The organism is Alteromonas gracilis, assembly GCF_002993325.1.
GTDB lineage: Bacteria > Pseudomonadota > Gammaproteobacteria > Enterobacterales > Alteromonadaceae > Alteromonas > Alteromonas gracilis.
Genome location: NZ_PVNO01000025.1, coordinates 1 through 230,686 on the forward strand (window position 1 = coordinate 1; position 230,686 = coordinate 230,686).

The window sequence follows — 230,686 nt, forward strand, 5'->3', positions numbered from 1 at the left end:
AGGACTCGAACCTATGAATGGCGGGATCAAAACCCGCTGCCTTACCAACTTGGCTATACCCCAGTCGTGGTGCGGAAGGAGAGACTTGAACTCTCACGCCGTGAAGCACTGGAACCTAAATCCAGCGTGTCTACCAATTCCACCACTTCCGCGCAGCTAGACTTTCCTAAAAGAGATAAGTGAGAATTGGTGGCTACGGCGAGATTCGAACTTGCGACCCCATCATTATGAGTGATGTGCTCTAACCAACTGAGCTACGTAGCCTTACTATTCTCTTCCCTCTCAGGAAGTGGCGCGTATTATGCGTATATGACTGGCAACCGTCAACCCCTTTTTTACTAACTTTTTTTAAATGCTCATTAAGTGTGCGCATTAGGGCGAAATACGCACAAAAAGCGGTGAAATTGAACAACTTGCACCGCAATTACACCACTTTTACCACGCCTTTTTACCTGCTTTTGTTTGGTAATAACATACGTCTATTGGGCGCGGACCATATGTATTGTCATGAAAAAACGGGTTATCAAGTTTTTTCCCTGTATTAACACGTTTTTTGTATTCTTCGTGATGAGGTGTTTGCACAAAATAGGGCGCTCCGCCATCTGAGTGAACGAATGCCTGCTTAATTTTACTTTCTTGGGTAATGTTATCCAATACACCACCGTTTTCCATGTTCCCACGGGGTAATTTTTGAAGCAAGTCCATCCCTTGGACTACGCGACCTATTACCGACATATTTCTGTCGAGGTGGCGTGGCGCTTGACCAATTACAATATAGAATTCTGTACTGGCGGTATCCTTTTCGCTATTGCGAGCAAAAGCGACCACACCTGGGCAGTGAAGTCCCCACATCTCTTTTCGATTTTTATCAATTCCAACGGGAAAGCCATCTAAAAATCCAGTACTGGGGGCAAACATATCGTTTTGCTCCACCACATTTACGTTACTATTTAACGGCTGTATAAATTCTGCACTGATAGGTTTTAGTAACTTAGGTGGAAATTGAGTATCGTCATGAGAGTCGTTACTCCCAGCTTGTGCAACGAATCCATCTACTACGCGATAAAATGCCTGCTCGTTATAAAACCCAGCATCAATTAAGCTTTTAAAACGAGCAACATGGGTTGGTGCTAGGGAAGGGTGAAGTGCAATAACGACATCGCCGTATGCTGTGCTAAGTGTTACGGTATTCCCTTGAGGAATCTGATACCAGCTTTCGCTATTGCTATGTAGCGCAGTGCCTTCAGGAAGCGTCGGTATTCTTTCCTCAGCGTTACTATCTATTGTCGTGGGGGACGATTGCATGAGTCTGTTGTCGGCATTGGCACTGTTGATGAGCAAACTCATTGCCGCCGATATGATTAATACTATTTTATGTGAGGCATTACGTACGGCTTTGTTTCTCGTACGTGGCTTTTTTGTGGTACTGCGGTGGCGTGGACAATACATATCTTAAACCTTTTCGTTTTTAGTATTTTATATCAGGCTAGTCTTTACTTCACAATCAATCAGAAGAAACAAAAAAGCCACCTTACGGTGGCTTGATAACTATAAAATCAATGTGTCAAAGATATTAAACGTTAAAGCGGAAGTGAATAACGTCACCATCTTTAACAATGTATTCTTTACCTTCAAGACGCCATTTACCTGCGTCTTTCGCACCTTGTTCGCCGTTAAACTCGACGAAGTGGTCGTAACTTACGATTTCAGCGCGAATAAAGCCCTTTTCAAAGTCGGTGTGAATTTTACCCGCCGCTTGTGGCGCTGTTGAACCTTCTGGGAAGGTCCATGCACGTACTTCTTTTACGCCCGCAGTGAAATAAGTTTGAAGAGTAAGCAAGTTGTAACCTGAGCGGATAACGCGGTTAAGGCCTGGCTCTTCAAGACCCATGTCCTGCATGAACTCTTCGCGTTCGTCGTCTTCAAGCTCAGCTATATCTGACTCGATAGCCGCGCACACAGCAACAACAGTAGCATTTTCGCCCGCTGCAATTTCTTTTACCTGATCCAGGTAAGGGTTATTTTCAAAACCGTCTTCATTCACGTTTGCAATGTACATGGTTGGCTTAAGGGTAAGCATGTTCATGTAGCTGATTGCAGCAAGCTCTTCTTTAGTTAGCTCAAGTGATCGAAGTAACAAACCTTCGTCTAAATGCGGCTTAATCTTCTCAAGCACTTTCATTTCGTACTTGGCATCAGCATCGCCACCTTTTGCGCGCTTAGCAACACGGTGAAGTGCTTTTTCTGTTGTTTCTAAGTCAGAAAGCGCAAGCTCGGTGTTAATAACATCGATATCGTCTTTAGGGCTAACACGACCTGCAACGTGTACAATGTTTTCATCGTCAAAGCAGCGTACTACGTGGCCAATAGCGTCGGTTTCACGGATGTTAGCTAGGAATTTGTTTCCTAAACCTTCACCTTTAGAGGCACCTTCTACCAAGCCAGCAATGTCTACGAATTCCATGGTAGTGGGAATAACGCGCTGGGGTTTTACAATTTCAGCCAACTTATCCAAACGAAGATCTGGCACAGGAACAACACCTGTGTTTGGCTCAATAGTACAAAACGGGAAGTTTGCCGCTTCAATACCTGCTTTAGTTAATGCATTGAAAAGTGTTGATTTACCTACGTTTGGTAGGCCAACAATACCGCATTTAAAACCCATGGTATGGATCCTTAGTTTGGAAAAGTGATAACTGGCTAGGTTTACCCTTTGTGCGAGTGTAACCTGTTTTGTGCTTGCTTAAGGTCTTCTTTCAGCAAAATCTCTGTACAGCGTACCGCTTCATCTATGGCACTATCAATGGCTGCTTTTTCATCTGCTGGTGGCTTGCCAAGAACATGGCCGGTAACGCGGCTTTTATGACCTGGATGACCAATACCTATGCGCAAACGCAAAAAATTCTTGTTGTTACCCATTTTAGCCACAATGTCACGAACACCATTTTGACTTGAACTACCGCCCACTTTGTATTTTGCAACGCCGGGAGGCAAATCTAATTCGTCAAACGCTACTAATATTTGTTCTGGTTCTATGCGGTAAAAATTAGCCATTGCTGCTACGGCTTGTCCACTTTTATTCATAAACGTAGTGGGGTAGAGCAAACGGACGTCTTTGCCAGCAATAGTTATGCGAGCAGACTTACCGAAGAATTTGGTTTCTGGTTTTAGCGGGGCGTTGAAGGTGTCGGCAAGTTGGTTGAGAAACCATTCACCGGCATTGTGTCGGGTATTTTCATATTCGGGGCCTGGATTACCCAGACCCACGATAAGGCGGATATCAGCCAAGAGGATTATTCCTCAGAAGCTGCTTCTTCGCCGTCTTCTTCTGCGTCAGCCGCTTTAGGAGCAGGCTTAACAGTTACAACCGCAAGGTCGTGTGCTTCGTCGTTCTTAGCAAGTTCTACTGAAGAAACGCCAGCAGGTAGAGTTAGGTCAGAAAGATGTACGGTTTGACCCATTTCAACCGCAGCCATGTCTACTTCGATGAACTCAGGAAGATCTTTAGGCTGACAAGTAACTTCGATTTCAGTTACGTGGTGCTCAGCAATACCGCCAGCTTTAGCAGCAGCAGATTTATCTTCGTTTACGAAGTGAAGTGGAACGTTAGTGTGAACGTCTTGACCAGCGATTACACGTTGGAAGTCAATGTGTGTGATCTTTGGCTTGAACGGGTGACGTTGCATATCTTTAACTAGAACTTCAACAACTTTACCGTCAAGGTTAATCTCAAGAACGTGAGAATAGAACGCTTCAAAGTCAGCTGAGTTGTTTACTTTGTTATGATCTAGTGTGATAGAAACTGGTGCTTCTTCACCACCGTAGATGATACCAGGTAGCTTATCTTCGCGACGTAGGCGGCGGCTCGCACCTTTCCCTAGATCTGTACGAACAGAAGCATCTAGTTTGAAATTTGCTTCAGACATTGTCTGTCTCCAAAAATATATAAGTGTAATGATGTGAGATTTTGCGACCAAATCTCACTGTAAAATGATGTTATAAGCGCTAAAAATCTATTTTTATGCTCAATAAAACACCAGCCCAAAATTCAAGGGCGGCGAATTCTAACACCACCTACCAAAACATACAATTGTCATCGCAGATAAAAAGCAGGTGAACAAACACCTTTACGTGACGCATTTAGTGTAAAGGCGTGCCGCAACACGCCTTTATTAAGTTATTCGTAAACAGTGCATGTTCACATTGCTGGTCACTTATTAACCCATCCACGTTAGCATTTATTTATCAGTGACCAACGAAGTAAGGGCTTATTTTGTCAGCACCACTCTGTAATGTGCCTTTCCTTCTCTAAGCCTTTCAATCGCGCTGTTTACATCGTCAAATTTAAACGTTTCGGTTACAGGCTCAATATTATGATGCGCAGCGAAATCCAACATGGTTTTAATCGTCGCAGGACTTCCAACAGGAGAGCCTGACACACTTTTCTGTCCACCTATTAAATTAAATGCGCCAATATCAAGGGGCTCCAAGGTTGCGCCGACAAAATGCAGACGACCCTTCGGTGCAAGTGTAGAAAGGTATAAATTCCAATCTAGTTTTACATTAACCGTTGATATGATGAGATCAAATCGGCCTCGGGCCTGTTTTATTTCACTTTCATCGCGGCTGTTTATGGTTTCAGCTGCACCCAACTCAAGGGCCTCTTGTTTTTTCGATTCGCTTGATGTGAAAGCGACCACTTTGCAGCCCCATGCGTTTAAAAACTGTAGGGCAAGGTGACCTAAACCGCCAATACCAATTACCGCTACTTCACTCGTTGGGCTAATGTTAAATTGAACAAGGGGATTGAAGACCGTTATGCCGCCGCAGAAAAGCGGTCCTGCTTTTGTGCTATCTATCGAGTCGGGAAGAGGGATTACTGCACGAGCTTGTGCACGTACTTTGTCAGCAAAACCTCCGTGTCGACCGCCTATAGTCATGGTTGCGTCGGCGCAAAGGTTATGGTCGCCTGCTTCACACGTTCTACAGCTATTGCAGTAACTCGCGTGCCAACCTAAGCCCACCCGCTGACCGATCTTTAGCGAAGTTACGTGTTCGCCAACTTGACTAATTGTGCCCACCACTTCATGACCGGGAACAAAAGGATATTCTGTCATGCCCCATTCATTGTCTAGCATGCTCAAGTCACTGTGGCAGATACCGCAGCTTTCAACGTCAATTTCAACATCGTGTGCGCCTAACTCACCAGGATCATACTGAAATTTTTCCAGTTTCCCGCCAGCTTCTTTGGCAGCATATGCATTTATCATTGATATCAGTCCTTTAGAAGTAATAAGGTTTCGGTAACCCGTGGATAAAATATTCGAATATAGTCAAGTTATCTTAATTTGTGACTTTCGAACACATAGTTGTAACTTGCTACCTTCAACATTCTGATATCGATCAGTGTGTTCGTTCGTTACCAATTACTTTGCTGGTATCAAGTACCTTAACGTCAGATACCTGAAACACCGTACCAAACTGTGTAAAGGTCATCATGTTAGGCTTAGGTGTACCCTTAACTTCAACAATAAGGCCATTTTTTTGATAGGCTTTATCTAAACCGTGCAATGTATACCGGCCGCCGTCTTCAGCGATAAAGGCATAAAAACCGCCTTCCAAATCTTTGAATATAATGCTGCCCTTTATGGTAACTTCACCTTCCACGGTATTTTCTACCGTTTCCGCTTGAGTAACAGGCTCTGCCTTCAGTTCTTTAGGTAAGTTACCTTCACTACTTTGTAACTCTTCTTTCTTATCTACCATTGTGATGTCCTTTTTCTGCTCTTCTTCCGCACACGCGGCAAGTAGTGTCATGGAAGTCAAAATGAGTACTAATTTGAGTCGGTTGATTTTCATTTTCTTATTCCTTTATCAAGTCGTAGCACGTTTATTGTCGATAATATCCGCGAAAAATGATGATAAGATAGGCTTTTTCTACATCACTTTGATTAGCTAGTCTTCCACGAGCGCTGCGTAATTTCTACAAATAATAAATAATCCCGTACATCTTTTTCACATTTTCAAAAGAAGTAGTAGGCGATTAACTCTCATTTCTATTTTATTTCCAATTTCAAATTGCACCTTAAAAAAAGGGGCGACGGAAGAGCGGACAGGCTTTTTGTCATTTTCTCCTAGGATGGCTGCTTAAATGAATAAAGGTAAGCAACTGAAATATAGGTAAAAATGAATATGAGGTTGAGTTTATCATCACGCCAGCTTCGTTTTTAAATTACCGCAGAGTTTAGTCACTCACATTGTTTCGCGCGCGTTTACATAATAGTAAAACGGTTATGGCATGGAGCATGCAGTGACATACACGTGAGTACCAAAGGAAAAATACCTTGAAATAAAAACCATAAGGTAATTTCCAAAAGGTAAACAACGATGTGTTACTACCAATATACAAGACTAAATAGTATAGCGGTAAAAAGGACATATAAATCGTATTAGCGGCGTTTTGTCATTAACCATCAATTAGTTACGCAGTTTTTAAGGAGAGAAAATGAAGCATTTAACTAAAATTTTTGCAGTATCGAGTCTGGCGCTGGCGGCAAGTGCATGTGATGTGAACAAGACTGAAGACGGGGAAATGCCTGACGTAGAGGTGAAGTCTGGCGAATTACCTGAGTATGAAGTAAAGAAAACTGATGATGGCGAAATGCCAGATGTTGACGTTGAAGGCGGTAAGCTGCCTGAATACGACGTTGAAACAATGGATGTTGACGTTAAAACAGAGACTAAAGAAGTAGAAGTTCCTGTTGTCGATGTAGAAATGCCAGAAGATGACGAAGACGATATTGATAATTAATCAATAGCGCTTCAAAGAGAAGCGAGTGAAACAATGCTAATAAGCAACATTGTCTCACTCGCTTTTTTGTATGAATTAGTATTCAAACATGGCTGAAATTGATTCTTCGTTACTAATACGACGAATAGTTTCAGCAAGCATTTCAGATAAAGTAAGTTGTTTTACTTTTCCAATTTGCTTCATCTCTGCGCTTAGAGGTATAGAGTCAGTAACGATTATCTCGTCAATAACAGACTCTTTTAGATTATGTGCAGCATTACCTGAGAAGATAGCGTGCGTTGCGTAAGCGTAAACGCGACGAGCACCATGTGCTTTAAGCGCTTCTGCAGCTTTTGCAAGCGTACCGCCTGTATCAATCATGTCATCGACAATAATGCAGTCTCTGTCTTTGACGTCACCGATAATATTCATTACCTGCGCTACGTTCGCTTTAGGGCGACGCTTATCGATAATGGCAAGGTCGGTATCGTTAAGCAACTTCGCAGTAGCGCGCGCTCGCACAACACCGCCGATATCAGGTGAAACCACCACAGGGTCGGCAAAGTCACGTCTTACCATATCAGCAAGCAGGATAGGAGTACCGAATGCATTATCTACCGGAACATCAAAGAAACCTTGAATCTGTTCTGCGTGTAGGTCAATAGTAAGTACGCGGTCAACACCAACGTTAGACAGGAAGTCAGCCACTACTTTAGCAGTAATAGGTACCCTAGCTGAACGAACACGACGGTCTTGGCGTGCATAACCAAAATATGGAATAACTGCTGTAATACGACCAGCGGATGCGCGACGCAGAGCATCGATCATCACAATTAATTCCATTAGGTTATCGTTAGTAGGGGCACACGTAGACTGGATAATAAAAACGTCCGAGCCACGGACGTTTTCATGAATTTCTACGCTAATTTCACCGTCACTGAAACGGCCAACTTTGGCATTTCCAAGTTTGGTATACAGGCGATCGGCGACTTTCTGGGCAAGTTCTGGTACGGCATTACCTGCAAAGAGCTTCATATCTGGCACAAGTGGTTCCTCAGTGCGTTGATAAAAGAGGTTTGGCTGGGGTAGCAGGACTCGAACCTACGAATGGCGGGATCAAAACCCGCTGCCTTACCAACTTGGCTATACCCCAATTTTTAAGTTCTTGTCCGATGTGGCGTACACGCTATCTTTGTTGTTCTAATTTGTCTAATAGTGGTGAGCGATTCACACCTTTTGCGACAAAACTCTGCCAAGCTTCAGGCATTTTAGCCCTAACCTGTTCGGCTAAAGTGTAGTCAGAAAAAGTGGCAAACACGCATGCACCTGTACCCGTCATTCGCGACGGTGCGTAGTGTACCAACCACTGTAATAAATTTGCAACTTCGGGATGAAGATTAGCGACTAATTGCTGACAATCGTTCCAAGTTTTTTCAAATTCGTAGTCTTCCCATCGCATTGGCGGTGTATTTCTAGGCAAATCTTCAGATGTAAAGACCTCAGCAGTGCTGACATGGACGTTAGGGTTTGCGACTAAAAAGTACTGTTCTGGTTGCGGCGCAGGGGTAATGTCTTCGCCAATACCACCGGCAAATGCGGTCAAACCGCGTACAAAAATCGGTACATCAGCACCCAAGCTTAAACCTAACTCAGCTAGCTCATCTTCACTTAACCCAGTATCCCATAAATAATTAAGTGCCACTAATGTCGTTGCAGCGTTTGATGAACCCCCACCAATACCACCTCCCATGGGAAGGCGTTTATCAAGTGATATTACCGCGCCTTTATTGCAATTGGCTTTTCGAGCAAGTAAACGCGCAGCCTTGATAATTAAGTTTTCATCGTCCGGCACGCCCTCAAGCGGTGTATCCATCTTTATTTCTGTGTTGTCAGTAGAGATGGCAAACGCTAGGCTATCGCCATAATCCAACATTTGAAATAAACTTTGCAGTTGGTGATAACCATTCTCGTATCGACCTAATATATGAAGGAAAAGATTGAGTTTAGCGGGCGAAGGCCACCAGTCTTTTTGTGTTGTAACAGATGTGTTCACTACAGCGTCCACTGATAAATTTTAATTTTGAGTTGGGTTTTCGGCATATCTGGTGTTTCATTTTGGGTGAGCGTTATGCTGTGGGGCAGCCATACAGACTCTTCGTTGCCCATAAGAACACTACCATAATTGCCATAAGAAACCTGCCAATTGCGACAACCCTTGCAGTAGCTTTCAAGGGTATCAACAAGGCCTTTTTCGGTGAGGGTAAACTTATCGCCTTCAAGAGGTAACCCTTTTACCCAAGATAAAAGAGGCGCTACGGGTATAACCATACCTGTTACTTGATAGATAAGCGGCTCGGGGAGGGCGTTACTAAATGTCTCGCCATCCGCCTCTAAAACGGACTTTTCATCTGTAACCGTTAGTTTAACCAAGCTAACACCTAGAAAATTCGTTAATCGGAAATCAAAATCTCCCGAATCGTTTTTCCAAACTAAATTAAGGCTGGCGGCGTCTTTGCCTTGGCGAAAGGCAATCTTTCCTCGCATTTGCCACGTACTTACCTCAGCGACTTTTTCTAGCTGAGCAGTTAAGTTCACCGCAGTTTGCGGGCCTTTGGGAGCAGTAGTACATGCGCTCAACAAAAAACAAAGGGCAATTAAAACGGAAAATAAGCGAATCATCTAAGCTCAGTACCTGCATAAAAATAGAACACGTTATGTTGTGACATTATGGGAACACAGTTTCACCAACACTTTCAATCATTTTGGGTTTTTCGTACAATGCCGCTCCGACGTTGCCAGCACAGATTTTAATGACTTTACTCGCCCTTGGTATAAACCATAAAACAGCACCAGTAGCACTTCGCGAAAAAGTGGCTTTTACACCAGATTCTCTGGTGGAAGCGCTTGCGAGTTTAAAAAAGCTGCAGGGCGTCGATGAGTCTGTCATTGTCTCTACCTGTAATCGCACCGAGCTTTATGTCAATACGCAAGACGACAGTGGCCAAGAGCTTCTTCAGTGGCTAAGCGACTTTCATCACCTCGATGTAGAAGAGATTGCTAATAATAGCTACGTTTTAGCGCAAGAAGAAGCGGTTAAGCACATCATGCGTGTAGCCAGCGGGCTCGATTCATTAATTCTCGGCGAGCCACAAATATTAGGGCAAGTGAAGCAGGCATTTGGCGATGCGAAACACTCGGGTATGATTAACAGTGAGTTCGACAAGCTGTTTCAACATACTTTTTCAGTGGCAAAGCGCGTTCGCAGTGAAACGGATATTGGTGCCAATGCGGTTAGCGTAGCTTACGCAGCGGTTCAGTTAGCGAAGCACATTTTTGCCGAGTTACCCAAGCGTTCTGTTCTGCTTGTAGGGGCAGGAGAAACTATAGAGCTGGTAGCGCAACATTTGAAGGAACAAGGAGTCCGTAGTTTGGCTGTGGCAAACAGAACGATTGCCCGCGCAGAAGCGTTAGCTGAAACACTCGACGCCAATGTGTTTACTTTGTCTCAAGTTCCAGAGCATTTAAAAGATTTCGATATTGTTATTAGCTCTACCGCAAGCCAGCTGCCGTTAATCGGTAAAGGCATGGTAGAGAAAGCGCTGAAGCAGCGCAAAAATATGCCCATGTTCTTAGTTGATCTTGCTGTACCACGGGATATCGAATCGGAAGTTAATGAGTTAGGCGACGCATACCTTTATACTGTTGATGATTTGCAGCACATTGTTCAAAAGAATTTAGAAAATAGAGAACAAGCGGCGAAAGAAGCAGAAAAACTCATTGAAAGGCAAGCTGGCGACTACATGACGTGGAAACAGTCCCAGCAATCGATAGATTTAGTAAGACAGTATCGCCAAAAAGGCATGGCACAGCGTGACGATATTGTAGAAAAAGCCAAAGCGCAACTAGCGGAAGGCAAAAATGCCGAGACGGTATTAGAGGAAATGGCGTACAAACTAACCAATGCGCTTATGCACTCCACGACGTTAGCATTACGCGAAGCTGCCATGCACGACGATCCGGCACTGAGTCGCTGGATGGGACAGGCATTAGATTTATCTGACTTTTCGTCAGACAATAATAAATAAGGTAATAATAAACATATGAAAGAGTCGGTAGTTAGGAAACTCGAACACCTTGTCGAGCGTTTCGAAGAAGTTCAGGCGTTGCTCGGCGACCCTGGAGTTATCGGCGATCAGGACAAGTTTCGCAACTTGTCAAAAGAGTTTAGTCAGCTAGAAGATGTAGTGGCTGGCTTTAATGCCTATCAGCAAGCGCAAGAAAACTTAGCGTCAGCGATGGAAATGCTGAACGAAGACGATGCTGAAATGCGTGAAATGGCACAAGAAGAGATGAAAGAAGCTAAGGCAGAAATTGAGCGCCTTGAAACCGAGCTTCAAGTGTTACTTCTGCCTAAAGATCCCAACGATGATAACAACTGTTTCTTAGAAATTCGCGCAGGTGCGGGTGGTGATGAAGCGGCAATATTCGCAGGTGATTTGTTCCGCATGTATAGCCGCTATGCAGAAACACGCGGGTGGCGTGTAGAACTTGTAAACGCGAATGAAGGCGAACACGGCGGCTATAAAGAAGTTATCGCTAACGTTAGTGGCGATGGCGTATATGGCGTTTTAAAATTCGAATCAGGTGGTCACCGAGTGCAGCGAGTACCCGAAACCGAGTCGCAAGGCCGTATTCACACCTCCGCATGTACGGTAGCGGTGTTACCTGAAATTCCAGAGTCGCAAGCTATTGAAATTAACCCGGCTGAGCTTCGCATAGATACCTTCCGTGCATCGGGTGCCGGTGGTCAGCACGTTAACAAAACCGACTCTGCTATTCGTATTACTCACTTGCCAACGGGCTTGGTAGTGGAATGTCAGGACGAACGCTCGCAGCATAAAAACCGTGCGAAAGCGATGTCGGTACTTCAAGCGCGCCTAAATCAAATTGAAGAGGAAAAGCGTGCAGCAGAAGAGGCCTCTACGCGTAAGAGCCTAGTCGGTAGCGGCGACCGCTCTGAGCGTATTCGTACTTACAATTTCCCGCAGGGGCGTGTAACCGATCATCGTATCAACCTCACTATTTATCGTTTGGATGAAGTTGTGGAAGGCGACCTTAAGCAGCTTATAGACCCGATATTGCAAGAGCATCAGGCCGACTTGTTAGCGTCACTGTCTGACGAATAACGGTATCTGTCATAAAATAATGCGCATAGACCAAGCTCTATCATGGGCGGTACAGCAACTAGAGGGTGGGGAATCACCCTCTGTTGACGCCAAAGTTATACTGGCTAGTATCCTTGAAAAGCCACAGACATTTCTTTTTACGTGGCCAGACAAAACCCTTGATGCGCTCCAAGTAACGCACTTTGAAAACGCGATAGCCAGACGTAAAAAGGGCGAACCTGTTGCCTATATTGTTGGCAGGCGCGATTTCTGGACGCTTTCACTTTATACCTCTCCTGATACACTTATACCTCGCCCAGATACAGAAGTGCTTGTTGAGCGGGTTCTGAATTGGGCAGTTGAGAGTAAGCGTGAACCATTAGCTATATGTGACTTAGGTACGGGAACGGGGGCTATTGCCCTTGCGCTCGCAAGTGAACTGCCCCAGGCGTCTGTTGTTGGCGTTGATTTTCAGAACGGCGCGGTTGAACTTGCCACGCGTAATGCTGAAGCTAATGAGGTAACTAACGCTCAGTTTTTACAAAGCGACTGGTTCAGCGCACTCACTGGGCAATCTTTCGATGTCATTGTTTCAAACCCGCCTTATATTGAAGAGGCCAGCCCCTATCTTAATGAAGGTGACGTGCGCTTTGAACCTAAAACTGCACTTACGTCCGGCGTCGATGGTTTACACGACATAAAGCATATAATAAGTACCTCGCCGATGTTTCTAAATAAAGGCGGGTTGTTAGCTTTTGAACATGGGTTTAATCAAGGACGTGCAGTAAGAGACCTGCTGTTAGCCGCTGGGTTTTCATCGGTAAGAACAGTTAAAGATTACGGAGAAAACGACCGCGTCACGTTCGGCTCTTGGCTATAACGTCTGGTTATAACGTTTGCAGATATCACTTCAAAGCACTACCTAATTTAATCTTCATAATTGCATACTTGCTAATATTCTGTTTTACATTAGTATTATTGAGCAACGTTTATTCTTTAAGCGCAATTACAAAAAATACTTATATAACAGGATGTTTCCGATGAATGATGACTTTCTTTTCGCAGAAGACGATGATGAAATACACGTCGAAGAGCTAGGCTGTTGGAAAGTACTCATTGTTGACGATGAGCCTGAAGTGCATGCGGTAACGAAGCTAGCGCTTAACGACTTTAATCTTAATGGCAAAACCCTTGAATTTGTGAGTGCGTATAGCGGCGAAGAAGCAAAGGCGATTTTTAAAAGCCATGATGATATCGCCGTTGTGCTACTTGACGTTGTCATGGAGACCGACGATGCTGGCCTCAAGGTAGCTGAATACGTTAGAAACGAATTAGATAACCATTTTACCCGTATTATTTTAAGGACCGGCCAGCCTGGGCAGGCTCCTGAAAAAGATGTCATCATTAATTATGACATCAACGATTATAAATCTAAAACCGAACTCACTGCGCAGAAGCTTTTCACCGTGATTATCGCGGCACTTCGGTCGTATCGGGATATTATTGTTATAGAAGAAAATCGAAGGGGCTTAGAAAAAATTATTGATGCCTCGGTGGATTTATTCTCGTCCCGTTCCCTTGAGAAGTTCATGCAGGGCATTATTCAGCAGCTTGCCTCTATTTTGGGGTGCTCTAAAGACGCGGCATATATCACAACAGCGGTGGCAACGACCTCTCGTACAATAAATACATCCAACAACGCGCTCGGTGACGATGAGCTTTACGTGTTTGCCGGTAACGGCGAGTATGCGAGCAAAGAAGGTGTGCCGCTAAAAGATGCTATAAATGATCAAGAATATGCGTTGTGTGTAAAGGCAATGCGCGAAAAGCAAATTGTTTACGCCGAAGATCACGTTGTTGCCTATTGTAATAGTAAAAGCCATAACGGCGCGCTTTTATACTTATCTGGCTTGCCTCGTAGAATAGGGGAAAGCGATCGTCATCTGGTTAAGCGGTTCTCTGATAGCGTGCAGCTAGCATTTGATAATGTTTTGAAAACCGTAGACGTTGAAGCCACGCAGAAAGAAATCATTGAGCGGTTAGGACGAGCCTTGGAGCATGAACCCAATGGTTCTAATAACTTAAAACGAATGGTGAAAATGGCCCAGCTTCTTGCAAAAAAAGCGGGACTTGATGAACATGCAATACACGAGCTTGGCCTTGCGATACCGCTTCACGATATAGGTACGTCTATTGTGCCGAAGTCTATCCTTCAAAAATCCAGTCCTCTTTCTGAAGAAGAAATATTTAAAATACGGCAACACGCAGAGTTTGGTTATCAAATTTTACGCGATTCCTGTCGTCCGACTATTCAGTTGGCAGCGATGCTCGCGAAACAACATCATGAGCGCTGGGATGGCAAGGGATACCCTGATGGCCTTACAAAAGAAGAGATCGATATTAAAAGCCGCATCGCTACCTTGGTTGATGTCTTCGATGCTTTACTGAATGCTCGTCCTTATAAACCGGCTTGGTCTATTGAGAAGGTAGAAGCAGTTCTCATAGAAGAAAAAGGGCAACACTTTGATCCCTATTTGGTTGACTGTTTATTAAGCGATTTATCTGCATTCATGGCTATCCAGACGGAATATGCAGACGAGAAGTAAATGCGGACTGGTATAAAGTAACGTTACACATAGATAGCGACGAGTATACGAATCGAAACGTATAAATGTGATATCTTCAACATTTCTTCGTTTTTTGCTTGGTAATATACGCTACAATGTCGCCTTGAAATTCGCGCTCAATTTTAAAGAAAACAGGTGCTTAATAGCGCCTGTTTTTTTAACTACAGCTTGCTGCATGTAAATGAGGTTTGTCCAACTTGCGCGATAGCGAAAACACTTTTTTACCACGGCTTCGGGCTGCTTAATTATAAAAACAGGAATTAAATTATGTATATGATGGCTAAACATCTCCACTTAACTGCTGTTGGCTTAAGCATCTTATTTTTTATCTTCCGTTTTGTTTGGAGTCAATTAGATGCCAATGCACTTTCAAAAAAATGGGTGAAAATACTCCCCCACATTATTGATACCGTGTTGTTAGGAAGCGCAGTATGGTTATGTATCATTCTATCTCAGTACCCATTCGTTAATGCATGGCTGACATTTAAAGTAATTGGCGTGATCCTGTACATTGTTTTCGGTTTGTTTGCACTCAAGAAAGCTAAAACGACGTTAAGCAAATGGGCCTTTTTCATTGCTGCTATTGGTGTACTAATGGCAACAGCCATGGTTGCCGTTACTAAACAACCTCTTTTTTAAGATTTAATGGGAAATAGATAATGTCTGAATCTCAACAGATTATTCGTGTTGGTAACGTTGACGTTGCCAACCATTTACCGTTTGTGCTTTTTGGTGGAATGAACGTACTTGAGTCTCGCGATCTCGCTATGCGTATTGCAGAGCACTATGTTGAAGTTACCCAAAAACTGAATATTCCTTACGTTTTCAAAGCGTCTTTTGATAAAGCTAACCGTTCATCGGTGACTTCTTACCGTGGGCCTGGCATGGAAGAAGGGCTGCGTATTTTTGAAGAAATCAAATCTACCTTTAATGTACCTTTGATTACCGATGTACACGAACCTCATCAAGCCGCACCGGTTGCTGAAGTGGTTGATGTTATTCAGTTGCCTGCATTCTTAGCACGTCAAACTGACCTTGTAGTTGCCATGGCAAAAACAGGTAGCGTAATCAATGTGAAAAAGCCTCAGTTTCTTGCGCCCCATGAAATGCGCCACATTATTGGTAAGCTGGGTGAAGCGGGCAACGACAAGGTTATTCTTTGTGAGCGCGGTAGCTGCTTCGGCTACAACAATTTAGTTGTCGATATGCTTGGTATGGATGCAATGAAAGAGTATGCCCCCGTTATTTTTGACGCAACGCATGCGCTTCAGATGCCAGGTGGAAGAGCAACATCAGCTGATGGCCGTCGTGCTCAAGCAGCACAACTAGCGCGAAGTGGTATGGCGTTAGGTTTAGCAGGTCTATTCATCGAGGCACATCCAAACCCTGATGAAGCATTATGCGATGGGCCGTGTGCATTGCCTCTCGCGAAGCTGGAACCATATTTACAGCAGATGAAAGCGTTAGACGAACTAGTAAAAGGTTTTGACGCGTTAGATACGAGTAATACCTAAGCAGTTGTTGATGGCGTATGCCGGTGCAAGCACCGGCATACGTATCAGGTGTGTAAGTGGATTATTCCGCTTCAGTGACGTTTATGCGCGCTTCGCCTTTTGCCATTGCCAATAGGTTCTTGTGAAGCTGAACTTGAATTTCTTCTGCAAGAATTGCTTTTGATTGTTTCTTAACAACAATGTGTGCGTCATTTTCTGGCAGAACTTCGGCCATTTTCACGCTTGTCATTGCAGTATTGATTAACGATTGTAGATTGATCTTTTCTGGTTGTGCGTTAGCATTTGCAGCAGCACTTGCGAATGCCATAACAGATACACTAGCTAATAATAACTTTTTCATATTCACACCTAATAAAAATAATTAAATAATTGTTGATGAATGTTAAAATGTTTAACAAATAATCATCATAAAATACTGAAATTAAATACTCTTTTTTAATTTCGGGTAAATTATAGTCAGATTGTGGTGATTATTAAAACGAGTAAAAGTATGGGTTGTCATTAGAAAATCTAATGAATTTGTCATGCTTCGGTCACACTGGATTAAAAACGATATATGCACCGACGTTTACCCCCTCTCAATGCCCTAAAATCGTTTGAAGCGGCCGCGCGCCATTTAAGCTTTACGAAGGCAGCCGATGAACTGTTTGTCACCCAAGCAGCGGTTAGTCATCAAATAAAAGCACTCGAAGATTTCTTATCGATGAAGCTATTTCTTCGACGAAATAGGACTTTGCTGTTAACTGAGGAAGGTCAGGCCTATTTTCTTGAGTTGAAAGACATCTTTAAGAATTTACAAGACGCAACGGAAAGGCTGCTTGCTAAAGGGAGCAAGGGCGCTATTACAGTAGCTATGCCTCCAAGCTTTGCGAGCCAGTGGCTAGTACCCCGTATTCATAAGTTTAGTTTGGCACATCCAGACATCGATGTTCGAATAAAGGCGGTCGATTTTGACGAAGGTTTCTTAGAAGACGATGTGGACGTGGCGATCTATTATGGAAAAGGTCGCTGGGCGGGCCTTCAGGCAGATCAGCTCCATCGGGAATTTTTAACCCCGCTTTGCTCTCCCTTACTTTTTCAAGGCCCTAAGCCCTTATCTAGCTTATCTGATTTAAGGCATCATGTTTTGCTTCACGATTTAAGCCGTACGGCGTGGAAGAATTGGTTGAAGCATGTCGGCGTAGCTGGCGTAAACGTCAACCAAGGCCCCGTTTTCAGTCACTCCATGTTGGTGTTGCAGGCCGCGGCGCTAGGACAGGGTATTGCATTAGGCAATACTGTGCTTGCAAGGCCCGAAATTGAGGCGGGGCGACTTGTCATGCCTTTTGAAGAAAGGGTAGAAAGTCGAGACGCCTTTTATTTGGTGTGTGAGGAATCGCAGGCTGAACTTGGAAAAATTGCTGCATTTAGAGATTGGATGTTAGCGTTGGTTGAAGCCGAGCAAGAGGATTTGTTGTAGTCATGTCTGGTAAAAATGAAAGCCCTGAAACCCATACTTTTGATATTGAACTGCTTGACGCAGAGAACCCCGTCGCTTGCTTGATAATGGGGCACGGTGCAGGGGCGGGTAAAGAGCACGCGTTTATGCAAGACATGGCGAAAGCCCTGGTTGCAAAGGGAGTATCGATTATACTTTTTAATTTTCCTTATATGCAAACCATTAAGGCAACAGGTAAACGTAGGCCACCCGATAAAGCCGAAAAGCTTCTGTCACACTTCATCGCATTGATTGAGTCGTGTTGTAATGACAAGGAAACGCTGAATAACCTTCCTGTTTTTGTTGGAGGAAAGTCAATGGGCGGGCGCATAGCAACCATGGTGTATGAGGAGCTGGGCAATGTGAAAGGTGCGATAGCGTTCGGGTATCCTTTTCATCCACCGGGCAAGCCAGAAAATACACGCACCGACCACTTGCTGAAGGCTTGTAAACCTTTGCTTATTATTCAGGGTGAAAGAGACACGTTCGGCACAAAGGCAGAAGTAGAAGGTTATGGGCTACCTTCAAGTATAGAATGCGCATTTCTAGAAGATGGCGACCACAGCTTCAAGCCTCGAAAAGCGAGCGGCACAACGCAGCAGGCACATATAGCCAAAGCCGCAGAGTTAACAGCGACCTTTATATCTGGCGTTTTAAGTAACCCCTGATGACATCAAAAATTAAGGCAAAAGATTAATTAAATGAAAAACGAACACATTGGTTTAGGCACCGTTGCAAAATCATATCTTATTATTGGCGCGCTACTGGCAGGCTTAGCCGTCGTACTAGGTGCGTTTGGTGCACATGGTCTCAAAAGCCTATTAACGTCGCAGCAGCTTAATACATTTGAAATAGGCGTGCGTTATCAAATGTATCATGCGTTAGCGCTGTTAATTTTACCTGCGCTTTCTATTACATCGACATGGGGTAATCGCGTAGCATTTTGTTTTGTTGTCGGTACAGTTTTGTTTAGTGGAAGTCTGTATGCTTTATCAGTCAGCGGCATAAAATGGTTTGGCCCGATAACCCCGGTGGGCGGCATGTTCTTTATTGTTGGTTGGGGGCTTCTGGTTATAGGTTTAATAAAAGCGCAGAAGAGCGTAAAACAGCAAACGAGTCATAAATCGGGAGCAAGTAATGTCTAACAGCAGTATTTTAGGTTATTGCCGCCCGGGTTACGAAAACGATACGGCCAACGAACTTACATCTCGATACGGCGAAGCGCAATGCTATGGCTATCCTGTGTCAAAAAAGCACAGCGGTTTTGTGCTTTATCACTTATATGATGCCACGCAGTTAGAACAAACCATCACACAGTTTGCGGTTCACGAGAGTATCTTTCCACGTCAGCTAGTGGCTGTTTTTGCTTCACTAACCGACATAGAAAAAGAAGACAGAGTAGGGCAAGTGCTCGATGCGTTAAAAGAGGTTGAAAAGCCTTTTTCTAATTTTGGCTGTGTCGATGTGGAATACCCAGACACTGAAGAGGGGAAAACCCTCGCTAAGTTCTGCCGTAAGTTTACTGTTCCTCTTCGCCAAGCGTTGAGAAAGGCTGGGTGGCTCACGGCTAAAGAGAATTTAGGTAAGCCTAAACTCCATATTTTTTTCGAGTCATTTGAAATTTGCCATATTGGCTATACATTACCCAGTCATGCTAGTCGCGACCACTTGGGTATTTGCCGTTTAAAATTCCCTAGTGATGCACCAAGCCGTTCTACGCTAAAACTTGAAGATGCATTGGTGAACATGCTGAGCGATAAGCAGCAAGCTAAGATACTTCGAAGTGGAGGTCGCGCCGTCGATTTAGGAGCGTGCCCTGGAGGGTGGACCTATCAACTGGTTAAGCGAGGCATGTATGTTGAAGCCATCGATAATGGACTGGTAGCCGACAGTTTAATGAACACGGGGTTGGTTGAACATCACGCTGCAGACGGATTTGCCTATAGACCACAATTTGGTCGTGTAGATCTGCTTGTATGTGATATGATAGAGCAACCTGATAGGGTAGCGAAATTAATGGGTGATTGGCTGGTAAAGCACTGGGCGACTCACGCGATTTTTAATTTAAAGCTACCCATGAAACAGCGCTATGAAACTGTAGTCGAAGCCATGGCGTTGCTAAATAGCCGCTTAAATGCTCTAGATGATGCATTCGCGGTAAAAGTTAGGCATCTCTACCACGACAGAGATGAAGTTACAGTAACAATCGTTCGCACTTCAAAAGATGAGGTGTGATTTTGTTATTTTTCAAAAAAGTGTCATAACTTATTAAGTTTTTGATATTTATAGAAAAGAATTAATGCTGGTGCGGATTTTAGCAAGCGAATCCAAGGTTTATGCTAAAAAAGGTGTAAATTTGGTATAGAAATCCTTTATAATCCGGCCGTTTTTTTACTCTGAACCAATGAAAGTGAACTAATGTCAGACTTATCTTTATACAGAAACATTGGTATTTTCGCCCACGTAGACGCGGGTAAAACTACCACAACAGAACGTATCTTGAAGCTTACTGGTAAAATCCATAAAACTGGTGAGGTTCACGATGGTGAATCAACTACTGACTTCATGGAGCAGGAAGCTGAGCGTGGTATTACCATCCAGTCAGCGGCAACAACCTGTTTCTGGAAAGATCATCGCATGAACATCATCGATACTCCGGGACACGTTGACTTTACAGTTGAAGTATATCGTTCACTTAAAGTACTAGACGGCGGTATCGGTGTATTCTGTGGTTCTGGCGGTGTTGAGCCTCAGTCAGAAACTAACTGGCGTTATGCTAACGAATCAGAAGTTGCACGTGTAATCTTCGTAAACAAGCTAGACCGTATGGGTGCAGATTTCTACCGTGTTGTTGGCCAAGTTAAGAAAGTACTTGCTGCTAACCCACTAGTAATGACTCTGCCAATCGGTATTGAAGACGATTTCAAAGGTGTTGTTAACCTTCTAGATATGAAAGCGTACATCTGGGACGATTCAGGTCTTCCAGAGAACTACGAAGTTGTAGATATTCCTGCAGACATGGTTGAGAAAGCGCAAGAATATCGTGAGCAAATGATCGAAACTGCTGTTGAGCAAGACGACGATCTAATGATGGCGTACATGGATGGTGAAGAGCCGTCACTAGAAGACATCAAGCGTTGTATCCGTAAAGGTACACGTGATATGTCGTTCTTCCCAACTTATTGTGGTTCTGCGTTCAAAAACAAAGGTATTCAGCTAGTTCTTGACGCAGTAATCGACTTCCTACCTTCTCCAACAGAAGTTGATCCACAAGATCTAACTGACGAAGAAACGGGTGAGCCTACTGGCGAAGTTGCAACAGTATCTGTTGACGAGCCGTTCCGTGCGCTTGCGTTCAAAATTATGGATGACCGTTTCGGTGCCTTGACTTTCGTACGTATATACTCTGGTAAGCTAAACAAGGGTGACACCATCCTTAACTCTGCTACTGGTAAAACTGAACGTGTTGGTCGTATGGTAGAAATGCACGCGAACGACCGTACTGAATTATCATCTGCACAGGCAGGTGATATCATTGCTATCGTAGGTATGAAGAACGTTCAAACTGGTCACACGCTGTGTGATCCGAAGAGCCCTTGTACACTAGAGCCAATGATCTTCCCTGAGCCAGTAATCTCGATTGCTGTTAAGCCAAAAGATAAAGGCGCTAACGAAAAGATGTCTCTTGCTATCGGTAAACTAGTAGCAGAAGATCCATCTTTCCAAGTTGAAACTGACGAAGATTCAGGCGAAACCATCCTTAAAGGTATGGGTGAGCTTCACTTAGACATCAAAGTTGACATCTTGAAGCGTACTTACGGCGTTGAGCTAGAAGTTGGTCAGCCTCAGGTTGCTTACCGTGAAACTATCACGCAAGCCGTTGAAGACAGCTACACGCACAAGAAGCAGTCTGGTGGTTCTGGTCAGTTCGGTAAGATTGATTACCGCATCCGTCCTGGAGAAACTAACACCGGCTTTAAGTTCGTTTCATCTGTTGTTGGTGGTAACGTTCCTAAGGAATTCTTCCCTGCAATCGAAAAAGGCTTTAAGTCTATGATGGAAGTGGGTCCTCTAGCGGGCTACCCAGTACTAGACGTTGAAGTTGAGCTTTACGATGGTGGTTTCCACGCAGTTGACTCATCAGCAATCGCGTTCGAAATTGCAGCGAAAGGTGCATTCCGTCAGTCAATGCCAAAAGCGGGTCCTCAGATTCTTGAGCCAATCATGAAAGTTGACGTATTCAGCCCAGAAGACAACGTTGGTGATGTAATCGGTGACCTTAACCGTCGTCGTGGTATGATCAAAGACCAAGAAGCTGGCGCTACTGGCGTTCGCATCAAGGCTGACGTACCTCTATCTGAGATGTTTGGTTACATCGGTCACCTACGTACTATTACATCTGGTCGTGGTCAGTTCTCTATGGAATTCAGCCACTACTCAGCATGTCCTCAGAACGTAGCTGATAAAGTAATTGAAGAAGCGAAAGCACGTAAAGCTGCTAAGTAATTAGCCTTTGCGGGCGTAAGCTAACCTTGGGTTAGCTTACGTTTCAAAAATACTAAAAAGCCGGTCAATTGACCGGCTTTTTTTATGCGCGTTTGCTAAAGGGTGAGTTTAAGATGTCCGTACTCTTTGTTGTGTCACCTTGATGTAGAACCACTATACCAGCGGTAACACGCCGCGATTACGAATATTTTAGATTTCGCTGAGTGGGTAAAGACCTATGCGGACTGGTATAAGATCTGATTGAATCAGAGATGCCGACCATTTTTAGTAAAGCAAGAGGTGATTACTTGATAGCCTTTTTCAGCGTGTTAAGCGCTTCTTTCATGACTAGCTCTGTGTGTTTTTCGGTATCGGGTATGGCATAATTCTCACGCTCAAATAGCTCGCAAACTTGATCAAAAGCCACTGCAGCTTCACTGTTTAATACTGGCGAAACGTCATATCTATAATCGGACAGTGTTTTATGCTCTCTTTTTATACCCGTATGTAATTCAACAAGCTTTACCGCTTTTAGCATTATGCGATAGGAGTAGGGAAGTGATTCCCTTTTACTTATAGGTAAAAAATAAAAAGCGAGAATAAGTCCAATTAGTCCGAGAGCAGATAAAAATACTGCGCGCATTTTTTCTGGAGTAATTGTGCCCAGCAAGTCCTCTAACATGCTTGTTTGTGCTGCGTTATCAAAACCAAGCACCCATTTACTCCAAGAGTAATCGAGTTGCTGAAACCAGGTTTGCACCGCGGCGAAAAACGCGCTTTTTTCTAGTCCATCTAAAATATTAGTGTTTCTGGACTCTCCCAGTTCTTCGAGTGCTTGTTCTAACCCAAAGGTTAATCGCGAAGGAGCAACCATGCTGGTAGGGTCGTATCGCAGCCATACCCCATCGATTAACGCTTCCACCCATGCATGCGCATCGTATTGCCTTATTTGAAGCACTCTTTCGTTAAGCGAACTTCCTCCCTGATAGCCGGTCACCATTCTGGCAGGAACACCCGCTGAACGCAGTGTATAAACCATTGCGCCTGCATAGTGCGCGCAAAACCCCGACCGCTCTTCAAATAGGAATTGATCAATGGGGTCTGTGGGCATGGCATTAGGAGATAATGTATATCGAAAGCCACCATTTTTAAATTCAGTCATTACTGCCATTACAATCTCTTGGGCACTGCCGTATTGCTGCGCAAGTTGCACGCCCCATGCCCGGGTTTTTTCATTACCGTTCGTCGAGACGTCTAAATTAAGCTGGGTTTCAAAATTACCAATGCTGTTACTTATAGGTGCGTTAGGAAAATAGCGTAAATAAAAGGCCTTCTTGCTTGAAATCGGCGTATTTGCTCTTAACGTGTAGTCAAATAGACCGCTTACATAAATGCTGTTCGTTGAGTTGTCGGGTGTGGACGGCGCTAGTGCAAACAACCAGGTTTGTTGTGTAGGTTCAACAATGATTTCGTAGGGAATTACTGTACCGGCGTTACTACTTTCAAGTGCAGAAAGAGGAGTTGGTTTGTTCATAATAGCGAGCTGTTGTTCTGCTTGCTTTCGTTTATCACTGATTGACCATGTTTTTCCGTCAAAATGCTCAAGTGTCATCGCTCGCCAGTATCGATAAGCCGGCGCAGGTATTACATCATCACTTTCAAATGTGGCACTAAAAGCAAGTTCAGAAGAGGTGGCCAAAGATGCAATATCGCCGGGAGTTACCTTATCTGAAAGCCCTGTCTCGGTGGATTTTGATGTAGGCATTTGCCATAACGGTGGCAACTGAGGAATAAGAAGAAAGAACAATAAGGCAATAGGTGCTGCTTGAAGGATAAGTATGCTCACAAACTTAATGTTTTTCTTAAGCGAGATACCAGCACCGTGATACATGGCGGTACTGATAAGTAAAAATGCCAATATCACGGTATAGCCAAACCATGCAAAGACACTAAGCGATGAGATAAAACCACACCCTATCAGAAACAAGCAGGTGCAAATAAGAAGGTTAAAGTCCCTTTTTTTGTCTACCACCATGACTTTCAGCGAACACGCAACGGCAAGCAAGTTGATCATGCTATCTAAAAGCCCTATCGAAAAACCAAACCACGTGAGCGCAAACACCGCCAGTATCGCTAGTAAGTTGACAGTTCTAAGCGTAGGCAAACTGTGTGTAGAGCTGAGGCCAACAATTCTCGCCATAACTGCGCAGCTACCCAGCACGAGTACCCACGTCATAAGGGGGGCAGTTAGCGTAAAAAGAATGCTAGAAAAGGAAAGGCAAAGTAACAGCAGCGCCATTGCTCGGGGCTGATTAACGAACGTGTTGTAGATATTGAATTTGGCAAGCCCAGCGTTAATGTTGCGCGTCATTTGACCGCCCTTATCTTGCTATATCCATTGCGTTGGCTATCTTGTCTAGCACTTTCTGGTTTTCCAAAACAGGCAAGAGCATTAAGACAGTTATGCATATGATTGATACCTTTATTAGGCGGCACAACAATTCCTTTATAGGAAAGACCGAAGTTCTGCTCTGCTTCGGTTAGTTTTATAGTCGCGAGGGTCAGCGCAGAAATGGCTGTTTCGGTATCAATAGACGAGTCTATAGAGAGCACGTAGCTTTCGCTTTGGCGAGAAGTAAAAGACTTCGATACCCAATTGCCATTTTTAGCAACATGTTTCCAAGAAACGCGATTTAGAGGCTGACCAGGTTCATAGTCATTAAGCGCATAAAAATCTTCATTACTGTTAGCGTTTGAGGTTTCACTTGAGCTATTAGATTCCTCGTTATCAGTAATATGTTCAATCGACACCGGTCCGTCATCGGGTTGTGGATACACGGTTACCGACTGGTCAAAGTCAAGATGTGTCCAGCACTTATAAAGTCCGAGAGGGAAGTCGCAGGCAATGGTCAGCCTGTTTAACATATATCGCCCACGGGATGTAATATAAACGGGAACGCTAAGCGTTTGTCTTTGAGAATTCTTGTTAAACGCATTTCCAGACAACGGTATGCTAAACGTTGTTTTGCTTAACGCGTCACTACTTTGGGTAAATGACTGCGTGCCATGGAATTGCGTTGACGAGCGGTGAGGACCGAACCACCCAAAAGTGAGCGTACCGTGGCAAGGTTTGTTTGGCGAATTAACATGGGGTAGAACGTGTAATTGCAACTCGCCAGATTGGTTACAGTGAAAAGAATGTAAGGGTAATGCTTTTACTGCGAATCGGGCAAAATTTTGGTGGGTGTAGAAAAGTGTGAGTAACATGATGCTTAAACATAAGTAGCTGAGCAGCAGCATCAAGTTATTTTGATAGTTGGTGCCAAGTAAAAATAAGCATATCGACAACAGAATAAATGACCATCCAAACCCAGTGGGCAATACAAATATGCTGTTTAGGTTTAAGTGATGTTCGCTAGAGGCGGGTACGCGTCTGTCGAGCCACTTCAAAAGCCGATGCTTTATAACCTGGGTGGGGTAAGACAATATTTTGCGCATTACAGGTGTGCCAATCTTAGTGTCATCATTCTAATTCATAGTTACACATTAAAACCAAGGTTAAGCCGCGAGAGGATCGACACTGTTAAGAAGATTCTTACTTAATTTTTCCCCATCATTGCCGCTTGTTTGTTGACTATGTGACAAATGATGCGAGGCAGCGGTCAACCGGTGGGCAGTGATTGCAACAAACACCGCCTGCACATCTTCAGGCGTTGCGTATTCTCTGCCAGCGACAAATGCCCACGCTTTCGCGCCTTGCAGTATCGCGCGACTAGCTCTTGGAGAAAGCGGGTTAGGGTAGTCGCTATTATCCCTACTTTCGCTCACCAGTCTTAGTACGTAATGGAGAATGGCGTCACTGGTATGAATGTTTTTTACCTCATTTTGCATAGCATGTAAGTCTTTCTCATCTAATATCTGAGGGAGAGGAGAGGATATATTCGTCTGCATTAACATGGCTTTCTCGGCCTCCCAGGCTGGATAGCCTAAAGATATGCGCATAAAGAAACGATCCAGTTGAGACTCGGGCAGGGGATAAGTACCCGATTGATAACTAGGGTTTTGTGTAGCAATGACGAAAAAAGGCGAGGGCAGCGCATAAGTAACCCCATCTATACTAACCTGCCTCTCTTCCATCGCTTCTAACAAAGAGCTTTGTGTTTTTGGGCTTGCTCGATTTAACTCATCGGCCAATACAACCTGGCTGAAGATAGGGCCGTGTCTAAAACTAAATCGTTTTGTCTCATCAGTTTCATGACTATGAAAGATATTAACGCCTAACATGTCTGAAGGCAGTAAGTCAGAGGTAAACTGTATGCGAGAGTATTGAAGGCCAAAGACTTGCGAAAGCGCATGAGACAAGGTGGTTTTTCCCATACCAGGTAAGTCTTCAATAAGTAAGTGACCGTTTGCTAATAAGCAGGTGATTGCCAGCTTTAACTGGTGATTCTTACCGATGATTTTCTGACTAAGGGCCTGCTGGATATCTATTATTTCTTGGCGCATATAATTGTCACTTAAGTTTAAAAAGTCTGTGTCACACTTAAACTTAGCAGATTGAATGTGATTCTGGTTTAACTTTAATAGTAGCAACGATAGCCTGGCGCTTACTATCCTATTACCTGTCGTATTTTATACGCAGGTATATAACGTTCGTTACAGTAATTAGTGGTAAAGAACATCAGTACTTTAGCGATGCTGAATTGAACAACCGTGAACTTCGTTAAATCTAAATAGGAGTAATACCAATCCGCGTAGATAAGTGATGAAGCGATATCTGTTCAGAAACCTGAAAACAAGTGCTATTTAGTGCTGCGTAGTTTATCTGTGTTGTCTATAATGGTGCATCTTGAAAAGGAAGTAGTTATGAAAAGCATTGAAATAGATGACGATTTATATGCCTTCATCGCCAGCCAGACTAAGCATATTGGTGAGAGTGCATCACAGATTTTAAGACGTTTACTTTTACCTGAAGACGGCGCTGTCGCGCACGGGAATGAGTCTAGCGGCAGCACATCAACTCCTGCAAAAACAAGTGAACCAACAAGCGCAGAAGTGACCGAGGCTGCAAGTAATTCAAGCGTAGTGGTAAGGGCGGACGCAGCGCCTAAAATACCAGCGAAATCACCGACAGCAAGAGCAGCGACTAAACAAGTAGCCAGTTCACCGGCGAAAGCCACTGTTAAGAAAACGCCGGCAAAGGCTGCACCAGCAAGAACTACTTCGGCCAAAGCGCCAGCCCGTCCAAAAGTAGCTGGAAATCTAGAGGTCGATTCTACTGCGTTGCCTTCAAGCGAGACACACAGTAAGCGGGATATTGTTGACGCAGTATCAAAAGATGCACTGGCTACGTTTACCAAACGGGTTGATCAGTTCTTGTTTGTTTTGAGTGCAGCGCACAAGCTTAATGCAGAAAACTTCTCTCGCGTAGAAAGTATTAAAGGAAAAAACCGTACCTATTTTGCAACGAGTAAAGAAGCACTGCTTGAAAACGGTAGCAGTACGAACCCTAAAGCTATTCCCGATAGCCCGTTCTGGGTAGTGACGAATAACAACACTGCTAAGAAAACGAATATGCTGGAACAAGTTTTGCGTAACCTAGGCTATCAACCTGATGTTATTGAAACCGTAATCGCGCGTTTTTCTTCAGAAGGTAAATAGAACGTAATCTAATAGAACAACGAAACTTCTTAATAAGGACTTTTTCATGGCATTACATCCGCAGGCTGGAGAGCATGCAGCAAAAGAGCAGCTCATTAACGTAGCGCAGTTAGTGAGTCAGTATTACAGCTATAAACCGGATATGAATGACCCGGGACAGGCGGTCTCTTTTGGTACATCTGGCCATAGAGGTACAGCGTCAAACGCTACGTTTACCGATACGCACATCAGTGCAATCTGCCAGGCCCTGGTAGAATATCGACAGCAAGAAGGAATTGACGGCCCACTATTCGTCGGTAAAGATACCCACGCACTATCTGAACCTGCCATGGTTACCGCTATAGAAGTTTTATGCGCCAATGGTGTTGATGTTGTTGTGCAGCGCGCGGACAACGAAAGCATGGGCTATACACCAACTCCTGTTATTTCTCGTTCTATTATCCGTTACAATCGTGCGGGCAACACCGACAAAGCAGACGGCATTGTCATCACGCCTTCTCATAACCCTCCTTCAGACGGTGGCTTTAAATATAATCCGCCTCACGGTGGGCCTGCCGATAGCGACGTAACTAAGCAAATTCAAGAACGCGCCAACGCATTAATTGCAGATGGGAATAAAGACGTTCAGCGTATTGATATCCGCCAAGCGAGCGCTCGCAAACTATTTCGCGAAGAAGACTTTATGGAACCTTATATCGAAGACTTAGCAAAAGTCGTTGATATGGAGGCCATTGCCAAGGCCAATTTAAAGCTAGGCACAGATCCATTAGGTGGTGCTGGGGTAGGCTACTGGTCTAGAATTGCTGAAAAATATGGGCTGGATATTACGGTTGTTAACGACGCTGTGGACCCGCAGTTTGGTTTTATGCGCCGAGACAAAGACGGCAAGCTTCGCATGGACTGTTCCTCTGCCTATGCCATGGCGGGGCTTATCGAGCTTAAAGACAACTTTGATTTAGCCTGGGGTAACGACCCAGACTTTGATCGCCACGGTATTGTGTGTAAAAGCGCAGGGCTTATGAACCCTAACCATTACTTAGCGGTTGCCATCAATTATTTGTATACACATCGCCCAGATTGGCCGAGCGAACTTAATATAGGTAAAACCCTGGTTTCGAGCAGCATGATAGACCGTGTTGCTAAAAGTTTGGGTAAACCGTTAGCCGAAATGCCGGTAGGCTTTAAGTGGTTTGTGGAAGGTTTATCTAATAGCACCATTGGTTTTGCGGGTGAGGAAAGTGCTGGTGGTATTTTCCTAGAACGAAACGGGAGCACATGGGCGACAGATAAAGACGGTTTTATTCTATGCTTGCTAGCGGCAGAAATTCTGGCCGTGACGGGTAAAGATCCTGGTGAGCATTACGAAGCGCTAACTGAAAAATTTGCAGCGCCTGTATACAGCCGCGTCGATGTAGCAGCAACCCTTGAACAAAAGCAAAAATTGTCAGCTATGGATGCGTCGGTGGTCACCAGCGATACTCTTGCTGGAGAGCCAATTATCTCTGTCCAAACACATGCTCCAGGAAATAACGCCGCAATTGGCGGGGTAAAAGTGTCGACGGAGAATGGTTGGTTTGCAGCACGACCTTCTGGCACTGAGCAAATCTACAAAATTTATGCTGAAAGCTTTAATGGTGAAAGTCACTTACAAGAATTAATCGCTGAGGCTGAATTGCTTGTAGGGAAAATCATTAAATAAGGTCAAAATTAAACCTCCTTCAAATATTATTTGTAATAAGAATGTTAAAAATCGCATGAATGAATACGAATTCATGCGATTTTTTGTAATTTTAACAAAATTATTACAACATAATCGTTTTAGTACTGATATATTGCTGTCATATTCTTAAGATATTTTGTAATTAAATTACTTTTCGGCGTGAAAACGCCATTTCTTATTTAAGAGTGAGACGCAAAATGAACGCAAAAGCGACCAAGACGCAACCCTCTCCAGTGATCGATAAAGCGGCTTTTAAGTCTGCCGTGATCAAACACCTACACTGCACGTTAGGCACCGACGAAAACAAAGCAAACAATCACGCCTGGTGGAAAGCCACGTGCGCAGCAATTCAAGAGCAAGTGCTAGAAGGATTGCGCAAAACGCAAAAAACCCATTACCTGAACGATACCCGTGCTGTTCACTACTTTTCTGCTGAATTCCTTATGGGTCGTTTGTTATCAAACAACCTGCAGAACTTTGGCTTGTTTGATGTAGCAAGTGGTGCATTAAAAGAGCTGGGTGTGGAAATTTCAGATATTCTTGAAGAAGAGCCGGATATGGCGTTGGGTAACGGCGGCCTTGGTCGTCTTGCAGCGTGCTTCATCGACTCTCTAGCAACAATGGAATTACCGGCTATCGGTTACGGAATTCATTATGAACACGGCTTATTCCGTCAGGAAATTAAGAGCGGTGCGCAAATCGAGCGTCCAGACAGCTGGCGAGACTACGGCAACCCATGGGAAATTTGCCGTCCAGAATCTACACAAGAAGTATCCTTATACGGCTACGTAGAAACCAAGTACGGTGAAAATGGCCGAGTGCTAAAAGAATGGCACCCAGGCTCTATCGTTAAAGGTGTGCCGTGGGATATTCCTGTAGTGGGTTATGAAGGTAAAACCGTCAACGTACTGCGCTTATGGCAGTCAGAAGCGTCGGGCTACTTTAACTGGGACGTGTTTAATGCAGGTGGGTATGTTGATGCACAGCGTGAAAACGTGCAGGCAGAAACCATTTCAAAAGTACTTTATCCCAATGATGAGACGGAAGCCGGTAAAGAGCTTCGCTTAATCCAGCAGTATTTCTTCTGCTCATGCTCATTGAAAGACATTATTCGCCGCTACAAGCGTGCCCATGGCGATGATTGGAGCCGTTTCGCTGACCAAGTTGTTATTCAGCTAAATGACACACACCCGGCTATTTCTGTGCCAGAGCTTATGCGTATCCTAGTTGACCGGGCAGAGCTTGGTTGGGATGAAGCATGGGGTATCTGTACCAAGGTCTTCGCGTATACTAACCATACCTTATTACCAGAGGCGCTAGAGAAGTGGCCTGCTCGAATGATAGAGAAGATCCTTCCTCGTCACCTAGAGATCATTTACGAGATTAACCATCGCTTTATGGCTGAGGTTGATAAGAAATGGCCTGGTGACAATGCCATGAAAGAGAAGCTTTCTATAATTGAAGAAGGCAACGAAAAGATGGTGCGCATGGGTCATCTATCGGTTATCGGCTCATTTGCGGTAAACGGCGTTGCCGAAATGCACTCTCGTCTTGTTAAGTCGTCATTGTTCCCAGAATTCGATGAGCTATATCCGGGCAAACTTACTAACGTAACCAATGGTATTACGCCACGTCGCTGGTTGAAAGCGTGTAACCCTGGGCTTTCTAAGCTAATTGATAAGAAAATTGGTGATGATTGGCCACGTGACTTAGATAAGCTTCAAGGTTTAGCTAAATTCGCGAGTAACAAAACGTTCCAGAAGCAATTCATGAAAGTGAAGCTAGAAAATAAGGAACTGCTGGCCGATGAAATTCGTAAGTCACTCGACTTAGAAGTGGATGTTAATGCCATATTTGACGTGCAGATTAAGCGTCTTCATGAATATAAGCGTCAGCACCTAGCCTTGTTGCACATAATGGCACTGTACCGTCGAATTCTTGAAAACCCTGATTACGATATGCACCCCCGAGTGTTTGTCTTTGGTGCGAAAGCAGCACCTGGCTATAAACTAGCTAAAGACATCATTTATGCTATCAATAAAGTGGCCGACAAGATTAACAACGACCCACGGGTTAATAACAAGATCAAGATTGCGTTTTTACCAAACTATCGCGTTTCTCTTGCAGAGAAAATGATCCCAGCGGCAGACGTATCTGAGCAAATCAGTACAGCAGGTAAAGAAGCATCGGGTACCGGTAACATGAAGCTAGCGCTAAACGGTGCGGTAACTATTGGTACACTAGATGGCGCAAACGTTGAAATTGCTGAAGAAGTAGGCGACGACAACATCTTTATTTTTGGATTGACAGTAGAAGAAGTAAACGAGCTTAAAGCTAAGGGCTATAACCCATACGATTACTATTACAAAGATCCAGAAATCAAAGCTGTGCTTGATTGGTTAGAAACCGACTACTTCACGCCGGGCAAACCAGGTGCCTTAGTATCTATCAAGCAAAGCCTGCTGGATAATGGCGACCCGTACATGGTATTAGCAGATTTCCGCGCTTATTCTGATGCACAAATTGCAGTTGATGCTGCGTATCGCGACAAAGAGCGCTGGGCTGAAATGGCCATTATAAATACGGCTAAGATGGGTAAATTTACCTCAGATCGCTCAATTCGTGACTACGTTGAGCGCGTTTGGAAGCTTTCACCGTGTAAGATTGAAGGCTAATCGCAGGGCGTAAAATAAAGAACCCGGCAGTGCTAAACTAGCCGGGTTTTTTGTTTGTGAAATACGAGCAACAAAGATACGCGTAAAATTAAAACAGGCCTTTTCATAGTTTTTACGTTATTGTTGTTCAATGATATAAACAAGTATTCAAATTAATACGTTTGCGTCGTTGCACCCATTGCTCGACCGTGCTTTTATATAAGTAGTTGTTTTTAGTACCTAGAAGCGTAAAGCTCAAGGAAAACATCATGAGCCAACATACATCACTGGCAACAATTCCTAATCGATTCTCGTTTATCGATAGCATTTCAAAAAAAGCATCTAGTAGTACTTCTATTTCTTTGATGCTGGTGGATGTGGTGCGTTTCTCCGACGTAACCACTAGCTTAGGTATCCATGTTGGCGATCGCTTTCTACTCGAGATAGCAAACCGTATTCAGCTTCTTTTTGGTCAAACCGCTTTTGTAGGTAGGATCAGCGGCGATGTATTTGGCATCGTTTTTCCAAACACGAACAACGAACAATTCATGCGACAAATGTTTGAACGGCTAGTCGAACATTTTAAAACACCCATGCACTATGACGGAACGGCCTTTATTGCAGACTTCAACGTTGGCGTGGTGTGCAGCGGACAGTGTGATTTTGATATAACACACTTTGTTTCTCGTGCAGAAACCGCCCTAAAACAGGCAAAAGAGAACAAGTACGAAAATTATTATGCGCTGACCAAATCGGATAAAACTGACACAGGAAGAAGCCTAGCGCTTAAAGCGGACCTTAAACGCGCGCTTGCCCAAAATGAACTTGAGTTGTACTACCAGCCTAAAGTGGATTTAAAAACGCTCAGCGTAATAGGAGCCGAGTGTCTGTTGCGTTGGAATCACCCATTAGATGGCGTGTTATTTCCAGGCCCGCTTATTGAAGCGGCTGAATCATATAATATGATGAATGAACTCGGTTATTGGACACTTGAACAAGCATTCCGAGCTTTGGTTCAGCTAAACGCACTGAAAATGCCTATTGTTTTGTCGGTAAATATTTCCCCAACCCAGCTTTATGACAATCAGTTAGTGCCCACTTTAACCATGTTAAGTGATACTTACTCCATGCCTTTGTCATCAATAGAGTTGGAGCTGACTGAAGATGTTGCTTTATCAAACTCACTTATGGTGAAAAAACAGTTAGATGAGCTACGCAGTTTAGGCGTATCCATTTCCGTTGATGACTTTGGTAAGGGGTATTCTAATCTTGCCTACATAAGAGACTTAACTCTAGACGCACTGAAAATAGACAAGTCATTTGTAATGGAACTAGAGGGTGATCCAGTCAATCGCGCCATTATCGAAGCGGCTAAAATTATCGGTCACGCGAAAGGGTGCAGTGTTGTGGCAGAGGGTATTGAGACAATTGAACAGCTTCACATATTAAGAGAAGTGAATGTGTCGCAAGGCCAAGGATACTTGTTTTCACGGGCCATTCCATTTAATGACTTTGTTACGTTGGCTCAGCAAGAAATTATCATTGGCAATTCGCCCACTCGGTTAAAGGCGTAGCGGTTACGCCTATTTAGAATGTGCATGAAAACAGTGCATGCTCTCCCTCTTATAGTTTGTTAATCCCGCTCTTACTCTTTTCATCAACGTTGCTGTAGCGCTAGCATTTACGTCAAAATGATCACGTTCAATATTACTTCGCTACATCAACTATATGGGCGTCATCATCCGCTTACATGTTGCAACAATAAAACATTGAGACTACGTGATTTTACAGGCCTCACTCGGTACACTGATAACAATTTAGATCAGACAGAGTAGTTAAGCAGAAAATCATGCAAGAACTTATCGACAGCGGCAACTTTTTAGCCTTATCTCGCCGCAACTCCGCACTATTCGAACAACCTAGCCATTTTATGCTTTCAAACGGGACGCGGGTCGATATTACCGCACCGGGTATTATTAGCTTTTCTGTAAAGTCTCCCGCCCATCAAAAAAAGCGCATCGTTTTATCCTGTGGTGTACATGGCAATGAAACCGCGCCCATCGAAATTTGTGATGATTTGGTCAAAGGTATTCTTACAGGCGCAATTACCCTGTCCCACGACGTGTTGTTTTTATTCGGTAATTTACCGGCGATGGATATTGCTGAGCGCTTTGTGGAAGAAAACATGAACCGTTTATTTAGCGGCGCCCATTCAAAAGGCGAGGGCTTGGTCAACGCAGAGCGCGTGCGTGCTAAACAGCTTGAAGACGCTGTAGCATCGTTCTTTGAAGCGGAAGAAGGCATTCGTTATCACTACGATTTGCATACCGCAATTCGCGCATCCAAAAACGAAAAATTTGCTGTTTATCCTTACTTACATGACAGGGTTCATAGCAAAGGTCAGCTTGCATTTTTAGCAGCATGCGGTGTTAAAACTATTTTGCTATCAGAGAGCGCCACAACCACCTTTAGCTATTTTTCATCATATCAATACAATGCCCATGCATTCACCGTCGAACTTGGTAAAGTTCGCCCATTCGGGCAAAACGATATGCGACGTTTTGAAGATGCGAAAAACGCCATAACGCAGCTTATTACTCAAGATGATTATGCGCCCACGGTTGATATCAACGATCTTGATATCTATCGCGTGAACCAGGTTATAAATCGCAATGAAGAGCAGTTTGAACTTCATTTTGATGATGATACGCCAAATTTCACTGACTATTCCAAGGGCACGGTATTAGCCTCTGAGCCGGGTAAACAATATATTGCAGAGCAAGATGGTGAGGCTATTGTGTTTCCTAATGCAAAGGTAGCGATAGGTCAACGCGCTCTGCTTACCGTTGTACCTACTACATTGGATAATCTAGATGTTTAAGTTAGATAGCCGTTTACACAATGATACATTTTTTGTCTGTGATCTCTCGCTCTGTCGTGTACTGTTAATGAACGACAGTCAGTTTCCGTGGCTAATTTTAGTGCCTATGAAAAATGATATTGCGGAAATTATCGACTTGTCAGAAGAAGAACAAGTTACCTTATTGCGAGAGTCGGCCCTAGCGTCTAAAGCCTTACAGGCCCTGTTTTCACCGCTTAAGTTAAATGTGGCTGCACTAGGAAACGTGGTACGACAGCTTCATGTGCACCACGTTGCGCGGTTTGATACTGATTGTGCGTGGCCAAAACCTATCTGGGGAAATCAGCCCACTGTGGCATATGACACCAGTAAAGCGCAGGCGCTTGTTGAGATGATTCAGCAATGGTTTAAAAACAACAGCTAAACGGCAAAAGCCTTTAAAGCTAAAAAATACAGTGCATATTAAAAGGAGTTACACATGATTGTTTCAACTACCCCAACGTTAGAAGGGCACAAGATTGAAGCGTATTACGGTATTGTTGTAGGCGAGGCCGTAATGGGCGCAAACGTATTCAAAGATCTTTTTGCTTCTATTCGGGATATCGTTGGCGGCCGCTCAGGTTCCTATGAAGAAGAACTTACCACTGCACGTAAGTTAGCGTTTACAGAGCTTGAGCATGAAGCTAGAAGCATGGGGGCCAATGCGGTAGTTGGTATCGATTTAGACTATCAAGTCATCGGCGATAAAGGCAGCATGCTTATGGTAAGCATTAGCGGCACTGCGGTGAAAACAAGCCCTCTTTAAACGTCTAAGCTCGTAAGCGTCAAAGCTCGTAAACGTTAAAGTACGCGCTTATCAAATATATCAAAGCGAGGTATTAAGCCAGCTGTTTGTTTACAGAGGCGATACCTCGTTTTTTTTAGATATTCTCAATAACTACATTAAGGAAATAGAATGCTAAGAAAATGGATATTTGTCCTATTTGCCGCATGCTCTTCTCAGCTATTTGCACAGGATGCACTGCAATATCAAAAGCCATCTAAAGAAATTCTTGATCTGGTAGATGTTACGCTAGCACCGGCTACCCTAGTAGACGATACACAAAAGAATATGGTGCTGTTATTTCGTGACAACTACAAGTCGATAGAAGACTTATCTAAAGAAGAGCTCCGCCTAGCCGGACTTAGAATTGACCCAGCCACTAATATTGGCAGCCGCGTAACTTACTATAATAAACTAGAGGTTCAGCGAGTAGGTAGCAAGGATAGCCTTGCTATCAAAGGCATGCCTGAATCACCGCGATTAACTAATTTTACTTGGTCTCCAAATCAACGGTTTATGGCGTTTACTCATACTGCAAATAATGGTGTTGAACTGTGGGTGCTTGATATCGAAGCGGCGTCAGCGAGAAAGCTTTTTGATAAACCCATTAATGCGAATATGGGCGAACCCCTGAACTGGAACGCCGATAGCCTTTCTCTTCTTGTAAAAGTAGTGCCAAAAGATAGAAAAGCGTTAATCGACACAAGTATTGCCGTTCCAAGCGGGCCAACAATATCCGTGAGCGACGGTAAAAAAGCACAAAACCGCACGTATCAAGATTTGCTGAAAAACAAAAATGACGAATTTAATTTCGAGCAATTGGCTCGTTCTGAAATTTATAAGGTTCCGCTTAATGGTCAGCCTTCGCTTTGGCTTACATCCGGAATGTATGGAGATGTGAGTGTTTCTCCTGCCGGCGATTATGTGATGGTTGAAGAATACGAGCCTCCTTTTTCCTACTTAGTGACTTACAGGCGTTTTCCTCACAGCATTAGCCTTTATGATGAAAAAGGTAAGTTAGCTAAAACACTTGTCGACGTTCCGCTTATCGAAGACTTACCTCAAGGCTTCATGGCGGTTCGCACTGGGCCTCGTGATATTCAGTGGCGCAACGATAAGCCCAATACCATTGTGTATGCTGAAGCGTTAGACGGTGGCGACCCGGAAACAGAGGTCACCCATCGAGACAAGCTTATGCAGTTAGAGGCTCCATTTGATGGTGACGCCGAGCAAATCCTCAAAACAGAAGACAGGTTTTATCGCTTTATTTGGAGCGACGACAGCACAGCCGTCGCTATGGATTATTGGTGGAATACGCGCAATATTAAAACGTATTTGTTTAGCCCTGACCAAAGTAAAACCGCACAGATTATCTCAAACAGAAGCTATCAAGATAGTTACAGTGATCCAGGTAGTTTTGTTACTCGCAAAAATGAATACTTCAAAGATGTTCTTGCTGTAGACGGAGAAAGTGCGTTTTTATTGGGAGAGGGGTTTACACCTGAAGGACAGTTTCCGTTCTTGGATAAATTTAATTTAGAAACGCTTGAAACATCTCGGGTTTATCTAAGTGAGTACACGGACAAATTCGAAGAATTGCGCGATTTCAACATAAATAACGATCGCTTGCTGGTAAGGATCGAGTCGAAACAAGATTATCCTAATTACTATTTCCGAAGCTTAAAAGACAACGCGCTGACTCAACTAACACATTTTTCAAACCCGTTTGAAAGCATTCAAAATGTTAAGAAAGAAGTGATCACTTATAAGCGTAATGATGGCTTAGACTTAACGGGCACCCTGTATTTGCCAACAGATTATGAGGAAGGCAAACGCTATCCAATGATTCTGTGGGCCTATCCTGAAGAATTTAAGGACAAATCAAGCGCGGGCCAAAACACACAAAACCCTAACCGTTTTATTTACCCATGGTATGGTTCGCCAATTTATTGGGTAACAAAAGGTTACGTTGTTCTAGACGATGCATCATTTCCTATTGTAGGGGAAGGTGATGAAGAGCCAAACGATACCTTTAGAACGCAGCTTGTTGCCAACGCAAAAGCAGCGATTGATGCATTAGATGAAAAAGGGCTGATTGACCCAGAGCGGGTTGCGGTTGGCGGTCATAGCTACGGCGCATTTATGGTAGCAAACCTGTTGTCTCACTCAGATTTATTTGCGGCAGGTATAGCTCGTTCTGGCGCTTACAATCGCACCCTTACTCCCTTCGGCTTCCAGTCAGAAGAGCGCCATTACTGGGATGCTCCTGAGGTGTACTATTCCATGTCACCGTTTATGCATGCTGAAAAAATGAAAACGCCTCTTCTGCTCATTCATGGTGAAGCGGACAATAACTCCGGTACATACCCTATGCAAAGTGAGCGTTATTTTAACGCGCTCAAAGGCTTAGGTGCGGTGACGCGATTAGTTATGTTGCCAAAAGAAAGCCATGGATATCGCGCAAAAGAAAGTGTGTTGCATACCCTTTGGGAACAAGATCAGTGGCTTGAAAAGTATGTGAAAAACAAAGGCACTAAAAACGCGCAATAATTTAGCGATATCTATCGCAGAAACATTAAAAAAGGTGGCCATGGCCACCTTTTTTTGCAGTAGCACTAAGTCTTATACCAGTCCACATAGATAATTACCCTCTTATCTATGCGGATTGGTATTACCTAGCGCGTCCAGTGCCCACTGGCCATTCATCAATCTCGCATATCATTGTTGTCTGCGTCTTCAATTGCAGCCGCATCAATGGCTATCGTGTCGATGATCACGGCGCAGGCTGCATCGCCTGTGATATTGAGGGCAGTTCTAATCATGTCGAAAATCCTATCTAGAGCAAATAGTAGCGGTAAGCCTTCAATAGGAATGCCAGCAGCAAGTAACACAGCAACCACCAAAAATGACGGCCCTGGCACGCCGGCTTGACCAACTGCTCCAAGCGTGGAGGTTAGGATAATGGCAATATACGCACCCATAGATAACTCAATATTGAAAAGCTGCGCGAAAAATACGGCGACCAAACCATAATAAATAGCGTTGCCGCTCATGTTGATGGTGGCGCCTAACGGCAGTACAAAGGATGCCGTGGCATTTCTTACGCCCAGTTCGTTTTCTACTGTGTTCATGGTAACTGGTAGTGTGGCCATTGATGATGCGGTTGATAACGCTACCGCTTGGGGCTTTTTCATTGCCACAAGGAAAGACTTAGCGGATGTCTTTGTGAATATTTGAACGAGCAGCGGATAAACCACAAAGCCAAATACGAAAATAGCTGCTGTAAACACTAAGAATAGTTTGAATACCACCATAAGAGCCGAAAAGCCAAAGGTACCTACCGCTTCGGCCATCAAACCAAATACGCCGATAGGCGCTATTTTCATCACACAGTTAATCATCCATACCATGGCATCGACAATGGTGTTTATCCCATTCAAAATAGGCTCACGGTTCTTTTTAGGCTGCTTAGAAAGGGCAAGACCGAAGAATAAGCAGAACACCAAAATTTGCAGAATGTTGGCATTAGTTAACGATGCAAATACGTTGGTTGGTATCATGCCCGTAAGGGTGGCCCAAAATGAAGGTAGTTCGCCCTTAGATGCATATTCACCGGAGAACATCCCTTGTACAGATGAAACGTCAATACCCACACCTGGCTTAAAAACTTCACCCATTATTAGTGCGAGCGCCACGGCTAGTGCTGAAGTTAAACCGAAATAGGCAAGGGTAGATAGCCCAACTTTTCCCGCGTTGGTGCTGTTACCAAGCCCCGCAGCTCCCGATATAAGTGCCACTGCCACGAGCGGGATAACCAGCATTTTTATCAGGTTAATAAAAATGGTACCCAGTGGTGCGAACATTTCAGCGCTTTCACCCATGAAGGCGCCAGCGGCGGTACCAATAATCATGGCAATGACGACTTGTACGCCAATGTTGCCCAGTAAGGATTGCTTTTTAGACACGTCTAGAACCTCTTAGAGTGTGTTTACAAATGATAGGAAGATAGTGAACGGTTTAATTCGAAGGCTTTTTCTTCAGTGCAAATGTTCATGTACATGATTGCTACATGCGCTTAATTCTTTCGGTGGGGAACAAATTAAGCGTAAGCGTCAAGTGCTACTATCGCTAATGTGGTTATTCGTGAAAGATGTTATTTTCCAGGTTTCTGGCTGCTTTCACTGCTTTCGTTTTTTTCGGCATTCTCGCCATGAGAACTTTGCTTTTCTTTATTTGGGGTAAGCCCCTGAGAAGTCTGCGATTGAGCAAATGCTGAATTTTCATTTTGCGTATTACTCGATGCATGCGAGCCGCCAGTACTTTTGGGCTGATTATCGTCTTCATCGTCATCAAAAGGTTTAGATGGCGTGGGAAATTTAAACTTAGCACTGTATTTAAGCAAAGTGATATTCCCAATCACAACGCCCAATACCAAAACAATAATGATAATAACCCAGGTCGTACTCATATAAATTCCGTAGGCTCGTGCCCTTTGTTCAAAACATAGCGATTATACAGGGTAGGCAACTGCGGCAAAATACAAGTTTTGCCTTCTATATCGCTTTGTTCAATGGCCTTTGTAAAGCCATCTAAGTTTCTGGCATTTTCAAAAACACGTGCGGTGTTTTCGAAGCTTAAATGCCAAGGCTCCACCGCTACGCCGCCAGTATTAACTGAAAAAGGGCGATAAAAGCCAAACTTTTCCATATTGTCAGCGAGCCAACAGGAAAGCGTATGGCACGGGCCTCCCGTTATATATTCGCTTTCGACAAGGTTAAACTTACCGCCCCAGTTACGCACGGCGGCTCTGTCGTACACGTCAATATCAGTGCCCCAATGGTGGCGACTGCCGCCCGGTAGCGCAGACCATGTCAAAATTGCGTGTAGCTTTTCGTTATCACTGAGCGCTTCGTAAGACAGCTCATCGCCTTTGATATCGAGAAGCTGGGCTTGGCCAGTCCATTTGCGGTTAAATATGGCAGTTTGCCTGTCGAAATCGCGAAAACTACTGACTAATTGTAAGTCTACGCCGTCTTTTTGCGCAGCATCCTGCATCGCAAGAAACGGCGATATTACGTCGCGATGCAGCCGATGGCCATTGCCAGCATCAACGAGGGCATCGTTTTGCTGGCCTAACCATGATTGTTCTGATATCGGGTTCATATCTACCAATAGAGGCTATTTCGCCAGCAAGCGTTCTAAGATACCGAAGTACATATCAGCTAACTGCGCTAAATCAGACATTTTCACGCATTCGTCTATCTTGTGGATAGTGGCATTTACCGGCCCTAGCTCTATCACTTGCGCGCCTGTTGGAGCAATAAAGCGTCCGTCTGAGGTGCCGCCAGCAGTGGAAAGAACCGTCGGAGACCCCTTCACGGCTTCAATTGCACCTTGCGCCGCTTCAAGCAATGCACCAGTATCGGTTAAAAACGGTTGGCCGTTAAACGTCCATTTAATTTCATATTCTAGTTCGTGAGCGTCTAAAATCGCTGTAACCCGTTCAATAAGGATTTGGTCAGTTACCTCGGTTGAAAAGCGGAAATTAAAACACACGTGCAGCTCACCAGGTATAACATTACCCGCACCAGTCCCTGCGTGAATATTAGAAATTTGGAAACTTGTTGGTGGGAAAAAATCGTTGCCGTTATCCCAGTGAGATTTAGCCAACTCATCAAGCGCTGCCATTGCGCTATGCACTGGGTTTTTTGCCAAATGAGGGTAGGCGACGTGACCTTGAATGCCTTTAACAACCAGATCTCCGGTTAACGAGCCTCGACGACCGTTCTTAACAATATCACCCACTTCATTAGTAGACGACGGTTCGCCAACGATACACCAGTCAATTTTCTCATTGCGAGCTTCAAGGGTATCAATAACGCGGGTTGTACCGTTAATGAAAGGCCCTTCCTCGTCACTGGTAATTAAATAAGCGATACTACCTTGGTGATCGGGGTATTTATTCACAAACTCACGTGTAGCAACAAGCATTGCCGCAAGGCTACCTTTCATATCGGCCGCTCCGCGCCCGTGCAAATAACCATCTATCTCCGTTGCGGTAAACGGCGGCGTTTTCCACGCATCTTCAGGGCCACTCGGCACGACATCGGTATGGCCTGCAAAACAAAAAACTGGGCCTTCTTGTCCTCGACGAGACCACAAATTGGTGGTGTCTTCAAAAACCATAGTTTCATTGTTAAAACCCAGTGCCCCTAAGAATTCACGCATAGCGTCTTGGCAACCGGCATCTTCCGGTGTTACGGAGCGGCGATTAATTAATTGCTTAGCAATATCAATTACAGAGTCGTTTAACAAAATATTCCCTCATACTGAGCTGGTTTAAAGCCAATGTGAAAAGTATTGTTGTGCAAAAGAATAGGGCGCTTCACCATTGCAGGGTGAAGTTCAAGCAACGCCAGGGCTTTATCTTTATCCAAAAACGCCTTTTCTTGTTCGTCTAATTGACGATATGTTGTGCCGCGTTTGTTTACCATAGCTTCCCAGCCTAATTCCGCTTCTGCTCGAACGAGAAAATCGTTATCGATACCGTCTTTGCGATAATCGTGAAATGAAAACGAAATGTCATTGTCAGTTAACCACTTTTTAGCTTTTTTTATGGTATCGCAGTTTGGGATCCCGTAAAGGATAGTGCTCATGATGAATTCTTCCGTACTACCTAGTTGTATTTACAAAGAAGGCACTATTTTCAACAGTGCCTATATTGGGCGCTAATCTAAAGATGACTGATACTGTATAGAGATAACAAAACTCTATCCAAAGCAGCGCACCGAAAATTCGTTTACCTGTTGCTACATCATACAAGCTGTGAGTACGTTGATAAACTTACTTACCATGTATTTTTAACGCAGAGGCATTAAGACATGTTGAACTTTGCGTTACGAGTTTTGGGCTTAATGGACTGAAAATATCAACACGCACTATAGGTAGAGGGTGAAAAGGACGTCGGTTCCGGCTTCTACAAATCGCTGATGAGTAGGCAACACGCCAAGCAGTGCTTGTGAATTAAGCACGGTCAGTACACAGATATTGCTGACCCCTCGTTGTTTAAGCCACGCAGAATTTACGGTAAATAGGGGCTGTTTGGTGGATATAGCGTCTCCAGATGTTAGCGAGCACCCAAACTGTGCGCCGTGAAGATGACTTGTGTCACCCCCGTATTTTACTCTGCATTTAAGGCCCGCTTTTGACTGTATATCAATAGCGTAGTCTAAGGGAGTCACGCTCAGCACTTTTCCATCAAATGGTGATACTACGATATTAGAAGTAGACGTTACGGCAGCGCCAGGTCCCATGTAACCTTTTTTGAAAAAGGGCTCATCTACTTGTGAAATAGGGATAACCTGACCAGAAAATGGGCTTAGCGTAGTAAATTCTTTGGTGAATTTATCTGGTACGTTCTGAAGTTGTTTGGCGTTCACAGATCTAATGGTCCTCATTTACCGAGTAGCCCGCTTCTTTTAAAGCACTTATCGCGACTCTTAACTTTTTATCTTTAACAAGAAAGAAGTCAGTTTCGAATGTTGATACAACAAAGATTGCCACTTTCGCCGAGGCAAGTACCTCACCAATTTGCGCCATTATGCCTACCATCGATAGATGTAATGGACCCAAAAGCTCTAACGCTCGCCACCCCTCGTCGCTATCAAGTGAATCAACTTCGACGGAGTCGGGAACCACAATTGATAGCTCATCTTCTGTTTTACCCAAGAAAAAAAGCGGGCTATTGAGAACAGAAGCTGGAATATTACTTTGGGGATCTAAGCTGTGAATAGTGAATAATGATTCTCTGACTAAAAGTGTTTGTTTGGGCATGAGAAACCAAGAAAGTGAAAACTTCGAAGATGTTCACATTAAACCACTAACTGTGGCTAACTTCTACGTGTTATCCACTTAATCTGTGGATAAGTTTGTTGAGTAGTTTGGGGTCTTATTCTAAGTTGCTGAAATATATAAATTAATTAAACTGTACAAACAATGCGCAGTGGATAACATTCTCGATTTAACAAGCATTTTCCACAGGCTGTGTCTACCATTAAAATAGAAAATGTTTAGTCTTTTTGCAATTTCTTCCCTTGACAATAGTCGGTTTTTTCAAAAAATCCCGCGTCGGGAATTGAGTGAATGCTTGATTGATCTATCTACAAATCGACTTCCAGACCACCGTCAATAGTAAAAATATCGACGTGCGATCGATTAACAGTGACTATGTAGTGAATATTTATTGGTATATGCACTTTCTCATCAAAAAAGGTTCACCTACTCGCTAAGCACTAATTCAAAAACGTCTGCTGCCGTTTACGCTATATTTATAGTTTGAAACCCAATTGTTGATGTGAGGAAAGGAAATTATGGCCGATTCAGCATGGTGCGATATTACTACAGAAGATGCAGACCAACTTGTGCGCTTTTATGAAGCCGTTATGGGCTGGAAAAAAGAAGCAATAGACATGGGGGGCTACAGTGATTATGTGGTAATGAAACCCGATGGCACACCAGTAGGGGGCATCTGTCATAAGCGGGGCGTAAATGCCGACTATCCCAGCGGGTGGATAAATTATTTTACCGTTGACAGTTTAGAGGTTGCTCTAGCGGCAGCGGTGGAAAACGGCGGGGCCCAAATAGGTAAAATTCGGCATCATGGGAACGACAGCTTTTGTGTAATTACAGATCCCAGCGGGGCGGCCTGCGCGCTTTATGAGAAAGGATAGGGATGAGGGCAGAGCAATGCAGCTAAAAACGACGTGCCCTGCCTTCAATACTTTTACTTTGTTATGACAGTTACTTGTTTAACACGCCGCGATTTACTTGGTCGCGCTCAATTGATTCAAATAACGCTTTGAAGTTACCTTCTCCAAAGCCTTCATCTTGTTTACGCTGGATAAACTCAAAAAACACAGGGCCAAACACTGTCTCAGAAAAAATCTGAAGTAATAGTCTTGGCTCGCCATTTTCAGTAGTTCCGTCTAATAAGATGCCTCGTTTTTGAAGTTCATCGACGTTTTCGCCGTGTCCGGGAAGACGCTCTTCAAGCATGTCGTAGTATGTATTTGGCGGAGGCGTCATAAATTTCATGCCCTTCGCTCTGAGCTTATCTAAGCAGGCCACTAGGTCGTCACAGGCGAATGCAATGTGCTGGATCCCTTCGCCGTTGTATTTCATCAAAAACTCTTCGATTTGACCGCCACCACCAACGGCTTCTTCGTTTAAGGGGATGCGGATTTTGCCATCAGGCGCCGTCATCGCTTTAGACAATAGCCCTGTGTATTCGCCCTTGATATCAAAATAGCGAATTTCTCTGAAGTTAAATAACTTTTCATAGAATCCAGCCCAAAAGTCCATGCGACCGCGATACACGTTATGAGTAAGGTGATCTAGCGTATGAAAACCACAGCCTTCAGGATGACGGTCAACGCCCTCAATCCAGTTAAAATCGATATCATAAATGGTATTTTCGCCTTGGTACCTGTCGATTAGATACAGCATAGCGCCGCCAATGCCCTTAATGGCCGGAAGTTTTAACTCCATCGGGCCAGTGTGTGTGTCCATAGGCTGTGCACCACGCGAAAGGACTTCTTTATAGGCGTGCTGAGAATCTTTTACGCGAAATGCCATACCACATGCAGAAGGGCCGTGTTCTTCCGCGTAATACCCCGCATGGCAATTTTTTTCGTAGTTACTTAATAAGTTGATATCACCTTGACGCCATAGCTCTACGTCTTTCGACTTGTGGCGAGCAACGCGGGTAAATCCCATCGCCTCGAAAATTGGTTCTAACATTCCCTTCTTAGGCGCTGTGAATTCCAAAAATTCAAACCCGTCTAAACCAATGGGGTTTTCAAATAAATCAGCCATAGCGTTACATCCTCAACGTAAAACACATTTTATAATTGTTAGCTGATTGTAAGTGCCCAGTGAAAAAGCAAGCAATAGCAGACATAACAACGGGTTTGTGCGCTGGAAAGCTTAACTGTAACGTTTTGTTTTCAGTAGCTGCCTTAAAGCGCAGTAAGTTACTCGTTTTTCAATCTATGTCACTGTTAAAAAACAAAAAAATGAAGGTTGGATTGCAATTTTATGTGTCCATAAAACAATACATTAAAGGAGAAGCGTTACTTCTCCCCGTTATAGTATTTTTTAAGACCTTTCCAACAAGCAAGATAATCACGCTGTCGTAAATCACTGTTCATGGCGAACTCGGTTGGCGCTATGGCGTATCGAGACTCGAACATAAACGCCATTGTATTTTCATAACGTTGAGGTGAAAGAGATGTATTAGACGCTTTTTCGAAGACTTCTGCTTCTGGACCGTGAGGCGTCATGCAGTTGTGTAGGCTCATGCCCCCTGGTACAAAACCGTGTTCTTTGGCGTCATACATTCCCTTAATTAACCCCATAAACTCGCTCATTATATTTCTATGATAGTAAGGCGGGCGGAATGTATGTTCTGCAACCATCCACCTAGGCGGAAAAATTACAAAATCTACGTTTGCCGTGCCCTCAAGTTCTGAAGGTGACGTAAGTACGGTAAATATAGAGGGGTCGGGGTGATCAAAACTTACGGTGTTCATAACGTTAAACCGCGAAAGATCGTACTTATAAGGCGCAGAATTTCCTACCCATGCCACGACGTCGAAAGGTGAATGGTCGAGCTGTGCTTCAAACAGATTGCCACAGAATTTATTTATCAAAGTATACGGCGTATCGTTGTCCTCAAACCATGCGGTGGGATAGCAAAAATCTCTTTGGTTAGCGTAGCCATTTGCGCCAACAGGGCCGCGTTCCGGTAAAACAAAAGGGTGCCCGTAGTTTTCACAAATATAACCTCGTATGGGACCATCTAGCGGATTGATAGCAAAGCGCACGCCACGGGGAATGACCGCAATTTCACCTACCGATAGGTGTAGCTTTCCAAATTCTGTCGTAATTTCCATTTTGCCGAGCTGGGGGACGAAAAGCATTTCACCGTCCGATGAATAGAACACGCGATTTTGCATATTGGCGTTGGCACTGTAGCAGTGAATGCCCATTCCTACTTGAGTTTTGGCATCGCCATTGGTGGCAATGGTAACGAGAGAATCAACAAAATCAGTATCTTGCTGTGGAAGCGGAATAGGGTCCCATCTAAGCACATTAGGAGGACAGGGAATGTCTGTCTCGGGTGCTGTGCGCACTAAGCCGTTGTCTATTTTTATAAAGTCTCCCATAGCGATGGAAGGGCGAAGTCGGTATGTCCAGCTTCGGCGGTTTTGGGCTCTGGGTGCAGTGAAAGCAGTGCTGCTGAACTGTTCAGCGTATAGCTTATAGTTGACCTTCTGTGGGCTGAATTGCCCTTTAGGCAGCGCCCCAGGCAAGGCTTCGGTTTCATGTTCGTTATTAAACCCGGTTAAATACGATAAGTTTTCCATAAAGCTTTCCACTATGAGGTCTCGAAGGCAGCTGAGCGCTGAAATTAGTTACAAATGAAACTATATGAACTAGGCTAGAGGTAAATGAAATGTAAATCAATAAAGGTGACAACGCGTTGTTTTCGTATACTTAAGGTTTTGGTAAGCAAGGTTTACAAAGGTATCAGTCATAAGCGCGCTAGTAATAAGTACATTGCTAAAAATAAAGGCATAAAAGCGCGTTTACGCTGCAACACTGTTAACCTTTCAGTGGTAGGGCTTTAGAGCTTAATTATTGTGTGCGAAACATACGCAAACCTTAGTCGTTTTATAAAAATCAGGAGTAACGAGGTGCAGTTAAATGACATGCTTGCCTACAAAGTCGCAATGTTGGCTAGCGATCTAAGCGGCTCTCTTGCGAGAGAATATGAGGCCCATCAACTTACAATGCCTGAGTGGCGTGTTATGGCAACGCTCGGTGCATGCCTAGAGGGCTCTCAAAATCAGTATAAAACGGCGAAAGAGATAGCCCATGCTACCCGCTTGGATAAAGTGCAGGTTTCTCGTGCAATAGAACGGTTAAATAAGAATGGCGTGGTGATAAAAAGGCTAAGTAAAAAGGACAAAAGGTCTAGCCTAATCGCGCTATCAAAAGATGGAAAAGCAATGTATGAGCAGATAATTCCTCGCGTAGTGGAATGGCAAAACAAGCGACTCGAAAATATCACTGATGATGAGTATCGCGTATTTCTAAAAGTGATAGAAGCGCTTACCCCTTAGTTTATCAAGCATAGGCCGTTACTAGTGTGGTCTGAACAGCACATAAGAAAAGGCTTTGACAGTTACTTTTACCCTTTTTGCTGTTAAATTCCATCGGAATAGACAAAACAGCGGGTTTTCACCTGTTAGCAGCAAGGAATTTAAGTGGCACCGTTAGACATATATGCAGGCAAAAAAGCACGTGAAGTAATTATGAAAAACGGCTTTCGTCCGGAATTATTTAATTACTTTTTAGGCGCTTCTGGTGGACCAAAATGGTTTTCTCTTGCAGGTTTAGACCGTGTACTGTTTCCTGAGTGGTTTGCCAACATCGAACATCAGATTCACGTTGTAGGTTCATCTGCTGGCGCGTTTCGCGCAATATGCGCGGTGCAAAACGATCCTCTTGCTGCAATTAACCGCCTTGCATCATCTTATTCAACCACCACGTACAGTGAAAAACCAACGCCAAGAGAAATTACTGCTAAAGCAGAAGACCTGTTGAAAGAAATGGTAGATGAGAAAGGTAAGCAAGAGGTCTTGTCTAATCCTCGCTTCAAAGCTCATCTTATTGTAGCAAAGTGCCTAGGTGCCACTCGCTTTGAAAGCAAATTTAGGCAACTTTCCGGCCTTGCAATGAGTGCTGCGGCTAATACGGTAAATAGGAAGAACCTTTCTCGCTTATATACGCGATACGTTTTCTCTACACCCGATACAAATTTTGCCATAAAAGACCCTTACGGGCTGCCCACGAAGTACCATGATTTAACGCACGGAAATATCCACAGTGCTTTATTGGCATCTGGCTCTATTCCAGTTGTTATTGAGGGGGTTCAAAATATTGAGGGGGCCCCACCTGGGATGTATAGAGATGGTGGGATAGTAGATTATCATTTTGATTTGTCATTTGGTCCCGATGAAGGCTTAGTTTTATATCCTCACTTTTACGATAAGCCCATCCCTGGTTGGTTTGATAAGGGATTAAAAGGCAGAGTGCCTCATCAATCTAGCTACGACAACGTGGTTATGCTAGTTCCGTCAGCCTCGTTTGTTGCTAATTTACCCTACAGTAAAATACCTGACCGGAAGGATTTTGAAGTTCTTGATGCAGACACCCGAATTAAGTACTGGCAAACAGTGCTGCAAGAAACTGACAGGTTAGGGGAGTACTTTATGCGCGCAGTAAATGACGGCACGCTGGTTGACTCAATTAAACCATTACCTTTTAAGATGAGATAAATACCCCCAAACCACTAAAAAACAACCGAATTGCTGTCAAATTAGTCACTTGAACGTTGTTTTGTGAAGTTTTCCTTGCAGGTGGTGCCTGCGCTAAGTATTATACGCGGCGTTGTTAGGCATTCGCAGACCTTTCTGGTTTAGCAACATGTAATGCGTCTATAGCTCAGTTGGTTAGAGCGCTACCTTGACATGGTAGAGGTCGCCTGTTCGAATCAGGCTAGACGCACCATTTATTCCCTCTATCGAAACACATTAATCCTCCTAAAAACATATTTTGTAACACTTTCGCAGCGCTGATTTCTCTAATTCCAGTTCTCATTTTAAGCTCAGTTTCTGCTAGTCAGTTATTTTTAGACTACACTTTAACGGTGGCAGTTATTTTTGCTTGAGATGCTTTTAAGTGGTTTAGCACGCGAGGGAGTTAGATGAGCTTAACGGAATACAGAGAACCCGCTTCATTTTCAGAACATGATTCAGCCGAAAGACGGTTCTTACAGCTTATCAGTGCCCTTCCTAAAGTATCAGTTCAGGGTTATGACAAAGCGCGAAACGTTATTTACTGGAATAAATCAAGTGAAGATATTTATGGCTACAGCGAGCGTGAAGCCCTTGGCCGTAAACTAGAAGACTTAATTATTCCAGACTTTATGAAAGCAGATGTGATTAATTTGCATCAACGCTGGATTGAATTCGGTGAAGCGATACCTTCCGAAGAATTGGTGTTGAAAAAAAAGGGAGGGGAGCCTGTACACGTTTTTTCGTCTCACGTGATGTTAAAAGAAGATACCGACTCCCCGGAAATGTATTGCGTCGATATCGATTTAAGTGAGCAGCATGCTGTGCGTCAAGAGCTAGAGCGCATGGCATCGACAGATTTGCTGACAGAATTACCAAACCGCCGATTACTCAAGCAATTCCTTGCAAATGCAATAAGTGAAGCATCGACAAATAACTTAAGCTTTGCGCTATTTTTCATTGATTTAGACATGTTTAAAGAAATCAATGACACCCTTGGGCATACATGGGGCGATGAGCTTCTTCGTGCTGTTGCTGAGCGTTTATCTGACAGTATAGACAGTGATGGCTTGCTTACTCGTTTTGGTGGAGATGAATTTGTTTATGTAGCTACCAACATAAGTGATGAGAGTGATTGTGAAGATATCGCAAAAAAACTTTCCTGTTGTTTTAAACAAAGCTTTCAGCTAAGCACTGAAAATATTCACATTACTTCTAGCATCGGCATAAGCTTGTACCCTAAACATGGCCAAGAAATTGATGATCTGCTTAAAAATGCAGATGTTGCCATGTACCAAGCCAAGGCTGAAGGGCGTAATCGCTATCACTTCTTCACCCATGCATTGAGTCAGCAGTTGCGACAGCATAGGGATATTGCGGCAAACCTACGTACATCGCTAAGTAACAACGAGTTCGAATTGCTTTACCAGCCTCAGTATGATTTGAAAACAGGAAAAGTGGCATCGTGCGAAGCGCTACTTAGATGGCGGCCTCAAAATGAAAGCCTCGCAGTTCCACCGAATGTCTTTATTCCTATAGCTGAACGCAGTGATTTAATAGTGCAAATTGGTAATTGGGTGCTAGAAAACGCTTGTCAGCAGGCGAGATTATGGAAAGAAAAGGGGATTGAGGTTCGTATAGATGTAAATGTCTCTGGTAAAGAACTAGAAAAAACGGCGTACTTTGAGCGCCTTGCGGATTGCCGAAATCAATATCATTTATTGCCCAAGGATATTGGTTTAGAGCTCACTGAAAATATCCTTATAAAGTCAGACAATGCAATACTAGAAAACCTTCGATATCAACGAGACTTAGGCGTTGAGATTTCTCTAGACGATTTTGGTACAGGTTATTCATCGCTTAGTTACTTAAAGCACTTTCCCGTTAGCCATTTAAAAATCGACCGATCCTTTTTAAAAGGCGCGCCGGAAAAAGCCTTTGATAGTGCATTAATGGAAGCAATAGTGAATGTTGGTCATAAGCTGGATTTGTTCATCGTTGTTGAGGGGGTTGAAACAGAACAACAGTCCGACTATTGCAAATCGCTGAATGTAGAATTTGTTCAAGGCTATTTATATTCAAAACCCATAAGTGCTGACGCGATGGAGGCGTTACTTGAAAAGCAAGGTTAGTGTGCTAGCACTTCTCACACTCTTCGCTACACCATATGTCGCAATGATAATGAAAAGCGCCAAGGCATCTTCGCTACCTGAAGGTGGTTTTAAAGGCTAATAAACATTCCAAAGCGCTGGTTTAGCAAAGTAATAGCCCTGTTGATGTTCAACCCCAAGCTTTGTGAGCGCTATCGATTCAGCTTCAGTCTCTACCATTTCCGCAATGACTTTAATATTGAGGTTCTTCGCTATGCTGATAAGGCTAGAAACAAAGAGCTGATTATCTTTGTTAGTGTGAATGCCCTGCGTAAGCCTTCCAGATAGTTTAACGAATTGAGGTTGAATTACCCTTAACCCAGAAAGCGACGCGAAGTTATCGCCAAAATGCTCTATGGTAATTCTGCAACCAAGTCCCATCAGGTGGCGGCAAAGCAGTTCTGTATACTCTCTTTGCTGTATCAAAGCTGCATCTTCAATTTCAAAGAATAACTTCGAACAGAGGTTTTCTCGCTGCGTTAGTTCTTTAACCAACCACTCTCTAAACTCACGATTGGCAATGGACGTAATGCTTAGGTTTATCGCAACTTGTTGAGAAGTTACTTCCATCTTTTTAAAAACGATATTTGTTACTAACTTATCAACTTCCGGTATTAGGTCTAATCGCTCAGAGGCAGGGATTAACTGAGACATAGGAATAACGTCGTTTGTCTTTTTGTCTTTAAATCGCCCAGATGTTTCGTAATAAGCGGGCATGTTTTTTTCGATATCCATGACGGGCTGTATCATGATATCAGCATACTGTTGCGAAACGATGTGATTAAGGCGCTCACGCCACTGTGAGTTACTGTGCACATGTGCAATATCAGATGCCAGTTGCCAGCCGCTTTGGGTCTTCATCGATGCGATTAGTGCGCTATCTACGCTTTCCATAACTTGTTGCATAGTCATCGAGCCGGTAAATCGCGTAACGCCAATCCACGTAGCCTTAGTTCCGTCCCTAAGTGGAGTAACGCTTGCGCATTGTGTAGAAATGTTCGTGAGAACCAAGTCTCTTGTTGGCTTTTCCATTGGCTCGCTAATTAGCGCAAAATCGCCGCCTGACAAGCGAAAAACGAAACGAATGCTGCTGTTATTCTTTGCTTCTTCCATCAATATATTGGTAATGGCTTTAACATAGTTATCACCGGGCACCATACCTAGCTTGGTATTTATATTGGCAAGTTGTGCTAACCGAACAACAATAAGTTCTTTCTCTTGCGACGTTGCGTTTTCATTCAGCAGCGCTCGCATATGGCGTTCAAAAGCCCCTCTATTTGAAAGCCCGGTTAATGCGTCTTTACTCGCTTCTTTTTTAAAGAGCTCAGCTTGGCGTGTTAAATCGTCAAATTTCGAGGCGAGGGTGGCTGCCAGGTTATTAACGGTGATGCTCAGCGATTCGAAATCTTTAGCTGACGTGTTAGCGTCAGGTGATGTGAAGTTATGACCGCCCATGTCATTCAGCTTTCTAATAACATCATTAATAGGGCGTAACGCCGATTTAGTCAAAACCGTAACGAGTAGATAAACGATAAAAGAAAGCGACATAAAAATAGTGGCATTTTTAATAACAATCGCAGTAAATTTGCTGTATGTATCGTGCTTATCTGATGTGACAACCAGATAACTGTCGTTATTCGGCAATGCAATACGTTTTTTAAACGCGGGCGCTGGGTCGATTAACGAAAACCAAGATGGAATAGGGCCTGTAGATGCACTCTCATGACTAACGCTCACATTGCCTTCTTCGTCTGTAACATTCGCAGATGCGATGGATGGTCTCGCTGCCAACGTTTCCGCCACAACACTTAACATCATTGACTTTGTTTGCGAAGAAGCGAGTGTTGCATTCGCGGCTTTCGTGTAGCTAGCCAGCGCTTTCTCAGTTTCATTGCTAATCAACGTTGACGTGTTTGACTGAAGCAGCCGTAATTCAGCGACAGACAATGCAATAAACGCAAAAAACATTAGGGCGATAATGCCCCAATTAATTCGACTAGATAGCTTCATTATTAGCAGTCATCTCCTTTAACTGAGAACTTCACGTTTGCTTGAACGATTGCATGCACTGACGTACAACCCCTGAATAGCTATTTAATACCAAAGCTACATGGCGCGACATCTTTTTTTAATTAATGTCAGATGCCCTAATTGTAGCTTATAGAATGTGTGAGTGCTATTTACACAATGTAATCACAAATGTATAGCAAAACAAAATGTTAAGCGAGTGATAATGACTCTGTAGACTCAAGCTACCTAATCTAAATTACGCTTTAGGTTGATGTTAAAATAGCGGTGTTGATGGTGGTGTAATAACAAAGCCAGCGTAATGAAGTAAACTCAATACGCTGGCTTTCAGTTTGCGTTTTTTGCTTTCGCATTCACCTTAAACGCGCGTTAAAGCTTATAAGCAAATGGTCATTCAGACTTAATGCCGTGGAACGTGCAGTGCAGCACAGGCAAAATAAGCAGTGTTAGCACGGTGGCGACGGTCAGACCAAATACAATGACGACCGCCATTGATGCGAAAAACGCATCTGAAAATAGGGGGATCATACCTAATATAGTAGTAATAGCCGCCATAGAAACGGGGCGAACACGAGACACTGACGCGGTAACAACCGCTTCAAATGCGCCGCTATCGCCCTTAGCTTGCACGTTAATCTCTTCCATCAACACAATGCCGTTTTTGAGTACCATACCAATAAGGCTCAAGCTGCCAAGCAGTGCCATAAAAGTAAACGGTGCACCCACTAATACCAAGCCGCCAATAATGCCGATGGTGGTAAGCGGTATTACGCCCCATATCGCTAACGCTTGGCGAAGCCTGCCGAATAGGAGCACGGTAATAATAAACATACCCAAAATACCAATCGGCATACTCGCAAAGAGGGCGCTCTGCGCATCACGAGAGGTTTCATATTCGCCGCCCCATTCAATGCGGTAACCGTCAGGTAGTTTAAGTTCGTCCACTAAGGGGCGAACTTTAGCTTGAACGCTAGCTGCAGTTTCACCTGATAAGGGCATTGGTTCGGCATAAACCGCTAGCATACGCACTCGGTTACGGCGCTTGATAATAGGGTTATCAAGCGACACATCAACGTTACTGATCACGTCGGCCATGCTGATGTATTTACCTTGTTCCTGGCTCCATACGTTGAGAGAGGCAAGGTTGTCGATATCATAGCGTTGGTTTGGATCGTTACGCATGACAATGGGGATTAAATCGCTACCTTCGCGATAAAGCCCAACCGTTTCGCCTTCGTTGTTAAGTAGAAATGCAGTGTGAACGGCATCTCGTGTTACGCCGATACGTCGGGCTTGTTCTTCCAAAAATACAGGTTCGACAAAAGGAACTTTATTGCTCCACGACAGGCGAACGCTGTCCATGGTTTCTTCTGCCTGAAATATGGCTTCAATGTCGCTGCTAATCTCACGCAAAACTTCAGGCTCAGGCCCGTATATTCTCGCTTCAATCGCTGCTTTTGCTGAGGGACCTACTTGAAGCGCTTTAACCTTGTATTGAACGTTAGGGAAGTCTTCTCGCACCAGCTCGATAATTTCTCGCATACGCGCGTCGCGCGACTCAACCGTATTGGTTTCAACAATGAGCTGGCCATAACTAGCATATCTATCTTCTGGCGCATAGGTAAGAGTAAGCCGCTGTGCACCACCGCCTATAACGCTAGTAATATTGGCTATGTCCTTCATGTCCAACACCTTGGACTCTAAGCGACGAATTGACTGCTCGGTGGTTAAAATATCGCTACCTTCAGGTAACCATAAATCGACAAAGAAAAGGGGAGTAGACGAATCTGGGAAGAATGCGTTTTTCACAAATTTACCCGACGCCATGCTGCCAACTAGTGCAACGAGCACCAGTACTATTGTCACGTAACGATGATTAATCGCAGCAGTAAGCACGCGTTTGTATACCGTGAAAATAATGCCCTTGTATGGGTCGTCATCTTCATCATTAGCGCCACGTTCTTTTTCAGTTTTAAACAGCAGGTCGAAAAAGAAAGGCGTAATAGTGAGGGCTGTTATCCAGCTTAAGAAAAGCGAGAAACATAGCACCCAGAAAAGTGAGCCGACGAATTCACCTGTGGCATCGGGTGATAGACCAATAGGCGCAAAAGCAGTGATGGCGATAACGGTAGCGCCAAGAAGCGGTAAACCGTTTTGAGACACCACGTCTTTCGCCGCCTGAAGCTTTGTTTGACCTTTTCTAACACCAATTAACATGCCTTCAGTTACCACAATGGCGTTGTCGACCAACATGCCAAGGGCAATGATAAGGGCGCCCAAAGAGATTTTTTGTAACTCAATGCCTTTTACCGACATTAAGATAAAGGTGCCAAGAATAGTCAGTACAAGAATGAGCCCCATCAATACGCCACTGCGCCAGCCCATAAAAAGAAGAAGCACAAAGATGACGATGGCTACCGCTTCAACAAGATTAATCAGGAAACCGGTAACAGAATCATCTACCACGATTGGCTGGTTGTAAACGGTGTTAAGCGTCATCCCTAATGGCATGCGCTGTTCTAATTCGGCAATTTTAGTATCTAATCGCTTACCCACATCCACCACATTCACCGCTGAAGCGAACGATACACCGATGGATAGGGCAGGTGTGCCAGAACTGTGATAAAGAATAGACGGCGTGTCGTTAAGTTTTCGCTCAATAGTCGCGATATCCGTTAGGCGAATAAGGCCACTTGCAGGTGAGCCAATCACTACCTGGCCGAGGGCTTCTAAGTTATCAAACTCGCCAGTTGGCTGAATGGACAGACGTTTGCCCTGAACTTTGATCGACCCTGCGTTGCCCACAACATTTTGCGCAGTTAACAGGCCAGCAATCGACTCTGCCGAAACGTTAAGGGCTTTCATTTTATCGTGATCTAACGACACGATAATTTGTTCACGGACCGTACCCGCAATAGAAACCTTTTTAACCCCTTCAACGAGCTGTATTTCCCGCTGCATCAAGTCGGCAAAGTCTTCCATTTGCTTAAGCGAATAATCTTCACTTTTTAAAGTAAGTAATAAGCCAAATACATCGCCAAAGTCGTCGTTCACGATGGAGGTACTTGTTCCTGGGGGCAGTGACGCTTGAGCGTCTCCTACTTTGCGGCGCAAATTGTCCCAATACTGTTCTAAATCTTTTGCCTGAACACCGCTTTTGAGCTCAACGGTGATCTGTGAAAGACCTACCATGTTAACCGAGCTGATGCGCTTAACATTGGGTATTCGCTGAATAGCTTTTTCAAGTTGCAGAGTGACTTCCTCTTCAACCTGTTCTGGTGTCGCGCCCGGATATTGCGTAATAACAAGGGCATTTCGAATGGTGAACTCTGGAAATTCAAGCTGACCTAAGCCTAAAAAGGTAACTACCCCGCCCACACCTAAAATGATGGCGACCATCCAGCTAATAACCTTTTGACGAAAAAAATACTCGACCATGATCTACAGGCCTCCTTCTTTCGTCCACTCCGTAACAGCTTGGCCCTCTTTGACAAGGTGAGCACCAGCAGCGACGATTCTATCGTCATCGTTTAATGGGCCTTCTACTAACAAGCCATTTGAAATGCCGCGAGTTATCATAACTTTAACGGCTTCTACCGTTCCCTTTTTGCCGTTACCGTTGTCGGGTTTAAAACGCCACACTATTGCCTTATCAGGCTCGGCGTTATCTGTAACAACTGCGCCAAAAGGTACCAGCCATAGTTTTGTATCAGACTCAATAAGCTTAGACATGTCTAATAATACGGTTGCACTCATACCCGATAACACGTTGATGTCGTCAGGCTCAGGTAAGGTAATGGTGACCTCGTAGCTAAGTTCCCCTTGTCGCGTGGTGCTCTCGTGATCTTTATACATGGCTGGGTAGCGCTTTTCTGGCATGCCAGAGAAGGTAACCCAAGCCATCTCAGAAGAACTATTTTCTCTTGCTCGAGAGCGGTCAATCATACGCATTTTTTGCTCTGGCAGTTGGAATGTCACGTCGATAGCGCCGGGCAAATGAAGCTCAGCAATGGTTTGCTGAGGCACTATTACTTGATAGTTTTCAACCGGTACAGACGCAATGAGACCGGCGAATGGAGCGCGAAGTTCTGTGTAGCTCAATTGGTCTTTTGCGTTAGTTAGACTTGCTTTAGCTGCCAAGAAATTTGCCTTGGCCTCGTCAAACGTAGAGCGGCTTACCGCCCCTTTTTCTACCGATGCCTCCATGCGTTCGAACATAGCGGAAGAAACATCAAATTGAGATTGGGCCGTAGCAAGCTGGGCTTTGGCATCTCTGTCATCAAGTCGCGCTATAAGCTGATTTTCTTTTACTTCTTCGCCCGCTTTTACGTTTAGCTCTTGAAGCTTGCCGCCTATGCGAAATGAAAGATTTGAATACTCCGCGGCTTCTACTTGTCCGGGAAATTTAGCGATGGTTTCGTCTGAGTGCTGAACGTTATAAAGGGTTACCGGTGTTGAGGAAGCCGCTTTGGGCGGGGTTGGCGCTTCTTGACAGGCGTTCAACCCGACAAGTGCTATGAAAGCAATCACAGCGGGTGTGGCAAGGCTGCGATAACGGCTTTTTTCAGACAACATGGTACTCTCCATTCAAATAAATTACGTTTGCTTCAGCTACATTTCTCGAAGGTATATTAATGTGTATCGATCAATCCCTGTTCAATCCACGCAAGCGAGTAAAAGACGATACACGCTGCGCTATGTATACATACAGGTTATAGCGTTATTTTCCCAATTCGATCAGGTGAAAATTAACTTTTATTCACAGCTTCGATATTTTCTTTATTTTCAATTTGCCTTAATGCCTAACGATTCTCTCTTAATGCCCTTCAGTTTCATCCGGCTTCTCATCTGGTGCAAGCTTTTCAGCATAACCTTTGGGCGGCGGTGTCCAGCCACGCATCCTAGAATGTTTGTCATGTAAGTCTGCTTTAAGTGCTTTTTCGATAAGTGATTCAAGCTCAATAAAGAGCTTAAGATAGTTGTTATCAATTCGTTCACCACTGGCATCGTCTGCCCAGGCATGATAAAGCACGTCATTTTGCTGAGACTCGATATTTTTGTAAGCCATTTTTTGACGCTCAACATGAAAAGGGTGAATGTTGAGAGAACGCAAAGCTTCTGCACCCATTTCAAGGGCACTATGGTAGGTTTCAGATACCACATAGTCTGCACCGAGTTGACGCAGCCGATAACCGTGACCACGGTCGAAAGCGCGGGCAAGGACTTTTACATTTGGGTAAGCATGTTTTGCGTATTTCACCATCTCTGCTGCCGTTTCCCGGTCATCAATAGCGATCACTAATAAAGCGGACTCGTGCGCCCCTGCGGTGTGTAATATATCGGGTTTAGATGCATCGCCAAAAAACGCTTTGGTACCAATACGACGAATAAGGTCTATTTGCTCAGAACGAATATCGAGTACAACGGTTTTGACATCGTTTGCAACGAGCAGACGGTTGATTATTTGACCGAAGCGTCCTATTCCAGCAATAACAACGGTACCTTTTTCATCAATCTCGTCGTCAGAGCGCGTTGACTTCGCACTTTTATAGCGGGGAATAATCGCCTTATCAAACAAAATGAAGAGCCCGGGCGTTAAGAACATAGAGATGGCGACAACCAACGAGAGGATCGAAATGATATCATTGGGTAGCACGTAATTTTGAGAAGCAAAACTGAGTAAAACAAAGCCAAATTCCCCGGCTTGAGCAAGACTCAGTGTAAACAGCCATTTGTTGGTGCCTTTAATCTTAAAGATTAGAGCAACGACAAAAAGTACAATGGCTTTAGATAACATTACCGCAATTGTTAGCCCCGCTATCAACATGGGGTTTTCAGAAAGCACAGAAAAATTAATGCCGGCGCCAACGGTTATGAAGAAAAGCCCCAGTAATAACCCTTTAAATGGCTCTATATTGGCTTCCAGTTCATGTCGGAACTCACTGTTAGCGAGTACCACACCCGCTAAAAAAGCCCCAAGGGCAGGTGATAAGCCAACAAGCCCCATTAACGCCGCAATGCCGATAATGAGCATAAGGGCAGTAGCGGTAAATATTTCCCGTAAGCCCGAAGCAGCAACATACTTGAAAAGTGGGCGGCTTAAGTAATGAGCGCCAATAGTGAGAAACGCGACAGACCCGATAATAACAAGCCCCGAGGCCCACGGAGCAAGCCCTTCAACCAGATTAAAACTGTCGTGGGAGCTTGCGTTACCTCCATGTTCAGTGCCTGCGTTTATCAGTTCGGGAATGGCAAGGAGCGGAATAAACGCGAGCATGGGAATAACCGCAATATCTTGAAACAATAAGACGGAGAAGGCGCTTTTACCCCCTTCAGTCTTTTGAAGCCCTTTTTCTTGAAGTGTTTGTAAGACAATAGCGGTTGAAGAAAGGGCAAATATAAGGCCAATGGTGAGCGAAATACCGAATGGCTGGTTTAGCCACATGGCTGCTACTGTAATGAGGGCCGTCGTTAGACCTAATTGCAAGCCACCTAAGCCGACCAACTTAGACTTCATCGCCCAGAGAGAGCGCGGTTCAAGCTCAAGACCCACCAGAAAAAGCATCATCACAACACCAAATTCAGCAAAGTGTTGAATGGCGACCGTCTCATCACCAACAAGGCCGAATATGGGGCCAATCACTAGCCCTGCTATTAAATAGCCTAATACAGACCCTAAACCAAGGCGCTTCGCAATGGGCACTGCAATTACGGCGGCGACCAGATAGATAAATGCGTATAAAAAATAGCCCGTCACGTTATTCTCCTTGCGGGGTACAAAGGTCAGCAAGATTTTCGATATGCTGTGCTTTTTCTATATCAAGGCTATTGGTTGTCAGTTTATTCAATAGGGTGGTCCACTTGCCCCGATGCTCATAAACTCGCGCCTCTTCTTGAGCGGTTCTAGAGCCGAAAAGGGCAAACGGAGCAACATAGGTCATTTGCGTGATCTGAGCCATTTGTTCGAGGGGTTGAAGCAATTGCCTTATCGTGTAGTGATTAAAACCATCGGTTTGATAGGCTTCTTCTTTTCCGCCAGCGCTCAGCGCGCAGAGAAAGATTTTGTCTTTAAGTGCGGTGCCTTCATGGCCGTAAGCAAAACCATATTCTAACACCAAATCCTGCCACTCTTTCAAAATGGATGGCGTCGAGTACCAGTAAAGGGGAAAAAGAAATACGATCACATCGTGATCGATTAAGCGCTGCTGTTCTCGCTCAATATCAATATTAAAGTCGGGATATTCTGCATATAAATCGACGGCAGTGACGTGCCTGTTTAATTTGGCCTCGTGAAAAAGGGGAACATTCACCTCAGATTCAGTCTGTGCAGGGTGGGCAAAAAGCACGAGGACCTTTTTACTGCGCTTTGTCTCTTCAATAGTACTTTTGTCACTCATACACTGCACTCGATATTATCCAACTTAAATTGCCTGGTTTACCGGCCTTATACGCACGCCAAAAAACGAAACCTTTTGGTGTCTTAATACTATTATCCACATGCAACACAATATTTAGAGCAATAGTGAATGTCTTTTTCTACAAAGTTATAAGATTACTAAAAGTAACCAGGTTGAAAAAAGTAACCTAGTATCCATTATTCGGTCAACAATACATTGACGTCTTAGACAGAACGTTATTTTTTCACCTTTATGAGGACTGTTAGTTTTTCTTAAACATTAAAACGAAACAATCTCTGAGAACAGTATAACCATGAAAATGACACTTAAAACACTCACACTTACATTACCTTTAATTTTTTCACTTTTCGCGCCTAAAAGTTACGCTTTACCCCAAGGAAGCGAGTTAAAAGCCGGTGCGGCAGTTTGGAACCTATTCGACGATGCCGACCGCTATGCCATGCATGTCGCTTATATCCATAAGCCCTTAGCGCAATTTTATGATTTAAGACCGACGGTACTTTTAATTAATGCAGATCAAGGTCAGCACTATTTTGCAGCGGGCATTGCCAAAGATATTTACCGATACAAGGATTTTTCAATTCGCGCTGCGTTTCACGCAGGTATCGTTGATGAATCTGAAAACTTAGGTGATACCGTCGAGTTTTATTCTTCAATTGCTGGGCTGTATAACGTTTCAGAATTATTGTCATTTGAAGCTGAGATTGGGCATATTTCTAACGGTGGCTTAGGGGATAGAAACCCAGGTTCTGAATCTTTCGTTTTAAGTGCGCACTATCATTTCTAAACTAATCTTCTCGCTTCGCGTAGCTCAAAAAAACAACCCGCGATTTCGCGGGTTGTTTGATTTACATTCTATCTCAAGCACTAAGCGCCTCAGTAACATGGGAAGATAACATAGGAAGGTGACGCAAACGCACCCCCACAGCCTCATAAACCGCGTTACCCACAGCAGGTGCGACACCGATAACACCAGGCTCACCTAAGCCCACTGGGAACTCGTCGCTTTCAACGAATTCGATATCCATTTCAGGTACATCTTTCATTCGAAGCGGTTGATAGGTGGTAAGGTTTTTCTTCGCAACATAACCGTTCTTTATTTCGTTATGCTCGAACAGTGCTAGGCTAGTGCCCCATAGTAAAGAGCCTTCCATTTGTGCCATAGCACCATCTGGATGAACCACGATACCAGCATCAGCCACAACCCAAAGTTTTTTAAGTGTGATTTTGCCTGACGCCTTATCAACATGGACGTGGGCAGCGGTAGCTAACCAAGCAGGCATAGTGCGCTCTTGCCCTGCGGTGACGCTATAGCCAATGCCTTCGTTCTCAGCTAGCTTTACATTTGCGGTCTTGCTCTTAAGGATTTCAAGGGTGTTGGCTAACCGTTTAGCTCCGCCAACACTTTCAGGCGCTTTGCCTGCTTGTTTGCCTTTACCATCAAGCATGGCAAGTCTGAAATCGACAGGGTTTTGCTTAGCTTCGTGAGCAACCTCATCGATAAAGCTCTCTAGTCCCCACACTATCCACCCTTGGCCCACTGAACGTAGCCAGCCGGGAGTAAAGGTTTCTTGTGCTACTTTGTTATTAATAACCCGTGCTCTGTGATGCTCCATGGTATACCAGTGGTCTGCGCCGGAAGCTGAAAACGGGTCTACTTTTCCTTTTCCATCCACGCCGTCGGGCATGAAGCTAGGTGCCATAGCGAGAGTCGGCCAGCCAGCGGCTAGCGCATGCTCCATCCCTAAAAACTTGCCAGACTCATCAAAAGCAGCGTTAAAGAGCGATGTAGACGCAGACCTCGGTTGGTCGAACATTGCGTCGTCAGGCCGCATAAACAACATTTTCACAGGTTGACCTACCGCTTTCGCTGTAAGTACTGTAGGAATAATCCAGTCGCCAAAAAGACGGCGACCAAAGCCACCCCCTAAGTAATATTGATGAATCACAACCTCAGAATCAGAGACACCTGCCGCCTTGGCAACGGCCGGTAGTGTAAGGCCCTGCCACTGATTTCCCGTGTGAATATGCCACTTTCCGTCTTTAAACTCGGCAACGGCGTTTACGGGTTCAAGTTGAAAGTGACTAGCAGTAGAGGTGGTGTACATAGCCTCGATAGTATTCGCCGCTTTTTGTTGCGCTTCTACAATATTACCCTCATCGACGAAAAGTGTACCTTCATTACGGTCTCTACAAATTCGCTCGCCTTCTTTTTGAATATCAGCTTCATTTACGTTAACCGTTTTACCGGCGTTGTATGTCACCTTAACCATGTCCACGGCTTTAATAGCAGTAGGATAATCGCTGGCGAGAATAGCTACCCACCCCTCAACCGTATTCGATGGGTCAGACAACACTTTATAGCCTTTGTAGCCAGGCAGCGATTTAGCTTGGCTGTCGTCTACATTCGTCACCGTGCTTCCATATCGCGTAGGCGGAAGGATAGGGCGAGCATAAAGCATGTTGTCGACTTCAACATCAATACCATACACTGCGGTTCCATCGGTTTTAGGTGGGATATCCAGCGCTTTATAATCGTTACCTATACCAATAAGGTGCTTCTTATTGCCAGGCTTGATTGGTAACGCCGACAACTCATCCGCTGAAAATGTCTTGTCAATATTTCCTTTGGCAACAATATCGCCGTAGCTTATCTTCTTGCTGCCAGATACGATAAACCCTGATTTTGCTTCACAGCTAGATTCTGAAACACCAAGCAGTTCAGCACCTGCGCGAACTAACACTTGCCGGCCGGCAGCGCCAGCTTGAGACATGGGTTTATAGGTTTGAAAAACTGACCAAGAGCCGCCTGTGACCATATAGCCCCACTTCGGATCTGTATCAACGTGAACAATAGCAACTTTATTCCAGTCACATTCCAGTTCGTCAGCTAAGATTCGAGCGATGGCTGTGCCAACATGCTGGCCCATTTCTGCTTTAGCAATGTTCACTGTAACTTTTCCGGTGGTGTCCATTTCAAACCATACATTAGGCGCAAAGGTTTTTGATGCTAGCGCTTCTTTTGCAGATAACAAAGAAGGGAGGGCTGAAGCACCAAAAGCCATGAGTAATGAAGTTTTCACCGACCCTACCATAAAAGAGCGGCGAGAAAGGCTAACCATGTCTTTCTTTTCTTTAGAAATATCTCTTATGCTCATGCGTTTTCACCTTCTTTCGATGCGTTAGGGTCAAAATATTCTACAGAAGAGGTTGCGGCGCGTTTAATTGCTTTTTTAATCCGTGTATACGCCATGCAGCGACAGTAATTTGAATTCATATGGTTGACAATTTCTTCGTCTGTCGGGTTGGGGTTGCTTTTAAGAAGGGTTGCGGCCTGCATAATTTGACCAGATTGGCAGTAACCACATTGGGGAACCTGCTCTTCGACCCAGGCAGACTGAAGTGGGTGCTCGCCATTCAAGCTTTCTATGGTACTGACTTCTTTGCCATTGGCCGCGGAAACTGGATATGAGCATGAACGAATTGCGTTACCATCAATATGAACAGTGCAAACTCCGCACATGGCAACACCACACCCAAACTTCGTCCCTTTAAGCCCAAATTCGTCTCGTATTACCCATACGAGTGGGGTATCTGCGGCAGCATCCGTCTGCACTTTATTTCCATTCAATATAAATTCAATCATGGTCGTTATTACCGAGAAGTTAGAGTTAAAGGCAGTCTCACCAAGATAGGTTTGATTAGCCCGCTTGGTATACCGAATTACTATAGTGCTTAATGCTAAATTTTTCGTTTTTAACTGTGTTTATTCACAAACGACGCCGTTTTAGGGCAAAGCTTAGCTTCAACATTAAGTTGATGTATTGGAAACCCATACTCGCAAAGCTTCTGAAAAGATCTATTTTTCGATGCTTGCGAGGGTTTCAAAGCTCATAAAAAATCTGTGTAATAGGGTTTTAAGTTGCGCGTCAGGCATGAACCTTTTAAAAAACACAAGGCTAAAATGCGAAGGGAGCTAGCCTATGGGTTAGCTTCTAAGCATGGTATAGTTTAGTAACCTTGTTTAATTTAGCAATTAGTATACTTTTGGTTACTGGTCGCTCTTTTAAAGGACATGAATGAAAACTGAAATTAAAACAGATGCCAAGGGTAAAAAAACGGTACTAAATACGTGTACTGAACCCTGTGCTATTGAGCGTGGAATGCGGTTAATAGGTGGAAAGTGGACAGGCTCAATCATCTATCATCTTAAAGATGAACCGGTTCGCTTTAACGACTTGTGCAGAATGCTTGGTGGTGCAAGCCGTAAAATGATCGATCAGCGCCTAAAAGAACTTGAAAACAATGGGATGGTTTTGCGCAGCGTTATTGATACCCGACCCATTGCTGTCACTTATAGTCTTACTGAATTTGGTCGCTCTGCGTTAGACATACTCGAACAGCTTCGCGTGTGGTCTGAAAGTCACTCAGATAATTAAAACGAATGCCTATGCGGTGCGTTCGTGATGCACCGCTTCTTTTAGGCCTACTTGAAAGGCCAGATTCTATAAAACATATCTAAGCCTTTTTCTTAGGGACATTTTTTAGCGGAAAAATAAAACTAATCTATAATTAGTTATACGAAAGTATAAGCTGTGATCATATTGTGTGATTACTCACTTAAGAGGCGATGGAATGCAATCACGTAAGGGGGCTAAGCCCCATGTTTGAAAAGACTTTTCACTTCTGTCCTGTGGGCTTAGCCCACGTAAGTATTGACGGAAGCTTTATACGTGTTAACAAGAAACTTTGTGATTTCTTGGGGTACGCTGAAAAAGAGCTTACAAAACTTACTTTTCAAGAGTTAACCGCACCAGAATATTTAGATGAAGATCTCGATTACCTTGAAAATTTGTTGAAAGGTAAAATTGACACCTATTCGCTAGAAAAACGTTACATAAGGCGAGACGGCGAGTATGTGTGGGCGAAGCTCACCGTTTCTCTTGTCAGAGATAAAACTAACAACCCCGATTATTTCATTTCAGTGGTTGAAGATATCGACGATAAAAAGCGTATTCAGTCAGAGCTTTTTCAAATCGATGCATTATTTAGCAAAATAGTCAGCGCTTTTTCAGATAGAACCTTCATATGGGTGGCCACGCCCGACCTTGGCAAAATGCAGTACGTCAATGATGGCTATGAGAACATTTTTGGTCGCAATGAGTACGAACTATACTGCCATCCAATGCGATTTCTCGATTATGTTCACGAAGATGACAAAGCCAGAGTGTTGAAAGTATTCAACCGTCGACCACTTCAAAATTGGGATATTCAATATCGGATCTATGACTCGAAAGGTGAAATAAAGTACCTTCACGATAGAGGAAGTCTTATATTCGATGATAGAGAAAGAGAATCCCGTATTCTGGGTACGGCAGATGATATCACGCGTGAGAAAGTTCAACAGCAAGCGCTAATGAGTGCTGTAACCAAGCTAGAGCACCTTTCAAAAACTGACTCCCTCACAGGGCTGGCCAACAGACGAGAAATTTTTAGTCAGTTAAGTGATGAGATAGCGCGAATGGATAGAGGTCAACAAACCTCCACCCTTGTGTATATAGACCTTAATAAATTTAAAGAAATAAACGATAAGTACGGTCACAAACTTGGAGATAAGGCCTTAGTCACATTCTCAGAGTCAATGAGCCAGCTACTAAGGGATAGTGACCGGTTTGGCCGTATTGGTGGCGATGAGTTCGTTATTTTGCTCTATGGAACAAGTGGGAAGGAAGCAGAAGCATTTTTTGAACGAGCTGCACAGTGCAAGTTTCAAATAAAGGTAAGCGAAAGCGAAGTTGTCCCTATCGAATATAGCGTGGGGTGGGTCGAGTGGCATGAAGATATAACTTCGGTTCAGGAGTGGTTAGACCGAGCTGACGAGGAAATGTATGGAAAAAAGCACTGTCGGCAAGCCGAAATAATAATTGATAAAGCGGTATAGGTAAGTAGAGCGTACCTACACCGCTTTTCGGTGAGCCTATCGTTTCTGTGCAAACCATTTAGCGATGTCCTGACGCTCGGCATCAGTCATCTGGGTTTTGTTTAAAAACGGCATATCCTTGGTCACCGTGGTTCTGCGAACCAGCTGCGGTGCAAACCGCTCAATGTCTTCCCATGTATCGAGCACCACGCCCAATGGGGCAACTTTGAAGATATCATCCGTTGGCGTTCGTGAATGACAGCTCACGCAGTGTGTCGCCACCAAACTCGCCACCCTCTCATCACTAACCACCATGCTAGTGTGTGAGTCACCGTTTTCATTACTCATTCCATCTCGATTAGATGAGGTATGCATTGCATCGAGCTCAGCATTATTTGGCGAATGGGCAGTGTCATGACTAAACGTTGTCTCTAAAGAAGATTGCGGCCAAGACACCCACAGTGCTATCGCGAGCATCGCTGCTGCACCAGAAACTAAAATACTTGGTTTAGTGGTGCCCACGTGACGCAAATTAAAGAAATGTCTTATCCACGCAGCTGTCGCCATGATGGCAATAAGTACCAGCCAGTTTTGTGAGTGCTGGTAAGTCATGGGATAGTGATTGGAAATCATGATAAAAAGCAGGGGTAAGGTGAAATAGTTATTATGCACCGAGCGCAATTTAGCGCTTGCTCCCCAGCTTGGGTCAATGTCTTTTTTATCTGCTACAGCTGCCACCATCTTGCGCTGGTTCGGCATAATATTAAAAAACACGTTACCAGCCATAATAGTGCCGATAAGTGCACCAACGTGGATATAGGCGCCGCGACCGCTAAACCACTGAGTAGACAGGTAGCTAACAACGCAAATAAGCGCAACTAATCCAATGCCGAAGGCGAGTGGGTATTTTGCCAATGGACTACGACAGGCAAGCTCGTACAAGGCGAGACCACCAAAGATTAACCCTAACCCCAAAGATATTGCCGTGGCTGGCGACATGGCATTGACCGATGGGTCTATAAGGTAGGCGCTGGCTCCAAAGTAGTAAACGATAATAAGAAGGGCGAAGCCCGATAGCCAAGTCGTATAGGCTTCCCACTTAAACCAATGCAGGGTCTCTGGCATTTTCTCTGGGCCATAAGCGTACTTGGCGACTTCGTAAAATCCTCCGCCATGAATAGCCCATAAATCGCCTTTGATCCCCTTGTCTTGCTTCCACTTTGGTGGCGTACGTAAGTTATTGTCCAGCCAAATAAAGTAAAACGATGCGCCAATCCACGCCACACCTGCGATGACGTGAAACCAACGTACAAATAAACTAATCCAATCTAGCCACGGCATTATTATTCTCCTTATTTAGGGTATATAGCCCTACTGTAGCCTGTTACTTTAATCTTCTTTTTTATAGCGGCAGGTTCCGTTTATCCACGTTTGGTCGATAGCACGGTCGTCACCTAAAATACTCAACGCAAAAAATACGTCATCAAACTCAGCGTCTTCTTTTATTCTTAAGCGCGTCAATTCATCGAACCTGGGCTCAACAACAATAAAGTCGGCAGTAGACCCTGGATTTAAATTGCCTATTTCATGATCAAGGGCATGAGCCACGGCGGCACCTTGAGTCATCAGATAAAATCCTTCTAACGGGCTGATGGGCTCATTACGTAATTGACTGACCTTATAAGCGTCGCCATAGGTTTTGAACATATTAAATGTAGTGCCCGCGCCCACATCGGTAGCCATAGCAACATGAACATTATTGGCCCGTGCCGCGGTCATATCAAAAAGGCCGCTGCCTAAAAATAAGTTCGATGTTGGGCAAAAGGCAATAGTTGCACCACTTTCCCCTAATCGCGCCCATTCAGTAGGCGTAAGGTGAATACCGTGTCCGAAAACGGAACGCTCTCGCACTAAGTTATATTTGTCATAGACATCTAAATAACCATCAGCTTGAGGGAACAAGCTTTTTACCCATGCAATCTCATCTAAATTTTCAGATAAATGCGTTTGAATAAAAACGTCGGAATACTGCTCGGCAAGTTCACCTAGCGCAGCAAGTTGGGCTTCTGTGCTGGTGGGAGCGAAACGAGGGGTTAGTGCATAACGGCTACGGCCTTTGTTGTGCCAAGTTTCTATGAGCTGCGCACTATCTGCTTGTGCAGTTTCAGCGTTGTCGCGAAGCTCGCTAGGACAGTTTCTGTCCATACACACTTTGCCTGCCACAATCGCCATATCAATCTCACTCGCTGCGCTAAATAGTGCATGGCAGCTTTCCTTATGTACGGTGGTAAAAACAAACCCAGTGGTGGTGCCATTTCTCAATAGCTGGTTTAAAAAAACGTTGGCTATAGTTGTGGCGTGTGCACTATCTGCAAACTGCATCTCTGTGGGAAACGTGTAGTTTTCGAGCCAGCTCAACAGCTGTTCTCCATAGTGAGCAATGCTCTGGGTTTGAGGATAGTGCAGGTGACTGTCTATCAAACCCGGTAATATCCATTTGCCCGAAAAGTCGGTCACAGTGGCGGCTGGATAGCGCTCAGCTATTACGTGAAATTCGCCAATGTCTTGTATTTCGTTGTCATTAACTAACAAACCACCGTCTTTAAAAATAGCGATGTCATTGTCGAACTGAGTAGTTTGTTTTGGAAAGTGCGCAATGCTTGCACGAAAAAGCTGCATATATACTAGCTGCCTCTGTAGCTGCTGAACCCAAAGGGAGAAATAAGCAATGGCACGTGATAGTGGCCGCCATTCTCAGTAAGTTCAAACGTGATATCAATATGTGGGTAAAAACTGCTGCCGTGGGTTTCGATTAAATACGACTTGCAGTGAAATCTCAGGTTGTAAATGCCTGCAGGGAAGCCACTGTCATCGACTAGCCCCCAGTTTTTAAAACGGCCATCATTATCCGTCTCACCTGACAGCGTGCTGCCATCAGGCAGCGTTAACGTTAATGCAATGCCTTTCGCAGGTTTGCCTAATGTTGTATCTAGAACGTGACTTGAAAGGGTATTCATACGTAATTCCTTAATCCTATTCTTCTGCGCGTCTAGCTAGCGTGCATTATAAATCTCGTCGCATAGCTAAAAGAGTTTAGATGATCACTATTAATCCAGCGCTTTGTTAATTCGAAGCAAGGTTATTTTAATTTGTTCTGCTGCGGCGTTACTCATCTCTTCTTGAGTTGAGTTAGGAAGGCGTGCCTGCAATGCTTCTAGCATGGTGAGCGCAGAAAGACCGGTTGCGCAAATAATAAAAATAAATCCGTGCTTTTCCAGATAAGCGTGGTTGGCTTCTTTTAGCTGATACAATACAGACTCTGACGCACTGGCTGTTCCTGACTGTTCGCCAGCGGCAATTTCTTTAGTGTTAGCAAACTTTTTGCGAAGAGAATCTACATCACCAATCATAGGGTGTGCGGTAAATGCTTCAAGATAATCATCGTGACTGCATTTTGCCCATGCTTTTTTTGCCTGTTCAGTCAGCGCCTCAACATTTTGATAAGGGCGGGCGTTGACCATGTGGTAAATCCACACTTTTGACGCGCAGCACTGTTCAAACCATGAAGACGCGTCGTCAGCGTTTAGTTCGTTTACATCATTTAACGTCACTGATTGTGCTCCTCTTTTTGCTATTGCTTAAGGCTTGTTCTTTTCTTTGACCTGCTTCGTTAGCGTTTGCAGACGTGGCCCTGACGTCGGAGGGCGCGCTATCAGCGCCTTTTGAGTCATCCACTGCTACCGACTTATCATCGTGAAGCCTTGCAATTAATTGGGCTGCAATAGAAACGGCAACTTCAATAGGTTGTTTGCCCGGAATATCGCGATTACCAATAGGCGTGACAAGTCGCGATAGTGCACGTTCGTCAAATCCTCGCTGGATAAGCTTTGTCATAAAACGTTTAGCTTTCGTGTCTGAGCCAATTAAACCTACAAATGGCAAAGACGGAAGCTTCAATGCCTGTTCCGTAATGCGATAATCAAGCTGGTGATCATGGGTTAATATGACAAGCCAGCTGTTTTCATCAAGATGCCTCACTTCGCTTTCTGGCATTTCCTCCACCACTTTTTGAACATTGGCGGGTAGCAACGGGGGGAACAAATCATCACGACTGTCTATCCAAGATATGCGCACAGGAAGTTGTGCCAAAATAGGCACTAGGGCTTTTGCTACATGTCCTGCGCCAAAAATGGCGATATGCTGTTGATGCACATTGCAAACGTCAAACAGTACTTTTACTGCACCACCGCAACACTGACCTAACGCACTGCTTAGTGGATAGCTGTGCAGTTCCGTGCATGGCTTGCCTTTGGCCAGAAATTCCCGTGCTCTTGCAATCGCATCAAATTCAAGATGCCCGCCACCTATAGTGTCAATGCTGGTTGAAGCGGTAACCACCATTTTGCTTCCCGTTTCACGGGGGGTCGAGCCAGCCGTATTTACAACGGTAACCAATACGTAGCCTTCGTTGCGCTCCTGGCATTCGGCAATTGCCTCATGCCAGTATCTAGCGCGAAAAGAGGTAGCCGCTCTCGTCATGCACCACCGCCTCGGCTATCAGCCTGCTGAATGGCAGCTACGGCGTTTAAAACGCGCTCAGGTGTAGCTGGAGTATCTAGCTGCGGGTCGATGGTGTAGCCTGATAAGCTTGAAATCGCGTCCTTTAGCGCACACCAAACCGATATCGCTAGCATGAATGGTGGTTCACCCACGGCTTTTGAGTGATAGATACTGTCTTCAGCATTTTTTCTACCAAATAGCTTCACGTTAAATTCCTTTGGCGTATCGCCAATGGCAGGAATCTTATATGTGGCCATGTTTTCGCTAATTAATTTGCCGTTTTCGTTCCACTTTAAGTCTTCTGTGGTAAGCCAGCCCATTCCTTGAATAAATGCGCCCTCTATTTGACCAATATCAATGGCAGGGTTAAGACTGTTGCCCACATCGTGTATCACGTTCACTTTATCAACCGTGTATTCGCCGGTAAGTGTATCGATAGAAACCTCGCTCATCGACACGCCATAAGCAAAGTAGAAAAACGGTCTGCCTTCACCGGTATCGCGGTTGTACTGAAGTTTAGGTGTCTTGTAAAAGCCGCTTGAAGACAAAGATACCCGTGCAAAATACGCCTGTTGAACAAGCTCTGGAAAACGTATTCGGTGTTCACCTAAAGCCACGTAACCATTGCTGAATTGAACGTCTCCCGCCTTCGCTTCTTGATCAAGGCTTTTCGCAAAGCATTCCGATAAACGTGCTTTAAGCGTGATACACGCGTTTTGGACGGCTTTACCGTTTAAGTCTGTTCCGCTCGACGCTGCCGTTGGTGATGTGTTGGGTACTTTGTCGGTTCGCGTAGCGGTCACTTCAATCATGTCCAATTCTACGCCGAACTCGTTCGCCGCGATTTGGCCTATTTTTGTGTGCAAACCTTGACCCATCTCGGTGCCGCCATGGTTTACCTGAATGCTCCCGTCCGTGTAGATATGAACCAGCGCTCCAGCTTGGTTAAGGTGTTTGGCGGTAAAGGAAATGCCAAATTTAACCGGCGTTAATGCAATCCCTTTCTTAATTACTGGGCTTTCTCTGTTAAATGCACTAATCGCTTCTCGACGCTGCCAGTAATGGGCGCTCTCTTCTAATTCGCCAATCATTTCTGGCAAAAGGTTGTGCTCAATTTCCATACCATAGGGCGTGGTAGTACCCGTTGTAGGTCCATACAAATTGCGCTTTCTAACTGAAAGAGGATCGCTACCGATGGCACGAGCAATTTTATCCATCATAGCTTCCGCCATGATCATTCCCTGAGGGCCACCGAAGCCGCGATAAGCGGTATGTGACACCATGTTAGTTTGCAGCCTGTGACCCGTGATGTCGCTATCACCAAGGAAGTAGCCGTTGTCTGCATGAAACATGGCTCTATCTACAATCGCATCAGATAAGTCAGGAGAGTGCCCACATATACCATTTATCGTCATGCGGGTGGCGTTAATTTTACCTGTACTATCGAACGCTATATCAAAAGAATTTTCAAAGGGGTGGCGTTTACCCGTTACATGCATATCGGTAAAGCGAGGAAGGCGAAGCTTTACTGCACAATTATTGCGGTGCGCTAGTAACGCTGCAATACAAGCCCATTGTGCCGCCTGCGTTTCTTTTCCACCAAAACCACCGCCCATTCTTCGCATGTCTACCATTACGCGGTGCAACTTTACGTCTAGTACCTCGGCAACTAGCTTTTGAACTTCGCTTGGGTGTTGGCTGGAGGTGTAGATTTTCATGCGATCTTCTTCATCAGGGATCGCGAGGCTTACTTGACCTTCTAAGTACATATGTTCTTGGCCGCCAATGCTAAGCGAACCCGATGCATGATGCGTAGCGTTAGCGAAAGCGTCATCAACACGCTCAGAGTGTTGGCCGAATTTATGTAATGGGCGTACAAACGTCTGCTGCCTATGAGCTTCATCTGCACTAAGTACTGGCGCGACCTCAGTGACATTAATCTCGCCCTTTAAGGCTGCTTGGCGCGCCAACGTGACTGATGTGGCCAGTACGGCAAACACCGGCTGGCCGAAAAACTTAACTTCGCCATTAGCAAGTAAGGGATCGCCCTCAAAAACGGGGCCGATGTCTTTATGCCCGGGAACATCTTCAATAGTTACCACGTCAACCACGCCTTCACTTTCACGCACAGCGTTAAGGTTTATGCTGTTGATGGTGCCTTTAGCACATTGGCTTAAGCCAACCGCGGCGTAGAGCGTACCTTGCGGTTCAACGATATCATCAACGTAGTTAGCACTGCCTTGAACTTGGCGCTCGGCACTTTCATGTCTTTTTGACGTGTGAACGACGCCTTGATTTTTGTTTTCGTCTTCTGAGAAAGGGGTGTTAATTAACTTACGCATGTTGCACCACTCGTGTTTCTATTTTGCTTACCGACTGATGCTCTAACCAGAAGCGATGCCACAAGTTGGCTAAAACTGTTTTGCGGTACTCGGCGGTGGCGCGCACATCGTCTATGGGCGAGAAGGCATCAAACAGTATTTGCTTACCTAAGTTCAAGCACTCTTTGCTAGAAAATTGTTTACCAATAAGTGCGCTTTCAAGCGCACTGGAGGTTATCGGTGTTGCCGCTACGCCACCAAAACCACTGCTAATCGCTTCTATTTTGCCATCCTCAATGGTGACATTAAACACGGCACATACCGCCGAAATATCATCTTCAAATCGCTTGGAAATTTTATAAGCGGCCAACACTTGATTAGATTGTTTTAAGGGAATTTCTATGGCGCTGATCCACTCACCATGTGCTAATTGTGTTTCGCGATAACCAGTAAAGAACGCGCTAATAGGAACGGTGCGCTTTTCATTGCCATTGTCCAAATGCAGCGTTGCGTTCAGGGCGAGTAAAAGGGGCGGCATGTCCCCAATAGGTGAAGCATTCGCCACGTTTCCACCAATGGTTGCCTGATTACGAATAGGTAAGGACGCAAAGCGTGTGACGAGTTCTGCCACTTGTGGAAAAGATCCTAACAAGTCAGGCGCGACATCACTGAGCGGAAGCGCTGCACCAAAAACGATAGAATGCTCATTTTTGGTGCGTTGTTTAAGTGCATCAATATGTGTCAGGCTAATTAAGGTATCGACTTTTTTTAGCTGCTGTGTGAACTGCAAACTTAGGTCAGTGCTTCCTGCTACTAACTGCGCATCTGGATAGGCGGCAATCAGCGCTTTTAATTCTTCGCGAGAGGACGGTGTATGAATGTTGCCTGTACCCGTTGGGGCAGTGCGCTCTAGCGACTTTAATGTAGCCAACGTTTTTTCTTGGGCAGCGGTAAATTTATCGTTTGGCGCGCTTTCACATACCGCCATTGTGGCATCGATAATAGGGCGATAGCCGGTGCATCGACACAAGTTGCCAGATAATGCATGAAGTACGTCATCTCTATCGGGCTTACTATCACTATGATACAGCGCAAACATAGACATGATGAAACCAGGGGTACAAAAACCACATTGGGAGCCGTGATGTTCAACTAAAGCCTGTTGAACAGGATGCAAGTGTTTACCATCGCTTAAATGTTCAACAAATATTAGCTGTTTACCGTGTACTGCACTCATTAGCGTAATACAGCTATTCACCGTTCGATAGTGAAGCTTGGTTCCATTATTCGTAGTTACAGGCTCCGTAAGTACAACAGTACAAGCGCCGCAGTCACCTGCCGCACAACCTTCTTTAGTGCCTGTTTGTTTACGATGTTCGCGTATAAATTGCAGAAGGGTGAGGTCGGCTCGCGCTTCATTAATCTCAACGATATCGTTATTTATTAGAAAGCGAATCATACTCACACCTTCTTTCTATGTTCATTCTTGTATCCGTTAATATAGCTGTATTTTTTCAATAAAAGTAGACCATATGGTCAATTTTTTGCTTATAAAAAAAGGCCGGGTTATAAAAGGCCAAGATTTTGCACAAATAAGTAGAGGGTAAATAAACGCTTCAGCCACCCTCTTTTTTGCATAGTTAATAAAGACAAGGCAAGATTCGTGCAAGGTTTTACAAAAATGCATAAGTCGAGCTTTGGTATAATAAACACCTTAGTTGAGTGGCGTGTATACTCTGTAGCATCGCGTTATCAATAAATGCTAACCTATCGAAATACATGCAGCATTTGTTGGACCTGTGTGCTTGCAAGGTAATTTGCAAAGGAATTAAAAGAATAATGATGAAGGTAAAAAGTGTCGACGCTGGCGTTGGCGCTATGAATAGAAGAAAGATACTCCAAGCCGCCGAGAAGTGCTTTGCGCAATTTGGTTTTAAAGGAACTGCCGTTCAAAAGATTGCCGACGAAGCAGGGCTGCCAAAAACTAACGTTTTATATTACTTCAAAACCAAGCAAGAACTTTATGTTGCAGTTCTAGAAGAAACCCTGTCACTCTGGAACTCGCGTTTTGATAAAGCCACGGTAGAAGATGATCCGGCAGAGGTATTGGCAAATTACATTGCTGAGAAAATGGAAGTATCGCGAACCCATCCTATGGCTTCAAAAATTTTCGCGATGGAAATAATAAACGGTGCGCAAAATCTCAGTGGATACTTTGACGAAGAGCACGCACTTTGGATGAAAGGACGACTCGCCGTCATTGATGCGTGGGTTAACGCGGGTAAGCTTCCTCCCATTGAAGGTGAATATTTACTTTACACCATCTGGGCAAGTACCCAGCACTATGCTGACTTTTCTGCGCAAATCACTCGTCTTCGCGGTAAAAAAATGACAAAAGCGGATTTTGAGGACGCCACAAGGCAGGTTGTTAAGCTAGTGCTCGGCGGTTGTGGGTTGTCTGTGCCTGAAAGTTTCGAGGTGTAGTATGACAGAGTCTGTATATCCTCGTGATCTCGTTGGATATGGCCAACATGTCCCCCATGCGAACTGGCCGGACGGAGCAAAAATAGCCGTTCAGTTCGTATTAAACTATGAAGAAGGCGGTGAAAACTGCGTACTTCATGGCGACGAGGCTTCAGAGATTTTCTTGTCAGAAATTATTGGCGCACAAGCTTATAAAGACCGCCATTTAAGTATGGAATCAATTTATGAGTATGGTAGCCGTGCAGGATTTTGGCGCTTGCATCGCTTGCTCAATAAATACCAAATCCCTGTTACTGTCTTTGGGGTAACCATGGCTATGCAGCGTCACCCAGATGCCGTAAAAGCCATGATGGATTCAGGATGGGAAATTGCGAGTCATGCCATGCGCTGGATACATTACCAAGACATGAGTGAGGAGCAAGAGCGCAAACAAATAGACGATGCGATTATGCTTCACGAGCAATTAACAGGTGCGAAGCCTGTAGGCTGGTACACAGGAAGAACGAGCCCGAATACGCTTAAACTAATCGCAGAAAGAGACGATATTTTATATTGCGCTGATTCTTACGCTGATGATTTGCCCTATTATGACTGCCATTACAGTAAGCCACTGTTGATGGTACCGTACACGCTAGATACAAATGATATGCGGTTTGCAACGCCTCAAGGGTTTAATAGTGGGGAGCAATTCTTTACCTACTTAAAAGATGCCTTTGACATCTTGTATGAAGAGGGGAATGAAGCGCCAAAAATGTTGTCCATCGGTTTGCATAATCGCATTGTAGGTCGACCTGCGCGTATGGCCGCCCTTAAACGCTTTATCGAATACATCAAATCTCATGATAAGGTGTGGATAGCTACGCGAGAGCAAATTGCACGTCATTGGTTAGCTAATCATCCTAAAGAGGGTAATGACAAGCCGCATATCTAGCGTTTAAAGTACGCGGATACATTCGAAGTATACTGAACAAATGTTCGTGAGTTTGATAGGTCGCTTGCGGATTTGCTTTACAAAGGACAAAAACATGAAAACAAAACTAGCCATTATTGCTTTAAGTGCACTAGCCCTGACAGCGTGCTCGAAGCTGACGAAAGAAAACTACGATAAGTTAGAAATGGGGATGACTCAGGACGAAGTTGAAGCCATTTTAGGGTCTGCCGACAACTGTGGCAAAACAATGGGCACTATGGCATGTACTTGGGGTAACGAAGACAGCAAGCATGTGAAGATTGTATTCATGGGCGATAAAGCGGTTACCTTCACCTACGATGGACTTAAGTAGGCGTGTAGCCTGCGTTATACCAATCTTAAAAGAGGTGGCTTAGAAGCCACCTTTTTTTGTATCCAACGGATAGTATAGCGCGCGCTATACCCTTTAAACGAAAGCGACTTATTTCAAGTCGAGTAAATATCTAAGTAAGAAAACAATAGCTAGAGCGTAGGTGAGCGGCGTAACTTCTTTAAATTTGCCCGTGCCAACCTTAATTCCCACGTAGGTTATAAAACCAAGGGCGATACCTTCGCTGATACTGAATGTGAGCGGCATCGCAATGAGTGCTACTGATGCGGTAGCCAGGGCCCCCAGGTCATCAAAATCGACTTGCCGAATAGACTCCATCATCAAAATCCCAACCATAAGCAGCGCTGGCGTGGTAGCCATAAGCGGAATGACTTTCATCAATGGCGTCAAAAAAAGTGATAATAAAAAGCACACTGAAACCACCACTGCTGTCAGACCCGTTCTGCCACCAGCAGAAACGCCGGTAGCGGATTCAACGTAGCTGGTGACAGGGGATGTGCCTACCAATGCACCTGCAACGCTTGCCGAAGCATCGGCTGTCATGGCAGCACCAATTTTAGGCAGTTTTCCTTCAGGAGTTAAAAGGTTTGCTTTGCGAGAAACACCAATTAACGTTCCAATGGTATCGAACATATTGACAAACATAAGTGCGAAAATAAGGTCCCAGGTCTCTGCCAGATGATCGATAGGGTACCAAAAATCCATTGCCATAAAGGTATTTGAAATAGATTCTGGCATGCCCACAACGGCTGTGGGTGTTGCCGTTAATGTGCCGTTTTCTGTCGGTATAAAGGCACCAATAAGCGTGAGCGTTACAATTGAAATCAAAATAGCGCCAGTTACGCGCTTAACCATCAAAACAATGGTAAATATAATACCAACCAAAGCAAGCATTACAGCGGGTTCTGAAAGGTCGCCAAGCTGAACAAAGGTCGCTGGGTTATCAACGATCAGACCCGCATTTTTAAGACCGATAAAAGCGATGAACAAGCCTATTCCGCATTGAACCCCTATTTTTAACGATGGCGGAATTGATTCGGCGATTTTAGTTCGAACACCCGTAAGCGAAAGAAGTAGAAAAAGAATACCGTTCCAAAACACAATGCCCAGCGCGGCTTCCCAAGGAACCTCTCTACCAAGGCAAATAGTAAACGCGAAAAACGCATTTAACCCCATACCTGGTGCTAGAGCGATAGGGTAGTTTGTCATAAGCGCCATCATCAGCGTGCCGATACAAGCTGCCAGTGCTGTAACCGTAATTAACCCCTCAACGGGCATGCCGCTAAGCCCTAAAATGCCAGGGTTTACAACAAGTATGTATGACATGGCTGCGAACGTGGTAAGTCCTGCAATAATCTCTGTTCTTACCGTGGTTCCGTGTTCCTGCAGCTTAAAAAGCCGCTCAATAACGTTGTTAGACATCAAGAGTTCTCTGTATGTGTTTCACTAAGTATTTTGTGCATGGAAAGCAATAAACTGACCAGTTAGTCAACTTGTTGGTGCGTTTTGTGCTAACTTACAATGTAGTACAGTGATCAAGTAACAATCACTGTGTGACTCAACGTCACTAGCCAGGCAGCCTACGAGCAGCCATGCGGTTTAGAAACAATAAAAACAACGTTAAAAAAACCGCAAACAAAACCTAAATGAGCAATAGAACTCGTTTACAGATAGCATTAAAGATAAACTAATACGCACTAAACTAATGCGATTGCATCGTTATAGTGCAATTAAGTGAGGGGCCATGTCGCTGTCATCAATAATTAACAACATTCCAAAGGCCGAATTGCATCTGCATATAGAAGGAAGCTTAACGCCTGAACTCATGTGGCGCCTAGCTAAGAAACATAGTGTAACACTACCCTATGCTAACGTGGAAGAGATAGAAGCAGCGTATAACTTTGAAGATTTACAGAGTTTTCTAGATTTATATTACGCAGGAGCAGGAGTGTTAAGGGACGAAGAAGACTTCTTCACCTTAATGTGGGAATACTTATCACGGTGTTTCGACGACAATATTGTTCATACTGAAATCATGTTTGACCCGCAAACCCACACGGAGAGGGGAATAAGCTTTGATGTGTTTATGGCAGGGTTTCTGCGCGCAATGACCAAGGCCAAAGAAGAGTACGGTATCAGCAGTTATCTTATAATGTCTTTCTTGCGCCATCTATCAGAGGACGACGCTTTTAAAACATTGGAAGAGGCAAAACCATACTACGAGCATATAACAGCCGTGGGGCTTGATAGCTCTGAACTTGGTCACCCACCTTCAAAATTTGAGCGTGTGTTTAAACACGCGAAATCTCTTGGTTTTAAAATTGTTGCTCACGCTGGTGAGGAAGGACCTGCATCATACATCTGGGAAGCCATTGAACTACTAGATGTTGACCGCATTGATCATGGTGTGCGTTGTCAAGAAGACGATGCATTGATGGCACATTTAAAAGAAAAACAGATACCGCTCACTGTTTGTCCGCTAAGTAATCTGAAGCTTTGTGTGATAGATGATATGAAAGAGCACAATATCATCGAGCTATTAAATGCGGGGTTGCTGGTAACGGTGAACTCGGACGACCCGACTTATTTTGGGGGCTTCCTAAATGATAATTTTAATGCATTACATCAGTCACTGAATTTGGATGAACACACGGTGAGAACACTGGCTGCGAATAGCTTTAAAGCGAGCTTTCTACCTGAAAATGTAAAAGCTGACTTTATTGATAAAGTCTTTAACGCTTAAAAGAGTCTTTAACGATTAAAAGTGTCTTTAACGCTTAAAAGAGTCTTTAACGATTAAAAGTGTCTTTAACGCTTAAAAGAGTCTTTAATGGTTAAAAGTGTGTTTAACGATTAAAAATACTTTGGCCCTTTAAAACGCCGCTCACGGTATAAAGGGCTTTCAATAGTGAACGTGTAGGCACGCAAAGTGGCAGGTTAAGCCGGCACTAATCCAATTCATGTACTGCAGCCAAATCATCCTTCGAGGTAAGAACTGCTATGGCCTCAATAGGGCATACGGCTTTAGCAGGACTGACGTCAGGCACGCATCACTTGAATCGTTTGCTTAATGAGGGCTTCTAGTTCTTCCATGTCTTCGTGCAGTTCATTGGCATTATTCTGCTTGGCTTTTAGCTCAATCGTCGCCGCTTTGCTACGAATAGCATCAGCACCCACATCCCCAGCTACTCCCTTCATGGAATGACTGTTGAATCGCACGGCGTCTAGGTCCATATCCGCCACCGCTTGTTTTAGTAATTCACGCTTTTGCTCTATTTGCGCTAAAAACATGTCAACGATACGGTTGAGTAATCCTTCATTTCCGCCAAGGCGACTTACAGCAGCATCTCTATTCCATAACTGCTCTTTTGAAAGGGTGGAGCCATCGCTAAAGGTATGCATTGTTATCACCAATCAATTTTCTTGAGCCAATATTTCTTTATTCATAATGTAGAGTCAATGATTAAGTCATCAATATGCATTGATTTATATGACAAATATACTAAAGACTAATTTTATTCTATGTATCTCAGATGATACTAGAATGATTATGAGTTAAAGAGGTGCGAATATTCTCATGGAAGAAGAAAAGCAAACCGTCGTTATTATAGATGACGAGCCAACCACTGTTTTGCTGCTGCAAACTGCGGTGGAGCCGCTCGCTATGGTTAGCACTGTTTCTAAAAGCACCGACGCCTTCTCCCTCATTAAAAGTTTGTGTCCAGATTTAATTGTATTGGACATTAATATGCCCGAATTGTCGGGTTTTGATGTATGCAAACAGCTAAAGTCCTCTCCAGATATAGCTTCGATTCCCGTCATTTTTGTCACATCACATAACGATTATGCCAATGAACGTAAAGCTTTATCACTTGGAGCGATTGATTTTATCTCTAAACCAATTGATATTGAATTATGCAGAATGAGAGTAAAAAATCATCTTCTAATTCAACGGCAAAAGAAAATGTTATCTCAGGTTAACAGTAAATTAGAAGCAGAAAGACAGCAGCTTTCCGTTACGTTAAAGTCAATTGCAGATGGTGTTATCTCAACAAACCCTTTAGGGGAGATTGTATTTATCAATCCAGTTGCTCAGCGTTTGACTGGCTACTGCGAAAGAGATGCCTTATCTAGACCCATTAGCGAGGTTATGAATTTACGGGATGCAGTAACAAATGCGCCGCTTCTAAACCCTGCTATCATGGCACTCGATGTCAAACGACCTGTTGCTGCTCCACTGAATACTGAATTGATAAGTCGTCAGGAGCAATCTTTTCGGATTGAAAATATGGCGTCGCCGATTATCGATGAAAAGGGAGACCTGGCCGGAGCTGTGACCGTTTTTCAAGACGTCTCAGAAGTGCTTGAAATGTCTGTAAAAATGACACATTTAACACACCATGACCAACTTACTGGTCTGCCCAACCGCGTGCTGCTTCACGACCGAATCGAGCAAGCTGTATCTCGAAGTTTTGCATCAAAGCAAAGTATTGCGTTATTGCTTTTAGATATAGATAACTTCAAATACTTGAACGATAGTCTTGGCCATCAGGTTGGGGATTTTGTGATTTCAACCTTTGCCAAACGCCTCTCTCGTATTGTTGGCCCGGGATCTACGTTAGCCAGGGTAGGAGGGGACGAGTTCGCATGCTTGCTAACTGAAATGGAAGCTAACTATAGTGCGGACGGCCTCGCAATGGCTTGCTTGCAAGTAAGTAGAGAGCCCATTGACATTGATGGGCAGTTGCATCGCCTTAGCCTGAGTATAGGTATCAGTCTCTATCCACAAGATGCGGTAAATGCAGAGGAAATGATGCGCCACGCAGATAGCGCAATGTATCGTTCTAAATCTAAAGGAAAAGATACATTTAGTTTCTTTTCTAATGAACTTCAACAAGAGATACATCGACGAATAGAAATAGAGCTAAAACTAAGGCAAGCGATAGAAAGTCAGGGCTTAGTCATTTTTTTACAGCCAAAATACGATTTCGACTCGAAGCAAATCCACGGGGCGGAAAGCTTAGTAAGAATACGCGATCAGCACGGCAATATAATAGGGCCAGATGACTTCATTCCCCTGGCTGAAGAAACTGGCCTAATTCATGAAATTGGACGGCAGGTTCTGCGAAAAAGCTGCGAGTTTGTTGCCCGTTGCAGCAGAGAAGGGGAAGATGTCAAGATCGCGGTGAACGTTGCTGCCAAACAATTAGCCAGTCTAGGGTTTGCTAATGAGGTTAAGGAGATCATCAATAATGCTGGAATTAACCCTTCATCAATAGAACTCGAAGTTACAGAGTCAGCATTAATGAATGATTTTGAGCAAACGAAAATTGTACTCAATGAATTATCGGCGCTAGGTGTGACTATAGCCCTCGACGATTTCGGTACGGGATATTCCAGTTTATCTTATTTAAAACAGTTTCCGATAGATGTACTTAAAATAGATCGCTCTTTTGTCATAGATATGGACAAAAATATACAATCTCATGATATCGTCACTGCGATTGTAAATTTAGCGCAGAGCCTTGGATTAAAAATAGTGGCGGAAGGAATCGAGACTCAATCCCATTTTAATGGACTGAAAGCTCTGGGTTGTCAACTTGGCCAGGGATATTTCATGTGTAGACCACTTGAAATGGAACATTTTTTCGCAAAGTATGTGGACGGTACTGCAGTCGCCTGATGTGTACTTTTTTACTAGTTGTTTAAAGCCCTATCCTTTATAAATACGCAAGACGAGGAATAAAATCCTGAATTTTCAATAGATTTGTAAATTGATAATGTTAAACTCAGGTACGTTATAATCGATTCTTCTAAGGTTACTTGCAGTCCGGCCCTACTGTCTTATCAGTAAAGATTACCTAATTTAATGAATTTACAAGAAATTAAGCCCTACACAGAATGTAATGTTCTTATCGTTGACGATGAGCCGATAAGTCGAATGCTTTTGGAGTCGATATTAGAACCCGTATTTCGCTGCACGACGGCTGAATCTGGCCACGAGGCACTTTTATACTGTGCTGAAAATGCGCCAGACTTAGTACTGCTAGACATGAATATGCCTGATATTAACGGCTTGGAAGTATGTAAGACTCTCAAACAATCACCTGTTACCAGTCAAATCCCTGTTATTTTTGTAACCTCTACTTTGGATGTGGAAAGTGAAAATGCATGTTGGGAGGTTGGCGCGTCCGACTTCGTTATGAAACCAGTCAATGCGTCTACACTAACCCATCGCATCAAAACGCATATTCAAAATAAGCTTCGAACTGAGTTTCTAGAAAAAATGACGTTTCATGATCAGCTAACAGGTCTCTATAATCGTACGTACTTGACTAAAGAAATTCCGCTACTGATAAGGCAGGTTGCTAGAGATCAAAGCAATATTGGGGCAATAATGATCGATATTGATTATTTTAAGCTCTTCAACGATAACTATGGGCATCTAGAGGGAGATCTTTGTCTCCAAAAAGTGGCGAAAATTATTTCAGACACAGTCAAACGTCCGAAGGATGCGGTTATCCGATTTGGAGGAGAGGAGTTCTTAGTACTGTTACCTTATATCGATTACCAAGGGACAAAAATTGTCGCACAACAATTGGTCGAAGCGGTAACTAACGCTAGCATTCCACACGGCAAGGGCATAGAAGGGCGAGTCTCAATAAGCGCTGGGTTTGCGGTTTGGAAGGCTGCAGATGTAGTTGACGATGATTACTCCGCTCTTGTTGAAGATGCCGACATTTCTCTTTTTGAAGCCAAAGAGCGTGGTAGAAATCAAGCGAAAGGATAAGTACCGTTAAACTTTAGTGTTAACGAGGCTCAACAGGCCTCAGCACAGATTAAATTTTTTTTAAAGCGTTACGTTTTACCTATCCTATTGTTTAATATCCTTCACCACTAACCCAAGCTATTATTTAACGCAGATAACAATATTTCGCATTATATGCGTTTTGGCGTTTGTTGGTGACTTTGGATAACGAGTGTTAAGCGTAGGAATCGGAAGATGATTTATTTTGACGAGCAGTCGAGTTTAAATTTTAAGTTGGAAGAGCAGCTCAAAACATCTTTATCCAACCTTGTTCAACGTGGGTGCGACACCTTGGGTGTGTTCCAAGGCTTGCTTTTGCAAATCGAAGATGAAGCTGTTGATGTTGTTATTAAAGCATCATCTGCTTACCCGCCTAATTTCAAAACATTACCATCGTTTGCTTCCTGTATCCCCATTGAAAATAGTTTTCCAGCAAATAGCGCAAAAGCCTCTACGGGCTTCAAGCAATGGTTTACGACTTATTTTAACGCTGAAAAATATATACGTGGTCGCGTTCACAATTTGGATGGGCAACACGTTTTCCTCGTGTTTATTAATGCATGCCCAGATTTGCCAGTTAACCTTGATAAAGTCGCACTTTTAGACGACTGTTTAGCCGTCACGTTAGAAAAATTTGAGTTAGAAAAAGGGGAGTCTCATCAGAATACCCTCTACGAAAAGCTACAAAGCGTTGCGAGCATAGGAACTTGGGAAGTAGATATTATCAATGATGTTCTCACTTGGTCATCCCAAACGCGGCGCATCCATGAGGTGAGTGATGATTTCAAACCTACGATAGAAGACGCAATTAGTTTCTATAAAGAAGGTTTTAACAGGGATGAAATTAGTCGGATTGTTTCCCATACTATTGAAACTGGAGAGCCTTGGTCTGCAACTCTTGAGTTAATATCTGCCAAGGGAAACTCGGTTTGGATTGAAACTCATGGAATGGCAGAGTTTAAAAACGGAAGGTGTACTCGCTTATTTGGTACTTGCCAGAATGTGAACAAATCAGTGCAACTCAGGCTGGAGCTTGATGCTCGCCGCAAAGAAGCCGAAGCTGCTTCAAAAGAGCGAGGCTTATTGCTTTCAAGGATCAGTCATGAATTAAAGACTCCTCTTAATGGAATCACTGGCATGCTTCAGGCAATTAGGTTTGAAAAGAAAGACAATGTGCGTATTAAAAAAGCCGATATTGCTTTGCACAGCGCTGACCGCCTTTTGGCTTTGATAAACGATGTACTCGATTATACCTCAATAATAAATGGCGAATTCTCGCTAAGCTACAGCGATTTCTGTGTGCGTTCGCTGGCCGAAGATATCGTCGACGTGTTCAAAGGTAGATGCGCAGATAAAGGAATTAGGCTGTATGCGGTTCTGTCATTTGACGAAAAAACTTATGTAAACGGAGATGCTGCAAGGATAAGCCAAGTCCTTACTAACTTGCTGTCAAACGCCGTTAAGTTTACCTCTAAAGGTTACATCTCCATTCAAATTACGCTTAAACAACAGAGCAATATTCCTGTTTTACTCGCTTCAATTGAAGACTCGGGGGTGGGTATGAATGAGGATATTTTGTCTCGCATATTCAGACCATTCCAGAACGATAGGGCAAGTGCGTCTGAAGAGTTAAACGGTAATGGCTTAGGGTTGTCTATCGTCAATCAGCTTATTGAGAAAATGGGCGGCGAGCTAGAGGTTCGTTCAAAAGTTGGTATGGGGACATGTTTTGATATAGCGATACCTGTTGAAATGGCGTCGCTAGAAAAAGAGGTGAAAAGCGACGTTGAGCTATCATCGGAGCTTCTTAACATACCGCTAAATATATTGGTTGTTGATGATAACGATATTAACCGCCTTGTGCTCGCCTCCATGCTTGAAAAATTTAACTACGTACCAGATGAAGCCGATAATGGCGAGGTTGCCGTCGAAATGGCCCGGGCGAAGAAATACGATCTCATTTTTATGGACTGTGCGATGCCAGTGCTCGATGGGATGAGCGCAACGAAAATTATTAAGCAAGAAGGCCTACTATCAAAATACGGAAGAATTGTTGCCGTAACCGCTAACACTACAGCCGAAGATAAAGTTAGCTGTAGCGAAGCGGGAATGGCTGATTTTCTTTCAAAACCCGTTGTACAAAATGATGTTACGGCGCAGGTTAGGGTAGCATTGAACGCAAAGTCCATCACCGCTTAGCAGCAACATAACTTTTTATACTAAGCGGTTTTGGCTTTTACTGTGCGTTAGGTATTGAATGTTGCACTTCACTCCAGTGCTTAACGATGTAGTCGGTTACTTGAGAGCCCACCCGATATGCGGCCTCTATTGCTGCGCCCATCGCGGCATAGCCATCCCCCGAACTTTCACGTTTTAGATTTTCTGCAGCACCTAAACCTGGAGGCTGCATCGTGAAATTGCTCGCAGTACGTAAGATGAGAAGTCGATCTTTATCTACAAGCCCTGCATTATCTAGATAAGTTAAGCTTTGAAGGGTTGCGGAGTCTTCCATTCCTGACGTAACGAAATTTCCTTTTCCCTTCGTCCAATAGGCGACCCAATCATTCGCCCATGCGTTAAGTTTCTCGCCGTGCCAAAACGTAGAGGCAGATAAATGTGCACCCATAGATACACTAGGTAAAGCCTTTGCTCGCGGTGAATGTGTATACTTTGCTCTTAAAATGTCCATTGCTTCGTTATTTAAAAGCTTGGTATTTTTTGTAAGAGCAAAAGCCCATTTTGCGAGGGGAATGTTGAGTGCATATACTTCGCCGTTAGGGCTATTGCTTGTATCTACCGCGTCAGCATTGTCGTAGGGAGCATGGGTAAACAGCGGGAAGTACCCCGTTTCCCAGTCAGCAGGTATTTCTCGTGCATCAATTTCATGGGCCAAGTCACCGTCTACAACATAATCGGTCCAAATAGCACTTCCAATAGTGTTGTCGGCGGGGTCCACGCCCGCTATACCAGCCACCAACCAATAGGCTTGGCTAAGATCGAACCGATTATCTAAACCTAACGACATAATGGCAGCAGAAGCCCGCGCAATTCCCATCCCTGTAACCAGCCCAATTACACCGGTTTCTTCGTTAGCGTAAATATCGTGGAAGCCATGTGGGACAGCATATCGCGTAGTTAGCGCCTGCCTGGTTTTCCATAGTTGAAACTCGCCCGGTGCATCGCCTTCGTCCTCTCCAATTTCAAACATACTCACGATGACCACCTTCACTTTCATCGGTTTTATGCCATGAGCATTAACCTCTGCCGACGTTGCAGTAAATGAAAAGCTAAGCAATATGGTGAAAACTAAAAGAGGATTGAAGAAATTAACAGTTTTTTGAAGAGCAATATGCATGGGGAAAATCCTAAAAAAGAGCCCAGTATTGAACTGGGCTCTAAAACGAAAAAACATTAAGCCTGAATACAAACACTGCTTTTCCGGCGCTTACCGAAAAACACTAATTTACAAAGGCAAAATTCTTCAGAATGTGTAGGTAAATTTAGCATTCCAATGACGAGGTAGTTCCGGAAGTACTATTTGGCTACCAAATAAATCTGGGAAGTTTGAGCGGAAGTAATCTTCGTCAGTTAAGTTCTTAACCGTTAAATTCACACTCCAGTCTTCCGCTTGATACGACAAACCTGCATTAACTAGAGTATATGAAGGTAGTGTGACCGCACCAGAGAATCCTGACGAAACTTCATCAGCATTAACCACACTCAGGCTTGCAGCATATCCGTTTAAGAAATCATAGGTAGCCGTTAAGCCGTAAGTGTTTTCTGGTATGCCGGCTTTGATAGCAGAAAGGTTGCCGTATGCCGTATTACCATTTGGTGTGCCTCCATAGAAAATAGAAGGATCGTCAATATTTGCAAAATCTTCTGCGCCGAAGAATCCGAACTGGAAGCCTCCGCCGTTTAGTACAGTCAAGTTGGTTACTTCGATATTGGTGTAAACAGCGGTTAATACCAATTGTTCATTAACAACCCAACGTAACTCAAACTCTGTACCTTCGTTCAACGTGGTGTTATTTGTAACAGTAGATTGTGCGTTTATGTCTGTTCGCTCTTGCTCATATATTGATAAAGCGACGTAAAGGCTGTCATCTAGGAATGACCCTTTAACACCGTATTCGAAAAGCTCAGACGTATCGAAAAAACCACCTGGAATATTTTCTACGTCAATATTTGCGCCTTGTCCTGCAACGATCGTTGCTTGTTCAGCCACTGTAATGTATGGAATAAGTCCGAACTCTGTCTTGTAGGAAACGCTTGCGTTCCATGAGATCCCATCTTCTTTGTCTTCCGCAGTTACATCTTCATCACCCCCAAACAAAGTAATGCCACCAGGAGTTGTACTTTCAACATCTACAGAGTCATAGCGCAAACCTAAAACTATGTTCCAACCATTTTCCCAAGTAAGGTCTGTCATTGCTGCTAGACCCAAATTAAGATAGTTTCCTATGTCATAGTTCGAATAGCCAAAGCCTGCACGTGTAGCAAGTAAGCGTCTGTCCAAAGCGGTTGAAGGGCCAGTAAGATCGCGACGATCAAAAAATTCATTTATGAAATCATCACCGCTTTCAAAATCTGTGTATCGAATAGATGGCGAGACTTGGAATTGAGCGAATAAGCTATCGCTTTCATATTCGGTGGCGAATACAACTTTGTCTTCAATTACGTAAGCGTCATGAGATTGAGAGAAACCGTATGCATTTTCGTTTAGGTTTTCATAACTTTCATAGAAAAATTGGTTTTTTAACTCCCAATTATCTGCGAAATAAATCATATCGAAGTAAAATGTCGTTACTTCATTTTCTAGTACATCATCAGCCGCTATAAGTGTTTGATCACGACCCAATTGAGCTGCACCTACATCTACCAAAGCCATTTCGTCACTAAAACTAGAGCCGTCTTCTGTTAAAGGATCGACTTCAACGAAAAGGTTTGCAGCGAAGTATTCAAAGTGACTAATGCTGCCATCGCCGTCCGCATCTAAGGGTTTTGCATTGCCCGTAATATATGTTCCGTTATCTATTAAATCTTGAGTAACGCGGTTCCAACCAGCATTTTGGTTACCATCATACTTATGATACATACCACCAAACTCAATACTAAGGTTATCGGTCAGGTCCATATCGAACGCCGCTTGAACCACTGTTTGGTCGGTTTCGCTATTACGATAATAAGAGTCTGAGTTTTCTTGTTCAGCATAGATGTAGTAACCAAGATCCTTACTACCTAATTTTCCAGGGCCACCAACTTCAGCAGTCAGTACATTTTTGTCCCATGAGCCTGTAGTGTAAGAGAACTGGCCAGTCGGACTATCTAAATATTGACCTCTTCCTACTTTTGCCGATTTTGGATTAAAGTTTAGATAACCGCCAATTTTAGCAGGTCCGTAAATAGGAGAGGCAGGACCACGAACTATGTCAACACTACTTGAAGCACCTATTGGCGTCGGATAATTTCCGGGATTGTCCAAGCGGCGAACGCCTCTAAAATAAACTTCACCAGGCGTACCACGTACGTCTAGTGAACCGGCTACACCAAAGAAAGACTGTGTGAATGTTCCTGGTGCAAAAGCAACCAATTCATCGATGTCAGAAACGTTGAAACGCTCCATCTGCTCTTGCGAAATGGTTGAGGCAGAGCGCGGTGTTTCAAGAATAGATTTGCCGAACCCGAATACAGACTCAACGTCTTGGCCTGGTAAGCTGCCAAGTGATCCAGTGACCTGAATCTTTTCAACATCTTTCTCTTTAACTTCTTTCTCTTCTTGAGCAAATGCGGGTGACGACAATGCTACTGCAGTTGTTATCGCTAATGCTTTTGCCAGAGGAGATAATTTGAATGTAGTGTTTTTCATGGTTTCCTCATTATTTTTATTTGCCCTTTTAGGGCTTTATTAACGCGGTATTTCTACTGCGTCTTGCTGTAATGCAAGAGGTTTAGCAGGATAAATGCCAACTACTTAACCAATTGGTCAACTTTTAACCTGCCTATAAGTTGCTGAATTATATGGATTTAAAAATATAATGTTGTTCTTATATTGTTGTTTTTATGTTAATAAATAAGGTTTTTAATATGCTTGCACCGTTGAGGTGATTTTTAGCGTGCTTTTGCACTAAAAAGGGAGGAGACGTCCTCCGCTTTTGTCTGCATTCCTACAATGGCCCTTACAGGAGTAGATGATTTCTGGGTAGGCTTCATCTCACTGATATCGTTCACCTTTTTACCAGGTAAGGTTAATTCTAAGATGACCGCGGTAAGCCCTGCTGAAGTAACAGGCGATAGAAGAATATTTTCAAGCCAGCTAGGCAGTTGCGCAAGCGCCTGTGGCACCATCATTACGCCAATGGCTATGCCTAACGCGCAAGCAGTGACTAGGCTACTGCGTCTATCAAGCGCATAGCTCGCCAAGAGTTTTAAACCGCCCACGGCTACCATGGCAAACATAACCAAGGTCGCGCCGCCCAAAACCGGTTTCGGTATTGCTTGTAAAACGCCGCCAACAATGGGGAAGCACCCTATAAACACAAATAGCCCAGCAACGAAAAAGCCGACTTTACGGCTGGCGATTCCGGTTAGTTGGATCACGCCGTTGTTTTGCCCAAATGTGGTGTTGGGAAACGTATTGAACATACCGGCAAGCAACGAATTTACGCCGTCACCAAGAATGCCGCCTTTAATTCGTTTTAAATACACAGGCCCGCTAACTGGCTGCTTACAGAAGAGACTGTTTGCCGTAAGGTCACCTGCCGTTTCTATTGCGCTAAATAAGTAAATGAGCGCGACAGGAAGGAACAAATTGATGTCGAAATCGATGCCATAGGCAAACGGAGTGGGAATGGCAACAATAGAAAGTGAAGATAAGCCGTTAAAATCTAACCCTTTGGTTAAAGCGATATAAATTGCGCCCACAGCCATGCCTATGAAAATAGCGCTTAATCGAAGCCAGTGATTAGTTGCTGCATTCAAAAATACAATAATCAATAAGACTCCCAGACCTACAAGCAAGTTGTCGGTACTGGCAAAATCATCTGCATTAAATCCTCCCGCAAGGTCTGTCATTCCCACATTAATCAAGCTTAAACCTATTGCAGTAATAACAATGCCGGTGGTAAGCGGAGTGATAATGCGTTGCAGCCGACTTACAAAAAGGCTGAATACAATTTCTACCAGCGCGCCCGCCATGGTGAGCCCAAATAGCAGCGCCAGAACATCCTCAGAGGTTCCGCCACTTGCTTTTACCTGACTGCCGGCCAAAATCAGTGCGCTGATAAACGCAAAGCTTGTGCCTTGAATGGCCACAAGACCACTGCCAACCGGGCCAATTCGCTTAGTTTGGATGGCTGTGCCAATGCCGCTTACAAAAAGCGCCATACTTATTAAATAAGGTGTGTGTTCAGTTAAACCCAACGAGGATGTGACAATAAGCGTAGGTGTAATTACCCCAACGAAACTTGCTAATAAATGCTGGAAGGCAGCCGTAAGAGCGGGCAGCAAAGCTGGATTGTCATGTAAGTCGTATATTAACTCGTTGTTGCTGGAAGACATGCTTATTCCCTTACTCCATGCAAAAGGTAGATAAAACGAGAATGCTGCAAGATGTTGACCAAATGGTCTGTATGGTGAGGGTTTTTTAAGTGATTGAATTTACGAAAGTTAAACAATTATTTTGTCAGCAATGAATAGTACTGGTGATTTAAAAGCCCCATCTTGGTGCTATAACAAAAAAATGCGCCAATCTGGCGCACTTTAACTATCAGCGTGAATGCGGGATGACAGATACGTTCTACAGCGTAACGCCTTCACCTAAGGTAACAAATATTGAATGGCGCACTTCGTTATACATAGCGCGAGAACAATGGCCTTCGCCCTCTGTGTCTTCCAGTAACAACACATCGCCGGCGCCAAACACGTGGCGCTCGCCACTTGATACAGTGAACTCTGCTCGGCCTTTAAGAATGAAAAGCAGTTGGCGAGCAGGGGCTGGATGCCATTTGAAGTCGTAGTCTGCCGGCGTTTCGCGAAAGATAATTTTATCTGCGCCAAACTTCTCTGAAAGCATCCCGATAGGGCCTCCGTCTTTTAGGGCAATCTCCACTTCACCAAAGTGGCTTTTGCCTGCTTCATCGTTGTAAATCCTTGTTATTTTCATTATTAACCCTTTAAAACTATAGTGGTTCAATATTGAGCAAAAGAAGACCTCACAAAGCTTTGCAAACACAGAATATGCGTTTGTTGAGGCAAAGCATTGTTATAAAATTAAAAAGTGCTGCTCAACCAATGTTACAACTAAGCATGCTGTAATTTGCTAATGGTTTTATAAAGTACAGACAAACTTGCGGCGACATCATCGTGAGTTATTGATTCTGCCGGGTGGTGGCTAATGCCTCCTTTACACCGAGTAAACAACATAGCAACAGGACAAATATCCGCCATCGCCATCGCGTCGTGCCCCGCACCTGATGCCAGCACCCGAGGCGCAATTTCACTTTCCTCAACACCACGCACCAGCGCTTTTTTTAGATATTCATCGCAGTGAACTGCTGGCGCGCTGTGGGTTTGTTCTCGACTAAGCGTCAACTGCCTTCTTTGCGCAATCTCATCAAATTTTTGCAATATTTCTGCCAATACAGAATCTCGTAAGTTATCGTCTTCACTACGAATATCTAACGAAAAGCGGGTGCGACCTGAAATAACGTTTACGCCGTTGGGCGCGTTTTCAATTTTACCCACTGTCGCTACTACGCCCGGGCGTTGTAGGCTGATATTCTCAACCGCCAATAACATTTCTGCACTTGCACAAAGCGCGTCTTTTCGCATCGACATTGGCACTGTACCCGCGTGGCCGGCCATGCCCTCAACGGTGAAATTAAAACGCCTTGCACCTGCAATTGCACTGACTACGCCCACTGGCAAGTTTTCTTGCTCCAAAACAGGGCCTTGCTCAATGTGTAACTCCAAGTAGCCTAAAATATCAGTACGAGCGATAGCGGCACTGTTTACCGCGTCGAAGTTCAAACCAAAGTTCGCCATGGCTTGTTCAAGGCTTATTCCGTTTTCATCTTTTAAAAATCGCCACTGGTCTTCCCATTTTCCGGTAAGTGCTCGACTGCCTAAAAGCGTGGTGCCAAATCGTGTGCCTTCTTCATCACAAAAACCCACAATATCGATGTGAAAAGGGAACTTGGTTTGTGTGCCATCGAACATGGCGACCAGCGAAATAGCAGCAACAACACCGAGCATTCCGTCATATTTACCGCCGTTAGGCACGGTATCTAAATGGCTACCTAATATCAGCCGAGGGGCGTTTGGTACGCTAGAGGTGTAGCGACCCCAAATATTACCCACTGCGTCTTGCCACGTCGTCATACCAGCTTCAATCATCCAGCCCGAGGCCAGTTGATTTGCAAGTCGATGCTGTTCGGTGAGATAGCGCCTGTCCAGACAGGAAGGATTTTGGCTTAAGGTGCCTAATGTTTCGCACCTTGCCATAACCTGAATTGCTAATTCAGCAAACTCACCCATTCGTCGCTCCCGCAAGTTTGGCGTCTGCATAGACGGCCAGTGCTGCATCTACTCCTTTGCCTGCCGGCGCCTTGAATCCTTGCATGCGCAGCACGGTTTCAAGCGATTGAAGCGTATGCAGTACGGCATCTTCTCGGGCGTTGTAGCCCATGGTACCAATACGCCATATTTTGCCTTTTAAAGGGCCAAAGCTGGTGCCTATTTCAATGTTGAAGCGTAACAAAAGGGTTTCGCGTATTTCTTCACCCTGTACACCGTCTGGAATGTATACGCCCACTACGTTGTACATTTTGTGTTTCAAGTCGCCAAAAGGTTTAAGCCCCATAGCCTGAACACCGGCTAGCATGGCATCGCCAGCGACCTTATGTCGGGCAATTACGTTTTGCTGGCCTTCCTCTAGATGCAGGCGAGCGCACTCGCGGGCGCAATACAGCATACTGGCCGCTTCGGTATGATGGTTTAAACGCTCTTCACCCCAATAATCCATGATCATAGGCAAATCAAAATAGTTTGAACGAATTTTCGGTCCGCGGGCTGACTCGTGATGCGCGTCGCGAATACCGGCCTCTACATGGTGGCGAGTACGCACGGTTTTAACGAACTTGTCGCTAAGCGTAATTGGCGCGCTACCCGATGGGCCACCTAAGCACTTTTGCAGGCCCACTGACACTGCATCTAACTTCCATGCATCCGCGTCAAGCGGGTTGCCGCCTATAGAAGCTGTGGCATCGCAATAGAACAAGACGTTATGTTCTTCACAAATAGCGCCAATGTCGGCCAAAGGTTGAAGCATGGTTGTAGACGTATCACCTTGCACAATAGCCAAGAGCTTTGGTTTCACTTCTTTAACCGCAGCTTCAATTTGCTCAGGCGTAAATACCTCGCCCCACGGCACTTCTATGGTATGCACTTCTGCATCGGCGCGTTCTGCAATTTCGGCAAGCAAATGCCCGAAGCGCCCGAAAATAGGCACTAGCACTTTATCGCCAGGCTCTATAGCTGACACCAATACGGCTTCGATGCCAGCGCGCGACGTGCCATCAACCAAAAAGGTCTGCTGATTTTTGGTATTAAAGACATCGCGGTAAAGCTGCATGACTTCGTTCATGTATCCGGTCATGACAGGGTCGTATTGCCCCACGAGTTGGGTAGACATAGCGCTTAAAACACGCGGGTAGCAGTTGATGGGGCCCGGGCCCATTAACAAACGGGGAGGTGGAGATAAAGGTGCTAAAGCACCATTAATTGTTCTTTTAGCCATTTCGTTAGACATGAGAGCACTCCTAGATAAGCACTTGCGCTAACATGCGCAAGCCTGTAATGATTAGAACAACGGCGAAGATTTTCTTAAGTAGCCCCGCATCTAGCTTGTTGGCAATGCTTGCGCCTACCGGAGCGAACAGCACGGTTAGTGGCACAATGCAGGCAAAGCCTAACAAGTTTACATAACCGAAGGTGGCATAAGGCGCATCTGCAGGAGTTGCACCAACAAAAAGTAAGGTTAACGCTGCAGGAAGGGAGATAATTAAGCCTACTGCCGCTGCTGTACCCACTGCTTTGTGAGCGGGATAGTTACAAAAAGTCAGAGTAGGAACAGTAAGTGTGCCACCACCAATACCTACCATAGCGCTAAACAAGCCGATACAGCTGGCCATAATTGATTGCCCGACGCGTCCGGGAAGACCCTGAAACAGCGCGTCTTTTTTACCAATAAGCATGTTGATTGCTGAAAGCGTTGCAATTACGCCAAACAGTAAAGTGAGAAACGTAGGGTTTACTACGGTTACTAAATAACTTCCTGCCAGTACGCCGATAAGTATGAATATGGCCCAGGCCTTAAGTAATTCGAAATCAACGTTACCTTTAGCGTGGTGAGCGCGAATAGAGCTTACTGAGGTGGGCACAATAGTCGCTAGCGATGTTGCTGTTGCTACAACCATTGCGCTCTCGGGGGATACCCCCAACGCTTGGAACAAAAAGAACAGCACCGGCACAATAACGATGCCGCCACCTACACCGAGCATACCCGCTAACAAACCCGCAAATACGCCAGTACCTATTAAAGACAATATAACCGTAAGGTTATCCATTAAAAACTGCATGTAATTTATTTCTCGATTAAATGATTAACTGATAGTTGTTACTTAAACTCTTAGGCAAAAGTAAGGTGTGCTAGCGATGTCCTAAATAAGCTTTACCGTCGCTACGTGGGTCGCTGGCTCCGGTTACTGTGCCTTCAGTGTCGCGAATAATCGCGCCCGCGTGACCCATTAGCTCGTTGCATGGATCTACCGTCACCATGTCATGGCCCCGAGCGACCAGGCTTTCACCTACGTATTCAACAAGATCTCTTTCTGCTTTTAAGTTGTGACTTTGATCGCCCCAAGTTCTTCCAAGCAGCCAACGGCCTAATGAAATCGCCTTGGCGATAGGCTGCCCATGATAGATGTGGCGAGCAAACAAGGCGGCTTGAGTTTGCGGCTGTCCTTCACCACCCATAGTGCCGTAGCTCATTCGGCGACCATCAATGAGTTCAGCGAATGCTGGGTTCAATGTATGAAACGGTTTTAACCCCGGCGCTAGGTACTGATTACTAGAAGGATCAAGTGAGAATGAGGTGCCGCGGTTGTTCCACACAATGCCGGTTTGCGGGCTGACCACGCCTGAACCAAACTCCCAATAAAGCGATTGAATGTAGCTCACCATTCGCCCTTGTGAATCACAGCATCCCATCCATATTGTGTCGCCGTGTTTTGCCTCATGAGGCCATGGCAACGCTTTATGCAAAGAGATGCGCTTTGCCATCACTTCCAGAGCGTCGTCACTCAATAGGCTTTGTAAATTTACAGGCGTACGCGATGGGTCAGTCACATTTGCGTTACGTGCAATGAAAGCTTGCTTGGTGCACTCAATGAGTAAGTGCACCATATCTGCATCGGTACTGCCAAGATGTTGAACTTTGTCGTAGAGCGCTAAAATAATTAATGAAGCCACACCCTGAGTAGGCGCTGGCAAGTTATATAGCTTACCCTTGCTGGTCGATACCGATAAGGGTTCAACAATTTTTGCTTCGTACTCTTTAAAGTCTTCAAGACGAATAGGGGAGCCAGCGGCTTCTAAGTCTTCAGCAAGTTTTGTAGCAAGTTCACCGTGATAAAAATCATCTAAGCCCTTCTCAGCCAAATGGGCTAAGGTTTCAGAGAGTTTGGTAAGTTTTAGGATCTTCCCTTTTTTAAGGGCTTTGCCTTTTATTAAAAACTGAGCAAAATTTTCGTCGGTACTTAACTCATCGAAAGTTTTGTTACTGGCATCAACCAAACTTTGTGTAACTTCTATTCCCCAATTGGCTTGGCTTATAGCGGTATCAAACAATGTGCTCAACGGCATTTCACTTTGCCATTCGCGGCTTATCTCAAGGGCTTTTTTCCAGCCTGCTACTGCACCTGCCATAGTAAGTGCAGACTTACCGCCTCTGCTTGGAATTGCATCTAGCCCCTCGTAAAACGAAGGGGTTGCACCTTTCGCAGCAACGCCTGATGCATCAATGCCAATGGGGGGCTTGCCTGGTTCGCTGATAAGCCAAAAGCCATCGCCACCCATCCCATTCATGTGCGGGTATTCAACGGCGATAGACGCCGCAGCCGCTACCATTGCCTCAATTGCTGTACCGCCTTTTTCTAGTATGTTCAATCCCACTTGAGATGCAGCATAGTGTGGAGCGGTAAATGCGATGTTTGGTTTTTCACTCATTGTTATATCCTTCGAAAATTCAGCAACGGCAGCCGTCTTGTTATAAACGCTGCGTAATATTCTTCCTTTTGCTTTCTAAATTAGCGAGAAAGCCCAGTAAGCGTGTGCGATACACGTTTAGCCAGTGGTCAGCTTTTTGGCTAACGCGAGAAGTGCAAGATCGTTGCCTTTTTTGCCCACAAGCGATAAACCGCATGGAGCGTTATGTAGGGTAAATAAAGGCAAATGAAGCTGAGGTAGCCCAGCAAGCCCCGCTACTGCGGTAAGCGCAAGAAGCGCGTTTCTATCATTTGCCAATGTCATTTCATCGGCGTCGCATCGAGGTGCAACGCCTGGTGTTGTGGGAATTACCAATACATCAATTTGCTCAAAGAGCATATTTAACTGGTTAATCACCACTTCTTGCTGCGCTTTGGCTTGTTGTACAGCATGTGTTGTTATGGTTTTACACCAATTCAAGCGCAACATAATATCGTCGGCGATATTGGGTTGAGTTGTCTCAATCCATTCGCCGTGCTGCTGCCAAATTTCAGCCCCTTGTAATGTGCGAAAAGTCGCAGCGGTTTGTAAAAATTGAAGGTCTAACTGATCGGCAGATAACGCCATGTGCTTATTGTTTTCTGCAAGCTTATGTAACCATGTTTTACACAGTGCTCCATGGGCCGCGTTCTCAAATAAATGAGTAGCTACCCCAAAACAGGGGGCATCACCAATTGCTGTCTGCTTTTCGTTGTTTGGAGATATACCAGTTGCAGACGCACCGGCTATGCATACCTCAGCGACCTTTTGCAGTGTATCAAGGTCTCTTGTCATCCACCCGATTGTGTCGAATGATGGTGCAAGCGCGACCATGTTGTCGCAAGGTATGAGCCCATGAGTAGTTCTAAGCCCCCATAGACCTTGATAACTTGATGGAACGCGAATGGAGCCACCTGTATCTGTTCCAAGCCCGATGTCTGCAAGGTGAGCGCTAACCGCCACCGCCGAGCCAGATGAAGAGCCGCCCGGAATATGCGCCGGTGCAGTCGGGTTTACTAGCGAAGCATAATGCTTGTTTTGACCATGTAAACTGTAGGCTAGCTCGTCGGTAATGGTTTTCCCTTTGAATGTGGCACCTGCACTAAGCATATTTGCTACACAGCAATTCGTAGTTTCTGGTACCAGGTGAGTGGCTTCCCAGTCTGGGTTACCCGCTGCCGTTGGCAGACCTTTCACATGAAACAAGTCTTTTACCGCTAGGCCCAGGCCGCTAAGTAAAGCATCGTCTGTTGCAAGGTTTTTGGCATTACTGCTGTTCTTACAAGACGAGGTTTCTAAAGATTTAATTGCCTGCTCATATCGTTTGTCACAGGGCTTGATTACAAAAGGTGAGCTCACAGCGCGTTCTTAACATCATTTTTTACTTTTATTAGTTTCTCTATGAAACATATGTTTCATAAAAAAGTCAAGAGGAAACGTTTGTTACCTTCTCGGCGGACACTGGACCAAAAATGTGATGAATGATGGAAAATGCAAAAAAACCGCTTACGAGCAGGGCGCTTCGAAAGAGCAGCCCTATCCCCTTAAAATCCTTTAGGGGTACTTTTTAGAAAGGCAACTTCATCCTGGGTTGATTCACGACCTAACACCTTGTTTCGATGCGGATATCGACCAAAGCGCTCTATCACGTTTTGGTGTCGCTTTTCAAAAGTGAAGGCTTGCTCTAGCCCCTCCTGTGAAAATAGTTCAAGGGCTACATCATGAATAGCGAGGGACTCGCTGTGCATAAAGGGCATATACAAAAATGTGCGTTGCTGTGGGGTAAGCACTTTATCGGCCTCAACGCTTACCGCTTCTTGTGCCAATATTAAAGCAATGTTGTCGGCGCTGTAGGCATCGGCATGACCCCGAAATATATTTCGGGAAAATTGATCAAGAAGTAGGATTTCTGCAAGGCGACCAGTGGGGGTTGCACGCCAAGGCCATAGTTCGCCGTTTAAGGCAGCTAAACGCAGTTTAGAAAATCGAGACGTGATGGTTTTATCAACCGCAGCGTCTTCTTTAAACCATTGTTCGGGCGAAAGTTCCCCGAACCAAAAATCTAACACACCGTTAGCTTCTTCCATGACCACTTGTGTTTTATCCATTTCTACTCCAACAACACGTCTAAGCAGCAAAATTAACGTTAATTTCACTTATACCTATTTTTTAGCTAGAAAGTTCCTTCTTCGCTTGAAAAATAAAAAATACCTGCTACTGATTTTAGTAGTATTGCTCAAAAAGCGTACGAATGGAAGTGTCAGCGCTTAGGATCCTCTAATTCATCCATCTGTATATAAATGTCGGTAATGGCATCCACTCGGTTTGCAGCTGCACTACCTAACACTTCGTAAGTTAAGTTACACAACGAAGCTACGAGGCTCATGGGCGCGGCGTAACTGTCAAACGGTGAATCTCCGCCAATATGCGTTATCAGCAAGTGGTCAACATCCTGTCTGTAGCCTTGCCCTGTTGGGTCGGTAATAAGTACCGTCTTGCAATGTTTAATACTATTTAGAACATATTTAAACTGGCGCGTTCTGCGGCGAAACCCAAATAAAACAACAACGTCATTCTCTGTTAAGTCGATAATATCTTCACTCAACGTTTGCCCTGGCTGCGGCAATACGCGAACAGAAGTACGAATCTGTTTAAGCTGTTGCCTGAAATGAAGGGCGATAGGATAGGCGTTTCGAAACCCTATTAATGTGACTTGTTGGGCAGTAGCAAGTATTTCTGCTATCTCGTTTAATGCAGCGGGTGACGTGCCTTCAAACGTGTTCGCCAGATTTTTGCTGTCGCTCTCGTGCTGCAATACACCACTTGAAGGGCTAACTACCGGAACGCCTTGTTCCCTTAGCTGCACCAGTGCATCTTTTGCCTGCTGATGAGAGTCGAAACCTAGCTGTCGAAAAAAGCGACTTACCGTTGCCTTTGATGTACCTGTTTTTTCCGCAATAAGTGATATGGATTGGCTAAGCACCGCAATAGGATTTTGCTGAATATAATGCGCGATCGATTGGCCTGAAGGAGAGAGTGATGCGTAGTGTTTTTCAATCTGTTTTAAAACGTCGCTAGGGCTGCTTTTTGTCATTGGTTTCGCCTTATACATCTTGTGCAATTATTTCACGACTTTTGTGCGTTGTACAAACACTACCTGAGTTTAGAAGTCTAGCTAGCCTCTATTCATAGATTTATATCGTGATTTTTTATTCATCCTTGTCGTTAGTTAACTGCTATTCAAGGCAAAGCTAAAGTAAAAGTTTATGGAAATTAAACGCTTACTTATCAGCTTTGGCATATAGGCTAAAGTTGCAATCAATTAATTCACTGTACCTGCCATTTTGGCACTACAATTTCATATACAGAGAATATTCATAAAACTGTCATCAGTTGGTAATTAATTTGTTGTTTCGCACTTGCCTGTTCAAGACGAACAGGGTGCTTACGGCTAGCGTTTTTAGAAGGGGTGTGTTGTGGCAAAGCTGTGGTCTGAATTGATCTTGCTATTTGTGGCGGTTCCCTTTGCCGTGCTGTATTGGATTAAACATTTTGCAGACTACCTCATGCCAATTTTGGGCATTATGGGGCTTTGTTGTCTGGCTATTTTGTTAGCGGACAAACAATTTAAGCGCATTAAATTATGGCATTGGGACGACTATAAAATTCATTTGAAAAGCACACTACGGCTATTTTTACCGTGGGCGAGCTTGCTTGCGCTAGTGGTTTACTTTTTAAAACCAGAGTTGTTTTTGCATTGGCCTATGAATCAGCCTTGGATGTGGGTAGCCACGCTGCTCATTTACCCGATAGTTTCAGTTATTCCCCAAGAAATCATATTTAGAACGTTTTTCTTTCATCGTTATAAGCGCATTTTGCCGTCTAAATATGCGAGATGGGCGTTAAGTACCTTCCTATTTGGACTCGCTCACTTGGTTTATGGGAACTGGGTTGCGGTGGTGGTGTCTTGGATAGGCGGCGCGATATTCGGCTATCGCTACATGCATACAAACTCAACGCCAGTGGTGGTTATTGAGCATGCTATCTGGGGAAGTTTTCTTTTCACAATAGGACTGGGATCTTATCTCGTTGTAGCGGCGTAATACGTTTTACATACTTTTCTGTAATTGCGCTGAGAATACCTGTTTACACTGCTTTAATAGACGCGACGGGCTATATCCGACTTGGTTTAATTAGAAGCTAGAACAATCCGCAAATGCACACAACATCGTACCAAGGAACTAGGTTATGTTATCAACGATATTATCGATTCAGTGGCTCTCACCTTTCTCTACCTTCATGCAAAGTGCCGAAGGCGGCGGTGTAACAAGTTTATCTAACGCCCAATCTTTACTTACTGAGCTCTGGAATAATTTTGTCTATCGTTTGCCCGGTCTAGCTCTCGGTGTGGTAGTCATGTTGGTGTTTATATTGCTGGCACCCTATGTTGCCAAGGTTCTGGTTAAGCCTCTTACCCGAACAACAACGTCACCACTGCTGCGATCAGTTATTCAGCGAAGCGTAAGCTTAGTGCTCATTTTGCTTGGCATCTATTTGTTTTTGTTTCTGGCAGGGCTTACTGGGTTTGCTATTGCAGTGGTAAGCGGAACAGGCGTTGTTGGCCTTATACTAGGCTTTGCGTTTAGAGATATTGCTGAAAACTTTATTTCTAGTTTGCTGCTTACTATTCAACGCCCTTTTAAAATTGGCGATATTGTTCAGGTTAATGACTTTACGGGCATTATTCAAAAGGTCACCGCCAGGGCTACAACACTAGTAGATTTCGATGGCAATCATATTCAAATTCCTAACGCCACTATTTACAAAGGCGTTATCAAAAATCTTACCGCTAACCCGCTTATGCGGGGGCAATTCGTTGTGGGCGTTGGCTATGATGCAGACATACAACATGCTCAACAAATGGCACGTGAAATCACCATAGGGCAGGAAAACGTACTTCGCGACCCTGAACCACAAATACTTATCGATGAGCTAGGCTCTTCCACTTACAATTTGAAAGTTTACTTTTGGGTGGATGTAGAGAAAACCAGCGTGGTCAAAATGTCATCGGTATTAATGCGGAACATTACGCTAGCCTTTCTTGAAGCCGGTATTAGCATGCCTGACGATGCGCGGGAAATTATATTTCCTCAGGGGTTAACCGTGAAAGGTGCCAATACAGCTAGAATCGAAGATATTACCGATGAAAATGAGCAAACAGAAAAATCATCGTCTCAACTAACATCGCAAAGTGATGCGAATAACCAGCCTAGCAACGAGATTGCAAAACCCAAAAATGATAAGCGCGACGAGAAAAGTGACGACAAGACTAGGGGGGCAATTGCTATGAATGCCGACGCTGATGATGAGAGAAAGGATAAGCAGAACTCAAAAACAAGCGCCGCTAAAAATCTGGTTAAGGCTCAGCAGGGTGAAGATGACGTAACGTCTGACGCGCATGAAATAAGAGAACAGGCACGGAACTCAAGAGATCCCGAGGCAGGGGAGAATATTCTTTAGTTAAACAAGCCGCTTTCACAGCGGCTTTTTATTATTATAGCTGTACTTGTCACTTTACTTGGCGATGCGCTTTTCAGGGCGCGTCTGTGAGCAGCCTTCCACTGTTTTCTTTAATGTATGTTGTGCAACGTAGCGTCGATTTGTATCAGCTAGGGGCAACAGGCGATAAGTTACAGCGGCCTAAAAACTGTTGCCACAGATTAACATGTGCTTGCATTGCCTGGCTGTATTGTTCAAAGCCTTCTTTTGCTTGGGACTCTATGTATTCTTTAAGGTCGTTATGTAACGAAGGGTCGTCAATCCACGCATCCCACAAAGGTATTAGCTTGTAGTGATATTGATTAACCAAGCTGCCTACTGGCTGTATTTGTTCGATAAAAAAGAGATAAAACACATTACGCAGTATTTCAGCTTGGTCGCTGGCTCTGCCGTTAGGGCAGCTTACTGCGGCAAGCTTTGCGGTTAATACAGGGGTAAGTTCAGACAATGCATCAGTTAGCGTTTGCTGCGTTTGCCACAGCGTGGCTGGCAAACGCGCACTGCGTATAATTTGTAATTGCTCTTCCAGTTCAGTGCTATCTATGGGGTTTTCAAAGGTTTCTGCACTGTTTAACGTATTCAGGTAAAAGAGCGCATTTATGCTTGATAACGCGTCTTTGTTGTTTTCGATAGACAGCAAGCGTTCAGGCGTATTTAGGGCCAGGCGCAACTCTTGGCTTCCCTGAATAAGATTTCCCCATGTCTTGCCGTAATCTAACGTTTTTTGTTCGCGCCAAGACGCTATTGTATTGGCGAGTTTACTGGTGGCATTGTTCTGTGTTTCCTTCAATGCTGCTTCACAGTCTCTCAACACAGTAAGCAATTTACTTTCATGAACCAACCGTTGTGAAGGTAGCTGACTTTTACCTAACGATGTATTGCGTTCAGCCACCACCGTTCCTAACTCACAATCTTGCAGCGCATAGAATTCTCGCAGGTTTATACTTATACCTTCAATATTGTGTTTAAGGGTAGCTGAGTCAGTTAATTTAGGTAATGGCTTTACAATACCTTTCTCAAATAGCGCTGGAAGAGGCATGTCGAGTACCCGAGAAACCCGTTCAGCATAGTCCTCTAAGCTGTGTTTTACGGTAGTACTGCCAAAGCAGCCTACCAGTGATAGCGCAGCAATAGTGACCGCACCCCAGCGTACTACCCCGTTACGCGCAGGCTTTTTCATGCCGATGCTCCTGTGTATAGGCTTCGTCCACCATCTACAAAAATAATCTGACCGGTGACATAAGACGCCGATATTAAAAATGAAAGCGTTTTAGCAATATCCTCAGGTTTACCTAGTTCTCCTAAGGGAATACTCGACAATAACTTGTCCTTTTCATCGTCTTCCATTTCTCTCTCTGGCCAGAGTATTGCGCCAGGGCCTATACCATTTACCCGAATATCGGGGGCTAAATCTATGGCTAGTGACTGTGTGAGCGAGGCAAGCCCCGACTTTGCCAGCAAATAAACGCTGTGTTTGGGTAATGGGCGGTCAATGTGCATGTCTACCATATTAACGATGCAGCCTTTCGCTTTTCTAAGCGCAGGGGCTAACGCTTGACATAAGAACAAAGGCCCTTTCACATTACTTCCTACCAAAGACAGCCAGTCTTCCTCTGAAATACTGCCAATTGGAGTAGGGTAAAAACTCGATGCATTGTTAACAAGTACATCCAGTTGCCCCCATACGTTTACTGCATTTTCGCTTAGGGCTTTCACATCTTCGCTATCGCACAAGTTAGCTTGCAAGCAGGTGGCAGACTCCGGGCGGATGTCATTGAGTTTTTGTGCAAGGGTGTGTGCATCGTCTTTTGAGTGACCATAGTGAATAATTACGCGAAAGCCTTCGCTGTGTAAACGCGTTGCCATGGCTGCACCAATACGCTTCGCTGCCCCGGTAATCAGTGCAACAGGGCCTGAGTCTGTCATAATTTAAGTGCTCTCTATTTCAAATTCGCGTTCGGCGGTTCTAGCGTCTTTAAGACCTGTAGATATCGTCTAAAAGCTGTTTTGCTTGTGCTATGTAATGTGCGCCGAATAATAACCCGTGATTTAAAATATGGTAAAGCTGGTAGATTGGTTTTCTTAATTGGTAATTTTTTTCGATAGGTGTGTGTGTATGGTAGCCATCAAAGAAAGGTTGGGGAAAACCTCCGAACAGCTCTGCCATGGCTAAATCGGTTTCGCCATCCCCCACATATACCGCTGGGTCAAACAAGACAGGCCCCTTGTTATTAAAACCAGCATTTCCAGCCCATAAGTCGCCGTGTAGTAGTGAAGGGTGGGGTTGATGTAGGCTAAGGAGGTTCCGTACATGAGTAACAATATCATCGATATTGCCCTCTTTTTTATCCCAAAGCCCAGCTATAGCCAGGCGCTCCAGCATACTGCCAATACGCTTTTCGGCGAAAAAGTCAGCCCAAGACGCCATTCGACCGTTAGTTTGAACGTTAGCACCAATATAGTTATCGTGAGGCCAGCCATAGCTAGTATACGCATTAAGGGCATGCAGCGACGCTAATTGCTGCCCAAGGGTGAAGTAGCTCTCGGTGCTTGGTTCAATAAATCGAATATGAGAAAGGACCAAATACTCCATGTTGGGCGTTTCGTTTTTGGTTATGCCGTGGCAAATAACACGTGGGGTAGCAATAGTTTGTGAGCTTGCTATTGCTTTAAGCCCCTCAGCTTCAAGGAATAGTTGCTGCGTATCGTCGTAGCGTCTTGTTTTAACAAAATAGCGATGCGTACTGTCTTTAATAATAAAACTGTCGTGGGTATCGCCGCCGCTTACCCGTTCGGCTTTCTGGCAGCTAAAAAACTGCTGAGTCTCGTCTGAAATATGCTCGCTAATAAAATGCCACATATAAACGCTCTGTACGCTATGTTTTGAAAAAGTTGAGCTTGCTGCTTAATCCGGTTTCACTATATCCGATTTCACTAACCTTACTTTTATGCGCTGTGACGTCCATCTCACAATAGGTGCGACTGCGAGGCTTGTACAATCGACAACTAAAAAATCATCAAATAAGAGCAGCCTCACGAAGACCTATCGCATTTACGTCAAGTATGGGATAAGAAAACGATAAATGCACAAATCCTAATTCAAAATAATTAATTTAAAGACCGAACACCCATTATTTGGTCAAGAACGGCTTTTGAATATTGAAGTTGAACCTACACTAGTTATAATCCACCCCTTGCTTTTACAAAGAGCAATGTACGGGTGCCATTGCGCACGCTTAAATTTTTCAAAAAGATGCATGTGGCGCAGAGTAGGCGTCACCACTGTAAAGGAATTAAAATGCCTGTAATTACCCTTCCTGATGGAAGCCAACGCGCTTTCGATAACGCTGTTTCTGTACTAGATGTTGCGAACGATATTGGCCCTGGTTTAGCCAAAGCAACCATTGCAGGAAAAGTAAACGGCGAACTAGTCGACGCCGTCGATATGATTGACGCAGACGCGCAGCTTCAAATTATCACTGCAAAAGATGATGAAGGTTTAGAAATTCTTCGTCACAGCTGTGCGCACTTGTTAGGCCACGCTATCAAACAACTTTGGCCTAACACCAAAATGGCTATCGGCCCTGTTATCGACAACGGTTTCTATTACGACGTTGATATGGAAGAAAGCCTGACCCAGGAAGATTTAGCCAAATTAGAAAAGCGTATGCTTGAATTGGCTAAAACCAATTACGACGTGGTTAAAAACAAAGTAAGCTGGCAAGAAGCCCGCGATGCGTTTGAAGCGCGCGGTGAAAGCTACAAAATGGAAATTCTTGATGAAAACATCAGTAAGGACGACCGCCCAGCACTTTATCACCACGAAGAATATACAGATATGTGTCGCGGCCCGCACGTGCCGAACATGAAGTTCTGTCACCACTTCAAACTAATGAAAGTGGCAGGCGCTTACTGGCGTGGCGACAGCGACAATAAAATGCTACAGCGTATCTACGGTACGGCATGGGCTGATAAAAAGCAGCTTAAATCTTACCTGCAGCGCTTAGAAGAAGCGGAAAAGCGCGACCACCGTAAAATTGGTAAAGCACTTAACCTTTTCCATTGGCAAGAAGAAGCCCCTGGCATGGTGTTCTGGCACAACGATGGTTGGTCGATTTACACCGAACTAGAAAGCTATGTGCGTAAGAAGCTACGCGAATACGGCTACGACGAAGTAAAGGGCCCATTAATGATGGACCGTTCGCTTTGGGAAAAATCAGGTCACTGGGACAAGTACGCTGAGAACATGTTCACAACTGAATCTGAAAAGCGGGAATATGCCGTTAAGCCAATGAACTGCCCGGGTCACGTACAAATCTTCAACCAAGGTTTGAAATCGTACCGCGACTTACCGCTTCGTATGGCTGAATTTGGCTGCTGTCACCGAAATGAACCATCGGGTGCGCTTCACGGTCTTATGCGTGTTCGTGGCTTTACCCAAGACGATGCTCATATTTTTTGTACAGAAGAACAGATCCTAGATGAGGTAAGTGGCTGTATTAAAATGGTGTATGAGACATACGCTGCGTTTGGTTTTGAAAATATCAAAGTTAAATTATCAACTCGCCCAGAAAAGCGTGTAGGTGCTGACGAGATATGGGATAAATCAGAAGCTGCGCTAGCGGATGCACTTAAAGCCAACAATATCGAGTTCGACTATCAACCTGGTGAAGGTGCGTTCTACGGCCCTAAAATTGAATTTACACTGCACGATTGCTTAGACCGTGCATGGCAGTGCGGTACGGTACAGCTTGATTTTTCAATGCCGGGTCGCTTAGGCTCTACCTACGTTGCTGAAGATGGCGAGCGCAAAGTGCCGGTAATGATTCACCGTGCTATTTTGGGTTCACTAGAGCGTTTTATCGGTATCTTAACCGAAGAATTCGCAGGCTTCTTCCCACTGTGGTTGGCACCTCAGCAAGTTGTGGTAATGAACATTACCGACAAACAAGCTGAATATGCATCAGATTGTGTAAAAAAACTGCATGATTTAGGGTTTAGAGCAAAGTCTGACTTGCGAAATGAGAAGATCGGCTTTAAAATCCGCGAGCACACATTGAAGCGTATTCCATATATGCTAGTGGTAGGCGATAAAGAAATGGAAGCGGGTGAAGTAGCAGTACGCTCTCGCCGCGGTGACGACCTAGGCAAAATGCGCCTGGAAGACTTTATTGCCATGGCTCAACAAGAAGTTGTAGAAAAGACAATTAAATAGTTGAGCATTTTGTGTATAATGCACAACACGGTGTCTGCTTTTGGTTTTACTTTCCGATTCATAAGAATCACCCAAAAGCAGACAGAAGAATTAAATGTTTGGAGGAATAGCACATTAAAGGCGCTAACAATAAGGCTCAGGGCGACAAAGCCCGCATTAACGATGAGATTAAAGCCAGAGAAGTAAGATTAATTGGCAAAGACGGTGAACAGGTTGGTGTGGTTTCGCTAGCAGATGCTACGCGTGCCGCTGAAGAAGCGAGCCTAGATCTAGTAGAAATCAGTCCGAATGCCGAGCCGCCAGTCTGTAAAGTTATGGACTATGGCAAATTCCTCTTCGAAAAAAGTAAAGCTCAAAAAGAGCAGAAGAAAAAACAGAAGCAAATTCAGGTCAAGGAGATTAAATTTCGCCCTGGCACTGATGAAGGCGATTACCAGGTCAAACTGCGCAACCTGCGTCGCTTTCTTGAAGGTGGTGATAAAGCCAAAGTTACGATCCGTTTCCGCGGACGTGAAATGGCGCACCAAGACATCGGTATCGACTTACTAAACCGCGTTAAAACGGATTTAGAAGAAGTCGCTACATGCGAGTCTTTCCCACGTCGTGTGGAAGGCCGTCAGATGATTATGGTGCTAGCCCCAAATAAGAAGTAGTAACGGTCTAAAGTTTTAAGGAATCTGCACCCTTAAACACCTTGCTGCTAAACATTAACCGGTATGACGTGACTGCAACACAATAAATACCGATATTAACAATGCGGAGTTTTAGCAATGCCTAAAATGAAAACTGTAAGCGGTGCCGCCAAGCGTTTTAAGAAAACGGGTTCTGGCCGCTTTAAAAGCAAACAGTCTCACTTACGTCACATTCTGACTAAGAAGAGCTCTAAGCGTAAACGTCACCTTCGTGGCAAAAAACTGGTTCATGACTCTGATACCAAATTGGTTCAGCGCATGTTGCCTTACGTATAAGACTTAGGAGACTGATTAATGGCTAGAGTTAAACGCGGCACTATCGCACGTGCTCGTCACAAAAAAGTCCTCAAGCAGGCAAAAGGTTATTACGGTGCACGTTCACGTGTATATCGCGTAGCGGTACAAGCTGTAACTAAAGCTGGTCAATATGCTTACCGTGACCGTCGTCAGCGCAAGCGTCAATTCCGTCAACTATGGATTGCACGTATCAATGCTGCTGCTCGTCAAAATGGTATGTCATACAGCCGTTTCATTAACGGTTTGAAGAAAGCGTCTGTTGAAATCGATCGTAAGATCCTTGCCGACATCGCAGTACATGACAAAGCAGCTTTCAGCGCACTAGTCGAAGCGGCTAAAGGCGCATTAGCTTAATTATTAACTAATTAAGTTTAAGTTCTTTCGGAAAAAGGCGAGCAGGATGCTCGCCTTTTTTCGTTTTTGGGGTTTAGACTTCGGTTTTATCACAGTTAGTCTAGCTGTTTCACTAGGTACTTCTAATATCCACTCAGTAAAGCTCTACATTAAAGCGTACCTGCTTTAGCCTTGATTTAAATCGCCAAGACATAGTTTGAAAGTGCAGGAAGGTGCTTCTTCATGTGGGATCTTAAACACAAAAAAGCAGAGCCAGAGCTCTGCTTGTATTCGTAAACTTAGCGCATAGATAATGCGTTTATTTTTTCTCTATACGGCCGTAGCGGTCCGAAAATCTAACGATGTCATCTTCGCCTAAATAAGCGCCTGATTGCACCTCTATAAGCTCTAGAGGGATTTTTCCGGGGTTTTCTAATGCGTGTACAGCACCAATTGGGATGTAAACAGACTCGTTTTCTGTAACTAGCTGAGTATTATCGTTAATAGTAACGTTGGCACTGCCAGATACCACAATCCAGTGTTCGGCACGATGTACTGCATTATCTTATTTACGATTATAAAAAAAGCGGCTTGCAGCCGCTTTTGTAAAACTTTAATGAACGTTATCAATAGGCGTTCTTATTAATAAAGCCATTGAAAACGGTCATAAATACAATTTTGATATCAAACCAAATAGACCAGCGGTGTATGTAATCTAGGTCGTATTCTACGCGCTGTACCATTTTATTAGTCGTCTCAGTTTCACCACGCAGGCCATTTACTTGTGCCCAACCTGTAATTCCTGGCTTAACCTTGTGGCGTAACATGTAGCCAGTAATGATCTTACGGTATTCCTCGTTGTGCGCCACAGCGTGAGGCCGAGGCCCAACAATTGACATGCGGCCTTGCAGAACATTGATAAACTGAGGTAGCTCATCTAACGATGTTCGTCTTAAGAAACCACCAATCTTAGTTAAACGCGCATCGTTTTTCGTGGCTTGCTTCACAACGGCGCCATTATCTTGCGTGGTCATAGACCGGAATTTATAAACCGTAATTTGTTTACCATCTAATCCATAACGCTTTTGTTTGAAAATTACGGGCCCCTTGGACGTAAGCTTAACAGCAGCGGCTATAGCTAACATCGGAACGGATATAAGCATTAAAATGACTATGCTCAAAATAACATCTTCTAAACGCTTAAGTACGTCACTTGCGCCCTGGAATGGTGTATCGTATACACTTAGTGCTTGCACGTTGCCTACCGTTTGCCAGCGAGCATTTAGTAAGTTGTACATGAAGAAGTTTGGAATAACATAAACGTTTGCCGTAGTATCACTACACTGCTCTAAAATCGTGCGGATTCTGTTTTCTGCACTCATTGGTAGCGCAATATAGATATAATCAACTTCGTTACGCTTTGCCATTTCTATCGCCGCTTCAATATTACCTAAAACCGCCCCTTGCATTTCGTGTGGCAGACGCTCTGGCTCACGGTCATCAAATAGACCGTTGAATTTAATACCTAAATGTTCATTTTGCTGTATCTGAAGTGCGACATTCGCACCAAGTTGAGTAGCGCCAATAATAATAGAGCGACGTGAGTTCAAACCACTTTTACGAATGCGAAAAAGAAACTTACGCATCACAAATCGCCACATAATAAGAATAACGAACGAAGACGCAAACCAAAGGAGTATGGCTGGTGGAGGAGTCTGAATTTCTTGAACGAAAAAATAGCCCAGGGTCATTGTGCCTAAAATACTCAGTGCCCACGTTATCGCGGCTGCGCGCAGCATTTCTTGTGTTCCGTGGCCACGCCATGAACGGTAAAGCTCCACACCTTCTGCAGAAATCTGGAAGCATATAACGTTAACAAACAGAAGGATGAGGCTTGTGGTATCAATCTGTGTACCATAATAGGCAGCACATGAATAATAAAGGATAGTGACCAATGAAAGGTCAATTAGCCTATATATGGTTGAGAAACCACTTTGGTTACGTACAACTAACCCGCCATTGGTATTGGGTTCTACCGGATGAGCCTTAAGTACTTTGTTAGATTCTACTCTATTGTCCATTTAGGTAATCTCTAGATGAAAGTGATGTCTGTAGCGAATGCAATTGGCTGTATGAAAAAGCCAAGCCTTATGTGTAGAAAACAGTAAAGACAATTTCTAACTATAATGCGTAAGCAAAATTGGTGCCCAAAAAATTATTTAAAAAGTTATTCCAGATTAGAATTAAAAGTTTTGGTGACTTTTTGACTGTATCTAGATTAATGGTATTTCGCTGCATGATAACAGTATTCTATTCACATTGTAATTTTATTACAAAATCTAATTTATTTCGTACTAATTTGGTGCAAAACGAGTAGAATGTTAATCTAATGCTTTCAATATTGTCTCAAATGCGATTGTACACACCATAGTTTAATTAGTAGACACATTGATGAAACAATACGTCGGTATTATATGGTATTTAAGGCTATCTAACGTGGTGTGTAGGGCTTGTTCTCTAGGAGTTATCAAGATTTACTTTATGTCATTCTACTTATATTAGGCGCACCTTTTAAAAGCGGCATACCTATTGCTGGATAAAAGCAGTTTTTAACAGTTTCGGTAATAATCACCAATTTATTGTAAAAAATGGACACGTTTAAGAAGAATGTGTACACAGCGAGTTATCGCGTTTGAAAGAATATATACAAAATTCATTGCATCATTGTACGAAAGGTCATCGAAGGAAGGGAAAAACATGATTAAAAGGACCAAAAGCATTATAGCGCTGTCGGTAATTTGCGCCACTCCAACCCTATATGCACAGGAGGCCGGTCGGATTCAAGCTGGGCAATTCGATTTAATTCCATCATTTTCATCGTCGATGGCGTATGTCGACAATGTTGCAAATGCCCGAGATAATCAGAGCAAAATCTACAGCTGGCGGACAACACTTTCTCCAGAATTAATTGCTGCCACAGAGGTTGACGGAAACCCAGTTCAAGTAGGTTATAGATTAGAACGAGGCGTTTACTTTTCTAGCAGCAACGACGATTATACTGATCACTTTGTAGAAGCGTCGGGTGACTTTGAGTTAAATAGCCGTCATCGCATCAGCGCACTTGCACAATATGAAGACGGTCACGAAGATCGTGGAACGGGGTTCTCAATTGGTTCAGGCCTCGAGATTACGACACCTGATACCTATAAAAGTAGTAACCTGTCTGCTGAATACAGCTACGGCGCAGCCACTACAGATGGCATGTTAACATTTAAGGCTCGTCGCCAAACTCTAGACTACGATAGAACCGAAGATGCCTACATCATTCGTGACCGCGCGAAAAATATGATTGGCGCTGAATTTGGTTACCAGATTGGTGCTGCAACAAGCATGGTTGTTGATGTAACTAAGACTTTCGTAAAATATGACGAACAACTTGATCTAGTGACTCGAGACAACGATGAAACACGAGTTTTAGTAGGTGTTGTTTGGGAAAGTACTGCAGCAACTACGGGCTTTGCGAAGGTAGGTTATAAAGAAAAAGATTTTGATAATGAAGCTCGTGGTACTTTCTATGGTACAGACTGGGAGGTAGGTATTGACTGGCAACCTGTCAGCTATTCAACTGTAAGAATTTCTACCAGCGCTGATACATTTGAAACTAACGGTGAAGGTGACTTTATTCGCGGTCAAAATTATAGTGTGCGATGGAACCATGACTGGTTAGAAAGGGTCAGCACCTCTTTTAGTGTTACGCAGCAAAATGACGAATATGTATTCAACGAGTTAGATATCGTTAACAGGGACGACGAATTAATGAACTACTCGGCAGCGCTAAATTACCAAGCGCGTAGATGGTTAAAATTCAGCACATTTTATCAGTACACAGACAGAGATAGTAACAGAGATACTATCGGGTACGACAGAAGTGAAGTTGGTCTAACAGTAGAGGTAACGCTGTGAAGCAAAAAGCAGTTAGCTTATTTTCATTAATTTTCTTACTTTTTGGTTCGTTACAAATTATGGCCCAAGAGGGCAATTTAAGTATGAGCCAATATCAACTGGGCTCTGGCGATAGAATTCAAATAAGCGTTTTTGGGCAAGATGACCTGTCAATGGAAGTACGCTTACCTGACGTTGGTACTATTAACTATCCGTTCTTAGGTGAAATCAAACTTGTGGGTATGACTGCTGCAGAAGTTGAGCAGCTCATCTACGATGGGCTACTAGGGGATTACCTTGTAAATCCGTCAGTATCTGTGGCTATTGTAGAATATCGTCCGTTCTTTATAGACGGCGAAGTTAAACGCCCAGGTGGCTATGCCTATCAACCTGGGCTTTCGGTAAACAAAGCCGCTGCCCTAGCTGGCGGTTATACGGAGCGTGCTGCACGGGATAAAATTACCATTATTCGTGAAAAAAACGGTCAAACGAATGAGTTTACTGTGACAGTTAGCGACATGATTCAACCTGGTGACATTATCACCATTAATCAACGTTTCTTCTAAATTACGTAGCGTGCAGGAATAAAAATGGCAGTAAATAGCAGGGAAGAGCTTAATGCAGGTGTGTTTGAAAATGAAACCATCGACATAGCTCACTATTTAGGAATTATTAAGCGTTACGCGTTTCGAATTGTTTCACTCGCACTCGCTTTTACCATATTAGTGGCGTTGCTAGTTATGCGAATGACGCCCATGTTCACCTCAACAACAACAATCTTAGTAGAGGCAGATAAGGCAAATGTTGTTTCAATTGAGGAGGTCTATGGCTTAGATACAAAGCGTAAAGACTATATGCAAACTCAATTTGAGATTTTGCAATCTAGACAAATTGCCGAACGAACTGTTGAGAGTTTGTCACTTTACAACAACGAAGAATTTATGCCGAAAGATGAAGAGCCTTCTTTCGTTGACGACTTAAAAGCAAATCTTATTGAAGCCTTGCCGTTTCTTCCCCAAGAAGAGCCTAAAGAGCTCACGGAAGAACAAATTCTTGCCGCGAAAAAGCGCAAAGCAACTTCTATGTTAATGAGCGCGCTTACAGTTGAGATGGTGGACAATACGCAGTTGATGAGAATTACTGTCACTACCGAATCGCCGACGCTTTCAGCCGAGTTAGCTAACGCGGTAGCCGATGTTTATATTGAAAATTATCTGCAAGCAAAACTGGATATGACGGCAAAAGCCACCTCTTTTCTTACTGAAAGTCTTGAGGGGCTTAAGCAAAAATTAGATGTAGCAGAGCGTAACTTAGCTAAATTCTACGAAGAAAACCAAGTTGTAAACATAGATGGTGTTGTTGGTTTAGCTTCAGAAGAACTTGAGCAATTAAGTAAGCAATTGCTAGACGCACAAACGTCACTCAAGCTAAATGCAGTAATTTACAAACAAACTCGAAACGATGTTTCATTAGATGACATTGCTCGTTTACCCGAAGTGCTTAATCACCCTACGATAAGAGACGTTCGTCGTGACGAAGCTAAAGCTATGACCCGTGTTAGTGAACTAAGTAACGTATACGGCCCGAAACATCCTCGGATGATTGCGGCAAATGCAGAGCTATCTTCTATCAGAGAAACATTAAACGGCCAAATACGAGACTTGATCACAAGTATTACAACTCAATATGAAGTGTCTGAAGACAGAGTAACGCAGCTCGAAAAAGAAGTTTCTCGTGCAAAAGCAGAATTCCGTGGTTTATCAGAACTTGATAATCAGCGTAAAGGCCTTCAGCGTGAAGTGGATATAAACCAACAGCTTTATAATTCATTTTTCACTCGTTTAAAAGAAACTGACGAGTTAGGTGGTTTTGAATCTGCTAATGCACGTGTATTAGATTCTGCCTTGCCAAAATATGTACCTTCGAAACCTAATAAAAAGTTGTTAATTGGAGCTGCATTTGTATTCAGTATTGGTTTTGGCGTGTTTCTCGCGATTGCTATGGAAACACTTAACAGCGGAATTCGCTCAGTTGAAGACGTGGAGCGCAAGCTTGGTCAACGTATGTTGGGTCTTATTCCATGGCTACCACATAAGAAAAAGACCGACTTGCCTGTTCGTTCATTTTTCGACGGTAAAAAGCATCAGTTTGCCGAGTCTGTGCGTACACTACGAACCAGTTTGTCGTTACTTAATTTAGATAAAGAACAACAAGCAATAATGGTAACCTCAAGTGTACCTAAAGAGGGTAAAACAACGGTTTCTATTAACTTGGCGTTTGCGTTAGGCCAGTTGGATAAAACTATCCTTATCGATGCAGACTTACGTCGCCCTAGTGTAGGGAAGCAATTCAACATTCCGAACTATCAGCCGGGCGTTGCCAACCTTATTTTGAAGTCTCATACCTTTGATGAGTGTTTGGTAAGAGATGAAGAATCCAAAATCGATATTCTATCTGCGGGTACTATTCCTTCTAACCCGCAGGAGCTATTGTCTGATAAAGGTTTCAACGAACTTATTGAGCAACTAAAAACGCAATATAAGTATGTAGTGATTGATACCGCACCAACTCAAGCGGTTAGCGATTCTATGGTTATTGCTAACTCTTGCGACTCGGTTATTTACGTTGTGCGAGCTGACAGTACCAGCGAAAAGCTAATCAACAATGGGTTGTCTCGCTTCTTACAAGTAGGTCATCGTCTTGATGGTGTAGTACTAAATCAAGTAGACTTACGCAAATCAGGGGCAGCACAAAGGTACGCTGGGTTTTATGATCAATATGGGTATACCAGTCATAAAAACAGCTAACAGCATTTATTGATAGACTTACATAGCCACATACTGCCTGGCATCGACGATGGTGCCAGGTCTTTAGACATTGCCTTGCAAATGGCTCAGCAAGCTGTAGATGGCGGCGTTCGCCATATGGTTTGTACCCCTCATATCCACAAAGGGTACTTCGACAATACGTTGAATACGATTAGGCACGCTTTTAACGAATTTCAAAAAGCCATTGCTGATGCTTCTATCCCTCTCTCCCTTTCGTACGCAGCAGAAGTGCGCGTTAACGAACTAATTCCTATTTGGTATAAACAACAGGAGTTGCCATTTCTAGGCGAATATAACGGCAAGCGTATTTTGTTACTTGAGATGCCACATAGCCATATACCACAAGGCTTGGAAGTGCTTATAAAATGGCTTTTAAAAAATAACGTTCAGCCACTTATAGCCCACCCAGAGCGCAATCGCGAGCTATTGGCCGAGCAGCACAAATTTAGCTGGCTGCAGCGTCAAGGCTGTATGTTTCAGGTTACTGCAGGGGCGTTAACAGGTCGCTTTGGTGACAAGGTAGAAGATTTCGCATTATCTATGATGCGAAACAAAGCATTTCATGTAGTTGCGTCTGACACTCACGACCTTGTACGCCGGCCTAACGATATGCAGGCTGCCTACGAGGTCGTGTCGACATTTAGTGATGACTTTGCTCAAGAGACTTTTGTAACACGACCTGGTGCGATAGTGTCGGTTGGCCAACAAAACGAAGTGACTAATGACTAGCGGTTTACTCAAGGCCTTCACAAATAACCGCCTGATACTTAAGTGGATAATGGTGCTACTTGCCGGTTTCGGTTTTATATGGAGTATGCAGCTTTTTATAGCGGGTAATGCGTACTACAGCGTGAAAAACGATATAGAGGTATGGCAACTATCACCGAACAAAGCGTCAGTGCAAAAAATAAATAGCGGATTAGCTAAAATTGCGAATGCTATCGATTATTTCCCAAATAACGCCCTGTACTATCAAATACAGGGGCAGTTGTTCGAGTGGAAAGCCGTTGTTGAAAAGAAAAATAAAGAACTAGATAGTGTTGAATTAGACAGGCAGCGCAACAATGCTAACTTAAACAACGCGGCACTAAGCTATGAAAAAAGCTTATTATTGAGGCCTACCTGGAGCGGCAGCTGGATTGGCTTGGCTTCAGTAAAGCTACAGCAGGGTGAATTAGATAGCGAGTTTTACCATTACCTAGAAAATGCGAAGCTAGCAGGCCCACAAGATGCAATAGTGCATAAGTTCATAGTGGAGTTTGGTTTAGAAATGTTTAGCGCAAGGTCTATTCACTACGTGAAAATTAAAGAGCAATTGAAACAGCATTTAAATTTAGGCCTTCAAAACCCGCTAAGCAGAGACTTTGTTTTAAAGGCAATACAAAAGCACAATGCGAGTGAAACGGTTTGCAGATGGTTACGTGACGCCAGTTACCCGGTTAGAAAACGCATTTCTAACTGCATAACTTATGATTAGCTAGCTTTTTCCATTTAGCCAATCCCACAAACCTAACGAAAATCCTTCAAAAAGGTTTATACCCAGCCAGCTTTTTAATATATACAGCAGTACCAAGCCTAATGCTAATGAAACGCACAGGAACAAAGCAACAACCGCCGCCATCACTAACTTACCTATTCGGCTTTCGGTACGTGATAGATCGCGCTTATCTCGACCCGCCAGTAATACAAAGTAATACCTACTTCTTAATAAACCTATAGTGCCTCTTAAATCAATTTTGTGGCTTCCCCAGCGTCGGCCTGCAAGGGCCGTATTTAAATAAAATAGCTGGTCGTCGGTAAAAGAGTCGGCAACATTTTTTGGCATTCGTTCAAGCATGTGCTGCACGTTTGGTTCTTCTTTTATCGGTCGCTTTATCTTAAATACCACACAAGGCCTCTTATATTGTTAAGACTGTACTTGGTTATTTTCCATGTTATGCCTTCCCATAGGGATATCGCGGCTTAACGCACCAAGGGCTAATAGCACTATAAATATAGCGGTATTCGCTGGCGCTTGTAGAGGGAAATCCACTGTACTATGTAAGGCCATGCCGATAACTGCCATAACTGTAGCAAAGGCGACGCCTCGTGGTAACGGATGTCGTCGATGTCGAATAGCGCTCATTGCATTTTTAGCACACATCAATAGAAGTGCAGCCAAGAGTGCAGCGCCGATTACGCCAAATTCAATGGCAAACTGCAAGTATTCGTTATGGGCGTGATCGTAAAAGTGTTGAATAGATTCACTTTGAAACTGAGGATATACCGTATAAAAGGTACCACCACCTGTACCTATAATTCCATATTCAGAAAGAAGGGGCAGGGCATCAGTAATGACTTCATCTCTGCTTTCTTGAGTCAAGTTGGTTTGCTCTATGCGTTGCTGTACCTGCTCAAGCCCGAAAAGGCTGCTCACAATAAGAATATCGATAACCAGCATACTGATAAACAGTACTACATAGCTTTTTTGGCGCGGCTTAAAGTAAATTAATCCTAGTGTGGCGGTAATAGTCATAGCAATGAAAAAGGCGCTGTTACCCATCCTAGAGCGAGACATAACTAACGCGATAACCATGATTATTATACCAATACGAAACAGCACTTTATTACTGAGCCAAAAATGTACAATTCTACGTAATCGCTCACGGTAGCTTGAACTAGCTTGCGCCCGAAGACTAGCAATCATATAGCCTATGGCGGCACTTAAACAAAGTAATAAAAAGTTAGCGTAATGGTTCTTATAAACGTAACTTCCTGTTGCAATATGAGATACAGGCAGCTTAAAGACTAAACTGTATTTTAAGCCAGATAACACTTCTAGCGAACCATAAATAGCTTGGAATATGCCCGCACCACTAATAACGATAAGGGTATACCTTAAACGTTTCGCGGAATTAATAAGCGCTAATGAAATAAAAAATAAGAAACAATAGGCGAGGGATTTAAAAAACATTACGTCACTTTGCCCTGCATCGAAACTTAATGAAAGCCATTGTGACGTTATATTTCGCATTCCCTCTATATTTTCGTTTAACAAAAGTTGCACGCGCTCTGGGCGAATAGCTTCTACTAATGCGAAGGGAAGGGGAACTAAATTAATAAGCTGCCAAGCTAAAAAAGCCAGCCAAAGCACAACTAATGGCTTGTATTTAGAGTAAAGCTTAGCAAGAAGGCCGTCGTGGGTTAATAACAAAACACCGCCAATAAAGAAAAACGACATTTGCATTAATGCCCATGCCCAAGGACGGTTAGCACCTAATGATAAAGGCAACCAAAACAGAGTGAATAAAAGAAAACCGAAAAGAAACTTTTCGGTTTTCTGAGAGTTAAATATAGCCACTTACAACTAACTGATGTAAAGCTTTAACCAATAAGACCGCTTTAGTTCGCTGAAATAGTTGTATCGCCGCCACCTGCACCAGCAGCACCAGTGCCTACACCCAGCGGAGAAAAGGTATTGCCAGCCGCGCCGGCCGCCGTCGCAGTTAACGTGCTAGGGTCTACGCCTGCATTTATTACTGCCAATAAAGCATCTTCTTCACTAATAACCTGCATCTGAAGGGCGATGTTGTAAATTTCGTTAGCATCTTCTGGAAACATTAAGACAGCAATTGTCACTACCTGTGATGGTTGATCAGGTAATTCGCCAAAACCGGCTATCGCTAATTCAAAGCCTGTTGCGTTGTCATTCAAAAGCGCTACTAGAGATCTATAAGCTGCTTGATTTTCACTTAAGTACGATAAACCTGCAGCATCGAAAAACATACTTTCATTCAGCACTGTTTGGCTAACTTCTTCCGCAGCTTGCTCAACCGCCGCGCCTTCTTCAATTTCGGTAACCAAAAGGTTTCTTACTTGCAAACCAGGCACACTGCCGTCTTGTGCAAAAGAAAAGGTTGAGACAGCGATTAATGTGCTCAAAAGAACAGATAAAAAAACGTTGCTACGCATAACTTATCCTTAGATTAAAAACCTCGGGCTAGCTTCTTGCTAACACCATACTCTGATATTGTACAACAAGTGAACGGGCGAGGTCTCGTTTTTGTTGTACTACTTTCCGCTTCCGCCTATTAATACTGCCACAAGGCTGGTTTTGCAAAATAAAAGCCTTGTTGGTATGCAACATCTAACCGACTCAACGCAACTGACTCTGCTTCATTTTCAACAAGTTCGGCAATAACGTTAATATTTAATCCACGAGCGATACTCAATAAACTCGTCACAAAAAGCTGACTGTCTTTGTCTGCGTGAATATCTTTTGTTAGTTTGCCGGAAATTTTTACAAAATGAGGCTGTATAGCCCTCAACCCAGCTAACGATGCAAGATTGTCTCCAAAATGCTCAATCGTTATCTTACAGCCCAAATTTACTAACGATTTGCAAAACGATATTGCATCGTCCTTGTGGTGGATTAACGCAGAGTCTTCTAACTCGAACACCAATTGGGTGCAAAGCGCTGTATTTTGGTTCAACAGAGTTAATAACCATTGTCTAAAAGCAGTATTAGCTAAAGATGCATTCGCAATATTAATCGCCACATTCCGTTTATTTTGTGCCAATTTATTAAGCACCAAGGTTACTACCAGCTTATCCACTTCAGGAATTAAGTTTAAGCGCTCCGAGGCGGGAATAAGCTGCGACATAGGTATGGCATTACCACTGCTTTTTTCTTTAAAGCGCGCAAATGCTTCATAATAACTCGCCGCGTTTTTTTCAATATTCATAACGGGCTGGATAACGATGTCGGCGTATTGTTGCTCTAATATTTGGTTTAAGCGTTCTTTCCAGGCTGTATTACTGTGAATATGAGAAAGTTCCGATGCGAACTGCCAGCCGTTAGCTTGTTTGGTCGCGGCCATAAGTGCGCTGTCAGCGTTTTCCATAATCTCAGAAAAAGACTGCTCGTCATTAAATTGCGCAGCACCTATCCATACCGCTTTACTGCCATCTTTAATCGGGTTGCAATGAGAAAGGCTAGAACTCAGTTCTTGCAAACGCGCCTCGCAATCTTGCTTGGTCATGGCTTCTGTTACCAAAACAAAATCGGCTCCCGACACTCTAAATAAAAACGCCGTTTCTTGAATGCTGGAGGTGAAACTTTTTAGTTCATTGGCTACCGAAATGACATAATTATCGCCTTCTTGGGCGCCTAACGTCATATTAATAGCGTTAAGTTGAGCAAGGCGTATTAATATTACATAGCCCTCATCTGAGGTGGCTGTTTTGCTTAATAGCGCCGTCATATGCCGTGAAAAAGCACTCCTGTTTTGCGTTCCGGTAAGGCTATCTTCATAAGCTTGAATTCTATACTGCTCTGCTTTTTGGGTGAGTTCTTTAAACATGGCCTCAACAGATGAAGAAAGCCGGTTTACCGCCTGGGTTATAAAAGAAAGTTCTTTGGTAAAAGGCTTGTAGTTTATGTGAGAAAACTTTTGGTTTTGGATATCTTCAATTTTGTTTACGACAATACGAAGGGGTTTTGTAATGGCAGTGATAATAAAAAGTAACGCAATATAGGCAAAAACGAAGGCTGCAAAAAACATAAATGCACTTTGCTTAACACTTTCCCATAAAGTTTCATTGGCTAGCCTTGGGTGGCTTTGTACGGCGAGTTCTCCAGCCATTGTCCAACCATCGTTTAATTCGGTTTTTTCAACAGGTGGCGTTATTTCTACAATATCAGTAAACCAAGAAGGTACGTTATCAACGGTAGTTGGGTTGCGCTTTTCAATCAGTAAGTTACCTTCCATATCGGTAATAGTTATGTATTGGTAGAAACCTCTATCGAAAATAGCGTTTACCATGGTCTCGGCTATAGCAATCCCATTGTCTTCACTTAGGTAAGGAGTGATAGATAGCCCCAACGAAGTCGCGGTATCTTGCGCGTGGGTGGCAAGCTGCTCGTTTACGTATTCTCTGGTTAACTTTACATTAATCACGAAGGAACCAGCGAAAACCAATATTAAAAAAACGAGTAAGCTTGTACTTAATTGGGTAGATAGTCTCATTATTCTTCTTTATCTCCGTACATTACGCGGTCTAGCCGCTCTACCATATCGTCCCACATTTTCATTGGGCCGCTGCCTCTTAATTTCCGGCCAGTGCCCATTGCTTTCGCGGCCCACAGTCCGTTACCGTTAAAACTATAAATGGGCGACAAATCTCTTCTTTTGTTAGCAGGCAAAATACGCCTGTTTATATTATCTAAAACAAGCGGAACAGAAGTAGGGGTTTCATAATACGCCAAAACCATGTGGGGTTGACGCAATTCCAATGCAGTAACATACATCAATCGCAATTGATCTTCAGAAATGCCAAGTTCAATTAAAGAGAAGTATTTCGCTATGGTGTAGTCTTCACAATCACCCGCGCCCGTGGAAATGAACTCTATTGGCGTTGCCCAGTAATCTTTTTGCTGCCAGTGAACAAGGTCGTCTACAAAATCAAAACGATTGAAAAAGCGGTTTATTTCGTAAAGTTTTTCGTCTATGTCTTCGCTCTGTAACTCAGTTACTAATTGTCGCCATTTGGCTACGTTCTCACTAGCTTCAGTGCCGTAAATTGAATTGATGCGCGCATAAACTTGTTCAGTAAACACTGTTTTTTGTTGAGCAATGGGCGAGGTAATAGCCAATAAAGTACAGCTCACGACAAGAAGTGCGCGTAAAGTGCTAGATGCACTGCGCATTACTTTAAAGGCTTTTAAAGATGACCATAAACGTTCTTTTTGGTGCAAATTGTTGGTACTTTATGCAAAAGATTAAGGCAAGTGTAAAAAATGTTTCACTACTACGCGGTAGTATCGCTTACCTAATGATGAGTTAATGATGGCAAAATTGATGATAACTTAAAAGGTTTTTAAATTACTGGAAGAATTTTAATCTGAAATTGATCTATTTGGCATAAATCATGTTTAATAAAAGGTTTTGAGCAGATATGCAGGTTGTTCGGGTTATTAAGTTACACGCGATCTGGTATCATCGCTTAGTTATGTAGTAAATTTACAACGAAAAGGAACTTTCATGAAGTACTCAGCGCGTCCAGCGGTGTTTATCATTAATTCACTAGAAGGTGGTGGCGCTGAACGAGTAATGGTTAAGCTATTAACCATAATGCAATCTTATTTCGTTGCGAAAAACATTCCCGTACATCTTATTCTGCTAGATGACTTGCCAGAATCTCAAGTGTGCCCCGACTACGTAAACAAAATAGTGCTTAATTCCCAGGGAAGTTTAGTTTCGGGCTACCAGCAGCTAAAGCCTGTTTTAGCGAAACTAAAACCAGAATATTGCTTTAGTTTCTTAACGCGAAGTAACTTCTTGAACGTTACGTTAGCCAAGCGCTTAAAGTTTAAAGCTATAATTAGCGAGCGAGTTAATACAACAAGCCACCTATCAGGCGGTATGAAAGATGGCGTAAGTCGCTTACTTGTTCGGCTGCTCTACAACAAGGCAGACAGCGTTGTTGCCGTATCAGAAGGAGTTAAGGCCGACCTTATTGAGAACTATGCAGTATCTAGCGATAAAATCTCAGTACTGTATAACCCTTACGATATTGAGCAGCTTCAAGTTCATGCATCAGAGAGTGTTTCAGACTTACCCCCTAAGCCCTATATAATTGGGGTAGGGCGCTTAGTTAAAAATAAAAACTTTTCTTTACTGCTTAAGGCCTATGCCAAAGCTAGCATAGCCGAAAACTTGATAATTCTGGGCGTGGGCGATGAAGAAGCAAACCTTAAAGCGCAAGCCAAAGAACTAGGAATTGAAAGTAAAACGCAGTTTCTTGGCTTTAAAGCAAACCCATACCCTTATTTAAGTAATGCCGAATACTTTGTAAGTACGTCGAATGCTGAAGGGTTCCCTAATGCCATTGTTGAAGCTATGTGTTTAGAAAAAGCGGTAATTGCAACAAACTGTGAGTCGGGCCCTGCGGAAATTATTGCTGAGCAATACCCTTACAGAGTAACTGGCGCTAGCGAGGAAAAAAACGGTATTCTGTGTGAGTTAAATAACGCTGAAGGCGTTGCAAGAGCGTTAAGCTTATTCAGTAATGAAACTGTTAGGGTATCCTACGCCGCAAAAAGCAAAATCTGTGCAAAGCAATTTTCTTACAATGCCTTTCAAGAAAAAGTAATAGCCATTATTGAAAAGGTTTGCAAATAAACATGTTTGAAGGGTTAAAGGTCGTCGTTGGCCTAATAAGCTTCATTATGGTGTATCGCACCATAACGGGGAACTGCAATAAGTACTTAGCGTTTGCGATATGCGCTATATGGCTTCGATTCTTTTTGTCAGCATTTCATACTATTACGTACCCTTCTTTGGTTGCGGGTTTTTCGATAAATGCGCTGTCAAGTATATCGGTTGCAGGGCTTGGGCTTTTCTTTTTGCCGTTTTCTGTTTTTACCTTACGTAAACTAGTCCCGTTCTACTTTCTGTTTCTTGCCATTGCAATAAGTGGCTTTGTTAACATGTTGATTCCAGGCACCATAAATGTCTTAGTTAAATGGTGTTATTTCTTGGTGTTAACTGGGGCGATATTTTTATCTGTAAGGTCGCAGGGTCACAGCATTACTTTTAAAAAATTATTAGTGTGCTTTTTTATGCCGGTAGCAATGCAGGTGCTGTCTATAGTGCTTGGCGAAGTGAAAGCGACAGAGAATGATGGCTCGGCAAGCTATATTGGCGGGTACAACCACGAAGCAGCTTTCTCTATGATAATAGTAAGCTTCATCTTTGTGCTTGGGTTAACAGAAAGACATGCTGTTAGGTTTCGAACTACACTTTTTACAATAGCGGTCTTTCTTCTTATACTCGTTAATTATAGGACTGCTGTTTTAACCATTTTACCCATCGCTGCAATCTTCTACTATTCGTTGGTAGAACAACGTTTGAAGCCTTCCCAAAAAGCCCCTGTTTTGACTGTGGTTTCTATGTTTCTAATTTTTGTCTTCATGGCGCTGTCTTTTACCATGAGAGAAAGATTTGCCGACGTTGGAATGTTAGCGTCGAATTTAGACCTAATATTTAAAGCGCCTGCGTACTTCACTGAAGCTGAAAAAGACATTATGTCTTCAAGAGTATATTTGTGGAGCCAATATATAGATGCGCTAACAAATTCAGACTTGCTTCAACAATTGATTGGTTATGGGCCAGAGGCATGGAACGGTGTTTTCAAGCATTACGCTCATAATACTTATGTTTCTTATTTTTACGAATACGGGTACATCGGGCTGTTCTCGTTTCTTTTTCTCTGCTCGTATTCTTTAATTATTACCGCTGGTGTAACGGACAAACGCTTATCAAAAATACTACCACTATCTTTGATTGGCTTCCTAACAATGAATTTAGCAACAATGCCATTATGGAATATAGAAGGGCTAATATTTTTCGCAATTTTGATAGGCGTTTCTTTAGGTAATACGGCCCCTGCAAAAGCGCGATACAGTTTTAGAAATCAATTAGCACTATTAACTACAACGGATTAGTTTTATGAAGATTTGCGCGATAGGTCTACGCGGTATTCCAGATGTTATGGGAGGGATCGAATCTCACTGTCAGCAGCTTTACCCTAAAATGGTTAAGCAGGGTGCAGAAGTTACGGTTCTAGCGCGCTCGCCTTATGTGAGCCAGAAGCGATATAACTATGAAGGCGTTGAGGTTATTAGCGTTTGGGCGCTAAGACACAAATTGCTTGAAACTTTCTTGCATACCTTCATCGCTATTATTTATGCCAGGCTTTTTGTAAGGCCAGATATTGTGCACTTGCATGCCATAGGACCAGCACTATTTACGCCATTAGCGCGATTACTTGGTATGAAGGTTATGGTTACTCACCATGGGGCTGACTATGACAGGCAAAAATGGAGTCCATTCGCTAAAAACGTACTAAAGTTTGGCGAAAAAATGGGGATTACCTTCGGAAATAGGGTGTTGGTTGTGGGGCGAAGCTTGAGTGAATTGCTTAAACATAATTTTCCCAAACATTCAGATAAAATTAGCTTTGTACCTAATGGTATGCTACCCACACTTACAGGAAAGATATCACCTGACTACCTACCAAAAGATTTAGATTTTGACGCAAATAGTTATATTTTAACTGTTGGTAGGCTAGTTCCTGAAAAGGGCTTTCACGACCTCGTAGAAGCTTATAAGCAATCTAATGTTTCAGCAAAATTAGTAATTGTTGGCGATGCAGATCATGAAGATGACTATTCGAAAAGTTTGAAACGTTCTGCAAGTTCGAACATTATATTTGCCGGCAGGCGCTCAGGAGACGAACTGAAAAGCTTATATCAGCATGCTTCGGTTTTCGTTTTACCATCGTATCACGAAGGTCTTCCAATTGTAGCGCTAGAGGCAATAAGTGCAGGTAGTAAAGTGTTGTTGAGCGATATTTCACCCAATATTGATATAGAGGCACCGAGCGATAGCTATTTCAAAGTGGGCAATGTTCAAGAGCTTTCAGTTAAATTATCTACATTACCAGAACTAAACCTTAATCTTGATAGAGAAGAGTTTTTAAAGAAATATGACTGGGAAAGTATAGCTTCAACAACGTTCGGTCATGCTAAAAATTTGGTATCATAACGTGAGTTAACATTCTTATTCCATGCGGTTAGAAGGGAATCTATTTTGGACATTTCAGTTGTAATAACTACGTGTAATCGACCCGCTTTCTTAAAGGAAGCGTTAGATGGTATATCAACACAAATATTGAAGCCGAAGGAAGTCGTTATAGTCAATGACTGCTCTGATATTTCATACGCACCAGTTTTAGATGCTATCAAAAAAGTAAATGCTAGACATATCCTTTTGAAAGAGAGAAGTGGAGCTAATAGAGCTAGAAACATTGGTATTGAAGAATGTTCTGGTGAAATAATAGCTTTTTTAGATGACGATGACATTTGGCTACCAAAGTATCTTAGTGAAATTTCGGCTCAATACAAAAGCGGAGCCGAAGCGGTGGTTACTGGATTTAAGCAACTTGGAAAAGAAAATGTTGTTGTTATTAACAGTGATGTAGAAGTAACGAAAACATCATTGTTACGTGGAAATACCTACTGTGGAATGTCTGGGTTTAGTTGCCGCAAGGAAGTTTTAGAGCAGCTGAAATTCGATGAAACTCTACCCAACGGCCAAGATTGGGATATGTTTGTGAGGTTATTCACACAAGGAATAGTTTTTAGGAACATTCCAGAGGCGCTGTTTTTATATCGTTTTCAAAATGAAGATGGAATTGGAGCTAAAGTACGTAAACTATCCCCAAAAGATATTTATTCTAGACTAGCTTCTGCATACAAACACAAGGAATTTTTAGGCCATTACTGGTTTAAAAAGCGTGTAAGTGACCAAATTCTATTTTCGTTAAAACACAAAGAAGATAAAAAAGGTTGGATTTGTCTATCAATAAAGCTTGTCGGCTTTAAAGCGACAGTAAACTTTTTCTTTAGGGCTTTGCGCAGAAAAGTATTGAAAAAACCTATGGCGATATAGTGTATTTAGTTGGAATAAAAGCAAAGGAAATAACTAAGTTGGGATTAGCGTAATGAAGCAGGAAAGTATGCAAAAAGCTTTTATGTATCCACCAAGAAGTCAAAATGAGTTTCTAGACTTAAATAAAAAAGCACTTCATAAGTTAGGTTACGATGTTCAGCCTACAGATTTAACTTTTATTAGATATTTATTATCCCACCCTAAGAAAGCTATTGTGATTCTGAACTGGGTTGAAGATAGAGTATATGGCAGGTCATATAAAACTACTGTTCAGTATTTCTTTAAAATGATCTTATTAGTCATATTTTCAAAAATTTGTGCGAAAAAGGTGATTTGGATAAAGCATAACTTTCGACCTCATAATAGCAAAGGAAGTACTAAGCGCTTTGATTTTTTATGTAAGCTATATTCACTGCTAAACATTCCGCCAATATCACTAGAGAGTTATTTTTCAAAACCGTCTCTTATTCATCCATTGTATAAATCAAACAATGAACTTATTGAGGACCTTGGAGCAACAGAGCAAAAAAGCACCATAGAAGTGTTATTTTTTGGTGGTATAAAGCCTTATAAAAATTTAGATAAAGTTCTTCTCGATTGGCCTCCATCACTTTCCCTGAAAATCGCGGGGAAGTGCTCTGATCCTTCTTATACCCGGATGTTAGAAAAGGTAATTAATGAACGAGGCCTCAAGGTTGATTGGGAAAACCGTTTTCTTTCGACTGATGAGTTGAATGAAATGTTGAAAGCATCAAAGTTCGTCCTGTTACCCCATTCAGATAACACCATGATAAGTTCTGGGTCGTTTTATCATGCTATCGGAGAAGGGTGCAACGTTTTGGTGAATGCAAGCCAGTTTGGAAGAGTTAAAAGCGAGCAACATTCATTTGTTCACTTAGTGGATATTGGAAAAATTTCAAAGGAAATGCTGCGAACTAATTTTGTATCCAAAAAAGAAGTTCGAAAAGAAGTGTTAGCTTGTTACGGCGAAAACCGTGTAGTCGAAGCATGGAATACGGTTCTAAATAATGCTTAGAGTATTGGACGAAAATGAAATGAATTCAGATAGTAGAGCTTCCCTAAATACCCCCCAAGTAAGCATTTTAATACCAGTTTATAACGATATTGACAGAGTCGGCCTTTGTATAGAAAAGCTAAGAGCCATGGCTTTTCCTCAAGATAAATATGAAGTCATAATTATCGATAATGGCTCCTCTGACGGTACCTACGAACTTCTACAAAAGTTAGTTTCTGAGTTCGATAATAATGCGTTTCGCCTTATTCAATGCCTCACGCCTGGGTCTTATGCTGCCCGAAACGAAGGTTTAAAGTTAGTACAAGGTGAATTCGTGGCATTTACAGATTCTGATTGTTTAGTGTCTGAGAACTGGCTCCAAAGCCTATTAGACTGTTGGAGAGAGCAAAGTGAAAGCGTGGTTGTTGCTGGTAAGGTATCGTTTTTTTCAGACACCAATAAGAATACCGAACAAAGCGCTTTAGACTTTGAAAATATGTTTTCTATGAAGCAAGATCAGAACGCAAAAAACGGCAAGTGCATAACTGCAAATCTGTTTTGTACAAAGCAATTACTTGAGACACACGGCGGGTTTAATGAAAAGTTAAAATCTGGCGGGGACGTTGAGTTTAGTCAGCGAGTAGTTAGTGCCGGTGGCAAAATCGTATATTCAGAGGATGCCGAAGTTTTTCACCCATCGCGCAATAAAGAAGAGCTGTTGATTAAACGCAAGCGTGTAGTGGGGGGCACTTGGGACGCAGAACTTTCAAAGGCTAGCGTTGGTCGTAAACTGCGGTTTTGTGTTGGCTTAGTAAAAATGTTTTTAGGGCGAACAAAGAAGACTTTTATGAACGCTAGCTTTTCATTTAAACGCAAGGTAAGTCTTACTTGGCTACTTTTTTTAATCTTACTCACCAGTATGACCGAGTTTCTTCAGCTTCAATTAGGAAAAGAAGCAAATAGAACTTAATTGATAGTTTCGTAAATACCACCCAGTTAAATTATTGAGAAATAAATGTCGCTTAAGAAAAAAGCTACAAAAGGTAGCATTTGGACGTCTTTAACAAGAACAGGGATCAACGTCGTTGATTTTCTTGTATATGCCTATTTGGCGCGAGTTCTTACCTTAGAAGAATTCGGTTTGGCTGGTTTCTGTTTTTTGTTTATTGAATTTGCTAACACTCTAGTAAATGCGGGCGTTAATCAGAACTTAGTTCAAAGAGACAAGTGGGAAGACAGGTACGCTGCAAGTACGATGACGTTCGTTGCTGGTATGGGAATGATAGTTGTATTAGGAATTCTGGGTATAGGAGCGCCTATTGCTTATTACTCCTATTCAGAATTAGCTGCTTGGGTTGTTGCCAGCCTTGCCCCAATTACGCTAGTCACAAGTTTACAGGTTGTGGTAAGCGGGAAACTACTCCGCGAATTTAAGAACAAACAAATGGGCGTAGCGAAGTTCTGTGCAACTTTAATTTCTGCTGTGACGATTATAGTATTGGCCGAGAATGGTTATGGGCTTTGGGCGCTAATTATCGGAAAATTAGTCAACGCCATAGTCCAATATTTTCTTTTGCTATACGTGGCTAAATTCAAACCCTACTTTCATTTCGATAAAGACGATAACAAAGAGTTGGTTAGCTTCTGCTTGCCTCTTTTCGGAATGACAATAATGAACTTCCTTCACCGGAAAGCTAGCAATATGTTTACAGGGTTCGTGTTAGGCCCTGCGAGTTTTGCATTACTAGCAGCGGCGCAAAAAGGCTCATTAATAATAAATCAAGTTACTATGAGTTCTATTAATTCTATGGTTGTTCCAAGTTTTTCGAGAGTAAAAGACACAGAAAACCTCGGAGATTTGTATATTAAAATGGTAACAATTACGGCATTGTTAGTGTTGCCAATTTTTATGGGGTTAGCTGCAATAGCAGATCCGTTCGTTACGATAGCTTTCGGAGAAAAGTTTTCCCCCAGTGCTGAATATATGGTGATAACTTCGTTTGCTATGTTTCCAAGTGTAGTGGCTTGGTTTCTGCCTAACCTACTAATAGCCAGGGGAAAAACTAAAGACGCATTCTATCTTACTTTACTAAATTTGTTTGCAAGCATAGTCGTCGCAGGGGCCACGATTTGGTTTGGTATAAAAATTATGCTTATTAGCACAGTAATAGCAGGTTTCGTTTCATTACCTATAAGACTTTTGATAACAAAAAAGCACGTTCCATTAAATCTAAAGCGTTTGTTTATCTCATTAATGCCACCGTGTTTTTCTTCATTAGGAATGTATCTGTGCTTAATACTCTTGAAGCCCCACTTAACCTCATGGATTACAAACGATATCTTGCTACTAATGGCTTTGTTGGTTTTCGGTGTAGTAGTTTATCCATTGATCTATACAATCGTATTCTTTAAGTCGGTGAAAAGAAATTTAGAAGAGTTGAAAATAATGTTTCTTAAATAAACCTCCTAATAAAAGAGGTATCAAAAGTGCTAGAAAATTAGAACCTCCCAAACTTTAAATATGGGATGTCTACTAAACAAAAGCTTTCGTTAAAAGAACTTGGCATAAATTGGCAATGAAGGAGTATGAGGAAATGAAACATAGTCAGCGATTACGATATTTGCTGAAACATCCGCAGCTTGCATGGAGCAGGCCAAGGAGAGTATTCATGCTTAGCCACATGAGAAGCAGATCATCATTACTTTCACACATACTGGGGTCTAATGAGGGCATCAGAGGTTACAGCGAGCTTAGTATTAGATACAAGCGAGCTTTTTCGCTTCTAGATCAAAAAATAGCTTTGCACCAAGATGGGCTTAGATTTGATTCGTCAAAAATTCTTTTTGATAAGATCCTCCATAAAAGTTACGATTTTAAGAACAGCGAAGAACTAGATAATGCTAGTTCCACAGTTATTATAATGACTCGGCAGCCGGTAGCTACTGTCAAAAGTATTGTCACTATGGGAAGAAAGCATGGTAATCAAAAATATAGTGACGTTGATTGGGCGTGTGAATACTACTCTCAACGACTTAGTTCGCTTACAGATTATGCTAAGGAGCTAGATTCATTTTTTTATCTTGATTCAGATGATATCGTTAAGGAGACAGACAAAACGCTAGCTCGGCTATCGAAAGCCCTAAACTTAAAAGTACCTTTATCAAATGAATATTCTTCATTTAATAAAACTGGTAAAGAAAAGTCTGGTGATACTTCCGAAAACATTAAAGCCGGTAAAATTGTTAGAACAAATGAAAATAGCGATGTCGTTGTTCCAAGTACCCTTGAAGCAAAGCTAAACGAGCAATACTCTGATGCCGTAGAGGTAATGAAAGAGCTGGGATCGAGCTAATAATACAATTTCTCGTTTAAAATGTAGATAGAAATAGCATTCGCTGACCTTGTACTACGATAATAGGCGAAGCCCTAAAGTTTTCTTTCTAATTATCTTTGATTTTTCAAGTTAGTATATGTAGATTGTTATGCTAACTTGCTTTTTTGTCCAGTTCAATTTCTTATCACTTTTTACATGGAAACGCGAGCTAACTAAGCCCTAGCTATTTTATTCTTGTTCTTTTTAAATTTATCCCTAATTAAATAGTAAGATTTTGATAAGAATTTCTTGTAAGTAAATTTACTATTGATTTTTTTCAGCTTTGTGGCTACAAATACTAAAGAAAATAATGTTTTCAGACTAGACTCGTTACCTAAATGATTATTGTAGACAGTGTATAGGTGGTTGGACATCGAGGTTTTACAATTGTAAGACAAATTTGAAACGATTGCTTTGCTTGCGACTATACGTTGCTTTTCATTGTTTTTCGATGTAATGCTATTTGGATGAATTCTGTATTTAAACAATACCTCGTTTATAATACTAATTTCTGTGATGTTAACTAACCTGGTCCATAGCTCGAAATCTTCTGCAAGGCAGTAATCTTTATCATATTGAATATCACTCTTTTTTAATTTCGTCATATCAAACATTGCAGTAGGATGGCAAACTGGACAGCCAAAGAGTAACTCTACTGGTTCAAGCTTTCGCGATTTAGTGGAAACTTTTTCCCTAAGTTTCCTTCCATTTTCATCGATATATTCAATACCAGTAAATGTTAATCCTATATTATTATATTTCTGTAAATACTGTACTTGCGTTTCGAGTCTTGTACTCAGGCAAATATCATCTGCATCCATTCTAGCAATATAATTGCCTCGACTAATCTCTATCGCTTCGTTTAGAGTTGCTATCAACCCTCGATTTTCCCTAGATATTAGCAGGATTCTAGTGTCTTTAAATTTCTCTATTATTTCTCTAGTTCTATCAGAAGAGCCGTCGTCGATTATAATTATTTCTAAGTTCAAATAAGTTTGACTACATACACTTTCTAGAGCTTCTTGAATATATAACTCCGCGTTGAAAGCGGGAATGATTACAGAGATAAGTGGTGAAGTAGATTCCATTATTTTCCTTTTAATTTTAAACCTGAATCAAACTTTAAAGTTTTAATTTACCACACAGAAACAATGGTTATGCAATTAATAGCCCATTTTCAGTAATACAGAAAGAAAAGATTTTTTATAGATGTTTAAAAAGTAGCATTAATGCACGAACACGTTTTGTCTAATTCTGGACTGGGAATAATAAATCTAGCGCAAAAAAGTTGCACGTTTATTTACACGGAGGATGCTATTTAAATTTTTACTCTTTACTAGGGCAGAAATGAAAAAGGCTCTTATGCAATAAGAGCCTTTAGGAAAGCTTAAGAAAATATTACTTCGTTTTGCGGAAGCAGAGTAAGACTAGTGAAGTCATTAATATAGCCATGCTACCTGGTGCTGGGACATTTACTAGCGAAGAACCGTTTGCTGAACCGTTAAGCACTAAGTTGTCGAAACCAGCGTTGTTACCGCCGCCATCACCGAATGCAGTAAAACGAAGAACATAATCGCTTCCGCCCGTCAGAGTAACGCCGCTTAAATCAAATCCAATTGCTTTAGTTGGAACAAAGCCAGAGTTGTTATTATCACCTTCAAATACTTCTACAGTGCTTGAAAACAATGAATTAACACCTTCAAAAATATCTAGCGAAAGGCTAAAGTCACGTTGATTTATTTGAAATTGCCCATTATTGCTAAAAACAGAAGCGTCAATGGTTAGAGAGTCCAGGTCAATGCTGCTTACAAGAAAGCTGGCTGTAAGCAAAACATCAACGAACCAAGTGCCTTCATTATGAATGTTATAATCTACAGCAAATAAATTGTCGTAGTTGTCGAATAGCTCCAAAGAAGAAAAGCTAGTTGATTGAGGATCAAGTGTGTTTGTCACTTCAACGCTATTTTCTGTCCAAGAAATGTTAGAAGGGTCACCCGATGTACCTGTAAAATCAGATGCTAAAATTATTTCTGCATTAGCAGATAGAGCAGAAGATAGTGCCGCTACTGCTAAAGTCGCTTGAATTAACTTTTTCAACACGATAACTCCAAAATTATTAGTAAATTTTTATACGTCTACCTTAGTAAAGCAACTGTCGTGCCATACGTGGAAATGTATTTAATAACAATGTCTTGTGAATTATGTAGCACAAATCAAGTGCTCAAGTGTTTAAAAAGTTGACACAATAGTAATCTTGAATATATACCAAAGGTATATTACGTTACAATTACCTGTAACATCACCAACCCCGATTATTTGATAACTAACTTTCTAAATACTGCTTTATCCCTATTGCGCCAGCTTTCAATATCGTCATTATCTAGCACTAATATCAAATAGTTCACTTTACCTTTCACATATCGCCCAATAGGAAAAGTTATAGCGCTAGATTTGGGTGTAAAGGATTCTTCACCTCTAATCCCCCAAGCCTGTTTGCCATAAAATTTAACTACTCTAGAGCTATTTAACTTAGTATCTGTCTCAAAGCCAATACCAATGACCTCTGGATTACCTTCTACTTCAAGCTCCAACTCTAATACAGAGTCTTGGGTTAATGTGTAGCTAATAGGGAACATCTGCCAGTTATTACCAGTTAAGGTAACGGCATTACCGTCGGAAACGGTAGTAGTGCCGTAGCGATACTGTTTAGGGAAGCCGGTGTGCTCAATCTCGCTTGCTTTAAACTCCCACACTGTTGGTGGCTGCTCTACAACGGATTGTAAAGCTACTTCCGAAGAAAAGTTAGGAATTTTAAATTCTTCTGGTACATATAGCGTTGGTTTGGGTGAGGTTTGCAGCGATTCTATGTATGAAAAATTATTGGAGTAGGGGTGTTCAATAACGTTATCTAAATTAAATTCGTATCTTGCGTCACCAGAGTTCTCGTTAAAACAAAGGTCGTTAGTGCTTGTACTGCCTAAATACTTTTCTTTATCAAGAATGCAGTAGCCAACTGAATACCCAGTGTTTTTAGTAAATATAATATTATTTTGTGTGGTAACCCAAAATGTCGTGTCATTATCTACTTTTGATGCAGCAATACCGTTACGCTCTACATCAATAACATTTTCGAAAACAAAGGTTCTGCCTGCTGGTTTAGAAATTAGCCCGCCAGCTTTTATTGCAGTCCATTCTTTACCTGTTTCATCTCCTAAATTGTGTATGTAGTTGTGAAATATATAGCTAGGGCCTAACGTATTCGGCGCTATGCTAATACCAGCATAGCCTTGTTCCATCTCATTGTCATAAACCAACACGTTTTGTTGGCCGCCATCTATTTCTATTAAGTCATCATTTGCATAGGCTAGGTAGTTGCCATAGATAGCTGAGTTCTTAACGAAACCACCACGTCTTTCAAAATTTTTTCTGCCCTCAATAACGTCGTTGAACCTATGGTTCGGTGCTCCATAAAAGCGATTGTTTCTAATAATGAATTCACCTCTGTAGGCATCACTGTCGTGGTATGCCCAAACTTGAAGCGCATTTGCACCTTTAGGGTGACCGACTGCCCAGCTATTCGCACCTAAGTTAGGGCTATGGACCTCACACTCTTCAATTACTGCTATACCACTTCGCTCTAGGTAAATACCTGAATCATAATTGATAGGTGAATTATTAGTTGTACTTGAAAAGGCTACACCGTTTCTAATATCTACGGCTTCTCTTCCATACTCAGATACATTGCATCCCTTAATCCAGATGTGATGTGCCTTTTGGGCAAATATACCGTAACGCTGACCGCCTCTAACGGTAAGGTTTTCTAGCATTATGTAGGAATTGTTACCAATATTAACAGCCGCGAGCGCATCGCTCCCAGCTTCAATAATAGGGCCGTCGCCAATAATCTTCGCGTAGCCGTCTGCGCTACCTTCAATATTTAATGCTTCCAAATCCAATTGGCCGCCAGAGTAAATTTCTGAAAGGTAATAAATTTTATTTGGGTCGATAGGGGGGGCATTAGGCTTTGTAGTTGTTTGAAAGGAATGTTCAACTATATCGCCATAAATATCCGTAATGGTCACTTCTATATGGTACGTAGTGTTTGCTTCTAGGTACACTATGCTTCCAGCAAACGACCCGTAAATGGGCTCCCATGCTAGGTCTAACCCTTCACGCCAATAAGTATCATCTTCAGCTCTAAATTTAACGGCGGCAGTACTTTCTTCATCCTGACCGTAAATAACTAACCCTATTGAGTTGATAAGCGGGGTAGCGGTATCTTCAAAGCCAGAAGCCGAAGCTGCAAAGACTAGTGAAGGGTCTAACCCCGCTGAAATCGCCGACTCATAAATATCGTTTTTGCTTAAACCTGAATATGTTGAAATTATTTTCATCCATTTTGCAGTATCGATAGGATACAGCGCGAATAGAGCTGAGGCTTGATTAGAGTTTATATTGGCAAACCGTGCTTTCTTTTCATCTTCACTAGTTGATGGAGCAGGTGATATTACTTGTTGGTTGTATAGCGTAGCTATCTCTTCTTCATACTTTTCAACAATAGGGGCTAGCCTTTTGGGCCCTTTGTAATCAGCTAGTAATACGCTTACGGTACTACTGTTGTTGGTATTCGCAGTAACGTAGCTATACAATATGTCACCGGGTTGGCCTCCCTTTGTATAGTTTTTATCATTCTTGTTCATGGTGGCACAAGAAAGCATTAAAAATGACAGTAAACCAATAAAGGCTAAGCGAAAAATAGATGATTTTGAGTTAGCAGAATGCATGGTATATCCCTATAGATTGAAAAGCATAAAAAGAAAACTAGGGCTGTATTAAAAGGGTAGTGCTAACGTTGGTACGTAGCAAGGCGGTGGCTGGGATCTTTACAATTTTAGTTTGATTCTGCAGGTAAAACAGCCTGTCTTATTCAGGTTTTTTTGGTTTTAGAAAAAACGGAATCTAAATTGCTTAATCTAAATATTTGAAAATGGACTATTAATGATAGTTTTTTACTAACTTACCTATTTCAAGAATAATCTTTAAAGGCAATTTGGTATACTTAAAAAGGATACCGGAAAAAGCAATTGCTTCTATGCACTAAAATGGAAATTTTATGAAGAAAAAAGTAGCCGTTATTCACCCTGAGGCAGGGTTTTCATCAAGCGGCGGATCTCAACTCAGTGCGTATGAAATGGCGGAACATCTTGCCACATTTTTTGACGTAAAGCTTTTAAGCTCATCTAAATGTAGTGAACACAGTGTAGTTATTCCCTGTATTCCCAGAGGGAAAGTGAAAAAAGCTCAGCGCAATAAAACCATTGATTGGTTGCTAACGCGCTTTGTTTCTAATCCATCTTTGCTTATCGAGTCGTTAACCAGCTTTCTCACTTACACACCGTATTTGATGTTTAAGCGATGTGATGTCATCTACCCCAATAATGATTATGGTGGCTTGGCGGTAGCCGCAGTAATTAGAAAGCTATTTAAAACGCCCATTCTTTATACTGAAAGGGCAGGGATGGTTTCGAACGGTAAAGTATTGCGCCGCAATTTGAAATTTAAGCCCGACTGCTTAGTTGTATTCAACCAAGAAACCAAAGAGTATGTTCATTCCATAGCGCCAGAACAACGGGTGGAGATTATACCTAACGGTGTAAACTTAGCTAAATTTAGCCCGCAGGGCGAAAAATATGACCATGGTTTACAAGGGAAAGTGCTATTAACGGTTGGTGCGTTAAACAGGCAAAATCACAAGCGTATACATTTAGCTATTGAGGCTGTAAGCCAATTAAATGATGTTTCGTTACTTATTTGTGGTGACGGCCCGGATGTACAGTACTTTAAAGATCTTTGTACTCAAAAGTTAGGTGCACAACGCTTTACAATCGTTAAAGTAGACTTTGCTGATATTCCTAATGTTTATCGTTCAGTCGATGCATTTACATTACCATCTGAAGATGAGCCGTTTGGGCGAGTGTACCTAGAGGCAATGGCGAGCGGATTGCCTGTTGTAGCTACCGACGACTCGATGCGCAGAACGCTAATAGGTAAAGCTGGTGTGGTTTGTGATGTTGAAAACATCGAAGAATACGCTGCTGCCATAGCTACTACGCTATCAACCGACTGGGCCAATACGCCGATAGAACAGGCAGCTGATTTTAGTTGGGAGAGCGTGGCCGAGCGCTATGCAGAGGTAATAAACAGCCTATAACGCCTCTGTTCTGATATAAAAAGTGCGCTGTGAATTTTGTTAACAGCGCACACGGTAGTTCAAATTATTCAAGCTACTTGCCGAATTTACGACGAAGCCTATCTTTTCCTAATATAACTTTTGCCGTGGCTACTAAACCAGCTTCTTTTACAGACAAACCAATCCAGCCTAGCTTGTTATTCTTCTTGCCAATTTGACTAAGGATTTGGTTGGCAACACGGTCGTTATAAGCTTCTTTGCCTAATAGTGCCTTGTGTTTTTTAAATGCCTTAAGCCTAGGGAATACTTTTTCTAATGGCATATTGGCCACTTCGGTAGAAATGCTAACGTGACCTCTGCGATAGAAATAAATATCTTTAGGTATGTTTCTGAAAACAGCATCTTCTAGCGTGATACGAACAAAGAAGTCCCAATCTTGACTGTTCTTTAGTTCTTCATCAAACATCAGCTTTTTAGCTAATGAAGCCTTGCACGTAACACCACTCATTCCGCAGAATTTATTACCTTTCTTAATTACATCGGTGGTAATAATTTCAGTCTCGTTGATGTGGATTTTATCTGGTGTTTCAAGGAATCGATATCCGCATGTCACAGCATCTGCATGTTGATGCGCTGCAATATGCTGTTCTAGATAATCATTGTCCCATACGTCATCGTCATCTAAAAACGCAATAATATCTGATGTCGACTTAGATATACCTAAGTTACGCGCCGCGTTAGCACCTGATGCAACTGGAACCTTAACGTAAGTGAATTGATCTCTTGGAAAGAAAGATAATACTTCTTCATAGCTTACTGACGAGCCATCATCAATAACGAACACTTCTTTTGGCATTACAGTTTGTTTTAATACTGCAGCGAGCGACTCCTTTAAATAGTCAGGGCGATTGTGTGTCGTGATTATAACGGAAACTGATGGTAGCACTTGTACTTCCATATTTTTTAATATCCTTTTACCGAACTAAAACTATTTACCGGGAAGCAATATAAATGCCGTTGCCTAACATATCGCGCTGTAGTGTACTATTTTAGCTCCTTTAGAAAAACATTGATGTGGAACTTTAAAGCGTTGAAAACGTGTATGCGCTAATATTGACTTCAGTATAAAGTTAATAGTTAATCTCTGTTCGCTTATTTTTCAAAATTTCCAGTGGTCCTTTATCTGCAATAACTTTTGCTGGTATACCACCAATAGTACAGTCACTGTCAAACGATTTATTAACTACGGCATTAGCACCAATAGCCACATTATCTCCAATTTTTATATCGCCGTATATTTTTGCGCCGGGACCTATATAGCAGTCGTCGCCAATATGAGGAGCTGCCCCTTTCTTAGATAGACTGCCACCAATGTTAACGCATACATGAATTCGACAGTTTGCGCCAACTTTACATTTTCCGTTGACTACAATGGTACCTGCGTGGGCGATCGATAAACCTGGGCCGAAAACATTGGCAGGTATCGAAAATCCGAGCTTGCGACCCATTTTACGTACCTTTAGCTGTAAATACGCAGCATACGCTTTACCAAATAACGTTTTCGCAGTGTTTTTTCTATACTCTAATTTTCTTAAAGTTACTTGAAACCGCCAAATGTCATGGGTTAAGAGATTCTTGAGAGTCGGCGCTACGTTTAACGCCTTCCTATCCTGTTCTAAATAATACGAATAATCTAATTTATTTTTTATCATGTGTGTTGGATGCGACTCTAATAAGAAGTGTGAATTATTATTTTTCAACTTGAGAGCACTAGGCTCATTCAGGTGAAATTATTTCATTAACCAAGCCTGATGCACCGTAAACTGATAAATGGTCATCATCAAAATATACAGCACGGCCGTCTTTGACCGCATAGCAGAGTTCTTTATCACAGAAGTGCTTGTGGGGTTTTACAAATACAACATTATCTGGATATTCGGCATTATCAAAGTGACTAATAATTACCTCATTCCGTTTCAGGAACCAGTTAGTTTCTGTACCTTTTAAATTTTCAAAACTCAAGCTTTGAGTATAGTTTGTATCTATAAGCTTACTTATTTTATCGGGAAGTTCTGGTACAGGGTAGAGCACGATTACATTTTTTTTATGCTTTGCTAGCGCGAGTATTACTCGGTCGATATTTTCTAGTATCTGTTCGCCACGTATTCCGATTTTCGACAATGGAAGTGCTGGATACGAATGATTACTACCTCCAACAATTTGACTTGAGTATCGGTGAAGAAACACGACATTCTCGATAGTTTTATCGGCAATTAAGTAATCCACAACGTCATTGTACCACCGCGCGCAAGGAGAAAAGTCATTATTCATACCGTATGACGGTTTACAGCCTGAAAAGCTAAAATGCTTTACTCCTTCTCCTCGTTTAGAAACATCTTTAGCTAAAGCATATGCGATTTCAACAGAGTGACTATCCGCAAGCGTTGCCCACTTAACATTTTTATTCACAAAGTACTCGCAAGCATCTTTTGGTGGCATGTACTTATTTGTGTGACACTGGGCTCGTAAAGGGCTAGCTTTTATATCGTTTACAGCCGTTTGATATTCCATTGAAGCACGTGAAATAATTCCATTAGTTGAGAAAACAAAAAATGAAAACGCTGCAATAATAAGTGCGCTTTGAAGTGGTATGTTTTTGAAGCAACTTATTAAAGTAGAATTACGATCTATAAGCTTTAATCTCTCGACGTAATTGTAACTAGCGTACCCTAAGATAAGCGTTAAGATTAGACCTGGTGGTATGAATAATGGCCCCAGCTGTGCCGTGTAAATTAGCACTACTAGCGGCCAATGCCAAAGGTAGATTGAGTACGACCAAGCCCCTAATTTTTGAAAGAGCAGTTTGTTAAGAATTGAAGAGTCATTTTGATTTGCAGCTATAATTAGACAAGTGCCCAATACTGGAAGTATTGCAGCATAACCAGGCCAAATAATGTCTTCTGAAAAGACAATGCAAGACAAAACTATAAAGGTAACGCCTAGGTATTCTAAAATTTTCGTTGCTCTCGATTGAGTTTTAAATCCCCAGAAAAATAACAATCCACCTGCGAGCATTTCCCAAGCCCTAGTGGGCAGTGCAAAATAAGATAGCTCTGGATTTTTTGGGCTTAGCCATATGCTAAGAGCCAAGCTACTCACAGTTCCAATTGTAAGTATGAACGGTATTAATTTTCTTGCTAACAGTTTAGATACAACGATCATTGCGATTGGATAAATTAGGTAGAACTGCCACTCCACAGATAATGACCATGTATGCAATAACCAATTTTCTAGAGAATCTTCAGCGAAGTAGCCTGATTCTTTATAGTAAACAAGGTTAGATATAAATAGGGATGAAGCTAACGTCTGTTTGGCTAATTTTCCATATTCAACAGGAGTTAAGAGAAAAAATCCGAGTAAAAGTAATACTAAACATAGCACGAGCAACGATGGAATAATCCTATTTGCTCTGGCTAAGTAAAAATCCCAAATGTTGAAGTTATTGCTAGTGAGCTTTGTGACTATAATAGCCGTCATTAAGTATCCTGATATAACAAAGAATACATCGACACCAACAAAGCCACCTGGTAACCAACTAGGTAGAAAATGAAAAATTACGACAGATAAAACCGCAAGTGCTCTTATGCCATTAATGTCGTGCCGAAAGGTCATGACTACGCCGTTTAACTTAAAAATAAGATATCTTCTCAGTCTACCTCAACATCAAGTGCTTATTCACGAAATATATTCGCTGCTTTAACCGAACTTTTTTAAAGCTTTAATAGTTGCTGTTTATTGCGTTCATGTGATTTCTACCAAAATTTCGCCATTATCAGCTATATAGGGTAGCGGTAATGTCAGTCACTCGTGTAAACTACCGCTTTTATTTCAGGCAAGCCTTAGCGCACAGAAAAATTCTTCCTATGCTTTGGCCATGCAGTCATCATGTAAATTGAGGAAAACATGGAGCTTGACGCTATTATCAATCAGGCACAAAGCCAGATTGACGCTGCACAAGATGCAGCCACATTAGACCAAGTTAGGGTCGAATTCATGGGTAAGAAAGGTAAACTTACCGACTTACTTAAAGGGCTTGGAAAGTTATCTAACGAAGAACGTCCTGCCGCAGGCCAAAAGATTAACCAAGCTAAGCAGGTTATTCAGCAAGCTATTTCTGCAAAAGGTGAGTTTTTACGCACTGAAGAGCTTAACAAAAAGCTAGCCGAAGAAGCCATTGATGTAACTTTGCCTGGTCGCACTGAAAAACCAGGTAACTTGCACCCGGTTAGCCGCACAATTGCGCGTATTGAATCTTTCTTTGGTGAGCTTGGCTTTTCAGTAAAAACTGGTCCTGAAATTGAAGATGGTTTTCACAATTTCGACGCACTGAACATTCCTGCGAATCACCCAGCGCGTGCTGATCACGATACCTTTTATTTTAACCCTGACATGATGCTTCGTACGCAAACCTCTGGTGTTCAAATTCGTACTATGGAAGCGGAAAAGCCGCCATTACGTATTATCTCGCCAGGGCGCGTTTATCGTAACGATTACGATCAAACCCATACGCCAATGTTCCACCAGGTGGAAGGTTTGATGGTTGATAAGAACGTTAGCTTTACCGACCTTAAAGGTATTTTGCACGACTTCTTACATCACTTCTTTGAAGAGTCGCTAGAAATTCGCTTCCGTCCGTCTTACTTCCCGTTTACTGAGCCATCAGCTGAAGTAGACGTAATGGGTAAAAACGGTCAGTGGCTTGAAGTACTAGGCTGCGGCATGGTGCACCCAAATGTACTTAAAGCTGTGGGTATCGACCCTGAAGAGTACACAGGTTTTGCCTTTGGTATGGGCGTAGAGCGCTTAACAATGCTTCGTTACGGTGTTAACGACTTGCGCGCGTTCTTTGAAAACGATCTTCGTTTCCTTAAGCAGTTCAACTAAGGCAGAGAGTACACATGAAATTCAGTGAAAAATGGTTAAGAGAGTGGGTTAACCCGTCGCTGTCGGCACATGAGCTGTCTGAACAGTTGAGCATGGCTGGCCTGGAAGTAGACGGCGTTGAGCCAGTAGCAGGCGATTTTAAAGGCGTGCTAGTAGGTGAAGTGGTTGAGTGCGGTCAGCACCCTAACGCCGACAAACTGCGCGTAACTAAAATAAATGTGGGTGGCGATGAGCTGCTTGATATCGTTTGTGGTGCGCCTAACTGTCGTCAGGGCATTAAAGTAGCGGTAGCGGTTGTTGGCGCTGTATTGCCAGGCGATTTCAAAATTAAGAAAGCGAAGCTTCGCGGCGAGCCATCTTTCGGCATGCTTTGTAGCTTCTCTGAGCTAGGTATAAGCGACGACCACGACGGAATTATCGAGCTTCCAGCCGATGCACCTATTGGCGAAGACATTCGTGATTACCTTGGTCTTGATGACTACGCCATTGAAGTAGACCTTACACCAAACCGTGCAGACTGTTTGGGTATTCGCGGTATTGCCCGTGAAGTAGGCGTGCTTAATAACCTTGACGTGTGCGAGCCTGAAGTAGCTGCGGTAGACGCAACTATTGATGATAAATTATCAATTACGTTAAGCGCTGATGACGCATGCCCACGTTATTTAGGCCGTGTAGTTAAAGGCGTCAACGTAAAAGCGGCATCGCCACTGTGGTTAGTTGAAAAGCTACGTCGTTGCGGTATTCGCAGTATAGACCCCATTGTAGATGTGACTAACTTTGTATTGCTAGAGCTTGGCCAGCCAATGCACGCGTTTAACCTTGCCAGCATTGAAGGCAACATTAACGTGCGTATGGCGAATGAAGGCGAAGCCCTTACGTTACTAGATGAAACTGAAGCTAAGCTGCAAAGCAATACTTTGGTTATTGCTGATGACAACAAAGCGTTAGCGATGGCGGGCATTTTCGGCGGCCTTCACTCTGGTGTAACAGACGAGACTCAAGATATCTTGCTTGAAAGTGCGTTCTTTAGTCGCGATGCGATTATGGGCCGCGCTCGTCAGTATGGTTTGCACACCGATGCGTCGCACCGTTACGAGCGTGGGGTAGACCCACAGCTACAGCGTAAAGCTATGGAGCGCGCTACTGCACTAGTTCTAGAAATTTGTGGTGGTGAAGCTGGCCCTGTTGTTGAAGCGGTGGCAGAAGACAAACTACCTGAGCAAGCAACGGTTACACTTCGTCGCGAACGTTTATCTCGCGTGCTAGGTATTAGCATTGACGATGCGAAAGTAACTGAGATGCTTACTCGCCTTGGTTTAGACGTAACGCAAACCGAAGCAGGTTGGGAAGCGGTTGCGCCAAGCTATCGTTTCGATATTTCAATTGAAGAAGATTTGATTGAAGAAATTGCCCGTGTTTACGGCTACAACAACATTCCAAACGTTGCGCCACAAGCCACCCTGGCCATGTTGCCTTCACAGGAAGCCAAGCTGCCGCTAAACACCATGAAGTCGTTGCTATTAAGCCGTGGCTACAATGAAGCGATTACTTACTCGTTTGTAGACCCGAAAATTCAAAACGCGTTATTCCCAGATGTGAAGGGCATGGTGTTACCACACCCGATATCATCAGATATGTCGATAATGCGCGTTAGTTTATGGCCGGGTTTATTGGGGGCTACTGCGTATAATCAGAAGCGTCAGCAACAGCGCGTTCGCCTGTTCGAAACGGGATTACGCTTTATTCCTCAACAAGATGCGCCAAATGGTGTATTGCAACAACAAGTAATTGGTGGTGTAGTAGCAGGGCGTCGTAATGAAGAACATTGGGACTTGGGTGATAACCCGGTTGATTTCTTTGATGCTAAAGCAGACGTTGAGGCGTTATTGGCGCTAACGGGTAAAACTGGTGAGTTCCAATTCGTAACAGGGCAGCACAGCGCGTTACACCCTGGTATGACTGCAAAAATTTTGCTTAATGATGAAGAAGTTGGCTATATTGGTGCTATACACCCGCAGTTTACTAAATTGCTTGGTGTTAACGGCCGCGTATTTGTGTTCGAACTGGTGGTAGATGCCATTACTGAACGCAATTTACCGTCAGCCGTACCAGTATCGCGCTTCCCATCAAACCGTCGTGATATTGCTATCACGGTTAAAGATGAAGTGCGTGTAGGAAATGTACTTTCTTACATAGAAAAAATTGGCGTAAATCAACTAGTTGCTCTAAACTTGTTCGATGAGTACAAAGGCAAGGGAATTGAGCCAGGCTACAAGAGCCTTGCTTTGTCACTTCATTTACAAGATCCGGATAAAACCTTGGAAGAAGCTGAAATTCAGCAAGCCGTAGATACTGTGGTTAAAGGTCTGGAATCTGAGTTTGGGGCCGCGTTAAGAGAGTAAACTATGGCATTGACCAAAGCCGAGATGGCTGAACACCTATTCGAGAAACTAGGCATTAACAAGCGTGATGCAAAAGATCTGGTAGAGCTTTTTTTCGAAGAGATAAAAGGCGCTCTGGAATCTGGTGAGCAAGTAAAACTGTCAGGTTTTGGCAACTTTGACCTGCGTGATAAAAACGAACGTCCTGGCCGTAATCCTAAAACCGGTGAAGACATTCCTATTAAAGCGCGTCGAGTGGTAACCTTCCGCCCGGGTCAAAAATTAAAAAGCCGAGTTGAAAACTCTGAGCCTGTCGACCAATAATCTTTAGGTCGTTACAATATTGAAAAAAGAGCGAGGTCTCTCGCTCTTTTTTTGTATTGCTTCTTTTTAACAGTGCCCCCGCACTGAAATTCATATGCAATCTGTTCGGAGGAAAGTGTGAAAAAAGCACTTGTTGTTCTTGCTATTGTCATCGCCGCTGTTTTTTCTTGGTTTGCTTATTTGTCGCTAGATGCCGACCAACGTGACCAGAGCGCAGCTGAAGTGCCATTAATTACGGTAATGGAAATTCTTCACGCCAGCGATTTACAAGAAGGTGTTAAGCAGGCGGTGAAAAACGAAAACGCCGAAGGGGTAGACTCTTGGATGGAGCAAGCCCGTGAAGTAGGGCAGGCCGCTAATTTATCTTCAGAAGATATGGACTACCTGCGTTCAGATACCGCGAAAGACTATGTGATTTTCAATGCTAAACGTCAGTTGTATAACGAAGCGTTTGAAGCTCGCTATTACGCATTGGAAGACGTAGAGCCGCTAAAAGCCCAATACCCTGAAGCCAAAGACTTATTCCCTCGCACCGATGCGCTAATTGAAAAGCGCGACGCAATTATTCAGCAAATTGCTGTAGCCATTTCAGGCAGTGAGCAGCCTGATGAAGAGGCGCTCAAAGAAGCACGCAAGCAGTGGCTAGCGCAAGCGAGTAAATAAGCAACTTTTAGGGCTACTCTTCTCTATAGAGTAGTCTATCTCGTCTTTCCACCGCATTCATAACTCTGCGCTTTAATGGCTGCAACTCGCTGTAAGTAGTTAACCTATCAAACTTATATTTTACCTGCATATCACGGCCTGGCTGCTGGCCGTATTAGTATCAAATTTCAACCCATCGAAAACTATACCCTAGACCAACTTCATAGTCTTCTCCACTTTCCATACTATACATTTGTTGAAAATTAATTTGAATGTGTACGCTAATTGTCGTACATTTTTGGGTGTCTTATGGGGTATAGGGAAATAAAGCGGCAGGTCATCGATTGCTTAAATGAGGGACGCATTTCTCATGAGCAGAGAAACGACATCGACGTTAAAAATTTATTGGCGATTGGGCAAGAGTCACTTGAGGAGGTTGCTGCAGTTATAGGTCGAAGTCGAGGGAACGATTATTCTTCCAGCCCTCTTCATTTTGATGCCAGTATTACGGTGCACATAATCAAGACCAATCAAGACCAATCAAGACCAATCAAGCCGGTCAGAGTTGGTACGTCAAATGGTATTTCGTAGAGCCGAATAGCGTTTTTATAAGCGTTCATCATTGAGGAAAAGGTATGAAAATTTTCAAAGTGGGCGAGTCGCAAAAAGCGGCATGTAACCATTGCCAATCATTTGAAAATGCAACATTTCAGTTAAGGGATGTTCCTTTCAGTGATGGGAGAGGGATAGTGAAAAATGTTTTGGTGGGAGTGTGTGACAAGTGTAACAGCGTGACTGTGTTGCCCCATCAATCCACACCTGCAGTTAAACGCCAATATGAAGCTAAGCGCAAACCTGTTGAAGGGCGATTACCTGCCCATTTGATCGACATACTGAATTTGGCGACATTGGAAATTGGTACAACTACAGATTTTGTTCCAAGCATGATGAAATATTACATTCATACACTGTCTGAAGATGAAAAGTCAGCGAAAAAAATAGCGAATTACCTTCAAAGTGATTTGGCAACGGGCAAATCAGAGAAGCGTTTGTCGTTAAAAGGACGCAAAATTTTCGAAGACATTGAGCACCTTAAATCACTAACGCATATAGAAAACACAACTGACTTACTTAAAGGTATTATTCTAAAGATCAACGACGATGTGCTAGTTAAAAAAAGACTAAAACCAATCACGAACCTAAGAAATATAATGGCGGCAGTTGCATAATTAAACGCCTTGAATGTTGGTCTTTGGTTAAGTTGCCAATACACTCAGTGTTGACGTTAGATTAACTCAACTAACCTACCGAGATATCCGCAAACTTAGCACCGGTAAGTACTGCTAAGTCAGTGGGAGAAAGCGCCACTTCTAACCCTCGTTTTCCCGCACTAACGTGAATAGTTGAAAGGCTTTCAGCGCTTTTGTGAATAACGCTGACTAACCGTTTTTTTTGCCCTAATGGGCTTACTCCACCTAACACATAGCCCGTAGCTACCATCACCGCGTTGGCCTGCGCCATTTCTACTTTTTTCACTCCTAGCGCTTTTGCCATTTTCTTTTCACTTAGCTTGGTGTTTACCGGTACAACGGCGACAGCCAGTTTATTAGTGTCTGTGCTAACCACTAAGGTTTTAAATACAGTTTCGGCATCAAGGCTAAGTTTTTCAACGGCTTCTAGCCCGTACGAAGCCGCATTAGCGTCGTGCTCATACTTTAAAACCTTATGGGCAATGCGTTTTTTGTTCAGCAGTGTAATTGCAGGTGTCATTCAGTTTCTTTTCTATAAAAAGTGCGGCGGTGAATAGGTTCGCTGGGTAACAAAGGCGTTGCTGCATGGGTGGCATAGTCGTTAAAACCTGCTGTAAAAAATTTTGACAGCGGGTGGCCAGACTGGCCGCCGGGTAAGGTGAGAATGGCATCGTCTAAATGCCCTGGGCTCACAAAAAACCGTTCAGATGCGCCAAAGCTAGGTGCCTGCACAGCAGGCATATAGGTATCGCCGAAACCTTCTACTTTTTCCATATTTAAAAAATTTCCTACCAAGGGAATTTGTTTGGTAAAAGGATGTTCAACTGAAAGAGCGTTAACCTTGCCCCATGCTAGTGTTTCCATGTCAGCTTCTACAGGCGAGTATTTATCGAGCAGTTTGTGTTTAGCCCGTCTGTAGGCGTCAACAAGTAGTTCGTCGAAGCTTTCAGTGTCGGCAGGCAGCCAAGAGTCGGGTTGGCTATAAATAAGTTGCCATGTTGCGGGTTCGATGCCCCGCAGCAGAGTACGGCTGTTTACACCCTGCTTATCTAGTTTTGAGAGTATGTCGCCGAATAAGGTTTGTATTACCTCTTGCCTGAAATGTTTAACCAACGTGTAGCCTACAGAGTCTTCGCAGGCACATTCTTTCCATGTGTTTAAATAAGCAAGGTCTGGCTTAAACTCCACATCTTTCATGTTGAGCAAACCATATAACAGATGTTGCCATGGAATAAGAAAGCGGGCGTGGTTATCAAGTTGAATAGCGTAGAAGTCGGTTTCACTGAACGTGTCTTTTTCAAACAGTCGGTCTCTTATTTGTTGACCACGCGCACCGAGCGCATAGCCGCCGTCGCCCCATGTTTTAAAATCTTCGCTTGAGATCACTCGTGCGTTTGCTGTCCATATTCGCCCCGCATCAGGGTTGATAACCTGAGGTAAATTCTCTGCTTGTGTGGGGGAGGTGTTTGCTGAGGCCTCGCTTATTGCTGTAAATGAGGCTTGTTCTCTTGCCATAACTGCGCCCCCAGGCTGCCATGAGGCACTGCCATTTTCATCAACAATCACGAGGTTTTGAGTTGGTATGGCTATACGCTTGGCAACTTTCATGGCAGCTTCAACGGTTTTGGCGGTACCGAAGTTCACAATGCTTAAGTTGGCCGCAAACGGGTGATGTGCAACCCAGTTAAGCGCGTAACGTTTTCCGTCTACTTCTTTTACGGGGCCAAAATCACTGATTTGTAGCGTAAATTCATGTTCGCCGTCGGGGAGGGGAATTCGCTCTGTGATGGTTTTCGTTGTGGTGCCTTCGTCTAACTCAATCCAATCCACATTGTCTAAGTTGGCATTGGTAAAGCCCCACGCAATATGACCGTTGGTTCCTACAACAATTCCAGGAAGCCCGGGTAGCGATACGCCGGTAACCTGAACATCGCTCCCTGACTCCTGGTAATTAAGCTGTGCGCGATACCAAATGATGGGTACACGAAGGCCCAAGTGCATATCGTTAGCCATAAGACCGGCGCCAGTTGCGGTATACGCCCCTGTGACTGCCCAGTTGTTGCTGCCGATATCGGGCAGTTCGGTGCCATTGTATTGGGCTCTGGCAATCGCAGTATTTACGGTAGTTGGGCTTTGAGAAATCTCTGGTGTCATCCCTTCTTTTGCTTGGCTTTGTTGGCTAGTGTTGCTGTTGCTACTAGTGCCCATGGTATCAGTGGGAGAGCGAAGAATAGCCGGATAAGTAGGGGCCGCAGCCTCGAGCAGGGGAATTTCACTGGCATCTAACGCGGCTTGGTAATTGCTGGGCTGCGTAATGAAATTATAAACCTCTTCACCAAAGGTATTGAGCAGGGCTTCTCTGGCAAGGTCAAACTCTACCTGGCTACTCTGTAAATCGAGGTACATGCTATAGATAACTAATATACTATCGGTAGGTTGCCACTGCTTAATTTCAACGCCTGCTGCCAAATATTCGAACGGGGGTAAAGTGAACTCCGAAAGCCCTTCGTTTACGCCGTGTGCATAACGAACAAGTAAGTCCTGCTGTCTTGCCGGTAGATTTTCAAATACGACCTTTGCCCGTTGCTCGAACTGATGAAAGCGCGCTTTTTTGTCGATATCTAGGGCTATTTCTCCTACCCATTGAGACAAATTGCCTGATGCAGCGCGACGCTGAAGATCCATCTGGAAGAAACGGTCTTGCGCATGAGCAAAACCAAGAGCGTAGGCGGCATCAAAAATATCGTTAGCGTTTATAACGGCCTGACCCAGGCTATCGCGGCTTAATTCTGTAGGAGCAATCACGTGATAAGTCGCGTTATTGCCATCAAGTGCGGGAAGACTTAAGCGTAGTGAAATATAAACCGCAATAGCGGCCAGAGAAAGTAGGGTAAAAACACCTAAAACCAACCACTTGATCCAATTAATCACGTGTAAAACTCCTAGTTTTTCTCTATCCTAACCACAGAACCCGAAAAATTAAAGTGATGTTTTATGACACATGTAAAGGTGGTGACGTGGGCCCGTTAATGTTGGATTGTCAGGCCGAAGAACTCTTGCCTGAAGAAAAGGAAAAGCTGGCACACCCTGTGGTAGGCGGTGTCATTTTATTTAGCCGCAATTATCATGATAAGCGCCAGTTATCGGCACTTGTTCAAGATATAAGGCGCTATGCAAAAAAACCTGTGTTGATTGCTGTTGACCATGAAGGCGGAAGAGTTCAGCGCTTTCGTGAAGGCTTTACCGCTATTCCGGCCATGGGCGAGATTTTACGCCAGTCTGAGCATCAAGATGAAAGCGCTGCCTATGCAAAAGCTTGCGGACTTGCGTTAGCTTACGAACTTAAAACCCTCGATATTGATTTCAGTTTTGCGCCTGTGCTCGATATTAACGGCGTGTCACAGGTTATCAAGGATAGAGCGTTTGCGGATAACGCAAATGACGTTATTCGTCTTGCTACCCATTTGATTCAAGGTCTTAAAGCGGTAAACATGCCTGCAATTGGTAAGCATTTCCCTGGTCATGGAAGCGTTGCGCCAGATTCCCATATTGCACTGCCGGTGGACGAACGCGATTTTGAAGAGATTCGAACTACCGATATGGTAGTGTTTCAACGCTTAATTGAACGCAAAATGTTGGAAGGCGTGATGCCAGCACACGTGATTTACAATCAGGTGTGCGCCAAGCCAGCTGGTTTTTCGTCAACATGGCTGCAATCTATTCTCAAGGGCGATATTGGCTTTCAGGGCGCTATCTTTTCTGATGATTTATCCATGCATGGTGCCAGTGTTGCGGGTAGTTACCTGGAGCGCGCTGAAGCTGCACTTGAGGCTGGCTGTGACATGGTGCTGGCATGCAACAACCCCAAAGGCGCTGAGAGTATTCTTGATGGTATCGAGTCTCGCTACGCTAGCCTAAGTCGTGATGATGAGTTAAAGCAAGAGCGGGTTATGGCGCTATACGGACGCGTGTTGCCTGTAGGGCTTCAAGATAAATACGAAAGCGCAGTAGATTTGGTCAAGCGCCTGAGCGAGCGTTAAAACAGGTAATAAGAAGGTAGAGAGAAAGCACCGCTATACCGGTGCTTTTACCTTTCATTCTTTAGGTGCCTATATGAAAGCTCGTATAAAAGCGTACATAAAAGCTTGGATACGAATTTTGTGAGAACGAATATCGCGATTTACACCGCTACTTCGTCTACACCGGCTTCAATATTCAAAAAGCGTGCGAAGGTAAACAAAAAGTCGCTCAGGCGGTTTAGGTACGCGTGAACAACTTCAGGCACGTCGTAGTGCTTCGAAAGGCTGATAACTGAGCGTTCAGCACGACGGCAAACTGCTCGGCATACATGAGCTTGTGCCGCTGACTTGCAACCACCTGGTAAAACGAACGATGTATTGGGCGGCATTTGGCCAGTAATATTATCGATAAGCTTTTCAAGGTTTTCGATGTCATCCTGCGCCAAAGTTGAACTTGCTGAAATGGCAAACCCTGCCTGAAAAAGATTGCGCTGAATATCATGTAGCATCGGCTGGTGTTTCTTTACAACGTGCGCTGCTAAAAGGCCAATTTGACTGTTTAACTCGTCCATATCCCCATAGCTTTTCACCACTAAATCGTCTTTATCTACACGAACAGCCTTGTCTGCGTATATTTGCGTACTGCCTTTATCGCCAGTGCGAGTGTAAATTTTCATAAAGCCCTTGAATATATAAACCTGAATTTGAAAAAAGGGGCAGAGCCGCACTCAAACGCTTTGCTCAACCCCATACTTAATCCGTAACCTTAGGTTAGCGGCACGTTCAAAGAATTATTCGTCTGCAGACGGGCGGTTGTAACGTCTTACTTGCACTACAAACCCAAATAAGGGGTGGTCAAAATAATGCAGTTGGGTGCTTATTATCCGCCGTTGTTCAATCAGCGGTACCGACACCAGCTTATATGCTTGGCCTTCAGAATGAGTAGCCGCGCTGTCTTTTTCATTGCTAACGTTATTAGTGCTGGCATCTTCGTTGCCAAATTCGTTGCCAAATTCGTTGCTAAAGTAGTGCAAAGGTACAGGCTGTCGATAATACATCTCGCTGTCCACGTGAAGATAAGGCACCCGATTAATGTATTTAAGAAAAACTTTTATTGTGCCGTCTATTTCCCAGATGGGCGTTCTGAACGCTACATCGCTTACGCCATCCTCGTCTTGCTCTACAATGAGTGGCGTATCTAGTGCTTTGAAATCGTCAAAGGATATAGGAGATGGATTCGCTAGGCGCATTTCAAGATCTGTAAAAATATCTGAAACGGCGAGCAATTCCGAATTGCTTGGCTTCTGCACCTGCGTGTCATCGCTCGCGAAACGTTGAACACTTCTAGTATCAGCGGGTTCTTCTGCGCTGTCTAGAATGAATGCTTCGCTTACGCCGCCGATACTGGTGTCGCTATCAAGAGAGGCTTCCTCATTTGACGCTAACTGCATTGAAGGTTGGTTTGACGCTTCGCGTAATAACGCGCTTTGCATTTGCGCGCGCATTTCGCCATCAAGAGTAAACTGCTGTGCATAGTTTTGACCGCCGTAAACACGTACGTCAAACGCCTTGTTTTTACCAAACATCACAGGCTGTCGCCATGTGGCGTGAAATAAACGTTCTAAATCGCGACTGGAGCGAATTTGGCGAGAAATCGACGACAAAGCTTGCTCGTTACTGGTGAGCAAGTGTGCTTTCGATGCTAGCGGCCAGTCGTGACCTTCTATTATGATAGGTAGGCTAGCGGGGGCAGGCATGCGGTTATCAGGTTTATTTACTTTCCAAACAATAGCGGGTTGCAGCGTGCTGCTGGCAGCAGAAGGTAAAGCGGCATTATCGTTCTTACCCATCTTCGAGGCCGCCGACGCAACGATTGCTGTAGTAATTTCAGCGCTAAGCCAAGGCTTATCTTCCTCGCAGTATTTAAAAGCGGGAACGCTAATTGGCGTTGCACGCTTAACCCCAAAAAACGACGTCCAATAACCCGCTATGGTCTGGGCATCGGGGGCTAGGGTGATATCGTCGATAATGCCGTTTTCCGTCACCTCACTAGTCAATGCATCAGTATCACTGAACCCATCGGTTTCTTTATCTGATGGCACAGAATAAGATTCTTGTTGAGGCGGGTTCTGTTGCCAATCAATCTCTTGTGGCGTAAGTGATTTAGGCAGCGATAAAAAATCTACATCGCTTGATGGAACGGCAAACAAGGTATCATCTGGCCATTTTATGCTGTTGTCAGCATCGCAAACGGATAAGCCTTGTTTTAAATAACTAATATCTGGCGCGATAATCTCGCTGATAAGGTCTGCTTGAGCCCGCGGCGCCGATAAATTATCTGCAAGCGAAAATTGTTCTTCCAGCTCGGTAAGCGCAACATTACGCTTAAATGCAATGACTTCCACATCAAACCACCAATCGTCGTTAGCAAGGGCGGTGATTGACACAGTATTTAAAAAAACGGCGCTTATGGATGCGACTAACGGGCACCAGCGGGATAACTTCATGTTATCGCGACTCCTTTGCAAAATCGGCAATAATATCGCTAACAAACGCGAGGCGCTCTTTAGCTGTTTCGGTCTTCTTCACCAAGCGAAGCTTTTGGCTACCTTCAAACTTGAACGTGTTTGGTTTGGTTTGAACAAGGCTAATGATATAGCCAGGGTTGACCTTAGTGGTTTCTTTAAACTCTATGGTACCGCCTTGTGCCGACAAGTCTACTTTTAGAATGCCAAGTGCCTGTGCTTTTAGTTTAATTTCAGCCACTTCAATTAAGTTTTTAGCCGGTTCTGGCAATAAGCCGAAGCGGTCAATGCACTCTACTTGGAATTCATCAATATCGTCTTGCGTTGTGCAGCTTGCTAGGCGCTTATAAAGCGAAAGGCGCGTATTTACGTCGGCAATATAATCCTCAGGCAGCAATGCCGGAATACGCAGCTCTACCTCGGTATGGTCCGATGTGGCGTCTTCTAGCGATGGCTCTCTACCATCTTTCAGCGCGTTAACGGCTTTGTCTAGCATATCCATATACAGGCTAAATCCAATGCTGGCTATCTGACCGGACTGATCGTCTCCTAATAACTCGCCGGCGCCTCGTATCTCTAAATCATGGGTAGCAAGGGCAAAACCTGCACCTAAGTCTTCTAGCTGTGATATGGCTTCTAAGCGTTTAACGGCATCTTTTGTCATTCGCTTTGGATGTGGCGTTAACAAATAGGCGTAGGCTTGGTGGTGAGAGCGTCCCACACGACCACGCAATTGGTGTAGCTGTGCCAGACCTAAATGGTCGGCTCTATCCATGATAATAGTGTTAGCGCTAGGTACGTCAATACCCGTTTCAATAATGGTTGTACATACCAATACGTTGTAACGCTGATGGTAGAAATCGCTCATCACCGCTTCTAGATCGCGCTCGCGCATTTGACCGTGGCCCATTGCAATACGCGCTTCAGGCACAATATCTGCAATTTCTTCCACAGTTCGTGCAATGCTTTCCACTTCGTTATGAAGGAAGTAAACCTGACCGCCGCGCAGTATTTCACGCATTATTGCCTCGCGGATCACTGCCTTGTTGCGCTGTTGCACAAAGGTTTTAATAGAAAGGCGACGGGCTGGTGCGGTAGCGATAATAGATAAATCGCGCATGCCAGACAGCGCCATGTTCAGCGTGCGTGGAATAGGCGTGGCGGTTAGCGTAAGAATATCTACATCGGCGCGAAGGGACTTAAGTTTCTCTTTTTGACGCACGCCAAAGCGGTGCTCTTCGTCAATAATTACAAGGCCCAAATCCTTGTATTTAATATCGCTAGACAGCAGTTTATGTGTGCCTACAACGATGTCGACTTTACCTTCACCAATGCGCTCTACCACCGACTTCTGCGCTTTACCGCTTACAAAGCGGCTCATTACCTCAATTTCAAAAGGCCATGCGGCGAAGCGATCTTTAAAGTTCTCGTAATGCTGCTGCGCAAGCAAGGTGGTAGGTACTAATATTGCTACCTGTTTACCGGCATTTGCGGCAAGGAAGGCTGCTCGCATAGCAACTTCGGTTTTACCGAAGCCTACATCACCGCACACCAAACGGTCCATCGCCGATGGACTGCCCATGTCGTGCATAACCGCAGCAATCGCTTGTGCTTGGTCGGGCGTTTCTTCAAACGGAAAACTGTCTGAAAAGGCTTGGTAGTCATCCCAGTTTATGTTGTAAGCAAAGCCAGGCTTTGCAGCGCGACGGGCGTACACATCTAGCAGTTCTGCAGCCACGTCTCTAACTTTCTCAGCTGCTTTTTGCTTTGCTTTTGTCCATGCATCGGAACCTAACGAGCTAACAGGCGCGCTATCGGCATCGCCGCCGGTATAGCGAGAGATCAGGTGTAGCGACGCAACGGGGACGTATAATTTTGATTGCTTGGCGTATTCAATGCACAAATACTCGGTGGTGACGCCGCCCGCATCCAAGGTTTGAAGCCCTAAATAGCGCCCAACACCGTGGTCGAGGTGCACCACAGGCTGACCGATAGAAAGCTCGGCTAAGTTGCGGATAATAGCGCTTTCGTCAGTGGCGGAACGCTTATCGCGAAGGCGTCGCTGACTTACTTTCTGCCCGAGTAGTTCGGCTTCGGTGATAAACAGCAGCTCACCTTCAGATGTCTGCCAGCGAAAGCTGTTATCAACCATGCCAACCGTAATACCAACACTGTCGTGGCTTGCAATAAAATCACTGAAGCTATCGACAATCTTCGGTTTTATGCCGGCTTTGGCCAGCACGGTAAGGAGCCCTTCTCGACGACCTTGAGTTTCGGCACAAAACAGTACTTTCGCCCCGTTGTCGGTAGCGTGATTAACGGTTTTAATGAGTTGCTCGGCAGGGACTTTTTTCTGCGAATTGATTGCAATGTCATCGAGTTTTGCGCACTGCAGATTGGTAGAGCCTGATTTTTCTTCAAGCACTTGGCTTGATAGCGAGGCGCGAGGCCATTGCTTGATGGCACCGAATAATTCGTTAATAGGCAGGAACAGCTCATCAGGAGCAAGTAGAGGGCGCGCTAAATTGTAACGGTATTGCTCGTAGCGCTCTTGCACATCGGCCCAGAAAAACTCGCTGGCGTCTTGTACGTCACCGTGGAGTAAAAGCAAACTTTTAGGGTGGAGGTAGTCAAATAATGTTGCCGTTTTTTCGAAGAATAGGGGAAGATAATACTCCACACCACTTGGCATTGTGCCTTTGCTTACCTGCGAAAATACGCTTTCAGAGGCGTTATTCGCATCGAATTTTTTCAGAAACTGCTGACGAAAAAGAGTGATGGCGTCTTTGTCTGTTGGAAATTCGCGCGCGGGTAACAGGCGAATTTCGTTGACCGCTTCGCCAGAACGCTGAGTTTCGGTATCGAAATAACGAATAGAATCAATTTCGTCGTCGAACAAATCGATACGAAACGGCTGGTCACTTCCCATTGGGAATAAGTCGATGATGCTGCCGCGAACCGAGAACTCGCTGTGGCTCATTACTTGGCTTACGTGTAAGTAGCCTGCTTGCTCTAAGTTTCGTCTGAACTGGTCTCTGTCTAGCGTTTGACCTTTATTTAGCATAAGTAAATATTTTGCTAAATAATCAGTGGGCGCAAGGCGCTGCATGAGGGTATTAACGGGAACGATGAAGATACCGTCTACTTGTTGCGTAAAGCGAAACAGAGTTTCAAGACGCTGCGATACAATATCCTGATGAGGAGAAAATGAATCATAAGGCAGCGTTTCCCAGTCAGGGAACAGCGTAATAGGCGTATTTTTTGTATCGTCGCTTAGGAAAAACGCAATTTCTTTTTCAAGCTTCATGGCCGAGGGCGTGTCGGCGGTGATCAGAACTATAGGGCCTTTGTATTGGCTAAGTGCTTGGCTGATACATAGCGCAGCACTGCTGCCTTGAAGTTGGCCCCAGTGTTTGTGATCTTGTGATGAGGCTTCTTTTTTAGGCGCAGGTAATGGTAGCGATAATAAAGTGGCAGTCATGACGTCCTGTTTTTTACATGCAAGTTTGATTTTACGGCTTATATACTGATGCGAAGGCCTTTTAGGATCCCGCTTTTCTTTCTTTCGACCGTTTTCTTAGCTGTTGGGTTTGAATGTGCAAACTTGCTCGAACCAAAAGCTCCTGATCTTGCTCTCGTATCGAATTAAAAATGAAAGCAATATGGTAGCTATCTTCAACCTGCTCGCAAGTAATAACTTCGCCATAACAAAAAATAGCTGCGGCTTCGGCATCAAGGAAAAGCTTAAGTTCAGCTTTAGTACCTACGTCCATTGCCTCTTTGGAGTCGATTATCACACCGCCACCACCTAATTTTACCGTTTTAAAGCGGTGCTCTGGCTCATCTTGCTGGTGCAGGACAAATGACATCATCAGATCTATTTTTCTTGATTGATGATTTAGGTATTCAGCCAAGGTTTCAGCATGATCGCCAAGATTTCGTAGCGGTCGAATTGCTTGGGCTTCCAATGCTGCCATTTCGCTAGCAATACGAAAGGCATAGGGCATTGAGTCTTCCAGTGCATCCTCATCGGGTACGATTTCATCCATACCTAAAGGACGCACGTTTGCATTAATACAATGCGCTATTGAGAAGTATTCATCGAATTGGGCTTGTTTTTGTTCTAGGCTTTGTTCGCTCACATCATTCCTCTGCCACTAATTCTTGTGCAGCCAGTAGCTTACACGTAGTATAGCCACTTTACTATTTTGGGCTTAGCCCGTCATCTCGCCTTTGGGCTACTTATCTGAATTTTTCATTCGTTAAGCATAGCCAAACGTGGGGCAGATTACCGTATTACTGAAAAGCAAGGCGCTATGTTTTATCCTCTTTCTGCATTCATTGCCTATCGTTATGCCAAATCTAGCAAACAAAGCCAAACCAGTTTTGTCTCTTTTATCAATCGATTTTCGGTAGCCGGCATCGCGCTGGGGCTGATGGCCCTTATCATTGTAGTATCGGTAATGAACGGCTTAGAAGGGCAGTTGAAACAACGCATTTTAGGCATAGTGCCCCATATCGAAATTACAAAGACACCCACTTCAAATAACGAACTTAGCAAGACACCCACGCAAAAAAGTTCAGCCGAAAGTAACTCTCTTAAAGTTACAAAGACATCCACTGCAACAGCGAAAACTAACGAGACGAAAACTAACGAGACACCCACGTTTAATACGGGAAGTCGTAGCGAGACACCCAATAAAAACGTGCCACAAAAGCAGTACGTTACTTTAGATGAAATTAGCAAGACACCCATCGTTGGTGTTGTAGCCAGCATGGCTTATCGAGAAGCGGAAGCCGTTGTGCAATCTCGCTCTGAACTGAGAGGTGTGCAAGTACACGGTGTGGAACCTGGGGTGATGCTGGAGCATACCTTGGTTGCAAGCCATATGGAGCAAGGGCGATTTGACGACTTAAAGGAAGGTAGTTTTGCCGCAATAATTGGTCGTGCGCTTGCTATTAAATTGGATGTAAGAGTGGGTGATAGATTACGTGTTATGGTGGCCGGGGCGAGTGTTTATACGCCTTTCGGTCGCATGCCCAGTCAGCGACTTGTTACTTTAGTGGGTGTCTTCGATATGGGGTCGCAAATGGACGATAAGGTGATGTACATGAACCTGACCGACGTTAACCGTTTAATGCGCGATCCTAAAGGAAATGGGCAGTCACTTCGCCTCTTCCTAAATGATGCATTTAATTACCTGTCGGTTGTGAACTATCTCACTGATACGATGGGTGTCTCTGCAAGCAACGTTAAAACCTGGCGTGAACGACAAGGGCCGTTATTTGATGCAGTTAAGATGGAGAAGAACATGATGACACTCATGCTGTTACTCATCATCGCCGTGGCGGCGTTTAATATTGTTTCTGCTTTGGTGATGGTAGTAACCGAAAAGCAGGGAGATATTGCAGTGCTTCAAACGCAGGGGATGCTGCCTAGAACCATTATGTGGATCTTTGTGCTTAACGGGCTGTTTAATGGCGTAAAAGGTGCGGGTATAGGCCTTATTGTTGGCATCGTCGTGACCTTACAGTTGAATAACTTCTTTGATTTGATTGGTTCGCCGCTGGCGTTAGCTGCAGATGGGAGAGGCTTGCCTGTAGAAATGGATGTAGTACAAATTGTAAGTATTACGTTGCTCTCTTTGCTGCTTTGCGTGCTAGCCAGTATATACCCAGCGCGAAAAGCGATGAAAATTGCGCCTTCACAAGCGCTTCAAAACGAATAATTCCTTGAATTAGCCGTGCAAATTAGTGCGAAATTCACTATACTCGCGGTCTTTTAAATTTTGCCCAGTGAGACGTCATGAACAAGAATTTTATCACCTCGCAATCGCTTCTACAGGATTCCTTTCGCTTAGCGGCAAAGGTGTATGAAGACGGCTTCCGCCCTGACTTTATTATTGGTATTTGGCGTGGTGGTGCTCCAATCGGTATCGCGGTTCAAGAGTTCTTTGAGTTTAAGAACACGTCGACCGACCATATTGCTGTGCGTACATCGTCTTACTACGGTATCAACAAGCAATCAAAAGAAATTCGTGTTCACGGTTTGCACTATTTGGTAGAAAATGCGAACGCAGACGACAAACTATTGATTGTTGACGATGTTTTCGATTCAGGCCGAAGCGTTGATGCGCTAATTAAGCAAATTAACAAGCTTATGCGTTTGAACATGCCTAAAGACATTCGTATCGCATGCCCTTGGTACAAGCCTCAAAATAACACCACTGATATCGTACCTGACTACTACGTTAACGAAAGCGACGAGTGGCTTGTGTTTCCACATGAAATTGCGGGGCTAACGGAAGAAGAAATCCGCGAAGGGAAAGGCGAACTTTCTGACGTTATGGACATTTTGTTTGATAAAAAGTCTTAAAGAATTAAGTTTTCTAGCTTGATGTATTAGAGCCGCACGTTTGTGCGGTTTTTTTATATTCATTCACGGCTGGGAAAGAAAGGGTAAAGGTAGTGCCAACGTTCACCTCGCTGTCAACGCTAATGGTTCCTCCCATTGCTTCTACGATAGAAAATGAAATATAAAGCCCTAACCCTGTCCCTTTGCCAATAGGTTTGGTCGTGTAAAAGGGCTCAAACATTTTTTGAAGCGCGTGTTGTTCTATGCCACATCCTGTATCGGCTACGGTAATCACAACGCTTTCACTTTTGGTCTCGTTAAACGACTTGATAGTAAGCGAATCTCCCTCTTCCATCGCCTGCGCAGCATTTACGAAAAGGTTCACGAGTACCTGATTTAACTTGCCAGTTTTTCCTTGGATGGGTAAAACATCCCCCAATTCTTGGTGGATTTTTATCCTATGCTTGAGTTCACTGTTTACCAATCTCAGTGCGTGGTTTACACAATCGTTAACGTCAATAGTTTCGTCATCAGAGATGTCGGCATCATGGGAGAACGAACGTAAACTTGTTATGATGTCTGTTACTCGGTTTAATCCATCTTCAGACTCGTTACAAATATCGTTAATTTCATCTACTAACGACTCTAGTTTATGTTGTGCCTGCCAAGCTATGGCGTCGTTTTTTAGCTGGGCTCGCTCTTCCTCGCTTTCGCTTTTAGCTAGATTTTCTACAATACCTTGCATGTCGAGCAAAGCCGGGATCACATTTTTCAAAAAGTGAATGTTGCTGTTGATAAAGGCTATGGGATTATTGATTTCATGAGCGACGCCCGCAGCTAAAAGGCCTAGTGAGGCCATTTTTTCAGAATCGATTAAGCTTTTTTCAACCTGCGCTTTTTCCTCTTTAAGCCTAACGGTTTCCAGCGCCATCATTTTTGCTTGCATGCCCATGGCAATTTGTTCTGTAAAGGTGCGATAGCGGTTAGCCATCTCTACATATTCTTGCGTGTAATACCCTAATGACTGATGACAAAATACAATAACGGCTTGTTGTTGATGTACTTTAAACGGGCAGTAAAGCACTGAGGTAACGGGTGAGTCGAAAAGGGCGATATGTTCTTGCCACGTAGGCTGGTGCCTAATATTAAATAATGCAACTGGCGTACTTTTAACCGCGCGAGAAAGAGTGTCGTCTATGTTCCAGATGGTGTTTAGCAGCGGGCTGTGAGTGCTGTTAATACATCTCATCCGCTTTGGTCCATCGTTTTCAAGCACAAAGCACACTTCGTAATTATAAAGCCCTTTAAACACCTCAAACATTTTCATGTAAAGGTCTTGTTCATTTTCAGCCGTTAGCAAAGCATGAGTGCCTTCAAGCAAGGCGTCGGTTTCTTTTTTGTGCGCCTCAGCCTGCTGCTTTAGCCGATAAACAAGAGCAAGGTCTTCTAAAACATTTTCGTAATCTCTATTCATTGAGAAAATACTATAGCTGATATCATAAGGTTACCGTGTCTATTCTTGCCATCAAGAAAGCGCCCTTGCTCACCGAAGGTAAAAGGGCCACATATTGGCAGCGAAGCAAACTCTTTTTGTAGTGAGGAAAGCATCTGTTTGATTTCATCTCCCACCATAAGACGGCATCCTGCGCAATAAATCATAAGCACTCCTACGGGCTTTCTGTTTTCGGGCAATAGCATAATGGCATTATTGATAACACGTTGAGCACGAGACGTAAGACTTGCAATACTCCCTTCCATCAACACCAAGCTGTCGTTCTCTTTCACCTCGGAAAATACATTAAGGGCGCCGTTTTCATTTACCGAGTCGGGGTGACACAAAAGATAGTTTATTGCCCCATCTTCTAACTCAACCGGGCGACCTAGCGGAGCTGACGATGTAAGCCCGAGAATCTGGCCTCCATTAAGTTGTTTTTCAATTAGGTTATTGGTTGCGTGGTTATATGCGTAGCTAGCTGGAACACCATCAAGTTCAACGAGTTGCCTTCCGTGAGCTTTCGACACGGAAAATTCTTTATCAGTAGGTTTATAGCCTGAGCTATAGCTAAGACCCAATGGGGTGGAGGGGTACATAGCCACAACGGCAAGGGTTTGTGGGCCTATTGCGTCTGATGTCACGGTATTCCAATTACCTTGTACGGTATTGTCGGCCATGGAACCGCCAAAAATTGGCACATTTTCCCCCACCACGCTGGCAAAACCTTCCACTATTCTCTCTTCTTCGCCAGGAGGAAGCGCACACCAAATTAGAGCGGGGCTTTCATAGGGACGACCGGCGTTTTCAAGTGCATTAATCAGTGCGTTTGCGCCAGCATGAAAGGGGCCATTATCAACTACATTTGCACTGCCTACGCCATAAGCGCCTTCATCATCAAACACGCAGAAAAAAGCAAGATCGCAAGTCGCTTTAACCGTTTGACTGTCGCAGAGAAGGGAACCCAAGCAAGAACTAGATACAAGAAAAGGAAATTGATAAGGAGAGAGCGACGCTTGTATTTCTGCAAAAGGTAGCTGGGAATTTCCGTAGCCAATAACTAATGATGGCGATTTATTTTCAAATACTGCAGAGATGTGGGTACCCAACACTGCCGTATCAGCACATTGAATTTCAACCGTTTCTATCTGCATTCTTACCTACCTTTTTCTTTTAAAGCTAAGAATAGATGAAAATTAGAAAAGCTTTATTAACTATTAGTCGAATTGGTTAGGCGAATTCGCTCTAGTTATCAAGATAGAATTTATCGTGGAAAGTATAAACCCAGGTTGGTTGATAAATAACCAGTATGGTTATCGCCATACCGTTTAGTAATGCTTCTGGAAAAACCAAAAGGGGTACAAGCAAAATATAATTGTCGAAGACAATATCCCAAGAGTAGACGCCCTCAGCGTAATAAAAAGTACCTAGAGCAAGCGTCTTCAATGCTATTGAAAGTGCTGCGGGGAAGAAAGCGCAGACGAATATATAAACAAAGAGCTGTCGCGGTATGCGATGAAAAGACAGCATATAGAATAGGTAGGTGATGCCTATGGGAAGTATTGTACCGAGCAGCGCGTTGACCCCAAAGTTCTCCCACGCGCCGTATCCGATGGTATGCGCACCGAGCAAAGCTATAAAAGAGGCGATAATAGCGTTTCTAAAACCAAGCATTAGGGTAAGTACAGAAAGGCCCAGAAAATGGACATCCAAGCCTTCATAAATACCAGCTTTAAAGAGCCACAGCACGAATAAAGAAGCGGCAGTGCCAAAAATAAGATGTTGCTGGTTTTTATTTTTGGCAAAGTGAGCCAAGTCGATCTGTTTTATGGCGCCTAACAAAAACGCGCCATAAGCTATAAAAGCTAAGACTTGTAGTGTACTCACATTTACTCCTTGGCTGTGGCTTTCACGCGTTTTTTCTGTACCTAACTTTTATAGTCAGCCCAGATAGGAGCGTGATCAGAGGGCTTTTCAATACCTCTTAGTTCATAATCAATCCCAGCGTCACTGAGATTTGCATGTAAGGATTTTGTGGCTAATATAAGGTCGATTCGAAGGCCACGGTTGTCGTCAAACCCTTTTGAACGATAATCAAACCAGGAAAACTTATCATTGGTTTCTGGATTTAGTGAGCGAAAACTATCTTCAAAGCCCCAGCTCATCACGGTGTTCAACCATTCACGCTCTTCTGGTAAGAAACTACATTTACCTGTTCTTAACCATCGTTTGCGATTATCTTCGCCAATACCGATATCTAGGTCGGTATGAGAAATGTTGACGTCACCCATGACGATGATTTTTTCATCAGGCGTGTGGTTATCGTTTAGATAAGTCATTAAGTCTTTATAAAACTTACGTTTTGCAGGGTATTTCGTCTCGTGTTTTTCGTTTTCGCCCTGAGGGAAATAGCCATTTAGTATGGTAACGGGGTCACCCGCATCATCAGTGGTTTTCAAGATGATCATACGACGTTGAGCTTCATCATCGTCAGAAGGAAAACCCATTGAAACCGAAAGTGGCTCTTTTTTTGCCAAAAAAGCGACGCCGTAGTGGCTTTTCTGCCCGTGAAAATATACGTGATAGCCCATAGCTTCAACGGCATCTACGGGAAACTGTTCATTATGAACCTTAATCTCTTGTAGGCCGATTATGTCTGGTTGGTGGGCATCTATTAGTGCCTGTAGCTGATGAAGGCGTGCGCGGATACCATTTATGTTAAAAGAAATTACTTTCATGCTTAGTTAGTCAGTTGTTTCACGTTGGCGCAAGTTTACCAGAAAGCGAAGATGCCCTTAATGCTCAATTTTTTGTATCTTAATGCAATAAGCCGATTTTATAGATTAAGTTTATTTATAGCTTACGCTGGAAATGGGCTGTAAAAAGTGTTGTCGTTGGCCTGAGGTGCTCACTAAAGAGAGTTAACTACCATGTCTTTCGAAGTACTTGTAGCCTGAAATTGTTTACCTAATTTAATTAAGTATTCGAACCATGCGTTAGCATCCCGCACGATATTATCGACAAGGTTTTCATTGTTCAGAGCAAGTTCAGGCAGCAATGCATCGACACATTGTTTGAAAGACACCCACGATTTAGCACATTCAGACATCGCTTGGTAATAATGAGTAGGAATGGTTTGCTCCATAGCATTTAACCGTCTTGAAATGATATTTGCCCCCATTGATGAGCCAAGCCAAACGTAAATGGCGGCTATCGCAGACGTTGTTGGTGAATGAAAAGTAGGTAACAAGTTTGAATGAGCATGGGTGTCTTTAGATGTAAGCTCGCCAAGACCACTTTTTACTGAGTTAGTCTCTTTATCCGTTGCAAAAGTACCGCGAGAACTATCAGGTTTTGTTTGGTGGGTGTCTCTGTAAGAAGGGCCATGTGTTTCATTCAAAATAGTGTTGTTAGCATCTAGTGCATGGATGTCTTTGCTAATCGCTGTTAACACCGCATTGCTGTCAATCAGCGCGGCTATTTGAGTTAGCTTTGCTTCTGTATCTTCCGCTTGCTTTACTGCACCAGCGGTGGATTGATGAAACTCCTTCATAATTGCAAGTACCGCGCAATACGCTGCCTTATCAAACAGGTGTTTCTGATGATAAATCGAAAAAGGAAAAGTATTTTCTAAAGCAGTGTGGTTTGCTTGGGTGTCTTGCTTAAGAGCGTTGAAAAGGTTTCGCATGGCCTACAGTTCTTCTTATTCTTGCATATGCATCATCGATTCTATGTAACGTTTTGCTGAATGTTTTGCTTACATGGTAATCGTGGGTGTCTTTGTACAACAACTTTATCATGGGTGTCTTTGTAAAGGGTAGGGCGTGAGGAAGTTTTTCACGTTTATTGCATTGCACCTAATAATGGGGCGGGTATACTTGCGGCAAATTTAAAGATAGGTAAAACACGTGTTTCCAGAAACTATTGCAGATAAGTTAAGCGATGCTGTCATCGAGCAAGCGATGAAGCTAAGCGCCGAAGAACGACAAGAGCTGGTGGTGAGCTATATCGCTAAAGCGAATGAAATCTGGTTGGTGCAAGGCACCGAAGGGTTTGTGATGTTCGAAGATGGAGAAAACGTGCAATTACCCGTTTTTCCTCATAAAGACTTAGCGCAAAAGTTTGTAAGCATGAACGATATACAGGGGCAGTGTGTGAATATCGCGCTTGACGAATTTACGCAAACTTGGTTACCCGGTTTAGAGAAAAACGGTGTGGAGCTTGTGATGTTTCCAACCACAAGCGATGTCGAAAACTTGGTGATGACTGCCGAAGACTTGGCCGCAGAATTAAACGGTAATTAATTCGTTTTTATGATTTCTGAAGATGCACTGTTACCTCTTGCACAATCGCTCGCAGATGCAAAAGGGTGGGATGATTTTACGCGAACACTGATGTTATCGGGAAAAGCGCTAGCGCCATTGCCGTTAGACGCGCGAACCGAAACAAACGCGGTAGAAGGGTGTGAAAGCCCAGTATGGATTGCTTTCTCGGAGAACGAAACACGTGTTATGGCCTACTCTCCAAGTAAGGTAATCAGGGGGGTACTTGCGGTGTTATTGGAAAAAGCGAACGCTTTGACGCAACAGCAGCGCGAAAACTTTGACTATGAACAATATTTATCGCGCTGCCAACTCGAACGTTATTTAAGCCAGTCTCGCGGAAATGGTATAAAGTCAGTAATAGCTAAACTAAAAGGCCTTTAGTGAGTAAGCTTTTACTGGCTTATTTATTTTTAGCTTCTATCCACTGACTCATATACTTACTGGCGTTTAGTGTCTGATGCCATAGAAGACTTTGCATAAACAACGTTTTTCTGTGTCCGTCAATCTCCTTTTTTAAGCTTATCATTTTATCTGTTAACGAAATGTCGGGCTGTTTAGCACTGAATATGTCGAGTGTGTTCTTCGCCTGAAGGCTAGCAGATTCCCATACGTCTTTGTTGGTATACAGCGACACGGCCTGATTAACGTAATCTTCAATAACCTCTGGTTTTGTGATGTCGGTGCTACACACGGCGCCTGGCCATACATCAGTCTGCGAGCTGCACTCAGTCCTATCATTTTTGCTTGTAGAAATGATTCCTTCTATACCTACCCATGTGGTAATCGATGGCGTAGAGCAGCGCATTGCATCGAGTAGTTTTCCTTTTATCCCTGCGCCAAAGCGCAGGGGGGCAATTAGCACTTTAGCGCTAGCCATTAACGATGTAACGTCTTCCGCCCAACCTTTGACTAAGAAACCTTGTTTGTCATTATGCAGCTGTGTCGCCTTTTTAGGAGGGTAGGCACCGTAAATGTGAAGCTCTGCATGGGGAAGCGCTTTTTTGATAGCGGGCCAGAGCGTTTGCTTAAGGTGCAAAACTGCGTCCCAATTGGGAGCATGACGGAAATTTCCGATATGAATGAAATGTGCACGCTCTTCAAAAGTCGTCGAGTATGAAGGTGTTGGCCCCACAACTAAAGGGTGGTAATAAAGTTGCGCCTTTGGTACCCCATAATGTTCGGTAAGAAGTGCCATCTCCGATTCGGAAATGATGAGTGTGAGGTCGCTCCTTAAAATGGCCGCTATTTCTCTTTGCGCGAGTTCGCTATTTAACTCTGCATATTTAGCATCGCCACATCGCTTAACGGCGTCATGTCTAGCTTGACGAAGGCTATGCATATCTTCTGTATTTAAAATACGTACTGCATCTGGGCAACTCTCTCTCACACGCCATGAAAACTGTTCTTCCGTCATATATCGGTCGAAAATAACCACGTCCGGTTTCAACTTTTCAATTAATGTGTTGAATGAGCTGCAGTTCAGTGCAACTGAATAAGTATCTACACCGAGCGTTGACAAGTCTGCCTTATGCTCACTTTCAGATGCAGCAGTGAGGAATGATACGTTGAAGTTATTGGATACACAGCGGGTGATGATCGATTGCATGTTCTGGCCCGCTGCTGATGAATTTGGCTCAGGCCACACGTAACCAATGATTACAACATTTAACATGATAGTGATTTTTTAACTTTTATTAGAATTGGCGTCGAAGCGACATGATCTTAAACGCATACATGCTAGCACAATTTTCTCTTTTTATAGCATTCAAGACAGCACGCCCAAGAAAATCTAATTCTTTTAGGTAATTACCCTGAGTTTTTCTTTGTTTTACAATAATCGGTATGGATTTTAGAGCGGCGCGTTATAATAACGGCGCGACAGCTACTACAAATAAAAGCAGTAATATCGGTCGATAGCGACACCTAAATAGGCACGGGCTTTTTTCTAAGTTTGAAATTAGGCGCTAACAGGACTCACATTACGAAAAATAAAGCGTTTTAGTAACGTAATGATATCTATGGAAATCATACTTTTTTACTAGAGGGTAGTTGTTGACCAACCCGTTTTTTAAGCCTATACCTAAACAAAGAAGGCGAATGGAGGTGCCTTGAACGCTACATTGGCAAGGGCGGCATTAATGAGAGTGCACGAATGAATTTAGAAGAACTAGTTTCGAAGGCGGAAAATCTCTTCGTTTTACCAGACTCGGTTACCCGGCTTAAAGCTTGTATGGATGACGAAGCTTCAAGTATCGATGACATCGGCGATATTATTGCTTTCGACCCCTCACTAGCGACCCAACTGCTGCGGGTTGCAAACTCTGCGTTATATCGGTTTCCAAACAAAATAGATACGGTGACTCGAGCTATTCAAGTTGTGGGTACGCGTTCCACTTATGATCTGGCGCTCGCCTATGGCGTGAGTCAGGCATTTAGTGATATCGACGGTCAATTAGTTGATTTAGATAAATTCTGGGAACAGAGTGTATCGTGCGGACTCTTGTCCAAGTACTTTGCCGACATGCGCAATATACGCGAGCCGGAACGTCTTTTTGTAGCTGGTTTACTGCATAATATTGGTGAGTTAGTAACGGTTTCGTTACTGCCAGAATCAGCGACACGATGTCAGGCTTTTAACACTCGCGTTAGTCCATCTGAGTTGCAGTTTGGTGTTCTTGGTTTTACCTACACGGAGTTGTCTGCGAAGCTCATCGAAAAGTGGGGCATTCCTAGCTCTATACATACCCCCATTGCTAACATTCATAAGGGAGATGAGAACGCAGAAGGCATTGAAGATAAGATATTACAGCTTTCTTACGTTTTAGCCCTTGATAACGTTAACCCTGAGATATATCCAAGCTATCACAATCTAAAGCCCGAACAGCATGAAGCGCTTTCATTAAACCGAGAGGATTTGGAAGATGCATTAGATATCACTAATCTACAGTGTATCTCAGTTATATCCTTGTTTAATCCTAACGCGTTTATGTTGTATTAACTTGAAGCGCACATTGCGCTTCAAGGGAAAGCGTAGCTGTTAGTCGAATACAGCTACGGTTTGTCTACTAATTGCAATCACTTCATTGTCCTTGTCCCATATCGTCGCTTCAGTGTGCCCATACCCGTCAGCCGCTTGTCGAGTATGCGCCTTATACCCAAACCAGTCCGTTGGGCTTACGGCTTTATGAGGATGAATAAACTCTAAATTCCAGCTCACCGTGCTCGCTGGAGCAGGTAACTTCATCATTTGAAGTAGCGTTGGCGGCCACGCATCAATCATGGTGATTATGTGAGCGTCAGTAATAGCCTCTGGAGCGTGTTTAAAACGCATAAATCCGTGGTAGTGACTCGTTTTTCTGCGGGTGAAAGGAATACCGCCATCCTCTATGGCTAAATCAAAATAGCGCAAAAACTTAGGCGTAACTTTTGGAATTTGCGGAATGAATTTAGCTTTAGTAGGAAGCGGCATGTCATGTTTCTCAGTATTTTCAACACGAATGCCAGACTGTCTAGCAACACCGAAACACGCTTGAGAAAAAACACAGCTTTTGCCTTCTTGAGTCGCATGAGCGGTGAATTGAGAAACGTTTTTACCCGTTCTGAGTAACGTAACCTCTATGGAAAAGGGCGCTTCAAGTGACAAGGGCCCAACAAAATTAGTGGTGAAAGAGCGCAACACTTGATTATCAGTAACTTGCTGCTTTACCGCTGTGTATAGCATACCTGCAGAAATACCGCCGAATGCAGTGCGGCCTTGCCCCCATGTTTTCGGAATGACGAGTCCATCAACGCGCCATGTATTGTCAGATGTTTGTGATAATTGAGGAATATTGAGCAATTCGTCTACTGTCATGCTTACTTGTCTGGTCTGATGAGTTGTATAAATATAATCGTACCCTAAGCGCTGTCGGACGGAAAGCCTGACTTAGTAATTTTCGTTATGTTTACAAATAAGTAACAATTAGTTGTCTATTTTTTTACCTGATGCGTAGACTGGGGATATCGTCACTTAAAAGGACTGTTATGGCCCATACTCACGTTGAAGGTGTTCCTGCTGCAGAAGCTGGGGTATCTAGAAGTTACCGGAACTACGTTTTATTCATATTGACCTTGGTCTACGCTTTTAATTTTATCGATAGACAGATTATTGGCATCCTATCCCCCTTTATTAAGGCCGACTTAGGCTTAGATGATGCCCAATTAGGGTGGCTAAAGGGGATCTACTTTGCCCTTCTTTATACGGTAATGGGGATCCCCATTGCATGGCTTGCTGACCGCTACAGCCGCGTTAATATTATCGCTATTTCACTCACATTGTGGAGCGGGTTTACCGCTGCATCGGGCTTAGCAGCGAACTACATGCAGCTAGCTATTGCACGAATTGGCGTGGGTATAGGAGAGGCGGGTGGTAGCCCTCCTTCGCACAGCATCATTTCAGACCTGTTTCCCAAAGAAAAGAGGGCGGGCGCACTTGCGATTTATTCGTTAGGTATTCCCTTTGGCGTTATGTTGGCATTTTTCGCCTCTGCCTTCTTTTTGCAAGGAGGCTCGGCTGACTGGCGTACCGTTATGTACAGTGTGGGCATCCCAGGAGTTATCCTTGCTATATTACTCAAGCTTACAGTGAAAGAACCTTCCAGAACGGCATCTGCGCCAAGCGATGACATAGCCAATAAACCAAGTGTAAAGTCGTCGCTAAAAACCTTGCTTAGAATACCTACTTGGTGGGGAATGGCGCTGGGTATTTCATTTGGTTCTTTCGGAAACTACGCAATTTCAACATGGGTCATTGATTATTATGTGCGAGCTTTTGCGGGGTTAGATATAACACAGCTGCTCATCGTGTTCGGTATTATTAACGGTACCGCTTATGCCCTTGGTGTTTGGTTAGGTGGTTATATTGCCGACCGTTGGGGGAAACACAATAAAAAAGCGTACGCGTTACTTCCTGCTATTGCGTTGATCATTGGTGTTCCCGCATTCTACATGTCTCTTCAAGTACAAGATTTATGGATGTCGGTTGCATTAATGGCGCTGCTGCTATTTACCAGTGGCTCTTACTTAGGCCCTAGTTTTGCGATGGCGCAAACCCTTGCGCCGCTGAACGTAAGGGCAATGTCTACAGCGCTCTTTTTCTTTGTTCTCAACATTATTGCGCTGGGTGGTGGACCTACACTTACGGGTATTATCAGTCAGGCTCTGGTTCCTTCTTTGGGTGAAACAGAAGCGCTTAGGCAAGCACTTATTTACCTAGTGATACCCTATGCGATTTCTATTGCTGTATTTTTGTGGACGAGCACTAAAATAGTAAAAGACTGGGAAATGGCAGAAGCAAGGGGCTTGTAGTATTATCATCACTTTCTTCTAAGGGGCTGATTTTAAGCCCCTTATTTGTTTATATTTGAGGGAGTCTTCGGTGTCTTCGACTGATTTAAGTTTCCACTTTGCCCATGCAAATGGATTTCCCGCGGGAAGTTATAATGCGATGTTTTCCGCACTGCCTGATAACTTTAATCGTTTGCACGTTGAGCGTTTTGGCCATGATCCAAAGCTGCCAGTTAACGGTAATTGGCGAAACCAAGTCCAAGAGCTCATTAAGCACATAAAAAAAGAAAACAAAGACCCTCGCGGTGTATTTGGGGTAGGCCACTCATTCGGTGCCGTCATCACTTACATGGCAGCTTGCGAAGCACCAGAGTTGTTTAGGGGGATCATCTTGTTTGATCCGCCTTTGGTGGTAGGCCCGCTTAGTTATTTTTTTAGATTTGCCAAGTATACGCCTCTGATAAATAAGCTTACTCCAGCTAAGCTTGCGCAAACACGAAATACGAGTTGGCCAAAAAGTACCGATATGGTTACGTATTTTCATGGCAAGGCCTTGTTCAGAGATATGGACAAGCGGTGTGTAAGAGACTACGTGAAGTCGGTAACAGCAGAAAAAGGAGACGCTATATCGCTCACCTTCAAAGCTGATGTTGAGGCTGCGCTTTTTCGAAATATACCGCATAATCTTGGCAAGTATAGAGGGAAGTTAAAATGCCCGGCGATTTTAGCAACAGGCAGTACAAGTAAGGTATGTAGACCAGAAATGTATGCTCGATTAATGAAGCACAACAATATTGAGCACGTTGTTTTGGATGGCGGGCATATGTTTCCTCTAGAACACCCAGAAAGGGTTGCCGCTTTTATCAAAGAAACCCTTACACAATGGAATTGTTAGAGAGAACCTTGATTTTGGCGCAAATGCGCCAAAATCAAGGTTATGGCTTTTTAATCAGACTTTTTAGTGGGGCTTAGGCCACCAACGGGTTGTCCAAGCATTTCTCTTGTAACAAGAACCACGCCTTTTTCTGATACGCGGAAACCACGAGCTTTGTCTTGTTCGTGGTCGTATCCAATGGTGGTGCCTTCTGGTATCACGCAACCGCGGTCGATAATTACTTTCTTCAACTTACAGTGACGTTTAATCTCAACATCGGGAAGGATCACAGCGTCCTCAATAAGGCCGTAAGAGTGAACCCTAACGTTAGAAAAGCAAATAGACGAACGCAGTGTGGAACCAGAAATAATACAGCCACCTGAAACCACAGAATTAATTGCTTCGCCCCTTCTGTCATGGTCTTCCCAGACAAACTTCGCAGGTGGCAGCTGTTCCTGATAAGTCCAAATTGGCCATTTTCTATCGTATAAATTAAGTTGCGGAACCGGTGCGACCATTTCCATATTGGCCTCCCAGAAAGAGTCTATTGTACCTACGTCTCGCCAATAAGCGTTGTCGCTACCGCTCTGTTCGAAGGGGAACGCGTATACGGGGTGGTCAGCGATGATAGATGGAATGATATCCTTACCAAAATCCCGTTGAGAACCCATGTTTTCGGAATCTACGCGTAGCTGTTCGAAAAGAAACTCGGTATCAAACACGTAATTACCCATTGAGGCCAAGCATCGAGACGGGTCATTGGGAAGTGGAGTGGGGTTGGCAGGCTTTTCTTCAAATCCGATAATGCGGTAGTTTTCGTCTACTGACATTACGCCAAAAGCGCCCGCTGCTTCTTCAACGGGTACTGACATACAAGAAACGGTCATTTTAGCACCTGATTCCTTGTGTTTAGCCAGCATGTCGCCGTAGTCCATTCGATAGATGTGATCGCCGGATAGTATCATCACATATTTAGGAAGTTCATCTCGAATTATATCGATATTCTGAAAAACAGCGTCGGCAGTACCTTCGTACCAGTTGTCTGAGAAACGCTGAGAGGCGGGTAAAATTTCGACGGATTCACCAAGCTCTTTCTTGAAGTGCCCCCAGCCTCTGACTAAGTGCCGGATGAGAGAGTGAGACTTGTATTGAGTGACAACACCTATTCGCCTAATGCCTGAATTAACACAATTCGAAAGGGGGAAGTCGATTATTCTAAATTTACCACCAAAGTAAAGTGCTGGCTTAGCACGCCAAGTGGTGAGTTCGTGCAACCTAGACCCTTTACCTCCGGCGAGGATAAGCGCATAAGTATCGCGTGTTAAGTTACTGATGTAACGTGAACTCTGATCTGCCATTTCCTATAAACTCCTGTCAAAAAGCGATAGTTGAATATCGATAGAAATATAAAAAGAAAGCGAAGTGTTGCGATTGATAGCGCTATACATTGAACCCCTTGATTGAAGGGCTTTTTAATAACATAACTTCATATTACACAAGATATTTTAGAATGACAGTGTGATTTATAACCTTTGTGATGAAATAGTAAATTTATTTAAATTTTTGTTTTTGGCAGTGAGCCCCTCCGTACAAAGACACCCATCTTAATGTTTGACTGCACTCCATACAAAGACATCCACTTCAATGTTTGACAGTGTCAGTTTTCTCTTTAAGAAATTTAGCCAAAAATGGAAAAATTTAAGCAAGACACCCAACAATGTGCAAGCAAGACATCTAATAGAAGCTTGAATATTTTGAATTGGTACTGACCACTTACAAAATAATATTTACCAAGACACCCAAGATAATAATGCGTAAAAATGCAGCATTCAGTCTTAGCGAGCCGCTCAATCCACTATACCTAGCAGCCTTTGCCAATAAAATAAGGCAATCAACCTCATAAACTAAAGTTAATTGCTCATCAGCTTAGCGAAATGCAATGAAACGATATCGACCGTAGAGTCTCAAAAATATTCTGATTCCTGAAAATCTTTTCTAATCGACAACGTTTAGCGCATCTTTTGGGCAACGAGTCGGTCAGGTGCGCTTACAGCTGAAGTCATTCTTTACTAAATACGGCTAATTTTATTATTGATACCTTTAATGAAGACCTATGGTTGGGTGTCTAGCCAAGAGTATTAGGTCAATGTGTGCGCTAAAGACACTAATCTATAGGTGACAAATGTTAATCAAATGTTATATTTGGGCGGTTGGCTTTGATCGGGATTCTCAGATGAGTGCATTGAAAAAACTTTTAGTGTTAGTAGGCGTGTTAATTACACTGTTTGTAGCCACAAGTTTCTTTATTTCTAAAGATTACAGTGTCGAAAGAACGATTGTTATTAATGCAGAACCATCTGAAATTTATCCGTATGTTGTTGACTTAAAGGAATGGAGCAAGTGGGGAGTATGGTTCAAACGAGATCCAAATATGGAGCTCGAATTTTCTGGACCCGATAGAGCTATAGGTATGCGATCTGAGTGGAAAAGTGAAACTGAGGGAAACGGTGAAATGGAAATTACCCAGTTAGAGCATAACAGACGAGTTCTTTATCGTCTTTACTTTCCAGATTTTGACATGGGCTCTAATGGGGCGGTAGAAATAAAGCCTACCTCTAACGGTTCTATCGTTACTTGGCGTGATGAAGGCACAGTAGATAATAACCCTATTAATCGTTACTTCGCTCTGATGATGGATGGCATGATTGGTCCAGACTTCGAGATGGGGTTAGAGAATCTAAAAATCCTTGCTGAAAAGAGCTGAATAAACGTCTCAATCTGATCTCAAAAGAACGTCACCTAGTATTAGTGACAAAGAGTCAACGCTAACTAACTATGAATCAAAAAAACCGACTCATCTCAGGCTTATCGCTCAACAAATTAGCCGACCTTTTAATTTCCGCCAAAACAACGCTTACAGCACTTCTAGTCAGTGTAGGAGCTCCTGTGTGGATGATTGGCTGGCTTGTTCCAATAAGGGAGTCTGGCGCACTTTTACCTCAAGTACTTATCAGTGTTTATCTTCGAAATCATGCGGAAAGACACAAGGTTTGGCGTCTAGGCATGTTCATCCAAGCATCCTCAGTAATGGGCATTATAGCGTCTGTAACTCTATTTTCTGGATTTACGGCTGGAGCGGGGGTGTTACTGTCTCTTATTATTCTTAGTATTGGTCGTTCAGCGTGTTCTTTAACAGTCAAAGATATTGAGGCGGACGTTGCGAAAAAGGGTAAGCGAGGTAATTTAATTGGCATCGCTTCGACAATTTCAGGGCTGGTAACGCTATGCATTGCTATCCCATTAGTTGTTTTTGAAGGCGCACTTTCTTCAAATATGCTATTAGTAATTTTGTGTGCAAGTTTACTTTCGTTTGCAGCTACTTTGATTTGCGTGTGGCCTATCAGGACACGTGTAGATACCGGTGATAAGTCACGCGACACCTTTAGTGTTGATTTCGATTCTACCGTTTATAAATTTATCTTTGTTAGAGGATTGTTCGTCCATTCCGCGTTGGTCGCCCCTTACTTCATGATTGAACGCGACGGAGATGTGCAGGAATTGTTGCCAATTTATATTGGCGCTGAAGCACTCGCAGCGCTGTTATCATCCATAATCTGGGGTGAAATTGCAGATAAGAGTGCAAAGCTCACACTTCAGCTTTCTGGAGTTCTCGCTTTATTTGCATGTGTAGGGCTTCTCACCCTAGATTCAACGTCTATTTTCATTTCAGCCTTTTTGTTTTTCGTGCTATCAATAGCACATGCGGGAGTGAGAACAGGAAGGAAAACATATAGCTTGGATGTGAAGGAGGGTCACGAAAGAACCGAGCTCGTTGGATTTTCTAACACGGCAATAGGACTCATTCTATTAGGTTTCGGCGCGCTTTACGCAGCTTTGACATCTATTCTATCTTTTACCGTCGTCTACATAATGGCGGTAATGCTTGTGCTAGCGATTTTAGCAACGGTCATACTACCTAATGAAAAGTAGCAGTCTAACCGCCTAAACAAGAGGCTGCTGATTCTAGCTTTGCTATTCTCTTTCTGTTCGTACTTTTCTTGAAGAGCTCCATGGATTCGCGGTCTCCCGCGGCAAAAGAGAACGTGTCTTCAAAGGTCGTGATCATTTGGAGCCACTTACCTTGATTAATACCAAGCTTCGTTAACCTATTATTGAGTTTCATTACCTTGGAATCTGAAGAGTTGTCACTCATCATTTCTATTGAGGAATTTAGAAGCGCACAGTAATCTGTCAAAGAAAAATTAATGGTGCGACTAGGGTTCACGGTGGCGATAGTTTTAAGCGGTATGAGCCCTTTTATACGTTTACTTTTAGCGATGTAGCGCAGCCTCCTGTTTATGCTAGTATGTAACGAATCGTGTAGATTAGTAGCTACTTTTGCTCGTACTGGATTCAAATCGACATAGGCCATGCACGACAATAACGCCTTTTCCGTCAACAGGGCTTGAGAACGAAATCGGCCTTCCCAAAATCGGCCTGTACAGTCATCTTCTGCGTTGGCTTTCCTGGCAATATATTCATTAAGGTTCCTCATGAACCAACTAATATCGTGAAGCCTTCTCCTATAAATTTCAGCAGTGTTTTCTATTGTTTTTAATTCACTCTCGCTTACCGATTCACCTTTTAAATACTTCCTGGTAAGCAGGGTTCCTTTATGCATTTTATGCCATTGCACTAGCACATTGTCTGTAGACCAGGAACAGGCAGCTTTTTTGTCAACGCATAGCACTATATGCACGTGATTACTCATCACGGCATATGCACAAATGTCGATCGCGAATATTGTACTTAGAAACAAAAGTCTTTTTTCCACCCACGACTTTCTATGTTCGTAGCTAACATCGTTTTTTGCGTCATAGCCACAAAGATAGCTTCGACGGACGCACCGTGAGATGCAGTGATAATAAGGGGTGTCTTCAAGACTTATTAGAGATTTTCTACTTTGAGCCATTTTATCTTGTCAAAAAGCTTACGGTCGCACGACCATATCAACATTTAGTGCATCTTGTGAACTGACTGAAAGCACTGTTTACGTGCAGGTGTAAAGAGATAAGCAACAATGAAGACACCCATTGTATTTTTAACTTTTGAGAGGTTCAGTAAGAAGAAGCAAATAGGAATATTTAAGGCGTAGATTGGAGGTAAATTACGAATAAATTACGAAGACATCCAACGCAAGAATAGTTATTCAAAAGATAAGTCACAAAGACACCCAGCGTAATATCGTCTCTTTTCCTTTCAGACAAAAAGGTTGGTGTCTGATACGTAGTTATTCCAAATCTATTTGTAGCAGAGATACATCTAGAAAATTATGGATGGATGTCATGTAAACAAAGTAAATTTGTATTGGGTGTCTTTTTATCCTTCTGCAGAGTTTTTTTGAAGGTCGCGTTTATAAGTTGTTAGTCAAACGAGCTGCGTGTATTTTCATACACGCAGCCTCGAGTAATTATTTCGCAAGAAGGGCATTAGCAGCCTTTGAAATAGGCGCACGTCCCAATATGTCAGAGATATATGAAGAGGCTCTGAGTAAGGCTTTCATATCAACTCCTGTAGAGACACCCATGCCATCAAGCATGTAAAGCACATCTTCAGTAGCCACATTACCGCTTGCTCCTTTAGCGTACGGACAGCCGCCAAGGCCTGCAACAGCGGAGTCAATAGTTGATACGCCATACTCTAAAGCAGTATATAAATTGACGAGTGCCTGTCCGTATGTGTCATGGAAATGTACTGCTAGCTTATCGATGGTGATCTCTTTCAATACACTCTCTAGCAATAGACGTGTTTTTAATGGTGTACCCACACCAATTGTGTCGCCTAAAGACACTTCATAGCATCCCATGTCAATCAGAGATTTGCTTACTTCTGCCACCGCTTCGGGGGAAATTTCACCCTCGTAAGGGCAGCCCATCACACACGAAACATAGCCTCTAACTTTTATGTCGTTTTCTTTAGCCATGCTGAAAACGGCCTCGAAACGCTTCAAACTTTCGCTGATTGAACAGTTGATGTTTTTCTGTGAAAACGACTCAGATGCAGCGCCGAAGACTGCTACTTCCCTAACTCCTGCCTCAATCGCAGTTTCTAGCCCCTTGAGGTTCGGTGTTAGAGCCGAATATTGGACCCCTGCTTGAGCATCCAATGCCTTGAAAACTTCATCGGAGTTGGCCATTTGAGGCACCCATTTAGGTGATACAAAACTTCCGGCTTCTATGCGTTCTAAACCTGTATCTGAGAGCAACTCAATAAGGTTAATCTTTTGAGCGGCAGTTAACGCCAATTTTTCATTTTGTAAGCCATCACGTGGACCAACTTCAACAATGCTTACTTTTTTTGGAAACATGCCGTTAGCCCTCTTCAGCTTCTTTCGAAGAAAAAGCTAATAAGGTCGAACCTCCATCAACTAGTTCCCCTGGCTGAAAGAAGAATTCTTCAACTGAGCCGTCATAGGGGGCGGTAATACTATGCTCCATCTTCATTGCTTCCATTACCAAGATAGGTTGGCCTTTAGCAACAGGCTGATTTTTTTCTACTAAATGAGCAACAATGGTCCCGTTCATTGGAGCGCTAAAGTTCGCATCAGCATCTGAGGAACTGTCGTCGCCCAGCGAAGGAGAGATAACGCTGAACTTGGCATGGGTGTCTTTGTTAAATAGAGTATATTGACCATCATTATCAGAAAATGAATATGTGGTTTTATAGCCATCAATGGTGGCTTGTAGAACGCCACCAGCAATCGAACCCGTTGCATTATAAGTGTTTTCGCCTATGGTTAATCGGAAGCCGCAGGATACTCCATCATTTTGGTGTTGAACTTCAACAAGGATTTCTTGCTGATCGCATAGTAACGTTAAGTATTCACAATGCTGACTATTCGATCTCCAAGCCCCTGCTGCTGACCATACAGGTGGAGTCTTCTCTAAACCCTTGGCATTTTTCTTTCTGTGCAATAATGCTAGTAACGCTATCGCAGGTGTATTTACGTGGGTGTAATTGCTTGCGTCTGAATTGAACAAGGAATCATGATGCTTTTCTACAAATGTGGTTGTTAGTTCAGCTGAAACGAAAGCAGGATGAGCAGCCACTCGCTTTAAAAAGTCGATGTTTGTGCTAACACCATCAATATAGTATTCGCCAAGCGCACTGATTAACCGCTTCAATGCGATTTCTCGATTCTCGCCCCATACAACAAGTTTAGCAATCATGGGGTCGTAGAAAACGCTAACTTCATCGCCTTCAACCACGCCGGTGTCAACTCGGACAACATCGGTTTCTTTTGGCGTACGAAGTAACGCTAGGTTGCCTGTAGAAGGCAAGAATTCGTTACTTGGATCTTCGGCATAAATACGGGCTTCGAATGCGTGTCCCGTTAATGTAAGCTCATTTTGATTTTTAGGTAATGGCTTACCTTCGGCTATGGTTAACTGCCAGTAAACCAAATCTTCGCGAGTAATCATCTCTGTAACAGGGTGCTCAACCTGCAAACGCGTGTTCATTTCCATAAAGTAGAAAGATTCGTCTTCGTCCAATAAGAATTCGACGGTGCCTGCACCCACATAATCGATGGCTTGTGCAGCCAAAATAGCGGCTTCGCCCATTTTTTCTCTAATTGAGGGCGACATATTTGGAGCAGGCGCTTCTTCTATTATTTTCTGATGTCTTCGTTGAACCGAGCAGTCTCGCTCGAAGAGGTAAACGCCGTTACCATGGGTGTCACAGAAAACTTGGATTTCAACGTGGCGAGGTCGAGTGAGGTACTTCTCAACCAGCATATGGTCATCGCCGAAGCTCGCCATGGACTCACGTTTAGCTGCATTTAACGCTTGCGAGAATTCATCTGAATTCCAGACTTGTCGCATTCCCTTACCGCCGCCACCTGCTGCTGCTTTTAGTAATACGGGATAGCCCATGTCATCAGCCGCGTTTTTTAAGACAGCCTCGCTTTGCTCATCTCCATGATAGCCCGGCACTAAAGGAACGCCGGCTTGTTCCATGATGTGTTTCGCAGCAGATTTAGACCCCATTGCATGGATAGCAGAAGCTGGTGGGCCTACGAAAATAATATCGTTTTTTGCACAAAGGTTCGCAAATTCTGCATTTTCAGAGAGGAAGCCATAGCCTGGATGAATAGCATCCACACCGAGTTCCTTCGCTTTTTCAACGATTAATTCGCCACGTAGATAACTTTCTTTCGACGGTGAGGGCCCCAGAAAAACAGCCTCATCGGCCATTTTTACGTGTTGCGCGTTTTTATCAGCTTCGGAATAAACGGCGACCGTTTTTATACCTTGAGCGTTGGCTGTCTTGATAATGCGGCAAGCAATTTCACCGCGATTTGCGATTAATAGTTTATTTATCATTTTTCACCTCTACCCACGAAGCACTGCGTTTCTCTAAAAAGGCTGATAAACCTTCCTGACCTTCCTCAGACGTTCTTACTTCAGCAATAAGTTTGCTAGTTTCTGAAAGAAGCGAGTCGTTAATTTCTTGCGATGACACCCATTGAACTAGACTCTTAGCCTTCGCTACTGCTTGAGGGCCGTTCTTGAGAATGTTTGATAAAAGATTATCAATGGTAATGTCGAGTTCATCTTCGGTCACTGACTCACTAAGTAGACCCAGTCGTCGGGCCCGGCGGGCAGAGAACACTTCTGCTGTCTGGAAATAACGTCGGCTAACGCGCGTTCCCATTGCCTCTACTACATAGGGGCTTATGGTTGCCGGGATAAGGCCAATCTTAACTTCACTTAGACAAAATTTACTGAGTTTGCTTCCAATGGCAATGTCACAACAGGCTATTAAGCCAACAGCACCACCGAAAGCGGCTCCCTGAACTCTGGCAATGGTTGGTTTTGGCATTTCGTAAAGTGTCTGCAGCATTACTGCTAGCGCTAAAGCATCACTTTCGTTTTGCTCTTTGGTAAAACTCGCCATTTTTTTCATCCAGTTCAGGTCTGCACCAGCGCTAAAGCTTTTTCCTTCAGCCCTTAGAATAAGTGCCCTTACTGTCGAATCTTCCGCTGCTTTTTTGAAAACACGAGTAAGCTCGCTGATCATGTCATCGTCAAAAGCATTGTGCTTTTCTGGTCTGTTTAATGTGACCGTGGCTACGTTTCTTTCATCTACGCTATAGATAACTGACTGTTCCATAATCGGTACTCCTACATTCTGAATATGCCAAATTGGGTGTCTTCAATAGGCTTGTTGAGAGACGCTGAAAGCGACAACCCAAGCACTAAACGCGTATCTGCAGGATCGATGACGCCATCGTCCCAAAGCCTTGCAGATGCGTAGTAGGGGTGACCTTGCTTTTCGTAGGTATCGATTACGGGTTGTTTGAATGCCTTTTCTTCTTCGTTGCTCCATGTTTCACCAGCGCGTTCTTTTTGGTCGCGTTTGACTTGAGCTAAAACGCCCGCCGCTTGCTCACCTCCCATAACAGAGATACGAGCATTGGGCCACATGAATAAAAACCTCGGGTCGTAAGCTCTTCCGCACATCCCGTAGTTCCCCGCACCAAAGCTACCGCCGATAAGGACAGTGAGTTTAGGCACGTTCGCGCATGCTACTGCGGTAACCATTTTGGCGCCGTGTTTCGCTATGCCACCGTGCTCATATTGCTTACCAACCATGAAGCCAGTTATGTTTTGCAAAAATACCAAGGGTATTTTGCGCTTAGCGCATAGTTCGACGAAGTGCGCGCCTTTAAGTGCACTCTCACCAAAAAGGATGCCGTTATTAGCCACGATGCCTACAGGAAAACCGAAGATACGTGCAAAGCCACAAACTAGCGTTGTGCCGTATAGAGATTTGAACTCATCAAAATCTGAGTCATCAACGATGCGAGCGATGATCTCACGTACATCATATGTTTGACGACTGTCAGCAGGCACGATGCCATAAATCTCTTTAGTGTCGTAACGAGGGGGCTTAACCTCTGCAACATCGGCGCATTCAGGCTTTTTCCGGTTAAGCCTAGCGACCGCATTTCGGGCCAGTGAAAGGGCATGATGATCATTATTGGCAAGGTGATCCACAACACCAGAAATACGCGTGTGTACATCACCACCACCGAGTTCTTCAGCAGTAACTACTTCGCCGGTGGCTGCTTTCACCAGAGGCGGGCCTCCAAGAAAAATAGTCGCTTGCTCTTTTACAATGATACTCTCATCAGCCATCGCGGGAACATAAGCACCGCCAGCGGTACAAGAGCCCATGACGACCGCGATTTGAGGTATATTCTTCGCTGACATATTAGCTTGATTAAAGAATATTCGGCCAAAATGCTCTCTATCTGGGAAAACCTCATCTTGACGTGGCAGATTGGCGCCCCCCGAGTCTACCAAATAGATGCAAGGTAGATGGTTCTGCTCAGCGATGGTTTGCGCTCTTAGGTGTTTTTTAACCGTAAGAGGGTAGTAGGTTCCGCCTTTCACCGTGGCATCATTGGCAACGATCATACATTCTATACCAGCAACGATACCTATACCTGCAACAACGCCCGCACAGGGTACATAGTCATCATACACTTCCCATGCGGCAAGCTGGCCTATTTCTAAAAAAGGGGTGTCGTCATCTATGAGTGCATTTATTCGGTCACGAGGTAACAACTTTCCTCGAGATACGTGCCGTTCAGCGGCTTTTTCGCCACCACCCTTGCAAATTTGTTCAATTTTTTCGAGGAGATCATTCACCTGTGCCTGCATATGCTCGGCGTTAGCGATAAATGTTTCAGATTTCGTATTTATACTTGAGCGAAGAACGGGCATAACCCCTCCTTGTGTTGGGCATCGGCGACGTTGCCGAGTAAACCATGGTTAGCATGACACCCATGCCAAGAGATGTTGTTGCGATGGGTGTCTTTGTAATTTCGTTTTTTTAATTGAGTAATGCTTTATGTTTGTTAAACGCTTTAAAGCGTGGGTGTCTTGCTAGGTTGCTTTTAACGCATATTAAAAACAACCCAGCTATAAAACATAGGTCGACACCCTGTAATCCGTTTTTATTTAGACTCGTTAAATAGTTCACGGCCTATAAGCATTCGGCGGATTTCCGAAGTACCCGCTCCAATTTCATATAGCTTTGCGTCTCGTAATAAACGCCCTGTGGGATATTCGTTGATGTAGCCGTTACCGCCAAGCAGCTGGATTGCGTCCAGTGCCATCTTGGTAGCAAGTTCTGCTGAATAAAGAATAGCGCCAGCCGCGTCTTTACGCGTTGTTTCACCGCGATCGCAGGACTGAGCAACCGTGTAGACATAGGCACGAGCCGCATTCATTTGCGTGTACATATCAGCGACTTTGCCTTGAACAAGCTGAAATTGGCCTATTGATTGCCCAAATTGCTGGCGGTCATGGATGTAAGGAACAACGATGTCCATGCAAGACTGCATGATACCTAGTGGGCCACCGGATAAAACAAGTCGCTCGTAATCCAATCCACTCATCAATACGCGCACGCCTTCGCCTTCCTTGCCAAGAATATTCTCTGCAGGCACTTCACAATCTTCAAAAACTAACTCGCACGTATTTGAAGAACGCATACCGAGTTTGACTAATTTTTGTGCGCGACTAAAGCCCGGGAAATCTCGCTCTACAAGAAACGCCGTGATGCCTCTTGGGCCAGCATTAGGATCAGTTTTCGCATAAATAACAAAAGTGTGGGCGTCTGGACCATTCGTGATCCACATCTTATTGCCATTTAGAATATATTTGTCACCGCGCTTTTCGGCTTTTAATTTCATGCTGACAACATCTGAGCCTGCATTTGGTTCACTCATTGCTAGTGCACCAATATGCTCACCGCTGACTAATTTAGGCAGATACTTTTCTCTTTGCGCATCGTTCCCGTTCTTGTAAATTTGATTTACGCAAAGGTTAGAGTGAGCACCATAACTAAGGCCAATACCACCAGACGCGCGACTCACTTCTTCCATGGCAATGGTATGTGCAAGGTATCCCATGTCTGAGCCGCCGTATTGCTCTGAGACCGTCACACCTAAAAGACCCATGTCACCAAGCTTTTTCCACAATTGATTTGGAAATTGATTGTCAGCATCAGCTTGTTCAGCAAGAGGGGCTATTTCGTTTTGAGCAAACTGATAGACCTGGTCGCGCAGCATTTCGATGTCTTCGCCAAGTCCAAAATTTAAAGTAGGGTAGGAGGTATTCATGCGATTTTTCCTCGTTTGAGTTCTGCGAGTTCTTCTCGGCAGCGGGCTTCGACGTCATCCAGCTCAGTCATCAACATCTGGATGTCTTCTAATTGTTGCTTTAGCACCGCTCTTTTTTGTTCAGTCATTTCAAGCATTGCTTCTAACTGAACAGCCGAATTTGGATTAGTGTCGTACATGTCGAACAGTGTCTTAACTTCTGCTAACGAAAAGCCTAGACGTTTACCGCGTAGAATAAGTTTTAATCTCACCCTGTCTTTGTTGAGATAAACGCGATTCTGCCCCGTTCTCGAAGGCGACATCAGCCCTTGTTCCTCATAAAACCGGATAGAACGAGGAGTAATATCAAACTCTCGAGCGAGCTCACCTATTGCATACGTTTGTTCTTCGTCGTACTTGTTCATTACACGTACCTTGTCTTTAGCGCTGTTTAACACCCGTTGTTTAACATGGGTGTCATTGTAATTAAGTTCTGTACGTCGAGTGGGTGTCATCGCAATAGCACTATGGTTCTAGCGTATACACTTCGTCATAACGCTATAGTTAAAACGTAGTGTTTGGTTGACACATTCTCAGTACAGGTTTACGTTAACGTTAATTACATTTTACGTTAAGGTAAAGTAACATTTTGCTAACGTCAATTTTTCATGGTGAAGGCAGGGCGTTGCAGCTGATGGTGGTGTTTACTTTTGTATACATCTGAAAGTCTTCCTTCACTTAACATTATGAATATTAATAATTAAGGGGCACGAGCATGAGTAATGAATCAGTAGTGATTGTCGCGGCTAAACGCACACCTATGGGTGGTTTTAATGGTAGTTTGTCTTCGTTGGCTGCGACCAAACTTGGAGAAGTTGCGATTAAAGCCGCATGTGAAGGGATAGATGTCTCTGCAATTGATGAAGTTATTATGGGATGTGTATTACCTGCGGGTCTTGGTCAATCACCAGCTCGTCAAGCATCATTGGGAGCCGGGCTTCCGCTTAGCGCTGGCGTAACAACCATAAATAAAGTGTGTGGTTCAGGTTTGAAAGCAGTAATGATGGCGCATGACCTGATCAAAGCGGGCAGCGCTACAGCGGTCGTAGCCGGTGGTATGGAAAGCATGAGCAATGCACCATACATGTTGCCTAAAGCAAGAACGGGGTATCGAATGGGTCATGGTCAAGTGCTCGATCACATGATGCTTGACGGTCTCGAAAATGCCTACGACGGTAAAGCGATGGGATGTTTTGCACAGGATACCGCAGATGAAGAAAATATCTCTCGTGGGGAGATGGATGAGTTTGCACTAAGCTCACTCTCTAAAGCTAACGAAGCTATAAATAGAGGTACTTTTTCTGACGAAATTGTTCCAGTTACGGTCTCTTCACGCAAAGGTGATAGCGTTATCGATACCGATGAAGGCCCAGGCTCGGCGCGTCCTGAAAAAATTCCTACGCTTAGACCAGCATTTAAAAAAGACGGAACGGTAACGGCTGCAAACTCTAGCTCAATATCTGATGGTGCTGCCGCTCTTGTTGTTATGAGTGAGAGTAAAGCGAAAGAGTTAGGCTTAGCCCCGCTTGCGAGAGTCGTTGCACATGCAACACACAGCATTGAACCTGAAAACTTTACTGTTGCCCCTGTTGGAGCAATGGAAAAGGTACTAGATAAAGCGGGCTGGGAAAAAGAGGACGTTGATCTCTTTGAGATTAATGAAGCGTTTGCCATGGTTACTATGCTGGCGATCAAAAAGCTAGGCCTTGACGAAAGCAAGGTGAATGTAAAAGGCGGGGCATGTGCGTTAGGTCATCCAATTGGTGCATCAGGTGCGCGCATTCTTGTTACGCTTCTTCACGCTTTAAAGCAAAAAAATGCCAAAAAAGGTATCGCATCTCTATGCATTGGCGGAGGCGAGGGTGTTGCCCTTGCTGTTGAAATGCTATAGCTCGAACTTGGCTTACATGAAAAACATTTAATAGTAGAGTGCCGCTGTTTTTGCGGCGCTCTGTGTTTTAATAAGAGAAAAATTATAAATCATGAAGAATTTAGCCAAAACGTCTAAGCATTGCGGGCTTGTTATTGCGCTTTGCCTTTTCCAAAAGTTTGCCACAGCTCTACCGCAGTTATCACAGAATCAAGCCATGTTTACGCAATCTAACGCGAACGTTGTTAATCGCACAAATGCTTCTTCTCTTACCGTTTCACAAACACTATTAGCAATGTCGATTAATAATGACACCCATCGCACGGTTTCAGACCGTTTATTCAGTCATGGCAGAAATGACGAATCCGCGAAGCTTTCTAACGTTGCATATCAACCAAAAACAGACATTGCTCCGCCAACTATTTCTAAAAAAGACACCCACGATAAAACTGGCATTAACGAAGACACCCACGCAAAAAGTCTCAAAGTTGATAGCGACAATAAAGAAGACACCCACACAAAAAGCCTCAATGGTAATAGCGAAGAAAAAGCGGCCGTTCAGAGCGAAAAGCTAACGCAAGTGCCCTATGCTGCGTTGGGTGTCTTGCCAATGCGAGAGCATGATGAGCAGTTTAGCTATGGCGCAGAAGCCTTACAGCGTGTTTATGTTTGGCATGGGCGTAATGGGCTAGATACAAGCTTAAGCGGGAAAGCAATGGTGTTTGTGCATGGAGGCTGTTGGCTTAATGCTTATGGCTACGAACATGCGAAAGGTTTATACAGCGCGTTGGCGAATTTAGGGATGGGTGTCTATGTAATAGAATACCGGCGTGTAGGCGATGAAGGAGGTGGCTGGCCCGGAAGCCTTAATGATGTAGTTAATGCAATAAATATTTCACTTGAGCGTATTACGCTACAAGGTGATTATTCAGAAACGTTCATTGCGGGCCATTCAGCGGGTGGCCATCTTGCCTTGCTCGCGACACAACAAATGCCACAGCAGTTAGCACGCTATGGAGTGAAACAAGTCATTGGCTTGGCGGCAATAACGGATATCCGCTCATATGCCCTTGGCACGAATAGCTGTCAAACTGCAACAGAGTCGTTTATGAAAACTACGCCTGCTGAAAATCCAGACGCGTATAATAACGCCTCGCCGAACGCTACGCTTATTCACACTCCGGTTGTATTGCTACAAGGTGATGCTGATAGCATTGTGCCAGTGCAGCACGCTACAATGGCGGGAGCAGAAAAGCGCATAATAAATAATGGCGGCCATTTTGACTGGCTGCACCCTGAATCCACGTCTTTTGATGCTTTACTTGAGGTTATTGGTGAACATGATTAACAAGGTTTTTTCCGCAGAGCAGCTTGATAATAAAGATCCGCTAGCGCTAAAAGTGGAAGCATTTTCTCTGCCAGATGACACCATCTATCTTGATGGCAATTCGCTTGGTCCATTACCTAAGTCAGCCGAAGCGCGAGCAAGTGAAGTGGTGAAACAGCAGTGGGGGCAGGACCTTATTACAAGTTGGAATAAGCATCAGTGGATTTCTTTGCCGCAGCTTGTCGGTGATAAGATTGGTAATTTGGTTGGTGCAAAGAACGGTCAGGTTATTTGCTGTGACTCAATTTCTATTAATTTATTTAAAGTACTGAGCGCTGCGCTAAAAATGCGCCCTGGGCGAAAGGTCATTGCCACTACGCGGGGTAACTTTCCAACTGATATTTACATGGTTCAAGGGTTACTCGAACTGTTAGGCGATGAATACAGCGTGCGCTATATCGATGAATCAAACATTGGCGCTCAGCTATCTGATGACATTGCAGTACTCATGCTCACCCAGGTAAATTTTAGAACTGGCCTTAAACTAGACATGCAAAGCATCACAGCGTTAGCGCACGATAAGAACATTTTAACGCTATGGGATCTCGCCCATAGTGCTGGTGCGTTTCCAGTTTGTCTCGACGACTGTGACGTTGATTTTGCGGTAGGGTGCACCTACAAGTATCTGAACGGTGGTCCAGGCGCCCCTGCATTTATTTACGTTGCTGAGCGCCACCAAGCACAGTACAAGCAGCCTTTGTCAGGCTGGATGGGACATAGCGCGCCTTTTTCATTTTCTCCAGATTACGCACCAGATAGCACGGTAAAGCAGAATTTGTGTGGAACGCCAGGTGTTATTGGGATGAGTATTTTAGATGCGGCTTTAGATGTGTTTGACGGTGTCTCTCTCAAGGCTATCGATGAAAAATCAAAGAAGCTTCAGGCTTTTTTCATTGCAGAGGCAAAAAGGGCTGGCGTGTTAGACTATTTCAGCCTGGTTAGCCCGCCAATTGATGTAAGAGGGAGTCAACTAGCCCTTGCTCATGACGAGGCATACGCGATTTGCCAAGCGTGGATAGCAGAGGGCGTTATTGCCGATTTTAGAGCGCCTAATATATTACGTATCGGGTTTGCTCCGCTTTACCTTAGCTTCACTAATGTAGAAAAAGCTGTACAAACGCTTAGCGACATCATGGTCGAAAAACGGTACGAAAATGCTACTTTCCAACAAAGACAGAGTGTTACCTGAGCGATTAAACAAGTTCGTCCGCTATTTAATTGCAATTTAAGCGATTACGCTTAATACTTCGCGTTTGTCATTGTTTTTAGTCAATATTTGGGTGTTTGGTTGAAAAAAATAGAAATGCGTTTTTGGGTCTGTATTGTCTTCTTAGGAGCAAGCTTTTTTAGTGAGCTTCTATATGCTGCACCCGAAGATCAAATTTCATCCACGTCTCCCGAAGAAGTTACCTACTGCATCGACCCAAACTGGGCACCTTACGAAGCAATAAGAAACGGAATTCATGTGGGTATTTCGGCACAGTACATGAATTTAATTGCCGATATTACTGGCTTGAAATTCACGCTAGTTAAAACCGACAGTTGGCAGCAAAGCTTGGAGTATGTTCAACGAGGGGAGTGTCAGCTTATTCCTATGCTGAATACTTCTGACTATCGAAAACAGTTCTTAGATTTTAGTATTCCCTATTTTGAAGCACCTAATGTACTCGTGGCAAAGGCCGGAACGCCTATGCTCCAGGGATATTCAGGTGTTGGAAATCGCACTGTTGGTATTGTTCAAGGTTACAGGCAGGTCGAATACATTTCTCGCCATTATCCGGGGCTACGTTTAAAGCTTATTCCGTCGGAAGAGGAAGGCTTAAAGCAGCTCGAAAACGACGAATTTGATGTCATGGTTGGCTCATTAATGAGCGTTAATATGCACATTAATAATTTGAAATTAGAGGACTTAAATATCGTTGGTTATGCAGAGCCATTCGACTCTTTGGCCTTTGGTGTCAATAAGTCCTACGGCCATTTGGTCGAAAAGTTAAACTATGCTATCGAGCGTATTCCTGAGTCGCGGAAAGTAGAAATATATAAACAATGGAACAATGTTCAAATTCGCTACAGCCGCAATTATTCAGTGATGATACTGACTACTGTTATTGTGCTAATAAGCTTGCTTTGGCTGATATCACGAAATCGCCATGTGGGTGGCTACAAACGGATAATAAGTCAGAAAAACGAAGAAATATCGGCACTACAGGCGACCTTACTGGAGAAAAACAGAACGTTGGGCTTTCTCACCGCTCACGACACGATCACCGGGTTGTATAATCGGAACCACATGATTCAACGGGCGGAGGAAGAAATTTCTCGTTTCAATCGTTTCCACACCACTGCTTCACTCATCATTCTAGAGTTAACGCCATTCCAAGATGGTGACCTTCCCCTTGACGCATCGACGCGAGAAGATACGCTGAAAGTAGTCGCTACTCACTGTTTGAATACAGTAAGGGAAGTGGACGTGGTATCTCGTTTTAACGGGGAACAATTTATCATCCTTTGCCCGCAAACCGAGCTAGACGCAGCGAAAATTCTTGCAGATAGGTTGCTTGCATGTCTTATGGGACATTATCTGCTAAGTGAAAACTTTAACGTAGCCATTGGAATGTCGCAGCTTAAAGAGTCTGAGGAATTTCCCGAATGGATGGAACGCACTGTTAAAGCGCTGTACCAATCGAAACGACAGGGTTTTGGAAGCGTAAGTGTAGCGCAATAAAACTATGTGCTCGCTGCATGATTTATCCCAGACATTTAAGGCGAGCTGTTAGCAATACTACGCTCAGTAGTTGTTTAATTGCATCTAACCCCACGCTTTACAGTCAATGATAACCATGGGCTGCCAAGCGTATTAATCGCGTTAGGCAGCACGCCAAGTTAGATAATAGGTTCATAGTGCCATTGGTGAGCGTCGTAGTGGATTTGTGCGCGATCATACTCTCGCTCAGACCGCCAGTTTCTATTGTTTAGCTTAGCTGACACGCCCGGATATAGACGTTTGTTGGCGATAAGCTTTATATCAGACTGATAGGTTTCTTTTGCCGTTTTGACCTCGTTGGCTTTATTCTCTAACCACTCAAGCAATGCACTTTCGTTATTAAACAGCTCGATTGCTTCAGCGGCTTTACGCTGAAGTTCTTTGGGGATTTTTTTACTCTGGATAAGGGTTATTTTTTCTTTATGCTTTAAGTTGTTTTCACGAATCTGACGCAGCAGTTCATCTAACGAGTCTTTTCGTTCTAGTAACTGGTTAAAACCAGGGCTAAAGTCTACTTTTAACGTACTGCCAGACACAGCGCCAAGTGTACCCGCTTCAACCCTGCTTTGGCTTATAATGTCGCAGGCAAAAAGGTTGCCCATAGGTTTGTCGATTTGACCAACAATAACACCACCGCCGCAGCGCAGACGACTGTACGCAAGCTGCCTACCTACTGTTATGTTCCCACTACACTGAACATCAATACCTTGACCGTGCTGTACGTGAATACTGCCGGCTGCAACTAATTTGCATTGATATTCACCCTGGGTATCGTTAACTTTGCCCATGGCGCCTTCGGTAATGATAATGTCGCCCCCAGCTTCAATATGCGCTGACTCAACAAAACCATTTATGGTTACGTCACCTGCCGCTTTAATCTGCATTTTTTCAGTGACATCGCCGTTCACTAATACTGCGCCTTCGTAATTAACGTGGCCAGTACCTACATTCACGCCATTACAAATAAAGGTGTCATCGATGTTCATTATCTGATCGCGATACTTAGGCATACCAGAAATAGATGACATAAGAAGGTTGGCGTCGCTGTCTGAAACTACGGTGCCGCTTCCCATTTTAAAGTCAACCCACTCGCCAGATACGGCGGGAAGCTTATTGCCTCTTACGTCAAAACCTGAGCGACCTTTCGTGGGTTCAGTACGCCTTAAAACAGGCGTATTAACTTTGACACAAATAACTTCACCCAAGTTACGCATATCAACGCGCTCGCCATCATTGGTTTGAGGTTTGAGTACACGCTCTAACGCATTAGGAACCAGTGGAATAAATTTGGAGTTTTTGCCATTCCGCGGGGGAAGGCCCTTCGCTACCGTTTCTTCAAGCACAGTACCAGGCTGAGATTGCTTAGCTGAATTGAGCATAGCGGTTATGGTTTTCGTACTTAAGCCACGAACAACTCTGTTTTTAACGGCTAACGATTTAACTGTGCTTAGTGACGGAAGTTTACCGCCGTAGGGAGTAGTGAGGATCAGGTTAGCCTTCATGCCATCTTCTGGCACTCTGAACTCTATCTCTGCGTTTTTGCGCTCACCAATTCGCTCTTGAACGATAGTGCCATCACCGGTTTTAAAATAGTGATTTGCAGTGTCACAGGCTGTTTTTAACGCTTTTTCTGAAACATAAAGTCGTTTTGTTTCGCCGGTATCTAGCAGCTGTCTTATTTCTCTTATGTCCACTTCTGACGTAAATTCAGAAGGGTTAAGCATCAGGTTAATATAGGTTCTAGATTTATCGAAACTTATTGTTACGCCGTTCATGACATCGTTATTCCCTTGCGCACGTGAATTATTGTTATCGGCAGCATAAACGCATTCCTTGACCTTGTTCGAAGGTTGCCGTTCTTCTCTGAGTTTCTCTAATTTATGATGTTATAAAACCTCCGTCAAAGGTTTTCGGCGTATTGGTAAAGCGCACGCAAAATGGCTTGTTTATCTGGATTGTCGCTGTGCTCCTGAGCGAGAGACTCAAGTTTCATCATGTAAGATTCTAAAGTTATTGAGCCATGAAACGCCGGATCAGTAAGACGTGCTTGACGGTGGTATTGCCATTTTGTCATCTCATCGGCTGTCAAAGTATTAGGGTAGTTTCGCGCTCGATAGCGAAACAACAGCTTCTTCAATCCCTGATGTTGAGTTTTGTCACTGAACGTCGCCAGCTCTTCTGGCTCAGCGTCAATAACGCTCTCACACCAGCGGCGTTCCTCGTCGTTTAAAAAGCCGCCGCTGTATAGCGCATGGTCAATATCTTGTTCGCTCTCGTGTTGCTCGCTTTCGTACAAGGCTACAAGTTTGCTAGCTAATTCTGGTGTAGTGGCTAATTTTTTATAGTTCTCTAGGCAACGCTCTCTGTTCAACTCTAGACGTTCTGCATTGTCTTCTGTCATCGCTTTTGCAGTCGTAATGAAAGGCGAGCGGTTCACGTGAATGAGTTTAATGCCCGGACGCTCTCGCGGGTCGTCAAACGTATCTGAAGGTGCATAAAGCGCTTGTTTAATCTCATCTGGCGAATCGTTGATTAAGCTTTCGATATCATGAGATAAATCAACAACTATAAATGCGTTTGAATTTGTAGGGTGTTTAGCAATGGGCATCACCCAAGTACAACAACCTTGAGAAGCGGGCAGTTTTGAAGAGATGTGCAATAAGACGGAAGGTTTGCTCAAATCAATTTGCTGCATTACCGTATGTTTGTTGCGTAACGACAACGCATAGTCAAATAAGCGTGGCTGCTTTTCTTTTATAAGCTTAGCTAGCGATATTGTGGCATGTACATCGTTTAACGCATCGTGAGCGTTGTCGTGGCCAATATTATTTGCAGCGGTTAGTGCTTCAAGTTTAAAGCTCGGTGCGCCATCTTCTCGCAGTGGCCAGTTTATTCCCTCTGGCCGTAATGCATAACACGCTCTCGCCACGTCAATAATATCCCAGCGGCTATTGCCGTTTCGCCATTCTCGTGAATACGGGTCGTAGAAGTTTCGATAAAACAAATAGCGCGACACTTCATCATCGAAACGAATACTGTTGAAACCGACGCAACAGGTATTGGGTGTAGACATCTCTTGATAAATCTTTGCAGCGAAATCCGCCTCATTTGAGCCGTCTCTTATTGTCTGTTGAGGGGTTATTCCCGTCACTAAACACGCTTCTGGATGAGGCAAGTAATCGTTGGCGATAGCGCTCATAATATTGATAGGCTTGCCTATAACGTTTAGGTCCATATCCGTTCTAACCGCGGCGAATTGGCAAGGGAGATCTTTTTGTGGGCTCGTGCCAAAGGTTTCAAAGTCGTGCCACAAAAATGTAGGTGTATGCATAACCACCAGTGTGTTTTAAGTGAAATATTAAAGGCAGTGTACACTGCGTAAAATACAATACCAAATGCTGACGATTATATAGCCAATTCTTTTGCAGTTTTGGTGTTAAAGAAAAGCAAACACCCTTGTCAAGCACGTTTATCTTCTCGACAGCGCTGTAAAAATTATATACGCACTCATCTTAACCATTATCTTTATCCATGAAGTGGTCTAGCTTGTCTCCTATTATTGTGCCATGTTAATACGTCGCTATTTTCAAAACGTTATTATCATAAACGTAAGATTATCTATGCAGATTGGTATTAAAGGTAATAAATTCAGAAACCTTTTTTAGGAGTACACACGTTGAATAAAACGCATTGTTTCGTGCCAGTTAAAAGACTATGCAAAACCGTTTTGGCAGTAGGCGCAGTAGCCATGACGACGGTTGCGTTGAGTGGCAATGCTTTCGCTGAAAAGGAAGGCCAACGGTCGTCTAAGGTTGCGATTGCCATACACGGTGGTGCCGGCACTATCTTGAAATCGTCGATGACGACAGAAAAAGAGGCAGAGTACAAAAAGGTATTGTCTAAAGCGGTAAAGCATGGGTATACGCTTTTGCAACAGGGTGAAAAAGGTGAGGTTGCCGTGGTGGAAACCATTAAAATACTCGAAAGTTCACCCTTATTCAATGCAGGCATTGGGGCGGTGTATACCTTTGATGGTGAACACGAGCTTGACGCCTCGATCATGCACGGCGGAAGCAAAAATGCAGGTGCAGTGGCGGGTGTTAAAACCATTCGAAGCCCCATTGAAGCTGCGTTACTGGTAATGAACGAGTCACCTCATGTAATGCTATCTGGGAAAGGGGCTGAAGAATACGCAAAAGAAAATGGCCTTGAGCAAGTCGACAATTCTATTTTTGATACAGAATTTCGCAAAGAAGCGCTTGATAGAGTGAAGGCGCGAATGGAGCAAGCCTCTAATGGTTATGGCTCACAACAAGGTAACGAACGCTTTGGAACGGTTGGCGCTGTTGTATTGGACAGTGACGGCAACATTGTCGCTGGAACCTCTACCGGCGGAATGACGGCAAAGCGCTATGGAAGAATAGGGGACTCACCGATAATTGGCGCAGGTACCTATGCTGATAACGAGAGCTGCGCTGTCTCTGCCACTGGGCATGGGGAGTATTTTATTCGTTATCATGTGGCAGCTGATATTTGTGCTCGCATGAAATATCAAGAAGTAACACTAGAGGAGGCGGCCAACGCGGTTGTGCATGATGTGTTAGTTGAAGCAGGTGGTGACGGTGGGGTTATTGCTATTGATGGCAAAGGTAATATTGCTATGCCATTTAACTCAGCAGGTATGTACCGCGCTAGCATAGATACCGAGGGAAACATAACCGTGTCTATCTATAAAGACTAGTTGTTATTTTAATGTTAAATGTGCTGGCTTGTCGCTCAGTAAAGGACTAGTCTTTAAGTGTGGGGGAAATTGCTTTCACGTATACTTAAAAATAACTAAAGTGCCGTATCGCCAATAGTTAGCAGTATCGGTCACAGTAGGCGCCGCGGCTGGAGAATGAAAATGGAATCGTTGCAAGTCAGTGATTATATGAACACTCACCCGGTAAAGCTCAACGTTGATATGCCCGTCGCGCAGGCCGTTGAAGCTTTACTAGCCAGCGGTCAGAGTGGTGGCCCGGTAATTGACAGCAAAGGTAAAGTCGTTGGTTTCTTGTCTGAGCAAGATTGCATTGCTCAAATGATTGCATCGAGTTATTACCGCGAGCAAATCTGTAGGGTGGGGGAAATTATGAAAACTCCCGTGGTTTCGGTAAAGCCCTACATGTCGGTAATTGAACTAGCGCAGCTGTTGTTAAAAGAAAAGCCTCGAGTTTACCCTGTAGTTGATGACGATGGCGTACTTTTAGGCTGTATAAACCGAACGGCGGTGCTGCGGGCTATAGATGTTCAGCTAAACGACGGGTATCGTCGCGCAGGCTGATGAGGGATGTCAAAATGTAGACAAGGAAGAGGGGACTCGTCCTTGTCTACGTTAGTTGCGCGTATTAGTTAATTCAGTTCGTGTGTACTGTTTGCTAAGCGTCTTATTGCTTCTTTTAAAGTCGCCCCAGAGACCAGTTTAAAGTTTTGTGTTTCTGATGGCATAACGTTTCTGCCGTCTTGCACTACCCACAGACCTTCGCTGTAAATACCACCTAAGTTGGCGTTGGTAGCTTCCAGCCCATCGGTTTCGGATACGCCATCAATCCCATTATTTACCTCGGCAGTGATTTGTATAAGCCCTGTATATGTCAGCTGGCCGGTGTTTTCTGTGTTAATAGCGTAGATTGCATAGCTGTTATTCCCTTGGCTTGATGCGATCAGATATTTTTGTTCATCAACGGTAAATAGCGCCAACCCCTCAATATCCGCTTCAACTGGCGGCGTGATTGCTGCAATAAATGTAGGTGTATTATCAGTAGAGCTGATATCTAGCGCCCAAACACCAGCAGCTTCCTCACCAAGGTAAGCGGTATTGGTTTGCGTATCTACCACGCAACCTTCAGGCTGTGATGGAAGAGAAAACGACTGGCTTAACTTTCCTTCCACTACCTTATTTTCTTTGATTAATAATTTGTATCGCTCGAAGCGACCACTGGTGTCGTTCGCAAACACATGAGCTATACCGTCATCAACATAAAGGCACATTCCGTAAATGTCGCTAAGCGTTGTTTTGATCTCGCCTAAATGGGCGAGGTTGCCGTTTTTATCTATATCAAAAACAGACAAACTATTGTGTGAGCGGTTTGAAGCAACAGCAATGTCGGTAAACCTTTTATCGCCACTGCTGTTCATACTGTTTACGGCAACCTTGTATCCAACGTCGACGTTATTGACTCTCCCCACGGCTAGGCTTTGATGCTGCTTACCTAAAAGATCATAGGTATTCAACGCGCCTTTTTTATCAGTGCCCACTATGCGGCTTTGAGAAGGGGTCTGTGCGTTCACCCAAATAGCAGGGTCGTCAGCCGCATCTCCGTAGTTTTGCACCGGCTGCGTTTCAGCAGATGGAAAAACATTAACTGTAGAATGCTTGGAAAAGTCATCATTTTTACTTGTATCTGTTTCGTTTTCGTTAGAAAGACACCCATCGTTAAAATAAGCGTCAGACAACTTACTAGGCAGTTTAGCCATGAAAAAGTTACCGGATGCGTCATCGTCTACGATTAGCGAAATACGTGGCTCTTTCTTATGTATAGATATGGGCAAGTGAATAAATTCAGGCTCAATGCTTTCAGCTATTCCACCTGTGTCTTGCATCAAAGTTATGAACTGAGCATGACATTGATTTTGTAGCCACACGCCGCTTTTATCCGGGCTAACCCAGCCAACAAGGCTACCGTTTAAATGTGAGATGTTGTTCGACACAGTGCTCACACCTTCAACCGGCGTATCTGCGTCATGAAAAATAAGCGTTTTTTCTAGTTCACTTTCAATATGGGCATCAATCCTCCAAACCCCAGCAAACTCATCCGCCAAATAGATGTTTTGCGTATTAAGATCGACACTACAGCTCTTGATTCCTGGGCCTATGGCAAAATCACGAAGCGGTAAAAACTGGTCATTGTGCAGTTCATACTGGTTGAGGGTGCCAGTGGCATCAACATTGACGATATGGGGCGTTCCGCTAGCACTAGTGGCTGCGCATAGTGCTTCTGAGCCTTTAGTCGGTTGGCTAAGTCGTTGTTCCTTATCCAGGGTATCAACAGGCAAGCGATAAACTTCTATATGTTGCGTGTTGTTATTAAACACTACCAAAGACACCCATTGCTTATTTTCTGAGGTAATCACTTCAGCGTGTGCAAGCGCAAAGCTGCCCTCGATAAATTGAGTTTTACCTAGGCGGTTAGTTAGCGAAATGCCTTTATACTCGTTTATTTGAAGGTGAATAGCTTGGGTGTCTTCGTAAGAATGACTTTTTTCTGAGGGCGTTACTTCAAGCGTGTGGTTGGCATGGGTGTCATTGTAAGTTCGTGACTCAGGCTCTGAAGTTTTTGTGCTGTTAGCCTGGATGTCTTTATAAGTATGAACATTGCTTTGGTAATAGAGCGTTTGTTCAAAACCTTTTTTAAGGTGTGTAAGCGTAAGTACAGTACCTGTGGGCGCGACTTCAGTTTTTGAAGCTGTCGTATCTTGCGCTGCACAGCTAAAGAGTGTGGCTAGAGCGCCGGTAAAAACGGCGGTCTTTGCTAATGCGCGGTGTAGCGCTTTTGTTTTTTGATTATCCATTGTCATTATTGATCCTGAGTCGTGGTCGTCGAAGACGCTTTACTGGCTTTATTCATTGTGTGGGTGTAAATCGTCTTCCCATTGTGATCGATGTAATTAAGGAAGATGTTTTTAGCTGTCACGCTCACACTGACAAAGCCGCCCGTCGATTTTGCGAATTGTGTAAAGTCGTAATTACCAACCGGGCGCACTTCTGAGCCGCCACCGGATACAACGTGTACCAGGTCATCCCCGGGTAATTGATTGTGCTGAAGATCGTGCTCGTGCCCAGCAACATAAAGGTTTACCCCATGTTTGTGGAAAATGGGTTCTAACACGTCTTTGATAGCTTCTGTTTTGCCATAGCGTTTACCACTTGAATAAAGTGGATGATGTCCAATGACAACTTTCCAGGTGTATTGCTCTTTAGCCAACATCGCATTTATCCAAGCAAGCTGCTCAGACGTTCCTTGTGAGTAGGCTTCCTGGTATTTAGCTTCGCCTGCATAGTCGGGGTTTAGCGGAGACGTATCGATAAATAACAAGAGTGCTGAGCTTCCATCGTCAAGCTTTAACGTCTTACTGTAATACTGCGCCGGCATTTCCCAACGTCGACTCTTAGTGCTGTAATCTATTTGCGCCTGCCAGTTACCCCGATAGTCATGGTTACCCAGCACAGGGTACCAGTCGATGAATAGGTGAGGTTGATGATAAATGTTTTCGTAAGAAGACAGCCAGTACGGGTCGTCAATTGACCCAACGCCATTATCGTAGAAGTTATCGCCGGTGGTTGCGATAAATTCGGCATCTAATTGGTAGCTTGCAATATCTAGCCATTTAGCAACGTGTTTTTGATAAAAGTGACCGTTGCGGCCCCAGTCACCTAACGTTAAAAAAGAAACTGCGTCATCCGGTACCGATAAACCTTCAATCGTGGTGTGCGCATAGTAACTCTGTGAATACTGCGCGTTGGTAGCCTTCGCATTTTCAATAGCTACGTTAGTTCTTGCCGCGGAATGAGCGGGGCTTGTTTGCTCTGCCTCTACAAACTCTGAAGTAAGGCAGCAGGTGAAACAAAACGCAACCGCAAACAAGGTTGCGAATGTTGGCTTTGTGGTAGGGAGAAATGTGGATAAACCGTGCATGAAAGACTCTCAAAAGCAGATGACGCAAGCCCCACGATAGAAGCTTGCGAACAACTGAACATTAACAACAAATAAAAGTGACTAGTTAAGCTGCCAAGTAAAACCTAGCTCGAAGGTACGGCCATACTCTTCGTACTGCGCGTTTTGACTACGCGTATCAAAGTAGTTATAGAAAGGCTCGTCACCTAGGTTAATGCCGTTGAAATACACCTGCATGCTGTCGTTAATGTAATAACGGGCCATGAAATCAATCTGTACGTGGTCATCTTCAAATCTCAACATATCACCATCAATTTCTTCAAAGTTTTCACTTTTATACGTAGTGGCAAGACGTACGCTGAAATCATTCGCTTCGTAACCAATGGTCAAGTTACCAATGCGATCTGATTGGTTAGGTAACTGTGTTTCGAACGTTTCGCCATCTAAGAACGTGGTGGCCTCAGAGTCGGTGAACGTTGCGTTGGCAGATACAATAAACCCGTTATTGAAGGCTTTGACCCAAGAAAGTTCCAAACCAGTTAAGTCAGCAGAGTTGCCATTAATTGGCTGAATAACTTCTTCAAAGCCTTCCCAGCCGGTGGTACCCGCAACATCTGCATACACAACAAAGTTGTCAATGTTCTTGTAGAACAATCCTGCCGAAATTACGCCAATGTCACCAGGGTAGTATTCAAGTGACAAATCAACGTTTTGTGCTTCATAAGGCTGAAGCTCTGGGTTGCCCACTTCTGCCTCACGTTCCGTAACGAATACGCCATCGTCTTCTTCGGTTTTACTTTCGATAATTTGAAACGCAGCCACATCTTCAAATTTTGGACGTGAAATGGTTTGCGTGTAGGCGGCACGAAGCTGTAGCTTGTCAGAAAACGTATATCTGGCGTTTACACTCGGTAGCCAGTAGTCATAATCGCGTTCAGCTTCCCATGGTGTGTTGACCACTTCTTCTACATCGGTTTGCTCGTTTTCAACTAGCTCTACGCGCATGCCTGACGTTGAAAAGTCGGTACGCTCATAGCGAACACCGGCGACCAAGTGAAGCTTTTCAATATCAACGCTGCCCATTACGTAGGCGGCAAAAATATCTTCTTCATTTACATACGTGGCACCGCGAGATTCAACTTCTGAATTAAGGCTGTCTACTTCAAGGCTTGAGCGGTTATCGTTAAAGTAGCTGCGCATTACGCCGCGGTTCAGCCCAGGGCCGAAGTCACCAAGTGCATACTCAGGGCTAGCAGTACCAAACTGAGAGGCATCTAGCCCGTCAAAGTCACCATCAAAAATCGTGATGCTGCTGTCTCTGTCTTTTTCTCGGCTGCGGTATTTTGAACCGAATTTGAATTCACCAATGTACCCACCCAGGTTAACAGGGCGTGATGCGTCAAATTTAATACTGGTTTCGGTATCTTTGGTGTAGTTATCTTCAAAACTGATTTCATCTACTTCATAGGTAGATAAGTCCATTGCATCAGCGTTTTGCGACACTGTTGGGCGCATGGTGTTTAAATCAGCGCTAATGCTGTCGTTTTCTGTTTTAAAGACATAGTACAAAGCGTCTGGTTCGTCTTCATCAGACTTTGCATAACCAAGTTGCCAGTTTGCTCTCCACGTGTCTAATTGGTGCTCACCACCTAGTGCCACTGTAAAGATGCTTTGACTTTCGTAACGATCTTTACTTTCTCTTTCTATTTCCGAGTCTTCACCGTCAAAAGTGAAAATGTTGCCTTGACGGTATTCGTCATCAGAAAATTCACTATATAGTGTGCGAAGGAAATACTGGTTGTTGAAGTCGGGGCGAAAATCAATGTTTAGTGCACTACCTAAACGTTCGCGAGTGATTGTGTAGTCACGTTGCTCAAGCTCGTCATCACCGTTACTTTCAACGTTATCCGAGCCAAAGTCTCTGTCAAAGTAAGAGATAGCGCCGGCCACACCCCATTCAGATGAAAGTTTTTTAGTAAAAGTACCGGACAACTTTGGACTGGTTTTATCCACTAAATCGTTTTGACTTGCTTGAACGGTGACGCTTGCGGTATCACGGGCTTTATCGAAGGCGCTTACGCTTTTTACCGCCACCGAGCCACCGATGGCGTCGCCGTCCATATCTGGCGTAACAGATTTCGATACTTCTAATGTTTGAATAAGTTCAGAAGGAATAACGTCAAGTGCAACAGAGCGCACGCCAGACTCTGGAGAAGGAATATTCAAACCGTTGATGGTTACGTTATTAAGGTTGGGGTCGATACCGCGAATTCCTACAAAGCGACCTTCGCCTTGGTCACGTTCTATAGAAAGGCCGGGCAGACGTTGTAGGGATTCCGCAGCGTTCTGGTCAGGAAATTGACCAATAGCGTCTGCCGAAACAATAGATGAGATACGGTCAGATACGCGCTGCTGGTTGATGGCGCTTGCCTGTCCGCTTCGTTGACCTCGCACCAGAATCTCATCAATGGTATCGCCGCTACCAAATTCGACGGCAGCGCGGGCAATACCATTGTCTGTCACGTTAATCGTTTGCGTGACGGTATCTTCACCAAGATAAGAGATTTCTAAGGTGTAAGTGCCTTCAGGGATAGAAGGGAAGCGAAACGTGCCGTCTCTGCCTGCTTCAGTGGTAAGGCCTAGCTCGATAAGTTTGATTCGTGCGCCGGCATAGCTTCGAGCCTTGGCGGCATCTTTTACTGAGCCAATAATAACACCATCAGCCGCCATAGCAGGTGAAGCAATGCTTAGGCCTAGTGCCGTAACGCAAGCAAGTGCAAGAGAAGAGTACGCGGTTTTAATTTTCATTTGTTTTCCAATCAATTAAGCAGTCAAAAGGAGTGTTTAGTAAGTGCTAAGTTAACGAGAGAGTACCCTAAGAATCCCGCATGACAGTTATATGACGATTTGATGTTTGTAAAAAGACGTACCGGTTAAAACCCTAGCGACAAGAATTTTTTGAGCTAAATTGACCCTTTCTTATGATTATGATTTTAATGGTTTTTTTGCGAAATAAAGACAGGGGTAGAAATATTTGCCATGAAGATGTCACATTGATGAGCCAAACTGACCCTCGACACTGCGAACTTATTTAGGCAAGACTCCACGCTTCAACCTTGAAAAGTCAACGCTTCGTGGCGGCATTTGATAACGATTTTTCTGTGCTTGACTAACAAGGTCTACGCAACCTAGCGCGCTTATCAACAGTAGAACAGTTTGCAGTGTGCAAAATATTAAGAGATACCAAGAGGCATTATGTTTACCTTTACCAATAATACCCAGTTTGGACATCATAAATTGTGGCTCGCATTTACCATTAGCGTTGTCGCATTTGCTATGTGTTTATCATTTTCTGTCGGTAACGCCAAACAAAGTGCTGACATTTCAGGGTTAGATATCGTAGGGGAGGGAAGTATTGTCTTACTTACGCTTGCTTGGATACTCGCAGCACTTGCCAGCCGACCGCCCGGTAAAGTTACAAGCCTTCTTGTTTTTGGGCTGGGATTCTTCTTGTTCTCGGCTACCTTAGATTTTTTGGATGAGTTTTTACATTACCCTGAAAGTGCACATTGGATAAGCATGATAGAGTCTTACCCTGCAGCCGTTGGAATGGTGGTGATGACAGCTGCCCTTTACCAGTGGCATCTTGAACAGAGAGCGCTCAATTTGCAGCTAAGACGCCGTGAATGGGACTATCGCGATCATGACAAAATTGACCCGATAACCCAGCTTTATCGCGCAGAATACTGGAAAGAACAAATTTACAAGCTCCAGCAAGTTAATAAAACAGCTGTGCTCGCCATCATAGATATCAACAATTTCTCCGTGTTTAACCAGCAATATGGATACGCGGAAGGAGACCGGTATCTCCACGAAATTGCCCAGCTTGTGGTAATGAACTTGCGTCAACATGACCTAGCTTGCCGCTATGCTGGCGATCGCTTTGCTATTCTTTTACCGGATGTGTCGCCGACTCAGGCCGATATCATTATTAATGAGATAAAGGTCAGTATTCAGCACCTCGCTTTCAGACACAATTTAAACGCTAATGCGATTTATACGACGGCCCGAAGTACGCACGTAACGCTGTTGCCCAATCAGAAGCTTTCCGCAGTCTTAAACGCAATGCTTTTTGAACTTGAACGGCCCCAAAAAAGCGCCGCGTAATCGACAATATAATGAATAAAAAAGCGATTTTTAGCGCAGCAAAGGCCAGATGGAATTGAGCATACCAAGTTATCCAGCAGAAGCGACACCGTCATTACTCGATGACGGCAGCGATACGCTTTGTGAAAGCAAGAAGCGTTCGTCTGAGCTAGCTTCAATGGATATTGATGTAAAACGCAATGCTGGTATGGGGGGCTCTGCAAAAGACACAGCAAAAAACACTACAATAGATAATGTCGATGCATTTTGCGTGGATGTCTTTGCTAGTTCTGATGTTGTGCAGTCAATACACGATAAGGTCATTGCGGGTTATTGGTTGGTTAAGGCTGTACTTGACGTTTCAATTACCCGTGGCGCGAACAAAAACAAGTTGTTCAGGGGCACAGGTATTTTTGAAGACACGCTGCAGCCTAATTCGTTGATCAGTATTAAACAATACCAGTCACTACTTGCCAATGTTCAAAGTCAAACAAAAGGCGCAGACGTCAGCTTTCTACTGGGCAATGCGTTAGCCTCGCAGTGGTTGCGCAGCCCTTTACACGTTTTGCAAACCTGCGATACGCTGCAGGGACTGCTGACTCACCTTGTACAGCATCAGGCATTTCGATGGAGCAGTATGCCCTTATGTCAATATCAGCGCTTTGATATTCACGGTAAGATAATTTTGGTCCCTCAATTTACCCCGGCCAATGTGAAAATGGCACAGTTTTTCAGCGAAGTAGGATTTGCCACCTTAATTGCCCTTTTAAAAGGTATCGGTAAACGACGGGTTCCGGCTTCTTTTTCTTTTACCTGCCCACGGCCAAAAAATATCGCTGATTTTGAAACTCATTTAGGACTTAAACTTACCTTTAATTGTCCAGTCAGCAGTATTAGCATTGAAAAAAGCGCGTTACATGAATCACTGTCAGCGTCTATTAATAGTGCATCGGATATAACCAATGAGCCTGCATTAGCAACGCATGCTGGCCTCACACTTCCCCCACTTATTTCACTTTCTGACTATGTAAGAAGTCATGTCTACCAATCGATAAGAGCGGGGCATTCGGGAAGTACTCTGCCCGAGCTTGCCAAAAATTTAACCATTAGCCCAGCTACACTCAAGCGCAAGTTGAAAGAGTTCAATACCAGCTATCGTCAATTATCAGAAGAAGTCTGGCGCAACTACGCGTTAATTTTGCTGTCTGTATATAAAGCCAATAACGAAGAGGCGGCCAGTAAAATGGGTATCAACGATTTACCTAATTTTCGCCGTACAATTAAGCGGCTAACGGGCAAAACCCCGAGTGAGCTAAGACTCTTAAACACGTAACTTGTGTAAACCCGAGTAATTCCCTTTTCAATAGCGCTAAAAACTTTTATCCTCTCCCGCTTATGTTTTTACGTTCTTAAATTATGAAAGACGCAATGTTTATCGCGCTACATTATTAACGTAAAAATTGATGTAATATCTGCTAAAGCTGCAGCAAACCATGCGTGTAAAGGTCTTAAGTGCTTAGATTGTCTGTTTATTTGCGATCCAGAAAGGCCAAATCCAAGACGGCACCGTTGTCGCTAATCACTTGTAGATAAGTATAAAATCAAAAGAGAGTTTTCCTGTGCGCGAAAATAACGCTACTGCACCACCTTCTGTATTGCCCAATGCGATGGGTCTAACGCCAATACTGCTTTTTGTGGTTCTTGTCGTCGTTACGGGGATCACTACGAACGACATTACAGCAATGCCAATTTTAGTGGCGTTTTTTATAAGCGCTGGGTATGGCTTGTGTTTAAATCCGAAAGGGAAAAAGATTAGTTTCTCTGAAAAAGTTCAGACTTTTTGTAAAGGGGGCGGTGATAAAAATATTATTCTCTTGGTGCTCATATTCCTATTGGCCGGCGCGTTTTATGCGGTGACCATTGATATTGGTGCACGGGATGCCACGGTGAATATGGCGCTGCAATTTGTGCCCTCGGCACTGATATTGCCAGGCCTGTTTTTGATTTGCTGTTTTATATCATTTTCTATGGGCACGTCGATGGGCACCATTACCGCGTTATCTCCTATAGGTGCAGGCCTTGCCACAAGCTTAGGTCTGCCGGTGGAAATGGCGCTAGGTATTGTCGTAGGTGGCGCTATGTTTGGTGATAACTTGTCGTTCGTGTCAGATACCACCATTGCTGCAACGCGTACCCAAGGAGTGCAGCTTAAAGATAAGTTTAGGGCGAACTTAATGGTTGCCGTGCCAGCCTGCATCGTTACCATGGGGTTACTGCTTATGGTCGATGTAGACACATCAGGTATCGTTGAAGGTGGCAGCTATGATTTCTGGCGCATAGTTCCTTATCTGTGCATTATTGCTTTCGCGCTCACCGGATTTAATGTTATCAGCGTTTTGGCGGTTGGTATTGCTAGTGCCTGTGTTGTTGGATTGGTGCAAGAAAGCTTTACCATGCTCTCGATGATGCAAAGCATTCAAAAGGGGATGGGCTGGATGCAAGACTTGGCGATGATTGCCATTACCATAGGAGGCATTGTAGCGCTTATGCACGCCAATGGCGGCATTGCTTGGTTAATTGAACGTTTAACGCGCAGAGTAACGTCTAAAAAGGGTGCAGAGTTTAGTATTGCTGGTTTAGTCAGCTTTCTGGATATCACCACCGCGAACAACACTATCGCGATTGTTACCGCAGGCCCGATTGCTAAAGATTTGAATAAAAAGTACGGCGTTGACCCTCGTCGTACCGCATCATTGCTGGATATCTTTTCATGCAGTTTTCAAGGTTTAGTGCCCTACGGAGCGCAGCTCTTAAGTGCTGCTGCGGTAGTGGGGATTTCACCTTTAGCCATCACGCCTTACTGCTGGTACCCCATGCTCATATTTGTGTTTGGCGTAGCGGCGATTTGGTTTGGATTCCCCCGTTTTAAAACCCCCCAAAACGATGAACTAACCCAAAGCGCTTAAAATCACGTAACGCTTAACACACTAGCTTTTTAGGGCGGTATCTTCTAGGATCACCGCCCGAATTTTATTGACGTATAGAAAAACTCTGTAGGATGCAACTTTGTCTTCACCACTTGCAATAAAACCTCTCTATAACAAACTTGATGACTGCTTAAGCGCCGATAAATTTCGTCTAAAGCGCCGCATAACGCAACTTATGCAAAAAGCAAATGGCGCGTCTTTGGGTAATAAAGAGCAAGCCAAAAACGGCGGTTCGGTAAATAAAAGCACGCTTAAGCCAGCCAGTGATGAATCACAAAATGAGAGTGTGCTTAACGAAGACAATTTACGGGCACAGTTTGAAAAGCTAAACGCCGATATTGAAGCATCGATAGAAAAGCGCAGTTGGCGGAAGGCAAATTTACCTAAGGTAGAGTACCCACCGCTGCCGGTGAGCGATAAGAAAGAAGATATCAAAGAGGCCATTGCTAATAATCAGGTAGTAATTGTTGCTGGTGAAACCGGTTCAGGTAAAACCACCCAGCTGCCAAAAATCTGCTTGGAATTAGGCCGTGGTGTTAGCGGCATGATTGCCCATACCCAGCCTAGACGATTGGCGGCGCGAAGCGTTGCTACCCGCATCGCCGAAGAGCTAAATACCCCTTTAGGTGAGAAGGTAGGCTTTAAAATTCGCTTTAGCGATCAGGTTAGTGAGCGAAGCTACGTAAAACTGATGACTGACGGTATGCTGCTTGCTGAAATGCAGCAGGATCGTTTTTTAAATCAATACGATACTATCATAATCGATGAAGCCCACGAGCGTAGCCTTAATATCGACTTCTTACTGGGCTATTTGCGTCAGCTTTTAGATAAGCGCCCTGAGTTAAAGCTTATCATCACGTCCGCTACTATCGATCCTGAACGCTTTTCAAAACACTTCAATAATGCGCCAATTATCGAAGTAAGCGGTCGTACTTATCCGGTAGAAATTCGCTATCACGCCCCTGAAGATATTGATGAGGACATGGACCAAAGCGATGCTATCGTCCATGCCGTTGACGAACTTATGCGCGAGGCACCAGGTGATATTTTGGTGTTTTTAAGCGGCGAGCGTGAAATCAGGGACACGCAGGATGCCCTTAGCAAGCAGCATTATCGCAATACTGAAATCGTGCCCCTTTACGCAAGGCTATCGGCTGCAGAGCAAAACCGTATTTTCCAGTCACACAGCGGCAGACGAATCGTGCTTGCGACCAACGTGGCAGAAACCTCGTTAACTGTGCCTGGTATCAAATACGTTATAGACCCAGGCTTTGCGCGTATTTCACGATACAGCGCCAGAAGCAAAGTGCAGCGCCTACCTATTGAGCCAATTTCACAAGCATCAGCAAACCAGCGGGCAGGACGATGCGGCCGTGTTTCAGACGGTATTTGTATTCGTTTATACAGTGAAGACGACTATTTAGGGCGTCCAGAATTTACCGACCCTGAAATTCTGCGTACCAACTTAGCATCGGTTATTTTGCAAATGCTCGCCTTGGGCTTAGGCGATATTGCCGCTTTTCCTTTTGTTCAGCCACCGGACAATCGCAACATTAACGATGGCTTTCGCCTGCTTGAAGAAATTCAGGCAATAACTAAAGGGAAGGGCAAGCAGCAAGGCAAAATGCAGCTTACTTCGTTAGGGCGCCAAGTGGCACGATTGCCTATCGATCCGCGCTATGCACGTATGGTGATTGAAGCCGAACGCACCAACGCGTTAAGTGAAGTGATGGTGATAGCGGCGGGACTTTCTATCCAAGACCCACGGGAGCGCCCGCAGGAAAAACGCCAGCAAGCGGACGAGAAACACAGTGAATACCACGACAAAGACTCTGACTTTATAAGTCTTTACAACTTGTGGGTAGCGTTCAGAGAGCAACAAAATTCGCTTAGTCAAAACCAATTACGTAAATGGTGTAAGCAGAACTTTATTAACTATCTGCGCATGCGTGAATGGCAGGACATTGTGAGCCAGCTTAAAAAATCTATCGCTGAGCTAGGTTTTGGTATTTCGAAGCAAGAAGCAGACTATCAGGCTATTCACCAAGCCATTGCCAGCGGTTTGTTGTCACACATGGGCTTTAAAGACAAAGAGCGCGAGTACATGGGGTCGCGCAATTCTCGTTTCCTCATTTTTCCTGGTTCTGGCTTATCAAAGTCCCAGCCAAAATGGGTGATGGCGGCCGAACTCGTTGAAACGTCTAAGCTCTTTGCCCGAGTAGTGGCGAAAATAGATCCCGCATGGGTTGAGCCCTTAGCGGAACACGTGGTGCAAAGAAGTTATTCTGAACCGCACTGGTCGAAAAAGCGCGGAGCGGTTATCGCGTTTGAAAAAGTTACGCTGTTTGGCCTACCAATCGTGATGAAGCGGGCCAAGGTATACAGTCTCATCGACCCGGCAATCTGTCACGAGTTGTTTATTCGAGAAGCCTTGGTTGAAGGTAATACCAAGCTAAATTATAGCTTTTTGCAAGATAATCAGGCGTTACTTGAACAAGCGGATGAGTTTGAACAAAAGACCCGTAGGCGCGACCTCATTGTTGATGACGAGGAACTAGTTAGCTTTTACGCGAAGCGTATTCCTGTTGAAGCGAACAACGATGCTGCGTTTAAAAAATGGTTTAGACAGCACGGTAGCAATGACGGCTTAACTTTTAAGGAAGAAGACGTTTATCGTCAGCAGCCAGGTCAATCGGTAGCCAATGCTTTTCCGGATGTATGGCGTCAAGGCAACATTACTTTACCGCTGCGTTACAACTTTGAGCCCAACGCTGAAGATGATGGTGTTACCGTAGTTATTCCACTGCCTGTGCTTAATCAGGTAGATAACGTCGGATTCGACTGGTTAGTGCCAGGGTTGAGGCACGATTTAATCGTTGGTTTAATTAAAACCTTGCCGAAACGCCTTCGCCGCAATTTTGTTCCGGCCCCCAACTTTGCAGAGGCGTGCCTTGCTGATATAAGCGAGACAGACAAGAACAACCGCCCCATAGCTATACTTGATGCCGTTACCGATAAACTGCGCAAGATGACAGGGGTTGTTATTGAAAGCGAAGAGTGGAACCTGTCACAGCTTGATAAGCATTTAAAAATGCACTTCGCCGTGGTCAATGACAGCGGTGACGATATTGCCAAAGGTGATGACCTTCATGCACTCAAACAGCAGTGCGCAGGTCAGGTGAAACAAACTTTTGAGAAGGCCGCGACCCCAGAATTAGAGCGTAGCAACATAGAGCAATGGGATTTTGAAAGCTTACCTGAGACGTTCGTCCAAAAAGTCGGTGGGTTTGAAGTGCAAGCTTTCCCTGCACTGGTTCAAAAAGGTGAAAAGGTCGACATTGCTCTAATTGAAGAGGCAGACAAAGCTCAAGTACTGCACAAACAGGGCGTTAATGTGTTGATTAAAAATGCCATGCCATCGCCACTTAACTACCTGCAAAGCAAGCTTCCCAATAAAGCTAAACTCGGCCTGTATTTTAATCCGTTTGGCCAGATAAAAGCGTTAATCGATGACTGCATTTTTGCTGGTATTGATGCCATAGTGACCGAATATAGCAAAGCTAACAATACAGATATCCGCAATAAAGCTGATTTTGAAGCATGTTTAGACATTGCACGTGCGAATATCAACGACAAAGTATTAGAGATAGCACAACAGGTTGAACAAGGGTTAACCCTTGCTCACCAATGTCAAAAGCAAATGAAAGGTAATGTGCCTTTGACCATGATTAATGCGTTAGGTGATTGTAAAGCGCACTTAGCATCGTTAGTTTTCCCTGGTTTTGTTTCAGAGATTGGTGAGCCAAGGCTCGATGACTGGAACCGATATATTAAAGGACTTGCTCGCCGTCTTGAGAAATTACCTATTGATCCGAACAAAGACAGAATGCACCAGGCTACGGTAGAAAAGTCGATTAAAGAGTGGGAAAAGGCGTGTGCGAAATATCCGAAAGGTAAAGTACCTCAAGACCTGCATGATGTGCGCTGGATGATAGAGGAGTTAAGAGTTTCTTTATTCGCCCAGCAGTTGGGCACTGCTTATCCAATATCAGCCAAACGGATCACCTTGTATCTCGCTGACTTTTAGGAGCTATCCCTCTGAATATAGCCAGTTTACCTCATTCGTTTGAATTGAATTCAAAGCAATAGAAATCAAGGGTTTTTAGTTTTGTTGAATAAATATTGAACAGGTAGATTGACAAGTTATGCGCATCCCCCTATAACAACAGATGTAGTCGTAAGCGAAGTGCTAAAAATCAGGAGAAGTAGAGATGTTGGGATACGACGATAAGCGAAATTTTTTCAGGATGATGGTAAATTCGCCGTGTCAGTTGCAAATAACCGACGATGAGTCGAGCCGGACCATGCAGGCATTGTGTAAAGATATCAGTGCTACGGGTATGTCGTTAGAGGTAGATGAACCTTCAATTGAAGTAGGTACACAAGTAAGCGTTGCGATCGAATCTTCGAGCTCGCAAATACCTTCTCTAGCAGCGTTAGCAACCGTAGTACGTTGCGAGCCTGAATCAGAATCGAGCAGTATCATAGGCGTTGAAATTTCGCAGATGAAATAAAAGACCTTCGCATATGTGTTGGCGAGGCTTTCGCTTCGCCTTCGCGATTGCCGCTATGCAGCTTTTGCTTTTATGCAGCTTTTTCGTTGCACTTCTTCGTTTTCGTCTATAGAGAATGGCCAGATTAGGCTGTTCTATTACTACGCTGTTCTGTTACTGCGTTGTCCTATCAAAGTAATCGTTCTTCGCTCTTCAATGAGTATCTACACTCTCATCTACTTTAACGAATAGCACGTTTAATTTTTTCTATTTTCTAACCACCTTCTAATTGATAATAATTCTCAATATTAAGAAAGCATTCTGATTTCAACGTTAAGAGAGTTATCACTATGAAGAAAACTATAACCTTTGCCGTTATGCACTTCACCGTAGCGTTTACCGTCGCCTATTTACTTACTGGCAGCGTTGTAGTCGGTGGAGCCGTTGCGCTTGTTGAGCCAGCAATTAATACGGTTGCATTTTACTTTCACGAAATGGTTTGGAAAAAGTTAGAAGCACGAAAAGAAGGAGCGTCATTAAAGAGCATGTCTGTGGGAATGGCGTCGAGAGCTGAAGACCAAGAAATTACGTTCGCATCCTAATGTAGTGTTGCCCAGCGGCATTCAATGAGAAGATTTTCTTTCAATAACGAGCATAAACGTGCGCCTGTGCATATTCTGTACAGGCGCTTTTGTATCAATCGTCGGTTACTTCACAAACCAGCCCTTTTAGGTAATACCCTTCTGGGTAAGTTCCGATAATAGGGTGGTCTGACGCTTGATTTAAACGTGCGATGATCTTTATGGTACGACCTGCGTCGAGCGCGGCATCGGCGACGACCTTTTGAAATAGATCGGCAGGCATTAGCCCAGAACAGCTAAACGTAAGCAGCAGCCCGCCAGACTTGACTGCGTGGATCCCGTACATGTTGATATCTTTATATCCGCGCGCAGCGCGATTCAACGTTGCTTTACTATCTACAAACTTCGGTGGGTCAAGAATAACCATATCAAACTGTTTACCTTGTTCGTGATACTCGCGAAGCGCTTTAAACACATCTTTATTGATATATTGCGCTTTGTTTTCGTCTAAACCATTTATTGCAATGTGATGCTTAGCTAAATCTAGCGCTGGTTGAGATACGTCAACGTTGGTCACCGAGTTTGCGCCGCCTGATAGGGCGTAGCATGAAAACGTACCTGTATAGCTAAAGCAATTAAGTACGTCTGCGTCTTTTGCGTAATGAGCGGCGGCTGCACGACTGTCTCGTTGGTCTAAATAAAAACCCGTCTTATGGCCGTTTTCGATATCCACTACAATGTTGATACCGTTTTCTAAAACCGTTACCTGCATGGGCGGTTCGCCATGAAGTACGCCTGTCACAGGCTCTAACCCTTCTTTTTTTCGTACATCCACATCGCTTCGCTCATAGATATGAATGTCGGGCATAAGCTTTGTGATTGCCCAGACTATTTTATCTCTGTGTTTCTCACCGCCAGCGCTTAACAATTGAACTACGGCGACATTGTCGTAAAGGTCTATTGTTATCCCGGGAAGGCCATCACTTTCTGAGGCAACCCAACGAAAAGCATTAGTTTTACTCAGGTCAAAAAGGCGTTTACGCAATGTTAAAGCGGCTTCTAGACGGCGCAGAAAGAAACCATTATCAATGCTTTCCTCTTTCTTAAACGTCCACATGCGAACGCGGATTTTTGATTCTGGCGAATATGCGCCTTTGCCTAACCAGTCGCCTTCTGAATCGTATACGTCTACCGTATCGCCAACGCGAGCCCGTCCCTTTAACTCAGCCACGGCGCTTTCGAAAACCCAAGGGTGTTTGCGGCGTAGTGATTTATCTCTAGATGGTTGTAATATAACCTGTGCTGACATATAGGCTCTCGTAATGTGTTATGCGGTACTGCGAATAGCCGCGATTATACGCAATTTCGTGTGCTCTGTGTTGAATAAACTCGAAAGAAACCCAAACTGTTCTCCAAGAAAATACGTACCGAATCTTTTGTTGAAAAGGATAATTTATCACTATGCACTATGTGGATTTCGAAAAAGGATGCAAACCCGAGGCGCTGACCGTAAATGAACGTCAAGGCTACTCCTTGTCAGAGGGTAAAGTAAAAGTAGACGTAAAGGCGTTTGGAGTAAACAGAGCCGATACTCTTCAGCGTCAGGGAAAATACCCGCCACCGCCAGGAGAGAGTGAAATTTTAGGCTTAGAAGTCGCGGGCGTGGTCTCTGAAGTCGCCAGTGATGTGAGTACGTTTAAAGAAGGGGATAAGGTCTTTGGCTTAGTTGCAGGTGGCGGATACGCAACGGAAGTATTGGTAAACCCCGCTCACCTTATGTCTATCCCTGAAGGAATGCCATTTTTCGAAGCTGCCGGTCTTACCGAGGTGTTCCTTACTGCATTTCAATGCTTGCGTACCATAGCGCACATTAAACCTGCTCAGCGTGCTCTCATTCACGGCGGTGCTAGCGGTGTTGGTTTGGCGGCTACGCAATTATGTCGCTATTGGGGTGTACATAGCGCAGTAACGGCATCAAGCAAAGAGAAACTGTCGCTGTGTGAGCAAAATGGTGCGGAACACTTAATAAATTACAAACAACAAGCGTTCGATGACGTGCTTAATAATGAGTGGCCCGAAGGTGTAGATATGGTGCTGGACATGGTGGGAGGGGACTACCTTAATCGCAACCTAAAAGTACTCAAACAAGACGGCAAAGTGGTTAATCTTGCCATGCTGGCAGGACGTTATGCAGATAATCTCGATATGGCGTTGTTGCTTGGAAAGCGTGCCTCAATCATTGGCACTACGCTGCGAAATCGCAGTGATGATTATAAGGCTGAGCTTATTCGAAATTTTGCGGCTGTGTGCCTACCCGCGTTCGAAAGTGGTGAGTTAAAGGTAAATATCGATACACATTATCATATTGATGAGGTCAGTAAGACCCATGCCAGATTAGAAAATAACGATACCCAAGGGAAATTAGTGGTTTCTTGGTAGGGAAAACTATTGGGAAGCCTGCTTGCCAGCGTTAAAAATAGAGAGGGTATTAGGGTATTCAAAGGAGCGTTATCTCGTATGAGATATCGCCCCACTTTATTTCTAAATATAGATTGGATTGGGCAAAACCGTTATCGGGTGAAACGGGCATGAGGTAATTTCAAACCAAGACGTTTTGCCTTTGTGCTCATGCTAAGCCTTTGTGCTAATGCTAGTTACTGACGAAACCCTCATCTACCTTCGTAGGGTTAGCCTCTGCGGCGCCTCTTGCTAAATCATCGCACCGTTCGTTTTCCGGGTGGCCAGAGTGGCCCTTTACCCAGTGCCAATTCACATCGTGCTTTTTAACCGCTTCATCCAAACGCTTCCACAAATCTGCGTTTTTTACTGGTTTTTTATCTGAGGTACGCCAGCCATTCTTACGCCAGTTATGGATCCACTGATTAATGCCGTTTTTTACGTATTGACTGTCGGTAGTAAGCTCTACCTTACATGGTTCAGTAAGACTATTAAGTGCTTCGATAGGCGCGAGAAGCTCCATTCGGTTGTTTGTGGTATGTGCAAAACCGTCGCTCAGCTCTTTTTTATGCTGTTTATAAATGAGTACGGCACCGTAGCCGCCGGGCCCCGGATTACCTAAACACGAACCGTCGGTGTATATATGGATGGTTTTTTGAGCCACAGCGCTTCCTTTAATTTATCTTGTCTTTTCCCTTAGCGGATTGCGAAGGGGTTGATATACTATCAAAAAATGAAAGCGTAATTATAGTAGAGGTTCCATGCGCCAAATTGTACTCGATACTGAAACCACTGGTATTGACCCCAAAGAAGGCCACCGTATTATCGAAATTGGCTGTGTTGAGTTAGTAAACCGCCGATTAACGGGGAATCACTTTCATGTGTATATCAACCCTGGTCGCCATATAGAGCAAGAGGCTATTGAAGTTCACGGTATTACCAACGAATTTCTCGCCGATAAGCCAACATTTTCACAAGTTGCTCAGGAATTTGTTAGTTTCATCAAAGGTGCTCAGCTGGTTATTCACAACGCGCCGTTCGACGTGGGCTTCATGGATCATGAATTCAAAATGCAGGCGTCAACGTCGGGCGTTATTACCAGCAAAATTTGCGATGTTCTGGATACACTTACCCTTGCTCGCCAAATGCATCCTGGGCAGAAAAATAACCTTGATGCACTGTGTAAGCGTTACGGCATAGACAACAGCCACCGTACTCTCCACGGGGCCTTGCTGGATGCTGAGATACTCGCCGATGTTTATCTGTTGATGACCGGTGGCCAAACTAAATTAAAACTCGCATCATCAGGAGGCAGTGAGACTGACTCTACTGCAATTCGCAGAGTCGTTCGCAGTGCAAATAAATTAAAGGTTGTTAAAGCTACCGCCGATGAGTTAACACAGCATGAAGCTCGCTTAGATATTGTTGAAAAGGCGGGGGGGAAATGTCTATGGCGTCCTCAGCAAGAAGAGGGGGGCTAATACTAGTTCGCATAGATAATTACTCAGTCAGCGAGAGTTAAAATGTTCGTAATAGAAGCGGACGGGTATTTGCTAGTTCACATCATATTTAACACACCATTAGAGTGCAGGAGCAGCGTAGCGTGAGAGTGTGGTTTTATTGGGTAATTATTTTAGCATCATTGATTCACTCTATTGCTGCAGCACAGTCTCAAGACGATGAGCGAGACGCTGCGCGCCAGCTTGCTGACAGCGCGCTTCAAACTACTCAAGAAAATAATCAGTCTGTCGACACGTCTGTCCTTACCGAGCTAGGCGACGATTACACTAATTCGATCAAACTCTTACAGAATCGTTTCCGCGTTGACTACAATGTAAAAGAAATCACTATGGTTTTCTTTCGCGAGTATGGCTCGGCCCCTGTCGTTTTAGTTAGACCCGATGGCTCAAAGCTATTTCAAGGCCGTTTCGATGAAGAAAAGGTCCAGTGGTTTGATTCTGATACCTTTGACATGATCACAATTAAAGATCCGGTACCAGGGCCATGGCAGGCAGTCGGCCAAGTGCTACCAGAAAGTCGAGTCATGGTTTTATCGAATATTGAACTTCACGCAGATCCTCTGCCTGAGATACTGTTTGCTGGTGAAATCCTGAAATCAACGGCCTACCTTACCAATAACGGTAAAAAAATTGAGCATAAACAATTCAGAGACGTCGTGGAGCTTGATATTGAGTTTAAAAGTACCAACAACCCTAATTTTGGCAACTTTGGAACTGGAGATCAGACTATCGCCACCTTTCGTGATGATGGGAGGGGAATGGACGAGCGACCTGCCGATGGTATTTTCACTGGGCAATTTAATTTAAAAGTTGCAGCAGGCGAATGGAAACCTGTCTTCAGAGTCAGTACGCCCATGTATACCCGAGAGGAAGAGGGGGCGCCTATCGTGCTTCACGACAACCCTGTGTCAATTAATGTTGAGATGAATGGTGGCGGCGATGGCTATCATAAAATTATTATTGACGTTGATAGGGAACTGGTAGACATCGAATCTTTGTTGGTGGACGGAAAAGTTAAGTTCCCTAATGCAGACATGCAGAACTTCTCTCTTACTGAGGGAGGTAGCGAACCACGAGAGCATCTGATTGTAGCCTACGAAAGAGGCATTTTCCGTGTAAAAGTTACCGCATACGGGGCTACCGTTGATGGAAGAGACTTTATTTTAGATGTGCCTGAATTTAGTTTTGTAGCAGAAGGACCGGTAGAGCCTGAAGTTGAAGACCCGTTAATAAATGGGGAAGACCCGATAGTTGACGGAAGCGCACCTATCATTGCGCCAATGGCCGACAACACAGCGATTGAAGATAATGTAATCGATGAAGATGAAATGGATGAAGGCATCTTAACGCTGTTGTTGGTTGCCGTTAATGGCTCAATTGTTCTTATTGGTGTTATTGCAGCGGTTGTGATTATTGTTGTGCGTAAGAAAAGAAGTACTGCTCAATCAAGTTCAACGACGAAAGCTGCGGTTAAGCAGCCCACACGAACAACTGATGCCGATATTACAATGGAAACACAGCCTAAAGGCTTCAAAAAAATATTGGGCATGTTTAAAAAGAAGAAAAATTCTGACGGCGCTTAGTCAAATCGATTTGTATGAGAGAATGGCCGTCGCTAATTTATCCACATTGAATTTTATTTCGACATAATGCTTATTTAACAGGCAAACAAACCGCAGATGACAATTTTATTAATAAAAAGCGTTGACTCCACATGGGGGAATACGTATTATCTGCGCCGCAGTCAGGGGACAGGGCAACATAAGCCAAGTCAACTTACTGATAACATTGAAGATGTGGAGCGGTAGTTCAGTTGGTTAGAATACCGGCCTGTCACGCCGGGGGTCGCGGGTTCGAGTCCCGTCCGCTCCGCCACTCTTTCAATGGTATAACTAAAAGGTCTTCGGAGCGGTAGTTCAGTTGGTTAGAATACCGGCCTGTCACGCCGGGGGTCGCGGGTTCGAGTCCCGTCCGCTCCGCCATTTAGTTATACAGCGCAATCTCGATTATGTGGAGCGGTAGTTCAGTTGGTTAGAATACCGGCCTGTCACGCCGGGGGTCGCGGGTTCGAGTCCCGTCCGCTCCGCCATTAATCGAAAAAGCGCGCTTCCCATAATGCGGAGCGGTAGTTCAGTTGGTTAGAATACCGGCCTGTCACGCCGGGGGTCGCGGGTTCGAGTCCCGTCCGCTCCGCCATTTTTGGAAGCCTTTAGATATCCTCCTCAGAAATTCCATCGTTATTTTCAAAGCAACAGCCTGTTCCAAAGCAGTAGTCTACGCCCAAAGTTATACTTAATGCTTTGCTCTATACTCCCATTTATTTTTTAATCCAAGCCCTCGTTTATCAAATTCTGCTTTACCGATTTTCTCTCCATTAAAACTGACAAATTAGAAAATAATATGCGCTAAAGTCGTAATGCTTTTTTTCACAGTTGTACTAGAGTTATGCTCTGTATGTTCTAGAAGCAAAGACTTATGACAAAAAGTGAACAAAAACAGTATTTTCTTGCAGATAACTTAAAAGCCATTCTCGTTTCATTAATCAGCGTAGTAGCTGTCACCTTACTGCTTGGCGCTGTTACGTTTCTGTTTGTTCGAGAGCAGGAAGAAAACCGTGCATCAGAGATCCTCAATAATGTGCGCGCTGTTTTTAGAGATGCAGAAATAACATTAGACTACCTCAATGCACTTCCATACGAATCGTGTGGCAAAGACAACCTAGCTGAAATGAGAAAAACGCTGTTTCGCTCTCGCTTTGTAAAAGAAATAGGTTTTTATCAAGACGATTCGCTTGTTTGCAGCACCTATCTGGGCATTTTAGAGGAGCCGCTAGCTACAGATGAGCCTGATTTTTATACCAAACTTGATGATGCGTTTTGGATCAACACGCCGCTGCAGCTTTTTGATAAGCAAGCTACGGGGACTATTGTAAAGCGAGGCCGTTACAATGCTGTGTTAGATATGGATAGTATCCTTGGCTACAGCTACATCCAGGACTGGCAGCTTTTTTACAACGGTGACCAATTTTATCATATGGCTGGAAACCCAGTTTTAGTGGACTCGACACTTAGTCAGCAGGACATGGATGCACGCACTGGATATTTCTCATTACAGTTTATTTTGTGTGATGAACGCTATACCAGTACATGCCTTCAGGTTAAATCTGATCACGGAAGAGTGTTAGATCTTCATCTTGGAAAGCTTGTGCTATTTGTTTTCGTGATGCTAATGACGGCAGCACTCACACATATGATAACGTTTAATTATTTAAGACGAAGACGTTCATTAGAATCAAGAGTGAGTAAAGGGCTGCGAGAACATAAATTTTACTCACTTTATCAACCATTTGTAGACTTACAGTCTGGTAAGGTTATTGGCTGTGAAGTATTAAGCCGTTTTAAAGACGAGTTTGGTCCGATATACCCGGATGAATTTATTCCCCAAATAAAAGAGCAAGACATGACGTGGGAATTTACCGTCGACATGATAACCAAAGCCATGAACGATCTTAACGATAACCCCGATATTCCCGAAGGGTTTAAAGTGTCGTTCAACTTATTTCCGTTCGATTTTACCCGCGACAGTTGCCTTAACTTAGATTTTGTTCTTGATATGAACATTAAAAATTTCAAGTTAGTGTTAGAAATAACCGAAGACGAGCAAATAGCAACGCAAAGCGCAGCAAAACATATTAAGTCACTAAAAAGCAAAGGCTTCCTATTTGCTATTGATGATTTTGGGGTTGGATATTCGAATTTAGGCCAGTTAAAAACATTAAACTGTGATTATCTAAAAATTGATCGAAGTTTTGTCATGGATATGGAAGAAAACAGCATCCGCTCGTCACTTATTCCTCATATTGTCAGTATCGCGGATGGCCTTGATGTAGAGTTGATAGCAGAAGGCGTGGAAAACCTTGAACAGCTTAATGAGCTGAAAGGGTTAAAGATTGGTTTTGGGCAAGGTTGGTTATTCGGTAAGCCACAATCAGTCAATGCACTTGCAAAAACCGTTCAAGAGACCCTCTGACGCGTTTTATGACTGTCATTTTTCGGTTGGTGTTGGTAGTGTTTAGCGCTACCATTAACCGCCTGAAAAACTTAGAAGAACAGTCGCATGCAAGACGTGCTAATTTGCCGCAATATCAATAAAACCTACCAAGACGGTGGCAACGCCACACCCGTTCTACATGATGTCTCTCTCGCGATAAAAGCAGGTGAGCATGTAGCAATATTAGGGAGCTCAGGTTCAGGGAAAAGTACACTTTTGCATATTCTAGGTGGTTTGGATAAACCATCAACCGGTGACGTTGAGTTTAAAGGTAAGGCGCTTAATCAGTTATCAAGTAATGCTTTGGCAAAACTTCGCAACGACGAAATGGGGTTTATTTATCAATTCCATCATTTGCTTGGTGAATTCACAGCTCTGGAAAACGTGGCAATGCCCCTTCGTATCAGAGGTCTTTCATCAAAACATGCTGAAGCTAAAGCGAGAGATATGCTGGAAGAAGTGGGCTTATCACATCGTTTCGACCATTTACCCTCTGCCATGTCTGGCGGTGAGCGCCAACGGGTAGCCATTGCTCGCGCTTTGGTTACAGAGCCTTCTGTTGTTTTAGCTGACGAGCCAACGGGAAACCTTGATGATTCCACTGGGGAGCAAATCTACAAGCTGCTTAAAAACTTGAGTGAAAAAAAAGGTACTGCTTTTGTAGTTGTGACCCATGACATCGCGTTAGCGGGAAAAATGGATAGGGTATTAAAAATAAAAGATGGCCGTCTAGCGAGTGAAGTCATGCCAAAGGAGAGCCATCATGCTCGCCCTTGAACTTGCGCAAAAGTTTAGGAAAACCCGGTCCCAACAGCGCTTTATATCTTTTATCTCGATGTCCTCGACCATTGGCATAGGGCTTGGGTGTTTCGTTTTAATCGTGTTACTTAGCGTGATGAACGGCTTTGAAAAAGAGCTTACCGGCAGAATATTGAGCGTGGTTCCTCACGGTGAAATTTACAGCAAAAGTGAAAGTGGTATCGAAAATCTTGAAGCGCAGTTATATCGCTTTTCTCAGGATAGTCGCTTAGCAAGTGTGACGCCTTATACCGGCCTTACAGGCATGCTTCAGTCGAATGGAGAGCTAAAGGCGATCAGTGTTACCGGTATTCCCGTTGAACAAGTAGCGGATAAATATGCTGAAAGAGTGTCAACGCAAGATTGGCTGAGGTTTAGCCGTCAAAGTAACAGTTTGATTGTTGGAAAAGGAATTTTCTCCTCAATGGGCCTTCAAGTGGGTGATAAAGTGCAGGTTCTCATTCCTCAAACCACGCATGATCTCACATTCAAAGCTCCTCGTTCCATTACGCTTGAAATAGCGGGGGTACTGTCGGTGGGGGGGGAACTCGATAACCAGCTAGGCCTCATGCACCTTGAGACTGCCTCAAATGCCATTGGGATATCATCTAAAGCTCAAGGTCTACAGTTTACGTTGAAGGACCCTTTTTCTGCTTATGACACCATGCGCGATATTGGATACAGCTATCCACAAGCGGTGTATATGTCTGACTGGACACGCACTCAGGGGCATTTATACAGCGATATCCAATTAGTAAGAGCGGTTGTCTATATTGCATTGTCGTTGGTAATAGCCGTTGCATGCTTCAATATCGTCTCGTCTCTGGTCATGGCGGTTAGAGAAAAGCAGGCGTCTATCGCCATTTTAAAAACAATGGGTGCCAGCGACAGCTTAATTCGCAATGCATTTGTACTACAGGGCGTTATAAACGGTTTTATCGGAATAACGGTAGGGGTGACACTTGCGCTTTTAGTCGCGCCTAATCTTTCAGATATTGTACGTGTTATTGAATCAGGGTTGGGCGTGGAAATATTGTCTGGCGACATCTATTTCATCGACTTCTTGCCGTCGAGTCTGCATTGGCAAGATGTTGTTGTGACTATTGTTGTTGCTATGTTCTTGAGCGTAGGGGCTACGCTGTATCCAGCACAGAAGGCTGTAAATATTTCCCCGACTTCTGCGCTTCATTAAAAGTATGAATTGCTTGCACTTTATAGTTTTAGGGGAAAGTTCTTGGCAGCCTCTAGGGACCTAAGGAAGGCTCTCAGGAGAAACGACTTGGCTTCGGTGTTAAGCTATCGATGATTATTTAATTTTAGAAAAGGCCAGCGACGCTGGCCTTATTTAACTAGATTTTCAAACCTCTGCTATTGGTTTTTCTCAAAGTGCTCGAAGTCCACGTCTTCTTGTTTCAATCCCGCTTTCGGATCGTTATAAACACTTTCATCTAGCGCGCCCTCGCTCTTTGCCACTACGCACGACACCATACAATCGCCAGTGATGTTCACCGCGGTGCGGGTCATATCGAGCAGTCTGTCTACACCGATAATAAGGGCAATACCTTCAACGGGCAGGTTTACTTGTTGCAACACCATGGCAAGCATAATAAGCCCCACGCCCGGCACGCCAGCGGTACCAATAGAGGCAAGGGTAGCTGTAAGCACTACCATCATGTAATCGCTCAAACTCAAATCTACAGCATAGACTTGCGCAATGAACACGGTTGCCACACCTTGCATGATGGCAGTGCCATCCATATTAATTGTCGCACCTAGCGGTAGGGTAAACGAAGAGACTGAATTACCTACACCTAGTTTATTCTTTGCAGTTTCCATGGTTACAGGAAGTGTGGCACTGCTACTTGATGTGCTGAAGGCGAAAAGTGCTGCATCTCGCATTTTTCTCATTAATATTAGCGGGTTCAAACCAGCTAGCGCTTTGAGTAATACAGAGTAAGTTACAAGCCCGTGAAGAATAAGCACGCCAAACACCAAGAAGAAATATTTCGCTAAACTCAGTATGGTCTCGCCTCCAATGGTTGAGAAGAGCTTTGCCATTAACACGTATACACCATAAGGCGCCAGGTTCATGATAATAGTAACTAAGCGCATGATAACGGTATTGATGTCTTCAAAAATGGCTGTCAGGCGCTTACCAGCGTCGCCAGTCATTGCCATTGCGATACCAAAGAGTACGGCAAAAACAATAATTTGTAGCATATTGCCTTGCGCCATCGAATTGATCGGGTTGCTTGGGAACATATTAACGATAACGTCAGATAAACTAGGGGCTTCTTTCGCTTCAAACGTTGTTTGTGTTGTTAAATTTAGCCCTTCACCTGGAGACACTACCAAAGCTATACTCATGGCCAGTGTGATAGCGATTGCTGTTGTGACAACATAAAGTCCGACAGACTTTGCACCGAGTCTTCCCAATTTACTTGGGTCAGATAGCGTGCTTGTACCACAGATCAGAGAAACAAAGACAAGCGGAACGACCAACATTTTTAAACTGGCGATAAATATTTGCCCGAGAGTCGAAAATATACCTTCTACAAGAATGTTATACGTTGAGAACTCGAAACCGAATATCGAAAAAGCGAAATCTCCGCTATCATCAAATAACAATTGGAGAAATACACCAGTCAAGATACCGGCAGCCATGCCGATAAAGATACGTGCGGTTAAACTATACTTATGTGCAGTTGAAGACATCAATGTTTCCTGTGCATTTTTATATTTTTAATCTTTCGTAGTGTGCCAGATTCAGTTGATTTTTAAACATAAAAAACGACGCAATTGTCAATAAAAGAGGTTCAGGAACGAATTATGTCGACATTAGCGAGAACGCTAAGCTTAATTAGCGCAATATTTATGCTAACAGCATGTGGTGGAGGCGGTTCGTCAGTCTCTCGGGATGATACGGACAATGGAACCGGAGGCGGCGGTACAACAACCCCAACGTATACGATTTCACTATCCTTAGAGAACGAAAGCGGAACGAGCGATAATAACTTATCAGAAGACAATAGCTTGTTTGCGGTCGCAACGGTGACAGATGAAGACGGTAATCCGTTTGCAGATGCGCTTTTAACGTTCACGCTGAGCAATACTGAACTCGCTGAATTTGGCAACGACACAGGCACAGCCCGCACAAACGCAAATGGTGTAGCAAGGCTTCGCCTTAATGCTAGCACTGCGTCTGGAGATGGTGAGATTACTGCAGCATTGAGTTCAGGGGAAACCGGAAGAACAACATTTTCCGCCACCGCGGTAAATACTGTAGACCCAACATCGATTGCCGTGGCGTTAACATTGCAGAACGCAGCGGGAGAAACCGACAATAGCTTATCAACAAACAATGCATTGGTAGCGGTAGCCACGGTTACTAACTCTCAAGGTGAACCCCAAGCAGATCTTCTCCTTACCTTTTCATTAAGCAACGACGACTTAGCCACTTTCTCTAATGACACGGCAACAGCATTGACTAACGAGGATGGCGTAGCCACTATCGGTATGGCGGTAGGCAGTGCGTCAGGTGACGGTCAAGTAACCGCCACATTACCCACAGGTGAGAGTGATTCTACGACATTCAGCTCGACAGGAAGTACAACAGTTAGCGAAGAGCCTGCCTCCTTGGAACTTTTCGCTGACAGCATTCAACTTGCCTCGAGCGGTAGCGATGAAGTGGAGCTTATTGCGCTGGTCAAAAATGAACAAAGCGTATTAATGGAAGGTGTTGAAGTGAGTTTTTCTGCGGCAACAGGAGACGGTGTTGAGCTTCAATTAATTCAACCTGAAACCGCAGCGGATGGTACTGCGAGGGCTGTACTTACATCGCAAAACGACAAATCAAACCGTACCATCACCATTACAGCAGGTGCTGGGAGTCTTACGCAAACTGTTGATATCACGATTGCCGGTACAGAGGTAACAATCAACGGAGCATCATCAGTAATACTTAATAACAGTGTCGACTACACAATTCGCGTACAGGACTCGGACGGTACTTTGATACTCAATCAAAATGTTGTGCTCAGTGCTGTTAATGGTTCATTGAGCAGTACTACGGTAAATACAGGTGCGAATGGTCAAGCTACCGTTACCTATACGGCTTCGACTTCAGGTCAAGACACGATTACGGCATCAGCACTCAATGCTGAAACAAGCTTTACGGTGCAGGTTCAGCAAGACGAATTTAACTTTGTTGATTTGCCCGAAGAAGAGGTGCCATTGGGACAATCGCAAACCATTACCGTGCAATGGCGGCAGAACAATACGCCTGTGGTTGGTCGAGACGTGACATTTAGTGCTTCTCGCGGTCAAATTGCTGGCGATGCTACGGTAACGACCGATGCAAATGGCCAAGCAAGTATTGATATCAGCGCAAATAATGCTGGTATTTCAGCAATCACAGCGTCTGCCAATGACGGAAGCGGCAATGTTTTGGTCTCCGCGCTAACGCAAATTGAGTTTATTGCCACGACACCGCATACACTTATCGCCGATGCATCACCTGATATTCTTGGCCCTGACGGTCAAACCAGCACAATTAGCGCTGTTGTTCGAGATGTAAATGGTAACCTGGTCAAAAATAGTGTGATTAACTTTACTGTCTCTGACGTGTCTACCGGTTTTGTATCACCGTCTCAGGCAACGACAGATAGTAAAGGGATTGCAACAACCGTATTTACATCGGGCTCGGTTTCGACCTTGGAATCTGTCGCTATAACTGCTTTTGTTGCCGATGATCAAGCTATTGCAGACCAAGTAACGTTAACTGTCGGTGCCCGCGCGTTTGATATCTCTCTAGGTACAGGTAATGAGATTGAAGAGCCCACTTCTACATCGTACCTAAAACGTTTTGGTGTTTTTGTGTCCGACTCAGCTGGACAACCAGTCAGTGGTGTGAATCTTACCGCGTCTGTCACTCCGGCGAAATACGTTAATAACGGTGAGTATCGAACAGGGTTTTGGGTCTACAATGACGATGAATCCCAGTGGATTGCGATAGTAAATCAGAACTGTCTTACCGAAGACATAAACGATAACGGCATATTAGATACAACACCAACTGATGAAGATACCAATGGTGACGGGATGCTTACTCCGGGATTAGTGGGAACAATAACCTTTTCCAACGGCAACGCTGTTACAGACGAAAATGGTTATGCCGAATTAGAGTATCGTTACCCAAGCAGCTATGCAGTTTGGTACGATGCCGTAATTTCCGTTTTCGGCCAGTCTACTGGAAGTGAGGCGCAAGCCTCAATGAATTACACCTTAGATATATCAGCCGACGACGTGACTGATGAAGGAGCGGCGCCGCCAGCTAACCCGTTTGGTGTTACTGACCAATGTACATTGGTTAACCCCTAGCAAATAAGCGATAGTCAAAAAAGCCGGCGTTATGCCGGCTTTATATTTTTTGGTGAACCCCCTTATATAGCGTTCACGCTTTAATGAGCGTTCACGACTGAGTCCCGTACTTACCCTTGCTGGAAAGGATAAACCGATCCAATTTTAAGAATCTGAGTCAACTCATCAAGCGCTGTGCGAGATTCAATAAGCAACTGCGGATCACGCAAATCATTTTCGGTAAGTTCGTCACGATAGTGTTTATCTACCCACGCGTTTAAGCGTGCGAACTGCGTATCGTTAAATAACGTATTTTGGTTTACCGCAGCAAGCTCTTGATCGTTCATCGCAACGCGCAAGCGCAAGCAAGCAGGGCCGCCACCGTTACGCATGCTCTGTTTCACATCGAAATAGTTTACAGACTTAATTGGGGTTCCCAATGTAACCAGTTTGTCCAGATAGCGACTAACCGCTTCGTTTTCCTGACACTCCGTTGGCGCGATAATGGTCATATCGCCACTGGGGAGCGTGATGATTTGCGTATTAAACAAGTAGGTTTTAACCGCATCTAATACTGAGACTTCATCCGTTGGCACCTCAATGAAATGCAATGGTTCATCACCAAATTTTGCCTGGAGTTCTTTTAGGCCCGCTTCTTTTTGGAAAAAAGCCTGTTCGTGGAAAAACAAGACATTCTGATTACCCACCGCGATAACATCATTGTGGAATACACCCTGGTCAATAACGTCAGGGTTTTGTTGCATGTAAACTACACCGTCGTCGTCAAGACCGTGTAAGCGTGCAACAGCCTGGCAAGCCTCTAGCGTTTGGCGAGCAGGGTATTTTTTCGGTGCAGGTTTACTGGTATCAAACGCATGACGGCCATAAACAAACAGCTCAACGCCCGCTTGGCCATAGTTGCTGCAAAGACGCGTATGGTTTGCAGCGCCCTCGTCACCAAAATGTTCATTGTCAGGAAGGTGCTGGTGATGGGCAAAGTACTTTTCATTGGCAAAGGTGCCGCGCAGAATGTTTCCCGTAACTTGGGGCTCTAAAGAGCGGTGAAACTTGTTGGTCAAGTTTGCAGGGGTAAAGTGAACACGTCCATCGGCTGTATCGGCGCTAGGAGACACAGTAGCGGCATTTGCAGTCCACATGCTACTAGCAGAGCAGCAGGCAAGAAAAATCTCGCGAGACTGCTTTGCAGCGCTTTCTAGTACTCTTGCATCACTCCCCGTAAAGCCTAAACGACGAAGTGCCGCAATATCTGGTCGCTCTTGTGGCGCTAAGACACCTTGCATCATGCCCATGTCGGCAAGGGCTTTGGCTTTAGCCAAACCTTGCTTTGCAGCTTGTTTTGGGCTGCTTACCGCATTGGCATTATTCAGTGAAGCAACATTGCCGAAGGATAAACCGGCATAGTTGTGGGTAGGGCCTACTAGACCGTCAAAGTTAACTTCAAACTGCTTCATACTTTCCCTCATTCTAGGTGTGTTACCGGTTGACTCATATGCTAACTTTAATACTCGTGCGACCTTGATTTTTTCATCATCGGTCACACTTGAGCTCGCAGTAGAGAGTAAAGCGATACACTTCTTATCACCTGAAAACGTTGTCAGGCTAGGTTGGAATGGCTCGCATTATACGGCTTTTAAAGCCAATGCCAATCGCGGTGGTTATTTAATGTACAGAATCTGCGTGCAATTAGAGCGATGAAAAGAATAAGTATGAAGAAGATCTTGTTTTCCATTCACTTTGTAGATATATGTTAAAAAAGAGCGGGTACCCTATATATAGTGCAAGGTTGCTCCAATTTTCAGAATTTGACGTAAATAGTCATTAAAAATCAATAGGTTTAGTTCAATTATATGGCAAAATCACTGGTCATAGTCGAGTCACCAGCCAAAGCAAAAACGATAAATAAATATCTTGGTAAAGATTTTATCGTAAAAAGTTCGGTTGGCCACGTGCGAGATCTTCCGACGAAGGCGTTAGGCAAAGTAGAGCCTAAAAAACCGGCTAAAGAACTCAAAACTTTAAGCGAAGAAGCGCGTCAAGAATACCTTCGCCGCCACGAATATTTAAAGCTTGTAGACAGGATGGGTGTGGATCCAGAGAAAGACTGGAAGGCCCACTACCAAGTGCTGCAAGGTAAAGAAAAGGTTGTTAACGAGCTTAAAAAGCTTGCTAAAGACGCCGATACTATCTATCTCGCAACCGATTTGGATCGCGAGGGAGAAGCAATTGCATGGCATCTACAAGAGCTGCTTGGCACTAAAGGCAAAACGTATCAGCGAGTGGTGTTTAACGAGATCACTAAAAACGCTATTCAGGATGCATTCTCAGCGCCAGGCGAGTTAAATATTTCTCGTGTAAATGCACAGCAGGCTCGTCGATTCTTAGACCGCGTAGTGGGCTTTATGGTGTCGCCATTACTGTGGAAGAAGATTGCTCGCGGTCTTTCAGCTGGCCGTGTTCAATCGGTCGCCGTGCGATTAGTGGTAGAGCGCGAACGAGAGATCAAAGCTTTCGTCCCTGAAGAGTTCTGGGATGTTCACGCTGATCTAACCAGTCAGGAAAAAGCGGCACTTCGCATGCTCGTTGCCAAATATCAGGGCGACGGCTTCAAACCAAAAAATAAAGCGCAAGCCGACAAGGCATTGGCTGATTTAGAAAATGCAAAATTCACGGTAGAAAGCCGCGAATCTAAGCCAACGCAGAGCCGTCCATCAGCGCCGTTTATTACGTCAACACTGCAGCAGGCAGCAAGTACTCGACTAGGTTTTGGTGTTAAGAAAACCATGATGATGGCGCAGCGTCTTTACGAGGCGGGTTACATCACTTACATGCGTACTGACTCAACTAACCTTAGTAAAGAGGCGGTTGAAAGCGCAAGAGCGTATATTACAGATAAGTTTGGCGATAAATATTTGCCAGATTCACCAATTCGCTACGGCAGCAAAGAAGGCGCACAGGAAGCACACGAAGCTATTCGTCCTTCTAACGTAAATATCAGTGCGGCGAGCCTTGGTGATATGGAGCGCGATGCGCAGCGTTTGTACGAACTTATATGGCGTCAATTTTTGGCTTGCCAAATGACACCTGCAAAATATGACGCCACCACCATTAAAGTTGCGGCAGGCGACTATGAGCTTACTGCGAAAGGCCGTGTGCTTAAATTTGATGGTTGGACTCGTGTGCAGCCACAGCTTCGCAAAAAAGGCGATGAAGAACTAATGTTGCCAGATGTGCAGAAAGGCGATGTGCTTGACTTAAAAGCACTTGATCCTAAGCAGCATTTCACAAAGCCAGTGGCACGATTTAACGAAGCGTCCTTGGTAAAAGAGCTCGAAAAACGAGGCATTGGTCGTCCTTCAACGTATGCAAGTATCATCTCTACCATACAAGACCGTGGTTATGTACGTTTAGAGAATAAACGTTTCTATGCCGAGAAGATGGGGGAGATTGTTAACGATCGTCTGATGGAAAACTTCGATGATTTGATGAGCTATGATTTTACTGCCAACATGGAGCAACATCTCGATGATATTGCTGAAGGCAACAAGGACTGGAAAGACGTACTCAACGAATTCTACAGTGGCTTCTACGGTAAGCTGTTAAACGCTGAGAAAGACCCGGAAGAAGGCGGTATGCGCCTAAATCAGGCGATACCTGCGGGTATAGATTGTGACAAGTGCGGTCGAGAAATGAACGTAAGAACCGCATCGACGGGCGTGTTCCTGGGTTGTTCAGGTTACAACTTGCCGCCTAAAGAGCGCTGCACAAACACCATGAATTTAACGCCTGGCGATGAAGTGGTGAAGGTGGACGACGAGGAAGAGCTTGAAACAGAAGCGCTTCGCTCTAAAAAGCGTTGCCCGAAGTGCGGTACGGCTATGGACAGTTACTTGGTCGATGAAACCCGCAAGCTTCACGTATGCGGTAACACGCCCACGTGTGATGGCACCTTGGTTGAAACCGGCACATTTAAGATAAAAGGCTATGACGGCCCCATTATCGAGTGTGACAAGTGCGGCAGCGATATGGAGCTTAAAAACGGGCGATTCGGTAAGTACTTTGGCTGTACTAACGAAGAGTGTAAAAACACCCGCAAGCTGCTTAGAAACGGCGAAGCTGCGCCTCCAAAAGAAGATCCAGTGGATTTGCCTGAGCTTCCATGTGAAAAGTCAGACGCCCACTTTATGTTACGTGATGGCGCTTCAGGCATTTTCTTGGCGGCCCATAACTTCCCTAAGTCGCGAGAGACTCGCGCGCCGAAAGTGGAAGAACTTGCACGGTTTAGAGACAGAATTTCGCCGAAGTTCTATTATCTTGCTGATGCACCAAAAACAGATCCGGACGGAAACCCTGCAATAGT

General features: G+C 43.9%; 183 protein-coding genes, 8 tRNA genes and 1 pseudogene (1 of these 192 cut by a window edge). 94 read left to right on the forward strand and 98 right to left on the reverse strand.

Annotated elements, in window-relative coordinates:
• Positions 1 to 67: 67 nt before the first annotated feature.
• The 8 genes from C6Y39_RS08560 to C6Y39_RS08595 all read right to left on the reverse strand — a co-directional run bounded on the left by C6Y39_RS08560 (position 68) and on the right by C6Y39_RS08595 (position 5,859).
• A tRNA-Leu gene (locus C6Y39_RS08560) sits at positions 68 to 152 on the reverse strand.
• A gap of 35 nt (positions 153 to 187) precedes the next feature.
• A tRNA-Met gene (locus tag C6Y39_RS08565) sits at positions 188 to 264 on the reverse strand.
• Positions 265 to 435: 171 nt separating this feature from the next.
• The gene (locus C6Y39_RS08570) at positions 436 to 1,347 is read right to left on the reverse strand and encodes a peptidylprolyl isomerase (RefSeq protein WP_240618848.1); all 912 of its coding nucleotides are present in this window, start codon (positions 1,345 to 1,347) and stop codon (positions 436 to 438) included.
• Between the two features lie 226 nt (positions 1,348 to 1,573).
• On the reverse strand, positions 1,574 to 2,665 hold the full coding sequence (gene ychF, locus C6Y39_RS08575; RefSeq protein WP_105930870.1) for a redox-regulated ATPase YchF: 1,092 nt from the start codon (positions 2,663 to 2,665) through the stop codon (positions 1,574 to 1,576).
• A gap of 41 nt (positions 2,666 to 2,706) precedes the next feature.
• Positions 2,707 to 3,288: an aminoacyl-tRNA hydrolase gene (pth, locus tag C6Y39_RS08580; RefSeq protein ID WP_105930871.1), complete on the reverse strand. Its 582-nt coding sequence runs from the start codon at positions 3,286 to 3,288 to the stop codon at positions 2,707 to 2,709.
• Between the two features lie 5 nt (positions 3,289 to 3,293).
• On the reverse strand, positions 3,294 to 3,926 hold the full coding sequence (locus C6Y39_RS08585) for a 50S ribosomal protein L25/general stress protein Ctc (protein ID WP_105930872.1): 633 nt from the start codon (positions 3,924 to 3,926) through the stop codon (positions 3,294 to 3,296).
• A gap of 342 nt (positions 3,927 to 4,268) precedes the next feature.
• Entirely contained in the window at positions 4,269 to 5,270 is a 1,002-nt protein-coding gene (gene ahr, locus C6Y39_RS08590) for an NADPH-dependent aldehyde reductase Ahr (protein WP_105930873.1), read from the reverse strand.
• A 133-nt stretch (positions 5,271 to 5,403) separates the two neighbouring features.
• The gene (locus C6Y39_RS08595) at positions 5,404 to 5,859 is read right to left on the reverse strand and encodes a ribose-phosphate pyrophosphokinase (RefSeq protein ID WP_105930874.1); all 456 of its coding nucleotides are present in this window, start codon (positions 5,857 to 5,859) and stop codon (positions 5,404 to 5,406) included.
• Between the two features lie 646 nt (positions 5,860 to 6,505).
• Between C6Y39_RS08595 and C6Y39_RS08600 the strand changes: the two genes are divergently transcribed.
• Complete coding sequence (locus C6Y39_RS08600; protein ID WP_105930875.1) at positions 6,506 to 6,811, forward strand: hypothetical protein; 306 nt, start codon at positions 6,506 to 6,508, stop codon at positions 6,809 to 6,811.
• Between the two features lie 75 nt (positions 6,812 to 6,886).
• Here C6Y39_RS08600 and C6Y39_RS08605 read toward each other — a convergent pair whose 3' ends face one another.
• From C6Y39_RS08605 to lolB, 4 genes are all read right to left on the reverse strand, one after another.
• A complete protein-coding gene (locus C6Y39_RS08605) occupies positions 6,887 to 7,834 on the reverse strand; it encodes a ribose-phosphate pyrophosphokinase (RefSeq protein WP_105930876.1) in 948 nt (315 codons plus the stop codon).
• A gap of 33 nt (positions 7,835 to 7,867) precedes the next feature.
• Positions 7,868 to 7,943, reverse strand: a tRNA-Gln gene (locus C6Y39_RS08610).
• A gap of 33 nt (positions 7,944 to 7,976) precedes the next feature.
• A complete protein-coding gene (ispE, locus tag C6Y39_RS08615) occupies positions 7,977 to 8,843 on the reverse strand; it encodes a 4-(cytidine 5'-diphospho)-2-C-methyl-D-erythritol kinase (RefSeq protein ID WP_105931439.1) in 867 nt (288 codons plus the stop codon).
• A complete protein-coding gene (lolB, locus tag C6Y39_RS08620; protein ID WP_105930877.1) occupies positions 8,843 to 9,469 on the reverse strand; it encodes a lipoprotein insertase outer membrane protein LolB in 627 nt (208 codons plus the stop codon). Before lolB ends, ispE begins: the two co-directional genes overlap by 1 nt.
• Before the next feature lie 131 nt (positions 9,470 to 9,600).
• Here lolB and hemA point away from each other — a divergent pair, with 131 nt between their 5' ends.
• From hemA to kdsA, 6 genes are all read left to right on the forward strand, one after another.
• The gene (gene hemA, locus C6Y39_RS08625) at positions 9,601 to 10,875 is read left to right on the forward strand and encodes a glutamyl-tRNA reductase (protein ID WP_105930878.1); all 1,275 of its coding nucleotides are present in this window, start codon (positions 9,601 to 9,603) and stop codon (positions 10,873 to 10,875) included.
• A gap of 15 nt (positions 10,876 to 10,890) precedes the next feature.
• Positions 10,891 to 11,976, forward strand: coding sequence for a peptide chain release factor 1 (gene prfA / locus C6Y39_RS08630; RefSeq protein ID WP_105930879.1), 1,086 nt, complete (start codon positions 10,891 to 10,893; stop codon positions 11,974 to 11,976).
• 19 nt (positions 11,977 to 11,995) lie between these two features.
• On the forward strand, positions 11,996 to 12,835 hold the full coding sequence (gene prmC, locus C6Y39_RS08635; RefSeq protein WP_105930880.1) for a peptide chain release factor N(5)-glutamine methyltransferase: 840 nt from the start codon (positions 11,996 to 11,998) through the stop codon (positions 12,833 to 12,835).
• 160 nt (positions 12,836 to 12,995) lie between these two features.
• A complete protein-coding gene (locus C6Y39_RS08640) occupies positions 12,996 to 14,561 on the forward strand; it encodes a DUF3369 domain-containing protein (RefSeq protein WP_105930881.1) in 1,566 nt (521 codons plus the stop codon).
• Between the two features lie 288 nt (positions 14,562 to 14,849).
• Complete coding sequence (locus C6Y39_RS08650; RefSeq protein ID WP_105930883.1) at positions 14,850 to 15,221, forward strand: SirB2 family protein; 372 nt, start codon at positions 14,850 to 14,852, stop codon at positions 15,219 to 15,221.
• 20 nt (positions 15,222 to 15,241) lie between these two features.
• Positions 15,242 to 16,096 carry a 3-deoxy-8-phosphooctulonate synthase gene (gene kdsA, locus C6Y39_RS08655; RefSeq protein ID WP_105930884.1) on the forward strand — a complete coding sequence of 285 codons (855 nt, stop codon included), beginning with the start codon at positions 15,242 to 15,244 and terminating at the stop codon, positions 16,094 to 16,096.
• 61 nt (positions 16,097 to 16,157) lie between these two features.
• Here the strand turns inward: kdsA and C6Y39_RS08660 are convergent, their stop codons facing one another.
• Entirely contained in the window at positions 16,158 to 16,436 is a 279-nt protein-coding gene (locus C6Y39_RS08660; protein WP_105930885.1) for a hypothetical protein, read from the reverse strand.
• Between the two features lie 216 nt (positions 16,437 to 16,652).
• Here C6Y39_RS08660 and C6Y39_RS08665 point away from each other — a divergent pair, with 216 nt between their 5' ends.
• The 5 genes from C6Y39_RS08665 (at position 16,653) to fusA (ending at position 22,079) form a co-directional block, all read left to right on the forward strand.
• Positions 16,653 to 17,555, forward strand: coding sequence for a transcriptional regulator GcvA (locus tag C6Y39_RS08665; RefSeq protein ID WP_105930886.1), 903 nt, complete (start codon positions 16,653 to 16,655; stop codon positions 17,553 to 17,555).
• Between the two features lie 2 nt (positions 17,556 to 17,557).
• The gene (locus C6Y39_RS08670) at positions 17,558 to 18,241 is read left to right on the forward strand and encodes an alpha/beta family hydrolase (RefSeq protein ID WP_105930887.1); all 684 of its coding nucleotides are present in this window, start codon (positions 17,558 to 17,560) and stop codon (positions 18,239 to 18,241) included.
• Between the two features lie 33 nt (positions 18,242 to 18,274).
• The gene (locus C6Y39_RS08675) at positions 18,275 to 18,718 is read left to right on the forward strand and encodes a DUF423 domain-containing protein (RefSeq protein ID WP_105930888.1); all 444 of its coding nucleotides are present in this window, start codon (positions 18,275 to 18,277) and stop codon (positions 18,716 to 18,718) included.
• Positions 18,711 to 19,808 (forward strand): 23S rRNA (cytidine(2498)-2'-O)-methyltransferase RlmM, encoded by a 1,098-nt coding sequence (rlmM, locus tag C6Y39_RS08680; protein ID WP_105930889.1) that lies wholly within the window; start codon positions 18,711 to 18,713, stop codon positions 19,806 to 19,808. Before C6Y39_RS08675 ends, rlmM begins: the two co-directional genes overlap by 8 nt.
• Before the next feature lie 183 nt (positions 19,809 to 19,991).
• A complete protein-coding gene (fusA, locus tag C6Y39_RS08685) occupies positions 19,992 to 22,079 on the forward strand; it encodes an elongation factor G (protein ID WP_105930890.1) in 2,088 nt (695 codons plus the stop codon).
• A 283-nt stretch (positions 22,080 to 22,362) separates the two neighbouring features.
• Here the strand turns inward: fusA and C6Y39_RS08690 are convergent, their stop codons facing one another.
• The 3 genes from C6Y39_RS08690 to C6Y39_RS08700 are packed head-to-tail and all read right to left on the reverse strand — an operon-like array spanning position 22,363 to position 26,564.
• Positions 22,363 to 24,429 (reverse strand): transglutaminase TgpA family protein, encoded by a 2,067-nt coding sequence (locus tag C6Y39_RS08690; protein WP_105930891.1) that lies wholly within the window; start codon positions 24,427 to 24,429, stop codon positions 22,363 to 22,365.
• On the reverse strand, positions 24,426 to 25,556 hold the full coding sequence (locus C6Y39_RS08695; protein ID WP_105930892.1) for a DUF58 domain-containing protein: 1,131 nt from the start codon (positions 25,554 to 25,556) through the stop codon (positions 24,426 to 24,428). The genes C6Y39_RS08690 and C6Y39_RS08695 overlap by 4 nt, the downstream gene beginning before the upstream one ends.
• 60 nt (positions 25,557 to 25,616) lie before the next feature.
• Positions 25,617 to 26,564, reverse strand: a complete 948-nt coding sequence (locus C6Y39_RS08700; RefSeq protein ID WP_105931440.1) for an AAA family ATPase — start codon at positions 26,562 to 26,564, stop codon at positions 25,617 to 25,619.
• Between the two features lie 360 nt (positions 26,565 to 26,924).
• On the opposite strand from C6Y39_RS08700, the gene seqA reads away from it, so the two are divergent.
• The 8 genes from seqA (at position 26,925) to C6Y39_RS08740 (ending at position 38,326) form a co-directional block, all read left to right on the forward strand.
• The gene (gene seqA / locus C6Y39_RS08705; protein WP_105930893.1) at positions 26,925 to 27,719 is read left to right on the forward strand and encodes a replication initiation negative regulator SeqA; all 795 of its coding nucleotides are present in this window, start codon (positions 26,925 to 26,927) and stop codon (positions 27,717 to 27,719) included.
• Between the two features lie 46 nt (positions 27,720 to 27,765).
• Entirely contained in the window at positions 27,766 to 29,418 is a 1,653-nt protein-coding gene (gene pgm, locus C6Y39_RS08710) for a phosphoglucomutase (alpha-D-glucose-1,6-bisphosphate-dependent) (protein ID WP_105930894.1), read from the forward strand.
• 218 nt (positions 29,419 to 29,636) lie between these two features.
• Positions 29,637 to 32,114, forward strand: a complete 2,478-nt coding sequence (locus tag C6Y39_RS08715) for a glycogen/starch/alpha-glucan phosphorylase (RefSeq protein WP_105930895.1) — start codon at positions 29,637 to 29,639, stop codon at positions 32,112 to 32,114.
• Positions 32,115 to 32,362: 248 nt separating this feature from the next.
• Positions 32,363 to 33,667 carry a putative bifunctional diguanylate cyclase/phosphodiesterase gene (locus C6Y39_RS08720; RefSeq protein ID WP_105930896.1) on the forward strand — a complete coding sequence of 435 codons (1,305 nt, stop codon included), beginning with the start codon at positions 32,363 to 32,365 and terminating at the stop codon, positions 33,665 to 33,667.
• Between the two features lie 275 nt (positions 33,668 to 33,942).
• Positions 33,943 to 34,974, forward strand: a complete 1,032-nt coding sequence (gene astE, locus C6Y39_RS08725; protein ID WP_105930897.1) for a succinylglutamate desuccinylase — start codon at positions 33,943 to 33,945, stop codon at positions 34,972 to 34,974.
• Positions 34,967 to 35,377 (forward strand): HIT domain-containing protein, encoded by a 411-nt coding sequence (locus C6Y39_RS08730; RefSeq protein WP_105930898.1) that lies wholly within the window; start codon positions 34,967 to 34,969, stop codon positions 35,375 to 35,377. The genes astE and C6Y39_RS08730 overlap by 8 nt, the downstream gene beginning before the upstream one ends.
• 54 nt (positions 35,378 to 35,431) lie before the next feature.
• Entirely contained in the window at positions 35,432 to 35,758 is a 327-nt protein-coding gene (locus tag C6Y39_RS08735) for a heavy metal-binding domain-containing protein (protein ID WP_105930899.1), read from the forward strand.
• Between the two features lie 150 nt (positions 35,759 to 35,908).
• The gene (locus tag C6Y39_RS08740) at positions 35,909 to 38,326 is read left to right on the forward strand and encodes an alpha/beta hydrolase family protein (protein WP_105930900.1); all 2,418 of its coding nucleotides are present in this window, start codon (positions 35,909 to 35,911) and stop codon (positions 38,324 to 38,326) included.
• 155 nt (positions 38,327 to 38,481) lie between these two features.
• Here the strand turns inward: C6Y39_RS08740 and C6Y39_RS08745 are convergent, their stop codons facing one another.
• The 7 genes from C6Y39_RS08745 to C6Y39_RS08775 form a co-directional block, all read right to left on the reverse strand.
• Positions 38,482 to 39,741: a dicarboxylate/amino acid:cation symporter gene (locus tag C6Y39_RS08745; protein ID WP_105930901.1), complete on the reverse strand. Its 1,260-nt coding sequence runs from the start codon at positions 39,739 to 39,741 to the stop codon at positions 38,482 to 38,484.
• Between the two features lie 188 nt (positions 39,742 to 39,929).
• On the reverse strand, positions 39,930 to 40,244 hold the full coding sequence (locus C6Y39_RS19050) for a DUF2897 family protein (protein ID WP_105930902.1): 315 nt from the start codon (positions 40,242 to 40,244) through the stop codon (positions 39,930 to 39,932).
• On the reverse strand, positions 40,241 to 40,939 hold the full coding sequence (locus C6Y39_RS08755; RefSeq protein ID WP_105930903.1) for a M15 family metallopeptidase: 699 nt from the start codon (positions 40,937 to 40,939) through the stop codon (positions 40,241 to 40,243). The genes C6Y39_RS19050 and C6Y39_RS08755 overlap by 4 nt, the downstream gene beginning before the upstream one ends.
• Positions 40,940 to 40,954: 15 nt before the next feature.
• On the reverse strand, positions 40,955 to 42,091 hold the full coding sequence (dapE, locus tag C6Y39_RS08760; protein ID WP_105930904.1) for a succinyl-diaminopimelate desuccinylase: 1,137 nt from the start codon (positions 42,089 to 42,091) through the stop codon (positions 40,955 to 40,957).
• On the reverse strand, positions 42,085 to 42,432 hold the full coding sequence (locus tag C6Y39_RS08765) for an ArsC family reductase (protein WP_105930905.1): 348 nt from the start codon (positions 42,430 to 42,432) through the stop codon (positions 42,085 to 42,087). Before C6Y39_RS08765 ends, dapE begins: the two co-directional genes overlap by 7 nt.
• A gap of 282 nt (positions 42,433 to 42,714) precedes the next feature.
• A complete protein-coding gene (locus C6Y39_RS08770) occupies positions 42,715 to 43,215 on the reverse strand; it encodes a PTS sugar transporter subunit IIA (RefSeq protein ID WP_105930906.1) in 501 nt (166 codons plus the stop codon).
• Between the two features lie 4 nt (positions 43,216 to 43,219).
• Entirely contained in the window at positions 43,220 to 43,609 is a 390-nt protein-coding gene (locus C6Y39_RS08775) for an ACT domain-containing protein (RefSeq protein WP_105930907.1), read from the reverse strand.
• Positions 43,610 to 44,145: 536 nt separating this feature from the next.
• On the opposite strand from C6Y39_RS08775, the gene C6Y39_RS08780 reads away from it, so the two are divergent.
• Positions 44,146 to 44,505, forward strand: a complete 360-nt coding sequence (locus C6Y39_RS08780) for a VOC family protein (RefSeq protein WP_105930908.1) — start codon at positions 44,146 to 44,148, stop codon at positions 44,503 to 44,505.
• A 70-nt stretch (positions 44,506 to 44,575) separates the two neighbouring features.
• On the opposite strand, the gene hppD is transcribed toward C6Y39_RS08780, so the two are convergent.
• Positions 44,576 to 45,649 carry a 4-hydroxyphenylpyruvate dioxygenase gene (gene hppD / locus C6Y39_RS08785; protein WP_105930909.1) on the reverse strand — a complete coding sequence of 358 codons (1,074 nt, stop codon included), beginning with the start codon at positions 45,647 to 45,649 and terminating at the stop codon, positions 44,576 to 44,578.
• Positions 45,650 to 45,906: 257 nt separating this feature from the next.
• Positions 45,907 to 47,202 (reverse strand): homogentisate 1,2-dioxygenase, encoded by a 1,296-nt coding sequence (hmgA, locus tag C6Y39_RS08790; protein WP_105930910.1) that lies wholly within the window; start codon positions 47,200 to 47,202, stop codon positions 45,907 to 45,909.
• A 330-nt stretch (positions 47,203 to 47,532) separates the two neighbouring features.
• On the opposite strand from hmgA, the gene C6Y39_RS08800 reads away from it, so the two are divergent.
• The 4 genes from C6Y39_RS08800 (at position 47,533) to C6Y39_RS08815 (ending at position 51,329) form a co-directional block, all read left to right on the forward strand.
• Positions 47,533 to 47,961: a MarR family winged helix-turn-helix transcriptional regulator gene (locus C6Y39_RS08800; protein WP_105930912.1), complete on the forward strand. Its 429-nt coding sequence runs from the start codon at positions 47,533 to 47,535 to the stop codon at positions 47,959 to 47,961.
• Between the two features lie 144 nt (positions 47,962 to 48,105).
• Positions 48,106 to 49,179, forward strand: coding sequence for a patatin-like phospholipase family protein (locus tag C6Y39_RS08805; protein ID WP_105930913.1), 1,074 nt, complete (start codon positions 48,106 to 48,108; stop codon positions 49,177 to 49,179).
• A 155-nt stretch (positions 49,180 to 49,334) separates the two neighbouring features.
• A tRNA-Val gene (locus C6Y39_RS08810) sits at positions 49,335 to 49,411 on the forward strand.
• A 196-nt stretch (positions 49,412 to 49,607) separates the two neighbouring features.
• Positions 49,608 to 51,329 carry a putative bifunctional diguanylate cyclase/phosphodiesterase gene (locus tag C6Y39_RS08815; protein ID WP_105930914.1) on the forward strand — a complete coding sequence of 574 codons (1,722 nt, stop codon included), beginning with the start codon at positions 49,608 to 49,610 and terminating at the stop codon, positions 51,327 to 51,329.
• 96 nt (positions 51,330 to 51,425) lie between these two features.
• On the opposite strand, the gene C6Y39_RS08820 is transcribed toward C6Y39_RS08815, so the two are convergent.
• The 5 genes from C6Y39_RS08820 to C6Y39_RS08840 form a co-directional block, all read right to left on the reverse strand.
• Positions 51,426 to 53,357: an EAL domain-containing protein gene (locus tag C6Y39_RS08820; protein ID WP_105930915.1), complete on the reverse strand. Its 1,932-nt coding sequence runs from the start codon at positions 53,355 to 53,357 to the stop codon at positions 51,426 to 51,428.
• Positions 53,358 to 53,765: 408 nt separating this feature from the next.
• Positions 53,766 to 56,813 (reverse strand): efflux RND transporter permease subunit, encoded by a 3,048-nt coding sequence (locus C6Y39_RS08825; protein WP_105930916.1) that lies wholly within the window; start codon positions 56,811 to 56,813, stop codon positions 53,766 to 53,768.
• A gap of 3 nt (positions 56,814 to 56,816) precedes the next feature.
• A complete protein-coding gene (locus C6Y39_RS08830; protein ID WP_105931441.1) occupies positions 56,817 to 57,950 on the reverse strand; it encodes an efflux RND transporter periplasmic adaptor subunit in 1,134 nt (377 codons plus the stop codon).
• Between the two features lie 241 nt (positions 57,951 to 58,191).
• Entirely contained in the window at positions 58,192 to 60,132 is a 1,941-nt protein-coding gene (locus tag C6Y39_RS08835; RefSeq protein ID WP_105930917.1) for a monovalent cation:proton antiporter-2 (CPA2) family protein, read from the reverse strand.
• A 1-nt stretch (position 60,133) separates the two neighbouring features.
• Positions 60,134 to 60,772, reverse strand: coding sequence for an NAD(P)H-dependent oxidoreductase (locus tag C6Y39_RS08840; RefSeq protein WP_105930918.1), 639 nt, complete (start codon positions 60,770 to 60,772; stop codon positions 60,134 to 60,136).
• 313 nt (positions 60,773 to 61,085) lie between these two features.
• On the opposite strand from C6Y39_RS08840, the gene C6Y39_RS08845 reads away from it, so the two are divergent.
• Positions 61,086 to 61,580 carry an acyloxyacyl hydrolase gene (locus C6Y39_RS08845; protein ID WP_105930919.1) on the forward strand — a complete coding sequence of 165 codons (495 nt, stop codon included), beginning with the start codon at positions 61,086 to 61,088 and terminating at the stop codon, positions 61,578 to 61,580.
• A gap of 73 nt (positions 61,581 to 61,653) precedes the next feature.
• Here the strand turns inward: C6Y39_RS08845 and C6Y39_RS08850 are convergent, their stop codons facing one another.
• Together C6Y39_RS08850 and C6Y39_RS08855 are read right to left on the reverse strand one after the other, a co-directional pair.
• Entirely contained in the window at positions 61,654 to 63,951 is a 2,298-nt protein-coding gene (locus tag C6Y39_RS08850; protein ID WP_105930920.1) for a xanthine dehydrogenase family protein molybdopterin-binding subunit, read from the reverse strand.
• Positions 63,948 to 64,439 carry a (2Fe-2S)-binding protein gene (locus tag C6Y39_RS08855; RefSeq protein WP_105930921.1) on the reverse strand — a complete coding sequence of 164 codons (492 nt, stop codon included), beginning with the start codon at positions 64,437 to 64,439 and terminating at the stop codon, positions 63,948 to 63,950. Before C6Y39_RS08855 ends, C6Y39_RS08850 begins: the two co-directional genes overlap by 4 nt.
• A 433-nt stretch (positions 64,440 to 64,872) precedes the next feature.
• Here C6Y39_RS08855 and C6Y39_RS08860 point away from each other — a divergent pair, with 433 nt between their 5' ends.
• Both C6Y39_RS08860 and C6Y39_RS08865 read left to right on the forward strand, forming a co-directional pair.
• Positions 64,873 to 65,232 (forward strand): winged helix-turn-helix transcriptional regulator, encoded by a 360-nt coding sequence (locus C6Y39_RS08860; protein WP_105930922.1) that lies wholly within the window; start codon positions 64,873 to 64,875, stop codon positions 65,230 to 65,232.
• 224 nt (positions 65,233 to 65,456) lie between these two features.
• On the forward strand, positions 65,457 to 66,734 hold the full coding sequence (locus C6Y39_RS08865) for a diguanylate cyclase (protein WP_105930923.1): 1,278 nt from the start codon (positions 65,457 to 65,459) through the stop codon (positions 66,732 to 66,734).
• A gap of 36 nt (positions 66,735 to 66,770) precedes the next feature.
• Here the strand turns inward: C6Y39_RS08865 and C6Y39_RS08870 are convergent, their stop codons facing one another.
• The 7 genes from C6Y39_RS08870 to xdhA all read right to left on the reverse strand — a co-directional run bounded on the left by C6Y39_RS08870 (position 66,771) and on the right by xdhA (position 75,053).
• The gene (locus tag C6Y39_RS08870; RefSeq protein ID WP_105930924.1) at positions 66,771 to 68,054 is read right to left on the reverse strand and encodes a urate hydroxylase PuuD; all 1,284 of its coding nucleotides are present in this window, start codon (positions 68,052 to 68,054) and stop codon (positions 66,771 to 66,773) included.
• Positions 68,055 to 68,102: 48 nt separating this feature from the next.
• Positions 68,103 to 69,392: a guanine deaminase gene (guaD, locus tag C6Y39_RS08875; protein WP_105930925.1), complete on the reverse strand. Its 1,290-nt coding sequence runs from the start codon at positions 69,390 to 69,392 to the stop codon at positions 68,103 to 68,105.
• Positions 69,393 to 69,397: 5 nt separating this feature from the next.
• Positions 69,398 to 69,730 (reverse strand): hydroxyisourate hydrolase, encoded by a 333-nt coding sequence (gene uraH / locus C6Y39_RS08880; protein ID WP_105930926.1) that lies wholly within the window; start codon positions 69,728 to 69,730, stop codon positions 69,398 to 69,400.
• A 90-nt stretch (positions 69,731 to 69,820) separates the two neighbouring features.
• Positions 69,821 to 70,324 (reverse strand): 2-oxo-4-hydroxy-4-carboxy-5-ureidoimidazoline decarboxylase, encoded by a 504-nt coding sequence (gene uraD / locus C6Y39_RS08885; RefSeq protein WP_105930927.1) that lies wholly within the window; start codon positions 70,322 to 70,324, stop codon positions 69,821 to 69,823.
• The gene (gene xdhC / locus C6Y39_RS08890; protein WP_105930928.1) at positions 70,311 to 71,252 is read right to left on the reverse strand and encodes a xanthine dehydrogenase accessory protein XdhC; all 942 of its coding nucleotides are present in this window, start codon (positions 71,250 to 71,252) and stop codon (positions 70,311 to 70,313) included. Before xdhC ends, uraD begins: the two co-directional genes overlap by 14 nt.
• Positions 71,249 to 73,615: a xanthine dehydrogenase molybdopterin binding subunit gene (gene xdhB / locus C6Y39_RS08895; protein WP_105930929.1), complete on the reverse strand. Its 2,367-nt coding sequence runs from the start codon at positions 73,613 to 73,615 to the stop codon at positions 71,249 to 71,251. Before xdhB ends, xdhC begins: the two co-directional genes overlap by 4 nt.
• Complete coding sequence (xdhA, locus tag C6Y39_RS08900; RefSeq protein WP_105930930.1) at positions 73,608 to 75,053, reverse strand: xanthine dehydrogenase small subunit; 1,446 nt, start codon at positions 75,051 to 75,053, stop codon at positions 73,608 to 73,610. Before xdhA ends, xdhB begins: the two co-directional genes overlap by 8 nt.
• 380 nt (positions 75,054 to 75,433) lie before the next feature.
• Between xdhA and C6Y39_RS08905 the strand changes: the two genes are divergently transcribed.
• From C6Y39_RS08905 to C6Y39_RS08915, 3 genes are all read left to right on the forward strand, one after another.
• On the forward strand, positions 75,434 to 76,078 hold the full coding sequence (locus tag C6Y39_RS08905) for a TetR/AcrR family transcriptional regulator (RefSeq protein ID WP_105930931.1): 645 nt from the start codon (positions 75,434 to 75,436) through the stop codon (positions 76,076 to 76,078).
• Between the two features lies 1 nt (position 76,079).
• Positions 76,080 to 77,009, forward strand: a complete 930-nt coding sequence (puuE, locus tag C6Y39_RS08910; RefSeq protein ID WP_105930932.1) for an allantoinase PuuE — start codon at positions 76,080 to 76,082, stop codon at positions 77,007 to 77,009.
• Positions 77,010 to 77,103: 94 nt separating this feature from the next.
• Positions 77,104 to 77,361: an outer membrane protein assembly factor BamE domain-containing protein gene (locus C6Y39_RS08915; protein WP_105930933.1), complete on the forward strand. Its 258-nt coding sequence runs from the start codon at positions 77,104 to 77,106 to the stop codon at positions 77,359 to 77,361.
• A gap of 108 nt (positions 77,362 to 77,469) precedes the next feature.
• Here the strand turns inward: C6Y39_RS08915 and C6Y39_RS08920 are convergent, their stop codons facing one another.
• Positions 77,470 to 78,801: an NCS2 family permease gene (locus tag C6Y39_RS08920; RefSeq protein WP_105930934.1), complete on the reverse strand. Its 1,332-nt coding sequence runs from the start codon at positions 78,799 to 78,801 to the stop codon at positions 77,470 to 77,472.
• Positions 78,802 to 79,123: 322 nt separating this feature from the next.
• Here C6Y39_RS08920 and C6Y39_RS08925 point away from each other — a divergent pair, with 322 nt between their 5' ends.
• Positions 79,124 to 80,122, forward strand: a complete 999-nt coding sequence (locus tag C6Y39_RS08925) for an adenosine deaminase (RefSeq protein ID WP_105930935.1) — start codon at positions 79,124 to 79,126, stop codon at positions 80,120 to 80,122.
• 296 nt (positions 80,123 to 80,418) lie between these two features.
• On the opposite strand, the gene C6Y39_RS08930 is transcribed toward C6Y39_RS08925, so the two are convergent.
• Positions 80,419 to 80,781 carry an Hpt domain-containing protein gene (locus tag C6Y39_RS08930; RefSeq protein WP_105930936.1) on the reverse strand — a complete coding sequence of 121 codons (363 nt, stop codon included), beginning with the start codon at positions 80,779 to 80,781 and terminating at the stop codon, positions 80,419 to 80,421.
• 175 nt (positions 80,782 to 80,956) lie between these two features.
• Between C6Y39_RS08930 and C6Y39_RS08935 the strand changes: the two genes are divergently transcribed.
• The 3 genes from C6Y39_RS08935 to C6Y39_RS08945 all read left to right on the forward strand — a co-directional run bounded on the left by C6Y39_RS08935 (position 80,957) and on the right by C6Y39_RS08945 (position 86,386).
• Positions 80,957 to 83,062, forward strand: coding sequence for a two-component system response regulator (locus C6Y39_RS08935; RefSeq protein WP_105930937.1), 2,106 nt, complete (start codon positions 80,957 to 80,959; stop codon positions 83,060 to 83,062).
• A 186-nt stretch (positions 83,063 to 83,248) separates the two neighbouring features.
• Positions 83,249 to 84,169, forward strand: coding sequence for a diguanylate cyclase (locus C6Y39_RS08940; RefSeq protein ID WP_105930938.1), 921 nt, complete (start codon positions 83,249 to 83,251; stop codon positions 84,167 to 84,169).
• Positions 84,170 to 84,382: 213 nt separating this feature from the next.
• Entirely contained in the window at positions 84,383 to 86,386 is a 2,004-nt protein-coding gene (locus C6Y39_RS08945) for an ATP-binding protein (RefSeq protein ID WP_105930939.1), read from the forward strand.
• 37 nt (positions 86,387 to 86,423) lie between these two features.
• Here the strand turns inward: C6Y39_RS08945 and C6Y39_RS08950 are convergent, their stop codons facing one another.
• The 11 genes from C6Y39_RS08950 to C6Y39_RS09000 form a co-directional block, all read right to left on the reverse strand.
• Positions 86,424 to 87,542, reverse strand: a complete 1,119-nt coding sequence (locus C6Y39_RS08950) for a purine nucleoside permease (protein WP_105930940.1) — start codon at positions 87,540 to 87,542, stop codon at positions 86,424 to 86,426.
• Positions 87,543 to 87,668: 126 nt separating this feature from the next.
• Positions 87,669 to 90,056, reverse strand: a complete 2,388-nt coding sequence (locus tag C6Y39_RS08955) for a TonB-dependent siderophore receptor (RefSeq protein WP_105930941.1) — start codon at positions 90,054 to 90,056, stop codon at positions 87,669 to 87,671.
• Positions 90,057 to 90,298: 242 nt separating this feature from the next.
• Positions 90,299 to 91,747 carry a uracil-xanthine permease family protein gene (locus C6Y39_RS08960; RefSeq protein ID WP_105930942.1) on the reverse strand — a complete coding sequence of 483 codons (1,449 nt, stop codon included), beginning with the start codon at positions 91,745 to 91,747 and terminating at the stop codon, positions 90,299 to 90,301.
• 238 nt (positions 91,748 to 91,985) lie between these two features.
• Positions 91,986 to 92,351, reverse strand: coding sequence for a cupin domain-containing protein (locus C6Y39_RS08965; protein WP_105930943.1), 366 nt, complete (start codon positions 92,349 to 92,351; stop codon positions 91,986 to 91,988).
• A 137-nt stretch (positions 92,352 to 92,488) separates the two neighbouring features.
• Positions 92,489 to 93,724: an allantoate amidohydrolase gene (locus C6Y39_RS08970; protein WP_105930944.1), complete on the reverse strand. Its 1,236-nt coding sequence runs from the start codon at positions 93,722 to 93,724 to the stop codon at positions 92,489 to 92,491.
• Complete coding sequence (locus tag C6Y39_RS08975) at positions 93,717 to 94,997, reverse strand: pyridoxal-phosphate-dependent aminotransferase family protein (protein WP_105930945.1); 1,281 nt, start codon at positions 94,995 to 94,997, stop codon at positions 93,717 to 93,719. The genes C6Y39_RS08970 and C6Y39_RS08975 overlap by 8 nt, the downstream gene beginning before the upstream one ends.
• 10 nt (positions 94,998 to 95,007) lie before the next feature.
• A complete protein-coding gene (locus C6Y39_RS08980) occupies positions 95,008 to 95,826 on the reverse strand; it encodes a sulfite exporter TauE/SafE family protein (protein ID WP_105930946.1) in 819 nt (272 codons plus the stop codon).
• A 70-nt stretch (positions 95,827 to 95,896) separates the two neighbouring features.
• Positions 95,897 to 97,474: a gamma-glutamyltransferase family protein gene (locus tag C6Y39_RS08985; RefSeq protein ID WP_105930947.1), complete on the reverse strand. Its 1,578-nt coding sequence runs from the start codon at positions 97,472 to 97,474 to the stop codon at positions 95,897 to 95,899.
• Positions 97,475 to 97,591: 117 nt separating this feature from the next.
• Positions 97,592 to 98,851, reverse strand: a complete 1,260-nt coding sequence (locus tag C6Y39_RS08990) for an amidase (RefSeq protein ID WP_105930948.1) — start codon at positions 98,849 to 98,851, stop codon at positions 97,592 to 97,594.
• A 185-nt stretch (positions 98,852 to 99,036) separates the two neighbouring features.
• Complete coding sequence (locus tag C6Y39_RS08995) at positions 99,037 to 99,600, reverse strand: DUF924 family protein (RefSeq protein WP_105931442.1); 564 nt, start codon at positions 99,598 to 99,600, stop codon at positions 99,037 to 99,039.
• A gap of 152 nt (positions 99,601 to 99,752) precedes the next feature.
• Positions 99,753 to 100,586, reverse strand: a complete 834-nt coding sequence (locus tag C6Y39_RS09000; RefSeq protein WP_105930949.1) for a MurR/RpiR family transcriptional regulator — start codon at positions 100,584 to 100,586, stop codon at positions 99,753 to 99,755.
• 382 nt (positions 100,587 to 100,968) lie between these two features.
• Here C6Y39_RS09000 and C6Y39_RS09005 point away from each other — a divergent pair, with 382 nt between their 5' ends.
• Together C6Y39_RS09005 and C6Y39_RS09010 are read left to right on the forward strand one after the other, a co-directional pair.
• Complete coding sequence (locus tag C6Y39_RS09005) at positions 100,969 to 101,595, forward strand: CPBP family intramembrane glutamic endopeptidase (protein ID WP_105930950.1); 627 nt, start codon at positions 100,969 to 100,971, stop codon at positions 101,593 to 101,595.
• A 145-nt stretch (positions 101,596 to 101,740) separates the two neighbouring features.
• Positions 101,741 to 103,012, forward strand: coding sequence for a mechanosensitive ion channel family protein (locus C6Y39_RS09010; RefSeq protein WP_105930951.1), 1,272 nt, complete (start codon positions 101,741 to 101,743; stop codon positions 103,010 to 103,012).
• A gap of 145 nt (positions 103,013 to 103,157) precedes the next feature.
• Here the strand turns inward: C6Y39_RS09010 and C6Y39_RS09015 are convergent, their stop codons facing one another.
• From C6Y39_RS09015 to C6Y39_RS09025, 3 genes are read right to left on the reverse strand one after another with little or no spacing between them, the layout of a single operon-like run.
• On the reverse strand, positions 103,158 to 104,231 hold the full coding sequence (locus tag C6Y39_RS09015) for a DUF3080 family protein (protein ID WP_105930952.1): 1,074 nt from the start codon (positions 104,229 to 104,231) through the stop codon (positions 103,158 to 103,160).
• Positions 104,228 to 104,977 (reverse strand): pteridine reductase, encoded by a 750-nt coding sequence (locus C6Y39_RS09020; protein ID WP_105930953.1) that lies wholly within the window; start codon positions 104,975 to 104,977, stop codon positions 104,228 to 104,230. The genes C6Y39_RS09015 and C6Y39_RS09020 overlap by 4 nt, the downstream gene beginning before the upstream one ends.
• 49 nt (positions 104,978 to 105,026) lie before the next feature.
• Complete coding sequence (locus C6Y39_RS09025; protein WP_105930954.1) at positions 105,027 to 105,911, reverse strand: fructosamine kinase family protein; 885 nt, start codon at positions 105,909 to 105,911, stop codon at positions 105,027 to 105,029.
• Positions 105,912 to 106,349: 438 nt separating this feature from the next.
• On the opposite strand from C6Y39_RS09025, the gene thrS reads away from it, so the two are divergent.
• The 4 genes from thrS to rplT all read left to right on the forward strand — a co-directional run bounded on the left by thrS (position 106,350) and on the right by rplT (position 109,609).
• Positions 106,350 to 108,266: a threonine--tRNA ligase gene (gene thrS / locus C6Y39_RS09030; RefSeq protein ID WP_105930955.1), complete on the forward strand. Its 1,917-nt coding sequence runs from the start codon at positions 106,350 to 106,352 to the stop codon at positions 108,264 to 108,266.
• 113 nt (positions 108,267 to 108,379) lie between these two features.
• Positions 108,380 to 108,919, forward strand: a complete 540-nt coding sequence (gene infC / locus C6Y39_RS09035) for a translation initiation factor IF-3 (protein WP_105930956.1) — start codon at positions 108,380 to 108,382, stop codon at positions 108,917 to 108,919.
• Between the two features lie 117 nt (positions 108,920 to 109,036).
• Positions 109,037 to 109,234: a 50S ribosomal protein L35 gene (rpmI, locus tag C6Y39_RS09040; RefSeq protein WP_012518091.1), complete on the forward strand. Its 198-nt coding sequence runs from the start codon at positions 109,037 to 109,039 to the stop codon at positions 109,232 to 109,234.
• A gap of 18 nt (positions 109,235 to 109,252) precedes the next feature.
• Complete coding sequence (gene rplT / locus C6Y39_RS09045; RefSeq protein WP_012518092.1) at positions 109,253 to 109,609, forward strand: 50S ribosomal protein L20; 357 nt, start codon at positions 109,253 to 109,255, stop codon at positions 109,607 to 109,609.
• 298 nt (positions 109,610 to 109,907) lie between these two features.
• On the opposite strand, the pseudogene C6Y39_RS09050 reads toward rplT, so the two are convergent.
• Positions 109,908 to 110,141: pseudogene (locus C6Y39_RS09050) on the reverse strand (cupin domain-containing protein); the annotation flags it as partial.
• A gap of 73 nt (positions 110,142 to 110,214) precedes the next feature.
• On the reverse strand, positions 110,215 to 111,669 hold the full coding sequence (locus tag C6Y39_RS09055; protein ID WP_105930957.1) for an undecaprenyl-phosphate glucose phosphotransferase: 1,455 nt from the start codon (positions 111,667 to 111,669) through the stop codon (positions 110,215 to 110,217).
• A 676-nt stretch (positions 111,670 to 112,345) separates the two neighbouring features.
• Here C6Y39_RS09055 and C6Y39_RS09060 point away from each other — a divergent pair.
• The 5 genes from C6Y39_RS09060 to C6Y39_RS09080 are packed head-to-tail and all read left to right on the forward strand — an operon-like array spanning position 112,346 to position 117,835.
• Entirely contained in the window at positions 112,346 to 113,551 is a 1,206-nt protein-coding gene (locus C6Y39_RS09060) for an outer membrane beta-barrel protein (RefSeq protein WP_105930958.1), read from the forward strand.
• A gap of 59 nt (positions 113,552 to 113,610) precedes the next feature.
• Positions 113,611 to 114,096 carry a polysaccharide biosynthesis/export family protein gene (locus C6Y39_RS09065; RefSeq protein WP_167390650.1) on the forward strand — a complete coding sequence of 162 codons (486 nt, stop codon included), beginning with the start codon at positions 113,611 to 113,613 and terminating at the stop codon, positions 114,094 to 114,096.
• A 24-nt stretch (positions 114,097 to 114,120) separates the two neighbouring features.
• Positions 114,121 to 116,337, forward strand: coding sequence for a GumC family protein (locus tag C6Y39_RS09070; RefSeq protein ID WP_105930959.1), 2,217 nt, complete (start codon positions 114,121 to 114,123; stop codon positions 116,335 to 116,337).
• A 9-nt stretch (positions 116,338 to 116,346) separates the two neighbouring features.
• Positions 116,347 to 117,087, forward strand: a complete 741-nt coding sequence (locus C6Y39_RS09075) for a tyrosine-protein phosphatase (RefSeq protein WP_105930960.1) — start codon at positions 116,347 to 116,349, stop codon at positions 117,085 to 117,087.
• Entirely contained in the window at positions 117,080 to 117,835 is a 756-nt protein-coding gene (locus tag C6Y39_RS09080; protein ID WP_105930961.1) for a VpsP family polysaccharide biosynthesis protein, read from the forward strand. Before C6Y39_RS09075 ends, C6Y39_RS09080 begins: the two co-directional genes overlap by 8 nt.
• Here the strand turns inward: C6Y39_RS09080 and C6Y39_RS09085 are convergent, their stop codons facing one another.
• From C6Y39_RS09085 to C6Y39_RS09105, 5 genes are all read right to left on the reverse strand, one after another.
• On the reverse strand, positions 117,836 to 118,246 hold the full coding sequence (locus C6Y39_RS09085) for a 3-phosphoshikimate 1-carboxyvinyltransferase (protein ID WP_105930962.1): 411 nt from the start codon (positions 118,244 to 118,246) through the stop codon (positions 117,836 to 117,838).
• An 18-nt stretch (positions 118,247 to 118,264) separates the two neighbouring features.
• Positions 118,265 to 119,692 (reverse strand): O-antigen ligase family protein, encoded by a 1,428-nt coding sequence (locus C6Y39_RS09090; RefSeq protein WP_105931444.1) that lies wholly within the window; start codon positions 119,690 to 119,692, stop codon positions 118,265 to 118,267.
• Positions 119,693 to 119,739: 47 nt separating this feature from the next.
• Positions 119,740 to 120,309 carry a hypothetical protein gene (locus C6Y39_RS09095; protein ID WP_105930963.1) on the reverse strand — a complete coding sequence of 190 codons (570 nt, stop codon included), beginning with the start codon at positions 120,307 to 120,309 and terminating at the stop codon, positions 119,740 to 119,742.
• A 119-nt stretch (positions 120,310 to 120,428) separates the two neighbouring features.
• On the reverse strand, positions 120,429 to 122,366 hold the full coding sequence (locus C6Y39_RS09100) for a bifunctional diguanylate cyclase/phosphodiesterase (protein WP_105930964.1): 1,938 nt from the start codon (positions 122,364 to 122,366) through the stop codon (positions 120,429 to 120,431).
• Positions 122,366 to 123,046: a transglutaminase-like cysteine peptidase gene (locus tag C6Y39_RS09105; protein ID WP_338065011.1), complete on the reverse strand. Its 681-nt coding sequence runs from the start codon at positions 123,044 to 123,046 to the stop codon at positions 122,366 to 122,368. Before C6Y39_RS09105 ends, C6Y39_RS09100 begins: the two co-directional genes overlap by 1 nt.
• A 334-nt stretch (positions 123,047 to 123,380) precedes the next feature.
• On the opposite strand from C6Y39_RS09105, the gene C6Y39_RS09110 reads away from it, so the two are divergent.
• From C6Y39_RS09110 to C6Y39_RS09145, 8 genes are all read left to right on the forward strand, one after another.
• Complete coding sequence (locus C6Y39_RS09110; RefSeq protein WP_105930965.1) at positions 123,381 to 124,520, forward strand: glycosyltransferase; 1,140 nt, start codon at positions 123,381 to 123,383, stop codon at positions 124,518 to 124,520.
• A 2-nt stretch (positions 124,521 to 124,522) separates the two neighbouring features.
• Positions 124,523 to 125,845, forward strand: coding sequence for an O-antigen ligase family protein (locus C6Y39_RS19035; RefSeq protein ID WP_105930966.1), 1,323 nt, complete (start codon positions 124,523 to 124,525; stop codon positions 125,843 to 125,845).
• 4 nt (positions 125,846 to 125,849) lie between these two features.
• Positions 125,850 to 126,947: a glycosyltransferase family 4 protein gene (locus C6Y39_RS09120; RefSeq protein ID WP_105930967.1), complete on the forward strand. Its 1,098-nt coding sequence runs from the start codon at positions 125,850 to 125,852 to the stop codon at positions 126,945 to 126,947.
• Between the two features lie 45 nt (positions 126,948 to 126,992).
• Entirely contained in the window at positions 126,993 to 127,853 is an 861-nt protein-coding gene (locus C6Y39_RS09125; protein WP_105930968.1) for a glycosyltransferase family 2 protein, read from the forward strand.
• 52 nt (positions 127,854 to 127,905) lie between these two features.
• Positions 127,906 to 128,889: a glycosyltransferase family protein gene (locus C6Y39_RS09130; RefSeq protein ID WP_105930969.1), complete on the forward strand. Its 984-nt coding sequence runs from the start codon at positions 127,906 to 127,908 to the stop codon at positions 128,887 to 128,889.
• Positions 128,882 to 129,838, forward strand: a complete 957-nt coding sequence (locus C6Y39_RS09135; RefSeq protein ID WP_105930970.1) for a glycosyltransferase family 2 protein — start codon at positions 128,882 to 128,884, stop codon at positions 129,836 to 129,838. Before C6Y39_RS09130 ends, C6Y39_RS09135 begins: the two co-directional genes overlap by 8 nt.
• Before the next feature lie 45 nt (positions 129,839 to 129,883).
• Positions 129,884 to 131,329, forward strand: a complete 1,446-nt coding sequence (locus C6Y39_RS09140) for an oligosaccharide flippase family protein (RefSeq protein WP_105930971.1) — start codon at positions 129,884 to 129,886, stop codon at positions 131,327 to 131,329.
• 133 nt (positions 131,330 to 131,462) lie between these two features.
• On the forward strand, positions 131,463 to 132,221 hold the full coding sequence (locus C6Y39_RS09145; protein ID WP_205664181.1) for a sulfotransferase family protein: 759 nt from the start codon (positions 131,463 to 131,465) through the stop codon (positions 132,219 to 132,221).
• A gap of 194 nt (positions 132,222 to 132,415) precedes the next feature.
• Here C6Y39_RS09145 and C6Y39_RS09150 read toward each other — a convergent pair whose 3' ends face one another.
• The 3 genes from C6Y39_RS09150 to C6Y39_RS09160 form a co-directional block, all read right to left on the reverse strand.
• A complete protein-coding gene (locus C6Y39_RS09150) occupies positions 132,416 to 133,330 on the reverse strand; it encodes a glycosyltransferase (protein WP_105930972.1) in 915 nt (304 codons plus the stop codon).
• 310 nt (positions 133,331 to 133,640) lie between these two features.
• Entirely contained in the window at positions 133,641 to 134,342 is a 702-nt protein-coding gene (locus C6Y39_RS09155; RefSeq protein ID WP_105930973.1) for a hypothetical protein, read from the reverse strand.
• A 212-nt stretch (positions 134,343 to 134,554) separates the two neighbouring features.
• A complete protein-coding gene (locus C6Y39_RS09160; RefSeq protein WP_205664184.1) occupies positions 134,555 to 137,026 on the reverse strand; it encodes a right-handed parallel beta-helix repeat-containing protein in 2,472 nt (823 codons plus the stop codon).
• Positions 137,027 to 137,355: 329 nt separating this feature from the next.
• Here C6Y39_RS09160 and C6Y39_RS09165 point away from each other — a divergent pair, with 329 nt between their 5' ends.
• Positions 137,356 to 138,453 (forward strand): glycosyltransferase, encoded by a 1,098-nt coding sequence (locus C6Y39_RS09165; RefSeq protein ID WP_105930974.1) that lies wholly within the window; start codon positions 137,356 to 137,358, stop codon positions 138,451 to 138,453.
• Between the two features lie 73 nt (positions 138,454 to 138,526).
• On the opposite strand, the gene C6Y39_RS09170 is transcribed toward C6Y39_RS09165, so the two are convergent.
• From C6Y39_RS09170 to C6Y39_RS09180, 3 genes are all read right to left on the reverse strand, one after another.
• Positions 138,527 to 139,390 carry a glycosyltransferase family 2 protein gene (locus C6Y39_RS09170; protein ID WP_205664186.1) on the reverse strand — a complete coding sequence of 288 codons (864 nt, stop codon included), beginning with the start codon at positions 139,388 to 139,390 and terminating at the stop codon, positions 138,527 to 138,529.
• Positions 139,391 to 139,562: 172 nt separating this feature from the next.
• Positions 139,563 to 140,144: a serine O-acetyltransferase gene (locus C6Y39_RS09175; RefSeq protein ID WP_105930975.1), complete on the reverse strand. Its 582-nt coding sequence runs from the start codon at positions 140,142 to 140,144 to the stop codon at positions 139,563 to 139,565.
• Between the two features lie 64 nt (positions 140,145 to 140,208).
• Positions 140,209 to 142,104: an acyltransferase family protein gene (locus tag C6Y39_RS09180; RefSeq protein ID WP_105930976.1), complete on the reverse strand. Its 1,896-nt coding sequence runs from the start codon at positions 142,102 to 142,104 to the stop codon at positions 140,209 to 140,211.
• Between the two features lie 291 nt (positions 142,105 to 142,395).
• Here C6Y39_RS09180 and pheS point away from each other — a divergent pair, with 291 nt between their 5' ends.
• The 5 genes from pheS to C6Y39_RS09210 all read left to right on the forward strand — a co-directional run bounded on the left by pheS (position 142,396) and on the right by C6Y39_RS09210 (position 147,952).
• Complete coding sequence (gene pheS / locus C6Y39_RS09185) at positions 142,396 to 143,376, forward strand: phenylalanine--tRNA ligase subunit alpha (RefSeq protein WP_015066912.1); 981 nt, start codon at positions 142,396 to 142,398, stop codon at positions 143,374 to 143,376.
• A gap of 14 nt (positions 143,377 to 143,390) precedes the next feature.
• Positions 143,391 to 145,778: a phenylalanine--tRNA ligase subunit beta gene (gene pheT, locus C6Y39_RS09190; RefSeq protein WP_105930977.1), complete on the forward strand. Its 2,388-nt coding sequence runs from the start codon at positions 143,391 to 143,393 to the stop codon at positions 145,776 to 145,778.
• 3 nt (positions 145,779 to 145,781) lie between these two features.
• Entirely contained in the window at positions 145,782 to 146,081 is a 300-nt protein-coding gene (gene ihfA / locus C6Y39_RS09195; RefSeq protein ID WP_012518129.1) for an integration host factor subunit alpha, read from the forward strand.
• Between the two features lie 117 nt (positions 146,082 to 146,198).
• Complete coding sequence (locus C6Y39_RS09200) at positions 146,199 to 146,744, forward strand: hypothetical protein (protein ID WP_105930978.1); 546 nt, start codon at positions 146,199 to 146,201, stop codon at positions 146,742 to 146,744.
• Positions 146,745 to 147,358: 614 nt separating this feature from the next.
• Positions 147,359 to 147,952 carry a hypothetical protein gene (locus C6Y39_RS09210; protein WP_105930979.1) on the forward strand — a complete coding sequence of 198 codons (594 nt, stop codon included), beginning with the start codon at positions 147,359 to 147,361 and terminating at the stop codon, positions 147,950 to 147,952.
• A gap of 70 nt (positions 147,953 to 148,022) precedes the next feature.
• Here the strand turns inward: C6Y39_RS09210 and ybaK are convergent, their stop codons facing one another.
• Both ybaK and C6Y39_RS09220 read right to left on the reverse strand, forming a co-directional pair.
• Positions 148,023 to 148,493 carry a Cys-tRNA(Pro) deacylase gene (gene ybaK, locus C6Y39_RS09215; protein WP_105930980.1) on the reverse strand — a complete coding sequence of 157 codons (471 nt, stop codon included), beginning with the start codon at positions 148,491 to 148,493 and terminating at the stop codon, positions 148,023 to 148,025.
• A complete protein-coding gene (locus C6Y39_RS09220) occupies positions 148,490 to 150,904 on the reverse strand; it encodes a penicillin acylase family protein (RefSeq protein ID WP_105930981.1) in 2,415 nt (804 codons plus the stop codon). Before C6Y39_RS09220 ends, ybaK begins: the two co-directional genes overlap by 4 nt.
• 98 nt (positions 150,905 to 151,002) lie before the next feature.
• Here C6Y39_RS09220 and nagZ point away from each other — a divergent pair, with 98 nt between their 5' ends.
• A complete protein-coding gene (nagZ, locus tag C6Y39_RS09225; RefSeq protein WP_105931448.1) occupies positions 151,003 to 152,013 on the forward strand; it encodes a beta-N-acetylhexosaminidase in 1,011 nt (336 codons plus the stop codon).
• Between the two features lie 140 nt (positions 152,014 to 152,153).
• On the opposite strand, the gene C6Y39_RS09230 is transcribed toward nagZ, so the two are convergent.
• From C6Y39_RS09230 to C6Y39_RS09245, 4 genes are all read right to left on the reverse strand, one after another.
• Positions 152,154 to 152,669: a cob(I)yrinic acid a,c-diamide adenosyltransferase gene (locus C6Y39_RS09230; protein ID WP_105930982.1), complete on the reverse strand. Its 516-nt coding sequence runs from the start codon at positions 152,667 to 152,669 to the stop codon at positions 152,154 to 152,156.
• A gap of 114 nt (positions 152,670 to 152,783) precedes the next feature.
• Positions 152,784 to 154,499: a CsiV family protein gene (locus tag C6Y39_RS09235; protein WP_105930983.1), complete on the reverse strand. Its 1,716-nt coding sequence runs from the start codon at positions 154,497 to 154,499 to the stop codon at positions 152,784 to 152,786.
• A gap of 1 nt (position 154,500) precedes the next feature.
• Positions 154,501 to 157,998, reverse strand: coding sequence for a transcription-repair coupling factor (mfd, locus tag C6Y39_RS09240; RefSeq protein WP_105930984.1), 3,498 nt, complete (start codon positions 157,996 to 157,998; stop codon positions 154,501 to 154,503).
• A 61-nt stretch (positions 157,999 to 158,059) separates the two neighbouring features.
• On the reverse strand, positions 158,060 to 158,659 hold the full coding sequence (locus tag C6Y39_RS09245; RefSeq protein WP_105930985.1) for a PilZ domain-containing protein: 600 nt from the start codon (positions 158,657 to 158,659) through the stop codon (positions 158,060 to 158,062).
• A gap of 174 nt (positions 158,660 to 158,833) precedes the next feature.
• Here C6Y39_RS09245 and C6Y39_RS09250 point away from each other — a divergent pair, with 174 nt between their 5' ends.
• Both C6Y39_RS09250 and C6Y39_RS09255 read left to right on the forward strand, forming a co-directional pair.
• Positions 158,834 to 160,246, forward strand: coding sequence for an FtsX-like permease family protein (locus C6Y39_RS09250; RefSeq protein ID WP_105930986.1), 1,413 nt, complete (start codon positions 158,834 to 158,836; stop codon positions 160,244 to 160,246).
• Positions 160,247 to 160,323: 77 nt separating this feature from the next.
• Positions 160,324 to 160,893, forward strand: a complete 570-nt coding sequence (locus C6Y39_RS09255) for a phosphoribosyltransferase (protein ID WP_105930987.1) — start codon at positions 160,324 to 160,326, stop codon at positions 160,891 to 160,893.
• 13 nt (positions 160,894 to 160,906) lie between these two features.
• Here the strand turns inward: C6Y39_RS09255 and C6Y39_RS09260 are convergent, their stop codons facing one another.
• The 5 genes from C6Y39_RS09260 to C6Y39_RS09280 form a co-directional block, all read right to left on the reverse strand.
• Positions 160,907 to 162,346, reverse strand: coding sequence for a GAF domain-containing sensor histidine kinase (locus C6Y39_RS09260; protein ID WP_105930988.1), 1,440 nt, complete (start codon positions 162,344 to 162,346; stop codon positions 160,907 to 160,909).
• Entirely contained in the window at positions 162,343 to 163,518 is a 1,176-nt protein-coding gene (locus tag C6Y39_RS09265) for an FIST signal transduction protein (RefSeq protein ID WP_105930989.1), read from the reverse strand. Before C6Y39_RS09265 ends, C6Y39_RS09260 begins: the two co-directional genes overlap by 4 nt.
• 91 nt (positions 163,519 to 163,609) lie before the next feature.
• Positions 163,610 to 164,251: an energy-coupling factor ABC transporter permease gene (locus C6Y39_RS09270; RefSeq protein ID WP_105930990.1), complete on the reverse strand. Its 642-nt coding sequence runs from the start codon at positions 164,249 to 164,251 to the stop codon at positions 163,610 to 163,612.
• Between the two features lie 41 nt (positions 164,252 to 164,292).
• Complete coding sequence (gene xthA, locus C6Y39_RS09275) at positions 164,293 to 165,102, reverse strand: exodeoxyribonuclease III (protein ID WP_105930991.1); 810 nt, start codon at positions 165,100 to 165,102, stop codon at positions 164,293 to 164,295.
• 173 nt (positions 165,103 to 165,275) lie between these two features.
• Positions 165,276 to 166,052, reverse strand: coding sequence for a heme oxygenase-like domain-containing protein (locus tag C6Y39_RS09280; RefSeq protein WP_105930992.1), 777 nt, complete (start codon positions 166,050 to 166,052; stop codon positions 165,276 to 165,278).
• A 220-nt stretch (positions 166,053 to 166,272) separates the two neighbouring features.
• Between C6Y39_RS09280 and C6Y39_RS09285 the strand changes: the two genes are divergently transcribed.
• Positions 166,273 to 166,668 carry a DUF2750 domain-containing protein gene (locus C6Y39_RS09285; RefSeq protein ID WP_105930993.1) on the forward strand — a complete coding sequence of 132 codons (396 nt, stop codon included), beginning with the start codon at positions 166,273 to 166,275 and terminating at the stop codon, positions 166,666 to 166,668.
• 9 nt (positions 166,669 to 166,677) lie between these two features.
• On the forward strand, positions 166,678 to 167,070 hold the full coding sequence (locus C6Y39_RS09290) for a SufE family protein (protein WP_105930994.1): 393 nt from the start codon (positions 166,678 to 166,680) through the stop codon (positions 167,068 to 167,070).
• 19 nt (positions 167,071 to 167,089) lie between these two features.
• On the opposite strand, the gene C6Y39_RS09295 is transcribed toward C6Y39_RS09290, so the two are convergent.
• On the reverse strand, positions 167,090 to 168,361 hold the full coding sequence (locus tag C6Y39_RS09295; protein ID WP_105930995.1) for a glycosyltransferase: 1,272 nt from the start codon (positions 168,359 to 168,361) through the stop codon (positions 167,090 to 167,092).
• A 480-nt stretch (positions 168,362 to 168,841) separates the two neighbouring features.
• On the opposite strand from C6Y39_RS09295, the gene C6Y39_RS09300 reads away from it, so the two are divergent.
• Positions 168,842 to 169,687, forward strand: a complete 846-nt coding sequence (locus C6Y39_RS09300; RefSeq protein WP_105930996.1) for an HDOD domain-containing protein — start codon at positions 168,842 to 168,844, stop codon at positions 169,685 to 169,687.
• A gap of 39 nt (positions 169,688 to 169,726) precedes the next feature.
• Here the strand turns inward: C6Y39_RS09300 and C6Y39_RS09305 are convergent, their stop codons facing one another.
• Positions 169,727 to 170,542, reverse strand: coding sequence for an acyl-CoA thioesterase (locus C6Y39_RS09305; protein ID WP_105930997.1), 816 nt, complete (start codon positions 170,540 to 170,542; stop codon positions 169,727 to 169,729).
• A gap of 170 nt (positions 170,543 to 170,712) precedes the next feature.
• On the opposite strand from C6Y39_RS09305, the gene C6Y39_RS09310 reads away from it, so the two are divergent.
• Both C6Y39_RS09310 and C6Y39_RS09315 read left to right on the forward strand, forming a co-directional pair.
• A complete protein-coding gene (locus C6Y39_RS09310) occupies positions 170,713 to 172,035 on the forward strand; it encodes a spinster family MFS transporter (RefSeq protein ID WP_105930998.1) in 1,323 nt (440 codons plus the stop codon).
• A 70-nt stretch (positions 172,036 to 172,105) separates the two neighbouring features.
• Positions 172,106 to 172,909: an alpha/beta fold hydrolase gene (locus C6Y39_RS09315; RefSeq protein ID WP_105930999.1), complete on the forward strand. Its 804-nt coding sequence runs from the start codon at positions 172,106 to 172,108 to the stop codon at positions 172,907 to 172,909.
• Positions 172,910 to 172,959: 50 nt separating this feature from the next.
• Here the strand turns inward: C6Y39_RS09315 and glgC are convergent, their stop codons facing one another.
• Entirely contained in the window at positions 172,960 to 174,246 is a 1,287-nt protein-coding gene (gene glgC / locus C6Y39_RS09320; protein ID WP_105931000.1) for a glucose-1-phosphate adenylyltransferase, read from the reverse strand.
• Between the two features lie 875 nt (positions 174,247 to 175,121).
• Between glgC and C6Y39_RS09325 the strand changes: the two genes are divergently transcribed.
• Both C6Y39_RS09325 and C6Y39_RS09330 read left to right on the forward strand, forming a co-directional pair.
• A complete protein-coding gene (locus tag C6Y39_RS09325; RefSeq protein WP_105931449.1) occupies positions 175,122 to 175,652 on the forward strand; it encodes an SRPBCC family protein in 531 nt (176 codons plus the stop codon).
• A gap of 71 nt (positions 175,653 to 175,723) precedes the next feature.
• Positions 175,724 to 176,878 (forward strand): MFS transporter, encoded by a 1,155-nt coding sequence (locus C6Y39_RS09330; RefSeq protein WP_105931001.1) that lies wholly within the window; start codon positions 175,724 to 175,726, stop codon positions 176,876 to 176,878.
• 4 nt (positions 176,879 to 176,882) lie between these two features.
• Here C6Y39_RS09330 and C6Y39_RS09335 read toward each other — a convergent pair whose 3' ends face one another.
• From C6Y39_RS09335 to C6Y39_RS09365, 7 genes are all read right to left on the reverse strand, one after another.
• Positions 176,883 to 177,860 carry a transposase gene (locus C6Y39_RS09335; RefSeq protein WP_105931002.1) on the reverse strand — a complete coding sequence of 326 codons (978 nt, stop codon included), beginning with the start codon at positions 177,858 to 177,860 and terminating at the stop codon, positions 176,883 to 176,885.
• Positions 177,861 to 178,358: 498 nt separating this feature from the next.
• The gene (locus tag C6Y39_RS09340; RefSeq protein WP_105931003.1) at positions 178,359 to 179,255 is read right to left on the reverse strand and encodes a hydroxymethylglutaryl-CoA lyase; all 897 of its coding nucleotides are present in this window, start codon (positions 179,253 to 179,255) and stop codon (positions 178,359 to 178,361) included.
• Between the two features lie 4 nt (positions 179,256 to 179,259).
• Positions 179,260 to 181,272, reverse strand: coding sequence for an acetyl/propionyl/methylcrotonyl-CoA carboxylase subunit alpha (locus tag C6Y39_RS09345; protein ID WP_105931004.1), 2,013 nt, complete (start codon positions 181,270 to 181,272; stop codon positions 179,260 to 179,262).
• The gene (locus C6Y39_RS09350; protein ID WP_105931005.1) at positions 181,262 to 182,062 is read right to left on the reverse strand and encodes an enoyl-CoA hydratase/isomerase family protein; all 801 of its coding nucleotides are present in this window, start codon (positions 182,060 to 182,062) and stop codon (positions 181,262 to 181,264) included. The genes C6Y39_RS09345 and C6Y39_RS09350 overlap by 11 nt, the downstream gene beginning before the upstream one ends.
• 11 nt (positions 182,063 to 182,073) lie before the next feature.
• Positions 182,074 to 183,681 carry a carboxyl transferase domain-containing protein gene (locus C6Y39_RS09355; protein ID WP_105931006.1) on the reverse strand — a complete coding sequence of 536 codons (1,608 nt, stop codon included), beginning with the start codon at positions 183,679 to 183,681 and terminating at the stop codon, positions 182,074 to 182,076.
• A gap of 233 nt (positions 183,682 to 183,914) precedes the next feature.
• Positions 183,915 to 185,084 (reverse strand): isovaleryl-CoA dehydrogenase, encoded by a 1,170-nt coding sequence (locus C6Y39_RS09360; protein ID WP_105931007.1) that lies wholly within the window; start codon positions 185,082 to 185,084, stop codon positions 183,915 to 183,917.
• Positions 185,081 to 185,488 carry a MerR family transcriptional regulator gene (locus C6Y39_RS09365; protein WP_105931008.1) on the reverse strand — a complete coding sequence of 136 codons (408 nt, stop codon included), beginning with the start codon at positions 185,486 to 185,488 and terminating at the stop codon, positions 185,081 to 185,083. The genes C6Y39_RS09360 and C6Y39_RS09365 overlap by 4 nt, the downstream gene beginning before the upstream one ends.
• Before the next feature lie 350 nt (positions 185,489 to 185,838).
• Between C6Y39_RS09365 and C6Y39_RS09370 the strand changes: the two genes are divergently transcribed.
• The 4 genes from C6Y39_RS09370 (at position 185,839) to C6Y39_RS09385 (ending at position 191,105) form a co-directional block, all read left to right on the forward strand.
• Positions 185,839 to 187,014 carry a thiolase family protein gene (locus C6Y39_RS09370; RefSeq protein WP_105931009.1) on the forward strand — a complete coding sequence of 392 codons (1,176 nt, stop codon included), beginning with the start codon at positions 185,839 to 185,841 and terminating at the stop codon, positions 187,012 to 187,014.
• Between the two features lie 91 nt (positions 187,015 to 187,105).
• Positions 187,106 to 188,341 (forward strand): alpha/beta hydrolase family protein, encoded by a 1,236-nt coding sequence (locus C6Y39_RS09375; RefSeq protein WP_240618853.1) that lies wholly within the window; start codon positions 187,106 to 187,108, stop codon positions 188,339 to 188,341.
• Complete coding sequence (kynU, locus tag C6Y39_RS09380; protein WP_105931010.1) at positions 188,334 to 189,569, forward strand: kynureninase; 1,236 nt, start codon at positions 188,334 to 188,336, stop codon at positions 189,567 to 189,569. The genes C6Y39_RS09375 and kynU overlap by 8 nt, the downstream gene beginning before the upstream one ends.
• A 99-nt stretch (positions 189,570 to 189,668) precedes the next feature.
• Positions 189,669 to 191,105 (forward strand): diguanylate cyclase, encoded by a 1,437-nt coding sequence (locus tag C6Y39_RS09385; RefSeq protein WP_240618854.1) that lies wholly within the window; start codon positions 189,669 to 189,671, stop codon positions 191,103 to 191,105.
• A gap of 158 nt (positions 191,106 to 191,263) precedes the next feature.
• Here the strand turns inward: C6Y39_RS09385 and C6Y39_RS09390 are convergent, their stop codons facing one another.
• Both C6Y39_RS09390 and sbcB read right to left on the reverse strand, forming a co-directional pair.
• Positions 191,264 to 192,919, reverse strand: coding sequence for a DUF342 domain-containing protein (locus tag C6Y39_RS09390; RefSeq protein WP_105931011.1), 1,656 nt, complete (start codon positions 192,917 to 192,919; stop codon positions 191,264 to 191,266).
• 125 nt (positions 192,920 to 193,044) lie between these two features.
• Entirely contained in the window at positions 193,045 to 194,475 is a 1,431-nt protein-coding gene (gene sbcB, locus C6Y39_RS09395; RefSeq protein ID WP_105931012.1) for an exodeoxyribonuclease I, read from the reverse strand.
• Between the two features lie 417 nt (positions 194,476 to 194,892).
• Here sbcB and C6Y39_RS09400 point away from each other — a divergent pair, with 417 nt between their 5' ends.
• A complete protein-coding gene (locus C6Y39_RS09400) occupies positions 194,893 to 195,885 on the forward strand; it encodes an isoaspartyl peptidase/L-asparaginase family protein (RefSeq protein WP_105931452.1) in 993 nt (330 codons plus the stop codon).
• A gap of 162 nt (positions 195,886 to 196,047) precedes the next feature.
• Positions 196,048 to 196,467 carry a CBS domain-containing protein gene (locus C6Y39_RS09405; protein WP_105931453.1) on the forward strand — a complete coding sequence of 140 codons (420 nt, stop codon included), beginning with the start codon at positions 196,048 to 196,050 and terminating at the stop codon, positions 196,465 to 196,467.
• A 68-nt stretch (positions 196,468 to 196,535) separates the two neighbouring features.
• Here the strand turns inward: C6Y39_RS09405 and C6Y39_RS09410 are convergent, their stop codons facing one another.
• From C6Y39_RS09410 to C6Y39_RS09420, 3 genes are all read right to left on the reverse strand, one after another.
• Positions 196,536 to 198,755, reverse strand: a complete 2,220-nt coding sequence (locus C6Y39_RS09410) for a phytase (RefSeq protein ID WP_105931454.1) — start codon at positions 198,753 to 198,755, stop codon at positions 196,536 to 196,538.
• Positions 198,756 to 198,760: 5 nt separating this feature from the next.
• Positions 198,761 to 199,879 carry a metallophosphoesterase gene (locus C6Y39_RS09415; RefSeq protein WP_240618855.1) on the reverse strand — a complete coding sequence of 373 codons (1,119 nt, stop codon included), beginning with the start codon at positions 199,877 to 199,879 and terminating at the stop codon, positions 198,761 to 198,763.
• Between the two features lie 81 nt (positions 199,880 to 199,960).
• Entirely contained in the window at positions 199,961 to 202,666 is a 2,706-nt protein-coding gene (locus tag C6Y39_RS09420; RefSeq protein WP_105931013.1) for a TonB-dependent receptor, read from the reverse strand.
• 447 nt (positions 202,667 to 203,113) lie between these two features.
• On the opposite strand from C6Y39_RS09420, the gene C6Y39_RS09425 reads away from it, so the two are divergent.
• From C6Y39_RS09425 to C6Y39_RS09450, 6 genes are all read left to right on the forward strand, one after another.
• Complete coding sequence (locus tag C6Y39_RS09425; RefSeq protein ID WP_105931014.1) at positions 203,114 to 204,025, forward strand: diguanylate cyclase domain-containing protein; 912 nt, start codon at positions 203,114 to 203,116, stop codon at positions 204,023 to 204,025.
• 49 nt (positions 204,026 to 204,074) lie between these two features.
• Positions 204,075 to 205,337 (forward strand): AraC family transcriptional regulator ligand-binding domain-containing protein, encoded by a 1,263-nt coding sequence (locus C6Y39_RS09430; RefSeq protein ID WP_105931015.1) that lies wholly within the window; start codon positions 204,075 to 204,077, stop codon positions 205,335 to 205,337.
• 286 nt (positions 205,338 to 205,623) lie between these two features.
• Entirely contained in the window at positions 205,624 to 206,970 is a 1,347-nt protein-coding gene (locus C6Y39_RS09435; protein WP_105931016.1) for a Na+/H+ antiporter NhaC family protein, read from the forward strand.
• Positions 206,971 to 207,070: 100 nt separating this feature from the next.
• Complete coding sequence (gene hrpA, locus C6Y39_RS09440; protein WP_105931017.1) at positions 207,071 to 211,078, forward strand: ATP-dependent RNA helicase HrpA; 4,008 nt, start codon at positions 207,071 to 207,073, stop codon at positions 211,076 to 211,078.
• A 184-nt stretch (positions 211,079 to 211,262) separates the two neighbouring features.
• Positions 211,263 to 211,565 (forward strand): PilZ domain-containing protein, encoded by a 303-nt coding sequence (locus tag C6Y39_RS09445; protein ID WP_105931018.1) that lies wholly within the window; start codon positions 211,263 to 211,265, stop codon positions 211,563 to 211,565.
• A gap of 329 nt (positions 211,566 to 211,894) precedes the next feature.
• The gene (locus C6Y39_RS09450; RefSeq protein WP_105931019.1) at positions 211,895 to 212,146 is read left to right on the forward strand and encodes a DUF2061 domain-containing protein; all 252 of its coding nucleotides are present in this window, start codon (positions 211,895 to 211,897) and stop codon (positions 212,144 to 212,146) included.
• 94 nt (positions 212,147 to 212,240) lie between these two features.
• Here C6Y39_RS09450 and C6Y39_RS09455 read toward each other — a convergent pair whose 3' ends face one another.
• Positions 212,241 to 213,434: a class I SAM-dependent rRNA methyltransferase gene (locus tag C6Y39_RS09455; protein ID WP_105931020.1), complete on the reverse strand. Its 1,194-nt coding sequence runs from the start codon at positions 213,432 to 213,434 to the stop codon at positions 212,241 to 212,243.
• Between the two features lie 152 nt (positions 213,435 to 213,586).
• Here C6Y39_RS09455 and C6Y39_RS09460 point away from each other — a divergent pair, with 152 nt between their 5' ends.
• Positions 213,587 to 214,564, forward strand: coding sequence for an NAD(P)H-quinone oxidoreductase (locus C6Y39_RS09460; RefSeq protein WP_105931021.1), 978 nt, complete (start codon positions 213,587 to 213,589; stop codon positions 214,562 to 214,564).
• A gap of 211 nt (positions 214,565 to 214,775) precedes the next feature.
• On the opposite strand, the gene rnhA is transcribed toward C6Y39_RS09460, so the two are convergent.
• Positions 214,776 to 215,246, reverse strand: a complete 471-nt coding sequence (gene rnhA / locus C6Y39_RS09465) for a ribonuclease HI (protein WP_105931022.1) — start codon at positions 215,244 to 215,246, stop codon at positions 214,776 to 214,778.
• Between the two features lie 97 nt (positions 215,247 to 215,343).
• Between rnhA and dnaQ the strand changes: the two genes are divergently transcribed.
• From dnaQ to C6Y39_RS09510, 9 genes are all read left to right on the forward strand, one after another.
• Positions 215,344 to 216,063, forward strand: coding sequence for a DNA polymerase III subunit epsilon (gene dnaQ / locus C6Y39_RS09470; RefSeq protein WP_105931023.1), 720 nt, complete (start codon positions 215,344 to 215,346; stop codon positions 216,061 to 216,063).
• 122 nt (positions 216,064 to 216,185) lie between these two features.
• Positions 216,186 to 217,685: a TIGR03503 family protein gene (locus tag C6Y39_RS09475; protein ID WP_105931456.1), complete on the forward strand. Its 1,500-nt coding sequence runs from the start codon at positions 216,186 to 216,188 to the stop codon at positions 217,683 to 217,685.
• Between the two features lie 215 nt (positions 217,686 to 217,900).
• Positions 217,901 to 217,977: transfer RNA gene (locus C6Y39_RS09480), tRNA-Asp, on the forward strand.
• A gap of 30 nt (positions 217,978 to 218,007) precedes the next feature.
• Positions 218,008 to 218,084 (forward strand) — tRNA-Asp (locus C6Y39_RS09485).
• 30 nt (positions 218,085 to 218,114) lie between these two features.
• Positions 218,115 to 218,191, forward strand: a tRNA-Asp gene (locus C6Y39_RS09490).
• Positions 218,192 to 218,221: 30 nt separating this feature from the next.
• Positions 218,222 to 218,298, forward strand: a tRNA-Asp gene (locus C6Y39_RS09495).
• A 279-nt stretch (positions 218,299 to 218,577) separates the two neighbouring features.
• Positions 218,578 to 220,131: an EAL domain-containing protein gene (locus C6Y39_RS09500; protein ID WP_105931024.1), complete on the forward strand. Its 1,554-nt coding sequence runs from the start codon at positions 218,578 to 218,580 to the stop codon at positions 220,129 to 220,131.
• 87 nt (positions 220,132 to 220,218) lie between these two features.
• The gene (lolD, locus tag C6Y39_RS09505; protein ID WP_105931025.1) at positions 220,219 to 220,929 is read left to right on the forward strand and encodes a lipoprotein-releasing ABC transporter ATP-binding protein LolD; all 711 of its coding nucleotides are present in this window, start codon (positions 220,219 to 220,221) and stop codon (positions 220,927 to 220,929) included.
• Positions 220,916 to 222,142 (forward strand): lipoprotein-releasing ABC transporter permease subunit, encoded by a 1,227-nt coding sequence (locus C6Y39_RS09510; protein ID WP_105931026.1) that lies wholly within the window; start codon positions 220,916 to 220,918, stop codon positions 222,140 to 222,142. Before lolD ends, C6Y39_RS09510 begins: the two co-directional genes overlap by 14 nt.
• A gap of 176 nt (positions 222,143 to 222,318) precedes the next feature.
• Here the strand turns inward: C6Y39_RS09510 and C6Y39_RS09515 are convergent, their stop codons facing one another.
• Positions 222,319 to 223,665, reverse strand: coding sequence for a dicarboxylate/amino acid:cation symporter (locus tag C6Y39_RS09515; protein ID WP_105931027.1), 1,347 nt, complete (start codon positions 223,663 to 223,665; stop codon positions 222,319 to 222,321).
• 114 nt (positions 223,666 to 223,779) lie between these two features.
• On the opposite strand from C6Y39_RS09515, the gene C6Y39_RS09520 reads away from it, so the two are divergent.
• Entirely contained in the window at positions 223,780 to 226,329 is a 2,550-nt protein-coding gene (locus C6Y39_RS09520; RefSeq protein WP_105931028.1) for an Ig-like domain-containing protein, read from the forward strand.
• A 110-nt stretch (positions 226,330 to 226,439) separates the two neighbouring features.
• Here the strand turns inward: C6Y39_RS09520 and astB are convergent, their stop codons facing one another.
• Positions 226,440 to 227,780 (reverse strand): N-succinylarginine dihydrolase, encoded by a 1,341-nt coding sequence (gene astB / locus C6Y39_RS09525; protein WP_105931457.1) that lies wholly within the window; start codon positions 227,778 to 227,780, stop codon positions 226,440 to 226,442.
• 396 nt (positions 227,781 to 228,176) lie between these two features.
• Between astB and topA the strand changes: the two genes are divergently transcribed.
• Positions 228,177 to 230,686: the 5' portion of a type I DNA topoisomerase gene (gene topA / locus C6Y39_RS09530; RefSeq protein WP_105931029.1), read on the forward strand. Its footprint extends 151 nt past the window's final position; only the first 2,510 of its 2,661 coding nucleotides appear in the window; its start codon is at positions 228,177 to 228,179; its stop codon lies beyond the right edge, outside the window.

Excerpts from the sequence above, each read along its gene's own strand:
- prfA (WP_105930879.1), top strand. The coding sequence starts at position 10,891 with ATGAAAGAGTCGGTAGTTAGGAAACTCGAACACCTTGTCGAGCGTTTC.
- fusA (WP_105930890.1), top strand. The coding sequence starts at position 19,992 with ATGTCAGACTTATCTTTATACAGAAACATTGGTATTTTCGCCCACGTA.
- C6Y39_RS08985 (WP_105930947.1), bottom strand. The coding sequence starts at position 97,474 with ATGAGTGAAAAACCAAACATCGCATTTACCGCTCCACACTATGCTGCA.
- C6Y39_RS09340 (WP_105931003.1), bottom strand. The coding sequence starts at position 179,255 with ATGTTTCCAAAAAAAGTAAGCATTGTTGAAGTTGGTCCACGTGATGGC.
- C6Y39_RS08765 (WP_105930905.1), bottom strand. The coding sequence starts at position 42,432 with ATGAGCACTATCCTTTACGGGATCCCAAACTGCGATACCATAAAAAAA.
- kdsA (WP_105930884.1), top strand. The coding sequence starts at position 15,242 with ATGTCTGAATCTCAACAGATTATTCGTGTTGGTAACGTTGACGTTGCC.
- C6Y39_RS08995 (WP_105931442.1), bottom strand. The coding sequence starts at position 99,600 with ATGGATAAAACACAAGTGGTCATGGAAGAAGCTAACGGTGTGTTAGAT.
- C6Y39_RS09345 (WP_105931004.1), bottom strand. The coding sequence starts at position 181,272 with ATGATAAATAAACTATTAATCGCAAATCGCGGTGAAATTGCTTGCCGC.
- C6Y39_RS09095 (WP_105930963.1), bottom strand. The coding sequence starts at position 120,309 with ATGCGTAGCAACGTTTTTTTATCTGTTCTTTTGAGCACATTAATCGCT.
- C6Y39_RS08950 (WP_105930940.1), bottom strand. The coding sequence starts at position 87,542 with ATGCATATTGCTCTTCAAAAAACTGTTAATTTCTTCAATCCTCTTTTA.
- xdhC (WP_105930928.1), bottom strand. The coding sequence starts at position 71,252 with ATGACGAGAGCGGCTACCTCTTTTCGCGCTAGATACTGGCATGAGGCA.
- C6Y39_RS09255 (WP_105930987.1), top strand. The coding sequence starts at position 160,324 with ATGAACAAGAATTTTATCACCTCGCAATCGCTTCTACAGGATTCCTTT.
- xdhA (WP_105930930.1), bottom strand. The coding sequence starts at position 75,053 with ATGATTCGCTTTCTAATAAATAACGATATCGTTGAGATTAATGAAGCG.
- C6Y39_RS08675 (WP_105930888.1), top strand. The coding sequence starts at position 18,275 with ATGAAAAACGAACACATTGGTTTAGGCACCGTTGCAAAATCATATCTT.
- C6Y39_RS09230 (WP_105930982.1), bottom strand. The coding sequence starts at position 152,669 with ATGAAAATTTACACTCGCACTGGCGATAAAGGCAGTACGCAAATATAC.
- mfd (WP_105930984.1), bottom strand. The coding sequence starts at position 157,998 with ATGACTGCCACTTTATTATCGCTACCATTACCTGCGCCTAAAAAAGAA.
- uraH (WP_105930926.1), bottom strand. The coding sequence starts at position 69,730 with ATGAATACCCTTTCAAGTCACGTTCTAGATACAACATTAGGCAAACCT.
- thrS (WP_105930955.1), top strand. The coding sequence starts at position 106,350 with ATGCCTGTAATTACCCTTCCTGATGGAAGCCAACGCGCTTTCGATAAC.
- C6Y39_RS08945 (WP_105930939.1), top strand. The coding sequence starts at position 84,383 with ATGATTTATTTTGACGAGCAGTCGAGTTTAAATTTTAAGTTGGAAGAG.
- C6Y39_RS08855 (WP_105930921.1), bottom strand. The coding sequence starts at position 64,439 with ATGATTGAATTTATATTGAATGGAAATAAAGTGCAGACGGATGCTGCC.
- astE (WP_105930897.1), top strand. The coding sequence starts at position 33,943 with ATGCAAGAACTTATCGACAGCGGCAACTTTTTAGCCTTATCTCGCCGC.
- C6Y39_RS08935 (WP_105930937.1), top strand. The coding sequence starts at position 80,957 with ATGGAAGAAGAAAAGCAAACCGTCGTTATTATAGATGACGAGCCAACC.
- C6Y39_RS09515 (WP_105931027.1), bottom strand. The coding sequence starts at position 223,665 with ATGTCTTCAACTGCACATAAGTATAGTTTAACCGCACGTATCTTTATC.
- C6Y39_RS09250 (WP_105930986.1), top strand. The coding sequence starts at position 158,834 with ATGTTTTATCCTCTTTCTGCATTCATTGCCTATCGTTATGCCAAATCT.
- C6Y39_RS09305 (WP_105930997.1), bottom strand. The coding sequence starts at position 170,542 with ATGACAGTAGACGAATTGCTCAATATTCCTCAATTATCACAAACATCT.
- C6Y39_RS09415 (WP_240618855.1), bottom strand. The coding sequence starts at position 199,879 with ATGCACGGTTTATCCACATTTCTCCCTACCACAAAGCCAACATTCGCA.
- C6Y39_RS08930 (WP_105930936.1), bottom strand. The coding sequence starts at position 80,781 with ATGCATACCTTTAGCGATGGCTCCACCCTTTCAAAAGAGCAGTTATGG.
- C6Y39_RS09265 (WP_105930989.1), bottom strand. The coding sequence starts at position 163,518 with ATGCAGATAGAAACGGTTGAAATTCAATGTGCTGATACGGCAGTGTTG.
- C6Y39_RS09060 (WP_105930958.1), top strand. The coding sequence starts at position 112,346 with ATGATTAAAAGGACCAAAAGCATTATAGCGCTGTCGGTAATTTGCGCC.
- C6Y39_RS09170 (WP_205664186.1), bottom strand. The coding sequence starts at position 139,390 with ATGGAAGTACAAGTGCTACCATCAGTTTCCGTTATAATCACGACACAC.
- C6Y39_RS09000 (WP_105930949.1), bottom strand. The coding sequence starts at position 100,586 with ATGACAAAAAGCAGCCCTAGCGACGTTTTAAAACAGATTGAAAAACAC.
- puuE (WP_105930932.1), top strand. The coding sequence starts at position 76,080 with ATGACAGAGTCTGTATATCCTCGTGATCTCGTTGGATATGGCCAACAT.
- C6Y39_RS08650 (WP_105930883.1), top strand. The coding sequence starts at position 14,850 with ATGTATATGATGGCTAAACATCTCCACTTAACTGCTGTTGGCTTAAGC.
- C6Y39_RS09150 (WP_105930972.1), bottom strand. The coding sequence starts at position 133,330 with ATGGAATCTACTTCACCACTTATCTCTGTAATCATTCCCGCTTTCAAC.
- C6Y39_RS08815 (WP_105930914.1), top strand. The coding sequence starts at position 49,608 with ATGAGCTTAACGGAATACAGAGAACCCGCTTCATTTTCAGAACATGAT.
- C6Y39_RS09210 (WP_105930979.1), top strand. The coding sequence starts at position 147,359 with ATGAAAATTTTCAAAGTGGGCGAGTCGCAAAAAGCGGCATGTAACCAT.
- C6Y39_RS09365 (WP_105931008.1), bottom strand. The coding sequence starts at position 185,488 with ATGAACAAGTACGACGAAGAACAAACGTATGCAATAGGTGAGCTCGCT.
- rlmM (WP_105930889.1), top strand. The coding sequence starts at position 18,711 with ATGTCTAACAGCAGTATTTTAGGTTATTGCCGCCCGGGTTACGAAAAC.
- kynU (WP_105931010.1), top strand. The coding sequence starts at position 188,334 with ATGATTAACAAGGTTTTTTCCGCAGAGCAGCTTGATAATAAAGATCCG.
- C6Y39_RS08905 (WP_105930931.1), top strand. The coding sequence starts at position 75,434 with ATGATGAAGGTAAAAAGTGTCGACGCTGGCGTTGGCGCTATGAATAGA.
- C6Y39_RS08955 (WP_105930941.1), bottom strand. The coding sequence starts at position 90,056 with ATGAAAAACACTACATTCAAATTATCTCCTCTGGCAAAAGCATTAGCG.
- seqA (WP_105930893.1), top strand. The coding sequence starts at position 26,925 with ATGAAAAGCATTGAAATAGATGACGATTTATATGCCTTCATCGCCAGC.
- C6Y39_RS08915 (WP_105930933.1), top strand. The coding sequence starts at position 77,104 with ATGAAAACAAAACTAGCCATTATTGCTTTAAGTGCACTAGCCCTGACA.
- C6Y39_RS09055 (WP_105930957.1), bottom strand. The coding sequence starts at position 111,669 with ATGGACAATAGAGTAGAATCTAACAAAGTACTTAAGGCTCATCCGGTA.
- C6Y39_RS09390 (WP_105931011.1), bottom strand. The coding sequence starts at position 192,919 with ATGAACGGCGTAACAATAAGTTTCGATAAATCTAGAACCTATATTAAC.
- C6Y39_RS09025 (WP_105930954.1), bottom strand. The coding sequence starts at position 105,911 with ATGTGGCATTTTATTAGCGAGCATATTTCAGACGAGACTCAGCAGTTT.
- C6Y39_RS09020 (WP_105930953.1), bottom strand. The coding sequence starts at position 104,977 with ATGACAGACTCAGGCCCTGTTGCACTGATTACCGGGGCAGCGAAGCGT.
- guaD (WP_105930925.1), bottom strand. The coding sequence starts at position 69,392 with ATGCAGCTTTTTCGTGCAAGCATTGCGCACTTTCCAAAACAAACTACT.
- C6Y39_RS08670 (WP_105930887.1), top strand. The coding sequence starts at position 17,558 with ATGTCTGGTAAAAATGAAAGCCCTGAAACCCATACTTTTGATATTGAA.
- lolD (WP_105931025.1), top strand. The coding sequence starts at position 220,219 with ATGCAAGACGTGCTAATTTGCCGCAATATCAATAAAACCTACCAAGAC.
- C6Y39_RS09235 (WP_105930983.1), bottom strand. The coding sequence starts at position 154,499 with ATGAAGTTATCCCGCTGGTGCCCGTTAGTCGCATCCATAAGCGCCGTT.
- hppD (WP_105930909.1), bottom strand. The coding sequence starts at position 45,649 with ATGGCTGATTTATTTGAAAACCCCATTGGTTTAGACGGGTTTGAATTT.
- C6Y39_RS08640 (WP_105930881.1), top strand. The coding sequence starts at position 12,996 with ATGAATGATGACTTTCTTTTCGCAGAAGACGATGATGAAATACACGTC.
- C6Y39_RS19035 (WP_105930966.1), top strand. The coding sequence starts at position 124,523 with ATGTTTGAAGGGTTAAAGGTCGTCGTTGGCCTAATAAGCTTCATTATG.
- C6Y39_RS08980 (WP_105930946.1), bottom strand. The coding sequence starts at position 95,826 with ATGCAGTTTTTAATGGATAACCTTACGGTTATATTGTCTTTAATAGGT.
- pheT (WP_105930977.1), top strand. The coding sequence starts at position 143,391 with ATGAAATTCAGTGAAAAATGGTTAAGAGAGTGGGTTAACCCGTCGCTG.
- C6Y39_RS09335 (WP_105931002.1), bottom strand. The coding sequence starts at position 177,860 with ATGGCTCAAAGTAGAAAATCTCTAATAAGTCTTGAAGACACCCCTTAT.
- C6Y39_RS09450 (WP_105931019.1), top strand. The coding sequence starts at position 211,895 with ATGAAGAAAACTATAACCTTTGCCGTTATGCACTTCACCGTAGCGTTT.
- pheS (WP_015066912.1), top strand. The coding sequence starts at position 142,396 with ATGGAGCTTGACGCTATTATCAATCAGGCACAAAGCCAGATTGACGCT.
- ihfA (WP_012518129.1), top strand. The coding sequence starts at position 145,782 with ATGGCATTGACCAAAGCCGAGATGGCTGAACACCTATTCGAGAAACTA.
- C6Y39_RS09175 (WP_105930975.1), bottom strand. The coding sequence starts at position 140,144 with ATGATAAAAAATAAATTAGATTATTCGTATTATTTAGAACAGGATAGG.
- C6Y39_RS09405 (WP_105931453.1), top strand. The coding sequence starts at position 196,048 with ATGGAATCGTTGCAAGTCAGTGATTATATGAACACTCACCCGGTAAAG.
- C6Y39_RS09520 (WP_105931028.1), top strand. The coding sequence starts at position 223,780 with ATGTCGACATTAGCGAGAACGCTAAGCTTAATTAGCGCAATATTTATG.
- C6Y39_RS08665 (WP_105930886.1), top strand. The coding sequence starts at position 16,653 with ATGCACCGACGTTTACCCCCTCTCAATGCCCTAAAATCGTTTGAAGCG.
- C6Y39_RS09140 (WP_105930971.1), top strand. The coding sequence starts at position 129,884 with ATGTCGCTTAAGAAAAAAGCTACAAAAGGTAGCATTTGGACGTCTTTA.
- C6Y39_RS09280 (WP_105930992.1), bottom strand. The coding sequence starts at position 166,052 with ATGCGAAACCTTTTCAACGCTCTTAAGCAAGACACCCAAGCAAACCAC.
- C6Y39_RS09070 (WP_105930959.1), top strand. The coding sequence starts at position 114,121 with ATGGCAGTAAATAGCAGGGAAGAGCTTAATGCAGGTGTGTTTGAAAAT.
- dnaQ (WP_105931023.1), top strand. The coding sequence starts at position 215,344 with ATGCGCCAAATTGTACTCGATACTGAAACCACTGGTATTGACCCCAAA.
- C6Y39_RS09430 (WP_105931015.1), top strand. The coding sequence starts at position 204,075 with ATGGAATTGAGCATACCAAGTTATCCAGCAGAAGCGACACCGTCATTA.
- C6Y39_RS08695 (WP_105930892.1), bottom strand. The coding sequence starts at position 25,556 with ATGCGCAAAATATTGTCTTACCCCACCCAGGTTATAAAGCATCGGCTT.
- C6Y39_RS09445 (WP_105931018.1), top strand. The coding sequence starts at position 211,263 with ATGTTGGGATACGACGATAAGCGAAATTTTTTCAGGATGATGGTAAAT.
- C6Y39_RS08975 (WP_105930945.1), bottom strand. The coding sequence starts at position 94,997 with ATGTCTAACGAAATGGCTAAAAGAACAATTAATGGTGCTTTAGCACCT.
- sbcB (WP_105931012.1), bottom strand. The coding sequence starts at position 194,475 with ATGCATACACCTACATTTTTGTGGCACGACTTTGAAACCTTTGGCACG.
- C6Y39_RS08700 (WP_105931440.1), bottom strand. The coding sequence starts at position 26,564 with ATGCGCCAAGAAATAATAGATATCCAGCAGGCCCTTAGTCAGAAAATC.
- C6Y39_RS08780 (WP_105930908.1), top strand. The coding sequence starts at position 44,146 with ATGGCCGATTCAGCATGGTGCGATATTACTACAGAAGATGCAGACCAA.
- C6Y39_RS09145 (WP_205664181.1), top strand. The coding sequence starts at position 131,463 with ATGAAACATAGTCAGCGATTACGATATTTGCTGAAACATCCGCAGCTT.
- ychF (WP_105930870.1), bottom strand. The coding sequence starts at position 2,665 with ATGGGTTTTAAATGCGGTATTGTTGGCCTACCAAACGTAGGTAAATCA.
- C6Y39_RS09460 (WP_105931021.1), top strand. The coding sequence starts at position 213,587 with ATGCACTATGTGGATTTCGAAAAAGGATGCAAACCCGAGGCGCTGACC.
- C6Y39_RS08850 (WP_105930920.1), bottom strand. The coding sequence starts at position 63,951 with ATGAGCATAAGAGATATTTCTAAAGAAAAGAAAGACATGGTTAGCCTT.
- C6Y39_RS08715 (WP_105930895.1), top strand. The coding sequence starts at position 29,637 with ATGAACGCAAAAGCGACCAAGACGCAACCCTCTCCAGTGATCGATAAA.
- C6Y39_RS09130 (WP_105930969.1), top strand. The coding sequence starts at position 127,906 with ATGAAGCAGGAAAGTATGCAAAAAGCTTTTATGTATCCACCAAGAAGT.
- prmC (WP_105930880.1), top strand. The coding sequence starts at position 11,996 with ATGCGCATAGACCAAGCTCTATCATGGGCGGTACAGCAACTAGAGGGT.
- C6Y39_RS08870 (WP_105930924.1), bottom strand. The coding sequence starts at position 68,054 with ATGCCGTGGCTAGATTGGATTAGTTTATTTGTACGTTGGTTTCACGTC.
- C6Y39_RS09290 (WP_105930994.1), top strand. The coding sequence starts at position 166,678 with ATGATTTCTGAAGATGCACTGTTACCTCTTGCACAATCGCTCGCAGAT.
- rplT (WP_012518092.1), top strand. The coding sequence starts at position 109,253 with ATGGCTAGAGTTAAACGCGGCACTATCGCACGTGCTCGTCACAAAAAA.
- C6Y39_RS09410 (WP_105931454.1), bottom strand. The coding sequence starts at position 198,755 with ATGGATAATCAAAAAACAAAAGCGCTACACCGCGCATTAGCAAAGACC.
- C6Y39_RS09105 (WP_338065011.1), bottom strand. The coding sequence starts at position 123,046 with ATGCGCAGTGCATCTAGCACTTTACGCGCACTTCTTGTCGTGAGCTGT.
- C6Y39_RS08585 (WP_105930872.1), bottom strand. The coding sequence starts at position 3,926 with ATGTCTGAAGCAAATTTCAAACTAGATGCTTCTGTTCGTACAGATCTA.
- C6Y39_RS09425 (WP_105931014.1), top strand. The coding sequence starts at position 203,114 with ATGTTTACCTTTACCAATAATACCCAGTTTGGACATCATAAATTGTGG.
- C6Y39_RS09360 (WP_105931007.1), bottom strand. The coding sequence starts at position 185,084 with ATGAATACCTCCTACCCTACTTTAAATTTTGGACTTGGCGAAGACATC.
- ahr (WP_105930873.1), bottom strand. The coding sequence starts at position 5,270 with ATGATAAATGCATATGCTGCCAAAGAAGCTGGCGGGAAACTGGAAAAA.
- pgm (WP_105930894.1), top strand. The coding sequence starts at position 27,766 with ATGGCATTACATCCGCAGGCTGGAGAGCATGCAGCAAAAGAGCAGCTC.
- C6Y39_RS08690 (WP_105930891.1), bottom strand. The coding sequence starts at position 24,429 with ATGACGCGCAACATTAACGCTGGGCTTGCCAAATTCAATATCTACAAC.
- C6Y39_RS08595 (WP_105930874.1), bottom strand. The coding sequence starts at position 5,859 with ATGAAAATCAACCGACTCAAATTAGTACTCATTTTGACTTCCATGACA.
- C6Y39_RS09065 (WP_167390650.1), top strand. The coding sequence starts at position 113,611 with ATGGCCCAAGAGGGCAATTTAAGTATGAGCCAATATCAACTGGGCTCT.
- rpmI (WP_012518091.1), top strand. The coding sequence starts at position 109,037 with ATGCCTAAAATGAAAACTGTAAGCGGTGCCGCCAAGCGTTTTAAGAAA.
- C6Y39_RS09420 (WP_105931013.1), bottom strand. The coding sequence starts at position 202,666 with ATGAAAATTAAAACCGCGTACTCTTCTCTTGCACTTGCTTGCGTTACG.
- C6Y39_RS08740 (WP_105930900.1), top strand. The coding sequence starts at position 35,909 with ATGCTAAGAAAATGGATATTTGTCCTATTTGCCGCATGCTCTTCTCAG.
- C6Y39_RS09160 (WP_205664184.1), bottom strand. The coding sequence starts at position 137,026 with ATGCATTCTGCTAACTCAAAATCATCTATTTTTCGCTTAGCCTTTATT.
- C6Y39_RS09260 (WP_105930988.1), bottom strand. The coding sequence starts at position 162,346 with ATGAATAGAGATTACGAAAATGTTTTAGAAGACCTTGCTCTTGTTTAT.
- C6Y39_RS09165 (WP_105930974.1), top strand. The coding sequence starts at position 137,356 with ATGAAGAAAAAAGTAGCCGTTATTCACCCTGAGGCAGGGTTTTCATCA.
- C6Y39_RS08965 (WP_105930943.1), bottom strand. The coding sequence starts at position 92,351 with ATGAAAATAACAAGGATTTACAACGATGAAGCAGGCAAAAGCCACTTT.
- C6Y39_RS19050 (WP_105930902.1), bottom strand. The coding sequence starts at position 40,244 with ATGAGTACGACCTGGGTTATTATCATTATTGTTTTGGTATTGGGCGTT.
- C6Y39_RS08865 (WP_105930923.1), top strand. The coding sequence starts at position 65,457 with ATGTTTGAAAAGACTTTTCACTTCTGTCCTGTGGGCTTAGCCCACGTA.
- C6Y39_RS08820 (WP_105930915.1), bottom strand. The coding sequence starts at position 53,357 with ATGAAGCTATCTAGTCGAATTAATTGGGGCATTATCGCCCTAATGTTT.
- C6Y39_RS08735 (WP_105930899.1), top strand. The coding sequence starts at position 35,432 with ATGATTGTTTCAACTACCCCAACGTTAGAAGGGCACAAGATTGAAGCG.
- C6Y39_RS08720 (WP_105930896.1), top strand. The coding sequence starts at position 32,363 with ATGAGCCAACATACATCACTGGCAACAATTCCTAATCGATTCTCGTTT.
- C6Y39_RS08600 (WP_105930875.1), top strand. The coding sequence starts at position 6,506 with ATGAAGCATTTAACTAAAATTTTTGCAGTATCGAGTCTGGCGCTGGCG.
- C6Y39_RS08840 (WP_105930918.1), bottom strand. The coding sequence starts at position 60,772 with ATGAGTGACAAAAGTACTATTGAAGAGACAAAGCGCAGTAAAAAGGTC.
- C6Y39_RS09510 (WP_105931026.1), top strand. The coding sequence starts at position 220,916 with ATGCTCGCCCTTGAACTTGCGCAAAAGTTTAGGAAAACCCGGTCCCAA.
- C6Y39_RS08825 (WP_105930916.1), bottom strand. The coding sequence starts at position 56,813 with ATGGTCGAGTATTTTTTTCGTCAAAAGGTTATTAGCTGGATGGTCGCC.
- C6Y39_RS08925 (WP_105930935.1), top strand. The coding sequence starts at position 79,124 with ATGTCGCTGTCATCAATAATTAACAACATTCCAAAGGCCGAATTGCAT.
- C6Y39_RS09295 (WP_105930995.1), bottom strand. The coding sequence starts at position 168,361 with ATGTTAAATGTTGTAATCATTGGTTACGTGTGGCCTGAGCCAAATTCA.
- C6Y39_RS09455 (WP_105931020.1), bottom strand. The coding sequence starts at position 213,434 with ATGTCAGCACAGGTTATATTACAACCATCTAGAGATAAATCACTACGC.
- C6Y39_RS08940 (WP_105930938.1), top strand. The coding sequence starts at position 83,249 with ATGAATTTACAAGAAATTAAGCCCTACACAGAATGTAATGTTCTTATC.
- lolB (WP_105930877.1), bottom strand. The coding sequence starts at position 9,469 with ATGATTCGCTTATTTTCCGTTTTAATTGCCCTTTGTTTTTTGTTGAGC.
- C6Y39_RS08960 (WP_105930942.1), bottom strand. The coding sequence starts at position 91,747 with ATGTCTTCCAGCAACAACGAGTTAATATACGACTTACATGACAATCCA.
- C6Y39_RS09010 (WP_105930951.1), top strand. The coding sequence starts at position 101,741 with ATGTTATCAACGATATTATCGATTCAGTGGCTCTCACCTTTCTCTACC.
- C6Y39_RS09355 (WP_105931006.1), bottom strand. The coding sequence starts at position 183,681 with ATGCCCGTTCTTCGCTCAAGTATAAATACGAAATCTGAAACATTTATC.
- C6Y39_RS08755 (WP_105930903.1), bottom strand. The coding sequence starts at position 40,939 with ATGAACCCGATATCAGAACAATCATGGTTAGGCCAGCAAAACGATGCC.
- ybaK (WP_105930980.1), bottom strand. The coding sequence starts at position 148,493 with ATGACACCTGCAATTACACTGCTGAACAAAAAACGCATTGCCCATAAG.
- C6Y39_RS09330 (WP_105931001.1), top strand. The coding sequence starts at position 175,724 with ATGAATCAAAAAAACCGACTCATCTCAGGCTTATCGCTCAACAAATTA.
- xthA (WP_105930991.1), bottom strand. The coding sequence starts at position 165,102 with ATGAAAGTAATTTCTTTTAACATAAATGGTATCCGCGCACGCCTTCAT.
- C6Y39_RS08920 (WP_105930934.1), bottom strand. The coding sequence starts at position 78,801 with ATGTCTAACAACGTTATTGAGCGGCTTTTTAAGCTGCAGGAACACGGA.
- C6Y39_RS09310 (WP_105930998.1), top strand. The coding sequence starts at position 170,713 with ATGGCCCATACTCACGTTGAAGGTGTTCCTGCTGCAGAAGCTGGGGTA.
- C6Y39_RS08860 (WP_105930922.1), top strand. The coding sequence starts at position 64,873 with ATGAAAACTGAAATTAAAACAGATGCCAAGGGTAAAAAAACGGTACTA.
- C6Y39_RS09100 (WP_105930964.1), bottom strand. The coding sequence starts at position 122,366 with ATGAGACTATCTACCCAATTAAGTACAAGCTTACTCGTTTTTTTAATA.
- astB (WP_105931457.1), bottom strand. The coding sequence starts at position 227,780 with ATGAAGCAGTTTGAAGTTAACTTTGACGGTCTAGTAGGCCCTACCCAC.
- xdhB (WP_105930929.1), bottom strand. The coding sequence starts at position 73,615 with ATGCGTAAGTTAATTAACACCCCTTTCTCAGAAGACGAAAACAAAAAT.
- hemA (WP_105930878.1), top strand. The coding sequence starts at position 9,601 with ATGACTTTACTCGCCCTTGGTATAAACCATAAAACAGCACCAGTAGCA.
- C6Y39_RS09080 (WP_105930961.1), top strand. The coding sequence starts at position 117,080 with ATGACTAGCGGTTTACTCAAGGCCTTCACAAATAACCGCCTGATACTT.
- C6Y39_RS09400 (WP_105931452.1), top strand. The coding sequence starts at position 194,893 with ATGACGACGGTTGCGTTGAGTGGCAATGCTTTCGCTGAAAAGGAAGGC.
- C6Y39_RS08830 (WP_105931441.1), bottom strand. The coding sequence starts at position 57,950 with ATGTTGTCTGAAAAAAGCCGTTATCGCAGCCTTGCCACACCCGCTGTG.
- glgC (WP_105931000.1), bottom strand. The coding sequence starts at position 174,246 with ATGGCAGATCAGAGTTCACGTTACATCAGTAACTTAACACGCGATACT.
- C6Y39_RS09370 (WP_105931009.1), top strand. The coding sequence starts at position 185,839 with ATGAGTAATGAATCAGTAGTGATTGTCGCGGCTAAACGCACACCTATG.
- C6Y39_RS09325 (WP_105931449.1), top strand. The coding sequence starts at position 175,122 with ATGAGTGCATTGAAAAAACTTTTAGTGTTAGTAGGCGTGTTAATTACA.
- C6Y39_RS08970 (WP_105930944.1), bottom strand. The coding sequence starts at position 93,724 with ATGGGTGAGTTTGCTGAATTAGCAATTCAGGTTATGGCAAGGTGCGAA.
- C6Y39_RS09120 (WP_105930967.1), top strand. The coding sequence starts at position 125,850 with ATGAAGATTTGCGCGATAGGTCTACGCGGTATTCCAGATGTTATGGGA.
- C6Y39_RS08660 (WP_105930885.1), bottom strand. The coding sequence starts at position 16,436 with ATGAAAAAGTTATTATTAGCTAGTGTATCTGTTATGGCATTCGCAAGT.
- hmgA (WP_105930910.1), bottom strand. The coding sequence starts at position 47,202 with ATGGAAAACTTATCGTATTTAACCGGGTTTAATAACGAACATGAAACC.
- C6Y39_RS09500 (WP_105931024.1), top strand. The coding sequence starts at position 218,578 with ATGACAAAAAGTGAACAAAAACAGTATTTTCTTGCAGATAACTTAAAA.
- C6Y39_RS09135 (WP_105930970.1), top strand. The coding sequence starts at position 128,882 with ATGCTTAGAGTATTGGACGAAAATGAAATGAATTCAGATAGTAGAGCT.
- C6Y39_RS09110 (WP_105930965.1), top strand. The coding sequence starts at position 123,381 with ATGAAGTACTCAGCGCGTCCAGCGGTGTTTATCATTAATTCACTAGAA.
- C6Y39_RS08775 (WP_105930907.1), bottom strand. The coding sequence starts at position 43,609 with ATGCCCAAACAAACACTTTTAGTCAGAGAATCATTATTCACTATTCAC.
- C6Y39_RS09300 (WP_105930996.1), top strand. The coding sequence starts at position 168,842 with ATGAATTTAGAAGAACTAGTTTCGAAGGCGGAAAATCTCTTCGTTTTA.
- C6Y39_RS09350 (WP_105931005.1), bottom strand. The coding sequence starts at position 182,062 with ATGGAACAGTCAGTTATCTATAGCGTAGATGAAAGAAACGTAGCCACG.
- C6Y39_RS09015 (WP_105930952.1), bottom strand. The coding sequence starts at position 104,231 with ATGAAAAAGCCTGCGCGTAACGGGGTAGTACGCTGGGGTGCGGTCACT.
- C6Y39_RS08570 (WP_240618848.1), bottom strand. The coding sequence starts at position 1,347 with ATGAGTTTGCTCATCAACAGTGCCAATGCCGACAACAGACTCATGCAA.
- nagZ (WP_105931448.1), top strand. The coding sequence starts at position 151,003 with ATGTTGGATTGTCAGGCCGAAGAACTCTTGCCTGAAGAAAAGGAAAAG.
- C6Y39_RS08730 (WP_105930898.1), top strand. The coding sequence starts at position 34,967 with ATGTTTAAGTTAGATAGCCGTTTACACAATGATACATTTTTTGTCTGT.
- C6Y39_RS08845 (WP_105930919.1), top strand. The coding sequence starts at position 61,086 with ATGAAAATGACACTTAAAACACTCACACTTACATTACCTTTAATTTTT.
- C6Y39_RS09180 (WP_105930976.1), bottom strand. The coding sequence starts at position 142,104 with ATGACCTTTCGGCACGACATTAATGGCATAAGAGCACTTGCGGTTTTA.
- C6Y39_RS09375 (WP_240618853.1), top strand. The coding sequence starts at position 187,106 with ATGAAGAATTTAGCCAAAACGTCTAAGCATTGCGGGCTTGTTATTGCG.